The organism is Bacillus sp. FSL R5-0712, assembly GCF_038593285.1.
GTDB classification, from domain to species: Bacteria; Bacillota; Bacilli; order Bacillales; family Bacillaceae; genus Bacillus; species Bacillus safensis.
Window position 1 is genome coordinate 1,782,627 of sequence record NZ_CP151981.1, and the last position, 230,686, is coordinate 2,013,312.

The window sequence follows — 230,686 nt, forward strand, 5'->3', positions numbered from 1 at the left end:
GAATATATATTATGTAAACTAAGAAATGAGAATACATATTTGAGTGTCGATATTTAATTTCACAACCTCTACCACCTTCTCAATAAATTAGATCGGTCGTAAAGGTTGTGCCTTTCCTTATTGGCTGCTACAGTAAATTAAATACTTTGGGATATTTCGTTTAAAAATATTTTTCTCTTTTCATCTGTTGTTAAATTAACTCTCGAAAAATGAATCCATTTGGTGTCTTCATTTTTAAGTCCCAAGTCAGCAAGAGTTCGGTTAATAAAAACGCTTTGAATCGCATTCCCACCTTCAGATTCTATATAATCCTTATCTGTTGTAGATGTTGAGATCACGGTTGTTTTTTTAATATATGTCAACAAACCTTTTAAAGCCCCAGTGTTTTGATCTTCTAAGAATGCGAAACCTCTTAACATGACTTTATCAATAAATCCTTTTAAAATTGCAGGTAAATCCCACCACCAGACAGGAAATATAAAAATTAATTCAGTTGACTGACTTAATTTCTTTTGATAATCCTTAACTAATTGATCAGGCGTTTCTCCTTTATGAAAATACTTCAATTCCTCAGCTGAAAAAACGGGATTGAACCCATCTTTATATAAATCAATCACTTGAAATGGTTCTCTCTTTGTTTCTAGATTTTCTGTAATGGAAGTCAAAATGGCATGATTATAGCTTCCATCCCAAGGATGTGCATAGACAATTGTTTTCATGATTCATTCACCCTTTTTTGTTATTTTCATCATATTTTGATGTACATTCATTTTATTGTATGCTATAACGTACTACAAGTACGGTAATTAAAGTGCGATACTAACCTAAAGGAGAGTGTGAAATGACCAAAGAATCCTTTACAGCTCATGCTGATCTAAAAGAAACTGGATTTGGGTACACTTTATCATTAATTGGTGGGAAATATAAGATGACGGTACTGTATGCTTTATATGCAAACAATGCGCCTATTCGCTATAATCAGTTGAAACGAATGCTTGGGGCAATCTCTTTTAAAACATTAACCAATACACTAAAAGAACTTGAAGCAGATCAGTTAATTAATCGTAAAGAATATCCTCAAGTGCCTCCAAAAGTAGAATATAGTTTATCGGAAAAGGGATTATCATTGATCCCTGTATTAGATGCGATTTGCTATTGGGGTGAAGAACAAATGAAAAAATAGTTAGACGTTGAGTGAAATTGTACTTTTAGGCAAAAGGGTGTACATTCAGTCAAAAAAAGAGCATCTCTCTTGAGATACTCTTAGAACATTGATAAATCTCATGGAATATTAAGTTGTCTTTCTCTTATTTTTTGTTTGAGTTATGCTGCAAATAAACAACATGAGTTTGTAAAAATTCTTCTAAACCATGTTTACCATCTGCTCCGCCAATTCCAGATTTCTTACGACCTGCGTGGAATCCTTGAAAAAAATAGAGATTCCAAATGGAAACTCTATTTTTTATATCAACCAACCTTACACAATGAAATAAAAAGCTTTTAAAGGTCCATGCACACCTACTACCAAATTCATTTCGATATCTGCAGAATTACTTGGTCCAGAAATAAAGTGAATACAAGAAGCAACAGCTTCTCCCTTTTCAACACGTTGGTTTAGGTCAGAAACAGCCTGTGTAATACGTGCCACAATCGTTTCACGCGGGATAATCGTGACATAGACAGTCGGCAAAAAGTGAAGTGCGCGCCCTTGTCCCTCATGAGTTTTTACAACGATTGTTCCTGACTCGGCAAGTGCATAGTCACTGAATGTAATACCAATATTGGCTTTTTCGGCGAGGGAATGATTCGCTTCACGTCCTCTTTTTGAATCCCATACATGTACCTCTATATTTTCTTCCGGCCATTCTTTTTCAAGTAATTCTGTTAAGCCATATTCTTTGAAACGTGAATCTTGGGCTGTCATTACAGGCCCCCCGCCATGTTCAGCAACAATTTTCTTTAAAGCTTCAGCTAAGTGATCTTTTGTTGTTTCAAAAACAGTAGTATGAATTTTGCTGCAGTGCTCTGTGAACGTAGCGATTAACTCCTTTTCTGTATAACCTTTCATTACATCCCAGTTTACGTTATTCTTCCACTCTGGACGTACAACACCACTTATTCGTCTTTCCCGTCCCAGCTGTTTAGCCACATGATTTAAAAAAACTTCCTGATTTTGAGCTGTTCCTCTCATTACTTTTCACCACCTTTTTTATGATTGTCAAACCAGTCTCGAAAACGTTCTTTACTTGGAGCTGGGAATTCTCGAATTTCAGTCCAATTTTTTAATGGGCCAATTCCTTTGGAGACTCGATCTCCTGATACAATGGGCTTCATAGCTGCAGGTGCCATTTTTGTACCTAGTTTGTATAGAGCAGCAGATGATGCTCCCATTCCAAACATTTTCATCGCTAGTTTCTCACCGAGAGGAGCACGTCCTTCTTTTTCAACAATTACTTGACGATGTTTTAAAAGTAGTTCGTGTAGCGGAATTTTAACTGGACAAGCATCAGTACATGCTGCACAAAGAGTTGATGCATATGGCAGTTCTTTATAATCGTCATATCCACCTAAAAGTGGACTTAATACTGCACCAATGGGCCCCGGATAGATAGAGCCATAAGAATGTCCTCCGACATGACGATATACTGGACATACATTAATACATGCTGCACAACGGATGCATTGTAATACTTGTTGGAACTCAGACCCTAAGATTTCAGAACGGCCGTTATCAACGACAACAAGGTGAAATTCTTCTGGACCATCTGCCTCTTCTTCATATTTAGGCCCTACTGTTGTAATGTAACTCGTTAGCTTTTGCCCTACTGCACTTCTGCAAAGCAATCCAACGAGTACATCCAGCTCCTCCATTGTTGGTACAAGACGTTCCATTCCCATTACAGCGATTTGCGTTTTTGGAATAGCAGTTACAAGATCCGCATTTCCTTCATTGGTCACTAAACAGATTGATCCTGTATTTGCAACGGCAAAGTTGCAACCGGTGACACCGATTTCTGCTTCAAGAAATTTTTCGCGCAGGATTTTACGAACAAATTTTGTCATCTCGTAAGGATCTTCCGATTTTCCATAACCTAGTTTTTCTTGAAATACATCACGAATTTGTTCTTTTTTCATATGAAGAGCCGGCGCTACAATGTGGGAAGGTGGTTCATGATCATCAACTTGCAAAATGTATTCGCCAAGGTCACTTTCTACTACTTCACAACCTATGTCTTCTAAAGTTTTATTCATTTCTATTTCTTCGGTTACCATTGATTTTGATTTCACGACTTTCTTGGCTTGTTTTTTTTCTGCAACTTCCTTCATGTATTGAGCGGCGTCTTCTTTTGTTTTCGCAAAAAAGACATGTCCCCCGCGTTTTGTAACATTTTCACTTAATTGCATTAAGTAATAATCTAAATTCTCCAGCGTGTGTTGACGGATTTGCTCCCCTAAATCGCGCCATTCTTCCCAGTTCCCAAGCTCTTCACTAGCTGCCAAACGACGTGTATATAGGCGTTCTTGAGCTGTAGACACAGCTTCACGCATCGTAGAATCTTGGATTCCTTTATCAATACGTTCATTAAATTTTTTATCACTAATTTTCATGCTCATGTCGTGTTCCCCCCTTGAATTAACGGCTATTTAATACCTCTGCAATATGCAGTACCTGCGCTGATTTTCCTAAACGTTCTATTCGTCCTCCAATATTCATTAAACATCCACAATCTGCACTAATTAAATAGTCCGCACCGGTCTGTTCAACACTTTCCACTTTTTCGTCTACCATTTGTTCAGATATTGGCATCATTTTCACAGAAAAAGTTCCACCAAATCCACAGCAATTTTGGGCGTTGGGAAGGTGCTCAACCTCTAATTCTTTTACATTAGAAAGCAGCGTAAAAGGTGCTTCCTTCACACCTAGCAAACGTGTCATATGACAAGATGTATGATAGGTCGCTTTCCCTTTTAAACGTGCCCCTACATCTGTAACCTTTAACACCTCTACGATAAATTGAGTTAGTTCATACGTTTTCTCAGCAAGCCGCCTTGCTCGCTCCTCCCATTGAAAATCTCCTTTGAATATATGTGGATATTCGTGGAACATTGCTGCACAAGAACCAGAGGGAGTTACTATATACTCTGCATCTTCAAAGGTTTGGATCATATTTTTCGCTGCTTGCTTGGCTTCGGCAGCATAGCCACTATTATAGGCGGGCTGGCCACAACATACTTGTGATGTAGGAAATGATACTTCACAACCAAGGTGTTCAAGTATCTCAACTGTTGCCTTACCGACATTCGGCTGGAAAGTATCAATTAAACATGTAATAAATAAGCTCACTTTCAATTTTAAAACCTCCTCTTAACGAATATTTAGATTTACCTGATCGGCTGATGACTGAAAAATAAAAGCAGGCCCCTTCTCTCATAAGTATTTTATTGTGTATTCTCCATGTGAGATGAATATGATTCCCTTCAATTAGCACGCGTAGAGTGGAAAAAACATTGAGTTGTAACCTATTCATCTAAAAAGGAATCCTTGTAATATAAACAAGGGAATTGATCTATTAGACCCTTCCCCTGACTGTATCTCTTTGTAAATTTACTAGTTAGCCTTTCATGATTTTTTAGGCTAAAACAGAGTTTCTTTTTGTTAATACATCTTGCTCATATTGTTTCACTTCTTCCAGCCATGTTTCTTTTACAGGCACGCCCATTTTTTCACAATAGTAATCCCAGATTGCACCGAAAGGATACGTTTTGAATTCCTCTATTAATGCTAATCTTTCTGTAAAGTTTCCATCTTCCTGTAACTGTTTTAAATGTTCATTTGGTACTAACATTTTAATAAATAATGAAAATCGTCAGGAACCATTAGAAAAGATTTTGCATTTTCTAAAATCTCCGGATGATTTTGTTTGATTGAATAAAGTTGATAAATCGTATTAAATTTTTGAAATTGAATTCCTGTCTCTAGATACAGACGTTCCTTCATGAATGTTTTAAAAACCTCATCCATCATCCCGTCTGTTCTCGAATCGCGATAGGCAACAAAATCTGTTAAAGGTTTGTTCCATTCATCTAGTAAAACAAAGTCTACTGCCCATGTATCAATACCGATACTTTCTGGAGATAATCCCATTTCACTACATTGATGAATTCCCTTTTTTATTTCTTCAAATAATCGATCAAGCTCCCAGCAAAACTGGCCATTTTTTTGGACCATTTTATTCTCGAAACGGTGGATTTCTTTTAGATTTAAACGTTCATCTTCAAGATGACCCGCTATTAATCTTCCACTAGAAGCACCAATATCAACTGCTAAACAACATTTCTTCATTTTAATCACCCTTTGCATGAGAGCGTTTGCTTATGTCTTTATATTAAGCCAGCTAAAAGGAGAAAATAATGTCTAAAATGATTTATTTATTGTCCTTATTTGCAATTGTTTAAAATAAAAAAGAACATTTAGCAGCATCTTATCTTTTTGCTAAGTGTTCTCTGAATTGCTTTGGTGTCTGATGATATTTTTTTAAAAAATCCGATAGAAATAACTTACATTATCATATCCAACTTGATCTATAACAGAGGCAATTGGCATATCTGTACTTTCCAGTAACTCTTTCGCTTTATTTAAACGTTTTTCTTGAAGTAATTCTTTAAATGTAAAGTTGGTAGCCTTTTTAATCTCTTTACTTAAAGCATAAGCGGGCTGGCTTAATTTTGTGGCTAATTCATTCAGTGATGCACTCTGGAAATGTTCATCAATATACTTTAATGATTCAACAATTAAATAATGTTGTACAGGATTGTCTTCTGTATGTTCGGCCTTATCAGCGTGTTTAATTAACTCCACCATTAAAAGACCCATATACAATTTAATGGTGGATTCAGACATAAAAGCAGGAGACATAATTTCAATAATAATTTTTTTTATCAATTCTTGAATGCTTTCTACTTCTGAAACTTTAAAGTAAAGGAATTGTCCATTTTGAGTACTGTTATATAAACTGTTAATTAAGAAATTACTAATTCTATTTTCAGTCGTTAAAAACGAAAAGATAAAATCAAAAAAATGAGGTAAAATGATAAAATTAATAATAATGTCTTCTTCTGCACAAGTTTGAGTTTCATGCTCAATATGCTGGTTTAAAAATAACAGCTCCCCTTGTTGCAAATTTATTCTTTGATTCCCTACTTTTTGGTTATACTCTCCATTGTAAACATAATTAATCTCAATGTAGTCGTGTTTATGTTTAGGAAAATCCACAAAGCGTGTATGTTTTCGAACCGTAATCATACTCTCTTGATTGAGAAATTTTTGACTTTCTATAATAAAATTAGACTGATTGGTATAAATGTCTTTATTTATCTCTCTTCTGTTTTGTAGAAGCAGTTCCTCTTCATCTGTTATCTTTAATAATTGATTGAGAAGATCATGTTGCATAGGTTTCTCCTTTTTTATAATCTTACTTCATTGTTTATTAGACTTCTTCAACCAAAGCCCACATACCTTCTTTCTTTTATAGAGTCTAACTCCATGCTTTTTAAAAAAAGACTATCTAAAGTAGTCTCTTTATTAGTTCCCAAGCTCATAGGTTTGTACAAAAGAGCTTTCTGCAAGAATGGCTTTCACTCCTGTTTGTTCAATTATCTAAAAATGAATGATCCCTAATTCTATTGATGTTTTAATTGCTTCAGCTCTTGATGTCACATTTAGTTTTTGATAAATGTTTGTTAAATGTGCTTTTACAGTTCTCTCGGAAATTCCCATATCAAATGCAATTTCCTTACTCCGAAACCCTCTAGCTACTGCTTGCAAAACGAGCATTTCTTTTTCGGTAAGCAAGTGGTTGTCTGTTTTCAATTTTTCTTGAGGTTCTTTGTGTACGGTTGATTCAAATACCTTTGAGGCCACATTTGATTGAAGTAAAATGTCTCCTCTGATGGCCGCTTCAATTGTATTAAATAAGTTTTCTCTGCTGGCATCCTTTAAGAGGTAGCCTTTTGCACCAAGCTGTAACCCTTGAATCATTAAGTTCTCTTCATTATAAGTAGTCAAAATGAGTACGGGAACTTTTATTTGAAGAGTCTGCATTTCTCTAAGCATATCAAGCCCGCTCATCATTGGCATGTTGAGGTCAAGTAATACAAGGTCTGGGGATTTTTCTTTTATGACATCTATCCCCTTTCCTCCATCTTCTGCTTCTCCAACAACTTCAAATCTTTCGTCTGTTTCAAGAATTAATTTTAATCCTTCTCTCACAACATAATGATCATCAACAATCACAATTCGATAAGACACTGTATTTACTCCTTTTTCAAAGGTATGTTCACTATTACTTGTGTACCTTCATTTTTTTTACTTTTCAAATGGATCTCTCCACCAAGCAGCCGAACACGTTCTGACATACCAATGATGCCGTAATGTCCAAAAGTGGATTCTCGTTTTTTCTCATCAAATCCCACTCCATTGTCTGCTATTTTCAAATGGATGTGATCACCTTGTTGTACCATCACTAACTCGACATGGCTTGCTTTGGCATGTTTTGAAACATTCGTTAAGCATTCTTTTATCATGTAAACAGTATGTTCAATAAAAAAAGGTGACATATTCTGAGGTACAGATATCTTTGTACGAATTGGGATATTCGTTGCTGTCGTAAATCGATTTACTTCATTTTTCACTGTTTCAGTTAAATCGTATTGATCCTGACGATCCTTCCGAAGATCATCAATCACCATTCGTGCCTCACCTAATGTTTTTCGAGCTTGGCTCATTGAGCCCTTGATAATGCTTTGAGCACGCTGGGTATTTTGATTCTCTAAATGTGCTTGAACAGCTTCCAATTGCATAATAATGCCTGCAAGCCCTTGTGCAAGGGTATCATGTAAATCTCTCGCCATTCTTTGACGTTCATTAGCAAGGGTTAACTCCTCCACCTGCTGATGTGCGAGTTCTAGTTCCTTTAGAAACGTTTGAGTTCGTATTCTAGCCTTTACTTGTCTAAAAAATAAGATAGAGTATGCAACGACCACAATAAGGATAAGAAATAAAATCGGAATGTAGACAGTCAGATCATCTGTATCATTAACCAAAATAAGAGCTAGAAAAAAAAGTACATAAAAACAAAGTCCTGTCAAAATAATCTTTAATGTATGATAGTATACACCGATGCTTTGAGCAATTAATACCGGTAAAAGACCAATTAAAATAACAGGAGAGGCAGCTTGCATAGCTAAAACACAAAGTAGAATAACGATTCCTTGTATGAAGAAATAAATCCAAGGCTTCTTCTTGAACCAATAAAATGACCACCAGTGCAAAATGAGATGGATCGCGATAAGGCCAGAAAAAAACAAACTTGAAAGCGATAAAGATGCTGTTAAAAACTGAAAAATCATCGCTGCAACATACACAAGAACGCCCCATAATAACGTGGGAATTCGGGAATAGATCATTTCATTAAATGGGTCTATCCGTTTCTTAAGCATAAACTCTCACCTTCCAAACCCCATCATAACACGAAAAATACCGCCCGCCTTTTAAAGAGGCAATGGCGGTATTAGGATTTTAACATTTAAAAAGAATACATTATATAATCTTCTTTTCCTTTTGGGCAATTGACTCTCCTTCAATATCAATATGCGGAAGCAATCGTGCCAGCCATTTTGGTAAGTACCAATTTGCCCGCCCTAATAGCATCATACAAGCAGGGATAAAGGTCATTCTAATGACAAATGCATCGAATAAAACCCCAAATGCCAATGTTAATCCCATTGTTTTAATAATCAAGTCTTGAGCAAAAATAAAGCTTGCGAAAACGAAAATCATAATTAAGCCTGCTGCAGTTACAACCCTGCCACTATGCTGTAATCCAGAAATAACAGATTTCTTTGCATCATGAGATAGAAGGAATTCTTCCCTCATTCTACTAACTAAAAATACTTCATAATCCATTGCAAGACCAAATAATATTCCTGTCACTAGTACAGGCATAAAGTTTAACAACGGTCCTGCTGCAGGTATTCCAAACAATGGGGCAAGATGTCCATCCTGTAAAACAAAGACAGCAAAACCTAATGTAGCAGTTAATGTCATTAAAAACCCTAGTACAGCCTTTAATGGAACAAGGAATGATCTAAATACAAGAATCATTAACACAAAAGCAAATCCAATAATGACTCCTGCAAATTTTGGCAATGCTTCACTGAGTCTATCTGAAATATCTATATTCACGGCAGTAGAACCAGTCACAAGAAACTTTGTGTCAGTCACACTCGATACATTTCGAATGTCTTTTACTAATTGCTTCGTTTCTTTATCCTCCGGACCACTTCTAGGTAAGATTGTTAACATTGCGTACTCACCCGATGGATCAGGGATCGCCGGCGTGATTTGTTTGATACCATCCATTTTTTCTAACAATTTTGATGATTCCTCGATGGACTTGGACTTCATCATTTTATTTGCTTGAGAGGCATCTATGATGATGGCAAGTGGTCCATTAAACCCCTTGCCAAATCCTTCTGCTAAAAGATCGTATCCTTTACGTTCAGTTGTTTCTTTGCCTTTCATACCGTTATCCGGAAGACCAAGCTCCATATGAAGCGCTGGCCAGCTTATCAATCCTGTCAATAAAATGACACCTATCATTATTTTACCCGGATGCTTTTGAATAAATCTTGCCCAGCCCATTGTTTTTTTCTCTTTTTTTGGCTGTAATTTAGAAAATAACTTATTTTTCCTAGAAGGACTCACCTTATCTCCAAGAAGCCCTAGTATAGCTGGAACAATCGTGAGAGAAACAAGCATAACAGATAGTACCATAAAGGCTCCCACAAGGCCCATGATACCTAGAAATGGTATGTCAACTAATACAAGTCCACATAATGCAACAATGACAGTGACGCCCGCAAATAATACAGCACTTCCTGCGGTACCCACAGCTCTAGCAGCAGCCTCATTCAAATTGTAGCCTTCTGCTAACAGCTGTCGATATCTTGAAATGATAAACAGTGCATAATCAATTCCTACTGCAAGACCAATCATCACCGCTAATGTGAGACTAAATGCAGACATTTCTACAAAGTTTGAGGTGATTAAAATGACCATCACACCTATTACTAACCCAATTACAGCCGTCAATATTGGTAATCCTGCGATCAAAAGTGAAGCAAATGTAAAGGCTAAAATCAAGAAGGCGAAGACAATCCCTATGATTTCAGAAATCCCACCTACTTCAATTTCAGAGAATGTGACGGAGCCGCCTAATTCCGTTTGGATGCCTGCATCTTTTGAAATCTTTATGCTATTTAATACTTTCTCTTTTGAGGATTCCTTTACCTTATCCGATTTCACTCGATACGTAATATCCGCATATCCTATTTTCTTATCTTTACTTATCGTAAAGGTCTGATATAAATCGGTCACCTGCTTAACTGCTTTATCCTTTTTAATTTCTTTTATCGTCTCATTAATTTTATGTTTCACTTTCTTTGCTTCTAAAGTTTCATCTTTAGGTGCTTTAAATATTAGACGAATTGTTCCCTCATCATCACCTGCTGGGAACTTCTTTTCCAAGAGATCCATCGCTTTTTCAGATTTTGTTCCTGGAATCGACATATCTCCATTAAATGAAACGCCTGTCCCTATTGTTGCTGCAACTACAGCTACTAAAATAAGTAACCAACCGATTAACATTCGTTTAGGCTTAGTAAAAGCAAAGTTTCCTAAGTTATATAAAAATTTAGCCATTCACTTACTCCTTTTTCATCGAATTCATGATATTCACCTCTTTATTCTACGTAATGAAATAGTTGATTGAAATTGTACTTTTGGGCAAAAGGGATTGTACATTTAGGCAAGAAAAAGAGCATCTCTTTTGAGATACCCTTCTATTTATAGAGAGCGTTCATTTTATCTATATCATCATTTGGCCAATTCCGGATCAGTTGTATTAGTCATATCTGGTTATTTTGATTTAATTCCTGCACCACAAAGAGGTATGACGATTGTTTCTTTTGCTTCCTTTTTATATTTCATGTAGCCAGCAAAATTGACTGCAGATGTCACTTCCACATAAAATCCTTTCTCACTTAGTTTAGAGCGTGCATTCAATATCTCATCCTCTTCAATATCTATAAATGTACCATTGGTATCTTGTACAGCTTCTAGAATTTGTTTGGAGCGTGCCGGGGCAGCAATGGCTATACCTTCTGCCAAAGTTCCTGTATTCGTAACAGGTGATGCTGATTCCTCCGCGTTTTGATAAGCTTTCACGAGAGGAGCACAGTTTTTCGCTTGGATGGCAATGATTTTTGGTATTTTATGAATTAAACCATTTTCAAATAACTCTTTAAAACCGTAATATGCACCTAGGAGGAGAGTACCATTTCCAACCGGAATGATTAAAGTATCAGGTGCTCCGTTTACTTGTTCATATATTTCATAGGCGTATGTTTTTGTTCCTTCAAAAAAATAAGGATTATACACATGGCTTGCATAAAAAACGTTTTCGGCGTCTACTGCTTTTTGCGCCGCGGCTGCAATATCCTCTCGTGTACCGCGAATTTCTTTAATCGTTGCTCCATGGGCTTTTATTTGAGCGATCTTTTTAGGTGAAGTTTCATCGCTTAGATAGATGTCACATGCAATCTCGCAACGAGCTGCATAAGCGGCAATCGCCGTTCCTGCATTCCCGCTGCTATCCGCAATGACTTTTGATACCCCTAATTCCTTTGCCTTTGTCATTAAAACAGCAGCTCCTCGATCTTTAAAGGATAGCGTAGGCATCATATAATCAACTTTTACATAAGTGTTTGGCTCATGAGGATCTAAAACGATTAACGGAGTTTGGCCTTCACCCATTGTTACAGATTCCCAAGTCTTTGAACCTTTTGAAAATGGCATGGTTTCAACATAACGCCATAATGAGTTTGGGTAGTGATTCCAAGCCGCAATATCTATTTGAGGGGTATCTTTCACCAGGTTTAATACGCCGTTACAATCACATTTCCATAGAGTTGGTGTCATCTCATACTTTTTACCGCAATCGTTACAAATCAATTGATTCATCAATCATCAACCCCTTTGGATAATTTTTTATATAAAATATACTTTTTTATATATCATGGGCAAAAAAATATTCTAAATATAAGAAATAGCATCAATTTCAATTTTGAAACCAAAATGTAATTCATTCGTTGGTACAACAGTACGTGCTGGTTGATGTTCACCGAAAAATTCAGTGTAAACCGCATCTACTTTGTCCCATAGTTCAATATCAGAAATGTATAATGTCATACGCAAAATCTTTTCTTTTTTACTTCCGGCTGCTTCTACAATCATCTCCACATTCTTAAGCGCTTGTAATGTCTCTTCCTCAATGGGGCCGAATTCTTTTTCTCTCGTTTCGGGATTGATGGCAAATTGTCCTGAAACATAGACCGTGTTTTGATGAATGGTTGCGAATGCATAGTGTCCGTTGGATTTTAGATTCCCTACCTCGAGGATGCTTTTCATTTCGTTTCCCCTTCATTCGATTTATGTTTGATTTCATCCAAATAGCTATAGACGGTGACTTTAGAAATACCTAACATAGATGCGACCTTCTCAACTGAACCTTTCATTAAAAAGATTCCCTTTTCATCCATGAACCTTATTAATTCAATTTTTTCATGACGTTTCATGACTGGGTGGACACTGTTTTGAATGATCTGTTGAATCAATTGATCTACGATTCCTTCCACATTTTCAAGATCATCATTTGATGTTGTTTCATTCTCTTGAACTTCAACTTTTGTAGAAAGAAAAGTATCCATAAATTGCTGCATTTGATTCAATGCTTCAACATCAAAATTGATACAGAATGCCCCGATCACCTTTTTCTTCGAATCACGAATTAATGAAGTCGAAGAACGAATGGTACGGTTGTCTTCTGTTTTAAATGTATACCCAGCAAGATAATCTTCTTTAAAATCTTCTGATTGTAAAACAGTCTTTACCAAATGATCAAATGATTGACCGATTTTTCTTCCCGTCACATGATGATTGACTGTAAACATGACAGATGCTAGGGGGTTCGTTAAATCATGAATAACGACTTCACAATTTGGTCCAAACATTTTTGCTGTAGATTTTGCTAAAGGAATATAGCTCTCTAATAAATTCTTTATATTTTCCATGCCTAAGCACCTCATTTGTTTATTCCACTAGATTATATAATTTTTTATATATAAAAACAATATATAGATTTTTTTATATATGTTGAAAAAGTTAAGAAAATATAAAAAAAGCAGCCATTGACTGCTTTTTGCTTGTGCTCCTTTCTAATTGATTTCTTGCTGGATTCCATACAAAATGACTTCAATTCCCCACCTGAACCGTTCCATTGATACGGTATCACCTGCAAACATTTCTTCTTTTAGGCTATGGATGAAAGGAAACCGCGTTTTGTCTGCATCATGAAATGCTTTTTTTGTATCTGAAATCTGCGAAGAGCCATGTTTCTTCCAAGAGACCTTTTCGTATGCTACGGAAGATACGTATAACAGTAACAGGTCTACTCCCCATGCAGCAGATGTAGATTTAACCCCGCCTTCATGCAATGCAGCGAGAATATGTTCGGTCAACTGTAAAAAGTTCGTTCCTTGCGGGATGGTGGAAAGAGAAATTTCAGCAAGACCAGGTTTTTCGAATAACAGTAGGAAATAAGTATGCAATATGTCAAATAACTGTTCTTTCCATGTGCCATTCACTGAATCTGGATAAACCATTTGGCCGAGACCATAATCCAATACGTAAGCACTTAGTTCTTGAAAATTGTTCACGTAGACATACAAGGATGCAGGTCCCGTATCGAGTGCTTTAGCCACCTTACGCATACTCATGCCCTCTAACCCTTGTTCCTTTAGAAGCTCATAGGCAGTTTTCACAATGAGTTCACGGCTTAAGGGCTCTTTAGCCGGCCGAGACCGACGACTTATAATACGACGATTTGAATTGTTCATAATCTCTTTATAACATGTCAAAGTCAAATAGTAAATTGAGCATCAATCACCGTTTTCTTGAAAAGAATTCATCATTTCAGCAAGCTTGATTGCAGCATCTTTTGAAAAACACAGCTTTAAACTTTTTTCCGATTCATGAGCTTTCTCCGATGAATATTCGTACATCCTGTCTTCGTATTCTTCAATAGCCTTTTCAATATGATGAGGATTTCGAACAATCGCAAGTGCAAGCTCCATTGCATCAAACATCGCCATGTTTACACCCTCCCCTGCGAATGGCGACATGACATGAGCGGCATCACCGATAAGCGTTACTCCTTTATGGCGGTTCCATTTAAAACCGACAGGAAGCGTATAAATCCGTCTTGGAATGATGGCATCTTCTGCATAACGAATATAATTTTTCAGCTGATCGTCCCAATCACTAAATAATTCTAATAATTGTTCTTTTGCTTCTTTCGCTTGATGAAACGGAATACCACAAGTCTCAATCCAGTTACGCTCTACCATAAGGCTTGCATACACTTTGATTCGTCCATCTCCGTTTAACTGACCAATCAGTCCTTTGTGGTCAGCTAAAGCAAACATCTTACCACGTTTATTAAATTCAGCTAAATCAGGGTGGTTCATCTCTACGTTGAGGATATTCAGTTCCAGCATCGTGAGTCCGGCGTATTCAATATCAATATCTGTTAAGAGAGGACGCACACGAGAAAAAGCACCATCTGCCCCGATTACAAGATCAACTGTCTCAACAACTCCGTTTTCAAAATGAAGCTCCGTCATGCCGCTTTCTAGTGAAATGCAACTTTCTAGTTTATATCCATATTTGATGTTTTCAGCATCAATTTGATCTAACAGCAGTTCGCACAAAAGACCACGATCAATTTCTGGGCGGGTTCCTTTTTGATCTGATTCCGTTTCTTCATCTAAATAAATTCTTCCTGATTTATCAAGTAAGCGGAAATCTTCTCCTTCATAGCGGGCGTTCCTTTGAAATTCCTCATAAACTCCTGCTTCTTTTAAAGCTTTTTGACCTGTTTCTTCATGAATATCCAGTGAGCCTCCTCTTTCAAGACTCTTGTCATGCATCTCTCGCTCATAGATAGTAGTTTGTATACCGTAATTTTGCAGTATTAAGGCGAGTGTTAGCCCCCCAGGTCCTCCTCCAATAATAGCGATCTGCTTTTGTTTCTTAGATAATGCCGTCATCGTATGCATCTCCTCTTCTTTATGGAAATCGTTTAAAGCCATATCACATTTATATTATAACGAACACCGTTCGTAAAGAACAGTGTTCGTTTAAAAAGTTTATTTCACAATTGTGTATTTTACAATCGCCCGCCACCATATGATACACTCCAACTAGGAATGTGAAAGGATGTCGAATCATCACAATGATTCTTGAATCAGTCGTTTCCATTGTTCTAATTCTGAGTGTAAGAGGTGTTCCTATGAATAAATTATTGGCAATGTTGATATTAGGATTGAGTTTTAGTGGTGCGGCTCTCATTCTTTCTGTCCCTTTGTTATTCAAGTCCAAACCAGAACAATTTGAGCTGGTGTTTGCTGCTGGATCAGCGGGCGCTTTCGCAGTATTCGCTGTCTCATGCCTAGTTCTTCGAAAACAATTCAATCGCTAAAAAACCTAAACACAATCCGCCATTAGAATAATGGAGATTTGTTTAGGTTTTTGTGACTTACCTTGATATGAACTTAAAGAATGTGGTACAAGCTGACCCCGATACTGAGAGCGAATAACACAAGTGCAGGGAGTGCTTTTTTAAAGGGATCTTTGGCTAATACGATCAGAGTAAAGGCAGCTGCAAGCATCGTGCCTCCTAACAGTAAGCCTGATAATATTGCTATTGTTGGCATCCATATGCCGATCAGCATTCCAGCAGCGCCTATGAGCTCAAAAGCTCCGGTTAAAACATTAAAAAAAGCAGGTAAACCAAATCGTTTGAACTCTTCTGCCATTTTCCCTGATATAATTTTCGATCCTGTTACAAAAAAGAAAGCGGCCAATATCATTTGCAGAATAAGTATGAAAATCGTGATCACATCTTTCTAAGTTATTTGACTGAAACACTCAGTCCAAATGGACAAATTTTCAGCTGGTGAAAATTATATGTCATAGCATATATTAGATATAAATCGTTTGTTACAGATTAGACATTTCAAGATTCATAGTGTGAATGAAATAATTTGTTTAAAAGTAATTTTAATTGTTGAATCTCTTCATCGCTTAATTGCTTTGTTACCGTTTGATGTGCATCCATGACGACAGGAAGAATGGCCTTTTTGACCTTGTGCCCTTTTTCTGTTAAAAGCAGGTGATGTGAGCGCCGGTCTTGTTCGTTATAGATTTTTTTGACAAGCCCTTTTCGTTCCATTGATTGGATCATTCTGACGACAGTGGTTTGATTTTTATCAATTCCTTCTGCCAATTCTTTTTGAGTAGTTCCCTTTTCACTGCTCAGAATACTGATAATACTCCATTGTTCAGGAGTGACCCCGTAAGGCTTTAACCTGTTCGTAAAATAATTTGTCATTTTGAGATCGGTACGATGAACGAGATAACCTATTAAATCTTGTAACTCCATGTAAAACACCCTCTATGAAATTTATATGCTATAGCATTTATATTAGTGAAGCCTTTAAAAATTGTCAAATCAACTATCTGCTTGTTTAAAATCAATCCCTGACAAAATATATGGCACTGCTGATTTGATAAACTCCTCTGATGATATGTGCGAACTATTTTTTCTCCACTCAACAGAAGCTCCGTGAATTCCCCAGCTTAAAAATACAGCTGTGACCTTCAGAATTTGCTTTTCGACATTTGTATATTGATTGATTAACAATTGATAAAAAATAATTTCAAGCTGTTCCCTCACAATAGGAGCAAGTTCAGTTTCATATTCTACTTGGCAGCGGTTATGCAGAGATTGTTGAAAATTCGTTAATGCTTTAAAAATATTGATGATCGTATCTTCATCTAGTTTACGATGATTGAAATGAATACTTTCTAAATTAATCGATAATACTTCTGACAGCGTTTTATCCAGCAAATCGTATTTATCCTCAAAATGATAATAAAACGTCGCTCGGTTGATCATGGCTTCTGCCGTGACATCTTTGATCGTAATATCCTTAAATTCCTTTTTCGATGAAAGTTTCATAAAAGACTCCATGATTAACTTACGCGTTCTTAAAACCCGAGGGTCTGTCTTTGGCTGCGTCATCTTATCCCTCCTCCTTTTTCAACACATCTATCAATCTGTTGGATAAACAACAAATTGAAGAAATTATTGGTGTTGGTCTTACTCATTGTGTCTTAAGATCTAATTGTAATGCAAATGATTGATTCAAACAAACATAGGGAATAGCGTTTCCTGCATAATTTGAGGAGGTAAATGAAATTGAAAAACAATGAGATGTTTTGTGATATAGAAACAGGTGTATGTGGTGTAGGTGAAGAAGAGGATATCCAGGTGATTGATTTTCAACAATCTAAAAAATCTATTACGCTCTATTATGTAACAGACCCAATTTGTTCGCATTGCTGGGCAATTGAACCTGTCCTGCGTCGATTGAAAGAGCAATATGGACATTATTTTCATTTCCAGACTGTGTTGGGTGGACTGTTAGAGAAATGGCATGGTGGTCCAATTGATCCTGCAAACGGAATTTATAAGCCTGCTGATGTTGCTGGTCACTGGAGAGAGGTTGGAGAACATTCTCGCATGCCAATAGATGGTTCCTTAATGATTGACAATCCTGTTCAATCCTCCTACCCGCCCTCTCGCGTGTTCAAAGTGATTCAAAAACATCATGATGATGCACTAGCCTATACTTTTTTACGCCGTGCAAGAGAAGCGCTATTTGCCTTCAATCAAAATATATCGGATATCACGGTGTTAATTGATATCGTCAACGACCTTGGACTTAACGGAGATGTGATAGTCCATGAAGCGGAGCTGCCTAGCGGCCAGGAATTATTAGATCAAGATTTTACTCTTGTTCGAGACCTTGGTGCTAGAGGTTTCCCAACGATCATCTTCGTCAACGAAGAAAATAAAGGAGTCAAAATCACGGGTGGCCGCTCATTTGAAGTCTATGTTGAAGGATTAAAGCAAGCTTTAAACACTGAAGAACTTCAACCGAAAAAGCGCCCAGCTGTTTCAATCCTGCTCGAAAAAGAAAAACTTCTATTTTCTAAAGAAATTGAAGTAATGTACGATGTTGACCAATCAGATGTACGGTCTTTTATGAAGAAAGAACTTCCCCAGCAGCAGTATCAAATGAAAGAAGTGCTGGGAGAACTGTATTTTACAACTTCGACATAAGGAGAATGACGATGGCACATTTATAACAGATGGATTTTAAGATGAAGGGCCCTTTCGGTGATGAAATGGCAAAAGAGTTTTCTGATTTAGCGAAAAGTATAAATGAGGAAGACGGATTCATATGGAAAATATGGACGGAGAATCCCGAGAAGAATGAGGCTGGCGGAATCTACTTATTCGAAACAAAAGAAGCAGCTGAAAACTATCTTGAAATGCATTCTAAAAGAATAACCAGCTTTGGAATAACAGACATCAACGCTAAAATCTTTGATATTAATGCTGAGCTTTCTCAAATCACAAAAGGTCCATTAAAAACTCATCAAGGTTGACACACGAAAAAAGAGCGGCTGGATGGCTGCTCTTTTTTTCGTGTGATTTCATCGATTTATCCACTTTACATTTTCTTTTTTCTCTTCATTGACGACGAGCTGGAAGACATCAGGTCTTGAATAATGTCCTACGACATCGAAGTCAAATTGACTAGAAGAAATATCACGCAAATCAAGATCTGCCAGCAGTATCTCTTCTTGACCATAGACAGGTTCTTTTATATATTCGCCTAACGGACCGACGATTGCACTTCCCCCTCGGCACATTTCATCAGGAGAAGATGCTAATTCATCATAGCAGGCTAAATCTTTAGGATACATCTCTTTATTCACATATTGATTACAAGATAGAACGAAGCATCGGCCTTCTGCGGCAATATGGCGAATCGTTGATTGCCATAGCTCCCTGGAATCTGCCGTAGGGGCTATATAGATTTGGACGCCTTTTGCATACATCGCTGCTCTAGCTAATGGCATATAGTTTTCCCAGCAAATTAAAGCGCCTATTTTACCATATGGTGTATCGAAAACCGGCAGTGTGCTGCCATCCCCTTCTCCCCATATGAGTCGTTCAGATCCTGTCGGCTTTAGTTTACGGTGCTTTCCAAGTAAGGTTCCATCTGGTCCGAAAAACAATACGGAACAATATAAAGTCCCGCGGCTTGATTCATCATCTCTTTCAATGACACCAATGACGAGGTAGACACCAGCTTTGCGGGCTGCTTCTCCTAATCTGTCTGTCGTTTGACTAGGAACTGGAACTGAATTTTCTAAGTAACGAAGCCAGTCCTTTCTTCCTTCTGGAGAACGGCTTCCTACTGTGGCGCCAAATGCTAGTCCTCTTGGATAAGCAGGTATAAAAGCTTCAGGAAATACAACAATATTGGCTCCTTTTTCTCCAGCCTGAAGTGTTAACGAAATGGCTTTTTCAATACAAGCTTCTCTATCCATAATGACAGAAGCAGCTTGCACAACAGCAACTCTACATGTTGACATCTTACCCCCTCCTTATTCTCAGTGTAAAAATAAATGTTTATCATGTACAATATATCATCATCATAATGAGTATGCCTTATTGGAATAATGGGAGGATAAAATGAACATACGGGACTTTGAAATTTTTAAAACAATTGCGGAATGTGGAAGTTTTTCAAGAGCAAGTGAAAAGCTTTTTATCGCACAGCCTTCCCTTTCTAAAACCATTCAAAAATTAGAGAAAAAACTGGGTGTCATCCTATTCGATCGGTCAAATCGAATTTTTAGGTTAACGGATGAAGGACAGCTTGTATATGAAAAAGCGATTGCGGTGCTGCAGCAAATGAATGAGCTGCAAATGGAGCTGGGTGATACCGAGACGCATATTCGCGGCCATTTAAAGATCGGTCTGCCACAAATAATTGGTACCTTTTTCTTTTCCAAAGTGGCAAAGTCTTTTACTAAAAAGCATCCAGATGTGACGCTCGAAATGATTGAAGAGGGCGGCTTGCATGTAGAAAAACTCGTTGAGAAAGGCGAAGTAGATGTTGCCTTTGTTGTCATACCTGCGCAAAGTCATGAATTAGAAGAACAACTCATTTTTGAAGCGCCATTTGTGGCTTGTTTACCAAAAAATCACGCTTTAAAAGATGAACAACAGCTCTCACTCGAACAGCTTAAAGAGGATAACTGGATATTGTTTGATTCTTCATTTGCGTTGAGTCAAGTGATTTTAGATAGCTGCCGTAAGGAACATTTTGTTCCCAACATCGCTTACAGCACAACACAATGGGATTTGCTTTTGACATTAGTTCGTGATGAACTTGGAGTGGCGATCCTTCCAAGTCCTTTAACGGATATGTACAGAGAGGACATTTGTGTAAAACCAATTAGCAGTCAATATATTCCCTGGAAAATTGGCATTGTCGTGAAGAAAGATCGATATAAAACACGTGCTTTGAAGGCTTTTTTAAAAATCGTTGCGGATATCTATTCTGGGGAACAGAAATAGAAACAAATAAAAAATCATCCTTCTTAGTTTATAACATGGAGAAACTGAAAAAAGCCTAATTCCAAGGCTTTTTTTCATTTTATATGCTGTTATCTGGCCATGATTGCACCGTTCAGCCATGCAATAGACAAGAGACCATCAGGTCATCACTTTCTACTCGTTTTCTTAATCAATTCCACGCCATCGTATGACAGACTTTCCACATGTACAGGCTTTTGCAGAATGTAATGATCAAAAAAGGTCCTTGTATAGTCTGTGATAAGATTCTGCATCTCCATCGCATTCCGTTTGCCTCTCAGTTCTTCGTTTACACCGGTAAACAGGATGTCGCAATAATCTAAATGTGCAGCATGGTCAACAGAGAAATAATAGGTTTCCATGCTATTGTTAGCACCAATGATCGCATTCATATGATAGTTAGGCTCAGAAAAAAGCAGCAAAAAGGGTTTTTTCAGGTCGCTGTCAAGAAGACCGAATGCACCGCTATCGAGGCCGATCCCGCAGGCAAATCGGTCGTCATCCCGGCAAACAATCGCTGTCGTAGGCCCTCCGTAAGAATGTCCGATTATGCCCATGCCGGCGTCAAGCAACAATCTTCCATTAAAGATGGAATTGAGTTCCCCGGAGTCTAGTTTGTAAAGATAATCGGCTGCATACCTTACATCCTCTGCCTGTAATTCACTATATTTTGTTAACGGATGAAGTATTGGCAGTGTTAGGACATTACGGCATGTTTCAATGGCAGTTTCATCGTCTGGCCGCATCGTCATCTGACCAGCCAGGGCCATCATGTCTGGATCTTCAGAAAACGCCATAATGACATCTGAAAAATCCTTTGATACATTAAACAAACGCCCATCTTTCCGCTTATACATCGTGCTGCTTTGATGACCGATACTGACGACAACATACCCCATGCTTGCAAGGTCTGTACAGATCACAGTCCCCCATTCTGGAGAGCCGCCCCCGCCGCAAACATAAAATAACACTGGATAGCGTTCTTCTTTCCCGGAAAGAGCCAGGTCGTCTTAACAATGCGTTTGGATATCGATAGAGAAAAAATCCTTTTCCTTCATATACTCAGTGACAAGCAGCTGGTCATGCAGCATTTCGTATACTTCAGGAAACATGTACGTTGATAGGATCTTCCCTTCATTGCTATCAGACGGATCGTATACAAATGCGGTCAGTTCTCTTTTTGAGTGATCAAATGCCGTGTACTCAAAATCCATCTGTGTGCGCCCGGCAGTATAGCCGCCGATTGGTTCTGGGAATGCGTCAACCGACATGAACTTGCTGGAAGGTATTCATCATTGGAAAAGATTCTGAAGAAATGATAGGTGATCACAATGAGAAGGCTTGAGTCTGGTATGTCAGTAGACAATGAAATATTTTCGGATATTGTCAGGTATGAACATGAAACGATAAGTGGATCGACGATTAGCAACTCGAATGTTCATTCACCTATATTTTGGAGCTGTCAGCTGCGTCATCTTGTATTTAATACGTGTGATCTGACGAATGCGAGATTCTTTGCAGGTAGTACGATTGAGCATTGTACGTTTATTCGTTCCGATTTGCGCTCTGTTGGGATTGCTAAAGGCGAGGCTGTTTTTACGAATTGCGAATTTTCCTCCTGTGATATGAGAGGAATGACATTGGAAAATGCTGCGTTTATCAACTGTACATTTTATCAATGCAGGTTTAATGACCGCATTTTACAAGCAGCGAATATCGTTCATTGTACCTTTACCGGTAAGCTAGTGGATATAACGTTTGAGGGAAATGGTAAACAAAAGCTGATCGCCAACTTTGAAAACTGCATTCTTGACGGTGTTCGCTTTACAGGCTGTGACCTGTCGCAATGTATTCCGCCAGCTTCCAAAAACCATCTATATGTTGAAAAGGTCTCCGCGCGTGTCAAACAGGCATTGCTGAAGATAAATCATGACCCTCATCTTTCTGACGAGGATCGGAAAGTACTGGTACGCAGCCTGCGCAGGCTTGAGCATATGGAACAATATATTTTTAACACGGCGCATATGGAGAACATACATGGGGCTGATTTTGTGGAGCGATTTTTCAGTTATCTGGAATGTAACAAAGAGAACGCTTGATGCGTCCCTCTTCCTGCTAAGTCTAGGTCGTACATCAACTTCTAGTATATTTGAGTGGAATCAGTTCCCCGATTTTCACTTTGACTAGTTCGCCATCTATTTCTATGATGACAAAACATTCTGGTCCGAAATCTGAAATGAGCTCTCTGCAGATGCCGCAAGGGCTTACGACCCTCAATCTTCTATCCTCTTCATCTGAATATGGATGTCGAACGGCAACTATTGTATCAAAATCTTTATATCCATTCGATAAAGCACTGCCAATTGCAATGGCTTCTGCACAAACCGTTACCCGTCCGATATACGCTTCTATATGGACAGCCGAGATCATTTCTCCTGTTTTCATGCGGATAGCGGCTCCTACATGGTGTTTATCCTCTTCATAAAGGCTCGTAATCTTCTTTTTTGCTTCGTCTATTAACTCTACATCTTTTGGAGTAAGATCAAATGTGTGCATTGTGTCCCCTTCGCCCTTCTATGCTCGTTTTGAATATACTGATCTATTATACCAAACTTCAGATAATGGGCGGTTCCGCTAGATGAAGAATGGATACAAAAAAGCTGATTTTTGTGACCATCAGCTTTTTCGTTATGCTCTTTTATAGCGGGCATACATATATCGAATGATTTTTGTGATGACAGAGGTACACATGCATAAAAAGGTCATGACCACGACCCAATACATATTTGACATGTCAAACCCAGTATAGGCAAATATGAAAATAGTGGAGACTGCAAATGTGATGATAAGAACGATGTAAACTCGCTTAAAGATGCAGTAGCCAACAATCCCCCATACCAAAGATAACAAAGGCAGTGTAAATAAGATTAGCGCCATGGGATGAAGAAAGAAAACACTCATCATGTCACTCTCCTTTATGAACCGGTGAACAACCGAATATGTATCATATTAATAGGAAATCCGCACGTTGTAAACAAAAAATGGAATTTAAGGAATGTTTAATCTGAGGCGGATTGACATTCTAAATGTATGTCATGTTGAATGGAAAAAGACTGCTTTCAGTAAGCAGCCCATTTCGCTAAGCTTTCAAATATTCAAGCCGGAGCATTTTGATATGTGAAAAGAGCATCTAACTATTTATCACCTGAATGATTTTTTCCTGAGCGTCTTGTGCCTCAGGGATTGGCATGACGACAAATACATGCAGCATTTCTGGATAAACAAAGGTTTTCATGTCAATTCCTTGTTCTGTTAGCTTTTCATCAAGTTTTAGTGCATCTGGATATAAAATATCATGTGTTCCAATAAAATGAGTGATCTTCGCAAGACCGTTAAAGTCACCGTGAATTGGACTGATTAATGGGTCAGTTACCTTTTTATCTGCTGCCCACATTTTTGTAATGACATCTATTCCTTCTGGCGCTAGAATGGGATCTTTATCGGCATATTCAAATATAAGAGGATTGCTTAAACTCATATCAACACATGCAGATAATAAAATGATATCCTTCGGCTGCGGCAGACCTTCCATCTTTAAGAGGTGCGCAAGGCCAAGAGAGATATTTCCGCCCGCTGAATCACCCATGATCGTTAATTGATCGGTACTCTCAATTGTTTTTAGTATTTCTTTATATAGATTTAGAATTTTTGGATAGGTATCTTGGTAGCTGTAATGAGGTAATTTAGGGTAAATAGGAGCGATCACTTTGGCGTTAAGGGACCTAGCCATTTTATTCATGTACCACCAATGGAAATCGAGAGGCTGGTTTACCCAGGCACCACCATGTATATATAAAATCACCTTTTGTTTTTGCGACATTTGGTCATTCAATGTGAAAACCTGCATTTCTTCGAAAGTCTGCTCCTTTATCTCACTCTTTAATTTCACATCGTCTCCGATTGCATAAGGCTTTATATTTTCTATTTGAGACAGAAGATTTTTGGTTTTTTCGACACTAGCAAAACTCTCTTTATTACTTTGGGACGTGAATAATGTTTCAAATTGAATACTTTCTTCAGAACGTTCTCCATTAAAAATGTCGATACTCATTTTGTTTCCTCTCCTTTACTTTAAGCAGATATGTTTATTCGTCATCCTGATTCATCATACGAAATGATTTGAGATACACTTGTACTTCTTTCTCAGGAGTCTTTAATAAGTTAGATAAAAGGTCTTGTATGAGACGGAGACTGTCAATTTTCTTTTCAATTTCTTCATGTTTTTGATGTACAATTCTTTTTAAAGTATCAAGTTCTATGTCTTGACTCAGCATTTCCAATATTTCTTTTATTTCCTTTAGTGAATAACCCAATGATTTGGCATCTTTGATCAATTGAATTTTCACAATATAATCTTCTGTGTATAGTCTATAACCGTTCGAACGGCGTCTCGGGACAGGTAAAATGTTGTGTTCTTCATAGTAACGAATTGCGGCAGGGCTTATTCCTGTTTGTTTGGCAAGTTCTCCTCTAGTCATCAACTCCATCGTTACCCCTTTTTCGTAATTTTGTCTTTCTATATTTACATTATAAAGGTTGAAGTATACTTCAAGGTCAAGATACGTTTTCGTAAAAAACAAAACACCATCGCATGCAGCCGGTTAAGGCGCCCTGAGATGGTGTTTTACATCATTCAATTTGCTTTTATAGGTCTTCTCCATTTGATGCGATTACATTTTTGTACCAGAAGAATGAGTCTTTGCGGTAACGATTCAGTGTACCATTTCCTAGGTCGTCTTGATCCACATAGATCAAACCATAGCGTTTAGTCATTTGAGATGTTCCGCAGCTGATTAAGTCAATGCAGCCCCAAGGTGTGTACCCCATTAAGTCAACACCTTCTTTTACGGCTTCTTTCATCTGTTCAATATGTTTTTTCAAATAATCAATTCGATAATCATCGTGTATTTTTCCGTCTTGTGTCAATGTATCCCTTGCACCAAGTCCATTTTCACAAACAAATAAAGGCTTTTGGTATCTGTCATACAGTTTAATTAATGAAATGCGCAGACCCATTGGATCGATCGGCCAATCCCATTGTGATAATTCCAAGTGTTCATTTTTAATCGGACTGTCAAACGTACCCGCTAGCTCAGCTGCATCTTCACGTGCTTCTGCTACATGGGACATATAGTAGCTGATCGCCACAAAATCAACAGTGCCTTCTTTTAAAATTTGTTCATCCTGCTCTTTAATATCCAGCTTGATTTGATTATCAGCAAAGTATTTTACCATGTATGTTGGATATTCGCCTCTAGCTTGAACATCAGGATAGAACATATTCAATTGATTCGATTTGACTGCCTGCAGCTGATCCTCTGGTTTTGTTGTTTTTGCATACGCTTCAATCTGGTTAATCATACAGCCAATTTGGACATCTGGAATGATTTCCTTCGCAGCCTTCACTGTTAAGGCACTTGCCACAAATTGATGATGAGATGCTTGGTAAGCAGCTTGTAATTTATGGTCTACTAGATCCTCTAAAATTCCAGCACCTGTATAAAGGCTATTGAGGTTCATATTCATTTCATTAAACGTAATCCAATATTTCACTTTGTTTTTATATCTTTCTAAAATCGCACGTGCGTATTTTTCGAACAATGGGACAAGCTCTCTACTCATCCACCCATTATATTTTTCTGTTAAAGTAATCGGCATTTCATAATGAGACATCGTTACTAGCGGTTCAATTCCATATTTCGCACATTCATCAAATACTTTATCGTAAAAAGCCAATCCTTCTTCATTCGGCTTGTCCTCTAAGCCTGTTGGAAAGATTCTTGCCCATGAGATAGACAAACGAAATACTTTAAATCCCATTTCTGCAAACAGTGCAATATCTTCTTCATAACGATGATAAAAATCAATTCCGCGTCTTTTTGGGAAATCAAATGCATCAGGATTTTCCTTGTACTTGTTTAGTTCAGCTGAACTCACATCGAATGTAAAGTTGTTCACTTTTCCTTGTGCGTAAGGATCTTTATATGCAGCGAAGTCTGAAGTTGACAGCCCTTTTCCGCCTTCTAAATATGCACCCTCTATTTGATTGGCAGCGGTTGCGCCACCCCATAGAAAATTATCTGAAAATCCTTGTTTTAATTCTTTCATTTCAATCATCCCTTCTATTTTGATTAATGAATGAGCATTAAGAGTTTATTTTCTCCTGCGTTGACATAAGAGTCACCTGTATAGATAACATCCAGGTACTTCGAGGAATTAGTGACGATGATAGGTGTCACGACATCTAATCCTTTTGATTGAATTCCTTCTATATCAAATGATAATAAATGATCCCCGATGTTGATTTCATCTCCTTCTTCCACCAATACCTCAAAGAATTGACCATTTAGGCTGACGGTATCAATCCCTACATGTATTAATAATTCAACCCCATCATCTGAAACCAAACCAATTGCATGTTTAGTAGGTGTAACGGTCACTACTTTTCCGGCAAACGGCGCTTGTACCACCCCCTTATCAGGTATAATCGCTACTCCCTTGCCCATCATTTCGCTTGAAAAGACGGCATCATTTACGTCAGATAAAGGAACGACTTTACCAGTTATAGGTGCTTGTACTTCATAAGGATTTACTTGTCTGGCAGCTTGTTGATTGACTGGATTTTCTGGATTTTTAGATGGCTTTCCCTGTTTTTCTGGCTGCCCTTCATCCTTTGTGGCAGGTTCATTGAAGCCAAGAAACATAGTGGCAAGCAGTGAGACCAAAAAGCTCAGCGCTATTCCAATTAAAGCCAGCTGAAAATTATTTGTGCCTTTCATAATATAGGTTGGCAGAGATGTAATACCTGGAATTGAAAATGCTGTCGTTTTGACTGAGAATAACCCATAAAAACATCCGCCAACTGCGCCGCCTATTAATGAAGCATAGAAAGGTTTTTTCAATCTCAGTGTTACTCCATAAATGGCTGGTTCTGTAATTCCAAAGAAACTCGGAAGCAATGTTGATAACGCCAAAGACCTTGTTTCTACTCGTTTTGTGCGAATGATGACCCCTAAAACGGCACCTGCTTGTGCCATATTGGCAATAAAGTTCATCGGAAGCAGCATGATATCGTAGCCAACTTTTTCAAAGCTGGCAAACGTGCTTGGGAAGAATGCGTAATGCATCCCAGTTAGCACAATTAAAGGCATGAGGCCTCCCATTAATAAACCTGCAATCGGCCCAGCAAAATGGAATAAAGAAGTGAAAAAGATCTCTAAATACTGACCGAAAACGTTTCCAATAGGCGCTATGAAAGCTAGTGTAAGAGGCGCCGTGATCATTAAGCTCAGTACCGGTGTAAACACGATGCTTAAGGATTTTGGAATCACTTTCGTTATCCACTTATCAATAAAGCTAAGGAGCAGCACTCCTAAAATAATCGGTAAGACAGAAGAAGTATAATTATTTAATGGAATACTCAATCCTAAAAAACTAAGTGGATCTGCCCCTTTTGCTGCACCTTCCACCAACGTTGGGTACAATAAAATCCCAGCGAGTGCCATCGCAAGAGATTCTCGTGTTTTAAATTTCTTCGCTGCAGAATACGCAATGAGGAAAGGTAAAAAGTAAAAGACAGCATTTGAAAAGATTTGAAGTACAGCATAGGTAGAGCTTTTTTCCGTCATCCAGCCTAAACTAACGAACAAAGCCATGATCCCTTTTATCAATCCACTACCAACAATCGCCGGCAAAATCGGTGTGAAAATCCCGCTAATGACATCGAATACGACTTCGATTGGATTCATTTTTGACGTATTTTTAGCAGGAGTAGAATCATTGCTGCCCTCTCCAATCAGATGGTCGATTTCCTCATAGACTTCTGCAACCTTTGCTCCAATAATGACTTGGAATTGTCCGCTTTGGAATTGCGCTCCCAGCACACCGTCTACTGTTTTCAGTTCATCTACTTTCACCTGTTTTTCATCGTTGATATTAAATCTCAGCCTCGTAATACAATGCCAGCTTTGAGATATATTGCCGGTTCCACCGATTAATTTAATAATTTCTTGCGCCAATTCTTTGTTTCCCATGTCTTCACCCCTTCATTTTCACAAAAAAAACCTAAACAAAATCCACCATTAGAAAGACTTCTAAATGGAGATTTGTTTAGGTTAATGCTTTTTCATAACACGCCTAAAAGAAATCATTTATTTTGTTGATGTTTCTTTGTAATTCTTTCAATATGAATGACTAGAAAAACAAGTTCGTCTTCAGTGACATTCCAATTGAATTCCCGCTTTAACATTTCTTTAATAATTAAACCGCATGCATAGCTCTTCATATAACGATCCTGAATTAATTCTTTTAATGAATCATCCATTTGCTGCGGTGGTTGATTTGTTTCTTGTCTGACAATAAAATATCTCAAATGAGTGATAAACCTCGAATAATCTATTGATGATTTATCTAACACCATCTCGAAAATGTTTTGAATAATCTTAACGATTTCCTTCGTGAGATGGGTCATTTTGATCGTATCTCCCATAGACTGACCATCTATTTGAGCGTTTACAAAATGAAGGGCAATGAGTGAAGCCTCTGTATCATGAAAAGTAATCCCCATCATTTTTTGAATAATTTTAAGTGCTTTTTTCCCAATTTGATATTCTTGAAAATATAGATGTGGAATTTCCCATACAATTGGGTTTTCATATTCCATTTTTTCTTGATGCCTTTGAATAGAAAAGGTAAGATGATCAGATAGCGAAAACAGCATGCTAGAACCTAATTTTTTATTCAACATCTCTTCGCCCATATGAATGATTTTTTCAGTTAATAAAAGGATATCAGTTGGGATAGCGGCAAGTTGAGATTCTAATGGAGACGTCTGATCAGAATAAAATGTCTTACTGACAGCGCTCTCATCAAGTGTATCACCCTTTTTCTTCTTAAAGCCTATTCCTGTACCAAAAACAACTACTTCATTTTGAGTGTCTGTTAGAGCTAATACGATATTATTGTTTAAAACTTTAACGACGGTGAACATCTTCATCCCACCTTACCTAAAACTGCTAAAAAAGCATAAAAAAACACCAAAATCTCAGCAAACAACGTACAAATGTACAACATGTTTACCTGACTTGGTGGTGCCTGATGATATCAGTAACACTCCTGCATCGGTTACGACTTTATTGTAAACACAGGATAAACCAAAGTCAACTATTTTTTTCGGTAAAATAGATTTAAATACCTATATTATAGTATGTCGTTTATAAATTATTTTAAAAGGTAAACATTTTTAAGGTTGCTGTAAGGTTCAGATTAATACGGATTAAGGTTGAGGTAGTACAATGTGTTTGTAGTGAATAAATCATAGAGGTGAAACGTTTTGAGAGAAAATAAAGTCTTGTCATCATTATGTTACTTCAGTATCTTTTTCGCACCATTTTTGTTCCCAATTATCGTCTATTTCTTAGGTCAGGACGAAGTGAAATATCATGCGAAAAAATCATTATGGACGCATGTCATACCTTATTTGATTTTTGGTATTGGCATCCTTGGTTCAGGTTTACTTGGTATGAAAGATATCAGCCATGCGGGGCCTTTCTTAATTGCGACATATGCAGTGACATTCCTTGTTGCCATCTACTTTTTCATTTGGAACATTGTGAAAGGCATCAAAGTATTTTCAGAATAAATAATAGGTAAAAAACGGTTCTGTTGTTGATCAGAACCGTTTTTTTGTCTATTTTTATGCTGGTAGTTGGATATCAATTGTTGTTCCTTTTCCTACACTGCTGCGGATCGTGATGTCCCCGCCGTGCTTGACGATAATATCCTTTGCAATGGCCATCCCAAGACCAGAGCCAGCATGTGAAACTCCTGTATTCGTCCCCCTGTAATAGCGGTCAAACACTTTTTCCAGCTCTGCCTCTTCTATTCCTCTGCCGTTGTCTTTAATCGTGATATGGGTTTTTTCTTTTTGTTCAAGCTGTACAATAATCGTCACATCAGGATCATTGTGAACGAGGGCATTTAAAATCAGATTGGTAACCGCTCTTCGAATGAGGATTTTATCAATATTCAGCATGAGCTTGTCTTCATTCGTTTGAAGCTCAATCGTCTGATCCGCATATCTTGAATCGTTTAAAATATCAATTAACGTTTCCCGCAGCAGTGACACGATGTTGACCAGCTCTTTATTGAGCATGACGCCGTTATTTTTCAGCCTTGTCGTTAAATTCAGATCCTCCATAACATCTTTGATATACAATGATTTATTCTCAATGATGCCCGCGTAATGTCTGATGTCTTCTTTTGAAAGAGGATACTTTGGGTCTTTCATGATTTCTGCATAGCCTTGAATAGAAGCGAGCGGCGTTTTAATATCATGAGTAATATGGCTGATCCATTCTTCACGCATTTGCTCTAGTTTGTCTTTTTCTTTTTTGCTTGAAGCGAGCTGCTCTGATAAGTGATTGACATTATAGAAGACATCTTTATAAATTCCTTTAGCAGGAAGATTTGTCGTGTAATCTCCGTTTGCCAGCCGCTGGATGCTATGAATGGCACGGCCGAGCGGTTTTGTGAGCTGCCGGCTGAATAAGTAACCAATGAGTAAAGCTATGATGGCATCAATTGATAATAAAATCATCGTCCCGATATTGAATCTTGTTACTAAATCCTTCGTGTCAAACGAGAATAGGTATTTTCCAATGGAAGGATCTTTAAATCCGATAAAGTAACTGTATTCTTTGCCCTTTACTTTTTTTCCGCCAGCATAAATGGTCGATAATAATTGCTTATCTTTATATTTATGTAAGTTCACGATGTCAATCGGTGTATATTTGTTCTTTAATCCTTTAGGTGCCTGCGCATGATACACGTCCTGTCCATTTTCGTCTAAAATTTGAATCCATGCATTCTGTTGTTTTAAGGCTTTCTGTCCTTCTTTGTTTACGGTTATCCCTTGATCAGAAAAAGAGACGTATTGTTCAAATGATCTTGTAAAGGTTTCAGGCGTATTTTCCTCGTTATGCTGGCTGTTTGCCTGAAGTACGAGCCAAATCATAAATACAAATAAGTTGATAAAGACCGTGATTATGGTCACGATAATGACAGAGACCATATATCTGCCTGTTAATCGCCATTTCATCCTTACGCATCCTTTACAACAAATTTATAGCCAAGCCCTTTGACTGTGACGAGAAACTCAGGTGTTGACGGGGAATTTTCTATTTTTTCCCGAAGTCTTCGGATATGAACCATCACCGTATTGTCAGAACCGAAAAAGTCTTCCCCCCAAACAGTTTGATAAAGCGTTTCCTTACTGATGATCCGGTTCGGGTGCTGCAAGAAGTAGGTCATCAGCAGAAGCTCTTTCGGCGTGAGCTCAATGACCGTGCCGTTTTTCGTCAGTTCTGCTTGCTGCTCGTTTAATTCAAACGGCCCTTTTTTGATCACGGGATCGGCTTGAGATGACTGCAAGTATGAGAGCCGTCTCAGCTGCGCTTTCACCCGGTAGGCGACTTCCTTTGGGCTGAACGGTTTTGTAATGTAGTCATCCCCGCCGATGGCAAGTCCTACAATTTTGTCTGATTCCTCTCCCTTTGCTGATAAAAAGATAATCGGAACATGGGAGGTCTCTCTGATTTGTCTGCAAATATCATAGCCTTCACCGTCTGGCAGCATAATATCAAGTATGACAAGATCGGGCTGTTCTTGATGAAATTTCGTGAGCCCCTCACTGGCAGTTGAAGCTGTTATGACACGATCAATGCCTTCTCTTGTTAATACTGTGTTGATTAATTCCAAAATTTCTTTTTCGTCATCGATCATTAATACTTTGCTTTGATGCTTTGGCATACATTGATCACTCTCCTGAAGTCATTGCCATTATTATACCCAATGTAAGAACATAGTGAAAAAATCAACTTCCTATTTGCATAAAAAAAGCCAATTTCCTTTTGAAATGAGGAAATTGGCTTTTGGTGATTCAATTGATTTTTTAGCGTTTGACTACAAATGTTGTCACACTTTGAGCCGGGAGATGAGCCCAAAATTGATTACCTGATATATTTAAGTCTGTACCCGGCTGAAGGTTGCTGTTGCTGCTCGTAATCCATCTTGATGCTTGTGAAGCAGTTCCATTTTGCATCACAAAGTGCTGATTGACTCCTGTATTGTTTTTGTTAATCGCGACAATGACGACCTGATTGTTTCCTTTGTAGGCAGATACGAAAACATTTGGTTCAGGACTTTTCGTTGCATCAATTCTGACGTATCCTGGGCGTACAAATTTGGAGAAATGCGCCATGTTGTAACCGCGTTTACTGATCAGGCCATCTTCCTTCATAGGGCCGTAGGATCTGCGGATGTACCACCAAACATATGCCTGAAAGTCCCCTTCTACCATCGAATGGTGAATATGCTCTGAAACCCCTAATGCCTCAGGCCAGCGGTCCGCTGAATTGTTATCGCTGTTCGGGTAGTAGACCTCTGTCATCCAAAGCTCCTTCCCCCCTCCTTTTTGTTTGAACAGAGGATACGGAAGCTGGCTGATTTGGGTTCCGTACAAATGGGCTCCGAGAATGTCCATATTTCCTAGCGCCTGCGGATCATTTAAGATAGGATCTGATATATTTTTAAGGTATTGAAAGGATTCTGGTGCAATCACGCGGGCATTAATGGATCCGGCATTTTCTCTCATGAAACGCAGGATTTCCTGAGGAGTCCACCATGTCCATTCATGTGCATAATCGGGCTCGTTTTGTACTGATATCGCATAGAGATTGACGCCATTATTTTTCATATACGTCACAAAATCGTTCAGATGCTGAGCATATGCAGCGTATTGATTGTATCTCAGCCGCTTTGCAGTTGTACCATTACGGTTGAAAGTCTCGACCATGTGGCTTGGAGGATTCCAAGGTGAAGCGATCACTAAAGCTCCATGCTCTATTGCTCTTTTAGCTGTGGCGACCTCTCTGTGCCAATTATTTCTGTTCTCATCTACAAAAATTCTTAGAATGGAAAACCCTAATTGATTCTGCCCATTGCCAAAAGCGGTTTCCCTTTGAGGTGCGGTCAAATCACCAATCCAAGCCGGGTGGTTCATTCCGCCAAAGCCGCGAATCACTTGTCTTTCTGCATTGATATTAATATTGGCATCTGCTGCTGAAACTTCAGTGACGCCAGGTCCGATGAACATGACAGACAGCATGGTGAAGCAGATCAATAAAGTACAGATTGGTTTTTTGATCATTGACATCAAATTTTTCCACTCTCCTATCATTTTGTCATCCTTTGTTATTGAGTAAACCGCCAGGAATCAAACTGAAATAGGTTTGAACCTGTTCCAGTAAAGACAAAAAATACGTTGTGCACGCCAGCTGCTCCGTTTACTGTCGTTTCTACTTCTCGCCAATTGTTTGTTCCGCCTGTGGAAGGGACATTTAGTGTCCCAACGAGTCTGCCGTCAGGGCTTCCGAGGCGTACTTCTATTTTTCCGCCTGCATTTGATGCTACATTCGCTTTAAATGTTCTTGCGCCGTTTGATCCAAAATCGACGTTACTGGCAGCCACCCAATCTCCGTTTTGAATGTTTGTGACATGCTGGTTATTGACCGGTCCGCCTGGAGCTGAAGAGGCCTCTGTCAAAATGCGTCCATTCCATGCGAATGTTTCAGCTTCTACCCGCTGATAAGGATTCAGGTTGGAAAGCTGTTTGACCCCTTCAAAATTGGCTGCAACCTCTCGAAGGGAGCCGTCAGCATTATGCACAAGCTTATTTATATGTGGAGATCTGTAGCCTTTTCCTGCCCCGTATAAGGCAGAGCTGACCGTTTGGGTATGATACACGACATACCACTCGTTTTTAAAATTGAACACAGCATGATGGTTGTTACCGCCTCCACCGAAAAATGCACCCGGATTTTTCAGGAAGTGCCCTCTATACGTAAAGGGACCCATCGGACTTGAACTCGTCATATAACCGATCTCACCAGGTGGTTTATCTGCTGGGTGGGAGCCGCCAAAGTTGATGCAATAGGAATAGTAATAGGTTCCGTTATACTTATGCATCCCTGAGTCTTCAAACATAAAAGGAGCATCAATGGTCGAGGCGCTGCCCACAACACTTGTCATATCAGGCCCTAGTTTTAAGACTCTTGCTGTTTTCGGATTGGCCCATTGTCCCTGCGTTGGATTAGAACCGCCTGGTACGCCTCCACCGGCATATAGATACCCAGTGCCGTCATCATCTACAAAAACGGCTGGATCAAACAGCCATACAACCCCAGACATTCCTGGTGTATTTGGTGTGACGAGCGCTTTTCCGATAGGATCTGTCCATGGACCGATTGGGGAGTCTGCTGTCAGAACACCAATCCCTCCGCCGCTGTTCGCGAAATAAAGGAAAAATTTATCTTTCCCATTGATTTTTTTCACCGCCGCTGATGGAGCCCAGGAAGCACCTGCCCATTTAGCGATCCCTTTGCCGCCATTTGCTCCATTTGCACCGGCTACTGGAATCGCGCCATGATCTGTCCAGTTCACCATATCTGCTGAAGAGATGACGAAGACCCTATTCAAATTGGCAAAAGAATTATCCTTAATCGTTCCGTTGCTGTGATATTCATAGTCATCACTCGACATATAAATGTACACTCTTCCGTTATAGGTGAGCGCAAACGGATCAGCGCCCAAGTGGTGGTCTATGAGCGGGTTTGCATTTCCTACACGTTTTGCAATTGTTGTGCTTGCCGCACTCGCATCATATACCGGTAAAAAGCTCAGTACCAAAGCAAAAATCAATAAACCAACGCCGCACTTCATCCTCGTCCTCATCGTTTCATTTCCTCCTGTTTTCATCTTCCTAATATTGGGGTTTAGGCCCAATTTCAAAATATGTTGATAGATACTGATGAAGAATGAATAGAAAGAATGATTTCTAGGGCAAATCCTTGCTGGAATCACGATGAAAACCCTTACTTTTTGACTAGAAGACAACAAAAAATGCAGTCTCCCATGATGGAGCTGCATTTTTTCTTTTTTGGAATGAAAAAGAGACTGCTTTCAGCAGCCTCTTCTTTTGAATTGATTATACTTTTTCAGGGACAAATGATTGATGATAAAAGGCTGGACGTTCTTGGAGATGGATTGGTGTTGTCTCACCAGTTGCCTTTGCTTTAAGACAAGCATCTGCTGTTACGGCAGCTACATATCCATCCCAAGCAGTAGGTCCATTTACTTCTCCTTTTAAGGAGGAATTGATCCAATCCTGCAATTCTTCGTCATAGGCTGCTTTAAATCGATGCTGCCAGTCTGTTAAGATATTTGTAGATCGTGTTGCCTGACTATGCAAAACGACACTGGCCGGATCAGGCAGACTTGCAATCCCTTTTTCACCGACAATTTGACACTGAATGTCATAGCCGTACTGACAATGAACGAATATTTCGCTGTTGATGATGGTTCCTTGTTGCGTCTTCATGATCACTATTAAAGGATCTTGTAAGTGCTCAGCAGCTTGCTGCGTTTTTTTAGGTGCAATGACTTGTACGGATACGTATTCATCATTTAGTAACCAGCGGTGGACATCGATTTCATGAATGAATGTATCGACAATTGACATATCTCCTGTATATGTGTCAGGGACGGTTTGGTTTCTATGTGCAGCATGAATTATTAATGGTTCACCTACTTGTCCTTCATCCAGTACTTGTTTTAAAGCGCGATATCCCGAATCGTACCGGCGCATATATCCAACCTGTACGAGTAATTTCCCTTTCTTCATTTCAGCCTCGACTATACGAATGCAGCCTTCTGCTGTGGTTGCAAGTGGTTTTTCACAAAAAACAGGTTTATTAGCTTCAATAGCAGCTAACACATATTCTTCATGTGTCGGCCCCCATGATGTGACGATAACGGCATCTACCTCATCTGATTGAATGAGTTGATGGCCATCCTCATAAATACGTGCATCAAGGCTGAATGCATCTACGATAGCTTTTGCCTGCTGTCTGTTTACATCGGTAACAGCCACCACTCTTCCTTTAGACAGCGTATTTGTAATTCGCTTCATATGATCTTGACCAATGGCACCTATACCAATAACACCAATCTTTAATTCCATCTTGTTACCTCCTGTATTTGTGCTTTTTCGCACAGCTGTTTTGAAGTTGATAGGAGTATGTTGTATTACATATAACGAGCGGTGACCATTTTCTTTCTAGTATAAAATTCAACACCGTCCGTGCCATTTGCGTGCAAGTCGCCATAGAATGAATCTTTCCAACCTGAGAATGGGAAAAATGCCATTGGTGCTGGAACGCCGACATTAATACCTAACATGCCTGCATCAATATTCTCGCGGAATTCCCTCACACTTGATGCACTATCAGTGTAAAGGCAGGCACCATTTGCAAATTTAGACTCATTGGCAATTTCAATAGCATCAGCAAGCGATGAAACGCGAACAATGGATAAAACTGGAGCGAAAATTTCGTCCTGCCAAATTTTCATTTCTTTTGTTACATGATCAAAAATAGTCGGTCCGATAAAGTATCCTTCTCCCTCTGTTTCACGATCTTTGCGGCCATCACGAATGAGACTCGCTCCTTCTTCAATACCTGATTGAATATATTGAAGCGTTCGTTCTTTGTGACTTTCCCGAATGACCGGGCCGAGGAAAACATCTTCATTCATGCCATTTCCAATGACCATTTGATTGGATTCAGCGATTAATTTTTGAATGAGCTCGTCAGCGATATCTTCTTCTACTGTGACAACAGCTGCAGCCATACATCTTTCTCCAGCAGAGCCAAAGGCAGCACCAACAATTTGTTTGACGGCTGCATCTATATCTGCGTCTTTTAGGACAATGGAGTGATTTTTAGCCCCTGCAAGTGCTTGGACACGTTTGCCATGCTCTGTTCCTTTTTTATAGACATATTCTGCGACTGGCTGGGAGCCGACAAACGATATGGCTTTGACCTTTTGATGTTCAAGCAGGCCGTTAACGACATCGTGAGCCCCATTGACTATGTTAAGAACACCTTTTGGAAGACCCGCTTCTTCAAACAGCTCTGCTAACCGTGCCGCAAGAACAGGCGTACGTTCTGAAGGTTTTAAGACAAACGTATTTCCGCAGGCAATGGCAAGCGGGAACATCCAGCAAGGAACCATCATTGGAAAGTTAAATGGCGTAATGCCGCCAATGACGCCAATAGGATAGCGGTACATGCCTGATTCAAGTCCAGTCGCAATATCTGGCAGCTGTTTTCCCATCATTAAAGTTGGGGCACCGGCTGCGAATTCGACGCATTCAATGCCTCGCTGTACTTCTCCGCGTGCTTCAGTTAAGCTTTTTCCATTTTCGAGCGTAACCAGTTCGGCTAATTCTTCCCATTTTTCGACTAATAATTGCTGATATTTAAAGAGAATACGTGCACGTCTTGGTACAGGGGTTTTAGACCAGATGGAAAACGCTTCTTTTGCTGCTTGAACTGCTCGTTCTACATCTTCTTTTGTTGATAGGGGAACTTCTGCAATGATTTTCCCTGTTGCTGGATTATAAACGGGTTCAGTTTGACTTGTTTCAGCATTTACCCATTCTCCTCCAATATAATTTTTTAATGTTTTGACAGTTGTTTTAGCCATGGTATTCTCTCCTCTACGATTAAATTGGTTGTGATTGTTCAACTTTTGTTTCGATCATAAAGTCTTTGATTTCTTTAACTGTGGGCATGGCATCTGATGAACTATGCTTAGAAATTACGATGGAGGCAGAAGCGCTTCCAAAACGCATAGCTTCTTCAATGGACATGTTGTTCATCAGTCCATAAATAAAGGCTGAAGCATATGAATCACCCGCTCCGAATGTTTTGAGGACCTTTGTTTTAAAGATGCCGCCTCGATATGACTGTCCATCCTGTGTATAAGCGATGGAACCATCACCCCCATGTTTAATAACAACGATTTTGGCATGGTGTGAAAACCATTTTTTGGCGGTTGATTCATCATTTGACGGTCCATCTGCTATGAGTTTTTCCATCATATCAAACTCTTCTCTTGTGCCGATGATCACGTCTGATTTTTCAGCAGCTAAATTGTAATAAATCGCTGTTTCTTGCTCGGTTTGCCAAGTGTATGGACGATAATCCAGGTCAAAGAAGACAGTTACGTGATGCTTACGTGCATAATCAAGTGCCACAAATACTGCTTCTCTTGATGGACTTTTTGCTAGCGCAGTGCCTGAGATGAGTAAGGCTTTCGCCTTTTTGATATATTGTTCAGATACTTCTTGGACATCGATTTTTAAATCTGCTACATTTTCTCGGTACATTAAAATACTGCATTCTTCGGGACTCTTAATCTCAGTAAAAGCAAGACCCGTGACAGCACCAGATTGATCTATGACAATGCCGTCTGTATTGATGTTGTTCTTTTCCAAGTAGCTTGTTGCAAAACGTCCCATCTGATCGTTAGCGACTTTTCCAATGAATCCAGATTTCATACCGAGCCTTGCTAAACCAATGGCAATGTTGGCTGGAGACCCCCCGACGTATTTTGTGAAAGTCATCGTCTCTTCCATCGGCCGATTCAGTTCGTTCGCATTTAAATCAATACATAATCTACCCATTGCAATAACATCAAGCTGCCGATCTTGTTTAAATGTTAAGTCTAGCATCAGCGCCCCTCCCTTTTCATACTCAATTTGTTTTTCATCACCCATTCATGTTCAGCATTGTTATGAAACTTCCAAGTTCTCACTGGACCTGCCATGACATTCAAATAATAGATTTCATAGCCTGGTGGTGCTGACACAGGGTGATATCCTTTTGGTACAAGAACGGCGGAACTATCTCTTACAGCCATTGTCTCATCTAGTGAAAGATCATCTGTATATACTCTTTGTAAAACAAAACCTTGTTCTGGGTTTACTTTGTGATAATACGTTTCTTCTAAATAAGATTCGTGCGGTAAATTATCTTGATCATGTTTATGCGGCGGATAGCTCGACCAGTTTCCTTCCGGTGTAAATACTTCTACAACAAGCAGGTGGTCAGCTGGTTCATGTTCGGGTAAAATGTTGTGAACCTGTCTTGCAATATTACCTGCGCCTCTATGTTCAACCCCTACTCGTTCAGGAAGAATGAGACGAGCTGGATATGTGCCTTTTCCAGGTGCACTACAAACGGCGATCTCAATATCTGTTATGGCTTCAATTTCGTAATGATCATCGTTTGGTATATAAATGGAGAAAGGAGGTGTTTTCTCAAAAACATTCATTCGTTCCCCAATTTCTTTCCATGTCTCTTCTTTCGTTTGGAGATGAAGTTTACCTGAGAGAATGACAATGCACACCTCATTTCCACCTGTTTTTTTACGAAGGTTTTCACCTTTTGCCAATGTGTACACCTCAAAGCCAATATAGGTCCAACCTGCTGATTGAGGTGTGATGCTCAGCACCTTTCCCTCTTTGTCTCTTTTTTGTTTCGGTACAATTAAATCAGCCATTATGCACACACCTTTCATGTAGCTTTTCTTAATATTGTCTTGCTTGTTTTAATTTTTGCTGTTTTTCTTCATATTCTTTTTTGATCTGTTCTTTATCAGAGATTTCTGAGATACCTACGTTCCACCATGAGTCACCGTAACCTGCTGTCATAGTTTTTGGAAGTACCTTCACATCAATCAGGGTACTGACTGTCTGCTTTTTAGCATCTTCAACCGCAGATTTCAGTTCATCGAGTGTATGAACTTCATATGTTTTTGCTCCATAACCTTTTGCTGATTGTGCAAAATTGATTTTCATAATCTCTCCATCAAGCTGTCCTGTTTTCTTGTTTCTTTTTCGAAATTCAGTCGCAAAACTGTCCATTCCATGGCCCATTTGCAAATTATTAATACAGCCAAAACCGGAGTTGTCAAAAAGAATGATATTAATCTTATAGCCCTCTTGAATGCTTGTGACAAGTTCACTATGCAGCATTAAATAACTGCCATCACCTGTTAAGGCATACACTTCTTTGGTTGGTTCAGCCATTTTCACTCCAAGTGCAGAAGCAATTTCGTAGCCCATACAAGAGTATCCATATTCAAGGTGATATGTGTTTCGCTCTTTTGTCACCCACATTCTCTGTAAATCTCCTGGGAGACTGCCTGCAGCACATGTAATAATGGCGTCAGATGGAATCCATTCGTTTAAACAGCCAAGTACAGTCGTTTGAGGTAGCGTTGTATGAAGTTTTTCCTTATATTCATCTAATTCATGATCAAAGTGGCTTTTAATTTCAGGTGTAAAGCCTGTTTCAGTGTACTGAATATGATGAAGCCGATGTAATTCTTGTGCCCAGCGCTGCTTTGCTTCTTTGATTTCATTTTGATAACCTGTTTGATAGTTTGCTAGTTCATCCTTTAATGCAAGGAGTGCCATCTTCGCATCAGAAATGACTGTTGTTGCATCTAATTTAGATGCATGGTAATCGGATAGATTGATCGTTAAAACATCACTGTCTGCGTATAGCCGTTTAGATGATGTTGTAAAGTCTGTAAATCTAGTGCCGACGCCAATAATAAGGTCAGCCTTCTGAGCGAGTTCATTGGCAGCACTATTGCCAGTGACACCAAGTCCGCCTACATTTAATGGGTGGCTGCTTTCAACACAGCTTTTACCAGCTTGTGTTTCACTAAAGGGTATATGAAAAGTTTCAGCAAATTGGACAAACTCGTCAGCCGCCTCTGAGTAACGCACCCCTCCGCCTAAAATCAAGAAAGGCTTCTTTTTCTTACGAATGAGTGCCGCTGCTTCTTGAATACTTCTTGCTGAAGGTGCATATCTGTCTAAAAAATGCGTCCGCTCTTGAAAAAAAGACAGCGGGTAATCCCATGCTTCTCCTTGAACATCTTGAGGAAGCGAAATTGTGACCGCACCAGTATCTGCTTGATTTGTTAAAACACGCATGGCGTTAATCAGTGCGGACATGAGCTGTTCTGGTCTTGAAACCCGGTCCCAGTATTTACTCACAGCCCGAAAGGCATCATTCGTCGATAAACTCAAGTCGTATGTTTGTTCAATCTGCTGAAGTGCTGGATCTGGCTGTCGTGTGGCAAAGACATCACTTGGGAAAAGCAAAAGTGGAATTTGATTCGCTGTTGCCGTTGCAGCAGCTGTGATCATATTGGCAGAGCCAGGCCCAACGGATGAGGTGCAGGCCATTACTTGTTTACGTTGCTTTTGTTTTGCGAAAGCCGTTGCAGCATGTGCCATCCCTTGTTCATTTCTTCCTTGATATACCTCGAGTCTTCCAGGGTTTTCTTGAAGGGCTTGACCGAGCCCCAACACATTTCCGTGACCGAAAATAGTAAAGATTCCTTTGATAAAAGGCTTTTTTTCACCGTCATATTCAACGTACTGGGCATTTAAAAATTTGACCAATGCTTGACTCACCGTTAATCTGATTGTGTCCATTTTTTCCCCTGCCTTATCTGAAAATATTTTTGACATGTTCCTTCATGTTAAAGTTTGCTGACTTTCATCTTGTGAAGGAGCAACGATCCATTTGATTTGATTCTTTTTGAAAAAGGTTGTATAGGAGGTATCCAGAGAATCGTCAGTGATTAAGTAGTCGATTTCATCCAGCTGGCAATATGTCAACATCGCATATTTATTGAATTTTGTATGATCGACTAATAGAATCACTTCTCTACCTTTTTTGACGACCATTTCCTTCATGCTTGTTTCTACTGGCGATGAATTTGTTACTCCATTTGAAATAGAGACCCCTGTTGAGGCCATAAACACTTTATCGAAGTTGTATTGAAGTACATCATTTGTATTAGTAATGCTGGAAAATGATTTCGTTTTCCGCTCTAATTGGCCGCCAGTTGAAATGACTTGAAGCTGAGTGTAAGGCAATGCTTGTACAATAAAGTCTAAGTTGTTCGTGACAACCGTTAATTCCTTTTCTTTTATAAAATGAATCATTTCTAATGTTGTGGTACCAGAGTCAATAAAAATGACATCGCCATCATCTACTAATCGAGCCGCATCTTTTGCAATCCATCTTTTTTGAAGTTGGTTTCGTGTTTGTCTGTCATGAAATGATTCAAGCCTTGCATGATTGGCTGCTACTCCCCCATAAACTTTTTGGATATGTCCTTCTTCAACGAGCTTTTGAACGTCTCGCCTAATCGTATTTTTTGACACCCCAAAGGTTGAGACAAGATCATCTAACGAGACAGACTGATGTTGGATCACATATTCTTTTATTTGCTGGATTCTTTTCGTTTTTATCATGCTTAATCTTCCTTTTCATCTTATCTATGGGAGTGTCTGCTAGATGTGATCAAACACGCTGACTTGATCCAAATTGTTGGATTTTCATCTTGACAGCTTGTTTAATGGCTTCTGTACCAGGTGTTAAAATTGTTTGTGGATCATTGGTTGCTTTGTTTTTAGTTAGTTGAGCTCGGACAGCTTGATTCCAAGCTTCCAAGCATTCAGTGTTGACATTGATTTTTGCATGACCAAGTGAGATTGCCCTTTGAATCTGATCAACAGGAATGCCTGAACCGCCGTGTAAGACAAGCGGAACGTCTGTGAGTTCAGCTATTTGCTTCATCTCATCAAATCCTAGCTTCGGTTCTCCTTGATAAGGGCCATGCACTGAACCGAGTGCTGCGGCCAAGGCATCAATTCCTGTTTCTCTAACAAGACGCACACATTCGTATGGATCAGCATAGATGATATTTCCTATCAAGCCATCTTCCATTCCTCCAACAGAGCCAACTTCAGCTTCGACAGATACACCTCTTTTAGAGGCATAATGAACAACTTCTTTTGTCATGGCAATATTTTGTGAGAGAGGATAGGAAGAGCCGTCTATCATGACTGAGCTAAATCCTGCATCAATGGCAGCTTTGCACCGAGAGACAGTCATGCCATGATCTAAATGTAAAGAAACTGGGACACTGATCTCCAAATCTTTCATTAACCCTTCAACCATGCCTACAATCGTGTGAAAGCCGCCCAAATAATCAATGAGCCGGTCAGATGCTGCTAAAATGATAGGAGATCGCTCCTCTTTTGCCGCAAGTAAGATGGCTTTCACCCATTGCAAACCATTGATATTCATTTGTCCTACTGCATATTGTTTTTGTTTTGCTTCATGCAGTATGCTTTTCATTGAAATGAGCTTTGAATCTATTACTTTCATCTATTGAACACTCCTTACTGTTGAAACTCCATTTTCACAAATTGGTTCGACACCATCTTTGTTTTCATCCCTTTTATTTAAGACAGTGTTTGATGATCTGTTGTGATGTCAATTGATGTTTGATCGTGCTTACGGAAATTCATTTCTAGTTCTTCAAGTGTCAGCCCTTTTGTTTCCGGTAAGCACTTCACCACAAACAAAATAGACAGGACTCCGAAAGCGACAAAAACGAAGAAAGTCATCGAGAGGCCGATCTGAGCAAGTAATATTGGGAACGTCAAACCAATTAAAAAGTTCACCATCCATAGACAAAATACACTTACCCCCATACCAAGCCCCCGCAGCCGAAGAGGAAAAATTTCTGACAGCATGAGCCAAGTGACAGGAGAGATGGCGCCTTGCTGGAATGAAAGAAATGTAATCGTCAAAAATAAAATCAAATATGGAAGAAAGGCTGTTCCTGCAAAAAGATTAGAGCAAATGCCGATAGACAGTAATGTAAAGGTTGTTCCAATCAAGCCTGAAATTAACATAGGGCGACGTCCTATTTTGCCAAGCAGCCAAATGCCAACAAATGTAGCAAGGACAGAGATAACACCATTCCCAATATTCCCAATTAGTGCTGCCTTCGTTTCGAAACCTGCATCTTTTAAAATTTCTGTTCCGTAATACATGATGGAATTAACTCCTGTGAACTGCTGTACAACCGCAATTCCTATGCCGATAAACACAAGCCGCCTAATCCAAGGCGTGGATAAATCTTTTAAAGTCGCTTTATCTAAATTCACTTCTTCCCTGTAAGCGTTCTCTATTTCGAGCAACTCCGTTTTCGCCGCTCCTTTTGAGCGAATGCGGTGAAGTACTTGAAGTGCTTCTTTGTTTTTCCCCTTTGTTACAAGCCATCTTGGGCTCTCTGGCACTTTTAGCATACCGAAGAATAAAATAATGGCTGGAATCGCCGCAATTGGTAGCATGATGCGCCATACATACGGGTTCTCTCCAAATATATTTCCAATCAATGCATTACAGGTAAAAGCAAGTAATTGACCGGATACGATCATCAGTTCATTTTGTGTGACGATTCTTCCGCGATTTTCTGCTGGAGAGATTTCAGCTAAAAAGGCTGGAACTATGACTGAAGCTCCTCCAACTGCAAGCCCTAATAAGAATCGGAATAAGACCATTACTTCAGCGTTTGGTGATACAGTACATCCTAATGTAGAAAAAAAGAATAGAGCGGCTAAGTAAAAAATAGTTTTACGGCGTCCGAACCTGTCTGATAAACGTCCGCATATGACTGCACCTAATGCTGCACCTAATAATAATGCACTTGTCACAATCCCTTGCATCAATGCTGTTAAATTTAACTGATTCGGTAAAGACATGTAAGGTAATGCACCATTTAATACACCAGTGTCATAACCAAAAAGAAGTCCTCCAAAGGTCGAAATTAGGATAATAGATCTTAAATTGGTTTGTTGACTTTTGTTCATGGTCTTTTCTCCTGTTCTCTTTAAGAATGAATAGCCAAGTTTTCATCAATATACTGACGAGCCTTTAATGCATATTCTAAAGGATGGGCAATCGCAGGATTCTGTTCAGCTTCTATGACGATCCACCCTTTATAGCCATGACTGATTAACAAACGGTATACTTCATTAAAATCGATACAGCCATCCCCAGGTACTGTAAACAATCCATTTAAGAAAGATTCAGAAAAAGACAATTCTTTTTGACGACAGCTTTCCATCACTTCTTTTCTCACATCTTTAAAATGCACGTGCTGGATACGGTCGATATGCAGCTTGAGCAAGGATAAATAATCGCCATCTGATACGTAAATATGTCCAGTATCATATAGAAGGTGAACATACCGAGGGTCTGTTCCAGCTAAAAGACGTGTGACATCTGATAAGGTTTGTACCCCTGTTCCGAGATGATGATGATAGACTAGTTTGAGATGATAACTGTTTGCTATTTGACCTAATTCATTGAGACCTTCTAAAAGCAGTGCCCATTCCTCACCTGTGAAAGATGGCTGATGCTGATAGATGTTGATGTTTTCTTTTTGAATGGAATACGTTTGCTCTGAGACAACAGCTACACTAGCATGAATGTCTTGCAAGTACTGACAATGCTTTTTGAATGCTTGTATTGAAGCCGCTAAACCATCTCGGATCATATAACTGCTAAACCATTTTCCAGCTATTTTTAAATTGCGAAGTTTTAGTTCTTTATTCAAGACAGCTGGTTCTGGAAAGAAACCACCTGCTTCAGTTCCTTCAAAGCCAGCGACACAAATATCACTTAATAAATGAGATAGTGTGTTTTCGGCGCCAAGTGCTGGGATGTCATCGTTCCTCCATCCAATAGGCGCGATGCCCCATAAAATTTCTTCTTTAGACACGTTGTTTGTCACCATCCTTTTATTCATCATCTTTATTCCCATCAAACTTTATCACGAGTTAACCAATATAGTGATAATTAATTGGGTAACTTGTGGTTAAGTTTGAGGTAATCATAATATTAAAAGCGCTTTCAGTCAATTATTTTTCTGAATTTTTTCTATTTATTTGTGATTTTTTGTATAAAAAAACCTGATGGCATTTGCACATCAGGTCTTGTTCCTTATTCATTTATTATAGATTTGACTTAATTTTAATGATAGATTCACCGTAATGCTTCATGGATTCTTTTAGTTCTTCAATAAACTTTTTCACATATGTTTTCATAATGAATGACTCCTTCGTTTTTCGGATTCTTTCATTATGAAGACAGTGTGTTTTATTTGCAAAACAGATGAAAGCGTCAACAAACTTTCAATTCATCCATTTGGCTCTTTTTCCTGTGATTTTCACCCACTCCTATTTTTTAAAAAAAGATTGATTGGCATGATTAATTTGATGACGGTGATGAAGCGCTATACTGTGTAGCCCCTTTGTAGGCTGGCAGTCTATCCCCATGCGCTTCAATGAGGTCGTCGCAAAGATTCACGATGTCATCAATTGATAATTCAGCGCTTGTGTGTGGATCCAGTAGAGCTGCTTGATAAATGTGTTCTTTTTTACCGCTGATCGCTGCTTCAATCGTCATCAGCTGTGAGCTGATATTCGTTCGGTTGAGTCCTGCCAATTGTTCAGGTATTTCTCCGACATAACATGGCATGATGCCGCTTCGATCTGCCACACACGGTACTTCTACACAGGCTTTTTCAGGCAGGTTGTCAATGAGCCCGCCAGTGTTCAGAACATTTCCGCCAAATTTAAAGGGAACGTTCGTTTCAATCGCTTCAATGATCCGGGAACCATATTCTTTTGAGCGGGTATGTGTGATCTGTGTGTTTCCCACAAGGTCATGCTTCATTGTATTCCAATTGTTGATTTGTTCCTCGCAGCGTCTCGGGTATTCATCGAGAGGAATGTTAAACTGACCGATTAGTTCAGGGTACCGTGATTTGATGAAATATGGATGGTATTCGGCATTGTGCTCTGAGGATTCTGTGACATAGTAGCCGAATTTATCCATCAGTTCAAAACGAACCATATCATGATGCCTCGATTGCTGCTTTTCTTTTGCTCGTCTTTTGATTTCTGGATACAAGTCTTTTCCGTCCCGTTTTACTTCTAATAACCATGCCATATGGTTAATGCCGGCGATTTTTTCTTCAATGCCTTCATGATCCATTTCAAGAGATTCAAATAGGTCCTTTGTACAGACTTGCACACTATGACAGAGACCAATCGTTTGAACCTGAGTATAGCGCAGCATCGCACCTGTCAGTGTGGCCATTGGATTCGTGTAATTTAACAATAAAGCATTTGGACAAACCTCTTCCATATCCTTTGCAAAGTCTAGCATGACAGGAATCGTCCGAAGGGAACGGAAGATGCCGCCGATCCCTACCGTATCCGCGATCGTTTGTCTTAATCCGTATTTTTTTGGTATTTCAAAATCAATGACAGTACTTGGCCGATAGCCTCCAACTTGGATGGCATTGATGACATATTTTGCATCCTTTAAGGCTTCTTTGCGGTTGTGATAGGACTGGATGGTCACGTTTGCACCGTAATTTGCTTTTAAATGCGACAGCATTGTTTCTGATTCTTTCAGCCGGTTGTGGTCGATATCATATAATGCGAATTCAAACCCTGCAAGGGTGGGAACAAACAGACAATCTCCTAATATATTTTTAGCAAACACGGTACTCCCTGCACCGATAAATGTAATTTTAGACATAGACGACTCTCCTTTTCACATCCATATTGGGCTAGCCTTTGACAGAGCCTTGTGAAAGCCCTGCGATAAAATATTTTTGCAAAAGTAAAAACATCGTGACCATTGGCAACATCGCAATGAGTGCAGCTGCCCCAACGAGCTGAAGCTGATGCTGATTTTGACCAAAAAAATGGGATAAGGCGACTGTGAGTGTATGCATCTCTTTATCTTGCAAAAAGAAGATAGCAAATTGATAGTCGTTCCAAATATACACGCAGGCAATGATTAATACAGAAGCCGTAATGGGCTTCAGAAGCGGAAAAACGACTGTGAAAAAAACTCTGAATGTCCCTGCTCCATCAATACGGGCAGCTTCTTCAAGCTCCTTTGGAATTGTCGACCGGATAAAGCCTGCGTATAAGAAAATTGTCAGCGGCAAAAAAGCAGCCACATTATTTAAAATAGCAATTTGATAGGTATTCATCATCCCGATTTGAACGACCATTTTATAGAGCGGGACAAGGGCTGTAAGCGGTGGAATGACCATAATGGCAATAAATAAAACATAGACTGCTTTATTCAGCTTTGTGTTCCTTCTTGCAAGCGGATAGGCTGCAAGAGATCCAAAGATAATGAGCAATACAGCGGAACTGAACGTAATGATCACTGTATTCAAAAAGGACTGGCCAAGCTGAGCCTCTATCCATGCTGTGCGGAAGTTTTCAAGATGCAGTGCTTTCGGAAACAGCCATTTTGAACTAAAATCTCCTATCCCCTTTAATGATGTCGTCACCAAAATATAAAATGGAATGAGGTGCAGCAATGTGATCAATAGTGCGAGGACGGAGTACCATCTTTTCTTGCGTTTATAGGCGTTATCCATCACACCTCGGTCTCCTTTCGTTTGAAATAAATCAGCGCTGCGACACTAATGACAAGGATGATGACTGCCATGAACACCCCTTGCGTCGCTGCATAGCCTGCATCCTGACGTTTGAAATACAGATCATACATAAAGGTCGACATGGATTGCGAGGAATCTCCAGGTCCGCCGCCCGTGAGTGCCACAATGACATCAAAGAGCTTGAGCCCGCCAATGACATTCAGCACAACATTAATGGTGATCGACGGCATAAGCAGCGGCAATGTAATCCGCCTGAATTGCTGGAAGCTCGATGCGCCGTCTAATTGCGCCGCTTCATAATAATCCTTAGGAATACTTTGAAGTCCTGCTAAATAAATGATCATCGCAATCCCCACGAATTGATATGTGTTGACAAGCACGATGATCCATGTGTTTAATTCTGGGTTGCCGAGCGCATTTATTTGATCAAATCCAAAAAGCGTCACCACATCATTTAAGGCACCGCCTTGGTAAGCAAACACAAAATACCAAATATAGCCCATCGCAATCGGGCTGATCATGACAGGTAAATAGATGACCGTTCTTGTGATGGCTTTCATCTTTAAGCTTTGATTTAATAAAAGAGCATATCCAAGTCCGATGATATTTTGCAAGATGGTGCTCCCAATTCCATAGAGAAGCGTGTTTTTGACAACAAGCCATGTCGCTTGATCCTGAAGCAGCCTTTGATATTGCTCAAGACCAATCCATTGATAAGTTTGTGAGAAACCGTTCCAATTCGTAAAAGAAAGCTGAATGCCGTTCAAAAAAGGATAAATGATAAAGGTACTGACGACGAGAACAGCTGGCATGTACATCCACCAAAGTGATGAATTCTGGCGTTTTTGCCTCTTTACTTTTGGTAAAGAGGTGAATGCGGCTGGCTGCTTTGCTTTTGTGATGTCATTCATTGGCTTCACTCCTGTTTCAGCATCCATCAGCTATTGTTTTTTCAGACGCTTATATTCCTCTTCCATTTTCTTTGATAACTGTTCTGGTGTGATCGAGCCTGCTAATAATTCTTGACCCGTTGTTGCCATGACCGCCCACATTCCGCTTGGTAAGTATTTTCGATCGAAATACGGTTCAATCTTTACCTGTTCGTATTGATCGTAAAATGTAGAGTAATAGTTTTTCGCTTTCACTTGTTTTAGAGCTGTTTCAGAGGATGTGCCCTCTGCGATTTTTTTTGCGTTTTCAGGTTTTGCTAAAAAATCGATGAATTGTTTTGCTTCTTTTAGATGCTTAGAGTCTTTCCAAGCAGCAACAGTAAAACGTTCTCCGCCAATCCAGCTTTGTTCATCTCCTTCATGAATGGCTGGAACAGGCATCGTGCCTACTTTGATGGATGAATTCAGCTCTGTTGCTTCAGGTCCTAAGGATCCTCCGACAAAAGTGAAGGCGATTTTGTTTTGTGCCATGAGTTCGGGCGCTTGAGAGAGTTTCGCTGTCAGGACATCCTTGTTTAAAAGGTCTTGATCCTTCAGATCTTTCATGAATTGTGCAAGCGGTGTATAGAGAGACCAATCAAATGATCCGTTTTCAAGTTCCTTTCCGTATTGATGCTTTTGATCGGTGATTAATAAAGGCGTCGCCAGCTCATCAAAGACTTGGGCAATATTTGAGTTATCTCCTCCTGGTATCCAGAGCGGCACAACATCTCCTTTGCTCTTTTCTTTCACTGTCAGCAAAGCAGATTTTAATTCATCAAGTGTTCTAGGCACTTCTATGCCATATTCCTTTAATAGATTGGCATTAAAGCTAAGCCCGTCTTTTGCTTGATTCAGCGGATAAGCGTACACTTTCCCATCTTGGTCTTTTAAAATCTGGTCGAGTGAAGGATCAAGCTGTTTGACCCAATCCATCTCTTTTAAATCAGCCACATACTCGCTATAGCGCAGTTTGGCCCAGCCATGTGTATCAAACAGGTCTGGCATATCGTTTGCTCCCATTTTGACGCGGATCATATCTTCATAGCTGTTGCCTGGGAAATTAGCATCGATTCGAATCTGCTCATGCTCCTTCTCAAACTCGCGAATGACTTCTTCAAACGCTTTTCTTTCCCCGCTGTTGCTCATCGTTGAAAATAGCGTCAAGGTGACCTTTCCATTTGCTTCAGATGAGCTGTTATTACCGCAAGCAGACAAAATCATGGTCAAGAACACGGCTGCAGTCAGCAGCATGATTTTTTTATTCATGGTTTCCTCCTTTTAATCACTGAAAATTCAGACGATAATCGGTAGAATTCATGCAGTTGCGGAAACAAAGGAAGTCCATTATACTGGAATTCTATTCTTTTCTAAGAGATAAGAGAGCATACCGGCAGGCTGCCTTGTTCTTAGCATGATCTGGCCATCATGCTAAGCAGCTTGCTTTCTGCTTTTTTGTCTCTTTTTTGTGTGCTGAAATCTATGGTTCACCCCCTTTCATGGATGAGACATGTACTGCCTCGCTCGATGAGTGTTGTTGGCACGACGACTTTTAGAGGAAGTTTTCTTCCGTTTATTCTCTCAAGCAAAAGTTTCAAACCGACTTCCCCCATTTCTTCTGTATATACTTTGACGGTCGTAAGCGGCGGGCTTGAAAATGACGCGGCTTCAATGTCATTAAAACCAACAATGGATACATCTGAAGGTACGTGTAGACCGGCTTCATGCAGAGCGCGCATTGCGCCGATTGCCATAGAGTCACTTCCGATGAAAAAGGCTTGCGGCAGTTTTCCCTTTTTGATCGCTTGCTGCATAAGCGTATAGCCTTCTTGCATGGAGTATTCACCAATGTGGATGTCTTCCATATGAAGAGCTCCCGCCTCCTGCATTCTTTTTATAAACGTCGTTTGTCTTTCGTCCTCAATCACAGCATTACCTTCAAAATAATGCTCCCGCTCTTTCCCGCCAATATAGCCTAGATGTGTATAACCGAGAGATTGCAGATGACGAATGGCGCGATCTGCCGCTCTGACAAAATCCACATGTACACAATCATACAAATCTTCATCCGCATAATGATTGATAAAAACAATGTGTTCCATTCGATTTGTCATTTTTTCAACTGTATCCGGGCTGATTCGTCCAATGACGATCAAGCCGTCAATATCCTTTAGCATCGCCCCTTTATCCATGCTTCTTAGGCGAAAGGTATGGAGAGTGGACAAGCCTTGTTTGGCATATTCTTTTTCAATTCCTTTTCGAATCGATGAAAAAAAGGGATCATTTAATTCTTCGTCAATGGATTGAGCGACAACGACACCGATGACTGGGGATTCAGATGGGCTTTTTTCTTCTGCTTGATCGGCTTTTCTTGCTCTCACTGGGGTATAGTTTAACTTCTTCGCAATGTCGAGGATGTTTTGTCTCGTTGCATGTGAAACGGCAAGCGTTTGATCGCCATTTAACACACGGGATACAGTAGAAACGGACACTTTTGCATCATGAGCAATATCTTTGAGTGTGGTCATAGGCAAACTCCTCATCGTTATTTGACTAAATATTTACTAAAGATATTTGAAGGATAACATATAAATAAAGCGCTTTCAATTATGAATTTGTGATTTTTATGTTGTTTTTGGGTAAGTTTTGGTGAATGAATTGTGTTTTAGTAAAATTTGCGTAAAAAAGAGGATGGTTTTCATCCTCTCTTTTACTAACGTGATTCGATTGAGGCTGTTTCTTTTGCAAATATTTGCTTCATTCTTTCCCAAGCAGTGTCGAGTTCTTTATGAAGTCCAAATAAACCTGAGGTGCCGATGATGTAAATCTCATTTCCAGCCTCAGCAAGCAGCCGGAACGTGCTCTCATTACAAGAGCCGTCTACTTCAATTGAAAACGAGTATCCTCCGTGTTTTTTGATATCTCTCACCTGTTTAATTTTTTGAAGCATTTCTTTAATAAAAGGCTGTCCGGCAAAGCCTGGATCGATTGTCATGATCGTCACTCTGTCTATTAAATGAATAAAGGAATCTAATGCTGCAACTGGTGTGGCGGGATTTAGAACAAAGCCAACATCACATTTTCTTTGGTGAATATGCTGGATGATTCGAAAGGCATCTTTTTGCACGACTTCTGGGTGTAAACAAATCATCGTTGCGCCTGCATCAATACATGCATCGATTAAAAATTCCTGCGGATGTTCGGCCATTAGATGAACATCAATCGGTAAATTTGTCAGTTTCCGAAGCTGTTCAATGAAAAAGGGTGATAACGTCATATTCTTCACATAATGCCCATCCATCACGTCGACATGGTACCGGTCTGCTCTCGTGTTGAGAAGATGAATTTGTTCACGGAAGTGCGTTAGATCCATGCACATCAGTGAAGGTGAAAAAACGGCTGTCATTCTCAGGCTCCTCCTTTTTACAGCTGAAATAAAAACTTAATCAATCCAATCAAGATTCCGATGATACCAAAGTCTGTATCTCCAAACGTTGTCCCTTCAAAGCCAAGGGCTCCTAACACAGGTAATAAACAGGCAGGTAAAAAGGAAAGAAGCAATCCATTTACAAAGGCCCCAGCGACAGCACCTCTAACCCCTCCTGTTGCATTGCCATACACCCCTGCTGTAGCACCGCAAAAAAAGTGCGGGACAAGTCCAGGGACAATGACAGTTAAACCAAACAAAGGTAAAAGAAAAATGGATACGATGCCTCCTGCAAAGCTGCATAAAAAACCGATAATGACCGCATTTGGCGCAAATGGAAAAACGGTTGGCGCATCAAGTGCCGGCTTTGCCCCCTTCACGAATCGATCGGCAATCCCTTTAAACGCAGGCACGATCTCGCCAATGGCCATCCGTACCCCTGCTAAAATAATGTACACACCAGCAGCAAACGTAATCGCCTGAATGAGAATGAAGACAGCGAAGTTCGTGCCTCCGCTAATTTTTTCAATAAAAGGAATTCCTGCAAACGGTGCAATCGCAAAGAACAGCAAAGCCATCGTAATCGAAATGGCAACAGATGTATCTCTTAGAAAACCGAGTGATTTAGGGACTTGAATGGTTTCCGTTGATTTTTCAGGAGAACCAACCCATTTACCAATCATTCCCGCAGTAAAATAACCGAAAGTACTGAAGTGTCCGAGCGCGAGATCATTGCTTCCGGTGACTTTCCTCGTAAACGGTTGAAGGATTGCGGGTGCAATGACCATAGCTGCACCTAATATCATGGAGCCAGTGGAGATGAGCAGCCACCCGTGCATGCCGGCTGTCGAAAGAACGACGGCGAGCATCGCCGCCATATACAACGTATGATGACCAGTCAAAAAGATATATTTAAAAGGTGTAAATCTTGCAAGTAACAAATTGACCAGCATACCAAAAATCATGATAAGTGCTGTCTGTGTACCGAATTCCTTTTGAGCAATGGCGGCCATAGCATCTGTATTTGGGACAACCCCTTGAATGTGAAAGGCTGCTTCAAACATCTTTCGAAAAACCCCAAGTGAATCAGAGACGACTGTAGCGCCCGCCCCTAATATTAAGAAACCCATGGTTGTTTTCAAGGTGCCTGACACAGTGTCTGCAGCTGATTTTTTCTGCAAAAGTAAACCGGCTAGTGCAAACAAACCGATGAGAATGGCAGGTGTGCCCAATATATCGTTCATGATCAGTTCTATCATGATGTGAATCCCCCTTTTTCATGACTTAAATGTGTTGACGAAGGACGTCTTTAATGGCTTCCTGGTCTAACAAATTGTTTAAGCCAGCCACATTCCTTGTGCCGTCATTCAGCTGGTCAATAATATCAGCTGCTCCGATATAAAGGTCTGCTTGTTCATTTTTACTTGTACTGAGATCGGTATGATCCACTTCAGCTTTAAGACCTAATTCTTCTAATGCTTTTTTGACATTCATTTCTACAATAAAGCTGCTTCCTAACCCGTTTCCACATACAACAAGAATTTTTTTCATTTTCTTACTCCCCCTTTATACTTGTGAAAATTGATCAATTAGTTTTTGAACCGATGCTAAATCTTCTGCTTCCATCAATTGTTTCGTGCGTTTCTCTTCACTTAACAGCATGGTTAGCTGTTTGAGTGCTTTCAAGTGGCTCATGCTGTCAATAGCGGCTAACACAATGACGAGCCGCACCTGCTTTTTTCCATCCTTTGAAAACGAAATGGGCTGTTTGAATGACATGAGCGTCATGCTCAATTTGTTCACGCCATCCTCGGGCCTTGCATGTGGAATGGCCACTTGTGGTGCAATGACAATATAAGGACCATTTTGATGAACAGACTGTATCATGGCTTCTACATAACTTGGTTTAATAGCATTTTGATCAAGTAAAGGCTGCGCCGCTTTTGTAATCGCCTCTTGCCATGTGTCTGCTGTTTGGTGGAGCTTGATGGTTTGTTCTGTTAATAAATCATTTAACACTGGGTTCCACCCTTTCTGATAGGATACATATGTGGGATGTAGCAGCTCCCGAATGTCATGAAGCAGTGCTTGTTTATTTTGTACGATGGTATGCTGCTGAATGATGTTGAATAAAGCGTTTACATGCTTCTCGTCAATCTTCGTTTCTGAGCCTTTTCCGTATTGAAGTAATGTTTTTTTCTCATAGGCAGTTAAAATAGGATGAACGAGATGAACTGGTTTTCCTTTAAACGAAATAGGTGTTGTGGACACAACGAAATCTGCATCAACTGCTGCTAATTCTTCATATGCACGCTTTGATAACAGTCCGCGTACTTCAATATAGCCGATTAATTCGAGAAGCTGAGTTTTCAGCATGTTACTTGTGCCGATTCCTTCTCCGCAGACAATGTATACAGAACGCCTGGCAATGGATGAAATTCCTTCTCTTCTCATCCAGCTGCCAAAATGCATGGCGAGATATGCAATTTCATGGTCACTCAACTTTGAACAGGCCGCCTTTTCTAAATGACATGCAACTTTTTGAGTGATTTCAAACACTTCTGGCTGTGCTTTTTTTATAGAATCCGTCAGTTCGTTGATCATACCAATGTGATAGATGAGCCTGTAATAGGCTGGAATTAAATGCATTGTTAAGTTTTGCTCCAATGCTTTTGGTTCTTGAAAGGAAATACAAGCATATCGCTGAAAGTCAAATATCATTTGTCTAGCGATGGTGCGAATGAGATGTTCTTCTGGTTTTTTAATTGATGGAAGTTTTTGTTTTTTGGCACTGAGCCATAAGGTGCTAAGAAAATAGATCTCATCATCATGAACAATGAGACTGGCCTCTTTTTGAATCTGTGCCATGAAACGAATAGCCGCCAAGCATTCCTCTGTTTCCTGCAATGTTCGCTTTTCTTCGTTTGAAATGTGTACAGCATGCCCCAGCTTCATCCGCTTGAAGTAGAAAAAGAGATCCAAAGAGAGCTGATCCAGCATCTCATCTGCAAATTCAAGCTTAAGTTCTTGTTCTGACTGCTGGAGGAGATGGTGTACCCGTTTGGATGAAATAGGTCCCTTTAACCAAAACGACGGAAACGTTTTTTCGTTTTTTATCATGGTGCGAATGAAATGTATATAAGGTTTCAGTGCCAATCGAATGGCCCTTTCGTCTCCTGAAATGACATAGCCGCTTGCTGCCTGATAGCGGAGTGTGATCTCCTGCTTTGAAAGCGCTTCTTTTAGCTGTTTCATATCCTCGAGCAATGTATTTCGGCTCACCTTTGTCATCTTCATAAAATCATCAATTCTTAGGCAATGCTCGCTGCATGCAATGGTTAAAAGCAAGATAGCCCTTCGTTCCTTTACACATGGTTCATAATCGTGACCAACAAGAATGGTATCAGCTTTTTGAATAATGATTTCTTTTTCATGAGGATTTAAATAATAGCCAAGTTGGCCTTTTCGCTGCACACCACTAAGCTGATGAGTTTCTAGCCAGCTGTTCATTCGCTTGATTTCAGCGTAAACGGTTCGAGTCGAAACGTTCATTCGATTCTGCAAATCTTCTATTGATAGATAAGATGTCGTATGAAGCAGCATAGATAGTAACGTCGTGCCCCTTTTGGTTAAGTACAGTTGGAATTCCTCCTTTCTTCCCTTTGCTTATAAGTCTAATCAACTCACATGCATCAAAGAAGTCCAAATGTCTTCAGCACGTGCTGTGCAGCGATTGTGTTCTCTTTTCATAAGAAAAACACACCATTTGAGTGTGCTTTCAGGCTTGTATACAAAGAGTCCTTTCTCTTCTTTTACGTGTTTGCGAACCAATAAACGCAAAAAACCTTGAATGATATAAAGCCAGCCAAGGTTTTTTCACTTCTTATCATCTTTTATTTTTCCTATACGTGACGTTTAAAATTATTTTTTGTTTAAACTAAACCCAAAATCCAAATCGTTTTCAAATGAAATACAAATACACCAATCGCCTTCTAAGGATATAAAGTAGTGGTGCTGTGGGATATCTAAAAAATAGACTAGTAACTCTTTTAAATGTTTTAATCCAAACTGGTACCCAAACTCTGTAAGGTTATCCCCTATGTAAATTACTTGTAAGTTATTATCTAAATATTTTTCTTTTAATTCAGTTATAAATAGAAGAGCATCAGAAAGTAACGATTCATGATTTGAGCTCTTACTATAATGTTTATTGGTTTGTAACCAATCTATTTTTGAACCAGCAAAATCAAATTTTTGTTCTATTAAATCTAAATAAATTTTTGGGTTTTTATGTACTTTGACATATTTAATAAGGTCTTTTAATTCCAAATCCTTTATTAGATCTTCATCATAAGAATTCAATAAAATTACCCCTTTTGTGTTTTTTAATGTCTTTCTTGTCAAGATCTATAGGAATCGCTGTTTTGTCATTTTGTTGCAATTATTTCAGTGTACAATGCCATTGAAGCTTGCTGATCCGTCTCTGACAAAGCATATTTATCTTTCTTCAACAGCTGAGATCTAAAGAAGATGGAAATAAGATTGGTGGTTCATTGAGATTTTGTTCGAAAACTTGGAGCAAGAATTTTTTGATACGACTCACGTATGAGGTCTAACCAGCATTGATTATGGACAATATAGGAGTAGTCTCTCTTGTAAACTTTCCAAGATTTCTACAGGCATTTCCCTGACCTTGATATCATCGCCTAGGAAAAAAAGCCAATTTGTTATTTCGGTTATTTCTTCTGAATGATTAACATTGATAAAAGTCTTTAGAATGGCTGTAGTTTGGTAAGGGTTCGTATAAGAAATTGACATTTTGAAAGGATGGTATTTTTTAAACTGTGCAATTGCCTTTGGACCAAGTTCAAGGACAAGGTTGATTACTTCCTCCTGCTTACTTAGTTTTTCTAAAATCTTTTTCCTGCTTAATCGATTATTTGTAGAGCATGGTTCAACATCTGTGAGGTTGTCGACAGGCAAAATCCGTTTCTTCTCTTCCTTTAAATCAAAGCCTTCAATCAGCCAAAGGCTTTTTTCACGATAAAGGTTCAAGAGGTAAATAGGATAGGACTTTATCACTTTCTCCTCTCTCATGGTAATCAGTAAATATCGATCCAAAATAAGCAGTTGGATTAATTTTTCTAACATGGGATGAGGGAGATCTGTCAAATCAAGCAGATCAGGATTATTCGGATTAGTCCCTTCAAATAGCAAAAGGCGATTTAACAGAACAAGGTCATCTTGCTGGGTTTCTGAGATGAGTCCTAGTAATTTTTCAGCTAAAGACTGGCGACTCTTTAAATAAGGGAGTTGTTGGTTTCTTGTGGCCATAAAGGCAATAAAAAGAGCTTTAATCTCATTATCGGTAAAACGAACAGTTGGCAGGACTGAATTGTTCATCACAAAATACCCCCCGTCCCTTCCGACTTCAGCGACAAGCGGCATCCCCATAGCTTCAATTTCTCTGATGTCTCTAATTGCTGTCGAACGAGAGATATGAAATTCTCTCATGATTTCAGAAATTGTAAAGTTGGCGCGGTTGTTAATATACCGCATGATGGTATTAATCCGTTCAACTTTTTTCATCTGATCCCCCTAAACAGTATCATTTTTTGACATGGTTTAAGCCTATTATATATTTATCAAGTGAAAAGAAAAAACATTTGATCAATTTTTCAAAAGGAAGTGTTGAATATGGCAGATTATATACTAGAACAAAAAGACAGCTTTCACGTGTTAGGTATTGGAACTGAACTTAAGAGTCATTACACAGACTATGCGGGCATCACGAAGGAAAAAGCAGACTTTTGGCAAGCCGTCACACAAGAAGGTAAGTTTGACACCTTAAAAGCCATTGCCTCAAATGACTATATTTTTATCGTAAACGAAGCGGTAAATAACAAGCTGATGCATTATGTCGGGGTCATGACAGAGGAATCGTTACCAGAAGCGGACAGAGTGATTCAATTTCCTAAAGGGGAATATCTAATCGTTAAAGGGGAAGCTAAAACCGCTGATGAATTGCATCAAACGCTTACTGGTATTGCATTTGGTCAAGTCTTGCCTGAAGCAAAGAATTTCGCTTATGTTGGTGGACCAAATGCAGTGGTAGAGATGGGGCAGCGAAACGACTTATTACTTGGTGAGATGTGGATTCCTGTTGTACGAAAATAAGAAGGATATGGAGGGATAGAAATGGCCTATATCGTTGATTTTAAACATGTGTCTACGATTGGTTTAGAGTCTTCACCTGTAGCAGAAGCACTTGCTGGCTTACGTGCTAATGAGGCTCGTTACTTTATGAACAAATATAAGCATGAATTTACAGTATTACCTGCCAGCGAAAGTCAGGATACCCTTGATTATGTGAACCGAGTGTTAAAAGAAGAACGTGAACTAGAGTTTGCAGCCAAACCTTTAGAAACGGCAAGTTTTCAAGTGGAAAATATCAAATGGACTTACGTCTTTTATGAGGATGGTCTTGCAATTAACGTCCTGTATACAGTGGATGACCCGAAAAAACGTGCTGTTGGTTTTAAGCTTTCTGAAGGTATGGAAGTACCAAAGGAATTAGAAGGGAAATTTAAATTTGCTAGGCAGAAGTCTAAACTTGCTGGAACGATTCGTGGGTCATTTTTTAAAATTAAAGGGGAATATTGAACCCGAATTTGTGAATCTGATTGAACAAATAAATTAAAATTATTTCCCCCTTCTAAACAGAGCAGCATTCTCTATGCATTATTAGAGGATGTTTTTCTGTTTATTGTACCAATTTCCTTGATTATCGCAACGAGCTTTATAAATTTAGTTTGTAGGCCGTTCCATATTATCTAGTCAGTATTAAAAATAAAACTCTTTGATGGTACTATCATCGTGGTCTCGATTCTCAAACTAGTCATTTTCTTATTAACTCATTCAAATATCAGGGTTGTTTAATATTAATTAAAGTCAAAAACCTTGAAAGGCATTTAGCCAATCAAGGTATGTGTTTTATTTTTTTAATCAACTAGTAACTCCAAGTAATATTTATCATTTTCTTCTATTTTTCTTAAAAATTCTTCAAGAGAAGTCGCAATTTGAATATCATAATAGTAAACCGGACTGCTATTCTTTTCATTCAATTCAATTGACATTAAAGCTGATTCACTACCTTCAAAAAATATTAGTTTGTTATTTTCAAATTCATCATAGATTTCTATATCAGGATAAAACTCAAAATCATTAACTCTTAATCGAAAATCTCTGACGGAATAAGGATCCATAATACGATTGTTATTAAACTCTGAACCTTTAATAAACCCGTAGCCAACCTCCATATAAAAATTAACTAACTCTTTAGGAAATTTTAAATCAAGTTCCTTCTCAACCTCTTTTATTTCATTTTCGGTTACTGGATAAAAACTATTTTCTTGATTTGCCTTCAAAGATTCGTATCCCATTATTTTTTACCTCCTTTAAATAGTTCGTTTGCTGGTGAACCTTTCCCATGAATACCAGCTTGATGCTCATTTGGGAATTTTGCAGGATGCATATTCCACCATTCATGCTCTCCTCCAAATGTATTCTCAATTATGTGATGAGCATCATACTTATCTCCTTTTTTCCTAATTATTTTACCTGTTTTTTCTGAAATAACATTTTCATTATACTCAGGCCACTTTTGCCCAGTATTTTCTTCCCACTTTTTGATTACTGTATTTTTTACTTTATCAAATTCTGCTCTATGCTTAGCTGTTTCTATTGGTGTCATTTTTTTATATTCTTTATTTCTTAAGGCCTCCTTCAACTTCTCTGTTTGGTTTTTAGGTAACTCTCTACCTGTTCGTCCTTCTATATCTCTAATATATTTTTTTATTGTATCAGAATCTATCTTATTACCCTTAATCCCCATTTTACCATGAAACCCTTTAGCCCCAAACGGCAAAAGCATCCCCAGAGCCGCGTTCATACTTGCTTCCTGCTGTTCTTTTGAGATCTTGTTTCCAAACATGTCTCGGCCTGTGATCGCTTCGCTGAAGCCGTTGGTGGCGGTGAGTCCATATAAACCTTTTTGAGATGTTTTCAGGGCGTCAAAGGATTTTTGTGATGTCTTGTAAATGTCGACTGCTCTGACTGCAGCTGATGTGGCTTGGGTGGTTTTATAAACAGCTTTCCCGCCTTTGAAAATGCGTCCTGCCCAGCCGACGATAGGGATGTAGCCGGCTGCAGCCATTCCTCCTGCAGCGACTCGCTGGCCTGCGGTGAGTTCCTCCCCTGTGATTGGATCGACGCCTGTTGCGGCACGTTTTGCATCGTTCACGCCAGTCAGTTCATTCACGATGTTTCCACCATAATCGAGGGCTTTTTCATACCAAGGGCGGTTGGCGAGGGCTTCTTGTTCCTTTGCGACCTTGCGGGCTTCTTCTTGTTCTTTTTTGATTTTCAGATATTCAGCAGTTTGCTTTTCAATATCGCTTTTTGCCTTGTAGATGTCGCTATTTTGATACGCTTTCTTGTCAAAATTCATAGGCGAAATCGCTTTTCCGTCATTTGTCGCATTCATCATTTCAGCGTACAATGCCATTGTAGCTTGCTGCTCCGTCTCTGACAAAGCATATTCATCTTTTAAATTTTGATCAAGCTCTCTTAGTTCTTTGACCGTCTTTTTTCGTTCATCTTCCGCATCTTCTATTTTTTCATCAAAGGTTTGGCTATCAAATACCTCTAGGGAAATGAGGTCATCAATGTCTTGAAAAATCGTTTTGAGTGCCTTTTTTTGATCCTTTACAATGCTTTTGGCGTTTTTGATGCCCATATGTACTGCGTTGTCTAAAAAGTGTTCTTCTACAAAGGTATCGCCGCCAAAGCTCGTATCATCCAGTGTCCCAGAAACACCTTCATGAAAGGCTTTTTGTTTATCAATGAAGCTGATAAACATGTCTACATTTCCAGCAAGCTCTTTATAGAAACTTTTAATATTATCGGCACCTTTCCCAGTGAAATCATCACCGAGATTGGCCACACCTTGTAATGCCTTTTTTAAATCTACCATTTGTTCGCGGAGTTCCTGATAGTGTTTTGCCCTTGTGTCCATGGCACTTGTTAGTGCTTTTGCATCAAGTATCTTGCCCAGAAGAATTCACTCCTTCCTATTCATTGACAAGGTCAATTTTACCAATACAAAGTTTGTCATTAAATAGGAATTAAGACACAAAAACAATACTTATTATGTAAATGACATTGTTGCAATTGAAAAGCTCACTATAGAATGCGTTAGCTCCACTTTTGTCATAACAATTATAATGTCGTTTTTAGAACAATCTTTTAAATAGAACATTTTTTTGAGCTACTCCATTATAAAAAATGTTATAGAGCCCTTCCATGGTAAGGAAGATGTCACTAGTCGAGGCAATCCCTACATGAATTAGGAATGCACTTAGAAAAAGCACACCCGCATCAGTGTACTTTTTACGATTTAGACTTCAGCAATTGCAGCTCTTGCTCCATGATATCTGCTGCTTCAGTTATAAATTGAATAATTAAATCTAATTCTTCTGGTTTGTATTCATTTGTGAGTTCCTTCGTTGATGTTGATAAGGATCGAAAGAGTTCTTTTACCTGTGATTTCCCCGCTGTTAGAGGAACAATGATGACTCTTCGTTTGTCTTTTGGGTCCTTTTCTCTTTTGGCGTACCCCGCTTTTTCAAGCCGATCAATGAGAGCTGTGACCGCACCGGAGCTAAGGCCTGTTTTTTCACTTAATTCTCCTGCTGTGAGAGGACCGAGTTCGTTTAATAAATCGGCGGATTTGAGATCTGTTGGAAAAAGGCCGAGCGATTGAGCGGCCGCTTGGTGGAACAAAACGGTTCGTGTGGCGAGGCGCCTCATTGTATGTATGATCTGGGCTGCTCTGTCTTCAGCCTCGTTCATTATTGACAACTTGTTCTCCTCCCTTTAAAATCAATTTATCTTGATCATCAAGATAAATGTTCTCTTACTTTATGGTTAAGTTGATCATAGCAAAAATAATGAGAGAACGTAAGCAGGAGGTAAATGAAATGAATCATGTGGATAAAGGCAAGGCATCCACTCGCTTTGTTGTCATCGGTTTGCTGTTAGGGATTTTTATGGCAGCGATGGACAATACCATTGTTGCAACAGCAATGGGAAGCATCGTAGCAGATTTAGGCAGTTTTGATAAATTTGCTTGGGTGACGGCTTCTTATATGGTGGCAGTGATGGCGGGAATGCCTATTTACGGAAAGCTTTCTGATATGTATGGTCGAAAGCGTTTTTTTTTGTTTGGACTTATTTTCTTTTTAATTGGATCAGCGCTGTGCGGTATCGCACAAACGATGGATCAACTCATTATTTACCGAGCCATTCAAGGGCTTGGAGGCGGTGCACTTCTACCGATCGCATTCACGATTATCTTTGACATCTTCCCGCCTGAAAAGCGCGGAAAAATGTCTGGTATGTTTGGAGCAGTCTTTGGTTTATCAAGTGTACTCGGACCGCTTTTAGGTGCTATTATTACGGATTCGATCGGCTGGCATTGGGTTTTCTATATTAATGTGCCAATTGGTATTGTCAGTGTCTTCTTGATCGCCAGATACTATCAGGAATCGCTTGAACATCGTAAGCAGAAAATCGACTGGTCAGGTGCTATTACACTTGTCGTTGCGGTTGTCAGCTTAATGTTCGCGCTTGAGCTTGGCGGTAAATCTTATGCTTGGGATTCGGTGCAAATCCTCACACTTTTTGCTGTGTTTCTTGTGTTCGGTACGATCTTCTTTATTGTTGAGCGTAAGGCTGAGGAGCCGATTATCTCATTTTGGATGTTTAAAAATCGATTATTTGCAACATCTCAAATTTTGGCGTTTTTATATGGCGGGACATTTATTATTCTTGCTGTCTTTATTCCTATTTTCGTGCAGGCGGTGTACGGTGAATCTGCGACAAGTGCAGGGTTCATTTTAACACCGATGATGATTGGATCAGTCATTGGCAGTATGATTGGAGGAACGATGCAGACGAAAGTGCCTTTCAGACGTCTTATGACTATTTCTGTCATTTCATTTTTCGCTGGGATGCTGCTGCTTGCCAATATGTCACCAGATACAGCAAGACTGTGGCTCACACTCTTTATGATGATATCAGGTTTTGGCGTCGGGTTCAGCTTCTCCCTTCTGCCATCAGCTTCAATGAATGATCTTGAGCCGCGTTACCGAGGCAGTGCAAACTCGACCAATTCATTTATGAGATCACTTGGAATGACGCTCGGTGTAACAATTTTCGGAACGATTCAAACCAATGTGCTGACAAATCGTTTAGCTGATGCCTTTAGCGGAATGAAAGGAGCCCCTTCTCAAATAAGCGATCCACAGGCTATTTTCCAAGAAGGTGCTCGCTCACAAATTCCGACTGATATTTTAAATAAAGTCATCGATGCGATGTCACAAAGTATTACGTACGTATTTTTGCTTGCATTATTCCCGATTGCACTTGCGGCGATTACGGTCGTATTTATGGGAAATGCACGGGTACGCACATCTAATGAAATGAAGGAAAACGAATAATGTGAAAAAGCAGAGCGATAGCGGCTCTGCTTTTTTTCTTATTGATATAACGGATGGGCTTTGCCCTCACTGCCAACGATTCGTATTTTCGATTGGACCATGTCTTTCGCTGCTTGTTTTGCTTTTTGTAAATACATACGCGGATCTAAGCTTTCAGGTTCGTTTGAGAAATGATCACGTATCGCTTCGGAATATGCATTTTTCAGTTCAGTTGAGACATTCACCTTTGCCATACCAAGTGCAACGCATCGCTTGACGTCCTCATCTGGTACAGCGGAACCACCGTGCAGGACAAGTGGTACATCGACCAGCGCTGCAATTTGTTCAATGCGGTCAAAGTCAATATCCGGCACCCCTTTATAAATGCCATGGGCAGTACCAATCGCAGGCGCTAAAGTAGGCACCCCAGTTTCTTCTACAAATTGACGGCATTCTGATGGAACGGCTTTTTCAGCATCCTTTTCGTCAACGACGATATCATCTTCTACACCGCCTACCTTGCCTAGCTCTGCTTCGACATTTACACCGACTTTTAAGGCAAGATCCACGACTTCTTTTGTGCGGCGTACATTTTCTTCATATGAGTGCATAGATGCATCGATCATAACGGATGTATATCCAGCCCTGATACAGGTGAGAATCACATCAAAGTCTGTGCAGTGATCCAGGTGAAGACCGATTGGGATTTGATATTGATCAGCCGCCGCCTTCACTGTATCTGCAATTGCTTTTGCTCCAAGAGATTGAACCGTTCCAACCGTTGTTTGCAAAATCACAGGTGACTTTAATTCTGCGGCAGTTTCGAGCACCCAATAGATACTGTCAAAGGAGTGCACATTGAATGCCACAATTCCGTATTTTTCGTTTTTCGCAGCCTCAAGCATTGGTGTTGTTGAAAGTAAAGGCATGATCAAACATCCTCTCTAGTTAAAATATCCGTTTCTAATACAGCAAGCATGTCTTCATTTGTTCTTGTTTCCAGCAGTTTTTGACGTTTCGTTTCATCCATTAAGCCTCGTGAAAGGGCTGAAAGAGCTTTTAAATGAGTCGTCCCTGCTTCACTTTTAGGGATCAGTAAGGATAAGAAGAAAAAGCAAGGCTTCCCATCAAAAGCGTCCCATTCAATACCTGTTTCCGTGCGGACGATCACAAGTGCTGGTTTCGTGATGGCTTCTGTTTGAGTATGCGGAATGGCAAATCCATCTTGAAATCCGGTTGTACTCAGTGCTTCCCTTTCCGCTAACCCTTTTTTGACATCCTCTGGTGAGGTGCAAATACCTGCTTTGTAGGCAATGTCAGCAATGGCTGCGAACACGCCAGCCTGTGAAGAAGCTGTTTCGTGAAGATTCATATAGATATGTTCCATCATTTCTCATCCTCCCTTTTAAACTGCTGGGTTGTCTATTTTTTTACGGTAAAGTCCGTAGAGAATCGCACCTACGAGTGAGCCGATTAGTATGGAAAGCACCCATTGGAATGCACCTGTGACGACCGGAAGAACAAGGAATCCACCATGCGGAGCTGGAACCTGTACCCCAAACAAATATGTCAATATAGCAGAGATGGCAGAGCCAAACATGATAATTGGCAGGACAACGACCGGGTTTTTGGCCGCAAATGGGATGGCTCCTTCTGTAATATGTGTCGCTCCTAGAATATAGTTGATTGCCCCTGCATTTCGTTCTTGTGGCGTGAAATGTTTTCGGAAAATCGTTGTAGCAATCGCAATGATAAGCGGCGGTGTGATACATGCTGCTGACACACCTGCCATGAAGTAAAGGTTACCTTCTGCAAGTAAAGCCGTTCCTGTGACATAGGCTGCTTTGTTAAAAGGTCCGCCCATATCAAATCCACACATTGCTCCAACAATTAAGCCTAAAAGCAGCGGATTTGTGGATTGTACAGATGAAAGAAAGTCCATTAAGGAATTATTTAGCCCTGTGATTGGAACTAACAACGGGGTCATGACAGCCCCAATTAAGAAAATACCGATGACAGGATAGATGAAGATTGATTTTAATCCATCAAGTGATGCTGGTAATTTTTGAAGCAGGAATTGAAGAAGTACGATGATATACCCTGCTGCAAAACCAGCGATAATACCACCTAAGAATCCAGCGCCTCCATCATTTGCAAGGAGACCACCTATAAATCCAACGACCATCCCTGGGCGTCTTGCGATCGAATCAGCGATAAATGCTGCTAAAATTGGTACCATTAAGCTGAAGCCAAGTCCGCCAATGCTTTTCAAATAGGCAGCAAACGGATGATACGTTTCGTGCTTAGGATCAGCAGAGTAGATACCAAATAAGAAAGAAAGGGCAATTAAGACACCGCCTCCAACGACAAATGGCAGCATGTGTGATACACCGTTCATTAAGTGCTTATAAATGGTGTGTATCCATTTATTTGCCGACTTTTGTTGAGAGGATGAAGGAGCAGATGGTTTCTCCGTTCCAGAAGTTCTTCCTTTCACTTGATGAACGGGGGCATCTCCATTGATAATGCCTTGGATCAGTTCATTTGGCGTGCGGATACCCTTCGCTACAGGCACTTCAATTAGTGGTTTGCCGTGAAAACGATCTGTATTTACATCTTTGTCAGCTGCGACAATGACCCCATCGGCCTCCAGAATGTCTTGATCAGTTAAAGCGTTTTCAATTCCTACTTGACCATGCGTTTCGACTTTGATGTCGACCCCTAGTTGCTCGGCAGCGATTTTTAATGCTTCAGCTGCCATGAATGTGTGTGCAATGCCTGTTGGACAGCCGGTTGCAGCGACAATTTTTTTACGGCTCATGTGTTATTCCCCCTTATTTCTTCTGAATGTGTACTTGCTCAATCAATGAATCAATGTCATGTAAATCACTTAAGCCTTTAGAAAATGCAGTAGATGCGCCAGTTGCAATGCCGTAACGTAAGCACTCGTCAGATGAATGACCTTCAAGCTGTTTACTAAGAAAGGCTGCGAGCATCGCATCTCCAGAGCAAGCTGTATTTACTACAGTGCCTGTCGGTGCGTTTCCTTTTAAGACGGCGTCTTTCGTAATGAACAAAGCCCCTTCTCCCCCGCGGGAAATAAGCACTTGCTCTGCACCCATCTCAATGAGTTTCTCTCCTGATTGAATGAGTTCTTTTTCTGACAAAGGATGTGTTTTGCCGAAAAAAGCAGCGATTTCTTCTTCATTCGGTTTTAATAAATACGGTTTGTATTGAAGCGTCTCAAGAACCGCTGCGGAGCTTGTGTCTAAAATGAACTTGACCTTCTGTTGATGACAAATAGCTGCTACTTCTGAAAAAATGCTGGCAGGAACGCCCTTTGGCAGACTGCCTGACATGATGAGGATGCCTCCTTGCGGGATAGCCGCAATTTTCTCACGAAAGGCGTGAAGCGCTTTTTCTTCAATTGCAGGGCCTTGATTCACTAGCTTGTATTCTTCTGTCGTATTGATAAAAACATTAATGCGTGTAATGCCTTCAACCGAGATAAAATCGGTTTGAATGGAGAGATCCTTTAAGGATTGTTCAATATAAGAGCCTGAAAACCCAGCAATAAATCCTAGTGCAGTGCTGGTGAAGCCATATTTCTTTAGCATAATTGACACGTTCACGCCTTTTCCATTCGGCTGATAATCTTCATCTTCTGTGCGATTGACTGCATTTGCCCGCATTTCTTTTAATGCAATATATAGGTCAATAGCAGGATTTAAGGTGCAGGTATAAATCAATTGGTTTCACCTTCTTTCTTTTCTCTAAAGAAAGTATCTCATACGATTCAGTGAAAATGTTTTCAGAATGTGTAAAGGTTTTCATGAGAAAAAGCCTTCCAGATCAAAGTCTCGAAGGCTTTCTTATTGGTTATTTCATTCGGATCACATAGGCGTCAAGTAAAATGCGGGCAATGACATGAAGAGACAGGCGGGATCTGACTTCATAATCTGGGAAGAAAGATTGTTCCCCTTTATATCCGACTAGTGTCATATCTGATATTTTGCTTAATGTAGAATCTATTCTTGTCGTCACCGTAATGGTTGTGACTTGCTTCATACTGAGGTTTTGACACGCTTCAACAAGCTCAGCTGTTTCGCCATTTAATGAAACAAAGATGGCAAGCTCACTTTTTTCAATGTCTCGCGATTTCAGCCGAATGATATTCGGATCGTCGTGTACTTCACATGTTTTCCCGATGAGCTGTAATTTGATGGTCATCTCTTTGGCAATCATCTCTGAGAAGCCTCTGCCGAAAATATAAATTTTGTCTGCATTATGTATTTTTTGAACGGCATCTTCAATTTGTCCAATACTTTGCAGCTGTATCGTTTTTAAAACCTCTTCTTCATTTTTCCGAATTGCTAGTTTGATGTCTTCATCAATATTTTTGAGCTGGTCGCTTGCATCTGTCATTTTCTTTTCTTGTTTCAATCGATATTTAAAGGATGTATAGCCGTTATAGCCAATTTTTTTCATCAGTCTGACAATCGTGGCCGTTGATACATTGGCTCTTTCGCTTAAAGTGACAATGGATAAGGTGGAGATATCCTCTAAATGCTGGTGAATATAATTGAGTAAATATCGTTCTGTTTCACTTAACGTTTGATATACATCACTTGGGATGTTAAATAATGATTCATTCAAATCGATTCCCCCTTATTCATTTCATACTATAATTAAATGCCCAATAAAAACAAGATGATTCTTTTGTCATGTATTTAGATGAAAGGCGAAAATGAGTGAAATTTTATTTTTGACATAAACTAAAGAAAAGTTGTGTCTATGTGAAAGGAGCTGATCCGTATGCTTCATCTTTTGTTTTATCTGATCCTTCTCTATGTCGTTTATGTCTTTTTGACCGCATTTGTTTTGTTTTATTTACCGATCCAAAAAACATGCAAAGAACATTGTATTTATAAAGCTTCTTCGATCTCAGGAGACGATCAGGGCACAAATCAAGTGATGCTTCTTGACGATGGATTTGTGTCCGGTCAGGCCAGAATCCAAATGATTCGTGAGGCAAAGAGGATGATCCGCCTTAGTTATTATTCCATCCAAAAGGGGAAAACAGCCGAATGGGTACTAGGTGCTTTAATTGAAGCTGCTGATCGAGGGGTGAAAGTTCAGCTGCTTTTAGACGGCATCTGCCACAGTTTGCGTGGACCGCTAAAAGATTTACGATATGCCGTGGCAAATCACCCGAATATGGCCATTCGTTTTTATGAGCCCTTTCGGTTATTTAAGCCATGGACGTGGCATAACCGCCTTCATGATAAGCTGCTGCTGGCAGATGGCCGAGTGGTTGTGATGGGCGGAAGAAATATCGGTGATAAATACTTTGCAGATCAGCCCCCGAAAGATTTTGCATTTGACCGCGATGTGCTGCTTTATAACGACAAAAAAGGAAAAGTATTAGATGAAATGGAACAATACTTCGTTTATTTATGGAATCATGACTTTACGAAAAGAACAAAAGCTGTGTTCTCTAAACAAAAAGCAAAGAAAGGCTTAAAACTAAGAAAGAAACTGCTTAGATCCTATCAGGAGGCAGTGCATGCGAAAGAACCTTTTGTGATGTCGTCCTTTAATTGGGCAGCAGATGGCACCTCAGTAAAGCAGATTGCATTTTTTACAAATCCTGTGGAGCGTTTCAATAAGCGTCCTCTTGTGCTCAAAAAACTAAACGATCTTGCTCACCGGGCAAAGCGTTCTGTGCTCATACAGACGCCTTATGTCATCCCGACACGCCCCATGAAAGACGGCCTCACTCCCTTAGCCAGCGGGATTCAAACGACAGTTGTCACGAATTCTCTTACAGCGACGCCAAATCCGTTAGCTTTTGCAGGTTACTTAAGCACGAAAAAGGAACTGATGAAAACAGGCGTTCATTTGTACGAATATGAAGGTCCGTATTCCATTCATGCGAAATCAATGGTCATTGATGATTATTTAAGTATTATTGGCACATATAATTTAGATGCGAGGTCTAGTTTTTTAAATACAGAGTCAATTTTGGTCATTGATAGTGCCCCTTTTGCGCTATCACTTACTCAGGCAATAGAACGTAAAATTGCCTATAGTATACTTGTCGCGAAGGACAAAGCAGCCTATAAAGCGGAGTCCTATGGGCAGAAAAAAAAGCCTTTGATGAAAAGGCTCCTTTTAAATGGTTTATCCGCGATAACTGTTCTATGGCGGCGGTTAATCTAAAGGGCGGCTACTCTTGTGGCAGCCCTTTTTCTTCTGATTGATCCTCTTCTGCTGACTCCAATTTGGTCAATTTAAACACCAGAATCCCCGCAACAATCACAATGACACCTAATAGTTTTGCGGGAGAAAATTCTACTTTCTCTAACCCAAGCCAGCCGAGCGAATCGAACAAAAGCGCGGAGCCGAGCTGTGAAATCAGGACAATCGAGATTCCATAAGTCGGACCGAGACGTTTGATGCTTTGAACGAGGCAGATGACCACCCCTACTCCAATGGCTCCGCTAATCCAGTACCACGCTTCCATATGTCTTAATTGAAACATGCCGGTTCCTTCTAGCAAAAGACCCATCAAAAGTGAAGCAATAAAGCCCATACCTAGAACGAGAGTGGTCGTTGACCAAGAGCCTGTCTGCTCATTGACCTTACTGTTAAAAATGGTTTGTAAGCTGACGAGTGCGCCAGCCGTGATGGCTAATCCTATTCCTATGATCATGTCTGAATCCCTTCATTTCTTCTATTCATAAATGTTTCGCTCCGCTATTTCTAAGAGTCCTTCCCGGTCAAGAATCGTAATCTTCCCTCTTCGCCTCTCTATCAGCCCTTTTTCACAAAATTGCTGAATCACCCGGTTAATATGACGGTAGCTTGTACCAATTAAGCTCGCCGCATCAGTAAGACGCAGTGCGCTCGCGCTGTTATCCCCTGTTAACACAGACAATAAGTAGCTTGCGAGTCTGACCTCTACAGGGTATAAAAGGTGGAAGCTCAAATCGTTTGATTTCGTATAAAATTTGTTTGTGATGCCCTTTAGTAAAAAGGTTAACACGCGGGAGTCATCCTTCGCATGGCGCATGAGCGCTTGATGAGAAATCCTTAGCATATGTACTTCTGTGACAGCCTCCACTGTATTGACCATATCAGTCTGCTGAACGTATTCAATATCTCCAATCGCTTCAAGAGGATGTTTAAAACAAAGAATGAAGGTCTTTCCTTCTTTTGTGGTGGTGAAAATCTTTAATTTTCCTTTTACTAACAAGTACAAGTGCTCCCTCTGATCTCCCTTTGAACAAATCAGCTCACCTTGCTCATAGCGCCATAAGCTGACGTGTGATATGAGTTTCTGATGAAAGACGTTTTCTAATTCATGTGCCTTGAGATAAGAGGAAAATAGAGATTCATCATGAAGCTCCTCCATCTGACGCCCTCCTTTATAGCTTTAAAATGATTACGCCTGCGATCATCAATAGAATTCCTGCATAATGCTGCCATTTCATTTTCTTCTTCTGTACACCAAACCATCCTTTTGCATCGATTGCAAAGGTGAAAGCAAGCTGAGCAATGAGTAAAGCAGCGATGGTCAGTGTGACACCGATCATTTGAATCGCAGTCACTTCATTGAAAATAATAATGGCTGCAAATGCACCGCCTACTAAATAAAGCGGCTGCACCTTTCGATATTCTCGAAAGTGTCCGTCACGTACGATCAGTAAAATGATCAGTGCGATCATAAAGCCGGTCAGCTGCGTGATGGTTGCCGCCTGCCATGTGCCGATATCCTGGCTGATTCTTGCGTTTGCGACGCCTTGCAGTGTAATACAAGCGCCTCCTAATAAAGCGAAAATAACACCTTTCATTCGTTCAAATGCTCCTTCTTTTTCAGTCTAGTTCCATTAAAAGATAGATGCCCTCATGTTGAAAAGGACATATGTCCCACTTTGCGTATTATATCAGAAACTTTTTCTTTTACAGTTGCATCGTTTTAGATTTTTCACAGTGGGTACAGTTTTATATCACCTGAAAACAGAATATTGAATGGAATCACATATAAAAAGGAGACATGTCAGAATGAGAAATCAAGAGAAACATTTTATTAACGGAGAATGGATCGCATCAACAGGAAACGAAACGACGGAAGTCATCAATCCTGCTACAGAGGAAGTCATTGGCACCATTAGTTTAGGAACAAAAGAAGATTTAGATAAGGCAGTCAAAGCTGCTCGTGACGCCTTTCCTTCTTTCTCAAAAACATCTCGAAATGAACGCGTAAAGATGCTGGAAAACATTGTGCGCGGCTACGAAAAGCGTAAGGATGAACTAATTGAAGTCATGACACAAGAGCTCGGTGCACCGCTGAAAGTATCGGAAGAGGTTCATTACAAAATGGGACATGAACATTTTTCTAAAGCAGCGGAAGCACTTAAATCGTATACATTTACTGAGGACCGCGGCGGACATACCATTATAAAAGAAGCAATTGGTGTCAGCGGATTGATTACACCTTGGAATTTCCCAACAAATCAAACATCACTTAAAATCGCGGGTGCCATTGCAGCAGGCTCACCAGTTGTCTTAAAGCCTGCGGAAATTACACCTTTTGCCGCAATGATTCTTGCAGACATCATTGATGAAGCTGGCGTACCGAAAGGCGTCTTCAACCTAGTTAACGGAACTGGTGATGTCATTGGTGACGGCATTAGCTCACACCCTGATATTGACTTTGTTTCATTTACAGGATCAGGCGCTGTCGGCTCTAAAATAATGGAAAATGCTGCAGACAATATTAAGAAAGTGGCTCTTGAGCTCGGCGGGAAATCCCCTCTTATCGTCTTAGATGATGCAGATGTGGATGAGGCAGCCGAAACAGCCGTTCATCATATTGCGATGAATACAGGTCAAGTGTGTTCCGCAGCTACACGTGTGCTGATTCCTGAATCAATGAAAGACGCATTTGAAAAAGCGCTGCTGAATGCTCTGCCGAAGTTTACAGTTGGTGATCCGCGAGAAGATCACGCCACTGGTCCGCTTGTCTCCAAAAAGCAATGGGATACCGTGCAGTCTTATATTGAAAAAGGAATTGAAGAAGGTGCTCACCTGCTTGCTGGGGGAACTGGTAAGCCGGACGGACTAGGCAAAGGATATTTCGCCAAGCATACTATTTTCACAAATGTGAAAAATGATATGACCATTGCGCAAGAGGAAATATTCGGACCCGTCATGAGTGTGATCACATATCAAGACTTGGATCATGCCCTTGAGATTGCCAATGATACAGTGTACGGTCTTGCTGGCTATGTGGTTGGAAAAGATGAAAAAACATTAAAATATGTAGCTGAACATATTCGTGCCGGTCAAATTACCATTAACAACGCCGAAACAGATTACTTTGCCCCATTTGGCGGCTTTAAGCAATCTGGTATCGGAAGAGAATGGGGAGACTTCGGTATCGAGGAATATTTAGAAGTGAAAGCTGTGATGGGACTTCCAACAGCATAATTTGAAAAAGGAGAAAAACTCTAAGGTTTTTCTCCTTTTTTCATGATAGAAAGAATCTGCCCCCTGCTCCCCTACTTATCCATGATGATTTTATATTTTTCGACCTTTGCTTTAGGAGGAAACGATTCTTGTAACTCATCAAACCAAACCTCAATCGTTTGACCCTGTGACAGCTCTTTAGAGTCTACTTTTGTTAAATCCATAACGATGAGATCATTTTTATACTTTTCAATAAGAAGATGAGTTTTCAATGAATCATCGCTTTTTAATGGCGTTTTATTGTTTATAAGAAGTAAATTCGTCTCCCCTTTTCTTAGCAGGATGCCTTTTTTTGAAAAAGATGCTGTTGTTTTATTCTGATTGTATGAATCTTTTATATTGTCCTTTGGAGAATTGCACGCTACTAATAAAATGAGAAAAATCAAGGCGACAAGCCGAAAACATTTTATATTTTTAAACTTTAGCAGTATCAATTTCATACACCCCTTTTCAATTCCTTACGATCGCTTATTCATTCAAAACGGCCCATTTTTCTAAAGATGCTTTATACAATTAAACGATTCACCTTCAAGTTCTGTCACCTTGCAAAGGTATTAGAAATCTTAATCATGACAATCAATATTATATATTTTACTTAATGGCAAACTTTCGGTAAAGTTCAAATTGAACCTATATATATAATTCCTATCGAATTAATCTATGTTTATATTCCTTGTGAGGTGGATATCGTTGCAACTTCATGTATTGAACAGTCCGTTTAGTCAGGAGCAGGCAGAACTGCTTAATCAGCTGCTTCCGACTTTAACAGATCAGCAAAAAATTTGGCTTACCGGTTATTTATCAGCACAGGCAGCTTTAGCCGGATCAGAAAATACTGCCCTAGCCCCTTCTCCTTCTGCCGCAGCACCAGCGCAGCCTGTCAGCAAAGATGTGACCGTCCTTTATGGCTCACAAACAGGCAATTCTGAAGGGTTAGCAAAAAAGACAGCTCAGCATCTTGAAGAGAAAGGTTTTCAAGTGACGCTCTCTTCTATGTCAGATTTTAAACCAAATAGTCTGAAAAAAATAAACAATTTACTGATTATCGTCAGCACACATGGCGAGGGAGATCCGCCTGATAATGCCCTTTCTTTCCATGAATATGTTCACGGCAGACGTGCACCAGAGCTTGATCATTTAAGCTTTTCTGTCCTATCACTTGGTGACAGCTCTTACGAATTCTTCTGTCAAACAGGTAAAGAATTTGATGAGCGCTTAAAAGAGCTTGGCGGAACGCGTCTTTTCGATCGAGTGGACTGTGATCTTGATTATGATGAGCCGTTTTCTGAATGGCTTCAAGGGGTGGCATCATCACTTAGCGAAGGCGGAGCTGCAGCAGCCCCGCAGGAATCAGCGGAAGCAAACACTCAAACAGCTGCATCTGAATACTCAAGAACAAATCCTTTTTATGCTGAAGTGCTTGAAAATATCAACTTAAATGGCCGCGGTTCTAACAAAGAAACCCGGCATTTGGAGCTTTCTCTTGAAGGATCAGGACTTGTTTATGAGCCTGGTGACAGCCTTGGTATTTATCCAACAAATGATCCTGCGCTTGTTGATGAACTGATCACAACATGCGGATGGAATGCAGAGGAAGCCGTAACCGTTCATAAAAACGGCGACACGCTTCCTTTAAAAGAAGCACTTACCTCTCATTTTGAGATTACCGTATTGACAAAACCTCTTCTTCAAAAGATGGCGTCCTTTACAAAAAGCGAAGCCTTGCAGGCTCTTTTAGAAGAAGGAAACGAAGAAAAGCTGAAAGCATATATAGCAGGAAGAGATTTAGTAGATGCTGCTCGTGATTTCGGTCCTTTTGAAGGAACAGCGGCAGACTTCACTGCCATTTTAAGAAAAATTCCGGCTCGCCTTTATTCCATTGCAAGCAGCCTGAAAGCAAATGAAGAAGAAGTTCATTTGACGATCGGTGCTGTGAGATATGATGCTCACGGAAGAGAACGTCAAGGTGTCTGCTCAATCTTATGTGCGGAGCGCTTAGAGCCAGGTGATAAGCTGCCTGTTTATATCCAGCACAATCAAAACTTTAAGCTACCTGAAAACCCTGAAGCACCGATCATTATGGTAGGACCAGGCACAGGCATCGCCCCTTTCCGTTCCTTTATGCAGGAGCGCGAGGAAGTTGGTGCAGACGGAAAGTCATGGTTGTTCTTCGGTGATCAGCACTTTGTGACGGATTTCTTATATCAAACCGAATGGCAAAAGTGGTTAAAAGATGGTGTGTTAACGAAAATGGATGTGGCTTTTTCAAGAGATTCAGAGGAAAAAGTATATGTCCAGCATCAAATGAAGAAACAAAGTAAAGAATTATTCGAATGGCTGGAGCAAGGTGCCTATGTATATGTCTGCGGAGATGAAAAACATATGGCGCATGATGTTCATAATACCCTTCTATCAATCATCCAAGAAGAAGGTGCGATGAGCAAAGAGAAAGCTGAAAGCTATCTAGCCAACTTGCAGCAGCAAAAACGCTATCAGCGTGACGTATATTGATTGAATGCTTGAAAGAAAGGAGCTTTTACTTACATGGTGAAGACAGCATTAACAGCGCCGGAAGGACCTCCGAGCGACGTAGAGGAAATCAAAGAAAAAAGTGATTATTTACGGGGTACTTTAAAAGAAGTGATGCTCGATCCGATTTCAGCGGGTATTCCTGATGATGATAACCGTCTGATGAAGCATCACGGCAGTTATTTACAGGATGATCGTGACCTGAGAAATGAACGGCAAAAACAAAAGCTTGAGCCTGCCTATCAATTTATGCTGCGCGTCCGCCTGCCTGGCGGAATCGCTACATCCAAACAGTGGCTTGTGATGGATGAGCTTGCTCATAAATATGGAAACGGTACGTTAAAGCTGACAACTCGTGAAACCTTTCAGCTTCACGGTATTTTAAAATGGAACATGAAAAAGACCATTCAAGACATTCATTCCACTATGCTTGATACGATCGCTGCTTGCGGCGATGTGAACCGTAATGTCATGTGTACATCAAACCCCTATCAATCAGAAGTGCACCATGATGTATACGAGCTCGCCAAAAAATTAAGTGATGACCTGCTTCCGCAAACAAGAGCGTACCATGAAATTTGGCTTGATGAGGAAAAGGTAGCAGCAACGCCTGATACAGAGGTTGAGCCGATGTATGGTCCACTTTATTTGCCAAGAAAATTCAAGATTGGTGTGGCGGTCCCTCCTGCTAACGATATTGATGTATTTTCGCAGGATTTAGGCTTCATTGCGATTATTGAAAATGATCAATTAGTCGGTTTTAATGTCGCGATTGGCGGTGGAATGGGCATGACTCATGGTGATACAGCGACCTATCCTCAGCTTGCAAAAGTAATTGGCTTTTGTACACCGGAACAAGTTGTAGAGATTGCCAAACAAGTGATCACCATCCAGCGGGACTACGGAAACCGTTCGGTGAGAAAAAATGCCCGCTTTAAATATACAGTGGACCGCCTCGGTCTTGAGAATGTAAAAGAAGAGCTTGAGCGCCGCCTTGGATTTACCCTATTAGACGCAAGAGATTATCACTTCGATCATAACGGTGACCGCTATGGCTGGGTAAAAGGCATTAATGGCAGATGGCATTATACGATGTTTGTAGAAGGCGGACGTATCACGGATTACGATGATTATCCGCTGATGACAGGCATTCGTGAAATCGCAAAGATTCATACAGGTGACTTCCGCTTAACAGCGAATCAAAATTTGATCATTGGAAACGTCACATCTCATAAAAAGAAACAAATCGAGCAGCTCATTCAGGAGTTTGGTTTGTCAGATGGACAACAGCACTCTGCACTGCGCCGCAGTTCAATGGCCTGTGTTGCTCTTCCGACATGCGGCTTAGCGATGGCAGAGGCAGAACGCTACCTCCCGCGCTTAATTGACAAAATTGAAGAGATTGTCGAAGAAAATGGCTTAAGTGATAAAGAAATCACGATTCGTATGACTGGATGTCCAAATGGATGCGCCCGTCATGCGCTTGGTGAAATTGGTTTTATCGGGAAATCACCTGGTAAATACAACATGTATCTTGGCGCTGCGTTTGATGGCAGCAGATTAAGTAAACTGTACCGAGAAAATGTAGGAGAAGAAGACATTTTAAATGAGCTTGGCACTCTACTCCCCCGCTATGCAAAAGAACGCAAGGAGCATGAACATTTCGGTGATTTTGTGATTCGGGCAGGTATTGTAAAAGAAACAACAGATGGCACGAATTTTCATGTGCAATAAAAAAGACAGGACGCTCTCCTGTCTTTTTTTATGGACTTTGTTTTCTTTTCAAGTATTCGCAAATGCTGTTATACACATCAGGATTATCTAGAGACGAAAGATCTGGTGAAGGCTGCTGTTCATAAGCTCCTTTTAATAAACGCCGGACGATTTTTCCGTTTCTAGTTTTCGGTAAAGCTGAAATGAGATGAATTTCCTTTGGTGTGAGCGCTTTTCCCGCATATGAACCTACATGTATTTTGAGCTCTTGAATGAGTGCTGCTTCTTCAAAAGTCTGTGAACTGGCCACAATGAAACAAACTAGTGCTTCTCCCTTCACCTCATCCTTTACTCCAATCACAGCAGCCTCATGTACGGCTGGATGCCCGACAAGAATGGATTCAATTTCAGCTGGACCAATGCGTTTACCTGCTGTATTAATGACATCATCCGATCTGCCCGTGATATGGAATGCGCCATCCTCTGATTGCATCACCCAATCACCGTGTGTCCATACCCCATCAAATCGTTTAAAATAGGTGTCTTCATATCGCTCCGGATCTTTCCAAAACCCACATGTCATGCCGACCCACGGCTTTTTCACAACAAGCTCCCCTACCTCATTCAGAACGCTCTCTCCTGCCTCATTATACACATCTGCCGCCATTCCTAAGATGGCCGCATTAAAAAGGATCGGTTTGATTAGACGAAGCAGCGTACTTCCTACAATACCGCCAGAAACCTCTGTTCCCCCTGAGTAATTTAAGATTGGAATGTGCTTTTGACCAATGGTGTCAAAAAGCCATTGCCATGGTGCTTCATTCCACGGTTCACCTGTAGATATGATGGCTTTCACATGCGGCAGCTCAATGTCTGAAAGGTTTTGCTGCATCGCAGAACGAACAAAAGTAGGTGAAAGTCCAAAATGGGTGACTTTTTGCTCGTGGATGAATGACCAAAGGTGCTGTTCATCTGGATAATCGGGGGCGCCATCATATAAAACAATTGCAGCTCCATTGATCAAGCCGCCAAAGACGAGAAAGGGCCCCATCATCCATCCCATGTCTGTGAGCCAAAACAAACGGTCTCCTTTTGCAACGTCCATACAAAGACCGGCATCAAAAGCCGCTTTTACAGGAAAGCCTGCGTGTGTATGGACAGCCCCTTTTGGTGTACCGGTTGTTCCAGACGTGTATAAGATCATAAGGGGATCTTCATTTGAAAGATAAGTTGTTTTACTCAGTGGTTCCTCTTTTAACAAATCGTTTAGCTCAATATCCTCTTTATATCCAGTAGAAGAGGAAGCATGTACAATGACTGTTTGGACAGTCTTGGTTTTGTCGATCGCTTCTGCCGCACATTCACGCATGTTGATTGTCTTTCCCCGGCGCGTCACGCTTGAGCCTGTGACGACAATGGTTGCACCTGATGCACGAATACGTACGGCAAGAGGCTCGCTTCCATAGCCAGAAAAAACCGGGCTAAAGATGACACCAATCTTTGCAAAGGCAAGCATGACAGCAGCCGTTTCCGGAAGCATCGGCATATAAATGACCGCTACATCCCCTTTTTGTATTCCCTTCTTCAAAAAACCAGCAGCGAGACGATTGACCTTTTCTTGAAGTTCGAGGAACGACCATCTTCTCTCTTCTCCCGCTTCATTTCTCCACATCACAGCTGGTTGATGCTGGGTTTCTTCATTCTCTGCCCATTTGTCAACAGCCGTTTCGACCACGTTGAGCCGGCCGCCTTTATACCAATTGGGCCACATGAATGAATCTTGGCCTAATGCGGCTTCATACCGCTTCTTCCACACGATGCCGACCGCCTTTTCGGCTTCTCTCCAAAACCAATCGGTCCGCTCGATACTAGCTTGATAGAACGCATCATAAGTAGAAAAACCAAGTGAATGCATCCATTTGTAAAGGCGTGTTTGTTTCATCATCTGTTCTTCGGGTATCCACGCTGGTTTTAGGTTCATCATGAGGCCGCCCCCTTTAGACCGGATAAACCGGGTGTTTTCGTCTTGTAAATGTCATCTCTTTAGAGGTATAAGCTTGTAATCTATGACAAAGCTCATCTCGCAAATGGTCAAATGGGATGACACCATCGACAATCATTTCAGAGGCAAGCTCATATATATTCATATCTTCCTGGTATTCCTTGCGTTTCTCTTGAATAAATGCTGCTCTTTCCTCAGCAGGCAGTTCGGCAATTTTATTCGCATAGACAGCATTTACAGCGGCTTCTGGCCCCATGACAGCAATTTGTGCTGATGGAAGTGCGAGACAGCAGTCCGGTTCAAAGGCCGGTCCCGCCATTGCATATAAACCTGCACCATATGCTTTACGAACAATGACGGATATTTTCGGAACGGTTGCCTCTGACATGGCGGAAATCATTTTCGCCCCGTGCCTGATAATGCCTGCTTGTTCCACTTTTGTTCCGATCATAAACCCCGGTATATCGGCAAGGAAAAGGAGTGGAATATGAAAGGCGTCACATAGCTGAATAAACTTAGCGGCTTTGTCGGCTGAGTCATGGAATAAAACGCCGCCTTTTACCCTCGGCTGGTTGGCAATAAGACCGACAGGCTGACCATTCATGCGGCCAAAGCCTGTGATCAATTCTGCGGCAAACAGTTTTTTGATTTCAAAAAATGATCCTTCATCAATGAGTAAATCAATGAGCTGATACATATCAAAAGGGGTATTCTGCCCTTTAGGGATGAGGTCTTGGATGGTGATCTCTGATGGTTTAGGTGCTTTTGCGGCTGCCCGTTTTGGTTTTTCTGTATAGTTGGCAGGCATGTAAGTTAAATAAGTGCGGGCGATTTGAATGGCTTCTTCCTCTGTTTTTGCTAAAATATCGCCGCATCCAGAAATGCTGCAATGCATTTTTGCTCCGCCCATTTCTTCAAGGGATACTTTCTCTCCAATCACCATTTCGGCCATTCGCGGTGAGCCTAAGTACATTGAGGCATTCCCTTCGACCATGACGACGATGTCACAAAAAGCAGGAATGTAAGCACCTCCGGCTGCCGAAGGACCAAATAGTAAACAAATTTGCGGAATACGTCCAGACAGCTTCACTTGGTTATAAAAAATGCGGCCTGCACCCCTTCTGCCTGGAAACATGGCGATTTGATCGGTGATTCTAGCACCCGCAGAGTCAACTAAATACAGCATTGGGCAGTTGAGCTTTTCGGCTGTTTCCTGGATTCTAATGATTTTTTCTACCGTTTTGACGCCCCATGATCCTGCCTTGACGGTAGAATCATTTGCCATAACGCAAACAGTCTGCCCATTCATCCGCCCTGTCCCTGTGACAACACCATCTGCTGGTAAATGTTCATTTTGACACTCGGCAAACATGGCATCCTCAATGAAAGAATCCTCATCTAATAACAACTGGAGGCGGTCACGGACAAACAATTTTCCTTTTTCTTTGTTTTTTTGATGGTATCGGTCTGCCCCGCCTTTCAGAATCTGCTGTTTTTTTAGTTCATATCCTTCGATCATACCCATTCCCCTTTCTTGCTACCTGCCTCTGTATTGAGGCGTTCGTTTTTCTTGGAAGGCTTGAAGACCTTCCGTTCGATCTTCTGTCTCAATGAGCCGTAGATAGGCTTCGTATTCCTTTGTCAAACCTGTATGCAAATCGTGATCAAGGCTTGATTGAATCGCTTGTTTCGCTTCTTTTAAGGCAAGCGGGCCATTTTTGATGATTTGTTTTGCAAGAGAGATGGCATCGTTCATGAGGGAATCTGCTACAGAGATATGCTCAATCAGCCCAATTTGAATGGCTTCTTCTGCTTGTAATGATGCGCCTGTGAAAATAAGTTCTTTTGCTTTACCGAGTCCAATGAGGCGCGGAAGGCGCTGCGTCCCTCCGGCTCCTGGTATGATAGCTAGTCCTGTTTCTGGCAGGCCGAGTCTTGCTCCGGCTCGTGAAATGCGGAGATCACAAGCGAGCGCGAGCTCAAGTCCTCCGCCCAGTGCGTGTCCATTTATCACTGCAATGACAGGTACAGGAATAGATTCAATCTCGATAAAAGTTTGCTGAATCGAAAGAACAGCGCCTTTTGCTTCTGCTTCTGTCATCAATCGTCTTTCTTTTAAATCTGCTCCAGCACAAAAGACTTTTGAACCGGCTCCTGTAATGAGAAGACAGCGAATGCTTTCATCGTGTTTGATTTCTTGAATGATTTGATTGATCTCCTCCAGCATTGGAGCAGATAGGGAATTCGCTTGTTCTGGCCTGTTTAAGGTCATGATGCCGATCTGTTCATCTTGTATCGAAAAATGGACCAATGATGTCATGTTATTCATCCTTTATGAAGTAGTCTGAGAGTGAAAAGCACGTAAACAGTGACTAGGCAGGGTTCGATCTACTTTCGCTTCAATCCATTCTGCCGCTTTAATTAATGCAGGAAGGTGAATATTTGTCTCAATTCCTAGTTTTTGAAGCATATGCACCACATCTTCTGTCGCCACATTTCCGCTGGAACCAGGTGCATAGGGACATCCGCCAAGCCCGCCGCTGGAGGAGTCAAATATGGTGATCCCAGCTTTTAATGCCGTATAAATATTCGCAAGAGCCATCCCCTTCGTATCATGAAAATGAAGAGCGATTTTATCAGCAGGAAAACGTTCGAGTAAAATGTCTAAGCGCCTTTCTACTTGAAGCGGATGGGCTTCACCGATGGTGTCACCGAGAGATATTTCATCAATGCCATAAGAAAGCAAAATATCCGTTAACCGGAGGACTTGATCCATTGGCACTTGTTTTTCATATGGGCAGCCAAACACGGTGGAAATATACGCGCGCGTGTTTTTTCCTGCTGCTTTTAAATCAGCTGTCATTTGTTTGATAACAGGAAGTGTTTCGTGGATGGATTGATTCATATTTTTCTTGTTATGTGTTTCACTCGAAGAGATGAACATAGCGCCAGTGTCAAGATTGGCTTCAAAAAAATGAGCTAAGCCTTTTTCATTGGGAATGAGTGCTGCATAGGTGATGTCGTCTTTTTTGTTAAAGGATTGGGTGAGTTCTTTGGCATCTTTTAAGGCTGGAACCCATTTAGGATGAACAAATGATGTGACTTCAATATAAGGGAGCTGGGCTGCTGCGAGCAGATCAATCCACGTTCGCTTCTCGCCTGTGTCAAGCCAGACTGATTCATTTTGCAGTCCGTCCCGCGGGCCGACCTCCCTGATAAGCACACTCTTTGGTAATGCCATCTGGCTCCCTCCTATTCTGATAGTTCTAAAAGAACCTCTCCTTCATCGACAAACTCTCCCTCTGCCTTATACACTTTACTGATGATCCCGCCCTCTTCAGCAACGATCGGAATCTCCATTTTCATTGATTCTAAGATGGCAACCTCCTGTCCTTTTTGCACTTCATCCCCTTGTTTCACAAGAAGCTTCCACAAGTTTCCGGCCATTTGAATTGTGACAGTTTTCATGAACGGTTTTCCTCCCTTTTTTTCATGAGAAAATCGGTGGTGATGCTGCCTTGTAAGAAAGCAGAAGATCCGGCCATTTCCCTTAAAAGCGGTAAGTTGGTTTTGATCCCTTCTATTTCATATGCTTGTAATGCCCCTTTTAATCGTTCTATTGCAAGTTTTCGTGTATCACCGTAAACGATCATTTTCGCAATCATAGGATCGTAAAAAGGGGTAATGATGCTTCCATTTGTCACGCTTGACTCATGACGGATATACGGAGCTTCAGGTGTGGAAAGCTGAGTGATCGTTCCTGGTGATGGATAAAAGGTGACGGGATCTTCCGCATAAATTCTAACCTCGATGGCATGGCCGATTTGATGAATATCCTCCTGATTAAAGGAAAGCGGCTCACATGCAGCGATTTTCAGCTGTTCCTCGACAAGGTCAATGCCTGTAATTTCTTCTGTGACAGGGTGCTCTACTTGTAATCTTGTGTTCATTTCTAGGAAATAAAATTGTTGATGCTGATCGACTAAACATTCAATCGTTCCTGCATTTTCATACCCAATCGCTTTGGCTGCTTTGACGGCCATCTCCCCCATCTGATGTCTCACCGATTCATCGAGACAGACGGCTGGTGCTTCTTCAATGATTTTTTGATGTCTTCGCTGGAGTGAACAGTCGCGCTCAAATAAGTGAACCCCATGGCCGAAGGAATCAAAAAGGACCTGAATTTCAATGTGCCGAGCGTTTTCAATGACCTTTTCCATATACAGCGTCCCATCGTTGAAAAAGCTTTGCGCTCTTTTTTGATTCCCTTCAAAAGCCCTGTACAGCTCCTCGTCATTTTGCACGAGCTGCATGCCAATTCCTCCGCCCCCGCTTGATGCCTTGAGCATGATCGGATAACCGAGTGACTGCGCTTGACTGACCCCTTCTTCTGCATCATGCAGCGGAGCTGAAACGCCTGGTACAATGGGGATACCTGCTTGAGCCATCGTTTTTCTTGCTTCAATTTTATTCCCCATTCGCTGAATGACTTGTGCGGATGGGCCAATAAAGGCGATTCCTTCGCTGCGGCAGCGTTCTGCAAAGGCTGCATTTTCTGATAAGAGGCCATATCCTGGGTGGATAGCATCTGTATTTGTCTGTTTGGCTACACGAATGATGGCTTCCATGTTTAAATAGCTTTCAGATACTTTCGCGCCTCCAATCGGATAGGCGCTGTCTGCTTCTTGCACATGAAGTGCATGCTGATCTGCTTCTGAATAAACGGCGACGGTGTGGATTCCGAGCCTTTTACACGTTCGAATAATTCGCCGGGCAATTTCGCCTCGATTTGCAATCAGTACTTTTAGAAACATCACTGCCTTCACTCCTTTATTAGATCAAGCGCCTGCTTTTTCAGACGAAATTTTTGAATCTTCCCTGATGCGGTCATTGGATACTCGTCAGTGATGAAAAAATATTTAGGAATTTTGTAGCGAGCCATTTGCGACTGACAATAGCTGGTGAGTGTCTCAATTGTCACCGTCCTACCTTGTTTAAGCCGAATGAATGCGGCGGCTTCTTCTCCATACGTCTCGTCAGGTATACCAACGACCTGTGCATCAAGAATATCCGGATGAGTATAAAGAACATCCTCAATTTCTTTTGGATAAACATTCTCCCCGCCTCTAATGATCATATCTTTCAGCCGTCCTGTGATTTTCACATAGCCGTCCTCATCCATCTCTGCTAAATCACCCGTATGAAGCCAGCCGTCCTGATCAATCACTTCATTTGTGGCTTCTTCATTTTTATAGTAGCCTTTCATCACATGATAGCCTCTTGTACACAGCTCTCCTTGTTCTCCTCTTGGTACTTCCTCCGGCGTGCCTGGAACGGTGATTTTCACTTCAATGTGAGGAAGTGCCCGGCCGACCGTTTGAACCCGCCTTTCAAATGAATCATCCGTTCTTGTTTGGGTAATGACAGGAGAGCTTTCGGTCTGGCCGTAAGCAATCGTGAGCTCCTTCAGTCCCATTTGTTCAATGACGGCTTTCATCACATGGGATGGGCAAAGAGATCCTGCCATAATGCCCGTTCGTAATGTGGACAGATCGTATTGGTGAAAATTCGGATGGTCGAGCTCTGCAATGAACATTGTCGGGACGCCGTGAAGGACGGTGCACTTCTCTTTTTCTACGGTTTGAAGAACTCGCTCTGGGTGGAAGGATTCAATTGGAATGATCGTTCCTCCTTTTGTGAGACATGCAAGCACGCCAAGGACGGATCCAAAGCAATGAAAGAAAGGAACAGGGATACACATTCGGTCCTTTTGGGTGAGCTTCATACAATCTGCGATTTGGCTGGCATTGCAGACAATGTTTGTATGGCTGAGCATGACTCCTTTTGGATAGCCGGTTGTGCCTGAGGTATATTGCATATTAATGACGTCATCCGGTGCAAGCTCATCCATTCGTTTCTCCCACTCATGATCCTCTGTTCTTTTGGCAGCTGCTTGAATACTGTTCCAGCTGCGCATGCCCTTTGGCGTGTGCTCACCTATATAGACGACACTTTTTAAATAAGGAAAAGATGAGGATGTGATCTCTCCTTGATGAGCGTTTTGAAGCTCCGGTATGAGTTCTTCAAGCATTTTGACATAGGATGTCTCTTTAAACCCGTCTACGATAAACAGCATGCTGCTATCAGAGTGCTTGAGTAAATAAGCGAGTTCTTGTGATTGAAAGTTTGTATTCACGGTGACAAGAACGGCTCCAATCGACGCGCAGGCGAATTGCAGCATGAGCCATTCGGGTACATTGGGCGCCATGATGGCGATATGATCCCCTTTTTGAACCCCTAATGCCATAAGACCTTTCCCGGTTTCCTTGACTTCTCGATAAAACGCTTCATATGAATAACGTAAAGAACGTTCTGGATACACAATGGCTTCATGTCCTGGATGCTGATCCTTTTTCTCTTTTAATAACGAGCCGATTGTCTGTGGATGAATCGACATCATGGCTTTCCTCCTCCATTGATGGTAAGCGTTTTCATTATCGGATTACGCTAACAGTTGTCTTGCGATGACTAGACGCTGAATTTCAGAGGTCCCTTCTCCAATTTCCATTAGCTTGGCATCTCTCACAAGCCGTTCTACACCACATTCTTTCATGTAGCCTGTTCCCCCGTGAATTTGAACAGCATCAAGACTTGCTTTTGTCGCCATTTCAGAAGCGAAGAGTTTGGCATAGGCAGCTTCTTTTGTAAACGGCTTGCCGTGATCTTTCAGCCAAGCGGCTTTCCACACCATTTGTCTAGCGAGCTCTATTTGCATCGCCATATCTGCCAGCTTAAACTGAATCGCTTGGAAGGAAGAAAGGGTCTGCCCAAATTGCTTTCTTTCTTTTGCATGCGAGAGCGAAGCATCTAGTGCAGCTTGTGCGATGCCAACTGATAACGCAGCAATTGAAATGCGCCCCCCGTCTAATGTATATAAAAATTGCTTAAAGCCTTTCGTTGGGTCTCCTAAAATATTCTGGGCTGGTACACGTACACCGTCTAAAATGATTTCTGCTGTATCTGAACCGCGCACGCCCATTTTGTCATATGGATTTGTAATGGTCAGCCCTTTTTGCCCTTTCTCCACAATGAAGGCGGAGATGATCGGGCGGCCGTTTTCATCTTGATCCGAGACAGCAGTGACGATAATGGTTCTGGCAAAATTGGCGTTTGTGATCCAGCACTTTTCCCCGCTAATGACATACTCTTGTCCGTCTTTGACTGCTTTTGTTTTCGTTCCTTTTGCATCTGACCCTGCATTTGGTTCTGTTAATCCGAAGGAACCAAGTGCTGTTCCAGAAGCCAGCGGGACAAGGTGGTCCATCTTTTGTTCCTCTGTACCGAAATAATAAAGCGGGCTTGCGCCTAAGGAGACGGCTGCGGCATAGCTAAGACCTGTACTACCGCACTGTTTTCCGATTTCTTCTACAGCGAGTGCATATGATATCGTATCTCCTCCTGAGCCGCCGTATTTCTCTGGAAAGGGGATGCCCATAAAGCCGAGCTCTCCCATTTTTTGAAACGTTTTGGCTGGGAATACGGCCTGTTCATCAATGGTTTGAGCGATTGGTGCAATTTCTGCTTTGGCGAAATCTTTGACCATCTGGCGGATCATTTGTTGTTCTTTCGTTAATTCAAAATCCATCTTGCTTCCCCCTTTAGCTCTTTTCTATCATATTTATTAATCAAGCAGCTGCTTCATGCCAAGCTTGATTGAATTCAGAAAATTAAAACAAGAATAATAGAAAAAAAGCATGAACGAAGAAAATCTCACTCATGCTTTTTCTGTTATTTCACTATTTTTGTAGAAGGCTTGCTTTCGTGATGAAGACGATTAAGAGCCGTAATCTTGTAAGTATCCATTTTCTTTTGATTGACTGGGAGGTCTTTAATCGTTGTTATGGCGCCTTTTTCTTTTCTAACCGTTTGCAGCAATTCATACGTTCCTTTATTTGTTAATCGATAGACCGCATAATAGGATACGGTAGAATGCGGATCATTTTTGATTTGTAAAGCCGCACCATCCGATGTCTTTTTCACAGATTGAATGATTGGTTTTTTAGGTGCTTTCTGATGAAGCCAAGGCATTTCTGGAATGAGAGCTGGTTTGCTGTATGACTCTTCTATCAATCGATCCTTTACATTCAAAGGGTTGCGATTGAGATCCTTCAGGCTGAAATGCATGCTTCCCTGCACAAGCTGTGACTGCCTGTTCAGCTCAATCTGCCTAAAATATTCTTCCGGGTCAGACCAAGCAGGGTCACTGTTTTGATTAATTTTATATGCCGCCTGCCCAATGTACAGGTGAACCGGCTCCCCTTTCACCTCATTTGACCACCATTTCGTCAGCACATCATAAGCGGCAGCTTGAAAGCCGATGCTCCAGTAAATTTGCGGAGTAACATAATCAATATCATGCTGCTGAATCCACTCTCTTGTATCAGCATACAAATCATCGTAGTTGGTCATTCCTGCAGTGGTGTTTGAACCAGTCGGGTCATCTTTTATGTTGCGCCATACCCCGAATGGACTAATACCAAATTTCACATACGGTTTTTCTTTCTTAATGGTGTTATTGATTTTCTTCACCAGCTGATTCACATTATCTCTTCGCCAATCTTCTATATGTGTAAATGCTTTTTTTCCATATGTTTCATACGTTTCTTGATCTGGAAATGGTACACCGGCTATTTTATATGGATAAAAATAATCATCCATATGCACTGCATCAATATCGTAGTTTTTCACAACTTCTTCTATACCGCCGATAATGAAGTCCTGAGTTTCAGGAATACCAGGATTGTAATAAAGCTGATTACCATACGCAATCGTCCAATCAGGATGTTGTCTTGCAGGGTGATCGACAGACAAACGGCTGAGATCAGTATGATTCATTGTGATTCGGTAAGGGTTAAACCAAGCGTGAAATTCAAGGCCGCGTTTATGAGCTTCTTCAATCATAAACTCAAGCGGATCGTACCCCGGATCTTTCCCTTGTGTTCCAGTCAAATATTCTGACCACGGCCCGTATGCTGAAGGATAAAAGGCATCTGCTGTTGGTTTAATTTGCATAATGACGGCATTCATATTCATCGCTTTGATTTCGTCTAACAAACGAATAAACTCTTGCTTCTGCTCTGCTACGGGCAGCCCCTTCTTTGAGGGCCAATCTAAGTTATAAACCGATGCAATCCATACCGCGCGCATCTCTCTTGTGCTCTCAAGCTTCCCTTTTGGCACTGCACGAGCTGCTAGACTGCTAGAAGGAATCAATAAAAATACAAACATCAACATCAGTGTTAAAACTGTCATACTGATCTTTTTCAGCATGTTTTGCATCACCTCATCTTAAGTTTATTCCGCTTTTTGTGATGGAATGCCAGCAGATGGTGTAAGCAGAATGTTTTTCATTTCATTGAGCTGAGCTTCAGGGACTTTGCAGGCTTCAATTAAATACCGCTCTGCACTCCCGTATGTCTCCAGCATTTCGTGCAGCACATCTTCAAGATAATCTTGCTGCACACCGACAAGCGGCTGAATTTGTTCTTTTGACACCCGGTATAAACTCATCAATCGGACAAATCGTTCCTGCCTTCTGACGAGCATTTGCACGCCTTCATTGGAACGCATGTATTCACTTAAAACGACAACCAGCGGTACACCTGCCACCAACTGAATCAGGGCAGATAAAAAACCTGTACGATCCTTGCCACTCGTGCAGTGAAGCATCAGCGGATAATGGCTTTGATCTGAAAGCAGTGTGAACAGCTGCCGAATTTCTTCTTTACGCTCTGTCAGCATGCTTTGATATAACTCTTTCATGATCGGTGTAAATGAGAGAGACTTCCCTTCTGTTACCAGCATACGAAACATGGTCCATTTACTTGGCATCTTACTGTCAGGCTGCATCGGAATATGCACGATTTTGTCGTGTTCCTTGATCTTTGGCGGATGTGATTTACGTTCTGAGGCTGTACGGAGGTCACAAACGGTTTGAATTCCGAGTGCTGAGAATATCTCGATGTCTTGTTTCGACAAACGGGATAAGTCTGCGGATCGATAAATCATTCCCTGTTTGATCACCATCCCATCTGTTGTTTGAAGTCCCCCTACTTCTCTAAAATTCGCAAGCTTTGAAAATGGGTTGTTTGATTGATTCATAGAAGTGAAAGTTCCTTTCTGGTTTCGTTCTTTTTTCTATCATACGCTTTTATATCAAAGGAGAAAAGAGAATCAATTGACCTAATCCATGTAAGAGAATTTATTGGTATAATGGAAAAAGGACATTCGGATTGATTGGAGATATGAAGTATGATAAAAACAAAACGGATTCAGCAAATCAAAGAGTATGTGTTTGACCGGGAATCTGCCTCACTTGATGAGCTTGTGGCGCATTTTGGTGTCTCAAAAAACACGATACGCCGAGATGTACAGGCGTTGGTCGAGTCCGGCGTGCTCAAAAAAGTGTATGGCGGAGTGGCTGTGAACCACTCAACGTTAGTGGTGTATCAGGAGCGAAAGATCCGTCAGCTCAGTAAAAAGCAATTGATCGGTCAGACCGCTGCCGCTTTTGTGGAAAACGGGGATATGATTTTTATTGATTCTGGTACGACAACACTTGAGATGCTCCCCTATTTGACAGAGAAACAGGTGACCATTGTGACCAATAATGTTGATTTCATTACACAAGCGATGCCTTATGAAAATCTCACCATCTTTTCCACTGGCGGGATGCTTGAAAGAAAAACGAATTCTTTCGTTGGTTATCAAAGTGTTGAGCGCTTAAAAGCTTACAATGTGAATAAAGCCTTTATCGCATCAACTGGTTTAACCATTGATCACGGCGTCACGAATTCGTCTCCGCTTGAAACCGATATTAAAAAGACGCTCGTTCAAAAAAGTGCCAAAACGTTTTTATTAGTGGATGATAGCAAATTCGATCATTACGCCTTGACCACGTTTTGTGATTTGCACGAGATTGATTTCGTCGTGACCAATCAGGAGCCAAATGAAGATTATCTTCAATATGGAAAAGAGCATGATGTACGGTTTGTCACGCCTTCATCAAATGAATAGATGGACAAAAAAACGGCTCAGGAATTTGAGCCGTTTTTTGATTCATTGATTTCAAGCTGTATGATCATATGGAATAAAAATCGATACACGGCCGAGATGACATCAATGAAAGCCGTATCTTCGTGGATATCCTCAAGCTCAAGAAGCTGCAAATTCACATCAAATAAGCCATCTTGTCCATTAAATTGAAGCTGAGCACCATTTAATGGCGATAGCATGTCCTTTAGAATATTCGTGTCTTTTTTAGGACGTTTTAAACCGAATAGGACGGTATACGTTTGAAACACTTCATCCCATTCAATGGCCAAGCCATCCACTTTCACGACATCAAACCACTTGGATTCGATATAAATGAATTCTTTTTGATGTTTTTTCACATATGTAAGCGGTGTGTTTAGAAATGAGGCGTTTTCTGTTTGAATCATGTTCTCTGATTCCTTGTCTACACGCTCTATATATACATCGCCAAAACGGGCTTCTTCTTTTATTCTCGCCCCTTCTAATGTCCAATTGCGGCGCGCCGCTTCATCATATTCAAAGTCGGTTAGCGCCTGTCCTTCTTTCAGTAAGTCTTGTAAGCGATTTTGCAGTGACATGGCTATGTCTCCTTTCTTCTCCTTCATGTGTGTTTATTATTTTAGCATAACTCATGAAAAGAAAGATATGTCCCAGCATATGATGGTATGATAGTGTCAAAAGAAACATCTCGGAGGGGTACGTTTTGCTCACAATGACACTGGCAGAAAAAATCGTAGATGAGGTTAAAAAGGTGCTGACTGAGGAAATCATCATCGCACAAACAAACGGCACCATCATTGCAGCAACAGATCCAGCGCGCGTTGGACAATTTCATGAAGGAGCGTATCTGACATCTGTTGAAGGACAGAAACGAATTCTCACAAAGGATGACCAGCAGCACATGAAAGGCGTCAAAGCTGGCATCAATCTGCCTATTTATTTTAAGCAAGAGGTCATCGGGGTCATTGGAATGACAGGAGATCCTGTACATGTGTCTCCTTTTGGCGAAATATTAAGAAAAATGACCGAGCTGCTTATTCATGAACATGAATTTTTTCAAGAAACTGAAACGGATGAACGTCAGCTCGAAGCGTTTGTATTCGACTGGCTTCATCTGCCAGAGACAGCGATTGATCTCACTGAAAAAGCGTCGCGGCTTCAGCTTGATATCAACAAGGAGCGCGCAGTTGTTCTGATCGATTGTCAGGATGAATCGTTTATGAAGCAAAATCAATACAAAGAATTGAAGGAAACGCTGCATCTCAACAGCCAGGAGATCATCGTCCGCTGGGGGCATGGCCGCTTTTTACTCATGCTGCAAACAACAGCAGATGATCGTAAAGCCCTGCAGCAGCGCCTGTTTCACATCCATGCCTCCCTTACGGCGCGGAGCTCGCCCGGGGTTTTGATTGGAGCGGGAAAACCAGCAGCTGCTCATTTGATGAAGCAATCGTTTCAACAAGCCTTTCGAGCATTAAAAATGGCACATGCTGATACGCCGATTGTATTTGATGAAGATTTAACGCTCGAACTTTTTATGGAGGAAGTGAGTCAGGAAACAAAAGAAGTGTTTCTTGATCGAACGATCGCCCCTCTTCTCCCCTATCCTGAATTAGTGAAAACATTGCGGGTACTCATGACCTCAGATTGTTCATTGAAATATACCGCAGAAGCGATGCATGTCCATATCAATACACTGCATTACAGGCTAAAACGAATCCAAGATTTAACGACACTTGATCCAAAGCGCATGCAAGATGCCATGCTCTTTTATTTAGCCTTCATGCTATTAGATGATGATCCAAAAAAACGAAGCAAACAGCCCGATATTTTGTAGAATCGTCCATAGGCATGAGGCGATTCTTTTTTTATACTGAAAGAAACGATACGTCTCATCAATAGGAGTTGAATGCGTATGTTACATTCTGAATTTTTAAATCAATTAAAAAAGATTGTTGGCGCGTCTTACATGCAGGACAGTAAAGCCGATCGGCTTGCCTACTCTTATGATGCAACACCAAATTTTCAGCATATGCCAGATGTCATCGTAAGCCCGCATACGGCTGAGGAAATCCAGCAAATTGTCCGGCTCTGCGCCTCATATAACATACCGATCGTGCCAAGAGGATCAGGAACGAACCTTTGTGCAGGCACATGTCCCACTCAAGGCGGACTTGTGCTGCTGTTTACAAGAATGAACCAATTAATAGAAATAGATGAAGAAAACCTGACAGCAACGGTGCAGCCTGGATTGATCACACAGGAACTCATTCACCAAGTAGAGGCGAAAGGCCTCTTCTATCCACCTGATCCAAGCTCTATGAAAATCTCTACATTAGGCGGAAATATTAATGAAAATTCAGGTGGTCTCCGGGGGTTAAAGTATGGAGTGACGAGAGATTATGTCCTTGGACTTGAAGTCGTTCTGCCAAACGGTGACATCATCAAAACAGGCGGAAAGCTTGCAAAGGACGTGGCCGGGTATGATATGACCCGTTTGTTCGTAGGTTCAGAAGGAACGCTCGGGATTGTCACTGAAGCCACGCTAAAGCTTTTGCCGCTTCCAGAAACAAAACAAACGATGCTTTGCTTATATGAAAGTTTAGAGGAAGCCGCCGCTTCAGTGTCGGCGATTATTGCAGAGCGTATCATCCCCGCCACATTAGAATTTATGGATCAGCCGACTCTGGAAGTCGTTGAAGACTTTGCAAAAATCGGTTTGCCGACTGACGTTCAAGCGGTGCTGTTAATCGAACAGGACGGCCATCCCGAGGCGGTTTCCCGTGATATGCAGCGAATCGCAAAAGTTTGTCAGCAGCACGGTGCAAAAGAAGTAAATATCGCTCATTCTGAAGAAGAGGCAAATGCACTTTTAACAGCGAGACGATCCGCTTTATCTGCCCTCGCCCGCTTAAGCCCGACGACCATTTTAGAAGATGCCACAGTTCCCCGGTCTGAAATTGCCAGCATGGTGCGGGCGATCGAAGACATTGCGAAGCAGTACAAAGTGAAAATCTGTACATTTGGTCATGCAGGTGATGGCAATTTGCATCCTACTTGTGCAACAGATGCAAGAAATGAAGAAGAAATGAAACGGGTGGAAGAAGCCTTTCAGGCCATTTTTGAAAAAGCAGTCTCACTTGGCGGCACCATTACGGGTGAACATGGCGTGGGTCTTATGAAAGCCCCTTACTTAGAACTGAAGGTTAAAAAAGAAGGCATTGCGGCAATGAAAGCGATCAAACATGCGCTAGACCCGGAAAATATCATGAACCCTGATAAAGTGTTCGGAAAAGCCGCAAGAAAGCGGGTGGTGGTCTCATGAGTTCTAAACAAACAGAGATTCAGCAAGCATTTCAGCAGCAAATGGACGAAAAAGAGCTGCTCAATTGCATGCGCTGCGGATTCTGCCTTCCTTCCTGTCCGACTTATATTGAATCTGGTCAACAAGAAACACACTCTCCCCGCGGCCGAATTGCTTTAATGAAGGCGGTGAGAGACGGCGTCATTGAGCCAGATGAAGATGTCGAGCATTCACTGAATCTTTGTCTTGGCTGCCGTGCATGTGAACCGGTCTGCCCTTCCGGCGTTAAATATGGACGGTTACTTGAAGATGCAAGAGACATCATTCAGCAGCACAAAAAACAATCCATTCCTGTCAAACTTGTAAGACGTGTCGTGTTTAAAGGTCTCTTTCCTTCACAAAGCCGAATGCGGAAAGCAGCAGGACTTCTTCGTTTTTATCAAACATCTGGTCTGCAAACGGCTGCCCGCAAAACTGGCATGCTGAAGGTGCTTCCACCGCATTTACGTCTGATGGAACAGGCGCTTCCAAAGGTGCCGCGTCAACGAAAAAGCCGTTTGACGGAATACAAAGCCGCCGGCCCAGCGAGAAAACGGGTCGCCTTTTTTACTGGCTGTTTAATGGACACCGTTTTTTCCAGCACAAACGAAGCGACCATCCAGCTTTTGCAGCTGGCAGGCTGTGACGTCATCGTCCCTCCTATTCAGACGTGCTGCGGAGCGCTCCATGGCCATAGCGGTGAAAAAGAACAAGCGAAACAGTTAGCAAAGCGGAATATTGAAGCGTTTGAAGAGATAGATGCGGATGCCATAGTCATGAATGCGGGCGGTTGTGGCGCTTTTTTAAGTGATTACGATCATTTGCTTTGCGATGATCCGGATTTTGAAAAGCGAAGTGAAGCCTTCTCAAAGAAAATCACGGATATATCAGACATTTTAGTGGAGCTGGAATTTCACCGCCGCATGCCGCTTGCTTTGCCAGAGCAGGTCATCACCTATCAGGATTCTTGTCATTTGCGGAACGGAATGGGTGTACAGCATGCACCAAGGGTGCTGATGAAGGCCATTCAAGGTGTATCATTTAAAGAAATGAAGGATTCGGGCCGGTGCTGCGGCTCAGCTGGCATTTACAACATCTTGCAGCCAAAGATGTCGATGCAAATTTTAGATCATAAAATGACAGAAGCCACTCAAACAAAGGCCGCTGCCATCGTTACGTCTAATCCAGGCTGTCAGCTGCAAATGGCAGCAGGCATCAAACGCTCAGGACACTCACCGAGCATGCGTGCCGTCCATCTAGCTGATTTATTATTAGAAGCCGTTCTATATGAAAAAAAAGCGTCCAGCCCATCAAGCTGAACGCTTTTTTCATGCATATCTTTAGACAATCGGTTAGATAATAGAGGCAAATCGCCGAAGGAGCTGGTCCAAATGCTGAAGAAAAACAAACAACAAAAGGACCCGAATTCAGTATTTGAAGCATTGTCACGTTCTGCTGATTTTACAAATGAGCTGTCTCGAAATGGAGATTTTCTGTATAGGATTTCCTTTTTTCGTTCATTGATTAATGGACATCTTCTACATGAACAAATTCTCCCCTCCCTCAAACAACTGCACCTGTCACCCACTCTTGAAGAGCTGAAAGAACGAATTCCCATTGAGCAGGCTGTCATCACGAGCGATCTTCAAAAAGTGCAAGAAGCCCTTCACCGGGGCAGCATTGCGATTAGACTTGAGACAGACTGGGGCAAAACGCTTCTCTTGCCGATTGAAGAAAAGAAAGGCAGACAAATAGGTCCGCCTGAAATTGAATTTGGGATTATCAGTGCACAGGAAGCATTTGTGGAGGTTTTAGATACCAATTTAAATTTGGTCAGACGGCGGCTGCCGACGCCTAACCTGAAAGTTGAGGAAAAGACGGTTGGTACGCTCTCTCAAACAAAAGTTGCCGTGTTATATATTGAAGAAATCGCCAACCCGGAAAACATCGAAACGGTTCTTCAGCGAATTGAGGACGTTGATTATGATCAGATTTTAGATGCGAATTACCTCGCTCAAATGCTTTATGATGTATCCAATACGATCTTTCCGTTGTTTTTGAATACAGAAAGACCCGACCGCGTGTCTTCAGGCTTATCAGAAGGGAAAATTGCCATATTAGTTGATGGTTCGCCTCATGTCTTGCTTGCCCCAACTATTTTACTTGAGTATTTTTCCACGATGGAAGACTACAATATGTCATGGATTGCGGCTTCTTGCTTTAGGCTGTTACGCATATTTGCTGTGATATTTTCCATTTTTGCGACACCTTTATATGTCGCCGTTTTAACCTTTCATTATGAACTGATCCCAAAGGATTTATTAGAAACCATTGTCTCCTCGCGCTATCTTGTGCCATTTCCTCCGATCATTGAGGCACTATTTTTAGAGATTTCGATTGAATTACTAAGAGAAGCAGGTTCAAGGCTCCCAGCTAAAGTCGGTCAGACGCTCGGGATTGTTGGAGGGATTGTCATTGGACAGGCTGCTGTAGCAGCAGGCTTAACGAGCAATATTTTACTCATTATTGTTGCCCTGTCTGCTCTCGCCTCATTTGTCACGCCTATATACAAAATGGGCAGTACCATTCGGCTGCTGAGATTTCCTTTTTTAGTTGCAGCACAGGTTTGGGGCGCATTAGGTATTGCTGTGATGGGATCTTTTCTGCTCACCCATTTAATGAAATTAACTTCAATTGGCCGGCCGTATTTAGAGCCTATTTTTCCAATGCGCCTTGCTGATTTAAAGGGCAGTTTGATTCGTCCTCAGCTCCGTTTTTTGAACAAAAGGCCGGAAAATTTACGTCCTCAAAATGAAACCATCCATCGCTCTAAGCCGAAGCAAGGCCGCAAGGGGAAAAATGATTTTTATGAATAAGGAAGTGAAGGCATGAGCTCTTCTTCTGTCAAAGAGAAATTTCAAGTATCCCCTTATTTTGTGTTTTTTCTCATCAATGCCAATCAAGTCGGTGTCAGCATTTTAAACTTTCAAACAAACCTTGTTCGTTCTATCAATAATGATGGATGGATCGCTATTTTGATTTCTGGCATGAGCGTCAATGTGATGATCTTTCTCATATACTTAATGTTTAAAAAGGCACCTTCGGATGAATTTGGTGAAATCGCGCAATATGTATTTGGCAAATGGATTGGGCAATTATTCAACATTCTTTATATCTTATATTTTGCTTCTTTGTCGCTGACCGTTCTTATCCATTACATGGATGTGATCCATGTATGGCTGTTTAAAGAAATTCCTGGTCTTTTGTTTGCGTCTGTACTGCTTCTGCTTGTGTATTACATTCATACTGGCGGCTTTAGAACCATTGCTGGATGGGCATTTTTTAGTGTTGTATTGACGTATTGGATGACGTTTATCTGTTTTTATGCCATGAAATATAGTCACATTCGTTTCATGTTCCCAATGTTTGATCATACATTTTCGCAAATGCTCGTGGGAGTCAAAGATGCATCCTTATCCATGTTTGGTTTTGGCACGCTGCTTGTCTATTATCCCTTTATTAAACAAGCTCAGACATCTCAAAAATTTGCTCACATGGGGGTATTATTTACGACATGCTTAAATTTGCTCACTTTTCTCGTCTCTATAGCGTATTACTCAAGTGCTCAGCTCAAATTAACAAAATGGCCGACGCTAACGTTAACGAGCATTGTGAAGCTTCCGTTTATCCAGCGCTTTGAATTTATTGAAGTGTCTCTTTGGCTGCTTCTGATCATTCCTAATATCACGATTCCATTATGGGCAGCGAGCCGAATGGCAAAAAAAATGCTTCATACGAGCCAGCGCGTCACGTACATCGGGCTCAGCATCCTCATTCTGATCATGTTTTCGTTTTTTGCCAGTGCAACTTCTTTTGAAACCTTTAATCAATGGGTGGAATTTAGCGGATTCATTCTGATCTATGGATTGATTATCTGTATGGTCATTGGACTGATGCTGAAAAAAAGGAGGGGGAAAAAACGAGCATGAAACGTTATATACTTACGGGCCTCATGTTGTGTAGTCTTTTGTTAACCAGCTGTGCAGAGCCCCGCCTTTTAGATGAATTAAATATCTCTCAGGCGGCAGGATTTGATTTATTGGAAGATGGAGAAATGAAGGGCTTCTTTGTCTTCCCTGTCTTTAAAAGTCAAGAGCAAGGAAGTTATCAAATATTAAGCGGAAAGTCAAACACCATTAGTAATATTCAATTTCTCGTGTCAGAAGAATCACCTTTTCCAGTAGTCATGGGCCAGGTGCTCGTTATTTTAGTCAGTGAAAAGTTAGCAAAAGAAGTCGGCATGATCGATTTAATGAATTATATTTATCGTGATCCTATCATTGGTTCACGCCAAGTGTTTGCGATTGTAGGCGGAGAAGTTGAAGAGTTATTATACACAAAAATGAATCAAACGAACTTAAATATAGGTGTATATCTCTCTGACATGTTGGCCCAAAATATGCGAAATGGCAATGAACCTGTCACCAATCAGCATATTTTTATGAATCAGATGCTGGCAAAAGGGGTCGATGCATACCTCCCTTACATCAAAAAAACAAGCAGTGCTATAAAGGTCTCGGGTGTCGCTCTTTTTGATCAAGAAAAAATGGTGGGGCATATTCCGGCGGAAGAAACGTTTACGTTTAAAGCCATGATTGAAAACCATAAAAACGGCATTTATGAATTTCGTTTTCATGATAAGTGGAAGACTCATGTTGTGATTGAAAATATCAAATCACGGGTGTCTTATCATATAAAACCAACTGAAAACCTCACTAAAAAACCCCATATCACGATTGATATCAAGCTGAAAGGCGAATTAAAAGAATTCATGAAGTCCAAAAAAATTGATAAACCATCTATATTGGACCATGTTGAAAAAGAAGTAGAAAAACGTGTCGCTCAGCAAGGACAAGACCTTGTTCAATCCTTTAAAAAGCAAAACATAGATCCGCTTGGGCTGGGCCTGAGGTATAGATCAAAAGACAAAGCAGTAACACCAGAAAAGTGGAAAAGCATTTATCCTGATGCAGATGTACAAGTTAAATGCCACATGAAGATTGTTCAAACCGGAGTCAGCCAATAAAAAGGCTTATTCAAATATGTCTTGCTTGTTCTCCAAGATGTTGGACACTTTCATTTTCACTCGTGGAACCGGATCTTTTTGATGAACATCATGTGAAATCTTTTCTACTTCATTTTTATCAGTTCTAAGAATTTTAGGTGAAAATTTTTCCACAAGAGGCGGTCTATTCCCTTTTGCACAGTTTGCCATTGTATCTAGTGCAATGAAGCAGAAAGGTCTTCCTTTGTTTAGCCAAGATTTCATTCTCTCCCAGGTTGGGCAGCTGACGGCTGCCAGCCTTTCCCACTGATCGTGAAAATGGGTGCAATTTGACTCCATCCAATCCAAAATTTTGTGAGAACGGAAACGATGCAGGCAAATAAAAGCCTCTAACGGCAATTCTTTTTCACTGATCGATTTCAATTTTTCTAATATATGGTGTAATCCCTCATCTCCTGGCAAACTGCTGGCTGCTGCCCACGAAAGTGGGTAAAGGAATTCTTCGTCCTCGTAATCCAAAAGTTCCCTGACCCATTCAGCGGCAAATGTATCTAGAACATCAGCCGTGATCTCTAACATTCACTTCGGCATGCTCCGTTTCATGAAACCTACTTTGAATAGAATCCAAGATTTTTTGCTGGTCGTGCTGTTTCAAAGCATCGATCACATCATCCTCAAGAAACCATCTAGTGATTGAAAAGTCTAATAAAGACACCAAATTATGCCTAACGGCTTGTAATGTTGGAGCTTTCTCGCTTTTGGTGATGACGACATCCTCCTCTACTTGAAAAGCCTGTCCGTCCTCTCCATAAAAATCATCAAACAGTAAAAATTGTTTAGGAGAATGGAGAACAGCTAGGTTATACCATTCAATAGGCCGTAATGAATAGCTGAGCAGTCTTTCGTGGCATTGATGGCATAATTGATAAGGCTGTTTCGGTTATCAGACGATTCTACAACGTTCATTTCGTTTTTTTGACAGGCTTCACATAAAGTAGTTGTCCCCATTGTTTTTACTTCCTTTTACTGCTATTCTGCTTCTTTCATTCGAGCAAGCTTAAGGTGAAATAGAAATCATTCTTTCTATAACCGCGGCCATTCGTCCATATTGTTTCAAATGAAGAAATAACGATCTTCTAATCTTCATCCTTTACATCGGGGTCTTCCGGAATCGGTTCATTTAAGATCTCTTGGACGAGCTCTTTATATTGCTCGAGCTGCTTTAAATGCGTTTGAAACTGCCCTTGATAAATGAGATAAGATTCCCCGTCAAATACGTAACGGATCTTTTTTTGCTGGATTAATTTTTCAACATATGTTTCAGATACTTCTAAGTATTCAGCTGTTTCTGCGATTGTTAAATACATGTTTGTGCACCACCCGTTCGTTTCATCTAGCAAATTATATCACGAGCTGGTGAAAAAACAGATATCGCTTGTTCATGTTTTTTTCATCTTTTTCACTGATTCGTCAACTCACTTTTGTACAGTATTCATACACCCACTCAAACACTAGGAGGTGATGATCCTTCGCATGACAAAGAAAAATATTCGGATCTATGCCGCATTTTTAACTGTAGGCGCTAGCAATACGATGATTGACTTTCTGTTCTTCTTTTTTTTAACTGCTTGCTTTGTTCCCTCTTTTCTTGCACAGTGCATGTCCTATACCGCAGGAATGCTGAACAGTTATGTTTGGAATCGAAAATGGACGTTCCAAGTGAAAAAGAAAGCTGACAAGTGGGAATGGATCAAGTGGGCCACAGTCAACGGCGCAGCGTGCCTCCTCACCTATGTTGTCTTATATGTCATACAGCAAGCAGGTTTCTCATTATTCATTAGTAAAACGATTGGTACCCTTCTTGGCATGATGATCACTTTTACTGGAAGCCGCCTATGGGTTTTTCCATCAGAAAATAAACCATCAGAAATGGAGCGATGATTCAATGAACATTAAAAAAGCCGTCATACCAGCAGCCGGATTAGGCACACGTTTTTTACCCGCAACGAAAGCACAGCCAAAGGAAATGCTGCCTATTATCGACAAACCCGCCATTCAATACATAGTTGAAGAGGCTGTTCAATCAGGCATTGAAGATATACTGATTATCACAGGAAGAAATAAAAAATCGATTGAAGATCACTTTGACCGTTCGATTGAGCTAGAACAGAATTTGCTTGAAAAAGGGAAAGAAGAACAGCTGGCTGAAATCAAACATATTGCGGATATGGCCAATATTCATTATATTCGTCAAAAGGAGCCCTTAGGTCTTGGACATGCGGTATTATGTGCACGTCATTTTACTGGCAATGATCCTTTTGCGGTCCTTTTAGGTGATGATGTCATGGTGTCAGAAAGACCTGCACTCTCTCAGCTCATGAAAGTCTTTGAAGACAAGCAAAGAGAGGTCATTGGCGTCCAGCAAGTGGATCGTCTAGATGTCAGTAAGTATGGTATGATAAGACCAGCTAGAGTAGACGGTCAAGTGTTTGAAGTCACAGACTTAGTGGAAAAGCCAGCTATTCATGAAGCTCCTTCCGATTTAGCCGTGATGGGCAGGTATCTGTTAACACCATCGATTTTTCCTATTCTACAAGGAATCGAGAGAGGTACCGGGAACGAAATCCAGCTGACAGATGCGCTGAAAATCATTGCACATGAATCACCCATTTATGCAACACAATTAGATGGGATGAGATTTGATGTTGGTGATAAGCTCGGCTCGTTTAAGGCAGCGGCAGAACTTGGATTAATGCGTCATGATATGCGGCCAGCCATGCTAGCATATATGCAAAGCATACTCATGAGAGAAGAAAAACAAGCATAGGCTCTTATAAGGATGCTTGAAGAAAATTCGTATTTAAAGGCAGAGTGAAATGAATGGGAACCTTGTTTAATGAAATTTTAACCTGGCTGACAAGCCTAGGTTACGCGGGTGTTGCACTTGGACTGATGATTGAAATCATTCCGAGTGAAATTGTACTTGCCTATGGCGGATATATGGTATCAACAGGCACAATTGGTTTTGTAGGAGCTGTGATTGCCGGCGTCATCGGTGGTACGCTTGCCCAGTGTTTTATTTACTGGATCGGTCTGTACGGCGGACGACCTTTTTTAACAAATTATGGAAAGTATTTATTCATCCATGAACATCATATCGCGACTGCAGAGCGCTGGTTTGATCGGTATGGAACCGGTGTAGTCTTTACCGCCCGCTTTATCCCTGTTGTCCGTCATGCCATCTCGATTCCAGCGGGTATTGCCAAGATGCCTTTTTTGAAATTTGTTTTCTTGACAGGATTAGCTGCCATTCCTTGGTCCATCCTATTTATCTATCTGGGCATGCAGCTCGGGACAAAATGGGATCATATTCAAAGTGTTGCTCATGCTTATACAACCCCTATTATGGTCATTGCCATCGTCCTGATTGTTCTCTACTTTGTACTCAAAAAAATTCGGACGAATCGAAAACGGACAATCTAACAAAAAAGCCTTTCACTGATCTGGCGAAAGGCTTTTTTTTATATGTGTGCTGATTGTTTTTTCATATATTGGGATAATTCTATAATCATTGCTCCCATTCTCTCAAGTGACGGGGCAAGAATTCGGTCTATTCCTTCTTCTTTTAAAGCTTCAGCCGTAACTTTTCCGACAGCTACTGCAAGCACATCCTGCTCGAATAATGCTTGCAATTCTTCTTTTCTGCCCCACTCTGCGGCTAGTTTGAAAAAAGCGTGGACCTGGACAGCGGTTGTAAAACAGACGGCATGAACTTGTCCATCTTTCATTTCTTGCAGCAGCGTTTCAGCTGCCTCTGGTTCAGGAGGTGTGTGCTGATATGGTAAAAGCGGCAAAACATCTGCCCCCTTGTCATGTAAAAACTGAATGAGAGCTGGTGCATTTTCACCATGAAGCTGCACCATCACGCGTTTTCCTTGAAACTCCTTGTCTTCAAGCTTTGAAATCAAGTCACGAACCGTTCCGTCTTCATCAGAGACCTCTGGCTGAATTCCGCGTTTTTTCAGCGCAGCAAAGGTTTTGTACCCTCTTGAAGCAATATGTGCGTTTGATAGAATGTTCATAAATTCTTTACCAAGCTGCAGCTCTTCTGCACTCTCAATCAATGTATCTGTACCGATGCCTGTTGTCAAGATCACCCAGTCGGCCCCTTGCCTCACAAAGGTTTCTATGCCTGGCTTTAAATCCTCTTTGGCTAAAAATACGGTTCCTTGAAGAGAGCGAATAACGGCTTGTCCTCCTTGTTTTTCGACAAGTGTACGCATTTCTTCTGTTTTTCTTGTTCCACAAATGGCAATCGTTTTTCCAGATAAGCCTTTACTCATGTTATCCCTCTTTTTCTATCACATTTGATATGTATTAAATATAGATTTATTTGGAAGACGATGCAAGTGTCTACTAAAAAAGAGCTTGACGTTTCTATCGAATTCGAGTATCTTTTGTAAGTGCAAATTGTAGGAGGTCATTATGGAAAAACAGAATGTTCAAGCAATTCGATTATCAATTGCAGACCCAACACCACTTGGTTTGTTTGGTTTAGCAATGGTGACGCTCGTTGCGTCCTCACAAAAACTAGGAATCACAGATGGCACTTCCCTTATTTTACCTTGGGCTATCTTCCTTGGAGGAATCGCGCAGCTGATCGCGTCCATACAAGATTCAAAGCATCATAATATTTTTGGAGCCACTGCTTTTGGCGCATTCGGTCTTTTCTGGATGGGCGTTGGAACAACTTGGCTCATTCAAGCCGGCGTCTTTGGGAAAACACTTGCGGGAGCAGCAGATCCAAAACAGCTAGGCTTTGCGTTTATTGGCTATTTGATTTTCAGCTTGTTTATGACGATTGGTGCAATGGAAACACATAAAGTGTTATTTTTGATTTTCGTCTTTATTGATTTCTTATTCATTGGTCTTTCCCTTAGCACTTTTGGTGTGATGTACGATGTGACTCATACCATGGCTGGTATTGCAGAATTGATCATTTCCCTGCTCTCATTTTATGGTTCTGCAGCTGTTGTCCTTAATACACATTTTGGCCGTATTGTTCTGCCAATCGGACAACCATTTCGCATTTTTACAAAAGCTTAAATAAAAAAGAACTGCTCTGTGCAGTTCTTTTTTTATGTTTATTTTTCTTGTGCCTCTTGAAAAATCTCTCCGATGATTTCATACGAGCGCATTCTTTCTTGATGGTCAAACATATCCGAATTAATCATCACTTCATCTGCTTGAGTAGCTTCTATAAAGGCTTCTAATTCTGTTTTCACCTTTTCTTTATCCCCAATGATAGTCGAGCTTAATTGTTCATCCACCATTGCCTTTTCATATGGACTCCAAAGACCGTCCATGCTGTCGACAGGCGCCTTCAGTTTTCCTGGTGTGTTGCGAATGAGACTTAAAAACCGCTGATAATGAGAGGATGCCAAATATTCAGCCCGTTCTGTTTGATCTGCAGCAAAAACCGTCACACCGACCATGGCATAAGGCTCTTTTAATACATCAGAAGGTCTAAATGACTGTCTGTACAACTCTAATGCGGGAATTGTATTTTTAGGTGAGAAGTGTGCTGCAAAGGCAAATGGCAATCCAAGTTCTCCTGCAAGTCTAGCGCTAAAACCGCTTGAACCAAGGAGCCAAATTGGAATGTCCAGGCCTTCCCCTGGAACAGCTCTTACATGTTTTTTAACCTGACCGGTCGGTTTGAAATATTGACGAAGTTCTTCAAGCTGCTCAGGGAAATCTTCTCCGTTATGAAGATTACGTCTAAGCGCTCTTGCTGTTAACTGATCTGTCCCTGGTGCTCTGCCAAGACCTAAATCAATTCTCCCCGGATACAATGTCTCAAGTGTGCCAAATTGTTCGGCAATGACAAGTGAAGAGTGGTTTGGCAGCATAATCCCGCCAGATCCTACTCGAATTTTTTCGGTTCCTCCCGCAATATATCCAATTAAAACAGACGTTGCAGAGCTCGCTACCCCTTCCATGTTATGGTGTTCTGCCAGCCAGTATCTATGATAACCCCACTTCTCCGCCTTCTTTGCTAAATCCATACTACGATCAAAAGATTCTTTAATGGTACCTCCTTCTGTCACTGAGGATAAATTTAAAACGGAATAGGCTTTGCCTTGTAAAACTGATTGACTCATATATGATGTCCCCATTTCTGTCAAAAATCATACTATTTTATACTTTCAACACCATAACACAAATCAATGAAAGATTTAAATGATTTGATTCGATGATTTTCGAAATGATGATTTTCTAGGTTTTACTTCCAATTTGAAAATTTGCACATAGAATGAAATATCAATTCTAGGAGATGGGCAATTTGTACAATCAATTCGAACACAAATGTCCCTTTTGCGGTAAATACCATGAACAGCCTCATTACAAAAGATCACGTCATGACCGTCCTCGAAAAAGAGACTGTCCATTCATTAAACAAGAATATTCAAAACAAAATACATCTCAAGGGAATCAACCTTGCCACATTGCAAAAGGAATAAAACAATCAAAACAAAATCAAAGAGCTGGACCAAGAGGCCCGGCAGGCCCAGCAGGTCCCCCTGGACCAACCGGACCTACTGGACCTGCTGGCGGGTTAACCGGCGCCCTTCCTTTTAATCCCTCACAATCACAAGATTACGATGCAGGGCAAGTGGTCACGTTTGATGGCAGTACTTACATTGCCAATGTTGACGCTCCATCAGGTATACCTGGACTCTCCCCCGACTATACCCTTTTAGCTGCTTCTGGAGAAACCGGTCCTACGGGTCCTACTGGGATCGGATTAAGTGGTATTGAAGCCTATGATCCTGTTATGGCACCAACATATTCAGTCGGTCAAGTGGTCACTTATGGTGGTGGTACGTATATTGTGGATTCTGCACCACCTTCAGGTACGCCAGATACGTCGCCAGATTACACACTTTTAGCAGCACCAGGTGAAACTGGCCCTACCGGTGCGGCGGGTACCACAGGTAACACTGGACCTACAGGTCCTACCGGTCCTACCGGGGCTACAGGGATCACTGGAACAACTGGACCTACCGGAGCTACAGGGATCACTGGGTCAACAGGTCCTACCGGCGCCACAGGGATCACCGGATTAACCGGACCTACTGGTGCTACAGGTATCACTGGAGCAACTGGTGATACGGGTGCCACGGGGATTACTGGGTCAACTGGACCTACCGGTGCCACGGGGATTACTGGATCAACTGGACCTACCGGTGCCACGGGGATTACTGGATCAACTGGGCCTACTGGCGCAACAGGTATCACTGGAGCTACTGGGCCTACTGGCGCAACAGGGATCACTGGAGCTACTGGGCCTACTGGCGCAACAGGTATCACTGGAGCTACTGGGCCTACCGGCACCACAGGGATTACCGGAGCTACTGGAGATACGGGTACTACAGGCAGCACTGGACCTACTGGTCCTACTGGCGCCACGGGGATTACCGGATCAACTGGAGATACGGGTACTACAGGCAGCACTGGACCTACTGGGATTACTGGAGCTACCGGACCTACCGGTGCCACGGGGATTACTGGAGCTACCGGATCTACTGGTGCCACGGGTAGCACTGGGGCAACTGGTCCTACTGGTGCCACGGGGATTACCGGAGCTACTGGAGATACCGGGGCTACTGGGATTACTGGGGCTACCGGACCTACCGGTGCCACGGGTAGCACTGGACCAACTGGAGATACCGGCGCTACAGGGATCACTGGAGCTACTGGACCTACTGGTGCCACGGGTAGCACTGGACCAACTGGACCTACTGGCGCAACGGGGATCACTGGAGCTACCGGACCTACTGGTGCCACGGGGATTACTGGATCAACTGGTCCTACCGGCGCAACGGGGATCACTGGAGCTACCGGACCTACTGGTGCCACGGGGATTACCGGATCAACTGGAGATACCGGGGCTACTGGGATTACTGGGGCTACCGGACCTATCGGGCCTACCGGTGCCACGGGGATTACTGGATCAACTGGACCTACTGGTGCGACGGGGATCACCGGAACAACTGGTGATACGGGTGCTACAGGCAGCACTGGACCAACAGGTCCTATCGGTGCTACAGGGATCACTGGAGCTACCGGACCTACTGGCGCTACAGGGATCACTGGGTCAACAGGTCCTACCGGCGCCACAGGGATCACCGGATTAACCGGACCTACTGGCGCGACGGGGATCACCGGAACAACTGGTGATACGGGTGCTACAGGCAGCACTGGACCTACTGGGCCTACTGGTGCTACAGGTATTACCGGATCAACTGGAGATACGGGTACTACAGGCAGCACTGGACCTACCGGTGCTACTGGGATTACTGGATCAACTGGACCTACCGGTGCCACGGGTAGTACTGGATCAACTGGTTCTACCGGCGCCACGGGGATTACCGGATCTACTGGAGATACGGGTACTACAGGCAGCACTGGACCTACTGGTCCTACCGGTGCTACTGGGATTACTGGAGCTACCGGGCCTACTGGCGCAACGGGGATCACTGGACCAACTGGACCTACTGGCGCAACGGGGATCACTGGAGCTACCGGACCTACCGGTGCCACGGGGATTACTGGAGCTACCGGATCTACTGGTGCCACGGGTAGCACTGGGGCAACTGGTCCTACTGGTGCCACGGGGATTACCGGAGCTACTGGAGATACCGGGGCTACTGGGATTACTGGGGCTACCGGACCTACCGGTGCCACGGGTAGCACTGGACCTACTGGTGCCACGGGGATTACTGGATCAACTGGTCCTACTGGTGCCACGGGGATTACCGGATCAACTGGAGATACCGGGGTTACTGGGATTACTGGGGCTACCGGACCTACCGGTGCCACGGGGATTACTGGATCAACTGGACCTATTGGTGCGACGGGGATCACCGGATCAACTGGTGATACGGGTGCTACAGGGATCACTGGACCAACAGGTCCTATCGGTGCTACAGGGATCACTGGAGCTACCGGACCTACTGGCGCTACAGGGATCACTGGACCAACTGGACCTACTGGCGCAACGGGGATCACTGGAGCTACCGGACCTACCGGTGCCACGGGGATTACTGGAGCTACCGGATCTACTGGTGCCACGGGTAGCACTGGGGCAACTGGTCCTACTGGTGCCACGGGGATTACCGGAGCTACTGGAGATACCGGGGCTACTGGGATTACTGGGGCTACCGGACCTACCGGTGCCACGGGTAGCACTGGACCAACTGGACCTACTGGCGCAACGGGGATCACTGGAGCTACCGGACCTACTGGTGCCACGGGTAGTACTGGATCAACTGGTCCTACCGGCGCAACGGGGATCACTGGAGCTACCGGACCTACTGGTGCCACGGGTAGTACTGGATCAACTGGTTCTACCGGCGCAACGGGGATTACCGGATCAACTGGAGATACGGGTACTACAGGCAGCACTGGACCTACTGGTCCTACCGGTGCTACTGGGATTACTGGAGCTACCGGGCCTACTGGCGCAACGGGGATCACTGGACCAACTGGACCTACTGGCGCAACGGGGATCACTGGAGCTACCGGACCTACCGGTGCCACGGGGATTACTGGAGCTACCGGATCTACTGGTGCCACGGGTAGCACTGGGGCAACTGGTCCTACTGGTGCCACGGGGATTACCGGAGCTACTGGAGATACCGGCGCTACTGGGATTACTGGGGCTACCGGACCTACCGGTGCCACGGGGATTACTGGATCAACTGGACCTACTGGTGCGACGGGGATCACCGGAACAACTGGTGATACGGGTGCTACAGGGATCACTGGACCAACAGGTCCTATCGGTGCTACAGGCAGCACTGGAGCTACCGGACCTACTGGCGCTACAGGGATCACTGGGTCAACAGGTCCTACCGGCGCCACAGGGATCACCGGATTAACCGGACCTACTGGCGCGACGGGGATCACCGGAACAACTGGTGATACGGGTGCTACAGGCAGCACTGGACCAACAGGTCCTATCGGTGCTACAGGGATCACTGGAGCTACCGGACCTACTGGCGCTACAGGCAGCACTGGGTCAACAGGTCCTACCGGCGCCACAGGGATCACCGGATTAACCGGACCTACTGGCGCGACGGGGATCACCGGAACAACTGGTGATACGGGTGCTACAGGCAGCACTGGACCTACCGGTGCTACTGGGATTACTGGATCAACTGGACCTACCGGTGCCACGGGTAGTACTGGATCAACTGGTTCTACCGGCGCCACGGGGATTACCGGATCTACTGGAGATACGGGTACTACAGGCAGCACTGGACCTACTGGTCCTACCGGTGCTACTGGGATTACTGGAGCTACCGGGCCTACTGGCGCAACGGGGATCACTGGACCAACTGGACCTACTGGCGCAACGGGGATCACTGGAGCTACCGGACCTACCGGTGCCACGGGGATTACTGGAGCTACCGGATCTACTGGTGCCACGGGTAGCACTGGGGCAACTGGTCCTACTGGTGCCACGGGGATTACCGGAGCTACTGGAGATACCGGGGCTACTGGGATTACTGGGGCTACCGGACCTACCGGTGCCACGGGTAGCACTGGACCAACTGGACCTACTGGCGCAACGGGGATCACTGGAGCTACCGGACCTACTGGTGCCACGGGTAGTACTGGATCAACTGGTCCTACCGGCGCAACGGGGATCACTGGAGCTACCGGACCTACTGGTGCCACGGGTAGTACTGGATCAACTGGTTCTACCGGCGCAACGGGGATTACCGGATCAACTGGAGATACGGGTACTACAGGCAGCACTGGACCTACTGGTCCTACCGGTGCTACTGGGATTACTGGAGCTACCGGGCCTACTGGCGCAACGGGGATCACTGGACCAACTGGACCTACTGGCGCAACGGGGATCACTGGAGCTACCGGACCTACCGGTGCCACGGGGATTACTGGAGCTACCGGATCTACTGGTGCCACGGGTAGCACTGGGGCAACTGGTCCTACTGGTGCCACGGGGATTACCGGAGCTACTGGAGATACCGGCGCTACTGGGATTACTGGGGCTACCGGACCTACCGGTGCCACGGGGATTACTGGATCAACTGGACCTACTGGTGCGACGGGGATCACCGGAACAACTGGTGATACGGGTGCTACAGGTATCACTGGAGCAACTGGTGATACGGGTGCCACGGGGATTACTGGGTCAACTGGACCTACCGGTGCCACGGGGATTACTGGATCAACTGGGCCTACTGGCGCAACAGGGATCACTGGAGCTACTGGGCCTACTGGCGCAACAGGGATCACTGGAGCTACTGGGCCTACTGGCGCAACAGGGATCACTGGAGCTACTGGGCCTACCGGCACCACAGGGATTACCGGAGCTACTGGAGATACGGGTACTACAGGCAGCACTGGACCTACTGGTCCTACTGGCGCAACGGGGATTACCGGTGCTACTGGAGATACGGGTACTACAGGCAGCACTGGACCTACTGGGATTACTGGAGCTACCGGACCTACCGGTGCCACGGGGATTACTGGAGCTACCGGATCTACTGGTGCCACGGGTAGCACTGGGGCAACTGGTCCTACTGGTGCCACGGGGATTACCGGATCAACTGGACCTACCGGTGCTACTGGGATTACTGGGGCTACCGGACCTACCGGTGCCACGGGTAGTACTGGATCAACTGGTTCTACCGGCGCCACGGGGATTACCGGATCAACTGGAGATACGGGTACTACAGGCAGCACTGGGCCTACTGGTGCCACGGGGATTACTGGATCAACTGGTCCTACCGGCGCTACTGGGATTACCGGATCAACTGGACCTACTGGTGCCACGGGGATTACTGGGGCTACCGGGCCTACCGACGCAACGGGGATCACTGGAGCTACCGGACCTACTGGTGCCACAGGTAGTACTGGATTAACTGGTCCTACCGGTGCCACAGGTAGGACTGGGTCAACTGGAGCTACTGGCGCTACAGGGATCACCGGACCAACCGGACCTACTGGTGCGACCGGTGTTACTGGTGTCACTGGGGCTACTGGAACAGGTGGTTTTACGGATACAGCACTTTATGCTGCTAATAGTTCTGGATCTACCATTATCACTGTAGCTAGTGGGACGAATATTCCTCTGCCGAATTTACAAAACATTACTAACTTTACCGCAAACGGAACGAGCACTGTTTTTACCGTTTTGCAAACTGGTAAATATTATATTACGTATCAAGTCAACACCACAACAGCTCTTTTAATTAATACACGTTTGCTTTTAAATGGAGATACTGTGCCTGGTTCTGTTCAATCACCGGTTATCTCTACTTCGTTTCTCAATAATACTTTAATCGTCAATATAACAGCTGGAAGCACCATTTCACTGCAGTTTTTTGGGGCAGTTGTCACAGCTATTTTAGTTGGCGGTGGCGATGCTGCAGGTGCTACCTTGACCATCATACGGCTCAGCTAAACATAAAAAAGAAAGGCTTTCTCAGCCTTTCTTTTTTATATCTTCTATTACAGTTATACAACGTTCAATATCATGAGATTGTAAAAGTTGAAAAATAGATTGGATGATTGAAAACTCCAAATTCCACCATTCTAATAACTGCAGTTTTTCGATTATTTCGGATGAAAATCGATATTTCATGAGCTGCTGGGGATTTCCTGCGGCAATTGCATATGGCGGCACATCTTTTGTGATCACACTATTTGCTCCGATCACGGCCCCGTTTCCTATACATACTCCTGACATAACCGTCGCACCATATCCAATCCATACGTCATGTCCAATATGAACATCTCCCTTCGATTTGGGATGTCCTTTAATGTGGACAGCTTCTTTGAAAATTTGATTAAACGGATACGTTGTGACCCAATCTGTACGGTGTTCCCCGCCTAGAAAAATTTTCACTTCGTTTGCGATGGAACAAAACTTCCCAATATGTAATGTCGTTCCTTCTCCCCAAGTCAACACTTGGAAATCTGGTCCGGCATAAGAAAAATCACCGATATTGTACGAGATTAGTTCACTTCTTTGATTCAAAAACATAGAAGATCCGGCCTCCTTAAAAGTGAGAGATCTTCGTATGTATATGCTGCTTTACGCTTTCACATTATGATTGAACAAGCGCTACAATTTGTTTTTTCTTCCATACGAGCTGATAGTAGCTGTATTGGAGGAGTAAGTTCACAAAGAACGCAGCAGGGTAGCCAATCCATATTCCCTTAATGCCAAGGGATGTATAGTGTGATAGCACATAAGCGACTGGTACTTCTACAAGCCAAATGGAACAAATACTAAAGATCGTTGGCCAAAGAACTGTCCCGCTTGCTCTCATTGTGGCTGCAACAATTTGGGCCGTTCCAAAAATGAGATAGCTCCATAGTGTAATGACGACCAAACTATAGGCAATGTCTATCGTCTTAGGATCTGTTAAAAAGATAGATAAAATCTGCGGTGCAAAAATATAAACGAAAATAATGATACATCCGCCTATGGCAAAGTTAAGTCCTAACCCAATTTTAATGACATCTTTCAGTCGATTCATATTCCCTGCACCAATGAATTGTGCTGCAAAGATTGAGACCGCAATGCCAAGACTCACTGCCGGCATCTGCACATAACTCACGACTTGATTGACAACACCATAGGCAGCTGTCGCCTGTGATCCATAATCGTTGACGAAAGAAATAACGGCAATTTCTGATAAAGAAATAAGGATCATATTAATGCTTGATGGGATACTAAGCTTTAATAACGTTTTTAATAGATCCCCTTTCATTAATAAATGCTTTCTCACCGATGCATCAATGCGAAGCGGATGCTTTGTCTTATATAAGTAGATATGTAGAATGATAAACGTCACAATTGTTGAAATCACAGAAGCATACGCAGCGCCATATAAGCCGAACGCCGGCAGTCCCAGCCAGCCAAATAATAAAATGGGCAGCATCAAAATATTCGTTGCCGTACTAATCATTAAGAAATAAAAAGGTGTTTTCGAATCCCCTGTTCCCCTCAAGAAGGTCGTATAAACAAAATAAAGAAATAAGATCGGCATTGAGATGAATAGAATTCTGGCATATGCCGCACTTTCCTCCACGATATTAGCGGGTGTTCCCATGAGGTTTAAGATATCAGTTGCGAAAAAACCTCCAATGATCGCTAAAGATATTCCGATTAAAAAAGTGAATGAAAGCGTTGTGCCAATAATTTCTTTTAATTTCTGTTCATTTTTTGCTCCATACGCTTGTCCAATAAGGATCGAGCTCCCCGATCCAATGCCAATGGAAAAAGAAACGAGTAAAAAGAAAAGCGGAAAGAATGCAGAAATGGCAGCTACTGCATCCTCTCCAATCCATCTTCCGACAAGAACAATAGACACTAATTGTCCGATCGATTGCAAAATATTACTTAGCAAAAGCGGGATGAGAAAAATGGACATGGTTTTTACTAAAGATTGATTATTATCTAACGTCATGATGGTTCTCCTTCTCTCTCTAAATCTAAAGATTCTCAGCAAGTATGCTGACAATACGGTCTTCTATCTCTTTCCCTTTTTCGTCATCAACAAGGTGATTTAATAAAATGGAAAAAGCGAGCGTTTTTCCGCCCTGCGTGTCAATATATCCAGAAAGTGTACTGACCGTTGTTAACGACCCTGTTTTTGCACGTACTTTTTCTAGTGTAGCTGGTTCCTTCAATCTGTTCCTTAACGTTCCCCCCACCATTCGTTCACTTGCCCCTGCTAAAGGGAGCGCATGTTCATAGGTTTTAAACCATTTTTCCTTTTGAATGTTTGTCAAAAATAAAGTGAACTGGTTAGCAGAGACAAGGTTAATAGGTGATATCCCCGATCCGTCACGCAGCACTGCAAGCGAAGGATCAACGCCAAACGCAGGAAGCCGTTCATTCATGACGTCCAGCCCAGCTTCAAAGCTCCCTTTGTTTTTCACTTTTTTGCCTAGTTCCTTTAGCAAAATTTCTGCATGGGTATTGTTGCTTAATTTCATCATAGGAACAAGCAGCTCCGATAATGGCATCGATGTATGGGAAGCAATTTTTTTGGCTTTTTTAGGAACTTGTTTTGATTTCAGCGGTCCCTTTACTTGAATCCCTTCCGCCTTTAACGCTCGTTTCATTAAATCTAAAGCATAGGCGGCCGGCTCCCATAAAGCTACCCATTGTTTAGATGAGCTTGCTTTAACCGGAATGGTCCCAGTCAACGTAATCTTGTTGGATCCGTGAGAGCGCTTAAAAGAGATTTTCTTTTTTCCGCCTTCTGGAACTGTTTTCACTTGATTGATGACTTGAGCGACATCCGTTTTCGGAATCATATCATAGGCGGCTTTCAGTCCTGCTTTTTTTCCTGGTTTTACTTCGAGAATCACGGTCCCTGCATCATAATCTTGATTCGGTGAAGCCGTGAGAGCAGAAATTTGTGCCCCGTAATATTGATCCTCATCACTCCAAGGCAGATCAATCGAGTATCTCGTGTCATCAAACCAAGTGTCATCTGCCGCAAGCTGTCCGCGAATGGTATGTATTCCGGCCTTTTTGACCTGTTTGGCGAGTGCTGCAAAATCCTCCTCTAATAAAGTTGGATCGCCGGTGCCACGAAGATAAAGGCTGCCATGTAGCGTTTTCTTTTGAATGGAACCATCCATCCAGATGTCTGTAGGGAATGTGTGTGTTTCTCCAAGTATATCAAGTGCGATGGCTGATGTGAGCAGTTTCATATTAGAAGCAGGAGTAAGACGAATATCGGCTTGATGTTCATAAAGAAGAGAGGTGTCAGAAGTATCGCGGACGCTGATGCCAGAGATCGCGCCCTCTAAATCAGGTGCTGTTCGTATGAATTCGTCTAAAGCTGTCATCCATTGAAGTGAATCGTCACGAGCTTTGAGTTGTTCATCTTTCGCTGAAAAAGGGAGAAATAAAATCGACAGGATACATATTTGTAAAAACATGAGCTGTGAAAAACGCTTCACGCAATCCCTCCTTTTTGTTGCAGCCAATTTTAGAAGAATATGTTCATTATACACAAAAGAACGTTTGTTCTCAAAGGTTTTTTAAACAGAAAAGTCAGCTTTCTTTGACGAAAACTGACAAGCCCTTTACCTCTTTTCTGGATTCCAGCCATCGGCTCCGCCAAGAACAGCCTGAACTGTGATTTGACTTGCTTCATTTTGGGTTAAAATGGTTGACCATTTTACGCGGTTTGCTGGGCTGCTTCCTGCTCCTGTCGATCCAAATTCTTTGTACCTGGCCGTTCTTTCGTTGTCACGGTTATCCCAGTTATGCCATCCCTCGGCTTTTATATGGTCATCCATTTTTGTATGGAGGAATGTCACAGCCGAATAAGGTCTCCACGGACGTCCTAAATAAACCGATTGCGCAGCTGCCGTTCCCTTTTTCAACGTAGAATCTATGAATACATAGCCGTACCTTTGTGCTTCTGTTGTGGATGCTGCAGTAATATACCCATTTCCAAGACTTTTTATTTCAGCTCTTTTAAACACAGCTGTGGCTGATCCAAAAATAAAATCGACCGTGCCTTCAATATAGCAGTTTTCGTAATATTGCCGCCCTGTGCCTGTTGCATAAAGTGTATCTTGATAGCCTAACACACGTATTTGTTTGAACACAGCCCGGTCGCCAGACACATACAGCGCAACTGCCTGACCCGCATGTCTGCCAGCTGTATTTTGAAAAGTGATATTTTCTGCATAAAAATCGTTTGCACGAATCATTGTGCTTGAGCTGTTTGTTGTACTGCCGGTGCTTGCATTTGTATCATCATACGTAAGAATCGTTTTGTGCTGGTTTTCGCCAATAAAGGATACGTGTGGTTTATTTTGCGGAAGCAATATTTTTTCTTTATATACGCCATTTTTAATATAGATCGTTGCCGGTTGTTGATTGTTTGCTGGAATCGCATCAATGGCAGACTGAACGGTGCGGTATGTCCCGCTTCCCTTTTGATCAACAACAAGGACACGGTTATGCCCGGCTTCTGCTGCTTGAAGTGAAGCTGGGTCAAAAAGAAAGAAAGACAAGACCATGACCATCCATATGTTTCTAAATTTCATCACATATCTCCCCCTCATTTTGTGAACGTTTTCATCAAACATTCTTTTTGATCCTATTCCGTACACGCACAAAAAAACACCCACGTTTTTATGTTGTGGATGTTTTTTTAGACTTTTCATATTGCATCGCATAAATCCCTTCATTTTCAATCCATTCACAAAATAGAACGTCTCGATAAGAGGAAATATGCTGCTTTTTTAATTGCTCATTCAGCCAAGATTCATCAAAGCCGGCTTCTTGAAGATCTTTTTTTAAAATTTCGCCGTCAATAATAAACGTTCTAGGCAATTTCACTTCTTTTCCCTTCACGTTCACATCTTCGGCTGTGGCTGGGGCGTATTTCATTTTCGGAAGAACGCTGACAGAGCCGTCCGTTTCCAAAATAGCATATTCAATTTCATTCAGGGCAAAATGGCCTTTTGCGCGAACCAGTGTCTGCAGCTGATTGATATCAAGCATATTTTTCTTCAACCGGTTGTAGTGAATCTTCCCCTTATCAATCACAAGAGTAGGTCTTCCTTCTAAAAAAGCGCGAATGGATTTAAAGCGCTGTGAAAGCCATTCAACTGTATAAATGAGAACGCCCCATACTGCAACAGCAAATAAAATGTGCTGAATCCTGACTTCCGGATCAAAAATAGCGTTTCCGACCATTTCGCCTAAAATTAGTGCAGAAATGAAATCAAACGGTGTGATTTGTGCAAATTGTGTTTTCCCTAATAATTTTGTAATAAAAAATAAAGCGAAAAATCCGATTAAGAGTTCAATCAAAATATTAACGAACGGCACAAAAATTCCTTCCTTTCTTGCTGCATTTATATACAGCATTTACATGAAAGGAAGGATCTAAACCATTTATGAAGGCAATAAAATAAAGACATCGTCCCCTTCAACGAATGTTTCATATGTTTTAACGCATCCCTGGTCTGGTGCTTGTACGTTTCCTGATGAAAGATCAATTTTCCAATCATGCATTGGACAGAAAACGTGATTCCCGCTGACCATGCCTTCAGCCAGAACGCCGCCTTTATGTGGACAGCGATTTTCAATGGCTTTGAACTGCTTATTAGAGGTTTGAAAAACAGCTAATTCAAGTGTACCGGCTTCAACTGTTTTCCCTAGCTGGAGCGGAAAATCTGATAGGGTGCCAATGTGAACTTTAACAACTGAAACTGTCATATGATCTCATCCCTTCAATTGATTTATACGGAAGCCGTCGCTTTTTGAAATAATTGTCTCGTGTCTTTTTGGCTCTCGCGAAGCTCCTGCCAAGGCTCTTCATATGTTGAAAGCGCAATGTCCATTCTTTCGATTAAGGCTGCTCGTTTTTCATCATCTAGGAGTACTGATTGAATATGCTCTAAGCCAAGTCGCTCAACCCAAGCAGAGGTTCTTTCTAAATAATTTGCCGTTTCTCTGTAATATTGAAGGTATGCTGCGGCCATTTGCTCTACTTCTTCTGCTGTACTGACCTTCATTAATAAATCTCCAGCCCGCAGGTGTGTGCCGCCATTTCCGCCGGCGTACAATTCAAACCCTCCATCTATCCCCACGATACCGAGGTCTTTAATTCCGGACTCTGCACAGTTTCTCGGACAAGCAGAGACGGCCATTTTTACTTTATGCGGTGTCGCAAGACCTTCAAATTTCTTTTCTAGTGCAATTCCAAGAGCCATGGAGTCCTGCGTGCCGAACCTGCAAAATTGTTCTCCAACACAAGTTTTAACTGTTCTTAAAGATTTCCCATATGCATAACCCGATGGCATATCTAGATCCGCCCACACTTTTGGTAAATCTTCTTTTTTGACACCTAGAAGATCGATACGCTGACCGCCAGTCATTTTCACAAGCGGTATTTCATATTTGTCGACGACATCGGCTATTTTCCTCAAGTCATTTGCATTGGTGACGCCGCCGTACATTCGCGGAACAACTGAATAGGTACCATCGTTTTGAATATTGGCATGCATGCGTTCATTTACAAAGCGTGAGCTCTTTTCATCTTTGTATTCAAGTGGATAAAGCATGCCTAAATAATAATTCAGTGCAGGTCGGCATTTTGAACAGCCTTCTTCTGTATTCCAGTCAAGTACATTCATCACTTCTTTGACATGCTGCAAGCCTTTTTCTTTGATCTCATGAATGACTTCATCTCGTGAAAGAGTGGTGCAGGCGCAGATGGTTTCTTTTTGGGCTGTCCGGCTTGCATCCTCACCTAGCGTATGCCAAAGAATCTCTTCGACAACAGGCTGACAGCCTCCGCAAGATCGTGAGGCACTTGTACATTGCTTGACTTCCTGAAACGTTGTTAAGCCTTCTTTCTGAATGGCTTCTACAATCTGCCCTTTTGACACGCCATTACAGCCGCAAACGATATGGTCGTTTGCCATGCTGTCAATCGTGCTTACTTGCGCCGGATCATTGGAGGTTAAGACAGATACCTTCTCCATATCCGACATATCTATTCCTTCTTTAATGTACGAGAATAAACGAGGTCCGTCGCTTGTTTCTCCAAACATGACGGCGCCTACTAATCGGTTTTGCTGGAAAACGAGTTTTTGATAGATGCCTTTTTGTTCGTCAAAAATTTTAATCGCCTTTTTCTCATCGTTTTCAATAAAATCACCAGCTGAAAATACATCAACTCCTGATACTTTCAGCTGTGTTGACAGAACAGAGCCTTCATATGGAGCAGGGTTCAAGCCGCATACATGCTTGGCAAGTACAGCCGCTTGATCGTATAAAGGAGCAACTAATCCGTACGTTTGTCCTCTGTGTTCCACACATTCTCCGACGGCATAAATGCCCGGGACACTCGTTTCCATAAAATCATTGACGATAATCCCACGGTTCACTTCAAGCCCGCTTATTTCTGCAAGCATTTTACTCGGTTTAATTCCCGCAGCCATGACAACTAGGTCTGCCTCAAGTGTAGTGCCGTCTGAAAATAATAAACCTTCTACTCTTGTATCTCCTAAAATCTCATTTGTCTGTTTTCCAAGCAGGAATTTCATCCCCTGTTCTTCTAATGCTTTTTGAAGAAGCTGTCCTGCAATAGGGTCTAGCTGGCGTTCCATTAAATGAGAGCCGAGGTGAATGACATTCACTTCCATGCCTAAGTTTAATAGACCGCGTGCTGCTTCAAGCCCAAGGAGTCCGCCTCCGATGACTGCTGCTTTTTTGTACGTAGTAGAGGCATTGACCATTTCCTCAGTGTCTTGCAATGTACGAAAAGCCGTTACGCCTTTTTTATCACTCCCTGGAATTGGCAGGATAAATGGAAGTGACCCTGTTGCTAAAATCAATCGGTCATAATGCACGGTCCGTCCTTGATCACTGGTGACTGTTTGGTTCTCTGTATCGATCTTCACAATGGTCTCGTTTGTAAACAGTTGAATATCATGCTTTTGATACCAGTTCCAATCGTTTAACGTAATATCTTCGACTTTCGTATCCCCTTGAAGCACTTTCGATAAAAGAATTCGGTTATAGTTAGGATGCGGTTCAGTCCCAAATACCGTCATGTCGAATCGTTCGCCGTCTGTTTTTAAAATGTTTTCAAGGCTTCGAATGCCGGCCATACCGTTCCCCACTAATACGAGTTTTTCTTTCATGAAAAAACACCCCTCATGTGATCATTTTTTAGAAAGTACCATAATCTAAACATAGATGGAAAATACATGTTAAAATTTCTCACATAGTTTTTCATTCACGTAGGCTGACAGCTGTACAGGACAATATTTAAAGCCTGGCATTTTACTGTGCGGATCTAGTTGATCATCAATTAATTGATTAATTGATTGATGTTTGCTCCAGTGAAATGGAACAAATACGGTATCTGTTCGAATGGTGTCTGATATGCGGCATCTGATGATAACACTTCCTCTTTTTGACTTGATGGTCACGAGCTCCCCGTGCTGAAGTCCATACGTTTTCGCTGTATCAGGATGAAGCTCCGCATATGCTTCAAACTGTCTGGCAACAAGAGAGGTGCTCCTTCTTGTTTGAACGCCTGTTTGGTAATGAGCCATCACCCTGCCGGTCGTTAAATAAAGAGGGTATTCTTGACTGACGGGTTCCTTTGCAGCCTTTTTATCGTGTGTGACGACGGCAAACTTCGCTAAACTGTCAGAATGTGAGAATGCATGTTCAAATAATCTTTCAGTTCCCGGGTCTTCTAAATGAGTACAAGGCCACCTTATGCCTTGTTCCTTCCTCAGCCTTTCATAGGTTATGCCTGAATAATCAGCCTTTGCACCTTTCGTTACGGCTCTTAATTCCTCAAAGATCTCTTCTGCGGATGAAAAGGAAAAATGGCTGCCTTTGCCTAATACAGCTGCTATTTCACAAATGATTTGCCAATCGTGCTTTCTTTGGTGTTTAAGTGGATATGTTGCTTCTCTAAGCGTAACGCGCCCCTCTACGTTTGTCACGGTACCTTCATCCTCTAAATATGACGAAGCAGGTAAAATTACATCTGCCAGCGCAGCTGTCTCAGACATAAATAAATCAACGGCAACAAAAAAGGACAAATTCTTGATGGCTTGCTGAATCAAGTGCGCGTTTGGCCCTGATTGGACAGGATTTGAGCATATTAAAAAGAGCGCTTTGATTTCACCTGCCTGCATTTTTTCAAACATTTCAAAAGCAGACACACCCTTTCCTGGAAGTTCCTTTTCATCAATGTTCCATCGTTCAGCCATTTCTTTTCTGTGAGCAGGATTTGAGATATCTCGATATCCTGGAAGCTGATCTGCTTTTTGCCCATGCTCTCTTGCTCCCTGGCCATTTCCCTGGCCGGTTATTGCCCCGTAGCCGCATCCAAAGCGGCCGATCTTCCCAGTAACAAGCAGAATATTCAGGAAATTACGGACAGAGGCTGTACCGTCTATTTGCTGCTCAATGCCTCTTGCTGTAAAAATCATGCCTGTCTTTTCTTGCGCGAATTTCCTTGCTATTTTCTGCATCACCTCAATCGTCACGCCAGTTTGCTCAGCAATGTCTGGCAAGGAGATGCGTGAGATGTGCTCCTTTAGTTTTTGGAAACCTGATGTTCGTTGATGAATAAATGATTCATCGATTAAATGCTCATGCAGCATTATGTGCAATATGCCGTTTGCCAGTGCGGCATCAGACCCTGGTTTTAGGCTGACATGTAAATCGGCTAATTGGGCTGTCGGAGTTTTGCGCGGATCAATGACGATGAGAAATGCGCCATTGTTTTTTGCCTCTTCAATGTAGGGCAGGAAGGTTGGCTGACATTCCGCTATATTCGTTCCAACCAATATCAACACCCGTGCATGCTTGATGTCGCTTAAAGGAAAGGTCAGACCACGGTCAAGTCCGAATGTTTGATTTGCGGCAGTTGCTGCCGAAGACATACATAGTCTGCCGTTATAATCGATGTATTTCGTTTTCAGCGCCACTCTTGCAAATTTCCCGAGTAAGTACGCTTCCTCATTTGTAATTGATGCGCTTCCGTACACACTGATCACATCATGGCCATGCGACAGCTGAAGGGATTCTATGTTTGTTTTGATTTCTTCGAGAGCCTCCTGCCATGTTGCTTTTACAAATTGTCCGTTTCTTTTGATCAGCGGGTGATTCAGGCGATCTTTATGAAGCGCGTGCTGGTGGGCATGCTGTCCTTTCATACAAAGTCTTCCGTGCGTAGTTGGATTGTGTACACCAATCGTTTGGTAACGTGTTCGCCCTTCCACATGCTGCTCGATTAATTGCATTTTGCACTGCATACTGCAAAAAGGACATTGGGCTGGGAATACGCGCTTTTGTTCTTCCTGCTTTGATTTTTGCTGGGCATATTGTAAAAAAGATTGACTCATACCTTCACATCCTTATGTCTTACATTTCCTTGTCTGCTTTGGTCAAATTGCGCACAGAGCTCTTCTCTTATTTCCTCATCAAGTAACTTTTCTCGAATAGAAATGTTCCCTTGCCGTGACAGCCAATCGCCAATGGATTCTTGAAAGTAAGCATTTTTTCTATACTCTTCAAGCAGCGCTTTTAAGAAAGGAATAAGCTCACTTGAATGAGCCAAGGTGTAAAAAAGCTGGCCTCCTATATAAATGTTCCATTCACCCAGCTGCTTTTTCAGACAGATGTCATCAATTGGAGCAAGTTTACACGTGCAAGAAGCACCGGTGATATGAATGGAGGTGACAGCTGGTAAAAGTGTATCTTCCACTTGTCTTTCCAGCTCCATCACAAGTGACGTGACAGCTGGATCGTCACAGTCGCATGAAAGGATATGAGATAGTCTTCTTTTCTCATTAGACATAATTAGCCAATGGTTTTTGACGATTTGTGCCGCCTGTTTTGACACACCGATGAGCCGTATTCGTTTATGCTTTGTCAGCTCTGCCTGCTCAATCAGCCTGTTCTCTAACAAAGACGTAATGATTTTCAAAAAATCCAGATCAAGCCGGCCTCCATATAATTGAGGAATCAACACGTCTTCCTGTTCAGCAGCGCCGATTTTTTCCACCGATCCTTGAAATTGCTCGAGATAGTATTGAATGGCCGGCCGGCAGTTGCCGCAGCCGTGATTCGTTTTCCATTGAAAATGTCTTCTTATTTCTTCAGCATTCACCGGCTGCTGCTTTTTAATAAACGAAAAAATGGTCTGCTCCTCTACTTCTGTACATGGACAAAAAAAGGCCTGCGATTCCGTTTGTTCATGTGATGATAACTGGCAGCAAGCACGGACGAGCTCTTGACAGCCGCCGCACCCAGTTGCTGCCCCTGTCTGTTTTTTCACCTCGTCTAAGTTTGTCAGCTGATGAACCGAAATGCTTTTTAAAATCGTCCCTTTTGTAACGGTTTGACATTGGCAGACGAGGTCTTCCATTTTTAATGAATCTAGTGGGGATGATGGCTTTTCATGAAGGGCTTTCATGACCACACTTTTATCACGTCCCACTTTTACATCTTGCAAAAGCTGATCGGCATTCCCCAGCTCTCCGACGAATAAAATACCTGCCAGCGCCTGACGTTCAAAGACGAATTTTTTATACACCTCTTGCTCTTCATCTAAATAAGTCACAGCTGACATAAACGGAGAATGATGTTCAATACATCCAGCAGAATAAATCGGCAAATCAGGTACTTTTAATTTTGTTGAGTAAATGGGCTTTGGTGTATGTGTGATTTTTTCTCCTAAAAGATGCTTAGCGAGCACGCTTGCTTGTTCATAAATGGGCTGAACAAGGCCATGCACCATTCCTTGGTGCTCTGCACATTCTCCAATCGCATAAATATTCGGGATATTAGTCTCCATCACGTCATTGACAACAATGGCTTTTCTCGTGTGTATGCCATGATTCTCTGCAAGCTGTATATTCGGACGGATACCTGTTGTAAAAACAACAAGATCAGCATCCACGATGTCGCCATTTTTCAATAGAACGCCTTCTACCCTCTCACCGCCTAAGCATGCAATCGTATGGGCATTTGTTTTCACCTGAATGCCTTTTCTTATGAATTTTCGCTGTAATAATCCGGCTGCTGTTTCATCTAATTGGCGCTGCATCAGCCGCTCCGTATGATGAATGATGGTCGTTTCAAGCCCCGCCATCTGCAGACCGGCTGCTACCTCCACACCAAGCACGCCGCCTCCGATCACTGCTGCTTGTTGATAATGCACCGCATCCGCACAAATGGCCTCATAATCATCAATTGTCCGAAAAGCGTATATCCCTTTTTTGGACACACCCTGAATAGGAAGAAAATTCGGTGATGAACCCGTTGCAATGACGAGCTTGTCATAGGGAATTTCCCGGCGCGCATCTGTCATGACACACTTTCGATTTGTATCGATATGTACAACTGATTCTCCTTTGTACAATGTGATGTCATGCGCGGTGTACCATTCTTTTTCCTTTAGTTGAATTTCAGCTAATGATTCGCTTTTTTGTAAAATCGACGAAAGTTTTATGCGATTGTAGGCAGAGTGCTTCTCTTTTCCAATGACTGTTATGGCATAATGTTCTGGCTGCTTTTGAATGATCTCTTCGATACATTTCATACTCGCCATGCCGTTTCCGATAAACACAAGTTTGCGTTTTGCCATCTGAAATCAACCTTTCTAAGCCTCTTGCTCGAGCACATTGTATGGATTGATTATGGCACACACTTGTAAAAAAGTGTTTATTCATGTCAATTTTTCTCACATAATACTTTCATTACATAAGTGAACTCGCTATCTTTAAGTCAGAAAATTCAAAATAGAGGAGGCGTTTTATGAAACTCTCAGAATTAAAATCAAGTGGTCATCCTAAAACATTGTTTGGTTCCTTTTTATATTTTGATGTGAGCTTTATGATTTGGGTTTTGTTAGGGGCGCTGGGTGCTTTTATTGCACAAGATTTTGCTTTATCAACCGTAGAGAAAGGCATGATTGTGGCCATTCCAATTCTATCTGGTTCTTTTTTTCGGATTGTGCTTGGTTTATTCACCGATCGAATAGGACCTAAAAAGACCGCAGTGATAGGAATGCTTTTAACGACGATTCCGCTTATTTGGGGGTTTATCGCTGGTACAACCCTTTCAGAGCTCGTACTGATTGGGATTTTGCTTGGAGTAGCAGGAGCAAGTTTTGCTGTTGCTTTGCCAATGGCAAGCCGCTGGTATCCTCCTCACTTACAAGGAGTAGCCATGGGGATTGCAGGCGCCGGGAATAGTGGAACACTAATCTCCACCTTATTTGGTCCAAGACTTGCGGAGATTTACGGGTGGCATGCCGTAATGGGGCTCGCTTTGATTCCGTTAAGTCTTGTCTTTTTGTTTTTTATTTTCACTGCAAAAGATGCACCAAATCAGCCCGCTCCTCAGCCGATTCGGTCGTACTTTTCAGTATTTCAAGTGAAATCGACATGGTTTTTCTGTTTGCTTTATGCGATCACATTCGGAGGGTTTGTCGGGCTTTCCAGTTTCCTCAGTATTTTCTTTGTGGATCAATATGGGGTTTCGAAGATTCATGCTGGTGATTTTGTGACACTTTGTGTGGCGGCAGGCAGCTTCTTTCGGCCTGTGGGCGGTCTCATTGCCGATAAAATAGGCGGAATGAAAGTACTGCTTGGATTATTCGGAATCATCGGCATCTGCTTAGGAGGCGTGAGCAGTCTTCCAGCTTTACCTGTGGTCATTGCGCTTTTATTTGTAGGGATGATGTGCCTTGGGATGGGGAATGGCGCTGTTTTTCAGCTGGTGCCTCAAGTATTTCATAAAGAAATTGGGATTGTGACCGGAATTGTTGGGGCTGCTGGAGGCATTGGCGGATTCTTTTTACCTAATATTCTTGGCAGTTTAAAAGAATTGACTGGCTCATATACGTTTGGCTTTTTGACCATTTCCCTTTTTGTTCTGATTGTCTTCCTCTGTTTAGTCGTATCGCAGCTTAAACGTAAAAAAGTGTTAATCAACCGTACCATTTCTGAATCATAAAAAGCCATGACCACACGTTGGTCATGGCTTTTCTTTATATTGTAACACCCTTTGTTTGACCTATTTTGGCAGAACCGAACTCCCCATTAAATAACGGTCTACCTCGTGCGCCACTTGTCTGCCTTCATTAATTGCCCAGACAATCAAGCTTTGCCCGCGTCTTGCATCTCCCGCTGCAAATACGCCTTCTACATTTGTTGTATATTCCCCATATTTTGCGTCAATGCGATTGTTTTTGCTGTCCACGCCAAAGTGTTTCACAAGCGGCTGTTCAGTTCCCTCAAAACCAATTGCAATAAAGACGAGCTGAGCAGGCCATACCTTTTCTGTCCCTGGAATTTCATGAAATTCAAACTTCCCTTGTTCGTTTTTCACCTTTTCCATTTGAATGGTATGAAGCTCTTTTAATTTCCCATTTTTATCTGCCACAATTTTTGTGGTTTGAATTGAATATTGACGCGGATCTTCTCCGAATTTTGCTTGTGCTTCTTCATAAGCATAATCCAGCGAGAAGACATAAGGCTGTTCTGGCCACATGTTATCCCCTACACGTGTATCCGGAAGCTTTGGATGCTTCCCGAATTGAACAACACTTTTTGCTTTTTGGCGAAGTGCAGTTGCCACGCAGTCCGCACCTGTATCTCCTCCGCCAATCACAATCACGTCTTTTCCTTTTGCATCAATGAAGTTTTTGTCTTTAAATCCTGAATCAAGCATGCTTTTCGTTGCAAGGGTTAAATAATCCATCGCAAGGTGAATCCCTTTTGCTTCCCGGCCTTCAATCAATAGATCACGCTGCTTTTGTGCACCTGTACAAAGGATAACTGCATCAAACTGCTCTTTCAGTTCATCAGCAGTAATATCCACGCCGATTTCTGTGTTCGTCACAAAGTCAATGCCTTCTTGTCTTAGAAGTTTGACTCTTCGTTCGACCACTTCTTTGTCGAGCTTCATATTCGGAATCCCGTATGTCAGCAGTCCGCCAAGACGGTCAGAACGCTCGAACACTGTGACAGCGTGCCCTGCTTGGTTTAATTGATCAGCACTTGCAAGTCCTGCTGGTCCTGAGCCGACAATGGCAATTTTCTTCCCTGTACGGCTTGAAGGGATTCTTGGTGTGATCCATCCATTTTCAAAACCTTTATCAATGATCGTGCGTTCGATATTTTTAATCGAAACAGCCGGATCATTGATAGCGACTGTACATGACCCTTCACAAGGTGCAGGACATACTCTCCCAGTAAACTCTGGGAAATTATTTGTTTTTTGCAGTCTTTCGAGTGCTTCCTTCCATCTCCCGCGATAGACAAGATCATTCCATTCTGGAATTAAGTTGTAGATCGGGCAGCCAGACACGCCGCCCCTGATCTCCATCCCAATTTGACAAAACGGTGTTCCGCAATCCATACATCTAGCGCCCTGCTTTTTCAATACGTCATCTGTATAAGGAGCTGAATATTCTTTCCAGTCATTTTGACGAGTGAGAGGGTCACGTTCATTTGGCTTTTCTCTTTTATAATCCATAAAACCTGTTGCTTTGCCCATTGTCCTCTCCCCTTTCTTAATGAGCGAGGGCTGCTTTTTGCCCGTTTGCCGTTTCTTGATTTTTCGGTTTTGTGTTTGCTTCAAAGGCAAACATCACCGCTTCTTCATGACTGAGGCCCGCTTGTTTTTGTTCTTCAATACTTTGAAGCATCATTTTGTAATTTCTCGGAATGACTTTGATGAATTGATCCTTTTCTTGCTCCCAGTTTTCAAGAAGTGCTGCTGCTTTTGAGCTGTTTGTATAATCAAGGTGTTCCTTGATCATTTGCTTTACTTCTAGTTCTTCTTCATGATCTGTGAGCTTTTCAAACATGATCATTTCCATATTGCACATTCTTTTGAACTGTTTTGCATCCGATGTATGGATGTAAGCCACACCGCCAGACATACCTGCACCAAAGTTTTTCCCAACGTCTCCTAAAATAACGACACGTCCGCCAGTCATGTATTCACAGCCGTGATCTCCAATTCCTTCAACAACCACATGTACACCTGAATTACGAACAGCAAATCGTTCACCAGCACGCCCGTTAATATAAGCTTTTCCGCTAGTTGCACCGTAAAATGCAACGTTTCCTACAATGACGTTTTCATGTCCATTTTGTACAAAATGATCAGACGTTTTCACAGCAATTTTGCCTCCTGAGAGTCCTTTGCCGATATAGTCATTTGAATCACCTGTTAAATAGAGAGACATGCCCTTTGGCACAAATGCGCCAAAGCTTTGTCCAGCTGAACCAGTGAATCTGAGTGTGATCGTATCCTCTGGCAAGCCCTCTTCCCCGTAGCGCTTAGACACTTCACTGCCAGTAATGGTTCCGGCCACACGGTTGATATTGCGAATGTTCAATGATAGATCAACCGGTGTTTGATGATTCAGCGCTTCTTGCACATAAGGAAGGATTTCATTCATATCCAGCGATTCGTCAATTTTATGATTTTGCGGTGTTCTGAATGTCCGCGCTCCTTCTGGCTGATAAAGCAGTGTTTCAAGGTTTAGCTGGCCTGCTTTCCAGTGAGCTTTTGCTCGTTCACTGACCGCTAGGACGTCCGTACGTCCGATTAATTCATCCATTGATGTAAAGCCGAGTTCCGCTAAGATTTCTCTTACTTCCTCTGCAATAAACATCATGAAGTTCACAATGTGATCAGGGTCACCCATGAATTTTTTGCGAAGCTCTGGGTTTTGTGTGGCAACACCGACTGGGCAAGTATCTAAATGACATGCTCTCATCATCACGCAGCCCAGCACGACAAGTGGAGCTGTCGCAAAGCCGTATTCTTCTGCTCCTAAAATCGCGGCCATCACAACGTCGCGGCCAGTCATTAACTTTCCGTCTGTTTCAAGAACGACTCTCTCACGAAGACCATTTAACACAAGGGTTTGATGCGCCTCTGCCAATCCAAGCTCCCAAGGAAGCCCTGTATGTTTAATACTTGTTTTCGGTGAAGCTCCTGTACCGCCATCATAACCACTGATAACAATGACGTCCGCAGTTCCTTTTGCTACACCTGCTGCAATCGTGCCAACGCCGGCTTTAGATACAAGTTTGACACTGATGCGTGCATCACGGTTCGCGTTTTTCAAATCATGAATCAGCTGTGCCAAATCCTCAATGGAATAAATATCATGATGCGGCGGTGGTGAAATCAATCCGACACCTGGCGTAGAACCACGTACATCGGCCACCCAAGGATACACTTTATTTCCTGGCAGCTGTCCGCCTTCTCCAGGTTTTGCTCCTTGCGCCATTTTAATTTGCAGTTCATCTGCATTGACCAAGTAATGACTTTTTACACCAAATCGGCCAGAAGCGATTTGTTTAATCGCACTTCTGCGGTCATCACCGTGTTCATCTACTGTAAAGCGGGCAGGATCTTCTCCGCCTTCTCCGCTGTTACTTTTACCGCCAATTCGGTTCATTGCAATCGCAAGTGCCTCATGCGCTTCTTTACTTAAAGATCCAAATGACATGGCACCTGTCTTAAAGCGGCGCACGATGGATTCAGCAGATTCAACCTCTTCCAGACGAACCGGCTTTTGTTTTGGCTGAAATGCAAACAAGTTTCTGAGGAAGCCGATTCTTTCTTCATCCGCTGCTTTTGTATATTGTTTAAATAGATCGTAATCTTCATTACGGCATGCCCACTGGAGCGTATGGATCGTTTTTGGGTTAAAAGCATGATGCTCTCCATTTTTTCTCCACTGGAATTCACTGCCTGATTCAAGTGTCTGGTCTGTTGCTGCTTGATACCCTGCTTCATGGCGAAGTTTTGCCTCATGAGCAATGGTGTCAAGATCAATCCCGCCAAGCTGAGAAGCTGTTCCTGTGAAATACGCTTGAATGACGTCTTCACTAATCCCGACTGCTTCAAAGATTTGCGCGCCTCTATAGCTCTGCACAGTGGAAATTCCCACTTTGGACATGACTTTGACGACACCTTCTGTCACGCTTTTACCAAACTTTGTAACAGCTTCATCAAAGCTGATCGAAATCGCTTCGTCTGCAATCAGCTTTTTGTACGTTTCATAGACAAGGTAAGGGTGGATCGCATCTGCCCCGTAGCCAATTAGTGCGGCAAAATGATGGACCTCTCTCACCTCTCCAGATTCAACGATCAGACTGACCTTTGTCCGTAAACCTTGACGCACAAGATGCTGATGAAGTGCACTTAGCGCAAGAAGTGGTGGAATCGGTACTTTTTGTTCTGTCATTTCACGATCTGAAAGGATTAATAAAGAGACACCTTCTCTGATCGCTTTTTCCGCCTCTTCAAACATCGCATCCAGTCCGCGCTTTAAATCATCGGTGAAAAGTGTATGAATTGTTTTGCTTTTAAAGGCATTATGAACAATCGTTTTCAAGCCGTTAAATTGTCCGCTCGTTAAGACCGGTGTATAAAGTTTAATTCTTCGGCATGAATATTCATTCGGATGTAAAATATCGCCTTCGGCACCTAACCAAGTCATGGTTGATGTCACGAGCTGCTCACGAATGGCATCAATCGGCGGGTTCGTGACTTGTGCAAACAGCTGCTTAAAATAATGAAAAAGAGACTGCGCACGATCTGATAACACAGCAAGCGGTGTGTCACTTCCCATTGAACCAATTGGATCCTTGCCCTCCTCTAGTAAAGGAATTAAATACTTTTGAATGTCTTCATACGTATAATGGAACGCACGCTGACGCGTCAATAAATCATCCATTATACTAGAATTTTCTGAATTTTCTTCCGAGCGATTAACATGGACCATTTCTTCATCGAGCCATTTTTGATAAGGCAGTTCATTCGCAATGGTCGATTTCACTTCTTCGTCAGAAATAATTCGTCCTTCTTCTAGATCAATGAGCAGCATTTTCCCAGGCTCAAGACGATCTTTATACTTCACATCTTCTTCATTTGTGTCAATTACGCCAACCTCAGAAGAGAAAATGATATGATCATCATTCGTAACATAGTACCTTGCCGGTCTCAATCCGTTTCGGTCTAAGATGGCCCCGATTTGTTTCCCGTCCGTAAAGGAAATGGCTGTTGGTCCATCCCACGGCTCCATGAGAGAACTATGGTATTCATAAAATGCCCGTTTCTCTTTCGACATGTGCGTGTTTTCCGTCCAAGGCTCAGGAATCAGCATCATTGCTGTATGAGCAGGTGTACGGCCTGCAAGCACAAAGAATTCAAAGGCATTGTCTAAAATGGATGAATCACTTCCGTCTGCATTCAGCACTGGCAAAATCTTGTCTAAATCGTCTCCGAAGGCTTCAGATACGAATTGTTGTTCTCTTGCTCTCATCCAATTGATGTTTCCTCTTAATGTGTTGATTTCTCCGTTGTGAATTAAGTAACGGTTTGGATGGGCTCTTTCCCATGTCGGAAATGTATTTGTACTAAATCTTGAATGAACAAGTGAAAATGCAGAAACAAATGTTTCATCCTGTAGATCAAGATAAAATGCATCAACTTGATCTGATGTTAAAAGCCCCTTGTATACGATGGTTTGACTCGACAGGCTGACAAAGTAAAATTGCTTTTCCTCTCTTGTTCCCCAGTTCTCAGCCTGCTTACGGATGACATATAATTTTCGTTCAAATGACAAACGATCTGTGATGTTGTCGTTTGCTCCGATAAAGACCTGTCTCACAACCGGACAGCTCTTCGCTGCGACAGTACCAATTTTTCCTGGATCGACAGGAACCGTTCTCCAGCCAATTAATGTTTGGCCTTCTTGTTTAATGAACCCGTTGATTTTCTGTTCGATGGCTTGACGCGTTTTTTCGTCATCATCTTTTGAAAAGAAGACCATTCCTACCCCGTAACGGCCTTTTTCAGGAAGTGCAAATTCCTTGCAGTTCTTTCTAAAGAAAGCGTCTGGCAGCTGTACCATTAAACCGGCACCATCACCTGTATACGGATCACTGCCTTGCCCGCCGCGATGATCAAGCTGGCACAGCATTTGTAATCCCTTTTTGACGATGCTATGTGTCGCCTCCCCTTTTAAATGGGCGTACAGTCCGATTCCACATGCATCATGTTCAAATTCAGGACGGTAGAGACCTTGTGGTTGTGGTAGTTGATTATAAGTCATCGTTTCTCTCCCCCGTTTAAAAGATCCGTTTTTTCACAGTAATAAAATCTCACAAACTCTGTAACTTATTTTAAGTTTTCAAATTGATATAAACAATATATAATTTAGATCAAAACAATCTCTTTTTGAGATAGATGGGTGTGAAGTGCAAAAATGGAGCTTCGTCAGTTACGTTATTTTGTAGAAGTCGCAGACCGTGAACACGTGTCAGAAGCGGCTGAAAACTTACATGTTGCCCAATCTGCCATCAGCCGGCAGATTGCGAATTTAGAAGAAGAACTTGGAGTGGCCTTATTCGAACGAGAAGGACGAAATATCAAATTAACGAAGATCGGCAGACAATTTTTAGATCATGTCAGAACTGCACTCAAAGCCATTGATTATGCGAAAGAGCAAATTGATGAATACTTAGACCCGCACAAAGGAACGGTGAATATTGGCTTTCCTACAAGTCTAGCAAGCCAAGTACTCCCTTCTGTCATCTCCGCCTTTAAGCAGGAATATCCAGAGGTCGATTTTTTACTTCGTCAAGGATCCTATAAATTTCTCATTGAAGCGGTCAAAAATCGAGATATCGATCTCGCCTTTTTAGGACCCGTACCGACAAACGATTCTCAAATAGAAGGAAATATTTTGTTTTCCGAAAGCATATATGCCCTTTTACCAGTTAGCCACCCCTTTAGCGGACAAAGGAGTATTCATTTAAGTGATTTAAGAAGGGATCATTTCGTGTTATTTCCTGAAGGGTATGTGCTGAGACAAATTGCGGTTGATGCTTGCAAGCAGGCAGGCTATGAGCCTACCATTTCATCTGAAGGAGAAGATTTGGATGCCATTAAGGGTCTCGTATCGGCAGGTATGGGTGTTACCTTATTACCCGAAAGCGCCTTTTATGAAACAACACCGCGATTTACAGTGAAAATTCCGATCGATTTTCCTCAAGTGAGACGAACGGTTGGAATTATTGCATCTAAAACGCGCGAAATGTCTCCTTCTGCCCATGATTTTTATGTGTTTGTGAAGGATTTCTTTTCTAAAATTGAACAATATAAATAATTCATTAAAAGAAGACATTTCATTTGTAGAAATAATCCCTCTTTGTATATGATGGGTTACAGAACAAAAGACTATATGGAAGAAAGGTATTCGTATGAAATCAATTTTATCGTTTTTAAAGCCGTATCGGCTGTCCGTTGTGTCCATTGTCATTCTCACCTTTTTAAGCAGTATGCTCCAGCTGTATTTACCGACGTTAACAGCAGATATCGTTGATGTCGGTATCGTCCAGGGAGATATTGCTTACATATGGAAGGTTGGCGGCTGGATGGTGGCTTGTTCTTTACTCGCCATTTTGCTCACCATTTGGAAGTCTTACTTGTCATCAAAGACAGCACTTGGCTTCGGCCGTGATATGAGAAGACAGCTGTTTGTGCATGTCGAACAATTTTCATTAGAAGAATTTCAAAAGATCGGCACATCTTCCTTTATTACAAGATCAACAAATGATGTGAAACAAGTCCAAGATGTGACGATTATGATTTTACAAATGATGACGCGGGCCCCGCTCATGCTTGTGGGCGGAATTATTTTGGCTGTTTCCAGGGATGCTGTCCTGTCTCTTATCTTTTTAGCGGCCCTCCCCCTTCTTGGCGGATTCATCTATTTGGTGTCAAGAAAAGCCATTCCTCTATTCGGCCAGCTTCAGAAAAAAACAGACCGGCTGAATTTAATTATGAGGGAATCTCTTTCAGGCATCCGCGTTATTCGTGCATTTAACCGTGTGGATGATGAAAAGGAGCGATTCCAAGAAGCCAACACGTCCTATAAGGACACTGGTCTTAAAGTCAACCGATTAATGGCTTACTTGTTTCCATTTATGCTGATCATCATGAACTTCACGAATATCGGTATTGTCTGGCTTGGTGCAAACCGAATTGATGCCGGAGAAATGGAAGTTGGGAATCTCATTGCCTTCATTCAATATGCGATGATGATTTTAATGGCACTGATTATGCTGTCGATGAGCTTTATTATGGTCCCAAGAGCACAAGCATCAGCTAAACGCATGAATGAAGTGTTAAACATGGAACCAAAGATTAAAGATAAAGAAGAATCTATGACTGAGCTTCACGAGCCCGCTCAATCCATTCGCTTTGAGGATGTGTCATTTTATTACTCAAATGCTGAGAAACCAGCCGTTCAAGGTATCACGTTTGAAGCCAAAACTGGTGAAACGACAGCCATCATCGGAAGTACGGGTTCTGGGAAAACAACACTTCTCCAGCTGATGACGCGCTTTTATGAAGTGACAGAAGGCCGGATTACACTAGATGGTGTAGATATTAGAGAGCTGCCACAAGAGAAACTGAGAAACCAAATGGGCTATGTCTCTCAAAAAGCTGTTTTATTCAGTGGAACCATTGCCGACAATGTGCGCTTTGGCAAGCAGGATGCAAGCGATGAAGACATCTGGCAGGCGCTGCGAACTGCGCAGGCCGAAGAATTTGTTTTGCAAAAAGATGGCGGAATTGATGCAGAAATTGATCAGGGTGGTTCCAATCTATCGGGCGGCCAAAAGCAGCGGCTTTCCATTGCAAGGGCGCTAGTGAGAAGACCATCATTCTATCTGTTTGACGATAGCTTTTCAGCACTTGATTACAAGACAGATGCGAAGCTGCGGACATCATTAGAAGCAGAAAAAGCTCATGCAGCCCTCATCATTGTGGCTCAACGAATCAGTACAGTGAAACATAGTGATAAAATCATTGTACTTGATGAAGGGAAAATCGCAGGTATCGGATCACATGAACAATTATTAAAGGACAATCTTGTATACCAAGAGATTGTCGCATCTCAGGAAGGTCAGGAGGTGAGCGAGGATGAGTAAGAAAATGTCTTCTGGCATGGGCCATAAAGGCGGCCACCCTAAAGGGCCAGCCGCAAAACCGAAGGAATTTAAGAAAACACTGCTACGTTTGACAGGCTATTTAAAACCAAGGAAATTTCAGCTGATCATCGTCTTTATTGCAGCGATTGGTTCAACTGTCTTTAACGTCATTAGTCCAAAGCTGCTTGGGGATGCCACCTCTTCCCTATTTGACAGCTTTACGAATGGAACAGCCGTTCAATTTGACGTCATTTCACGAATTCTTTTACTGCTTGTCGTGCTGTACGTCGTTGCTTCCCTCTTTTCATTCGTTCAGCAATATGTCATGGCTGGTGTCTCTCAACAGACCATTGCTGAATTACGGCAGGAAGCAAATGACAAGCTCACACGTCTCCCCCTTCGTTATTTTGATAAAACAACCCACGGGGACACGCTAAGCCGTGTGATGAATGATATCGATAATATTAATACATCGCTTCAGCAGGCGCTCACCCAAGTGATTACATCTGTGATTACAGTCATTGGGATTGTCGTGATGATGCTCTTCATCAGTCCGCTGCTTACATTGCTTGTTTGTTTGACGCTGCCACTCAGCATGTTTGCGATTCGCGGTATTACGTCATTTTCTCAAAAGCATTTTAAAGCGCAGCAAAAAGAGCTTGGCACGATCAATGGACATATCAATGAGATGTTCACAGGACATCAGACAGTTCGTGCGTATGGCTACGAAAAGAAAGCAATCGATACATTTGATGAATTAAATGAAAAGCTGTATGAATCATCAAGGAAAGCGCAGTTCATTTCTGGTTTAATGATGCCAATGATGACCTTTATCGGGAACCTTGGCTATGTGGCAGTCAGTGTAGCCGGCGGGATTCTTGTCATTAACGGGAATATTCGTGTCGGGGATGTGCAGGCGTTTATCCAATACACACAGCAAATGTCTCAGCCGCTTGTGCAAGCATCAAGCGTCGCAAACTTAGTTCAATCAGCGATCGCTTCTGCTGAAAGGGTGTTTGAAATTCTTGATGAGGAAGAAGAAAGTACCGAAGAAGATGCGGCAATTGATCTTGCATCACTCTCAGGCGATGTGAGCTTTGAACAAGTTCAATTCGGATATGAAAAAGATCATCCGATTATTAAAGATTTGAATTTAGATGTGCAAGAAGGACAGACTGTTGCCATTGTCGGACCAACAGGCGCGGGAAAAACGACCATCATTAATCTTTTAATGCGTTTTTACGAATTAGATCAGGGCTCCATACGCATTGGCGGTGTCAAAACAACTGACCTCAGCCGTCAGCAAGTACGAGAATTATTTGCGATGGTTCTTCAAGATACATGGCTCTTTGAAGGAACGATTTACGACAACATTGCCTATGGCAGGCAGCACGTTTCCAAAGAGGATGTCATCAAAGCTGCCAAACATGCCTATGCAGATGATTTCATCCGCACGCTTCCAGATGGATATGACACACTGTTAACAGAAGATGCAGGCAACCTGTCTCAAGGTCAGCGCCAGCTGTTAACCATCGCCCGTGCCATTTTATCTGATCCAAAGATCTTGATATTAGATGAAGCAACAAGCAGTGTGGATACACGGACAGAGATGCATATTCAAAAAGCAATGAATGAATTGATGAAAGGCAGAACGAGCTTCGTGATTGCACACAGACTTTCAACGATTAAGGATGCAGACCTTATTTTAGTCATGAAGGATGGAAGCATCATTGAAAAAGGATCGCACAGCGAACTTTTAAAACAAAAAGGCTTCTATGCAGACTTATATATGAGTCAATTTGCCGAAAATCAAGTGGGATAACATCAAAAAAAGAGGATAAACACGCATGTCACATGCTGTCTATCCTCTTTTCAATTGTCATCTGCTCGCTTCTTCACTTTTACACTGAGCTTCGTTATATACTCTGCTTCATCTTTAGACATGAGCGAATGAAGTAAATACTCCTCAAATACATCTCCATCCAGCATCATGCCCTCTTTCTCGATTTCATCTAACAAATGCGAATAAGCAGATTCGATCTCATCAAATGTTCCTTGATCATACATCACCGCATAGAGCCCGCCTGGTTTTTTGACTGCCCCCGGGCCATCCATTCGGCAGAACAGCTGATCTGACTGATGATAGTGCCGTTTACGGAACTGCTCCTTTTTTAAGACAGAACCATTTGCCGCAGCCCCTTTTATGCCAACTTCCTTTAAAAATTCCCCTACAATACGTGATATTTCTTCTACAGGTGTATTGAAATCGATCGGGTTTGATGCACTTAGTACAACGGGTTCTTCTGGCAGCTCTTGAAACAGGACCTCCCCTATTTTCACAGTTGCTAATTCATGTGTCGTCTCCATCACCCGCATAAGAAAAGCCTGGATGTCTTGAAGTTTTTCAATCTCTTGTTTGACTTTTTTTATTTGGTCGGCCGCAAGGCTTTGCAGTCTCTCGCGGGAAGGTTCTGTGAAATATTGTTTTAACTCTTTGATCGGAAATTGAACAGCCCGCAAGGATTGAATCGCAATAAAATGGTCAAATTGCTCAAGTGTATAGTAGCGGTATCCATTTTCGTGAACACCAGCCGGCTTAAATAAATCGATTTTATCATAATACAGAAGCGTATCTTTTTTGACATCAAATAGTTTGGCAAATTCTCCAGTGAAAAACGTTTTTTGCACATCATTGATCATGATGAAGGCTCCTTTCTTGACTATGGAGTAACTCCATCCTTTATTATAACATCCAGAAACATCACTACGCATGGAAAGGATAAAAAAATGAACAAAATAACTCAACATGAAGTAACATTAGCACAAGCAAATAAAGAGGACTTCCCTTCAATGAAAAAAGAGCTCCAGAAAGCTTTTACAGCTGGCGTGATCGATGCATTTGGCGATGCGCATGGTGGACCAATTCCTCCAGATGAAGTGATTGATGAATCCTTTCATTCAATTGAACACATTGTTTATCATATTATGCTAAATGGTGAAAAGGCAGGCGGCGTTGTGATCAAAATCAACCAAGAGACACATCACAACTCGGTTGATTTGCTATACATTTCATCATCCTTTCACAGCCGGGGCATTGGTCAGGCAGCATGGAAAGCCATCGAGGCGCAATATCCAGAAACGATTGTATGGGAGGTTGTGACTCCATACTTTGAAAAACGCAACATTCATTTTTATGTCAATAAGTGCGGCTTTCAAATAGTTGAATTTTATCACTTACACCATCCAGACCCAAACGCACCTCATGAAGCAGCAGATCCAGGCAATGAACCTTTAGCACCTGAGGAATTTGAATTTTTTAAATTTGAGAAGGTCATGAAGAAAAATTGTGCAAGCGTAGGATAACGTGCATTTCTTTAAGATAAAGTTAAAAACACTACCTCATAAAAAAGGTAGTGTTTCTTGAATCTTTCTAGCTTCTAATCTGACCGTCACCACACAGAAGCAGCTTAGTTGTCGTGAGTGCAGGAAGTCCCATCGGCCCTCTGGCGTGCAGCTTTTGCGTGGAGATGCCGATTTCAGCTCCATAGCCAAGTGCACCGCCGTCTGTAAAGCGAGTCGATGCGTTATGATAAACAGCCGCCGCATCTACTTCGTTTAGAAACATGAGTGCATTTTTTTCATCTTCTGTCACGATGGCTTCTGAATGTTTTGTGCCGTACTGATCGATATGGCTGATTGCTTCCTCAATTGAAGCGACTACCTTTACTGCAAGATCCAGACTTAAATACTCATCTGTCCAATCCACTTCTCCAGCAGGAACCGCGTTTGAAAAGTAAGACTCTGCTGCCTGGTCGCCATGTACAGTGACACGATGCTCCTGCAAAGCTTCATTTAATGAGGCTGCATTCTCTTTCAGCCAATCGCGATGAATGATCAGCGTCTCAAGTGCATTACATACAGCCGGACGATTTGTTTTTGCATTGATCACAATCTCAATGGCTTTTTTCACATTCGCGGTTTGATCAATAAAGACATGACAGTTTCCTGTCCCTGTTTCAAGCACTGGGATAGTGGATTCTTCTACCACTGTTTTGATTAAAGAGGCTCCGCCTCGCGGAATTAAAACATCGATCCATTCTTTTAGTTGAAACATCGCCTGAACCGATGGACGGTCTGTTTGTTCAATTAATTGCACCGCATCACGAGGAATCTTTGTTTGATCCAATGCTTCATGGATCACACTGACAATGGCTTTGTTGGAAGAAATAGCGGAGGAACCGCCTTTTAAAATCACTGAGTTGCCTGCCTTTAAGGCAAGGCCTGCTGCATCGACAGTGACGTTCGGTCTCGCTTCATAGATCATCCCGATCACGCCGAGCGGTACTCTTCGGCTTTTTACGTGTAAGCCGTTATCAAGAGTCCATTCATCCAATATTTCTCCAACAGGATCTGTTAATCTCGTCACAAGCCGCAAACTTTCAGCAAACTCATGAATTCTTTCTTCATTTAACATTAATCGATCCAAGAGTGCCTCTGAGAAGCCTTTTTCTTTCCCGGCATTTAAATCTTTTTGATTCTCCTGTAAAATAAAGCGGCTGTTTTGCTCTAATGCTTCTGCCATTTTAAGAAGCGCGTCATTCTTTTCCTCTGTTTGAAGTAAACTTAGTTTTTTTGAAACATGCTTTGCTTTTTTCGCTTTTTCTTTGACCGATGTGACAACTTTAGCTGTCAGTGTCATGGAATTCCTCCCTTTTGGTTAACAAACTGGAATCGATAAATCTAAATGACAAACAAATGCTTCAAGATCGACGACATGCACGATTTCATCTTGTAACAAATCACTCTTACGTGCGAGTTCATCTGACGCATAATTCACAATGCCAAGACCTATTTCTCTTCCATCTTGATCTAAAATACGGACCACATCGCCTTTTTTAAACGAACCTTTTACGTTGACAATCCCATCAGAATCAAGGCTTCCCTCGCGGTGCATGAGGAATTCCTGTGTTTTCTCTTGAACCACGATCTCACCCTTTGGTCCAGAATGAAAGGCAATCCACTGCTTCTTATAATTGAGCGGCGCTACATTTTCGTCAGCGGTAAAATAAGTGCCATCCTCTGTCCCATTGATCGCTTTGTCTAAAATGTCAGGCGTATCTGCTTTTCCTAAAAAGCCATTGATCCCTGCGGCCATTGATATTTTAAACGCATCGAGCTTTGATTTCATTCCGCCTGTACCTACGCTGCTGCCTGCGTCTCCAGCAGCTGCTTCGATGTCTTCTGTGATGTCTGTCACTTCGAGAATTCTCTTTGCATTTGGATTTGTATGAGGATTATCTTCATACAAGCCATCAATATCAGATAAAATGGCAAGGAAATCCGCATCAATGAGGCCAGCTACTTTTGCAGACAATGTATCGTTGTCTCCAAACTTCAACCGATTGATCGTCACTGTATCATTTTCATTAATAATTGGGATGATGCCTCGATCTAATAACACGTTCATTGTGTTACGCACATTTTGATAGCGCGTTTCATCAGAAAAATCACTTCTTGTGATTAAGAGCTGTGAGGCAATATAACCGTGTGATAAAAATAAAGTAGAATATGATTCCATTAAAAGCCCTTGCCCAATTGAGGCAGATGCCTGCTTTTCCGGCAGTGTTTTGGGTCTATCGATAAATCCTAGTTTTCGGTAACCAGCTGCAACCGCACCAGATGAAACCAAAATGACTTCGTGTCCTTCATCTTTGAGTTTCACAATTTGATTGACGAGGTTTTCTAGTTTTTTCAAACTAATCTCACCTTGAAAGCTAGTAAGAGAGCTGCTTCCGATTTTCACAACAATTCGTTTTCTCTCATTATCTGCGTACACCTAATCACTCCTGTACCTGAGCTCTATTTATATAGATACTTTTTGTTTTTGCTGATTGCTTATCTCTTTTGATCGATTGGCAGCATGTTTGACAGCCTGCTTGATCGCTTCTCCTCCGCCAAAATCATCTAATGCATTGAGTCCTGCAGCAGTTGTTCCATTTGGTGACGTAATTTTCTCTCTTAGGACAGAAGGATTTTCCTCTGTTTCTTGCAGCATTTTTGCCGCACCGAGGAGTGTCTGCGCGCCAATTTGGCGAGACAATTCTTTTGATAAACCTGCCTCTTCTCCTGCTTCTTCGATTCTTTCCATTAAGAAATAAAAGTAGGCGGGCCCGCTTCCAGCAATTCCAGTGAAAATATCCATTTGCTCTTCCTGAATGGTATAGACTTCGCCCATTTCAGATAAAAGAGACTGGCTTATGCTCATATGGTCGTTTTTCACATAACGTCCAGCAGATAAAGCAGTCGCTGATGCCCCGATCGTACTTGATGTATTTGGCATGACCCTCATAACAGGCTGGCCTTCATGCAGCATGTCTTCAATATACGATAGCTTCACACCTGCAAGGACAGACATGATGAGCTGATCTGGCTGAATACGAGGTTTTAATGATTCAAGGGCTGCTTCAGCATCCTTTGGCTTCATGGCCAGGATCAACATATCCATTTCTTCAAAAGGAAATGAATCCATTGCGGCTGTTTGGATTCCGTATCGTTTCGTTAGTTCATTCAATCGAAGTTGATTTTGTCTGTTTGTTGCGTAAATTTGGTCTAGCGGCATCTGTCCTGATCGCACAATCCCTGCAATCATTCCTTCCGCCATAGAACCTGCTCCAATGAAAGCAACTTTCTTTTGATCAATGATATTGATCCTCTCCCTTGTTCGCTTTTTGTTCGTGTTTTTCGCACGTTAGTAATCGTAACATGATGAGAAATCGTGTCAAGAAAGAGCCAGCGCTTTTCAAAAGTCCCGAATGCATGGCCGGCAGCTTGCTGCAAGTATGTTAGCCGTGTTTTTCAAATACATTAATTTAGATCAAAAGAACTATGATCATTTGAATCATAGGGCCCTTTCGTTCGACTGGATTCACCATTTTATTTTTGGTTTCGGTGACTTCAATTCTATTTTTCAGAAAGCGCTCTCATTTTAATGACTTTCTATTTTCCTATATAGTGAATGTGCTTGAATCTTTCGATTAGACTATTGACATATTTTAGAAAACATGTCCGTTGAAATGATATTTTACTGGTGATACCGTGAAAGAGAAATCATGTGAAAAAGGAGCGTTCATAATGAAAGTGAAAGAAAACTATGTCAATGTGATTCCAATGAAAGAAATCCGTTCTACCGATGACCTTCTTTTCCCATTCCCTATTTACAATGAGCTGCGTGCAGAGAGTGATATTAGATATGATGAGACAAGAAAGTGCTGGGATCTTTTTCGATATGCGGATATCCAGTCTGTTCTAAAGCAGCCTAAAGTGTTCTCTTCACAGCGAGGAAGAAGCACGTCTAAAACAAGTATTTTAACGATGGATCCTCCAAAACATACAAAGATGAGAGCGCTTGTGAATAAAGCGTTCACCCCAAAAGCAATCAAGCAATTAGAAGATAAGATCAAAGACTTGACACATGATCTATTAAATCAAGTTAAGGATCAACGTACGTTTGATATTGTGCAAGATTTAGCAGCTCCCCTGCCAGTGATGATCATCGCTGAGCTTCTCGGTGCAGAGGTGCAGGATAGAGAGCTGATTAAAAAACATTCTGATGCCCTTGTGGCAGGTGCTAAGGATGAATCAAAAGAAGCCATTCAGGCTGTTGTAGATATGCAGAAACGTGCTGAAGAGGAGCTGTCCGTTTATTTTGCTCATTTGATCAAAAAACGAAAAGAAACGCCTGCCGATGACCTGATCTCGCTTCTCATTCAAGCGGAAATCGATGGAGAGCGTTTAACCGAGAATGAACTGCTTGGCTTTTGTATTCTATTACTCGTTGCAGGCAATGAGACAACGACCAATTTAATAACCAATGCCGTACGACTGCTGACAGAGCAGCCGCATATCGCTGAATCAGTTCGGCAGGACCCCTCTCTTATTCCTCAATTGACTGAGGAAACGTTACGGTATTATCCCCCTGTTCAAGCCATTGGCCGAATCGCTGCAGAAGATGTTGAAATTGCAGGCGCGCACATTGAAAAAGGAGACTATCTCATCAGCTGGGTTGCTTCAGCAAATCGGGATGAACAGAAGTTTGAAGATCCAGATACGTTTCGGCTTGACCGAAAATCAAATCCGCATATGAGCTTTGGGTTTGGCATCCACTTTTGTCTCGGTGCACCGCTTGCCCGGCTTGAAAGCAACATTGCGCTTGATGTTTTACTCCATACGTTTCAAGACATCACCTGCGTCACAGATCAGCTAAAACCTATACAAAGCACGTTTGTTTTTGGGGTAAAAGAATTTCCTGTACAAGTCACCCGTTTTTAAAAGTCCCTTTTCAGGGGCTTTTTTTCATTTTCTTCAATTCATCATCTCTTTCTTACCTTCCTCCTCCGAACATGCTAAAATAAAATCCATACAAAGTGATAACGGAATGCAGAAAGGAAGCCGAAAGCTCATGACCGATTATACAGCGATGAAAGACGGAATATTCAAATCAGTTTGTTCGTTAGACTGCCCGGATCAGTGCGGTCTTTTAATACATAAAGAAAATGGAAAGATCGTGAAAGTGCAGGGAGATCCGGACCACCCTGTCACACAAGGAAACATATGCAACAAAGTGCGTAATGTCACAGCCCGTTTATATGATGAAAAAAGGCTGACCACTCCTTTAAAACGTGTTGGCCAAAAAGGCGAAGGTCAGTTTGCACCGATTACGTGGGAAGAAGCCATTGAAACCATTCGTCAAAAATGGACAAAGCTGATCGAAGAAAAAGGACCAGAAAGCATTCTGCCTTACAGCTTCTATGGAAACATGGGCAATCTCAACGCTGAAGGAATGGACCGCCGCTTTTTTTATCGTCTTGGTTCAAGTCAGTTAGACCGGACAATCTGTCAGTCAGCAGGAACGACTGGCTATAAATATACAATGGGTGCCAGCATTGGGACAGATCCTGAAGATACCATTCATACGAAACTATTTATCTTTTGGGGCATCAATGCCGTGTCGACAAATATGCACCAAATCACCTTGGCACAAAAAGCACGAAAGCAAGGAGCGAAGATTGTCGTAATTGATGTTCACAAGAACCAAACCGGCCGGATGGCAGATTGGTTCATTCCGCTTCGGCCTGGTACTGACAGTGCACTTGCCCTTGGCATCATGCACGTCCTTTTTAAAGAGGAACGTACAGATGATGCATTTTTAGAGGCTTACACGGTCGGCCATAAGGAGCTGCGTGAGCATGTAAAGCAATATGATCCAGACACAGTTGAGCGCATCACAGGTGTGCCTAAGGATGACATCATTACACTTGCGAGAATGTACGCTGAGACATCGCCCTCTCTTATTCGGATTGGGAATGGTTTGCAGCACCATGATAATGGCGGGATGAGTATTAGAACCATTTCCTGCCTCCCTGCCCTGACTGGTCAATGGCTGCACAAGGGCGGCGGAGCGATGAAATCAAACTCTTCTTTTCTCAGCTATAATGAGACAGCTCTTCAGCGGCCGGATTTATTAAAAGAACGAACGCCTAGATCATTTAATATGAATCAGCTGGGCAGCGTGCTGACAAACGCAGAGCCTTCCGTTGATTCTCTCTTTATCTACTCGTGCAACCCAGCGGTTGTGACACCAGAAGCGAATAAAGTCAGAGAAGGTTTGATGAGAGAGGATTTATTTACAGTGGTTCATGATTTATTCCTGACAGAAACAGCGGCGTATGCAGACATTGTCCTGCCAGCGACATCAGCCTTTGAAAACGAGGATTTTTATACATCGTACTGGCATCATTATATTCAAATTCAGGAGCCTGTGATAGAACGCTACGGAGAAAGCAAATCAAATACTGAAGTATTCCGCCTGCTTGCCCATGCGATGGGCTTTGAAGATGAAGCCTTCCGCGAGACAGATGCTGAACTGATGGAACAAGCTCTTCATCATCCAGAAAATCCGCATTATGAGGACATTTCATACGAAGCATTAAAAGAAAAGAAATGGATCAAAGCGAAACGTGGACCTTTCCAGGAATTAAAGCTTCAAACCCCAAGCGGGAAAATTGAGCTTTATTCTGAACAAATGAAAAAAGACGGGTATCCAGCACTTCCAACCTATGTGCCCCTTTATCAGGAAAGCGATTATCCGCTTACCTTTATACCGGGACCGAACCATAATTTTCTGAATTCCACCTTCTCACTTCATGAAAAGCATCAAAAGCTAGAGAAATTTCCGAAGCTTCACATGAATGAACAGGATGCAAAGGAAAGAAAAATTGAAGATGGTGACATGGTACGTGTGTTGAACGACCGAGGAGAGTGTGAGCTTGTCGTGTCAGTCGGTCAAAATGTATTATCTGGTGTTGTGGTCAGTCAAGGTTTATGGGCAGATCAAAAAGGCAAAAAGCATTTAGTGAATGGATTAACACCTGATCGATTGGCAGATATGGGCGGCGGCGCGACGTTCTTTTCTGGCAGAGTGGAAGTTGAAAAATTATCATAGAAAAAGTAAAAGCCAGCAAAAACTGCTGGCTTTTTTATAAGCTTTTATCGTCCAATAAACAGCTGGTTGGTCATCACATTCGCACTTCCGCTGCTCTGGTAGCCTTCTACAGTAAATGCTGTTTCATACATTTTACCCATTGGCATGCCTAAGCTTTCCCATTTATTAAAATGCGCACTGACGGAGACCGTTCCGCTTGTACGCTTTGTTTGTCGTACACTCCAATATTGCTTGAAGGTCGCGATCCCGATAATGGAAGGCTGATTAACGCGGGTCGTTTCATAAATGTCATATGTGCCTCCATCTGCATAGAATGATCCTTTATACGCTCCTGTTGGACGATATGTGCCCCATGAATCAACAATGTAGTATTCTGCTAATGGAGATTGTGTCCAGCCATAGACACATAAATAGGAATTCCCGCCTGGGTTAAAGTTTGCGTTGTAATTGATGGAGATGTTGCCAAGCTGATGATGAGTTTTAGTGGAATCAAACTTCTTTCCTTTCCGAAATAAAGCATTTCCGATACTGTTCCAGCCTGCAGTAAATGCCCCGCCGTTATTGAGTGTCATTGAGGTGTTTCCATAATCCTTCCATAATTCATAATCGTATCCGCTATGTGTACCCATTTCATTATTATAAATCGTTTTCGCATCAGCTGGCACAGCCGTCAGTGTCAGCACAAATCCAATACACACCACAAACAAAAGCCTCAATCTTTTCAAATTCATTTTCCATCCCTCTCCTTTTTTCATCCGTATTGTTCTGTCATCCCTAAGGTGAAAAACCCATCACCTCCTTTCATGCAGCCTTCTCAGTTAGATGGAACGATACTGCTTTAACCCGGCATGGATATCTTTTGTTTGTGTATAAATCCTTTGATACAAATGAAATAGATCAGCATATACTTCCGCATGCTGCTGCTCTGGCTCATAAACAGCGGCTTGATGGATCAATTGATTAGCACATACTTCAAGTGACGGATACCATCCGCAGCCAACCGCAGCAAGCATGGCTGCACCTAAAGCAGGCCCTTGTTCATTGTCTAACTGGATGACTTCAGCCTGAAAAATGTCTGCTTGCATTTGAAGCCAAGTCCGGCTTCTCGCACCGCCGCCAATGGACACAATAGAATCTATGTTTTTTCCTGCCTGCCGGAATAATGTGATAGATTCATTTAGCGAAAAGGTAATTCCCTCTAACACAGCTCTGACAACATGTGCCCTTTCATGCCTGCTGTCTAATCCAATCAAGCTGCCGCGAATGATCGAATCCGCATGAGGTGTTCTTTCCCCGACTAAATAGGGAGTAAAGAGCAATCCTTTCGCTCCTGGCGCTACATGAGCCGCACCTTCTAAAAGTGATTGAAACGATTCCTCAGGAGCCAGTAAGTGTTTTGCCCAGTTAAGGCTATATCCTGCTGAGAGGGTGACACCCATTGTGTAAAAAGCGTCTTTTTTTGCATGATGAAACAAATGTAAATTCCCTTGAAGCTCTCTTTCATGATCCTCTTCGTAGGAGAGAATCACCCCAGATGTGCCGATGCTGCATAATGTGCGGTCAGAGGACAAGATGCCAGCACCAATTGCTCCGCAAGCATTATCTGCCCCGCCGGCAAAAACCTTCGCGCCTTCTTTCATCCCAATATCACGTGCAATGTGCGGCAAAAGTGTACCAACCTCCGCCTCTGATGTGATAAGAGGCGGGCAAATATGAGGAGAAATATCAAATGCCTGACAAATCTCCTCACTCCACGTCTGTTCACCGATATTTAACAGCAAAGTGCCAGCCGCATCAGAATAATCCATATGGACAGCGCCAGTTAAACGAAATCTGACATAATCTTTTGGGAGTAAAAACATGTCGATTTGCTGATCAATATGTGGTTCATGTTCCTTTACCCATAATAATTTTGGCAGTGTGAATCCTTCTAACGCCTGGTTTTTTGTGATCTTTTGCAGCCGGTCTCCCAGCTTTTTTGTCATGTGTGCACATTGTGCTGTCGTTCGTGTATCATTCCATAAAATTGCAGGGCGGAGCACTTCGCGAGATTCATTTAATAGAACTAATCCATGCATCTGGCCGGAAAAGCTGATGCCTTCAACTTGTCTTGAATGAACAGGCTGCTTTGCCATCAGTTCTTTCATCACAGCCATTGTCTGGTTTACCCAATCCTCGGGGTGCTGCTCACAATATCCAGGCTTTTCTTGAATGAGGCGGTACGGCTTAGAGGCTTCGCAGCACACCTTCCCGCTCTCATCCACTAATATCGCCTTGACCCCGCTCGTTCCAAGATCAATTCCCATCACATATTTCATGTTTTCACTCCTTCAAAACAGGTCAGCCCCTTCAATTAATCTTCTAACAAGTATTGATTTAAACGGGCTTTCAGCTGTTCCTCTCTTCCCGATTCGTTTCTGATCAAAGGATGTTTCAGCGCATATTCTTCTAATGTATGAAAGTTTGCCTTCCCTTCTGAAATGTCACGGCCAATTCCTTCAGAAAAGCTGCGATACCGGTGCTTTATCACATCCTCAAACACACGGTCTTCTATGAGTCTATGAGCGACCCGCAGTCCTTTTGCGAATGCATCCATCCCAGCAATATGAGCATATAAAATATCTTCAAGTTCAAAGGAAGCTCTTCTCACTTTTGCATCAAAATTAAGACCGCCAGACCCTAGACCGCCATTTTGCAAAATTTCATACATGGCAAGAGTTGTGGCATACAGATCGGTTGGAAATTCATCTGTGTCCCATCCAAGAAGCGAATTACCTTGGTTTGCATCAACAGAACCGAGCAGCCCATGTATTCTTGCGACACGTAATTCATGCTCAAACGTATGGCCGGCCAGTGTCGCATGATTGGCCTCGATATTTAATTTAAAATGGGAATCTAATCCGTATTGTTTTAAAAAGGCGATGGATGTCGCTGCATCTGTGTCGTATTGATGAGTGGTTGGCTCCTTTGGCTTTGGTTCGATTAAAAATTGGCCAGTGTACCCAATTTCTTTTGCATAATCAACAGCCATATGCAAGAAAGCCGCCATGTGATCAAGCTCTCTTTTCATATCTGTATTGAGCAGCGTATCGTACCCTTCTCGTCCACCCCAGAAAACATAATTTTCTGCACCAAGTTCTTTTGCGGTTTCAATGCCTTTTTTGACCTGTGCGGCCGCATAGGCAAAGACATCTGCATGACAAGATGTCGCAGCGCCGTGTACAAATCTAGGGTGCTTGAACATATTGGCTGTGTTCCACAGCAGCTTTACTCCGCTTTGCTTCATGTATTCTTTCATTCTTTCTAAAATGATATCTAATTGTTGATTCGTCTCTTGAAGCGTCTCCCCCTCTGGCGCGATGTCACGGTCATGGAATGAAAAATACGGAACATCTAATAGGTCAAAAAGCTGAAAAGCGACTTCCAATCTAGCTTTTGCTAAATCCATTCCGCTATAGGTGTCCCAGGCTCTTTGCATCGTGCCAGTTCCAAACATGTCTGTTCCATCAGCCGTCAATGTATGCCAATAAGCGACTGAAAAACGCAGGTGGTCTTTCATTGTTTTTCCACCAATCACTTCGCTTGGATTATAGTATTGAAAAGCGAGTGGATTTTTTGATTGTTTTCCTTCATATTGAATTTTGCCGATTCCTTCTAGACTGTATAATGTTTTCATATTTGATTTGGCCATTCTTCATTCCTCCTGAGTACACTTTGTAAGTTGATACAACAAACTAATGATCAATCTATGAAAAAATCACTTTGAATTTTCCATATTTTTTAGTTTTTTAAAAATATTTTCGTTATAATAAAGTTAAAATCATCTTTCTTATCGAATACATGCGAAAAAAAGCAGCTCTTCTCAACTTAATCTAAAGACGAAACAAATGGAGTGGATAACGTGGATATCGCTGATCAGAACTTTGTCAAAAAAATAAATCAAAAACTTTTATTAAAAGAAATTCTCCAGCATGCGCCCATTTCGAGAGCAAAACTATCTGAACGCACTGGATTAAATAAATCGACTGTTTCTTCTCAAGTAAGTACGTTAATGAAAGAACATCTTGTCTATGAGATCGGTCAAGGTGAGTCTAGCGGCGGAAGAAGACCGGTTTTACTGATGTTTAATAAACGTGCTGGCTGTTCCATCGGAATCGATGTCGGCGTTGATTACGTCAATGGCATATTAACTGACCTTGAAGGGTCTATTCTTTACGAAGAGCAGATCAAGCTCCCACCCAGCTCTCCTGAGGTGACGATACGTAAATTAATTGAATTAATACAGCAGCTCATCACACAAATGCCCTCTTCCCCATACGGGCTCATTGGCATTGGCCTATGCATACATGGTTTAGTGGATGCAGGTGAACAAATCGTGTTTACGCCTCATTCAAAATGGAAAAATGTTGATCTGAAAACCACGCTGCAAGAGACATTCCAAGTACCGATCTTCATTGAAAATGAAGCAAATGCCGGTGCATATGGTGAAAAAATCTTTGGTGCCGCTAAACATTATGACCATTTGATCTATGCAAGCATCGGCACTGGCATCGGGATCGGAATCATCATCAATCATCATTTATACAGAGGAGCGTATGGCTTTTCTGGTGAAATGGGACATATGACAATCGATTTTAACGGACCGACATGCAGCTGCGGGAACCGTGGGTGCTGGGAATTGTATGCTTCTGAGAAGGCCTTGTTTCAGTCTCTTCAAACAGATAATCAGCACATCTCCCATCAAGATCTGGAACAGCTGGCCAAGTTAAATGATATGAAAACGCTCAATGCCCTGCGCAACTTTGGCTTTTACCTTGGTGTCGGTCTCACAAACGTCCTGCATACCTTTAACCCGCAAGCCATTATTTTAAGAAACAAAGTGATCGAATCACATCAGGCGGTTCTACATGTGATTAAGGAGGAGGTATCCTCGCGAATGGATACGCAATTCAGCTCACATGTAGAGCTGCTCCCTTCATCATTAGGACACAATGCACCAGTATTGGGGATGACATCTCTTGTCATAGAAGCTTTTCTGCAAGATGCCACCCTCACAACCTGATCTATATATTTTTCAAAAAGAGGCAGCTCGTAGCGAGTTGTCTTTTTTATTCGTCTGTTTCCTCATAGCGAAAATAGTGAAAATCAGCAGGAAGACGCTCGCCGCTCGTATCTTGGCACTGCATACCGACAAATGCCCCTGTAAAAAACCCCCCACCTCGAATGAAATCATCGGATAAATGGATGGATTCAAACGGTACATCAATTTCCTTCCACTCTTTCTGATCAAATGAATAAGAATATTTATATGTCTCTTTCCGAACGGTCACTTTTAAATAGACATAAGTGACCTCGTCAGGAATGATGATTTTATGGGTCAATGGCTGAGAAAAGGCAAGGTTTTGACAGACAGATAGTTCAAGCGTGCGGCCAAGTTCCTCATCATATGTCACCTGGAGTGCTGTCCAGTTTTCCGTATTATAATAATTCACAAGACCTGCGGCTTGCTGAAAGTTTTCTGGGAAGAACGAAACAGCTGTCTCTGCTTCAAAATAAAAGCTTTGCCAGCGTCTTGCAACAAATGCTTGGGTAAACTTAGACGTTAAAGATTCACGGCCGAATAACCTTAAATGCTGAGGTTTCTCCGTTAACGAACCAATCTGATCGGTAAACGGAATTCTTAATGTTTGAAAGTGTCTATTTAGTGTTGATTCTTTAAATTCATCGACTGTATGATAGGTTGGTGCAAAAACCTTTTCTTCGATCTTTGGCGCTTCAACCTCTAGCGTCCCCTCTTTTCCGCCTACAACATAAGGCCAGCCATCCTTCCATTCAAGCTTTTGGATCGCTGTTTCTCTTCCTAAAGGGCACCACCCTCTCTGTTGAAAAATCGATTCCTTGCTGGATTGAATCGGGCGGCCAGTGAGATGAGCGAGATACCATTCATTTGTATGCGTTTGAACGATTGAAGCATGCCCGCATTTTTGAAGCGGATGTTCAGGCACATGGAAGGCACTTAAAATCGGGTTATCAGGATGAACCTCATAAGGCCCTTCAATATGCGAGGACCGGGCGATCGTTGCTGCATGCTCATACCGGGTACCTCCTTCTGCCGTTAATAAATAGTAGTAGTCACCGATATGGTACAGATGCGGCGCTTCTGTCAATTTAATCGGTGTGCCTTTAAAAATGACCTTCCTTTGACCGATGAGCTTCTTTTCAGCCACACTATATTCCTGCAAGGCAATACCTGCAAAGGAATGATGCTTTTCCCTATGATCCCACAGCATATTTAAGACGTATTTCTTCCCGCTGTGATCATGGAATAAAGATGGATCAAAGCCAGAGCTGTTGAGCAGGATCGGTTCACTCCAATCGCCGTCCACCTCGCTTGCCGTGACCAAATAATTATGACCGTCTTTAAATGGGCCATCCACTACTTTGATATCTGAATAAATAAGCCAAAACTGCCCATCAGCATAGCTTAAGCACGGCGCCCATACCCCGCCAGAGTCAGGATTCCCCTTCATATCCAGCTGCGACGTTTTTTGCAATGGACGCGCAGCAAGACGCCAATGGACGAGATCCTTTGAATGATAAATTTGCACCCCTGGAAACCATTCAAATGTAGAGACGGCCATATAATAATCTTCTCCTACACGGCAAATACTTGGATCAGGATTAAACCCTTTGAGCACTGGGTTGGTAATCTTCATTGAACTTCCTCCTCTTTCAGAGACCTACATTTTAAAATCGTCCATATGATCGATATACACTTTGTCTCTATTCTCAAGCTCCCGTACGACTTTTTTATGCTTTTCTTCGTCTAGGTTATAAAAATTAATATCCACCATCGCTAAAATCAGTAAGCATACAGGAATCACCGTTGTCGTGATTAAAATGCCAAGTAAAGCTTCTGGTGATTGCATTTGGTTCGCAACATAGCCAAAGCGATCGAGTACAAGCCCTGGCACAATCCCGCCTAATGCCATCCCAAATTTAAAGAAGAATCCGATGATGGCATAGATGAGCCCGCCCATCCTTTTCCCTGTTTTATATTCGCCATATTCAACAGTTTCAGGAATGAGCGCCCACATATAAGCACCGGCTGTAATACTTCCTGCAGCTGCAACGAGTCTAAAAATCAGTATTAAAGTGATTTGACTCGGCGGTATCACAAGTAATGCAAGAAGACCTACGATATTCAGCAATAATGAATAATTCAGCAGCTTTTTCTTTCCTAACAGCTTGTGCAGTTTTGGAATAAACGGCAGCACCATTAAAGCGGGCAGACTGCCAATGAGTCCGTACCATTTCACTAAATCTTCTCTGCCGAGGTTATACGTCACATAATAGATCCCAACAGAGTTACTGATCGAGTTCACGCCAAAAATAATAATAAAGAAAATGCTTAATACAACAAGCGGACGATTGACACGTAACTGCACAAAGATATCACTGAACTTAATTTTTTCCTCCGGCTTTTGAAGTGTGACACGTTCATTCGTGCTTTTAAAACAGAAAATAAGTAATGCACCGCCAAGAACGCCGAGAAAAGCCATCGTCATCTGCCAGCCGAGAGCTGTATTTCCTGTTTTATCGCTCAAAAAAGTCGCAAGAAAAGGAACAAAAAAAGCAACAACTAGACCTCCGAGATTAGCAAAAAGCATACGAACAGACGTAATACTGACAACCTCTTGGTTATTTCTTGTCATTGCGGATGTTAAAGCACCATAAGGAACATTGATGAATGTGTATGTAAGCGATAAACCAACATACGTGATGTAGGCATAAACGAGTTTACCCATTTCAGAAAGATCAGGTGTTGTAAAGCAAAGGATAGCAAGTACCACAAAAGGAAACGCACCGAATAACAAGTAAGGTCTAAACCTGCCAAAACGGCTGTTCGTTCGATCCACCAATGCACCAATAAACGGATCTGCAAGCGCATCAATGGCGCGGACAACTAAAAACATTGTTCCTGCTGCCGCCGCTGATAAACCATACACATCTGTATAAAAAAATAATAGATACGTAGAGACAGTTGCATAAATTAAGTTACATGCGAAATCTCCTGAAGCATATCCTACTTTTTCAGACATACGAATCTTTTTTAAATTCTCACTTACCATGAGCTTTCTCCCTTCTTCTCTTAGCCTCTTCTAATGAACAGATGATGGAGGGCAGCAGCAGTCAATACAAAGAATATAAAGCGCTTTCAATTTGTTGTAAAAATGAAGCTGAACATCTGATCCTTTCAGCTTAGCCCACATACACAGCAAATGATTTGAATGACGGAATCATCCCCTTTAATGACCGGATCATCACTTGGAATTCATCTTAGTTTATCGACTAAACAAACTAAGATGAATTCATTTTATAAAATCTGATCTGACTTTTCAATATTTTTTGAAAAAATAATCCAAATAATTGATTTCTTGTCATTTTTCTGCTGAAATGACGTGAAAAACTGAAGTAAAGCATTTAATGGTTGCAATTCCGATCACCTCATGCTATATTAATCAAGCGATGAGCTGAATTGTGTAAGTCGGGTAACATGTCTCCTTGAGACACACACGAATGTGGCGTGTGGTTATTCCGCCTCAATACGCAAAAGACATCTTCTCAGGAAGATGTCTTTTTTATTACCCTATTTTTGTTCCATTTTCAACAGGCTCATCTGTGGCTAGTAAAACCACGTCTTCTTTTGACGGCATGCCCCCTAAGACAAGCACTTCTGATTTGAATCCTGCAATTCTTCTTGGCGGAAAATTGACGACTGCTACGATTTGTCTGCCAATAAGACTCTCAGCCGTATAACGTTTTGTCAGCTGAGCACTGGATTGCTTTAGACCAACCTCTTTACCAAAATCAATCTTGAGTTTCAATGCAGGTACTCTTGCCTCTGCAAAGAATTCTGCTTCAATGATCGTCCCAACACGAATATCTAACGCCAAAAACTGTTCAATATCTGCCATCTGATTCTCTCCTCTTCATTCAAGGGTAGGTTCATTTACTAGATTCATCAATTGTTTTTTTCATTGTAGCACATTCATTTCGTAAAAAAAGTGAGTCAAAAAGCCGATTCATCGCAAAAACTACCCTTTAGTTTACATAATGTTTTTATCGTCATGTATTAAATATTTGCATCCTGAAAATGAATTCAGTAAAATGGCAAATAATCCTACTGCTTCCTCCCAAATATATTGGGGAGGGGTTAACACTTGTTTACATTATCAGATATGTGGACATTTTGCTGGTCGTTTTTCGTCATTCTTCCTATCGTTGCCATCTTGCATCAGCTTGGCCATATTATGGTCGCATGGATGTTTGGCGCAAAGGTTTCTTTTGCTCTTGGCAGAGGCAAAAAAGTATTGAAAATAGGTGTTGTTGAAATTAGACGAATCTATTTTCTAGATGCATTTTGCCATTATGAAGAAATGAGGAAAAATAACCGATTCTCGCATATTCTTGTCTACCTAGGCGGATCATTATGCAACCTGCTCAGTGTTCTCATACTGAATACAATGATCGCCAATGATATCCTGCCAGAACATCAATTTTTCTATCAATTTGCTTACTTCTCTGTCTACTATGTATTTTTTGCACTGCTGCCAGTCCAGTATGCAGATCATCATCCGAGTGATGGGCAAGCGATTGTGAACATCATTCGGCACGGTGAACCATGTGACATCATTGATTAACAGGATGGCTTCCTGCTGTCAATTTGATAATGAATCGTTAAAAAGGGAATACCGAATAGCTTCATTTGATGAACTGCTGTGAGACTTTTATCTGTCTCCGGCTTCATATGAAAGCTTTCTTCCATTGGCAGTTTCATGGTGATAAAAGGTGTATGCAAATACAATCCTTCGTCACCGGTACTGCCTTTTGGACATGCACTTTTTAAGAGAAAGTCTTCCTTTTCATTAAAAGGTTTTAAAATGGCGGTCATCTGAGAATATGGAAGCGGCAGCGCAATATTCATATAGCCCGCAGCTGCATCGTGATGATGAGCATAAAGTGCAAAAAAAACCTGCTCCCCTTTTTCGTTATAACGGATCCACGCCCTGACATTCTTTCGCCCTTCTTTAGGATGTTGAAATGTAGTCAGACGCCCCTTCATTTCATACGGGATACAAGATGTCCCCAAATAGAGCTGGCCTATTTTCTTAAAAACTGGCTGAAGTAAAAAAACAAACGGCCTCACCCACCAATGAAAACAGACTGCTGCTTTTAACGTAAACGCCATCGGGTTCTCATAAAACCTTCGAATCACAGGTGACACCCTATCAGCTGAAAATGTCGTTCCATTTAAATCATCAAGTGAATCGACTAAACCAAGGTTCTCTCGATCATGCATTCCTTCCTTTTGAAAAGAGATCAAATGAAGACGGCCATGCACTTTTGATATCGGAAAGTCCTTCTGCTTCAATTGATCCTTTGGCCCTTCGATCAGCCATCCAATCAAACCTGGTAAAATAACAAAAAAGGCATTAATACTGCCATGAAACCAAATCATCTGATCAATGCTGATGTAGGTCACGCGCATGAGCATGCCAGCAGAATAAAGAAGAGATAGCACGATCGTTCCCATTAAGACGCAGCTAGAAAACACAATCAGCACTTTGGCCACAGTCGATCGAAACCTTGTTTTCATACAAAGAATACCGTACAAGTAGAGTGCAATGACATATAGTATAACGCTGAACGTATCAAATAGACGGGAGAAGCTAATCCCAACAGCAATCATCACAGGCGACAGCAAAATCACCCAGCCTGCCGCTTTGTATAAAGCTGTCTCTTTTTCTCTCTGTCTCCCTAAAAATCCATAGAAAAGCGGGATAAAAAAAGCCGAGTAATGAAAATGAATAGCGGTCAAAAGCACGATGATTGGTGAAAAGGTCATGACCTGTATATCTGCTGTGTACAGCCAAAACCAAAGCCCTCCTAAAGCGATATACATCCATGCACCATCGATGATCAATTCATGAAGCGGAAAGATTCCCCTTTTCAGCAAACGAGTAAAGCCATATAACGCCAAAAGAATCGTATACAAAAACCATCCCGATGCAAACAAGGCAGAATGATAGATGAATGCAGCCGTTGCACAAAGAGCAGCTAATGGAAAGGCTTTCATTAAAAAGCCGAGCAGTATCCCCGGCTTACTCTCCCTCTCTTCCTTCACAAAAAAGGCTAAAATTGCAGGAAGGAAAAACAGAATGGCTATCAGTACAAATAACTCTGCTGCCGGACCTGTCATCAAGCGGGTGGCGATAAAACAGCACATGAAGACGAGGCTTGATATCAAATGCCATTTATTCATCATGAGACATGACCCTTTCAGTAAACCGGCCTTTATATGTAAAAAGGGTCCCAAACAATCGGTTTTTCACATGCACATCAATGGTATACACACCCGCGTGCTCGTTGTAGCCTTCTGTGACATCTGATACACCGTAAAGCCATGAAGGCAGCGGCCACTCACGTCCTAACATGAGCAGCTTCTGCCGGCCGGATTGAATGTGAAGGAACCCATGCTTTGTTACTGTAAAATGAAGCTCTGACATAAGAAGTCTAGGCTTTCCAAAATAGTCTAGTACTTTATGACTCTTCTGATCAATGATCATATCTGCATCAAAGTGCCGTTCCTTCTTTGGGAAATAAAACGTACGAAACCAGTGCATGCCCTCCTCTCCCTTATTTGTCATAAAGGGTTTATTCACAATCCGGAAAGGAATGTTTTTTCCTCTCTCAGGGAAAAAACAGCGAAACAGTGGACCAATTTTGAAGAAAAATCGAATGAGCCTCGTTCCGCCGCCTATTTCCTCCATAGTGCCTTCTGCGGTAAACGCACGATTGTATCTCTCTTTTAATTTTGGATGAAGCTTATCGTAATCCTTTACTTGATGACGATGAACGACCATGTCTACCTCCCCTTTTTCGTTTGATCGAAAATACGTCTATACAATCTTTTAAATTAATCATTCCTGCAATGGATAGGATCAAAAATGCACTCATCACAAGCGGCTCATGAAGTGTCGTTTGGGGGGATAGGATCCCGATACAAAGCATCAGCAGCAGAAACACACTTTGAAGAATGAACAAATATTTCTTTGATAGCTTAGGTATCAGCCATGATACGCCTATAAGGGCATAAAACAACCGAAATCCGGTACTATGATCAAAAGCAGAATGTGAAAAAGGGATAACCGCTTGGCATAGCCAGACGATGGCAAACAGCAAACAAATTCCATAATGGGCAAGTGTTCTCTCCAGTAACAACCGAGGGTGCGTACCCTTTTCAAGCCACGTCTTTAGTGCGCCAAAACTAAAGGCCGTCATAAACCCCATCATCGGGCGAAAAAGAAATCGATCTGCCCACGCCCATCCTTTTCCTTCTTTCGGTTCATAATCAAATTGCGTTTGAAACACAATATGATCGTTCGTTTTCACATATTTCCAATAGCCGCCGCCTTCTTTGATAAAAGACAATGGGTGTGACGATTTGAATTTAAGCGAGGATGCCCGTTCATTCCGTTCATCCATCATTCTAGTTCGATATGCTCCTGTCCCTGTGACACTTACCCCAAAACCAAGATGCTTTTCATACAAAAAAGTTTGGGGCTGTTCATCTTGGGGTCCATTTAATGAAATGGTTGAAAAGCGCAAATCCCACTGTTCATGAAGCTTTGGATTTTGCGTATATTCCCATACTTTCTCTAAAGGTGCATGAATGGTTGTTTCCACATAAACAGGCTTTCTTTTCATCTGCCTCTACTCCTCTATGTGAATTATTTCACATAATAAGCATACCATGTTTCACAAAACTGTCAAATCTTTATTCGTTTTTCTCGCTAAAAAATTGTGCCAGACGGACGCTCCTTTATGATATCGATTTGCTATAAAAAAAGACCTGTCAAATAGACAGATCTTCTTTTTGCAATACACCTGTGATATAGAGCCGAACCGCATAGCTCACACTTTCTTCAAGCTGTTCTTTTCGTTGAAATCCCTTTTTATTAGAAATATCACCGAAGCCGTGCAGTAAGCTTCTCAGTCCTCTGACAACATGCGTCATTTCTTCTTCTTTTACACCAAAGCGTGACATAATGGATTGAACAAACTGAACAAGGCGCTCTGCTGCAAGTCGTACTTCTTTTTCGTTCATATGTGAAAAGGCAGCTTCATAAAGACCGGGATGTGTTCGGACAAATTGCACATATTGTCTGGCAAAGGCTAAAACAGCTTCTTCTTTTTCCAGCCCCTCTGTGACTTGCATCCCTTCCTCACAAAGCATGGAGAGCCCCTTTACTGCGAGTGCTGCCTGAATCTCATGAAGGCCCGATACATGATTATAAAGAGAAGGCGGCCTGATATTCAGCCTTTTAGACAATGTAGCAATAGTCAAAGCGGAGAAGCCCTCTTCATCAACAAATGCAGCCGCTGTATCCATAATTTTTTCTTGTGTAATTCCCATTCTTGGAGACACGGTTTACTGCCCTCCTTTTTTTAGCTGGTGCTGTCTTTTTTTAACGGCAGCTTGAAGCTTTTCATGAGGCTCTATGATAAGGTCACCATGTCCTGCAGCAAGACAGGATATGCGCAGCGCTAGTAATTTTTCAGCGCTTTTTAATGCGGTTTCTGCATCCCATGTGGCAAATGCCGGGAACGGGAAGCTCCACCGAAACTCACCCGTAACCGATAAGCCGCCTTTTGTCACAAGTGCATCCCCTGCAATGACAACTCCTGACCTTTCATCGTATAAAGAAATGCTGCCGGGTGTATGCCCTGGTGTTGCAATCACTTTGAGCGGCCCAATCTCATCTCCTTCTTCGACAAGTACATCTGGTTTTGTATGAATATTTTTCATAAAACTGCCTTTAATTTTTTGCTGAGGTTCATCAGGAAGCAAGGAAAAGTCACCTTCAAAAAGGCGTGCATCACGTTTTGATAAATAGACAACTGCCTCTGGAAAAGCCTTCTTCACCTCATCTAATGCGCCGATATGATCCATATGGCTATGAGTGAGAATAATCTTATGAATTGGTTTGTTCTTTTTACGGGCAAATTCGATGATCGAGTTTGCCGCCATTTTTAAAGCAGCATCAATTAAGATGAGTCCTTCCTCTTCCTCAAAGACATAGCAATTTACCGGAAATAATCGCGGCATCAATGTAAGCTGGTGCAGACGGTCAAAAGTTGTTAATCTCATGATTGTCCTCCTAAAACTAATATCGTTAGTTTTATATTAACTAATGGTATTAGTTTTAGCAATCATTTTTTCATCAACCGCAATATAAATATCAATTTGCGCTTCTTTTGGATCAATAGATCTTTCATCATACCATTCAAAATCACCTGTATAAGTGCGGTATTGACGCTGATCCCACGTCCAAATCTTGTGCCATGTTTCAAGCACGACCTCTTCAATCGGTCCTTTTCTCGTTTGAAATCTTGCGTAGGTGGACGCAGGAATCTCTTTTACATGTTCGATCTGCTGATCCGCAAATTGCCCAGCTGTAAATAAATAAAAACCATGTTCATCTTTTTCATAATCTGAATACAGCCCTATGACTGGAGCTTGTCCCCCATAAAGCTGCTGCGCAAAAAAATCCTGCCAAAGCGGTGCAATCTTCCGCTCTTTTGTTTTCTCTATTTCATTTGTTGTTCGAACAGACAACCCTTTGATCCATTGTTTCTCTAATGTGACGATATCGTACATACATTCTCATCTCCTTTTCTCCCATCATATAAAAAGAAACCTGACAACAGTGTGTCAAGTTTCTAATCGCTTCATAAATTGTTTTAATTGGAGATCAAATGCTTCCTTGATGTGCTGAGGTGAAACAATGTCGACGTCCGGTCCTAAGTGGAATAGGAAACTGTGCAGCCAATCATCTTGCGGCACAGTCAATGCTGCCAGATAGGTCCCGTCTGAACATATGATCAATTCGTTCTCATCCACCCATTCCTTCACTTTGCCAGCTGATGCTTCCGTTAACCTGAGCGTGAGGGTTGTGACTGAAGGTTCTTCATGCCAAGAGTCATTCCAAGGCTTCTCTTCATTTTTGATTCTTTTCGGCCTGAAATATGCTGAAATGGTGATGAGGTCTGTCATTCTGGTCAGCTTGAATAGACGAAAATCATGTTTCACACAACAAAACGCATACAAGTACCAATGCCTTCCTTTTAAGACAAGCGTATAAGGCTCCACTTTACGTGGAAGTGTTTCACCTTTTGCGTTGCGATAAGTGAATTGAATGAATTGATGCGCGGAAGCAGCGGTATGGATCAGCTGAAGCTTCTTTTCTGCCTGGCTGTCTTTCCCCCATGAGCTTAAATCAATAAAGACATGGTGCTGTTTCTCGCTTTCATCACTTTGTGGAGGAATGAGAGATTTGATTTTTTTCAGTACATGTTCACTTTCTTTAAAGGAGTATGCACTCGTCATGCTTTCAAGGGCAGTTAAAATAAGCTCAATGTCATCATCGGTAAATAATTTTTTCTCTAAACGATAGTCGTCAACAAGCGAAATGCCTCCGCCTGCTCCTTGTGTTGTCACAATAGGAATCCCGGCTTGATTGATGGTCTCAATATCGCGATAAATCGTCCTTACGCTCACTTCGTGAAGTTCAGCAAGGTCTTTCGCTTGTATTTGCTTTTTGCTAATGAGCAGCATCACAATAGACAAAATACGATCGATTTTCATGCCTTTTCCTCTTTTTCATAAATGTAGGTTTTGATTTGATAAAAAATGAAAGAATGGTAAAGATAAGGAACAGCCAGCATTCGTTTACATCCCTGCACATGCAGGAGGAGGTTGCATCATGACACATCACGTGTGGCAGTTATTCATAATTGGGAGCATTATGCTAATCTGCATCATCTTTCGAATGAATCGAATGAGACGCTATCAGCTTGTGCGCCCGATCAGTCTTTTGATGAGAATGTATGTATTTGGACTCACTGCCCTTATTCTCTTATTAGAAGGCTGGCAAAATCACAGCATTTTCATCTATGCCGCTATTGGTATGCTCTTTGGAAGCAGTCTGGCCGTTCATGCCTATGAGACGATCCGCATGAAAGAAGAAAATGGCCGTCTTTACGTGAAAACGAGTAAATGGATTGAAAGCTTCATTTTATGTTTATTTTTATCTCGACTTAGTTTTAAGCTGGGTGAGCTGACGAACCATTCGCTCACAAAGATTGGTGTCGTTGAACTGTATCAGCATATTGTGAGTGATGATGCCATGACCATGCTCAGCTTTTTTCTGTTAGCTGCTTACTATGTCGTTTTTTCTTATCAAATGATGAAAGCAGGTAAACGATCAACACGTATGCATCATGCGTAAAAACCTTCCTACTCATATAGGAAGGTTTTTATTAGTCATGCTGTGCATGATGAATCATTTGTTCAAGTACTTCCATCACATGCTGATCTTCAGGACTGTAAAAGATCGATGTCCCTGCTCGTCTAGATTTCACGAGACGAAGGTTTTTTAAAAAGCGCAGCTGATGAGAAACTGTTGATTGCATGAGATTCAGCGTTTCTGCGATATCATTTACCGAGTATTCACCTTGAGACAAGAGGTGCAGAATACGAATACGTGTCGGATCAGATAAGGCTTTAAACGTTTGGGAGACAAGAAATAAACTTTCTTCATCCAGCTCCATCCGTTCCTGTTCTTGATTTGTATTCAGTTCTTCCTTCATTTCGCTTCACCTTTCTTGTTAGTCAAATCACGACTTATTCTATGTATCATCATATACTAAAACGTCCGGCGTGCAAAGCGGGCACACTTTAAACAAAAGATTTATTCAAATAGCATTGACACTTGGTAGCATTCTTTTTAAAATGAGCATTATTTATTCATTTTTAGAGGAGCTGATAGGCAAATTGACTGAAGAGCCAAGACTAAAACGCAGCCTGACTGTCTTTCCACTTGTTGTGATCGGGCTTGCTTATATGGATCCACTTGTCGTATTTGATTCATACGGCATTGTTGCTCAGCTGACGAAAGGACACGTCGCTGCAGCTTATATATTTACGTTGCTGGCATTACTATTGACAGCGCTTAGCTATGGGAATATGGTGAAGGCTTTTCCAAAAGCAGGATCTGCTTATACATATGCGCAAAAAAGTATTCATCCTCATGTCGGCTTCCTTGTGGGCTGGACACTCTTACTGGATTATTTATTTCTGCCTATGGTGAATTTTGCGATCGGAAGTGCTTATTTAACCGCAGCCTTTCCTGATGTACCTCATTACATTTGGATCATCATACTTGCTATCGCCATAACGACTGTCAATGTCATCGGTATACGGCTTACAGCCAACATTACGGCGCTGTTTGTGACATTTCAGGTCATTGTCGCCGTCACCTTTGTTGGATTTGTTATTTATGGGCTCACGCAAAACGCTGGCAGTGGAGAGTTATTGTCAGCCCGGCCTTTTTATTCAGCGAGCTTAGATCCAGCGCTTATTTTTTCAGGAGCGACCATTTTATGTTTCTCCTTTCTAGGATTTGATGCCATTTCCACTATGTCTGAGGAAACCATTAAACCAAAAAAGACGATTCCGCTTGCCATTTTCTTAACCGTTGCGATTGGAGGCGTACTGTTTACTTTGACGTCTTATTTTTTGCAGCAGGTGTTTCCAAATTTTCAGCAGTTCAAACATCCTGATGCAGCCTCACTTGAAATTGCAGAATTCGTGGGCGGCGCATTTCTCCACTCGTTCTTTTTAGCTGGCACAATGGTCGCTGTCATTTCTTCCTCCTTATCGTCACATGCGAGTGCAGCAAGGCTTTTATATGCAATGGGAAGAGATCAATCGTTACCAAAGCGTTTCTTCGGGTATATTCATCCGAGATTAAAAACCCCTGTTTTTAATATTTTGTTAATCGGAGCTTTCTCATTAACCGCAGTCGTTGGCGAACTTGAAGTCATTTATTCCTTTATCAGCTTCGGCGCCTTAATTGGATTTACCTTTGTGAATTTGTCTGTTTTTGCGTACTTTTTCGTCAAACAAAAACAAAGAGGTGTACTGAATACATTGAGATATGCCGTGATCCCTCTATGCGGGACGGCGTTTTGCATTTGGCTGTTAACGAGCATCAGTACAAATGCATTAATCATTGGCTTGATTTGGCTAATTATCGGTTTTGTTTATTTCTGCTTCAGGCTGAAAACAAGATCTGAATTTACGTTTGGATATGATTGATTATAAGGTTTTCACTTGGTATCCTGCACAGGATATGGCATAATGAAAAGGCTGTACTTCCCTTTTAAAAGCGGGGCAAAACAGGGGTGAACTGACCTTGAAAAAGAAAAAAACAGGATGTTTTGCCATTTCAGGCTGTTTCACGATTTTTCTCTTTGTTTTCGTATTAGCAGCCATTGCCATCTCCTTTAATCAAAAGGAGTTAAAAAAGCTGCCGATTGATACGGAATCAATTGTTTTGTCGAGATTGGATGATTACAAACCGCTTGTAGAAACAGAGTTAAGAGATCAAGATTTAGATCAGTATACCGGGTTAATCCTCGGTATGATGTATCAAGAATCAAAAGGCAGGGGCGGAGATCCAATGCAGGCCTCTGAATCTCTTGGTTTGAAACGAAATGAAATCAATGACCCTGAGAAAAGCATTAAACAAGGAGTCCATCATTTTTCGACTATGTACAAGCATGGGAAGAAAAAAGGCGTTGATTTGGAAACCATTATTCAAAGCTATAACATGGGAATCGGCTATATTGATTTTGTTGCAAAAAACGGGGGAAAACATTCCGAGAAACTGGCAAAGCAATACTCCAAAAAGCAAGTGAAACGAAACCCCGAGGTCTATACGTGCGGCGGCAATAAAGATAACTTCCGCTATCCGTATTGCTACGGTGACTTCACTTACGCTGAAAAAGTAAAAGAAAAAACGAAAACAGTTGAAGAAAAGATGAAATTGGCTTCTTCATCCACACCATCATCGTAAAAAAAGCACTTCCGTCAAGGAAGTGCTTTTCATTTTATCGCTGTTCTTTCCCAATTTCCGGGAGGATCGTTTTTGCTAAATGCTGGTCCATTTCCTCATATTCATCATAATGAATCGTTTCATACAGCTCTTTTCTCGTTTGCATATCCCCAAGTATCCCCTGCTGCGTTCCCTTTTCCATGATTTCTGTAAATAAACGCTCATACGCTTTTGCAGCAACTCTAAGTGATGACACAGGGTAAATGACCATTTGAAAGCCAAATATAGAAAATTCATCTGCATGATAATAAGGCGTCTTGCCAAACTCCGTCATGTTTGCAAGGAGCGGACCTTTAATATGGTTTGACGCATGCGTGAAGTCCTCTGCTGTAATGAGTGCCTCAGGAAAAATAGCATCAGCTCCTGCTTCTACGTAAAGATTGGCCCGGCGGATGACATCCTCCATTCCATTTACGGACTTTGCATCGGTTCTCGCAATCACCAAAAGCGTTGGTGCCGCTTGTTTGATGGCTTTGATTTTTGCGACCATTTCTTCTACTGGAACGAGTGATTTCCCGTTTAAATGCCCGCATTTTTTCGGCATTTGCTGATCTTCAATTTGAACAGCTGCCACTTTGCTCTCAACCATTTCTTTTGCCGCTCTTGCTGCATTTAAAACACCGCCATAACCTGTGTCCATATCGACCAAAAGCGGCAGCTGGGAAGCTCGAATAATCTCCTTCGCTTTTTCAGCCATTTCTGTTGAATGGATCATGCCGAGGTCTGGCAGTCCTTTGCTGGCACAAAAAGCGGCACCTGATAAATAGAGTCCTTGAAAGCCCATTTTTTTCGCATAGAGCGCAGACATTCCATCGTGAACGCCTGGAATTTGAAATAAAGCTGATTTGTTCATTTGTTCTTTAAAGGCTGCGGCTAAATCAGCCTGACTTCTTTCTTCATTCACGATCCACACACTAGCTCCCCCTTATATGACGAATAAGTCCATAAATGCTGGTACTGTTGTTGTTTTTAATTGATTTGGATTTTGGCAGAGTGACACAATTTGATCCACTTGCTTTTGTGGAAATCTTGTCTTTAAATGATAGACCCATTTCTTTTCAAGCAGCGGAATGCCTTCCTGTCTTCTTCTGCGGTGACCGAGCGGGTATTCAATTTCAATTCGGTCTGTCATCGTCCCGTCTTTAAAGAAAATTTGTACACAGTTGGCAATCGATCTCTTTTTCGGATCTAAATAATCCTCTGTGTAACGTTTATCCTCTTTCACAATCATTCGGTCACGAAGACGATCAATGGCTGGATTTTGCGCTGTTTCTTCTTCATAATGGTCAGCTGTTAGTTCACCATAGATCAGTCCAATAGCTGTAATATACTGCAAGCAATGATCACGGTCTGCCGGATTATAAAGCGGACCTTTCTTATCAATAATCCGAATCGCTGACTCATGTGTCGTAATCTCTACCCGGTCAATTTCATCTAAACGATCTTTTACAGCGTCATGCAGCATCACAGCCGCCTCTGCAGCTGTCTGTGCATGAAACTCAGCAGGATAAGCAATTTTGAAAAGAACATTTTCTATGACGTATGATCCAAGGGGCTGGGCGAGCGTAAGTGGTTTTCCTTTCATCAGAACATCTTCAAAGCCCCACTTCTCTGCACTGAGAGGCGTTTGATAACCCATTTCCCCTTTACGTGTCATCATTGCCAGCCTCACTCCGCGGCTTGTTGCATCCCCCGCTGCCCATGATTTCCTCGATCCTGTGTTTGGAGCATGGCGATACGTCCTAAGCGGGGAATTATCAACAAACGCTTGTGATAAAACATGCTGGACCTCTTCCTTTGTTCCGCCAAGCATTGCACACACAACTGCACTTGTTGCCACTTTGACAAATAACACATGGTCCAATCCATTTCGATTTAGACAATTTTCTAAAGCAAGGACACCTTGAATTTCATGTGCCTTGACGATTGCATGCAGTACATCATTCATCGTTAGCGGCTCTTCTCCGTTTGCAAGGCGAGTTCTGCTGATATAATCACTTACAGCTAATATTCCGCCTAAGTTATCTGAAGGATGCCCCCACTCCTGTGCAAGCCACGTGTCATTATAATCTAACCAGCGGATCATACAGCCGATATCAAAAGCCGCTTGAACAGGATCTAGCACAAACGAAGTGCCTGGAACTCTTGCTCCGTTAGGTACGACTGTTCCAGGTACGATAGGTCCAAGGTGCTTCGTACATTCTGGAAAATTAAGAGCCAGCATTCCGCAACCGAGCGTGTCTATGAGCACATACCGCGCGGTTTCAATGGCCTCTTTGCTTGTAATTTCTCCGTCTACTGCATAGGCAGCGATTTCTTCTAATAGCTGATCTGTTTGATTGGCGACTGCTGTTTTGTTCATGTTCATTCCCCCGTTTTTCCATCATCATTTGAAACCTTTAATCCTCTTGGCCCTAAATACCGGACTCTCGGTCTAAAAATGCGATTATGCAAATGCTGTTCAATAACATGTGCGGCTAATCCGCTAGCTCTTGCAGCAAAGAAAATAGGTGTATAAAGTGAAATAGGGATTCCGAGTACGTAATAAATCGGTGCAGCATAATAATCAAGATTTGGATAAAGGTTTTTCTGCTCTTTCATGTATGCCTCTCCTGCTACACACATGTCATATAGCATTGTATCCCCTTTTGATTCGGTAAGCGTTTTCAATGAACGTTTTAAAAGAGCGGCTCGCGGGTCCATTTTTCTCATGTATACTCTGTGGCCAAAGCCCATCATTTTTTCTTTTGCGGCTAATTTTCGTTCAATGAGCGCAAGAAATCCTTCTGTTGTTTTTCCTTCAAGAAGCATGTGCATGACAGCTTCATTTGCTCCTCCGTGGAGGTCACCTTTTAATGAAGAGATCGCTCCAGTAAAAGCACCATACATGTCAGAATGCGTGGATGCAATCACTCTAGCCGCAAACGTTGAATTCGGCAGCTCATGTTCGCTATATAATGTGAGTGTTTGGTCAAAAGTGGTAATTTCGTCTTGTGTCGGGGTGCGTCCAGTTAGCATGGATAAAAAGTTTTCAGTGTAGGATTTGGTCTGATCTGGAGAAATAGCGGCGTCTTTTGTGAGAATATAATAGCTTCCAGCAACAATGGCCGGCAGCTGGCCTAGTAATCGAACTGCACGCCTCTTTTGGCACGCTTCAGATCGATCATGTAATGCGTCATCATACCCTGCAAGAGCAGATAAACACGTTCTCATCGCATCCATAGGGTGAGTGGATTTTGGCAGCTTGGTTAAAATGGTTTGAATGGTTGGATGTAAGCTCGTTTGTGAGGATATATCTTGCTGAAATTGATGATATTCCATCTTATCTGGTAATCTTCCATAAATAAGCAGATAGGCTGTTTCTAAATATGTCTTGTTTTGTGCCAGCTCAATGAGGTCGTACCCGCGAATCACAATTTCCTCTTGCTCCACATCTAAGTATGATATGGACGTTTCGCTTGCCACAATGTCTTCAAGCCCCGGTTTATACTGCAATTGTTCAGTCATCATATAACCCCCGTTTCGTCCAATTGTTGATCTCCAAACGAGCAAACGGCCAGAAATGATGTGAATCTATAGATGGGAAGATACCGTGCTAGTCGGATATCCAATTTCCATTCTATCCAAAGCACTTCATCTTGTAAATAAAAGAACGTATGTCCAGTTGGACATACGTTAGCTGTAATATGGAGAAATCATGATATAGACAATGACGCCAGTGAGACTAACATAGAGCCAAAGCGGCATCGTCCAGCGGGCAATTTTACGGTGACGCTCGACCTGCATCTGTGCGCCTCTAAATAGTGTAATCAGTGCAAGCGGTACAATAATAGCTGAGAGCACTATATGTGTAATCAAAATAAAGAAATAAATCGGACGGATGATCCCTTCTCCTCCGAAATGTGTATCAGCTGCCATTGAATGATACGTCACATACGAAATTAAAAAGACAAGTGTTGTTGAAAATGCAGCAAAGATAAATCGTCTATGCGCTTTAATGTTCTTTTGTTTAATCATAATGAGTGCTGAAAGTAAGAAGATAAACGTAAAGCTGTTCATCACGGCATTCAGTAACGGCAGAAATGTAATATCCAGATGACTAAATTTATCTGTTTTTGGCATTAAAAATAATAAAGCGATTAATCCGTTTATGGCAATTGTTAAAATGACAACAATGCCGGTGAAATTTTTCGGTTTTTGATTCTGTTCGTTCATGTTTGAAAACCTCTCTTTATTAGTTCCGACTAAGAGTATGTTATTTAACTTTCTCTATAAAGTCAATGAATTCGCTGTCTTCGTCGAATTTTAGACAAACTTGCCGATAATCGGCATTCTAACGGCTTGAAAGATCCATCCACTTCCTTTAAAATTGGAATTTATGTGATTTTTATCATTTCTTATATGAAAGGAGTAATGGACTTGTCAATCTTACAGGAAACACCCAAAGATGTGAAGGCGTTAGAGCAAGAATTACAGCAATTGCAGTTCCAAATGTATCGAATGCAAGAAAATATGAAAGATATTTCGAAAAAGGCAAAGATCATTGGCATTGATCAGGCGAAAGAAGATGAATGGATGATTGTCTCTGCCATTGAAAGTGCTGATACATGTAAAATCATGCTGACCGATTGTGAAAAAGCTTTTCGCGGACAATCTGATTTTTCCTTAATTGCGGAATATCCTGAAGAAGGAAAGATTCATATTGCTGATATTAAAGGCCCTCCCGATAATGGGTACGGCTCAATCTGTATGAAGCATTTAAAAGAAATCGCAAGAGAGCAGAACATTCCAGTTATTACAGGTGATCTCGTCAAAAGAGATTGGAATCACGTGGACCGATTGATTCACTTTTATGAAAAGCACCAATTTGATGTCCAAATCAATTGGAAAGAACAAAGCGGAGAAATTTATTGGGTGGACAGCTAACGACAAAAAAACAGCGTGTATGATGGAATATACGCTGTTTTTTGTCGAAAATGCAAATTTTTCTGAAAAATGTGTGTTTTTTTGACCAAAAAAAGGGTACAATAAAAGCATCAGGCCGCCACCTGATGCTTTCTTTCCAAAAAACAATAAGTTACTAGTTAAGTACTTTCACTTTGACTGATTTTACGCCCCAATTTTTTGCTTGGGATTTGCTTGGTACATGTACATCAATTTTGTTACCTTTAATTGCGCCGCCAGTATCTGCTGCGATGGCTTCACCGTAGCCTTCAACATAAACCTTACTTCCTAATGGAATGACATTAGGATCTACTGCAATCACTTTCGCATTTGGGTTTTTGTTTAAGTTTACCCCTGTTGCAGTGATACCTGAGATGCCACCATCATTTGCTGTATAAGCCGTAGCCGTTACAGTCATTTCTTTTTGTACACTTTGACTAGCAGAAGATGATTCTGCTTTAGCTGTTTCCTGTTTAGGAGCAGCTTTTTTTGGTGCTTCCTGTTTAGGAGCAGCTTTTTGTGTTGTTTGCTCTTTTTGGACAGGCTCCTGTTTTTGTACAGGCTCTGAGCTTACCGGAGCTGAGCTTTGACCAGCAACACTTAGTGTTGAACCAATCATAATTATATCTGAGTTTAAGTTATTCCAAGACTTAATATCGCTAATTGACACATTGAATTTTTGAGCGATTTTCCAGAGGCTGTCCCCCTTCTGGACTTTATACTGCTCCTGAGTTTTCTCTTTTGAAGAGATTGTCAATTTATCACCTACATAAATCATGTCTGTTGATAAATTGTTCCAACCCTTTAGGTCCTTTAGAGACACATCATTTTTTTGAGAGATTCCCCAAAGTGTATCACCTTTCTTCACAGTGATTTCCTTTGCAGAAGCTTGCTGTGCTCCAAATGCTGTTGTAGAGATTGCTGCAACAGCAACCAAGGACATAATAGTCTTCTTCATAAAGTAAATCCTCCCTTGTTAGCTTTTTATGGCGGCTAACGAGTGCTATCGTAACATATGTAAATGTCAATTCAATAACAAAACGATATGTTTTAGATTACAGTTCCTTTACATGAAACATCTCTCTCCATTGGTAAATCAGACCACAAAACAGCTCGATTACCCGCCATATCAAGGTTTTGAAAGGATCAGAAACCTCCTGTTGAAAACGTGTCCAAACGCAGCGAAAAAAATTTATTTTTCTTCTTCAATCTTTTTATTTTTCTCTTTTTCTATAAATAAACGGATTTCTTCTAAAAAAACATCCCCGTATTTCTCTCTTTTTTGAGCGCCTATTCCCTTAATATGGAGAAGTTCTTCTTCTGTTTTAGGCTGAACGGCTGACATTTCCTTCAAGGTTTGATCAGAAAATACAACAAATGGCGGAACGCCCTGCTCTCTCGCCAGCTTCATTCTCACCGCTCTCAGCTGCTCAAATAATGCATCGTTTTCTTGAATCGCCTCTCTTTTAACTGCCTGCTTTTTATACACAGCCTCTTGCCCGACTAACACTTTCTTTCCTTTATGTGTCACTTTTAATGTTGGATAAGCTCCTTCAGACATGTGCAAATACTCTTCTGTAATTAAAAATTCGATGAAATCACTGATTTGCTGGGCTGATTGCGGCTTCATTAAAGCGTATGTAGGAAGACGGTCGAAACCGAGGTCAAGCACTTTTTTATTTTTGGAGCCTGCCAGTACTTGAGCAATCATCATTTTTCCAAAGCGCTCGTTCATTCTAACCGTACACGATAAAACCATTTGCGCTTCTCGAGTGACCTCTTCACGCTCTCTTTCATCAAGGCAATTACTGCATTTTTGGCAAGGGGCACTTGCTGATTGATCAAAGTAGTCCATCACAAATTGCTGCAGACATTGCTCAGTGTGACAGTAATCGACCATTTGTCTAAGTTTAAGCAGCTCATGCTGAAAGCGCACTTCATCTTCTGTTGACTGTTCAATGAGGAATCGCTGCATTCGTACGCCCTGCGGCGAAAACAGTAAAATGCATTCACTTTGGAGCCCGTCTCTGCCGGCGCGTCCAGCCTCTTGATAGTAGCTTTCAATATCCCTTGGAATTTGATGATGTATCACAAAACGGACATTTGACTTATTAATTCCCATGCCAAATGCAGATGTAGCGACCATGACCTGGATGTCATCGTTTAAAAACAGGTTTTGCTGCTCTTCTCTCACATCGTCATCTAACCCGCCATGATAAATGCCAGCTTTGATCTTTTGTTTCTTTAGCCGATTGTAAATATTTTCGGCTTCTTTTCTTGTAGCAGTATAGATAATGCCGGACTCAAGCTTATTTTTCTTCATATAATGTGTGATAAAGCGGTCACTATTTTCTCCTTTGACCACCTGAAAAGATAAATTTTCTCTAGCAAACCCAGTAAAAATGGTTTCTTCTTCGTTCATGCCAAGCTGTTCACATATATCTCGGTGAACCTTTTTCGTGGCTGTAGCAGTTAATGCGACAATCACTGGCCTTTTTGTCAGCCGATTTAAACATTCTTGAATAAAGCGGTAGCTCGGCCTAAAATCATGCCCCCACTCAGATATACAGTGTGCTTCATCAATTGCAATTAAAGGGATCGTTAACCGATCAAGCAGCTGAAAAAAACGTTCATTTTGTAAACGTTCAGGTGTGATATAAAGCAGCTGATATTCCCCATCTTCACATTTTTTCAGCCTTTTATTCATTTCAGCTGCGGAAAGTGTGCTGTTTAAAAAGGACGATCGTATGCCCATCTCATTTAGCGCATCGACTTGATCTTTCATTAAAGAAATTAGCGGGGATACAACGATCGTTGTTCCTTCCATCATCAGGGCAGGAATCTGGTAGCAAACCGATTTCCCCCCGCCTGTCGGCATAATACAGACGGTATCCTTCTGTTTGTTTACAATCGATTCAATGGCTTGTTTCTGTCCCTGCCTAAAGGCGTCAAAGCCAAAGTATTGTTTCAGGAGTGCTTCTGCTTGTTCTAACATCCAATTCCCTCTCCGTCTTTTGTTTTGTCTATTTTAACATACATTCATGCCTCTTCCGGCTGACTGTGCAATTTCGTTTTTTCACAAAATAAAAAGCCATTTTCCAAAATGGAAAATGGCTTGAATCATCCTAGGAAAAGCTGCGGATGCCGTAATCTAAGTAAGAAAGTTTTAAACCACCACTCCTCAAAGTGGGTGTTTGCAGAAACGTTCCTGTCTTCCTCGCTAAGGAGGCATGACATTCCGGCTTCAATATAAAACTCCCTATTACAGCTTAAAGGTTAAAACTTAATTAACATTACGCGCATCGCAGCCTTTAAACTATATTACACGAAAGTTTATTAAATTTCAAGAGATCTTTTTTCTATGAAATACTCATGTATACAAGTTATTTGTTCATGTGTACATAAGAAAAAATTATTCTGAAAAAATTTAACCTTCGCTTATGATCCTATTTTTCCTCATCTACATCAGCATCTTGCTCTTCCTCTAATCTTTCATACGTATCTGAATGCATCTGATCCATTGTTTCTCTATTTGTTAAATCGCGCATTTGATCGGAGAATGAACGGTCAAATTCGTTTGGATCTTGAGTGGTTTCTTCATTTTTCTTTGCATCTATTGAATAACGTGTATATGGAACTGCTTTTAAACGCTCGTATGGGATCTCTTTTCCCGTTTTCTCACATATCCCATATGTTCCGTCTTCCATTCGTTTCAGTGCTGCATCGATTTCACCTTCAAGCTGATCATCGACCTGATCCAGCGTTTGTTCTGTCATACGGTCTAAATAGATGCTCCCATGATCAGCGATATGATTACCAACACCATTTGAAATCTCACTCGATTCAACGAGCATCGATTCTTCTTTCTTTTTTGATCCCTTCACATCTTCTTTTAATTGAATCAATCTTTCGTATAAATCAGCTTGTTGTTCTTTCGTTAAGCCCACGGTCAATCACTCCTTTCTCATTACCTTCCCGCTGAAAGGGAAAAGAAAACATCAAAAAAGCCGCCGCCTCTTTGGCAGCAGCTTTCTTTTCTTACAGATGGCGAAGTGCTTCTTCGATTGGTTTATCGCCTTTAATCAAGTCAAAGGACTTATTTTTCACATTGGATTCTGTTAAGCTCTCCACAAGAACAATGGCTACGTCCTCTCTTGAAATTTCGATGTTTTGATCATCTGGAATATGTTCGGCAGCTTCAATCTTTCCTGTCTTCTCCTCATGCAGCAGGGCACCTGGGCGGACAATCGTATAGGAAAGACCAGACTGTTTTAAGTGCTCATCGGCTTTTCTTTTTGCTTCATAATAAGTTTCCATACTTCCTTGCCCTTTTCCTTGATTCGGATCATCTGCATTATAAGCACTAAGCATAACAAAATGCTGGATGTTTTCTTTTTTCGCTGTATCAACGAGGCGTTTTGCCCCTTCTTGATCGACCGCAATGGTCTTATCTGCACCTGTTTTTGAGCCTGAACCAGCTGCAAAGATGACAGCGTCTGCTTGTTTCACAGCATCTGTCACATCTTTTTCAAGATCACCGATGACAGGTACTGCACCAAGTTCTTTTAGTGCATCAGCTTGTTTTTCATCTCGAATGAGAGCAAGCGGCTCCTGTCCTTTTTCTTTTAAATAACGAACGACAAGTCTGCCTGTATGTCCATTTGCTCCTGCAACTAATACTTTCATTGTTCATTCTCCTTTCTGTATCTGTTTCATCTTTATCCTTTTTTGCTATCATTCAAACTCTTAAGCAGAAAAAAGCCCTTCCCATCAGATGGGAAGGGCTTAGCAATGTGCGATCTATAAAAATAAGAACGAAGAATGAGAAAAGTGCATATGATCTATGTAATCGCAAGATTGATCAGCAAAGATGTTTTGTCAAAATGGCTTGCACATCACTCAAATCCGTCTCTTTGGAAAAGTCGAGTTCAAATACTTTTGAGCTTGTGACAAGCAGCATACCTGTGTCCTGATCAAACACGCCAGCTTCTTGTATGGCAAAACTTTCAATTGATCGATACGGCAAGGAGACCCTGACTTTCTTCTTAGAAAATACGCGGTTATCGCCAAAGATCAGTCGTTTATTGGTAAAGCAAATTTGGTCGTGACGCAGTCTGTAAACAGCCTCAATTCTTTCCCCTTCAATCAATAAGGATTCGAATTTCTTATCATTTTGTTTACTGACAGAAAAAATACCCACGTAAACCCCCTCTTCCTGCATCAAATTCCTTTATGACAAAACGGCCACACGGCTCTGTGGGTACGTTTTATTCTCACTTATAGAATACGCTATAAATGGTTGTTATTCCATTACGAATAGATTAAATTTCATTTAACTTTTTCTTTTTGATCCGATGCTCTTTCCTCTACTTATTTAGACAGTTAAACCAGGAAAAAAGTTTCAGTTCTTTTCGAGAAAAATGCTGAATCATTCCAATAAAAAAACAGTGATTATGCCAAATCACTGTTTTTAAATGACTATTCGTCTTTTGGTGTATCAATCGTTCCCTCGGCATACACATCGGAAATCTGTTCAAGCGTAATCGCCATATCAGCGTCCTCGTGTTCATGCCATGCATTTTGATTTTTCTGCTCGTCATTTTGCTGCTTTTTCATCATCATCACCCTTTACTGTTTTTCTTAGTATGAGTGATGACCATCAAAATCATTCAGCTGAAATATCTTCGAAATACTCCTTGTAATACCCGCCTACTTTACCCGTATTGTCTACGACAAACAGGAATTCTTCTGTTTCATTTTTCACTTCATATGTGCTTCCAACCGTTAATGCCCGGTCGACCATATATTTTTTCGCATTTGTATGTACACATTTTACCTGTTTTAACGTTTGAGCCGTTTGCCAGTTTTGATGGATCATGATTTAAAAACTCCTTTTTTCATCTATACATTTATTGTAGCCAAATTTTCGCGAAATGCAATGAGTGTTATGGATTGCTTTCAAACAGGTCGTGTAATATGATAATTGTATACGTTTACATCTTTGTGCGTATACAATTTCGTTGCATGTCCGCTTTTCCCACCTAGAACTCGCAGAAAACAATCCATATCTTTAAGGAGGTTTGTTTATTTATGAGCTCTACAACACTTCAAATTAGTTCAAAACTCGAATCTTTTCTCCAAGGGACGAAAAAACTCTACATTAATGGTCAGTTTGTCACAAGTCACGATAACAAAACCTTTGCTACTCCTAACCCAGCCACAGGCGAAACCCTTATTGATGTTTATGAAGCAGGTGCAAAAGATATTGATGAGGCCGTAAAAGCTGCAAAAAAAGCCTTTCATGGTCCTTGGCGCTCAATGTCTGCCGCTGAACGCGCCCGCCTCATGTTCAAGCTTGCTGATTTAATGGAAGAAAATCAGGAAGAGCTTGCACAGCTAGAAACTTTAGATAACGGAAAACCAATTAATGAAACAACAAATGCAGATATCCCCCTCGCTATTGAGCACATGCGCTATTATGCGGGCTGGACGACAAAAATGAATGGACAAACCATTCCTGTCAGTCAAGGATATTTTAATTATACCCGCCATGAGCCGGTTGGGGTTGTAGGACAAATCATCCCATGGAACTTCCCGCTGCTCATGGCTATGTGGAAAATGGGCGCCGCACTTGCAACAGGGTGCACCATCGTTTTAAAGCCAGCCGAACAAACTCCACTCTCTGCTCTTTACTTAGCAGAATTAGTGGACAAAGCCGGCTTCCCAGAAGGCGTGATTAACATCGTTCCTGGATTTGGCGAAACAGCCGGAGAAGCCTTAACTGATCATCCTGACGTGAACAAGCTGGCCTTCACAGGGTCAACAAGTGTTGGGAAATTAATTATGGAGAAAGCGGCTAAAACCATTAAGAGGGTCACATTAGAGCTTGGCGGAAAATCACCGAATATTATTTTACCTGATGCCGATTTAAAGAAAGCCATTCCAGGTGCTTTAAATGGCGTCATGTTTAACCAAGGCCAAGTATGCTGCGCAGGGTCCAGAGTCTTTGTTCATCGGAGCCAATATGATGAAGTGGTCGATCAAATGGCCAAATATGCAGGATCCCTCAAACAAGGCGCTGGTCTTCATCAAGATACGCAAATTGGACCTCTTGTAAGTAAAGAACAGCACGAACGCGTGTTAGGCTATATTGAAAAAGGTAAATCCGAAGGGGCAACAGCCGTTGTCGGGGGCGATTGCCCTTATGAGGCTGGCTATTTCGTCTCTCCTACTATTTTTAAAGATGTAGAAGATGAAATGACCATTGCTAAAGAAGAAATCTTTGGACCTGTCTTATCTGCCATTCCTTACGATTCCATTGATGAAGTGGTCGAACGAGCCAACCAGTCTGAATATGGATTAGCAGCAGGACTTTGGACAGAAAACTTAAAGCATGCCCATGATATCGCTGCACGTCTTGAAGCAGGAACAATTTGGGTCAACTGCTATAATGTCTTTGATGCCGCCTCCCCGTTTGGAGGATATAAGCAATCAGGTCTTGGCAGAGAAATGGGATCATATGCCCTTAACAACTATACAGAAGTCAAAAGTGTATGGATTAACCTCCAAGACTAATGACGTCAAGAAAGCCGGTGACCCTGTCATCGGCTCAGATCGTTGACAAAGTGCTAAAATGATTTTTATTTTAGCACTTTGTCTTCTTTTCAGCGTGATAGAAAACCTTTGCAGTCTAGGAAGGACGAGCACTGGCGCGGAGCGAATTGACATTCGTGAGCACCAGCGCGCAGACCTGACACCGAATGCGAGGGTTTGTCTACACGCTGAGCCGGTGACCCTGTCATCGGCTTTTTTTGTGTTTGCATGTGACAGGCCGGCTCCTGAATATAGTATGAAAGGAAAGGAGCATGGCCGCATATGCAAGATTTTAAATTGAAAGTAAACGAATTTATTGAAGAATTGCACATGCAAATGCAGCGAAGACAACGAGAAGATGGTGCCTTTGTTTTCTGCTTTGAAGGTCCTATGATGACAAATGCTTTTTTGATTATGCTGTTAAAGGCTGTCGGCGATTCGGATCAGGCTTTGGTTCATCAATTAGCAGAAGCGATACGCGAAAAACAAAATGAGGATGGGTCTTTTTCTTTGTATCATGATCAAACGGGACATGTAACAGCCACTGTGCAGGGCTATTGCGGAATGCTTGTTTCAGGCAGGTTTCAACAAGATGAGCCTCATATGGAAAAAGCAGCGCAATTTATTCGATCAAAAGGCGGATTAAAGAACGTTCACTTTATGACAAAGTGGATGCTCGCCGTCAACGGCATGCACCCTTGGCCGTATTTCTATGCACCACTTTCCTTTTTACTCATCCCTACATACTTTCCGCTGCACTTCTATCATCTTAGTGCTTATGCAAGAATTCACTTTGTGCCAATGATGATTGCACTCAACAAACGATATACCTCTCATGAGAAATTCCCAAGCCTAGCACACCTTGATGCAAACATGACTAAAAATCCATTTGACTGGTTTATGGCAAAAGAAGAACGTTCCACTCATCACTTTCTGACTTACATGCGATCGTATACAGCACTTGACAGCCGGCTGGACTTTTTCGGATATGAAGCAGCAAAGCGATATATGTTTGACCGCCTCGAAAAAGATGGCACACTGTACAGCTATTTAAGTGCAAGTATTTTTATGGTCTATGCACTGATGAGTCTTGGATACTCGCCGGGACATCATCTCATTTTAAAAGCAGTCAAAGGCATGAAAAAGCTAGTCACTGTCTGTCAGGGCAGAATGTATGCAGAAAATTCCACATCCACAGTTTGGGATACAGCGCTTGTCAGTTATGCTTCTCAAAAAGCTGGCAAAAAACAAGAAGACCCAGTCATCACAAAGTCTTTCTTATACTTATTGAACCGGCAGCAAATGAAGAAAGCAGATTGGGCGATTCATAACCGGCATGCTGCTCCGGGAGGCTTTGGTTTTTCAGATATCAATACGAATAACCCTGATTGTGATGATACGCAAATTGTATTAAAAGCCATTCCGAAAACATACGCACCAGTTCAGTGGAAGCGAGGATTTCATTGGCTTCTTTCCATGCAAAACCGTGATGGCGGATTCTCTGCCTTTGAAAAAAATCAAGATCACTTCCTGCTTCGACATCTGCCGCTTGAATCTGCGGAGGATGCAGCAATTGATCCATCGACTCCTGATATTACAGGCCGCGTGCTTCATCTCATTGGTCTTGAAGAGAAAAATATGTCACCGCCTATTCAGAGGCAAAAAGATCAATGTGTCAAATGGCTCCTAGATCATCAAGAGAAAAATGGTTCATGGTTTGGCAGGTGGGGTGTTTGCTATATTTATGGAACGTGGGCAGCATTAACAGGTCTAAAAGCTGCCGGCATCCCCTCCACCCATCCTGCTGTCCAAAAAGCATGCCGATTTTTAAAGCAGATTCAACGAGCAGATGGCAGCTTCGGAGAATCGTGTAAAAGTGCAGAGGTAAAAACGTATGTCCCCCTTCCGTTTGGTACAGTGGTTCAGACGGCTTGGGCAGCAGAGGCACTTTTACAATATGAGAAGCCGGATGACAAAACGATTTTAAAAGCCATCTCATTTTTGATCCATCATCAGCAGCATACGAGTGAAGCCTTGCACTATCCAGTAGGCATTGGCCTGCCAAAGCAATTTTACATCACTTATCATAGCTACCCATTTGTCTTTCCGATGATGGCTTGTTCCACATTTTTAGAAGAAATGAGGCGTAAGAATGAATAAGGAAGAGTACCGTTTGCAGCTTAAAGAGTGGCTTAGCTCGATTCAACCCGCGATTCAAGATGACAACATCCGTCAGAAAGTAGACCATTTATGGTTTTCAATGGATGATGAACATTCCAGTGAACAAGAGTGGTACGAACTGGCAGAACGTATTGCTGAGGACATGAACCCACAAGAAGACATGCGAGAGGTAGCAGCTGGAAGTCACAAGTTACCTCCTCTCCCTTACCGGTATGATGCACTAGAACCGTTTATATCAAAAGAAATTATGTATTTGCATCACCAGAAGCATCATCAATCATATGTAGATGGTTTGAACCAAGCTGAGCTTGCATTAAAAAATGCAAGAAGAACCAATGATTTTAAAATGATCAAACATTGGGAACGGGAGCTTGCCTTCAATGGTGCGGGGCACTATTTACATTGTATTTTTTGGTTTTCCATGAGTCCTTCAGGAAAACGAAAGCCCACTGGACAAATGCTTCGTCTCATTGAACAATCGTTTGACAGCTATGATGCATTTAAATCTCAATTTTCAGCAGCGGCTAAACAAGTAGAGGGTGTTGGCTGGGCCATTCTCGTATGGGCGCCCAGATCTCAGCGATTAGAGATTTTACAAGCAGAACGCCATCAATTTTTGTCACAATGGGACGTGATCCCCCTTCTAGCCCTTGATGTATGGGAGCACGCCTACTACCTTCAATATCTGAATGAAAAAGCGAAATACGTAGATCGTTGGTGGAATGTAGTCGACTGGCGTGAGCCAGAAGCTAGGCTTAAGCAAGCACAGCAAGTGAGATGGACCCCTTTTTAAAACGATGCTCCATATAGGCTAATGCTTATATGGGGTATTTTTAGTTTACATAATTTTATTATTAACACCTTTATAAAGAATGGGTTGTTTTTTCAGAAAATTCGTTTAAAATAGAAAGGATATGTGAGGAAAGTGAGATGAAGCAATGAATGAACATTCTTTTAACCATTAGTCAATTTGCAGGAAGAACCTTTGCAATCTGGGTCATTATCTTTGCATGTCTTGGATTTGCTTTTCCTGACGTCTTTTCTCAGATTGGACCGTATATCCCTTTTTTACTAGGTGTCATTATGTTTGGGATGGGGCTTACGTTATCTGGTGAAGATTTTAAGGAGCTTTTTCGTAAACCTCTCTATGTGTTAATTGGGGTTTTGGCGCAGTACACACTCATGCCGCTGATCGCCTTTCTATTAGCTTACGGATTACGGCTGCCGTCTGAAATTGCAGTAGGCGTTATTCTTGTCGGCTGCTGCCCGGGCGGTACAGCATCCAATGTCATGACCTTCTTGGCAAAAGGCAATATGGCATTATCCGTAGCGGTCACAACGATATCGACCCTTCTTGCTCCCTTTTTAACGCCTCTCTTTATCTATATTTTTGCAAGATCATGGTTACCTGTATCACCGGAGGCATTATTTTTGTCGATTGTCCAAGTTGTGCTAATTCCTATTATCTTAGGGGTTATCGTTAAGGTATTTTTCAAAAAACAAGTAAACTATGCAGTTCAAGCATTGCCGCTTGTATCTGTTGCTGGAATTGTGTTGATCATTGCAGCGGTTGTCAGTGCAAATAAAGAGCAGATTCTTCAAACTGGATTGCTGATATTTGCCGTTGTTATATTACATAATGCACTTGGTCTCTTATTTGGTTACCTGATCGCAAAGTGGTGCAGAATGGATATCCCTTCTCGTAGAGCGATCTCGATCGAAGTAGGCATGCAAAACTCCGGGCTCGGTGCAGCGCTAGCAACAGCACACTTCTCACCGCTCGCAGCCGTACCAAGTGCGATTTTTAGTGTGTGGCATAATTTATCTGGTTCCTGGCTTGCGACGTATTGGTCAAAACGAGGACAACATGACAGTGAAAAGAAAAAAAGCTAGCACCTTAACAGGTGCTAGCTTTTTATAATTGAAGATTATCCTTCAAGTAATAGCTGCTCAGGATCTTCAAGCAGATTTTTAATCGTAACGAGGAATCCAACTGCTTCTTTACCATCGACAATGCGGTGGTCATAAGAAAGAGCTAAATACATCATCGGACGGTTCTCAAAACGTTCTTCATCAATCGCTACCGGACGAAGCTGAATTTTATGCATCCCTAAAATTCCAACTTGCGGGCTGTTTAAAATCGGAGTTGAAAGCAGAGAACCAAATGTTCCGCCGTTTGTAATCGTGAATGATCCACCTTGTAACTCATTAAGAGACAATTTGTTATCTCTTGCTTTTTTCGCAAGATGACCAATTTCTTTTTCAATCCCCGCAAATGACAATCTGTCTGCATCACGGACAACCGGTACAACAAGTCCTTCGTTTGCAGCAACAGCGATGCCGATGTCATAGAATTTTTTCAAGACAAGCTCATCACCTTGAATTTCTGCGTTAAGCAGCGGATATTTCTTCAGTGCTGCTACAACTGCTTTTGTAAAGAAGGACATGAAGCCAAGCTTGACATCATTTTGTTCTAGGAAGGCATCTTTACGACGCTTTCTTAAATCCATTACCGCTGTCATATCGACTTCATTAAATGTCGTCAGCATCGCAGCCGTTTGTTGAACTTCAACTAAACGTTTTGCAATTGTTTGTCTGCGGCGTGACATTCTTTCACGTTCAATAGGCTTTCCTGGTTGTTCAGTTTGCACCGCAGCATTTGCTTTTGGCGCGGCTTTCGGTGCACTTGCAGGTGCTTCATTCTTTTGATAAGAAGCGACATCCTGCTTTCGTACCCTGCCCAGCGGATCTACGGTTGGAATCTCAGATAAGTCTAACCCCTTCTCTCTCGCTAATTTTCTAGCTGCAGGAGAAGCGATGGTTCTGCCATTACCAGCTTTCGGCTCTTCTTTCACTGCTTCTTCTTTTTGAGCAGCTGCCGGTTCTTCTTTCGAAGCTGGTGCAGAAGCTTGCTCAGGTGCTGGAGCTGCGGACTCGCTTCCGCCAGCTTCACCTGCTGCAATCGTTCCGATGACCTCTCCAACTTGTACAGTGTCACCAGAATCTTTCAGCACTTCTTTTAATACACCAGATTCTTCAGCAGTCAGTTCGACATTGACTTTATCTGTTTCAAGTTCTAGCAGGTACTCCCCCTGCTCCACATAATCGCCCGGCTGCTTTAGCCATTGAGCAATCGTTCCTTCCGAGATTGATTCCGCTAATTCAGGTACTTTAATTTCCGCCATTTTTCATTTCCCCCTTAGTTTTTGCGAGTCAAGCTATCAGATACAATTCGTTCTTGTTCTTTTTTATGCACAGTTGGATCACCCTCAGCCGTACTTGAACGTCTTCTTCGGCCGATGTAACGTACTTTTACTTTTTCAGGCGCAATTTCACGTAAATATGGCTCAATGTATCCCCAAGCTCCCATATTTTGTGGTTCTTCTTGCACCCATACGATTTCTTCTAAGTTTGTCAGCTTTGTTAAAATTCCTTTAATATCTTTGGCTGGGAACGGATATAGCTGTTCCACTCTTGCAACGTGAAGCCAATCCTTCGGCTCTTCCATTTGAGTAAAACGATCACTAATATCAATGGATACCTTCCCGCTAGATAGAACGAGACGCGATACTTTTTCGTGATCATGTACAAGACCTGGCTGTTCAAGAACTGGACGGAACTGTCCATCTGTTAATTCTTGGACTTCAGACAATGTGTTCGGGTTACGAAGCAGACTCTTCGGTGTCATAATCACAAGCGGACGAATCTCTTCACGAAGCAGCATTTTCGCCTGTCTTCTAAGAATATGGAAATATTGCGCTGCACTTGTCAGGTTCGCAACTGTCCAGTTATTCTCAGCAGCTGATTGCAGGAAGCGCTCTGTTCTTCCACTTGAATGCTCAGGACCTTGTCCTTCATATCCATGCGGCAGCAGCATGACTAAACCTGATTTTTGTCCCCATTTTGCACGGCCAGCTGAGATAAATTGATCGAAATACACTTGAGCCGCATTTGCGAAGTCTCCGAATTGAGCTTCCCAAATCACTAACGTTTCAGGAGAATAGACATTATAACCATATTCAAACCCGATGACTGAGCCTTCTGACAGTGGACTGTTATGAACTGTAAACGATGCATTCGCATCACTTAGTTCATGAAGAGCAATAAATTCATCTCCCGTTTGACTGTCGTGAAGAACAAGGTTTCTTTGAGCAAAAGTACCACGCTCTGAATCCTGTCCGGTCATTCGAATTGGCGTACCGTCTTTTAATATAGATGCAAATGCGAGTGCTTCTCCAAGTGACCATTCTACTTTACGGTCATCTGTAAACACTTTTGCACGTTTTTCAAGGATCCGCTTCAGTTTACCAAATACTTGGAAATCATTCGGCCAGCTGATCAATTCTTCATTCAGCTTTCGCAATACATCAAATTCTACTGATGTATCCACTGCTGGGAAGCCGTTTGATACAGGCTCTGGCAGTTCGATTTCTTGAATCGTATGCTCTTTCTTTGAAGGCACCTTTTTATAAGCTTCTTCTATTTTTGCTGTCACAGCCTGCTCGATTTCTTCACGCTGCTCTTTTGTCAAAAGACCTTCTGAGACAAGTTTATCTGCAAAGATATTCTTGACCGTTTTGTGCTTTCTGACCGCATCGTACAGCATTGGCTGAGTTGTAGAAGGCTCATCCATTTCGTTATGACCGTATCTGCGGTAACCGATCAAGTCAATAAGGAAATCCTTCTTGAAGCGTTTGCGGTATTCTACTGCTAGCTGAACAGCCGCTAAACACGCTTCTGGATCATCTGCATTGACGTGAACAATAGGAATCTCAAATCCTTTTGCAAGGTCACTCGCATATTTCGTCGAGCGAGATTCATTGCTTTCTGTTGTAAACCCGATCATATTATTGGCAATAATATGGATGGTTCCGCCCACTTGATAGCCTACAAGTTGGCTTAAATTTAATGTTTCTGCCACAATTCCTTCTCCAGGGAATGCTGCATCCCCATGAATTAAGATGGCTAACGCTTTTTCAACGTCTTGAACTGGATAGCCTTTTTGAGTACGTGATTCCTGAGCGGCACGCGTGCTTCCTTCAATGATTGGATCAATGAACTCCAAGTGGCTTGGGTTATTAGCAAGCGTGACTCTCGCACTCTTTGTATCTTCGTCTTTAATTTGACGGTCAGCTCCAAGATGGTACTTAACATCCCCTGTCCATCCGTAGCTGATGCCAATAGATCCTTCTGATGGAACGAGCTCTTTATTTGGCGCATGCTGGAATTCTGAGAAAATGATCTCATATGGCTTTCCTAACACATGTGCTAATACATTTAAACGGCCTCTGTGTGCCATTCCAATGTTAATATTTGAAGTCCCTTGTGTAACAGACTCTGAAATAATTTCATCAAGTACTGGGACAAGTGCGTCTAAACCTTCTATAGAGAAGCGTTTTTGCCCAACAAATGTTTTATGAAGAAACTGCTCGAACTGCTCAACTTCTGTTAATCTCTTGAATACAGAAACTAGTTTATCTGCTGGTTTTTTCTTAAATAGTTCACCAGATTCGATTGATTTTGAGAGCCAGTTTCGCTCTTCGAAGTCATGCACGTGATCAAACTCAAATGAAATGGTACGTTTATACGTATTTCTCAAATGGTTAATGGCTTCTATGCCGTTTGAAATGTGTTTTGGTGCATCCGGACTAATAATAGATATCGGAATATTCTTGACATCTTCTTCTGTTAAACCGTACTCCTTTAAAGGAAACAGTTCTTGTAATTCCTTTTCTTTGCGAAGAGGATTGACGGAAGCATTTAAATGGCCATACGTTCTGATGTCTTCTGCCAGTTTAACGACTGATGCTATCTTTTGGATTTGTTCAGAAGTAACTACGCTATTTTCTTTTTTCCCAATTTCCTCCTTCATTTCACTCGGTGGTGCACCAAGTTCATCAAATATGCCTCTTAGATCTTCATCAACACTAGTAGGATCCTGGACATATTGATCGTAGAGCTCGAGCACATAGCCGAGGTTCGGACCATGAAATTCTTCCCAACTCAACGGTTGTTTCACATCATTTTGAAACATTTTGAACACTACCCCCAACTTTGATCATCAAGTGATTGAACACTATCTCGATATAACTTCCAGAACACAATGACCAAATTTATGTAATAAAACGCTTCCAATAATATTCTACCACTGTTTTGGATTACTTTCTACATTCTTTGTTCAATTAAAGATAAAAAATTCACAGAAAAACAAAAAATTTAAATCATTCCGAAAAATAATTTGAAGAAAGGGGCAAAAGCTTATGCCCCAATGCTTTTATGCAGCAGTTTCTTCAGTAATGGATATAAAACATCTGGCAATGTATCGACATCTGGTACAAAAATGCTGAACTTGCCGTACATATCTTGAATGGTTTTCATCTGTGCTTCTTCTATCGGCGAATTGGATAAAAACACATTGATCACCTCAATGCCCTTTTTCCTCGCTTCAAGAACTGCTTCATGCGTATCGACAATCCCATTTTGTTCGTAGCTGAACGCAGCTGGCTCTCCGTCTGAAAAGACAATCAGAAACTTTTGTTCTTCTCTTCTCTTTAAAATCATCTTTGTCATTTGGCGAATCGCATAGCCATCCCGGTTATCCTCTTCTGGCTCAAGAGACATAATAGAAGGCCCTGCATCAAATAGAGAATCTTTGAACGACACAACTGTGTTGAAGTAGTTTGGCTGACTTGTTTCTGTTGCGTCGTTTGTATCTTCCCAAAACCCAACAATTTGATGTGGGACTTGCACGGATTTTAACGCTTCATGAAAGAGAACAATGCCTTTTTTCGTCTCATCCATCTTGTCAAACATGCTCGCTGAACAGTCTACTAATAAGGTGAAAACAGCATCAATCTGAGAAGACGGTGCCTGTTTTTTATAGAAAAGACGCGGGTTAGACTCTGTAAAGTAGCGAATCAGCTTTTTACTGAGACGTCCTGCATGAAGGTCTGTTTTAGGCCATGATTTTTTATGTTCAAGTGTTTTTTGGATCATTTGTTTTAAGCGTTTCTGATAAGGCTCAATTTCCTTCGCATGCTGCTTGTATGCATCGATTTGTTCTGGCTTAGGAGGATCTGGTGAAATCATGACTGGAAACGCATATTTGTTTTCTTTTCCATTCTCATAACCATCTGACCCGCTTTCTTCACCTTCAGCCTCTTCCAGCGCTTCAAGCTTTGAATAATCTTTTCGGTGTGTTTGCTTTGCAGAGCCCTGGACAGTTCCGAGTGCCTGATCTCCGTCATCACCTTCTCTTGCCGCATCCTTACCAAGATCACTTTTACCGCCGTGCTCTAAATCAAATTGAAGGAAGCTTTTGGATGGCGCTTCGGTTTCTCGATGCCACACTTCCATATACTCTTGGTGAATGTCTTCATCGCCTTCTTTTTCACGGTCGACTTTAATGTCCTCACTTAATTTAGGTTTTCTTTTTAAATCATGGAACAGCGGTTCTTTTGCCGCTTGTTCATAGTCCAATTCAGGGAAGAAAAAGTACGTATTCAGCATATCCTTTTCAAGAAGCTCATCGAAGCCTTCCATTAATTCTTTTACAATAACTGCGATGTCTGCTGTTGAACCCGCATCATACACACGTTCAAGACTTGACTCAATAAACGGAATCATCGGGTTGATCTGCTCATGAAGAGGCGGAATCTCTTCGAGCGGAGAATCAGCTGTCAGCTTCACATAAATCGCACAAAAGAGTGCATCTGTTAAAATACTTCGTTCTTGGTTAATCGTTAATTGTGTCTTAAAGTGACGCCGGTACAGCTCTCTTCTTCGTTTAAATACCTTTTTTGTTCCTGGGCGGTCATGTTTAATCCGCTCTTCGATCCGGATATCTTCAAACAGCATAAACAATTGTTTACATACATCAGGAATGGATAATGTATGAGCAAAGCGAATGATCTCCTGAAATACCGTAAGATCACTATAAACCGTGCCTACTGCACGAAGGAACACATCACTTTTCAGCCCTGCTAGCATATCTTCTTGTTTACGATCATCCCAAAAATGACTGATGAAAATTTTCTTTTCAAACGGTTCATAGTAGGACTGTACACCGTATTCAAGCTCGACATCATCACTTTTTGCTAACGTTTTGGCTAAATCCGTTAATTCCATAAATAAAAATGAATCGATTCTGCTGTCATTAAATTTAATGAATTTCAAAAGTCAGAACCTCACTCGAATAATGTTTGAGCGATATTTCTTACCGCTGCTTTTTCCCGGTCATCTTCCAGCTTTTCAACAATGCCTCGTTCAACGGCACGAAGCGGCGGGATGTACTGCGCAAGATCACAAGTATCCAGGAGTGCACGGATGGATGCTGCTTCTTCACTCACCTGTCCGTTATGAGCTTGTGTAATGAGGTCTGATGAGAGCTGAACGAATTGATCAATTAACCGCTCATCCTTTAAAACAGATTGAGATTGCAGTACATCTTTCAGGATACCGCCGCCGATATATGGAACGTCAATGACAACAAAACGGTTTTTTAACGCTTCATTTAGAGGCACTGTGCCGACATATCCTTCATTGATTGCCGCAATGACGCCAAAGCCTTCTTCTGCTCGAACAACCTCACCTGTAAATGGGTTTGTCATCATTTTTCTGTAGTCGAGTACACCATTTAAAATAGGAAGTGTTTCTGGCTTCGCCATGTTGATTTCATCAATATATAAAAGATGGCCTTTTTTCATTGCTTTTGTCACAGGCCCTTCAATGAATTCAATCGAAGCCACCTGACCATCATTGTGAATGGTTTTATAGCCAATCAAGCTTTCAGCATCAAGATCAACCGAGCAGTTCACACTGTGCATCGGCTGCTGAAAGAAAGCGGATAATGTTTCTGCTAGTTTGGTTTTACCTGAGCCCGTCGGCCCCTTTAAAAGAACGTTTTTTCCTAGTGCTAATGCAATCATGGCATCTTGAATGATAGAAGTATCCTGTGATTCATAGCCGCCTGTTCCAATAAGTGGACGAAATTCTTCTTCCAGCCCTTTTGCTTTTGCTTCAATCATTGCTTGAATTTCTTCTGGGAGTGATTGTTCGTTAAACATGTATGATTAATTCCTCTCTTCGATCATTTTCCTCACCAAGTATACTAAAAAAACCTTTATGCACTCAATACATAAAGGTTAGACTTCTGTTATTTTACCATTTCTTTTGTGATTGATCCGCAAGCGATGCGTTTCCCTGAGTTTCCAGAAGGGTTACTTAAATAATCATCTGCTTCTGCATGAATGATAAAGCTTCGCCCATTTTGATCGATTAATTGATTTGGGCCTCCCTTTAACGTCACATCTGGTACGTTCACAACCACATCAATTTGTCCATCTGCTCCTACCTCTAAATTAGGCATATCTCCAGCATGGTGCCCCTTTGGATTGTCAAAACCATGCTCTCTATGGGTTGGATTAAAGTGAGCTCCTGCCGTTTCAAAATCTGGCGTTTCACATATTCCTGTTTCATGAATATGAAAACCGTGAGGACCTGGCGGCAGCCCTTTCGCTTTCACATGCAGATCCAGCCCATTTTCTGAGGACTCTCTTATTTCAATGCTTCCTATTTTTTGCCCGCTTTCGTTTATGAGTGACGTCGTGACTGGTGCTTGTTTATGTGCTGAAACTTCGCTTGTTTCTTCTGTCGTTTCTTTTTTTGGCGGTGCATGACATGCTGATGCGGTAAAGATCAAACATATCATGATCATCCACACTGACTTTTTCATTTATGACTGCCCCCTTTTGTTATCAGTATGGACAATCACAGCAGCGGGCAAACAAAAAAAGCCGAAAATCGGCTTTTTTTAGAAGAAACGTTTTGCACCTAAGTAGGCTTTTTTCCAATATGGGTTACTTAAGTTCGAAATTCCTACTCCATTGTCACTTGCATGAAGGAAATTTCCTCCGCCAAGGTATAGTCCCATATGAGAAGGGCCTGCTTTGTACGTTGTAAAATAAACAAAATCTCCAACTTGTGGTGTGCTTACAGGAGTCATCATATTCCAGTAGCCAGCTGTGCTTAATCTGGATACAGATGAAACTTTGTTAATGAGATAGTAAACAAAGCCGCTGCAGTCAAATCCTGCTGGTGTATTACCGCCCCATCTGTAAGGAACGCCTGTCAGCTTTTTCCCCTCTTGAATCATTGTCGTGATCTTTGCGTTCATTGGTACATCGTTTTTGTTATTGTTGACTGGAGTTGTTGAACCGTTAGACGTAGAACCGTTCGATCCAGTTGAGCCGGAAGCTGCACCATTAATTTTTAATACTTGTCCAATTCTAAGCACATCACTTTTCAAGCTGTTGGCTGTGCGGATGGATTGAACCTGTACTTTGAATTGATTCGCAATTTTCCATAACGAATCGCCTGATTTTACAGTATAAGAGGTTGTTTTCCCGCTAGAAGACTGGTTACTATTTGAATTGCTTGGTTTAGTAGGTTTTGACTGACTTGGTTTTGATGCAGCCGTCCCTTTTACTTTCAATACTTGATTCGGATAAATCATATCAGATTTTAATCCGTTCAATGTTTTGATTTCACCAATCGACATATTTAGCGAATTCGCAATTTTCCAAAGAGAATCCCCTAATTTGACCTTGTATGTACTTGAAGACGATGAACTATTTGAGTTCGTTGTTTTATTGCTTGAGCTGGAGTTTGAAGATGAGTTTGAATTTGATGACTGGCTTCCGCTCGTCTTCGTGCTGCCAGATACCTTTAGCTTTTGACCAGGACGAATCAAGTCGCTGTTTAAGCTGTTTAGGCTTTTTAAGCTTGCAACTGACATTTTATGATTTTTTGCAATCAGCCATAAAGAATCCCCAAGCTTTACAGTATAGCTGGAAGTCGTTGAAGCACTTGATTTCTTTGCTTTTGACCCTGTTGACGAACTGGATTTCTTGCTTTTTTCACCAGGAATTTTTAAGCTTTGCCCTGCAAAAATCATTGTCGTTTTTAATTGATTAAGAGATTGAAGCTCCGAAATAGTTGTATTGTACTGTTCGGCAATCTTCCAAAGTGAGTCACCGCTTTTCACCTTGATCGTCTGTGCTTCTGCCGGTGCAGCAAACACAGCTGAGCCAGCGATCGCTGAAACTGTGAGGCCGGTTACTACTTTTTTCTTCATAAAGAAATCTCCGCCTTTCGTAATTTGGTCCATTAAGACTTATGTACTAGTTTTGAGTTTAGCATTTAATGGTTCTGCTTCTCTTGCACTATTTTATCTTTATTTCTATTATATTACTCGACATGAAGACGTTGGGCAATAACAAATAGGCTAAAGCAGCCAACTCAAAATGCTAAAAAACAAAGCCATATCGTTTCTATCGGCTGTTTGTTGTATTTATAAACATTTTTTAAGGAATTTTTAAGTTGACGTTTAGAAATTTGTCAAAACAAGCACACTGCTAGTTTCATAGTTCTATTCTACATGACAAATTTTTCTGTATCAAATGACTTTTTACTTAATTGGTCGATTTTTCTCCGCAAATAAAAAAGCATCCTTCCGAATGAAGAATGCAGCGTTCGTTTTTATTTTCTTATTTCCGGATCTTTTACGGTAAGCGGGTAAAGCACGCCTTCTTTCGCAAACGACATTTTTCCCGTTTCTTCTGATACGACAAGAACAAGTGCATCGGTCATACCAGAGAGTCCGATCGCTGCTCTATGCCTTGTGCCGAGCGACGGGCTCACTTTTTTCGATGTAAGCGGCAGCACATTTGCAGCAGAAACAAGTGTATTTTCTTTGACTAAAAGAGCACCATCATGCAGTGGATTTCCCGGATAGAAAATGCTTTCTATTAAGGAAGCGCTAATTTTCGCATGAAGGTTTGTCCCTTTTTGAATAAAATCCTCAACCTCATCGCGTCTTTGGATCACAATGAGTGCTCCATGCTTTTGTTTTGATAAATTCTCAATGGCTAAAGAAAATTGAGCAAATCCTGGTGTGAATTCTTCCATATACGCTTGTAAATAAAACGACGAGGCCTCTGCATGCATTTCATTAAACTGATCATGCAATGCTTCGAGATCACAAAGTAAACACTGCTCTGTTTCATCAAGAGAATCAATGATGTCACTTGCATCCTTCATAATGTTCATTAAATGTGTTCTCATCCCGGCTTTAAATATCACTTCTTCGTTCGTCCGATGGATCATCTGATCTTTTCCCCCCTTCTTTCGCTTGTTGTTATAAAATAGCAAATTGTGCACATTCTATTTGTATGGAGGTGAGCTTAATATGACCATTCAGAAAATCATCCAATATGCTTGCAGCATTTTAGGTGTTGTCAGTCTTTCTTTTATTTATGCCCAAATGTTTAAAAAAACGAAGCCATCTAAGAAAAATAATCCGACGGAGAATTGATTTTTTTACATAGCATGATATAATTCCTCTCGTTATTTCTGTTCAGAGAGGAACTTATGATGAGAGAAACGAATAGCATTCGAGCAAAGCTGACACTATTTTTAACCATTTTGATTCCGATTTTAATCACCCAAGCAGGTCTTTCGCTTATTACCTTTTTAGATACGGTGATGTCTGGAAAAGTGAGTGCAGAAGACCTTGCGGGTGTTGCGATCGGTTCTAGTATTTGGACACCTGTTTATACGGGACTTGCCGGGATTTTGATGGCCGTTACTCCGATTGTGGCTCAGCTGATGGGCGCTGGGCATAAAGATGATGTTCCCCGGGCTGTCTTTCAGGCGATCTATTTGTCCTTTCTTTTAAGTATCGCTGTAATTGTCATTGGTACGATCAGCGTTCCTTACATACTCGGAGGACTTGGACTCGAGCACTCTGTAGAGGATATTGCCCGGCATTTCCTCAGCTTTCTTGCTTTTGGCATCATTCCGCTGTTTGGTTATTCGGTGCTAAGGTCATTTATTGATGCATTAGGGAAAACACGTGTGACAATGTTCATCACGCTCACAGCACTTCCTATTAACTTTGTTTTAAATTACGTATTTATTTTTGGGAATTTTGGCTTTCCAAAGCTTGGGGGCGCGGGTGCCGGTCTTGCATCTGCAATGACGTATTGGGCGATTTTCATCATGAGTATTTGTATTGTCATTAAAGCAGAACCATTTGCCTCATTTCGTTTGTTTCAAAAACTGCCTCGAATGAATATCTCCCGTATAGGGCAAATACTGAAAATTGGCCTTCCTATCGGGTTTGCGATCTTTTTTGAAACGAGTATCTTTGCAGCAGTGACCCTATTAATGGGGCACTTTGATACCATTACTATCGCCAGTCACCAAGCAGCGATGAACTTTGCTTCTATTCTTTATATTTTACCGCTTAGTATCTCAATGGCATTAACGATCGTTGTTGGGTTTGAAGCGGGGGCTAAGAGGTATAAAGACGCGCAAAGCTACAGCTATATCGGCATTGGAACGGCGGTATTATTCTCATTATGTACGGCCGCCCTCATCTTGCTATTCAGACCAGAGATCGCTGGTTTATATACAGCTGAATCAGCTGTTTTACAAATGACACAGCACTTTTTGATTTACGCGATCTTTTTCCAGCTGTCAGATGCGATTGCTGCACCTATTCAAGGGGCTCTGCGCGGCTATAAAGATGTGAATTATACGCTGATTGCTGCTTTTGTCTCTTACTGGGTCATCGGTCTTCCTGCCGGTTATCTCATTGGCACATATACCTCCTTTGGGGCGTTTGGTTATTGGATCGGACTGATTGCCGGGCTTGCCGCAGGCGCTATCGTCCTCTTTATCCGTCTCAGATTGATTCAAAAACGTCAACTCAGGCATGTATCGAATCACTAAATACAACACAAAAAAGCAGCTGACATAGATCAGCTGCTTTTTTGTTTAGTCATTCCATTGATACGTCCAGAAAATTTCTTCATCAAACCATTTTTGGACAACTGGTTCTTTGTTTTTCAGCTTTTGTTCAAGCTCTCTCAGCATGCCCTCTGTTTGCGTTCTATGCGCTCTCAGTGCATTTAATTTGATATCTGCAACATCTGTAATATCAATCACAATATCCGCATGTCCAAGGACTTCTTCTCTATTCTTCGTAATGGCCATGCAGTATGTGACAGGACGGTCTTCTTTTTTCTTGCGGTAAAGAGCACGAATCACAGCTTCACCTGTCGCATCATGATCAGGATGTACACCGTGTCCTGGATAAAACGTCACAATGAGTGTCGGTTTGACTTCATCAATGATGGTTTCCATCACATCTGCCAAATACTCGTCGTCTTCAAATTCCAATGTTTTATCACGCAGGCCAAGCATACGTAAGTCTGTGATATCCATTTCTTTGCAGGCATTGATTAATTCCTGTTTTCTTAATTCAGGAAGTGTTTCACGGTTCGCATATGTTGGACTTCCCATATTTCTGCCCATTTCTCCAAGTGTCCCGCATGCATATGTGACGGGAATTCCGCGTTTTCTGTTTTGTGCAATGAGACCAGCAACCCCAAAAGATTCATCATCGGGGTGAGGCAGCATCACTAGTACATGTTCGTTCATGACTTGTCACCCTTTCTTCTACACCTGAAATGGTGTTTCACTAATTTGTAATGAGATCGCTAGTTTGCCGTCTGGCAAGTGTCCAGCTAATAGCAGGCGGCCTTGGTCATCAAACACATAATCGGTTAATCCTTCTGCGTAAATCCAGCCATCTTCTGTTTTCATTCCAACACGGTATGGACCTTGTCCTTTTATTTTCGCCTGTGAATAGACGACTTTCGCGTTGCGGATATACGCAACAACCGTCATATTTTGTTCATTTACATGAGCTGAATAAGAACCAGTTGTCGTTTCAAGATGAACGAAGACTGGACGATTTAAAAACGATTCAAGATGTGCTGTGACATCTTCCGTTTGAATTGGTTTCATGAGTGGTTCCTTCCTTCATTTTGAATTAATTCTCGCAGCTTTTTCGTATGTAAGCTGATCAGCTGCAGCTGATGATCATGCTTAAGCTCACTTTCTAAAATTCTCTCCACAGCAAGCACATACTTTTTGTGTAATGGTTTCCTTGCCCGCGGATGTGTTCGTGCATCAAGTAAATCATCACATATGGCCTCGTGTAAAGAAGACATATCATCAACATCAAGCTGACGATTTTTCCATAAAGATTGATAGGCGGCTGCAAGCTCATGAGCTGACGACATATGATCACCTCTACAGTTTTGGTAACAACTTATTATGACATGATCCGCCTGCAAAAAAAAGCAAACTGCTCGTTTGGCTTAATGAGAATTCGCTGTTTTTTTCATGCGTAATTGAGAGGTGGTAAACAGTAAAATCGCCACCCAAATACAAAGGAATGTCACAATTTTAGCTGCGGATAAGTGTTCGTGATAGACAAACAGCCCTAAAAACAGCGTAATTGTCGGTGCAATGTATTGCAAAATGCCCACTTGATAAAGAGGAATTCTTTTTGCGCCTTCTGAGAATAAAAGAAGCGGCACGGCTGTAAAAACGCCTGCAAAAAATAAGAGACCGAGCGACCCGAAGCTGTTAGGATTCATAGTCACGACAGGTTCTTTTAAGAAAAATAATAAGTACACAAGTGCAGCCGGTGCGAGAAGCAGCGTTTCAATCGTCAAACCAATCGCGCTCGTGAAGCTCATCCTTTTTTTAATCAAACCATAAAAGCCGAAGCTAAGAGCTAATAAGAAAGCAACGACAGGAAATGACCCGTATTGAACTGTTGAAAGGATCACCCCAAATGCGGCAATGAGGATGGCAATGGTTTGCCATTTATTTAGTCGTTCTTTTAAGAAAATAATGCCTAATAGAACGGATACAAGCGGATTAATATAGTACCCTAAACTTGCTTCTAGCATAAGACCATGATTGACTGCCCAAATGTAAACATACCAGTTGACCGAAATTAAAATAGCAGATAAAAGTAATGAAAAAAATGCTTTACCATCCAGTATGAGACCCTTCACAGTCTGCATTGCCGGGCGGACTTGTTTTAAATACAAAAGAATACCGCACATAAACACAAATGACCATAAAATTCTGTGCGCTAAAATTTCGCCTGACGAAATATGCTCCATCAGCTTCCAATATAACGGGAATAAACCCCAGAGTGTAAAAGATGCTGCCGTGTAGAGAACACCTTTTGATTGCTGTTCGTTCAATGTAACCATCCCTTTCTAAATCTAACGTATATTATAGCACGCACGCCGGCGAATGGGCATATACTAATTCAGGGCATTTAGAAAGGATGATTCACATGTTCGACTGGAACCGATTATTCCCTTTTCAAAAGCAGTTCTCAAAAGAAGTCTTAAAGAATTCAGATCCTAAAGACGTTGAGCAGTATGTCAATCAAGTCATGGAAAGTGTATTCGGCTCCAATTATCCTGCTCAGTTCCCATTTCAGGATCCCCTTTCTCAAAATCAAAAAACGAGAGAAAATGATGTCGAAAAAGAAAAAGAGCCAGAAGTCGAAGTGTTCGAGACGACTGATCATGTGTTTGTCAAAATTGAACTTGCTCGTCCGAACACAGAAAAAGTCAAAATCAAACATACAGCCAATCTGCTGTTTATTGATCATTTTCCTGAAGAAGGGACGCAGAAGAAAGTCGTTCTCCCTGCTGCTGTGAAACGAAAAGGAACGAAGGCGTCATATCAAGACGGCATTTTGGAAATTATGTTTTTAAAGCATGATGATCCAGGAATTTCTGAAATTGATATTCCATTATAAAAAGCCTGCTTTAAGAACGGAAGCAGGCTTACTCTTTTTTCTTAATAATATGGTGGATATCCGCCGCCATAAGGTGGTGGAGCAGGCGGTGGCGGCGGGTAGTATGGACGGGGATAATTAAAAATCGCACTTCCTAGAAATCCGCCAAGCAGTCCGCCGACTAAAGGAGCGCCAAAACCAAAAAACAAAGGGACTCTGGATTCATATGGCGGAATGCCAGGGGCGCCGCCTCGAAAATACGGAGTATGAGGGTACATGCATTTCTCCTCCTTTGTCATGTGCCTAACATCAGCATATTCATCAGGAGTCAAAATGTTTGGGCAAACCTGAAACTAGGCTTGCTCCTTTTTCCCGTGTGAGTCTGTATACTCCCCTGCCCACCGAGATACCTCATGAAACACATCATGTAACGCATTCCCTTTTTCAGTTAAACTGTAAATGACTTTGACAGGCGTCTCAGGCAGGACAGTCCGCTCTATAATCCCTTCTTGCTCAAGCTCTTTTAAACGCTCTGCGAGCATTTTTTGACTGATCGTCGGGATCGTGTCTGTAAGGTCTTTAAAACGCTTTGGTCCATCAAGCAATACATGTATAATGAGACCGTTCCACCTTTTGCCTAGGAGTAAAAAAGCTTGCTGAATGTGTGGACATAATTGGAATTCCATAAATTTCAGCCTTTCTTTTCATGATTGTTTGACAAACTAACGGTGTACAATTTAAAATAACTCTAGTTACAATAAGTAAGTTTCTCACTTTTTAGTTATTGTACCATATTATTTGCAAAAACGGGAGGAAATATCCATATGGCGACCGATCAAAAAACAATTGACATCTTAAAACAAAGAGCTTCAGTAAAAGAGTATGATACTTCTCATGAAATGACAAAAGAAGAGTTAATCGAGCTTCTTGAAATCACAACAAAAGCACCATCTGCTTGGAACCTTCAGCATTGGCATTTCACTGTTTTCCATAGTGCTGAAGCAAAAGCAAAATTACTTCCAATCGCTTACAACCAAAAGCAAGTATCACAAGCATCAGCTGTTATTGCTGTTCTAGGTGACCTTGAAGCTAACCAAAATGGCGAAAAAATCTACAGTGAGCTGGCTGAACAAGGCTTCATTACTGAAGACATTAAAGAAACATTGATGACTCAAATCAATGGAGCATACCAAAGCGAGCAATATGCACGCGAAGCAGCGTATTCAAATGCTTCATTAGCTGCTATGCAATTAATGATTGCGGCCAAAGCAATGGGCTATGATACATGTGCAATGGGTGGTTTCAGTAAAGACGCGTACATCAAAGAATTCAATGTAAGCGGCCGCTACGAGCCGGTTATGCTGATTTCAGTTGGTAAAGCAGCGAAAGAAGCTCATAAAAGCAACCGTTTCGACATCGAAGAAGTATCTGATTTCCTTTAAAAATTGGCAAAGCCTCAGCCTTTATGCTGGGGCTTTTTTATTGGCTTTAAATATTATTTCTACATACTTTCTTTCACCTTCCTCCTCTTTACAACTTCACTCTTTCTCCTTTTTCAAGAATGAAAGCGTTATATTAGTATGATATTCACCAAAATGATTGTTTTTTCTGAAAATGGTCTTGTGATCTAATCTGACAACTGCTATTATTATGAAATTACAAAATATTCAGGAGGAAATCATGAACAAAAAATTGATGCTGGCACTACTAATCGCGATTCCATTCATCGGACAGCTCGCATTGCTGCCTTTTGCGAACCGCATTCATCCATTTGTCATCGGCCTACCCTTTTTCCACTTCTGGCTCTTACTATGGATTGTACTCACACCAATTTGCACATTTATCATTTATAAGATGCAACATTCAAATGGAGGAACTGACTAATGCAAGGAAATTTAACAGCTTTATTGATTACTGCAAGTATTATTTTCATCGTCGTGGTCATCGGATTTGCCGCTGGTCGTGACAAATCATCAAGACAGTCAGTAGAAGAATGGTCTGTCGGCGGAAGAAAATTTGGCGGACTGCTCGTATGGTTCCTCGTTGGGGCAGACTTATATACAGCGTATACTTTTTTAGGGCTTACAAGTACAGCTTATACAGCTGGAAGCGTCGCTTTTTTCGCTATTCCTTATTCAGTCCTAGCTTATTTTATTGCTTATTTCTTTTTACCGAAACTATGGACGGTTGCGAAAAATCACAACCTTACAACACTTGCCGATTATGCACGTGAGCGGTTTGACAGCAAGCTGTTATCCAGTTTGATTGCGATTGTTGGAGTACTTATGCTGATTCCTTATATTTGTCTTCAGCTGAGCGGAATTCAAGATACGTTAACTGTCGCTGGAACTAATTATATTAATGTGAATGCAGTAGTTATTATTTCATTTATTTTAGTCGCACTTTATACATTTTTCAGTGGTATTAAAGGTCCTACATATACAGCCATTATTAAGGATATTCTCGTTTGGGTGATCATGCTGTTTATGGTCGTTTCACTGCCAATTATTCATTTTAACGGCTGGACACCGATGATGAGCACGTTAGCCAAAGAAGCCCCTCAGCTTCTAACGATCCCTGAAGGCGGTCCTAAGGGCATTTTATGGTTCATTACTGCTTCAGGCGTTTCTGCCCTTGCTTTGTTTATGTGGGCACACGCAGCAACTGGGGTTTTTACAGCCAAAAGCGCAGATGCCATCCGTAAAAACAGCATGTTTTTGCCCCTTTATAATATTGTATTGATTTTGGTCATCTTCCTTGGATTTATTGCTTTTTTAGTCTTACCAGAAGATACAAATCCAAGATTTGCTCTTCTTCATTTAATTCAAACATCATATGGCGGTGTGATGCAGGGACTCGCTTATTCAACGATTGCACTGGCTTCCCTCATTCCATGCTCCATCATGGCCATTGGCGCATCGAATTTATTTGCCAATAATTTATACCGTGACTTAATTCATCCGAATGTGTCACCTAAAAGATTGACCATCATTACACGTTCGATGGTGTTTATCGTCATCGGGCTCGCTCTTTTATTCGGAATGCTGTTCCCAACTGCACTTGTCACGCTTCAGCTCATTGGTGTTTCAGGAATGGTTCAAATATTCCCAGCTATTGCCATCAGCTTATTCTGGAAAAAACAATCGAGAGAAGCAACGATTGCCGGTTTAGTCGTTGGAATCATCGTTACCTTTACAGCGAATATCTCACAAGTTACGTTCGGTCTTTATGAAGGTTTTCTTGGTTTACTAGCAAACGTCGTTGTCATCTTGATTTTGAATCCATTCTTCCAAAAGAAAGTCACATCCAATTCTGTCATGAATGATCTATTTGAAAAGGATCATGAAAAAACAGAAGCAATCACAAACGAAGTGTAAGGATAAGAAAAAGCAGTCCCCTGATGAGGACTGCTTTTTTTATTTCATTTCTTTTTTCAAGACTTCAATGGCTTTTTTCATTTGTGTATCGTTGTTCTTTAGCTTATCTTGGATCTTTGTCATCAGAACGGTCGTTGTATCTCCTGTCAGAATACCGTCTGCCTTGAGATCGTTGTCTGTTTGGAAGCTTTTGACGATAGTCTGGAATGCTTGATCGTACTCACCGTTTGCTTTTGCTTTGTAGCCGAGCGCTTGGAACATTTTTTGAGCTGCTTTGACTTCATCTCCGTTGTCATTTAGCTCATATGATTTTTTCGGGCTTAAGTACGGCAGCTTTGCATAACTTGGGAGAGCTGCTTTCACCTGTGGTTCGATACCTTTTTTGTGAATCCAAGAACCGTCTGGTGTCAGCCATTTTGCAATGGTTAACTTGACACTAGAACCATCATTGTAGTTTTGCGCATTTTGAACAGTTCCTTTGCCAAACGTCTTTTCACCCACAATTTGAATGCCTGAAGATTGGTGCAGAGCCGCCGCCATGATTTCAGCAGCGCTGGCTGAACCGCCATTTACAAGGACAACTGCCGGCTGATGGACTTTGCGTTCTTTTTCAGCCTTGTACACTTGTTTCTTCCCTTTTTCTTCAACCTGCATGATGACTTTCCCTTTATCAATAAAGTCATTGCTCATTTCAATGGCTTCTGTCATGATGCCGCCTGGATTATCTCTTAGGTCAATGACAAAACCTTTTGCCCCTTTTTTCTCGAGGTCATCAATTGCTTTATCCAGCTCTTTCGATGTGGTTTCAGCAAAGGACGTAATTTGGATTTCTCCTATTTTGTCTTTTGTGAGTTTTGCATACACCGTTTCAAGCGGAATCGTGTCTCTTGTGATGGTCACATCTACATTGCCGACTCCTTGACGGTTAAGATGCAGCTTAACATCCGTTCCTTTTTTCCCTCTGATGAGAGAGACTGCTTTATTGACCGACATTCCTTTGGTGCTTTTTCCATCCACTTTTAAAATATGATCATGAGGTTTCAAACCAGCTTTTTCAGCAGGAGAGCCTTTAATCGGCGCGACAATTAAAATTTGTCCATCCTTCTCTTCAACTTGTGCACCAATTCCTTCAAATGAAGAAGAAATGGTATTGTTAAATCCTTCGGCTTCCTCCTGATCCATATATGTAGAGTATGGATCATCAAGTGATGCAATCATTCCTTGGATCGCACCATCTACTAGTTTTTGATCATCCGTTTTTTCGTAATACTCATCCTTTACCTTCGTATACGCAGCCATGAGTTTACTAAACTTCTCGTCTCCTGAGACGCTGACAGCACCTTGTTTTGTGATCACAAATGTAATCGCTGAGGACAGTGCAGCAGTCACCAGAATGGCTACCACGAACTTCATTTGTTTTTTCAAAAAAACACCACCTTTATCTCCTTTCATTATTATCAAGGACGATGCTTCATCCGTCAACCAAAGGATCAACTTCTATTTGAAAAGATAAGCCATTTGCCTCTCTATTGCATAATCTTTAGAGAGGAACAGGATAAAGAAAGAAGGGATTATATGAGTGATTATGTAGAAATGCTTGCTTATTTTGGCGTATCAGGTGCCCATCCTGGCGGAATTGAGTTAACAAAAACGATGATTGAGCATATAAAACTGCCGCCTCATGCACGAATACTGGACGCTGGATGCGGTACAGGACAGACCGCCGCCTATTTAGGAAATATAGGTTATCAGGTGGAGGCCATTGATACGCATCCATTGATGATTGAAAAGGCGAACCTGCGATTCAAACGGGAGGAACTGCCGATCCGTGCTTTAGAGGCATCTATTGAGCAGCTGCCCTTTCCAGATCAAGCGTTCTCTCTACTCATCAGTGAATCTGTTTTAAGCTTTACCAAGCTGCCTGATGCACTAGCTGAAATCAAACGAGTGCTTGCTCCTGGCAGTCAATTGATTGCAAATGAAGCTGTGTTAAAAGCCCCTCTTACCCCTGAAGAGCTGGCAGCTGTTCGAAATTTTTACGGCTTTCACTCGCTCTTGTCGCTTGAAGAATGGAAGGAGCAGTTAACAGCAGCAGGCTTCCGTGACATTCAGATTCTTTCATTCGATGAACATATGGTGCAGGAGGAACCGACAGAGATGGAATTATCTGAACACATACCGCCTTCTCTTTACGAGACACTGCAAACACACTACGATCTCATTCAAGCACACCGAAAGCAGTTAAGTCACATTCTATTTGAATGCACCGTATAAAATGAGCGAATCTCCTATATGTTTTGTCCAAACTCTATGAAGTCTCTCGCATAGGATAAGAGTGAATAGAGTTTTGTCATAAGGAGGAAAAACATGGAGCGCTACTACAAGCTTTGTCAGCAGCACATGGGGAAAGTCGCTAGAATTACTGACCGTAATGGCAGAGTACACGTCGGACGCATTGAGCGTGTGACAAACCGCAAAGTTTATATTCGTCCAGTCGGCGGGTCTCGCGGAGGCTTTGGCTTTGGCTATTGGGGCGGATATTATGGCTGGGGTGCAGCGTATGGCATCGGCCTCGGTTTCATTACCGGCTTCGCATTAGCAGGATTGTTCTTTTTTTAAAAGAAGAATAAGAGAAGGCCTCCCGAATAGCTGGGAGGCCTTTAACTTGTTTAGATTTTCTTTACTTTGTTCATGTATTCTTCAAATGTTAAATCATGATCATGCATCGCTTTTGCGGCTTCTTTTCCCACATAGCGCAGATGCCACGGCTCATATTCGTATTTCGTAATGTCTTCTTTTCCTTTTGGATAACGGATGATAAAGCCATATTTATAGGCGTTTTTAGCCACCCATTTGCCATCTGGTGTTTCACCAAACTTTTCAGAGATCTCAAAACCGGCACTTTTTGAGGAAATGTCCATGGCTAAACCTGTTTGATGTTCACTTTCGCCCGGTAAAGCGACTGCTTCTTGTGCTTTTTCTTTGCCTTTTAATTTGACCTCACTATCAAAAATGACTTTTTGACGGTCATAGGAGCGATAGCCAGATACTGCAGCAAGCTCGAAGTTTTCCTTTTTTGCACCTTTGAATAACTTCTCAAGCGCTTCCGCTGCTTCTTTGCGGATATATCGCTTTTCAATATCTTCCGAAAAAGAGAATTCTACTTTTGGTACAACAAGATCAGAAGGTTTATAGGTTCCTGGTAATGCATATTCTTTGTTGACAAGTGCTAGCACATTTTCAGGATTTTGAATGGTTTTCAGACCGCTCACAACCTTGATGTCATTGAAATATTCACTCTTTAACGTCAGCTCTTGATTCGATGAATCTGCCTTATCGTTTGAGTTGTGCTGGGGAGATGAACTTGCTGCGTTTTTTTGTTCGTTTGTTTTGTTTGATTCAGATGTACCGCTTTTTTGATCCAGCAACTGGCAGCCTGATAGCGCGGCTGTCAAACCAAGAATCGATGCGATTGAGAGTATTTTGTAGCTTTTCTTCATGACATACCTTCCTTTTGCTCTTCTAAAAAAATAAAGATGCGCTACATTGTAGCACACCCTTTATACTATTATAAAACGGAGTCTAGCGCAATTAAGATCATTTCATCAAACGTTGTTTGACGCTCTTCAGCCGTTGTTTCTTCTCCTGTTAGAACGTGGTCACTCACAGTCAAAATGGATAACGCTTTTCGATCAAATTTTGCTGCAAGAGAATAAAGAGCGGTTGTCTCCATTTCGATCGCTAGGATACCATATTGAGCCATGAGCTCAAGTGGTTTTTCATTGTAAAATTGGTCTGCTGTAAATACATTTCCGACACGTACAGCGACATTTTTTGCTTCTGCTGTGTCGTAGGCTTTCTTGAGCAGGCCAAAATCAGCGCATGGCGCATAATCAATCGGTCCAAAAGCCACACGATTCATTTGTGAATCTGTTGATGATGTCTGGGCTAAAATGACGTCACGTACATTGACATCTCTTTTGATGGCTCCGCAAGATCCAACGCGAATTAAGTTTTGAACATCATAGCTTTGAATGAGTTCATTCACATAAATTGAAATAGACGGTACGCCCATTCCAGTGCCCTGTACAGAAACACGTTTCCCTTTATAGGTTCCAGTATAGCCATACATTCCGCGCACTTCGTTATAGCACTCAACATCTTCTAAATATGTATCTGCAATATATTTCGCACGAAGCGGATCGCCTGGCAGCAATACCGTTTCTGCAATTTGTCCTTTTTCTGCTCCAATATGTACACTCATTTTTTAGCCTCCACTTACGTTTACTATGTATTTTATCCTATTTATTATAAACGATCGAGCTTAAAAAAGAAAATACCAGCTGGATCTCCAGCTGGCATCATTCATTATCTATTTAACCTATCGTCATTAGTCGTTCACTGCGTTTCCACCCTGCCGGAGAGAGCTGATAATAGCACTTCCCCTTTTTCTTATCATCAATCACAACAATATCACCTGTTGTGATAAACCGCGCATTGTAATCATTAGGGACTGTATCATGTACATTAAATGTCGAGAATGCTTTTTCCAGTACATCAAGGTGTGTTCTGCCGCCAATCTTTGTCCGGTACACAGGCTGATGCCCGCTTGCAGCGCCATATTCAGGTGTCTGATAAATGGTTAAGTGAAATGCTGAAGGTTTCTTTTGAAAAAATCTCAACGTCAATTGCATTCAAATCCCTCCCCTTTTATATAAAATTGGCTGGGATCTGTCCATTTCCTTCTTCTATTTTTGTCGAATGACAGGCAATCTTTCGTCAATCTTTTTACAAACGAGAAATAGAGCGAGTCCTATCGCAAAGCCTCCTGCAACATCTGTCAAATAATGCACCCCGATATACATCCGGCTGATGCCAATGGCCAGAACGCAAAGCCCTGTGATCAAATAGACGATTTTTTGTCTTTCTTTCAGCCATGGGATTATTTCAACTAATAGATAAGCAATAAAAGGGTAGATTGTGGCTGCATTCATCGAATGTCCGCTCGGAAAGCTGTAATACGTTTCAACTACAAGGTGATCAAAGGCCGGACGCTCTCTAGCAAACAGCCCCTTTAATTCATGATTGATTGTTTTTTCTGTGAGATATAATAGAAAAAGCATCATGATAGAGTAGTAGCGCTTATACATAAACAAGACCACACTAAAAATGAGCATGATTGGAACGAGCAGCGCGCTGATGCCTAAGTCCGTCAAAGCCAGCATGACATCATTTAAAAAAGGGAGTCTGATGCTTTCAAACCATAGGATGATCTGGTTGTCCAAATCTTGAAAAGCCCCAGATGCCATGAGCGCAGCAATGGCGCCAAATAAAATGAAAAGAAATAGGATGTACACGCGAAGGATTCCCCTCCCTCTCTCTTCAGAATCTCTTCAAAGTATAGTGCCTACCACGCCTCTTCTTCAACTATCATTGCTTTTTTCAGCATATATTCAAATGTAATGTCAGCCAGCTCAAATGTTTCAAGCTCAGCAGGTATGTACCCTCTTTTGATCAGCTCCACGTAGAAGAACTCCGCAATTTCCTCTGTATCAATCACCAAATCTGCTTCTTTCATTGCATTCCGCCTCCTTTTTTATGATGTATGAACGCCGGCTGTTTTTTATTACAGTTTGTCATAATGGCTCATTCCATACATATAAATGCAGTAAACAAAAAGAAAAGGGGCTTGAAAGAATGAAATGGTTAAGCATATTAGATGGAGAAACTTTTGATCAGGTGATGGGCCGTATCTTGAGGGGATGGTTTTATGTGATTGCATTTTTCTGTGTGCCTTATTTTTTATTCGTGTTAGGACAAGTCTTTCTTTAACCAAAATGTTCGTGTAAACTTTCCAAAATAAAATCCATCATATCCTTATATTCTGGATCTTTGAAAAATTCATAGAGAATTTTATAATCGTTATAAATATCAAGAAGCTCATCCACTATAGATACAGCCAGAAATTCAAGTGAAGATTCGCTTTCTTGTTTCTCTTCTAGCTGCAATAGAGCCGTTTGGACCATATCTTCTTCTAACTCTTTTGAGGTTTCTCCGACGTAATGCACAAAAAGAAGCTGATGAACAAACTGGTCCATCTCATATTTTCTTAGGACAAGCGTTAAATCTTCCTCTTCTGTTTCCAGCCACTCTCCGTCTTTCAGCCTCGTGAGTTCGTAAATGACATCTTCCCAGCCATCTTCAAGGTAGCGCCAAATTTCAGTCCGATGACCAATGATTTTAAATAGCTCTTTTCCGTAATCTTTTACATATACAACATCGCCAATGAGGAACTCATATTCAATGTCCAGCTTTTCTGTATCGACAATCACTCCGCTATACTCATCGTAAAGCTGAAGTGATGTTTCAAAATAAAGCACCTCATTATGATTGACCTCATATAAATAGTGCTGGTCAATTTGATGGACTTTTGTAATCGTTCCGACTGTGCCGTACATGACAACGACGACAATATCCCCTACTTGATATTTTGGTGCTTTCGCCTTCATTCTGTCTCCCCCTTGCCCGACTTTTGGTCTTAACGTATCGTATGCCGGCGCAAGGAATTCTGCATGGGCAACCACACCATGCAAAACGCCATTTTATTTCTCATGAAAAAACCGCTTCTCCATTCGGATAAGCGGTTGTGTGTTATTTTTTTTTGACTTCTACTTCGTATTGCTCAAACGCTTCGTCAAATGTTGTCATTGAGCTTAAATAATCACCATTTAATTCTAAATAAGCGCACAGCTCATGATAATCTGTGGAAGCTTTAGGAAAGCTGTGATCCTCATACGCAGCATTTGCGAAATGGCTGATTTCATCTTTCGGTTTTGGATGTCTGAACTTCATTAAATAATGGTAAAACGACTTCACCTGTTTTTCCCTCCGCGACACACTATTTTGTTGTTATATTATACAGCAATTTGATGACTTGTATAGGCGGAGGTACAACTTATGATGAAAAGTCAAAGTAATTTCGCTTTAATAACCGCTCCATGCTCATTAATTCCTCGTAGGAGATTTTTTCTGGAAGTTTTGTCTGATCCACTAAAATTAATTGATCTTCAATCTCTTTGACCGTCTCATCCTTTTGATAGATCATCCCGCAGTGCGTGCAGGAAATGGACGGCGTTTCGATGATTTCAATTGATTGTGTGCCCGTGATCAGTTCCCAATAGACTGTTGTCTGCTCCGCATTTGCTTTGTTTTCCTCACACCAATCACATGTCAGCAAGGCTATTTCTCCTCCTTTACGGTTTGTTCTTTTTTGAGCTGCGCTTGATATTTCTTCTCTTTTAATTCATCTCGTTTCTCACGTTTGTTTTTAAGTGTGTCGTGCTCAGGATTTGTCTCATATGCTTCTCTACGTTTCATTCGGCTTAAATTCTCAGGCGTAAACGATCTCGCTTCATCCTCAAATAGTGCGGTAATACCAATTGCCGGTTCTTGTTTCTCTTCATAAATTTCATTAAAATACGCATCTGCCTGGCCTGCGACGTAATGCTCTGGTTCTGGATAAGAGGTGATGACACCTTCAAAGTTACGAAGGACGACTTTGTCAGGGCTTTGCGATAATAAATAATTTGGCTGTAAGGCAATTTTCCCTCCGCCTCCTGGCGCATCTACAACAAAGCTTGGTACTGCATAACCACTCGTATGTCCTCTTAAACCCTCAATGATTTCAAGCCCTTTTGATACCGGCGTTCTAAAGTGGCCAATGCCCTCAGATAAATCACATTGATAAATATAATATGGTCTGACCCGAATCTTCACAAGATCGTGCATCAGCTTCTTCATAATCGGCACACTGTCGTTAATACCTGCAAGGATGACGGCCTGATTCCCTACAGGCACGCCGGCATTCACAAGACGTTCGCACGCTTCTTTTGCTTCTTTTGTGATTTCAATACTTGTATTGAAATGGGTGTTCAGCCAAACTGGGTGATATTTTTTCAAAATCTCGCACAGCTCATCTGTAATACGCTGCGGAAAGACAACCGGCGCGCGGGTTCCAATCCTAATGATCTCAACGTGCGGAATATCTCGTAAGTTTTTCAAAATGTATTCAAGCACTTGATCATTGATTAAAAGCCCATCTCCGCCAGAAATTAACACATCCCGCACCTCAGGTGTTTCTCTAATATATCCAATTGCAGCATCTAACTGCTTTTTCGGCACACCCATACCAATCTGGCCGGAAAAACGTCTTCTCGTACAATAACGGCAGTACATGGAGCACTGATTTGTCACAAGAAACAGCACACGATCTGGATATCGGTGCGTGAGCCCTGGGACAGGTGAGTCCTCATCTTCATGCAGCGGGTCTTCCAGATCATATTTTGTTTTATGAAGCTCTTCTGCAATTGGCACAGATTGCATACGTATTGGACATCTTGGATCGTCTGGATTCATCAGTGAGGCATAGTAGGGTGTAATGTTGAGTGGAATGGTTTTGGTGGAAATCTTCACCCCTTCTCGTTCCTCTTCTGTTAAGTTTACGATTTTTTCTAAATCCTCAAGCGTTTTCACGGTATGCGTCAGCTGCCAAATCCAGTCGTTCCACTTTTCCTCAGGTACATCCTTCCAAAGCTCAATGTCCTTCCAGTGACGTGCCGGTTCATACAATTTCTGATTCATATCCATTCCCCCTATCAGCATTCACTTTATACTATGCAAGTTATGTGCCAACATGGGAAAATGCCCCTATTCTTTACAAAAGGAGCTTTACCCGTCATATTCAATTGGATGCTGTGCCTAGATTTCGGCATCTGCATATTTCTTTAATTTATATTGCAGCGTTTGTCGAGGGATTTTTAAAGCAGCGGCGGTTTTTTTAATATTCCCATTATGCTGATGTAAAGCTTCTTGAATCAATGTTTGTTCAAATGAAGACACTTGATTTTTTAAGGAGGATTCAGATGTTTCTTTTTCCAGCTTTTGCTCACGTAAATGAGCCGGAAGGTATAGAGGGATGATCTCTTCCGCTTCCTTTGGCATCATCAACACAGCATGTTCTATTGTATGTTTTAATTCTCTGACATTCCCAGGCCAGTGGTGCGCCATAAACAATCGTTCCGTTTCTTCAGAAAGGCGTGTAACGTTTTTTGAAAACTGCTGATGATAGGTTTGAATGAAGTGGCGGGATAGCAGCGTGATATCTTGCTTTCTTTCACGAAGCGGCGGGATATGAAAAGATGATACATGCAGTCTATAAAATAAATCTTCTCTTAAAATTTGCTTTTTCACTGCTTCGAATGGGTCCATATTGAGCGCAGTAATGAGCCGAACATCCACTTGAATGGACTTTGCATCACCGATGCGGCGCACCACGCCATCTTCTAACACACGTAATAATTTCGTCTGCAGCGTGAGCGGCATCGCTTGCAGCTCATCAAGAAAAAGTGTGCCCCCATCAGCTAATTCGAAAAGTCCCTTGCGATCAAGCGCGCCCGTATAGCTCCCTTTGACAGATCCGAACAATAAACTTTCAAGTAATGATTCTGGGAGTGCTGCGCAGTTTTGCGGAATGAACACTTGATTTTTTCGATCAGATTCATGGACAATGGCTTGAACGAGCACTTCTTTTCCTGTCCCTGTTTCCCCGTAGACAACAACTGATGATGGATAAGCAGCTGCTTTTTTTGCCCTTTCAAGCATTTCTTTTAAAAGCGGATCATTTGTTAAAAATGAAGCAAAATCATGCATTTGTACGGCCTCAGCCGCATCTTGTGTCCGCTTTTTTTGATCTAAACGATTGGAAAGGGCTGACAGCTTTGAAACATCTTTTGCGACTTCGACCGCGCCTATTAACTCGTTATCTTCGATAATAGGCAATGTCGTGTTCACTGTTTCAATCCTTTCTCCATTTTTATTCAAATAGGTTTGCAGCGAATGATAAATGGGCTTTCCTGTTCGCAACACATGCATGAGCGTACTTGTTTTTTCAGTTAAAGAGGGATACACATCAAGGATGTACTTGCCAATCACCTCTTCTTTTTTTAAAGAGTCAAACTTAGCGGCATTATGATTGTAAAAAATCGTCATCCCTCGATCATCTACAACGTGAATGGCTTCATCAATAGCTTCTAAAATCAATTCAAACCAATCTGCTCTTTCGACAACCTTCCCCATTCTTTCCCCCTCACTTTCAGTGCCAAAAAACCGGCATCAATTGCCAAGTTTTCAGCGGCTTGATCATTTCTTAAAGGTTCCTGTCCTTTTCATGTTTCGCTTTTTCCTTTCTACTTCCTGCAATCATTGCGAAAAAAGCACCCCTCTTATGAGGAGTGCTTTCGTCCGGATGTTTGATAAAGAGACATATCGAATTCTTGCAGCGATTCCCTATACAGCGGCACAATCGGCTTTCCTTCCTGAAAAAACGCAAATTGGGATGGGTACAGCTTAATCGGCTGATGATAAAAAGCAAATCGCTTCACGACCTCAGGATCAATTCGGCAAAAGGTATGATGCACAAGTAAATAAACATCTTGTTTCCATTTAAACAGGCGCCTGTTTGGCGGACTGAAAACTGGAGAAGCTTGAATGATGCTGCCATCCTCAAATGCCTGGAGCTGATCATTTGAAATCGTATAGATCTCCTTTGGGTGAAACTGAAAATATTGCACGTCACGTTTTGAAGCAAACCGTCTTTTTTTCTGATCTTCAATATAAAAGAACGTTTTCCCATAATCTGCGGTGACAACTGTATAATTGGGTACTGCCAGCTTCTCTTTCATTTCATATTTCATCTCACATAACAGCGGAACACGGATCGCACGCCTGTTCTTTTCATTGATCCAGCGTTTTTCAATTCCATGAAGTTTCCCGTCTGCGATTTGATAATAATCTCCTTCTTTTTCAATGACCGTTCCGTCAATTAAATCATACGGCATACTCGAAAACAGATGATGAAAGGAATGAGGCGTTTTATACGTTGTATCCAGTACATCTTTTAATGGAAAAAACGCAGCGAAGTGATTCAGCCTCATCCAAAATACAGAATCTGCATGATGCCAGTGCTTTGGCTCATCGTCCCAATATTGTCCGTATTTTTCATAAATCAGTGGAAGCAAGCAGCTTCTGTGCATGACCGAACAATGGTCCACTTGAAAGGACGCATGCTCTAAGATTTGATCTGCTTCTCGAATAAAACTCATCGTTTCCACTAAATGCTGATCAACATGCACGACCCGCTGCGAGGAATACACAATATCTATGTGAGGCTTCGACCGAAAAACATCCACCATTTTAAGCAAACGATCTTTATGGTACACGGTATCATCGGTTAAATAACAAATGAGCTCACCTGTTATACGGGTTAATGCTTCATTAATAAGCGTCGCATATCGTGCGGTTAACAGCCGTTTTACCGGATGAACTGTGTGCGAATACAGCTGAATGCGTTCATCACTTAAATAGGGCTGGATCTTTTGAATGGTGCCCTCTTCTGAGCCATCATCCATAATCAAAAGCTCCCAATGCGGATACGTTTGATCTACCATACTCTTTAGCACACGATCAATGAAATCTGGTTTATTGTAGCTTGTTAAAATCACCGATACTTTCATGATCATTATCCTTTTTGATTAGATTAAAAAGCCCCCCAGCTGACAATGTTCACATAAGGAACACTCACTCTTAGCTGATTTGTCGCGTTTTTAAAGACTGCAACCGTATCAAACAATTGCACGACAACCACGTTTTGAAGTACATCTCCATTGACTAAATGAACACGCGGCACTGGAATGCCAAGCTCAAGCCATGGACGAAGTAATTCTTTGATGTCTGACACATTCTCTTCCCCACTTTCTTCTAAAAGACGAAGAAGAAGTAAAATCAAGATAACTTCAAGCACTCCTTCCGACTCTAGTAATTCTTCGTTCCAACCATCTAATAATTGTTCAAATTCCATTCATAATCCCTCTCTCTTCACATTTAATCTTTACTAGAGTATGAGCGCCACTTCATTTAGCCTCAGCATTTGAAAACATTTTTAAAAATGTGTGAAGTGATTAAATGAAAAAAAGATCAGGAATCAGCGTTCTGCTTATGCCAAAAAAAATGAACGGCATATACATAGGGGTGAGTTTGAATTGATGAAGAAAGGATGGGGAAAAAATGAGCGAAAAGCGTGCTGAATTAAAAAAGGAACTATTGAAAGTGTTTTTCAAACCAATTACTCATGCATTAACAGCTAATCTCGAAGAAGGAGGAGTTCAAATGGAAGAAAAATTGAACGATTTATTAAGTGAAGTGGCAGCTGAGGCATCACCTTCAGATTCTGCTACAACACTCGATGTATCTCAGCCAGCAAGATGGATCTTTGCAAGACTTGCACCAGGAACAGTCATTAGCATTGTCACTGACTCAGGAGATTTAATTGGGCCAGTTCAATTTGTATCATTCGATGCTTCAACAGGCGTTGTATTTGTTACACAAGAAAGCTCTGTCACACCTACAGGCTCAGCAACGACTCTATTAGATGTAGATAAAGTTGAAAGTGTTACATTCACATCTTAATGTGAGAGGATCATCATGAAGCTTCTTTATATCAGTTCTGGCTACGGCGGAATCTATCACATGTTTGATCAATGGGTAGAAGAAAGCTTCATTGATTCCCCCTTTTCATGTGTAAAGATTGATAGAGAATCTCTACCCACTAACATGCACAAAATCCGGACATTTTCTCCGGATTTTGTTTTGATGATGATCGGTGATCATGTTCCGAAAGATGTACTTCATCAATTCAAACAAGAAAAAATCCCGATTGTTCTTTGGATGACAGAAGATCCCTTTTATACAGATGTGTCAGCTGCTTGCGCACATGAAGCTCAGCTTATATTAACGATTGATGAAGGGGTTTTGCCATTTTATAAACAATTAGGCGCTCTAAATACGCACTACTTTCCCATTCCGGCAAATACACGTGTCTTTCAGAAAAATGAATCGCCAGAAGAGATGTGCACGTATGACATTGCTCTCATTGGCTACCCTTATCCCAACCGCATCAAAGCCATCGATACACTCTTGCAGCAAAACAAATGGCGTATTCTCGTTGCAGGTAAGGAATGGCACCGTCACTTAAATAAATCACGGAGACATTATCGTGATTTCACACTGATAACGAATTGGCTGAGTCCTCAGCAAATGGCGGACATCTATCAGCAGACAGCAATTGTTCTGAATCCGCATAGGCCGGCTCAATTTGCGTATAACAAAAACAAAGCCATGATTCAAAATATGAGCCTCAATAACAGAGCATTTGACATTGCTGCAACTGGAAGTTTTCAATTGACGGATCTACATCCACCGCCTGCTTTTTCAAGCTTTGCTTTTTACAAAGATGAGGATGATTTGATAAAACAGGTGGAATACTATGGATCAAATGCAGGTGAAAGAAAGGCGGCCGCACTGAACAACTATGAGCAAGCCGTTCGCTGGAATACATTTGATACGATGCCGCAAAGGCTTTATGACATTGTAAAAAGCGCCCTATAACTGGGCGCTTTCAAATTGTTGACAAAGGGCTAAAATGTTCTTGATTTTAGCCCTTTGTCTTCTTTTCAGCGTGATAGAAAGCCTTTGCAGTGTAGGAAGGGCGAGTACCGGAGCGGAGCGAATTTGACATTCGTGAGCACCGGAGCGCAGACCTGACACCGAATGCGAGGGTTTGTCTACACGCTGAAAGCGCCCTATAACTGGGCGCTTTTTCTCGTTGAATGCCAGCTTATGCATGATCTTCCGCATCTCGGCGAGCTAATAAGATTTTCTCCGCCTCTTTCCGGTCTGCCTCCTGTTTCACCACAAGCGACTGCGTGTGATCCATCATATATGCTCCGACAGATCCTTCTAAAAAGGAATGAATGCATTCTTTGGCATAATGAGCATGAAAAGCATATACCGCACCATTTAGCCGGCCATACGTATATGGCTGCTCATGCCTTGGCATGAAAAAGTAATGATTGTCCTTATATAAAGTAGCTTCATTGTTTTCATGCAGTGTCCAAGTTTCATTTGGGTTTTCTAACGCCTCTGTAAAAGATGCGGTGCAGTCATATCCCCCCTCCACTAAAAGCTGCAAGCACTTCTCGATATCTGCCGGCTGTCTTAGAGGAGACGCTGGATGCAGATACAGCACAATATCAAAGGTTTTTCCCTCCCGCTCTAAATAAGCAAGCGCATGCTTCACAGCTAACAGTGACGGCGTTTGATCTGTCACATGTGTGCTTGGCAGTTCAATCACATTTGCTCCGTAGTGAGATGAAATGATTTGCGTATTGACATCCTCTGAGGAGACGATGACTTCATCTAATTCAATCATTTGCAGTAACGGCTGAATGGTCCAATAGATAAGCGGCCTCTCAGCCAATATGCGTATGTGTTCATCATGCCGGCTGTCGTGACTTCTAAATGCAGGTATCATGGCTAAAATACGATTTCCCCTATACATGTCTTCTCTTCTCCCCTCGCGCACAGCTCCCTACAATTTTCTTCTCTGCCCGAGCTGACCGCAGTACTGAAGTATTCAGGTCTCTCGTTTTTCTAGTTGATCTCTTATCTCTCCATATTCTATTAAGACGACAAGCAGATGGTTATAATTTGTTCACCTAATTTATACATGAAGTGGTTCTTTTCCTCAAACGAATGCCGCTCTTTCACATATGATGCAAAGTAGAGAATTGAGAGTTGGGGGATTAGATATGTCCAAACAGATAGAAACGACTTTGAAGACCTTTTTTCGTGACAAAACAATATTGGTTACAGGCGGTACGGGGTCAATCGGCCGGCAAATCGTGAATAAATTAACAAGTTGCTCTCCAAAGAAGATAATCGTCTTCAGTAAAGATGACAGCAAACAATACATGATGAAAAATGAGTACGCAAATCATCAAGAGGTCGTATTCGCTTTAGGAGATGTCCGGGATGCAAGCCGCGTGAGACAGCTCGTCAAGGGTGTGGATATCATTTTCCATGCAGCGGCCTTAAAACAAGTACCTACTTGTGAAGATAATCCGTTCGAAGCTGTTCAAACGAATATCATCGGCGGGCAGCACGTCATTGAAGCCGCTCTCGAACATGAAGTGAGTCATGTCGTCAATATCTCCACTGACAAAGCGGTTTCTCCAACGAATGCCATGGGTGCAACAAAATTGATTTCAGAAAAACTATTTTTCCAAGCAAACGAAAGTATTCCGAATCAAAAAACGAGGTTTTGCTCTGTACGCTTTGGCAATGTGCTTGGATCTAGAGGTTCCGTTATTCCGATCATGCTCCAGCAGCTATTAAATGAAAAACCTTTGACCGTGACTGATCCTCATATGACACGTTTTTTTATGTCCATTGAAGAGGCTGTTTCCCTCACACTTCAAGCAGCAATCATGATGAAAGGCGGCGAAACCTTCATTCTCAAGATGGAGTCCTTACAGCTTGCCGATCTCCTAAAAGCGTTTCATGAATATGCCGCTCAAATCAATGCTAAATCTCCGGATATTCTTGTAGTCGGAAAAAGACCTGGCGAAAAGCTTCACGAGGAGCTCACATTTCCGCACGAAGCAGATGCACTGTTTGAACATGAACAATTTTATGCCATTTTACCGAGACCACATTTGCACCCTGCCTTTCAAAAAGTCGACTTAACGAATTACACCTCAAAAGAAGCACCGCTCATTACCAAAGAAAAGCTATTCCATATCATCGAACAATTACATCATACACATCATAAAAAATAAAAAATCGTCACACGGAAGCAGATGCTTTCCATGTGACGATTTTTAAATGGATCAATCAAATAGATGTTTCAAATCCCCGTAGCCTTCTTTTTCAAGATCATCCTTTGGGATAAACTTTAAAGCGGCTGAGTTAATACAATACCGAAGACCGTTTGGCCCTGGTCCATCAGGAAAAACATGACCTAGATGAGAATCAGCTGTTCTACTGCGAACCTCTGTCCGCACCATTCCATGACTCGTATCAACCTTCTCTGCTACTTCTTCCTCTTCAAGCGGTTTTGTAAAACTTGGCCATCCGCAGTGGGCATCAAACTTATCTAAAGAAGAAAAAAGCGGCTTTCCTGAAATGATATCCACATAGATACCTTCTTCTTTATGATCCCAAAATTCATTTTGAAATGGCGGCTCTGTGCCATTATTTTGCGTGACTTCGTACTGCATGCGATTTAATTCTTTTATACGCTTTTCTTTTTCATTTGCCATTATTTATCACTCCAATGGGACTCAATAAAACCGGCTCTGCCCGAACCGACATGATATCGTTCGTAGTGCATTTTGTTTTTCTTATAATAATGCTGATGATATTCCTCTGCTGGATAAAAAGGACCTGCGTCTAAAATTTCTGTAACGATTGGCTTTTTGAAAATCCCGCTTTGGCTCAGCTGCTCTTTCGATGCTTCAGCTAGCTTTCGCTGCTCGTCATGATGAACATAAATACCTGTACGGTAAGATTCCCCTCTATCGCCAAATTGCCCGCCATCGTCTGTTGGGTCTATTTGCTGCCAATACAGCTCTAGCAGCTTCTCATATGGAAACACGTCAGGATCAAACGTAATTTGAACCGCTTCTCTATGTCCCGTTGTATTTGTACATACTTCCTCATAGGTCGGATTCACTGTATGTCCGCCAGTATACCCTGATTCAACTTTGATAATGCCCGGCTGTTCATCAAAAGGTTTAACCATACACCAGAAGCAGCCTCCTGCAAATGTGGCTAATTCTTGTTTTTCAGACATATTAGTGCCCCCTTCATTTAAAAAATGGTATCATCATATTATAACATGATAAAAAATAATGAAAATGATACGACTTGTATACCAAAATAAAAGAAAGCATTACGTCGTATCTTTAAAATATAATGGGGGTTTAATGATTGGAACAAAGAAAACAAATGATGTACGAAATGGACACTTTACTGAGAACCGTATTTAAGCAGATCCGTTATGAAATTAACAGCCTGCTCGAAAACGAATTATCTCGGAATGAATTTCTTATTTTAAATCTGCTGCGTGAGCAAGGTGCAAAAAAAGTAACGGAATTCGCTTCCATTCTTGGAGTGTCAGCAAGTCATATTACCGCTGTGACTGACACACTCGTAGAAAAAGGCTGGATCACCCGTATCCGCTCAAAAGAGGACCGCCGCATCATCAAAATCCACTTAACCGATAAGGGTAAGGAAATTACTGAGCATTTTGAGAAAAAGAAAACGGAATACTTTATGGAGCGATTTGAATCATTTGATGACGAAGAACTAAAAACCATGATCAAATTATTTAAAAAGCTGGATAAAAGTCAAAAGGATTAAGCATAGATTTTAGCGCTCAGGACATGCTACGGATAAAAAGAGGTGGAAATGAACCATGACAAGCCCTTACCTTTGTCCAAACTGTAAAACAAACAGAACGCGCTTTAATCTCATTGAGCAGCTTTCAGAACCTGTCAAGCTAGATCCAGCAACAGGAGCAGTTGTCGAAAGATACGAAGGAGAACAGCTGTCTCCTTTTCACTTGAGCTATCAAGGTCCTCAAATGAAAGTCCAGTGCGGTGTTTGTGGTTTAATTGAGGATGAAAAAACGTTCATTAAACTAGCTGAATATCATCAATATTCTTCTCCTTCTTAACATGCCGGCCTGACGGAATACGTCAGGCTTTTTTCTATGCTTCTTTTGCCTATACAGATCGTCTTTTTCATGCATACGCTACAAAAAACACCATTGCATGAGAAAGAAGGGATTGATGACATGCAGCAGCTCCTTTATCATGACTTTCCATATCGGCCATTCGCTGGCACCTACGAGCATCTTCAAAGCAGCCCTTCATCAAAAGCCTTTATTCGATTATTTCACGCTGCACCAGATCTCAGTGAGCTCGCTGTTTATGTGAACCGGAAGCAGGTAATGAAACCAATGCCTTACAGCCATTTGACCGCTTATATGGAGTGGGATGAGGGAATGTATGAAATAGAAGTGTTCAAACTGGCTACAAATGAGAGAATTCTTCATTCCCGCATTCGATTTAAGAGCGGCGAGGTCTACACATTATGTATCACAGGTGCCCGTGCAGGCTTTGCACTGCTGACTGAGCAGCAGACTCCTTTGATTAAACAAGAAGACCTGTCAGCACTTACATTTGTACAGCTGTCTCCGGACCTTCCTTCTATAGATATATATGAACGAGACCAAGGGATCATATCGAAGGAGCTTGATTATGTAAACAGCACCCACATTCATCATTTCTCTCCAAATAAATATCATTTTGAATTGAAAGCCGCCGACACTCAAAGTGTACTGCTTGATATCCCAAAAGTTCATCTGCAAACAAAGCGTGCATACCTGATCCTGCTTCATGGTTTTGCGAACGGAGAACCTGAACTTATGGCAAAGGTGGTCTTGTCTCGGCAACTATAAAAAAGAGCCTTTCCTAAAATGGAAAAGGCTCCTTACGAGACATCTTCAGCTTTTTCTTGCTTTTGAAAATCAAAAGCAAGAATCATCGTGCCAAGAAATAATGCACAGTAGGCAATATTTAAGTAAAACTGATCGATATTTTCTGCTTTTAAAGCATTGGCAGCTGTTATGCCGAAGTACGCAGCAAATAAAAACGACAGTAAACTAAAATATTGATAGACTCGCTTCATGATAACACTCCTGACTCACACGTTCTATTGCTTTGGATGATAATATGAAAATTCAATTTCATCGTTCTGTAGATCAATTTTGTTTGCTTTTACATACATATCATTCGTCAGCGGCATTTCTGAAAGACGCACTTCAACCGTTTTTTGATCCGGTTTTACATGAACGAACTCTGGCAGCTCATAGAACTGACCCATGTAGCTTAAAACAAAACTAATCGGAATGCTCAATTGTCCAATTGAAAAGTCATCCACTTTCAAAAGCACATCACCATTATCTTCAACAGTTGGCGTAAATGAGACGTTTGCATCAATCGTTGAAGAGAAAGCTTTAATTGCGCCTGTTACTTTCACATCTTGATCGATTGCTACATGAAAGTCTGGCATATCATTTGATCCTTGATTTTTCAAATAATCATTCACAAAGCTGGTGAGTGATTCCTTTGAGCTGGATATATTAAAAGCATATTCGCTTTTCACTTCTTTGGTTGAAGCGGATTGACCGCCTGGCAGCAGCATCAAAATACCGCAGCCAATCACAATCAATAGATTGATTGCAAGTAAAATAAAAAATAAGCTTTTCCATTTTTTCATCTGTTTCACCCTATTCCTTCGGCAGCCCTTCTTTTTTCACTTCGGAGAATAAACGATTTGCCATAAGAGAGTACCCCTTTTGGTTTGGGTGGAAATCATCTTCTGCCAGTAATTTTTCATCAGAACCTTCTTCAAATAAATCTGCTACATTGACCATATCCGCATTGCCGTCTTTTTTGAGTTCCTTTTTGGCAGCGGCATTCCAGTCTTGAACGACTTCATCAATATCTCGCAGCTCAGACAAACTGAATTTAAAAGGATTGTACATGCTGACATACATGATTTTCGCATGATCATTCTGTTCTCTCAGTTGAGCAAGAATGGTTTTAAAGCGCTCTTCAAAAGGACCTTGCTCTTTTTGAAAAGGAGCAAACGTCAAATTAAGCACATTTTGACGGACAACATGCATGAGATCATTCCCGCCGATCGTAAAGAAAATATAGTCAGCGTCTTTCAGTCCGTCCTGCACCTTTTTTTCTTTTAATCTTTTTAATAAATCTACTGTTCTACTGCCTTTAATAGCATAGTTTTTTAATGTGACAGACTGCACGCCGTCCACTGCTTCTATCTTGTCACGGGTCATGCCTGCATAGCCTTTTTTATCTTGATCTCCGATTCCTTCTGTTAAGGAATCTCCAACCGCTGCGATGGTAATATGTTCTTTTACTTTTGGTGTGTCTTCTAGTTTATCCTTTATGCCAGCCTCTTGCGCGGAACATGCAGAAAGAACAAAAGCTAGAGACATCACAATCAAAATCAAACGAGCCTTCAAACGATGATGTCCCTCCTTTTTCTGATTAAAAAAGTGTATCATGTTTTCGCCCATTTGAACATCCTTATGCTAGCTTCGGTTCAGCGTTTTGATGTCCTTGATGATGTCATCATAAGGTGTGTTTTGCACGCCATCATAGTTTTTCATCACTTTCCCATCTTGATTGACAAGAAAAAATAGGGACTGATGAATCACTTGGTCTTCATCTTCAGGTTTTTTTACAATGGTTTTAAAACTTTTCATTGCGAATTTTTCAATTTCTGACTGTGAATACCCAGTGAGAAAATCCCAATTTTTAAAGGACAATGGATAGGCTTTTGCAAATTCCTTTAGCTTTTTCGGTGAATCGACCTCTGGGTCCACACTAAAGGAAATGATATGCGCATCCAATTTTTCTTCTTTTAACCGTTTTTGCAGCTCTGTCATATGAGCAGTCATCGGCGGACAAATCGTTTCACAGCTTGTGAAAATAAAATCAGCGACCCATACTTTCCCCTTTAAATCATCCAATGACACCTTTTGGCCATCTTGGTTTTCAAACTCAAACGGCTCTATTTGATAATTTAAAGCATCCTTGATTTGTCCATTTGAACATGAGACTAAAAGAAGCACGCTTACCATCATAAGCGCACCAAGTAAGGCTCCCCTTTTTCTATACATGATATGTCCATCCCCTTTTTCTATCAATCGGTATAAAAAGTAAAGCCTATTGCGCCCTTTCCAGTATGACACGAAATAATCGGTGTTGTGTAGGCAATGTCAATCAGTGCTTCAGGTGTGTGATCAAGCAGCGCTTTTTTTAGCTTTTCAGCGAGTTCTAATGCATCTGCATGTGCGATCCCAATGGCTTGAACTGTTTTTCCCTTCACCGCCTGTACATACTGTTTTGTCAGATGGCGGACAAGCGCAGAGTAGCTTCTCACATTCGCTTCTGGCGTATATACCCCGTCTGTTAAGCTGGCAATAGGTTTGATGTGAAGAAGTGAGCCGATGAGCGCCTTTCCTCTTCCAATTCTGCCGCCTTTGACGAGATTTTCTAATGTATCGATCGTGACATATAGCTTTGTTTGATGACGGATTTTATCTAATTCTGTGATAATATCTTCACGGCTTGCACCCTTTTTGGCTAGTTCTGCTGCTTTGATGACTTGAAATCCTAATCCATAGGAAATAAAATTCGAATCAATCACCGTGATATTTCCATCTACCATTTTCGAAGCGCTTTCAGCAGTTTGAACAGTACCACTCATTCCACCAGTTAAATGGATACTGATCACTTCGCTTCCATCTGCCGTCAGCTTTTCATATAATTCGACGAATTGACCGATCGCAGGTTGAGACGTTTTCGGCAGTTCCTCAGCGGCCTCCATTTTTTCAATAAATTCATCTGGCTGTATATTCACTCGGTCAATATAATCAACTCCAGAAATGGAGATATTGAGCGGAATCACGTGAATGGAAAGATCATTGATTTTTTCTTGCGGAAGGTCCACAGTTGAATCTGTTACAATTTTAATTTGTTTCACTATCGTCTCATCCTTGCTGTCTTAGTCTTTACTTATGATATTACCTTATTTCCTGCACACTTGAAAACAACTGACCTAACGTTTTTGAAATTGTCACATTTTCTTCTTGTCACGAAAAAAATCCTTGCCAAACTGAGCAGCAGCCATTTCAAAATGGCTGCTTCCCCCTTTTGACAAAGATTTCTGCTTACGCATTGTGTTTCAATGTAGGCTCCTGATAGATCTGTTCATATGTGCTCCACTTGACGTTACGTTTCACATCCTCTCTGAAAGAGTACACAGCTCTCTTTCCTTTAGATACATAGACTTTTTTCAAGAAAGCTTCAAGTCTAAAGGTGAGCATGAAACGATACGTCTCATCTCCCTTTAGAACAGGGACTTCTGTTACCTTGATCTGAGCTCCATCCATCCGTCTAAAACATATTGTTTTGAGCAGCACAAACGATCAATCCTCTTTTCCAATTATCTGTTAAGCCTAAATAAATAGGTGGAATAAATCTTGATCTTTATTCACTTCAACATAGTGGAATCCTTTTTTATCCATCCGCTCAATCAGCGCTGCATAGTCATCTCTTTCTTTCAATTCGATGCCGACTAGCGCAGGACCTTTGCTTCGGTTATTCTTTTTCGTATATTCAAAGCGTGAGATATCATCATTTGGCCCTAACACTTCATCTAAAAATTCACGAAGCGCTCCTGCTCTTTGCGGAAAATTGACAATAAAGTAATGTTGAAGCCCTTCATAGATCATCGAGCGTTCTTTGATTTCCTGCATTCTGCCGATGTCATTATTTCCTCCACTGACAATACAGACAACATTTTTCCCTTTGATCTCCTCGCGATGAGCATCTAATGCTGCGATCGGCAATGCGCCAGCCGGTTCTGCTACAATTGCACATTGATTATACAGCTCTAAAATCGTTGTACATACTTTCCCTTCTGGTACAAGACTGATTTTATCGACAACAGACTGAAGCGATGTAAACGTCTTTTCGCCAATCCGCTGAACCGCTGCTCCGTCTACAAACTTATCAATCGAATCAAGTGTCACAACCTCGCCCTTCTCATGCGAGGCATGCAGTGAAGCTGCGCCAAGCGGTTCGACTGCAATGATTTCGGTTTCTGGTGAGATATTTTTGATATATGTACCAACACCAGATAACAGACCTCCACCTCCGACACTTGCAAATAAAAAGTGAGGCTCCACTTCGATATCATTTAAGATTTCGACAGCAGTCGTTCCTTGTCCTGCCATCACATCCAGATCATCAAACGGATGGATAAATTCGCGCTTCTCTTCATCTCCGCATTTTACGGCTTCATGATACGAATCATCAAACGTATCTCCGGTTAAGATAATTTCAACATATTCTTTTCCGAACAGCTCCACTTGTGATACTTTTTGCCTTGGCGTCGTAGCAGGCATAAAGATTTTCCCGTGGATGCCTAAATATTTACAAGAATAGGCAACACCCTGCGCGTGATTTCCAGCACTTGCACAGACAATGCCATTTTCTAGTTTATCTTTTGGAAGCTGGCTCATTTTATTAAAAGCGCCTCTTAATTTAAAGGAACGAACTACTTGAAGATCCTCTCTTTTTAAGTAGACATTGCATTCATATCGTTCAGAAAGTCGCTCATTTTTTTGAAGTGGTGTATGAATGACTACATCCTTCAAATTTTGATGGGCTTTTAAGATGTCTTTCACTTGAATTAGCGTATTTTCTTTGAGCAACGGTTTCATGTACAAGATCCTTTCTCTTTAACCTTATTTAATTTGTCATTATAACATGAATATTCAAAAAATAAACCAATAGATCACGATCCATCATAAATTTTATAAACTTTTTCGTTTTCCTGTACATTTGTTTTAATTGGGTGTTACAATTGAACCAATTAGAACCACAAAGAAAGGAATCACCCAATGGCCACTCAATCATTCGCGTCTATCTATGGAGATCATCAAGATATCAAGCATGCAATTCATCTGGCAAAACAATTTTCGAAAAACGAACAGCCGGTCTTGATAACAGGAGACATCGGCACAGGCAAAACGCTATTCGCCCAAGAAATGGCGAACGTATCTGTTCCACACGCATCACTGACACACATGTATTGCCCCATCTTGAATGAAGAAACCTTACAGAAAGCCTTCACAGAAAAAAACAATCAAATTCTTTATTTAGATGAAATCGGTGCATTGAGTATTTCTATGCAGCACCAGGTCATTCACTTTCTAGAAACGTCACCTGCAACAAAAGTAATCGCTTCTTCGTCTTTATCAATAGAGGCACTCAGGGTTTCTTCTACCTTTTTACCCGAGCTGTTTTATCGTCTGAATGTTCTTCATTTGGCCCTTCCAGCTTTAGCCGAACGAAAAACAGATATTCCTGTGTTAACAAATGCTTTCTTTCAAAAGCTGAACATGGCACCTGATATTGATCCAAGTGTTTGGGAGGCCTTGCAGCAGTATCCATTTGAAGGAAATGTCCAAGAACTCAAAAATATTGTTCATTACGCTGCGTCTATACTCGAGGGCCACACGGTATTTTTACATCATTTACCGCCCTTTGTGTTAGCACCCCTTCCCTCAGCCTTAAAAGGAAAAAAGGAAGAACACCAGCTCACACTAATGGAAAAACAAGAGTTTGTTTTCTTGCTGGAAGCCATTAAATCTCTCAATGAAAAAGGAGAAGCAGCCAGCAGGCGTATCTTGTCTGAATTAAGCAAACAAGGAGACATCCCGCTGACCCCTCAGCAGGTGCGAAACCGCTTAGATGATCTTGAGAAAAAAGCATACGTGACGAAAGGAAAAGGCAGGGCCGGAACGAAGATTACACTTGAAGGTCTTTCATTCCTGAAGTCGCTTGATGGTTATATACCGGTTCAATAAAAGGAGGACATCCATTGTTTACTGTAAAAGAAGAAATTGCAAACGCCATTACACATGGCATTGGTGTTATTTTATCCATTCCAGCTATTGTGTTTCTCGTCTTATTCGCTGTTCAATACGGCACCGTCACAGACATTATCAGCTTTTCGATATTTGGTGCATCCATGCTGCTACTCTATTTAAGCTCAACCCTGCTTCATAGCATTCGGCACCAAAAAACAAAAGATATTTTTGAAATCCTCGATCACTCGGCTATTTATGTATTGATTGCTGGTACATATACACCCTTTTTACTTGGACCTCTAAAAGGTGCACTGGGTTATACACTCCTTGCGATTGTATGGGCGCTTGCTGCTGGTGGGATTGTCTTTAAAATCTTTTTCGTCAAACGCTTTATTATCGTATCTACCCTTGTCTATTTATTAATGGGCTGGATGATCATCATTGCCATCAAACCGCTTTATATCCAATTAACAGGTGCAGGATTTGGCCTCTTACTGTTAGGCGGCGTTTTATATTCGGTCGGAACCATCTTTTATATTTGGCGGAAAATCCCCTATCATCATGCGATTTGGCACAGCTTTGTTCTCGGCGGCAGCGCCTCGATGTTCTTCTGTATTTTATTCTATTGTGTGAACGTTCCTGCTGCATGAAAAAAAACCAGCATCCACTATTCGGATGCTGGTTTTTTCTATGCACGCATTTGTGCGTAATCACTGATCATGACAGGAGCTTTAATATGAATATCAACATTAACAGGACGCAGTCTTTTCACGATCTTCCCAGTTAAAAGACGATCCGTTCCGCTCGTTTCAATCGGTACAAGCGGACAATCGTATTCTTCAGCAAGCGCCTCTGCAATGTGACGATATGCTTCTGAAAGCAAGATACTCTGCCCAGACATGATTCTTTCCTTTGCTTCTTCTAATAAGACCTCATCCGTTTGATTCTGATGAATGACCGCCATTTTTTTGAGCCATTGTTTTATAATCGGATACCGAAAGAGCTTCGGCTTTGCCATAAAAGCAAATGGCTTCTCTAGGTGGCCGATCAATAATGTCGTCGTGACTGGATTCAGCTCTTTTGTGACATAAATAACCGGGCCATCTGGCAGCTTCTTTTGCTGATGAATGGTCATGACTGATCCTGATTGATCAATACATCCCCGGGCAAATCTTTTTGCATACTCATGAATGAGATGCATTCGTTTCGTATAGGAAATGCGTGGATCCGTTAATTCATGATCGTACAAATGCCTCATACTTTTTAAAAAGGATACAACAACATAAATCGTTAAAAACCAATAACGAAACAACCGTACTCCTCCTACTCACTTATCCTTTTTTGTCATAGACGACAAATTCATAATTGTAGGGGTTCTTTTCGTCACGATGGCCTTTTTCGCGTGATACAATCGTCCATTCATCTTCATTGTAATACGGGAAATAGCGGTCTCCTTCAAACGCATGGTGAATGTGCGTGATATAGAGACGATCCGCATATGGCATCATTTCTTCATACAGCTTAGACCCGCCAATGATAAATAGCTCTGTCTCGCTCTCCGCAATTGCCAAAATGTCAGCAATTGAATGAACAACCTCGCATCCTTCTGCTTTAAAAGAAGAACTTGTGGTCAGCACAATGTTTCGGCGGTTAGGCAGCGCTCGTCCAATCGATTCAAAGGTTTTTCTGCCCATGACAATCGTATGACCGCCTGTGACTTTTTTAAAATACGCTAAATCTGCTGGTAAATGCCAAGGCATTTGATTATCTTGACCAATGACTCTGTCATCTCCTGTCGCCACAATCATGGAAATCATACACTGACTTCTCCTTTAATATGCGGATGCGGATCATAGTTCTCAAGCACAAAATCATCAAACGTAAAATCAAAAATGCTTTTTACATCTCTCGTAATACGAAGCGTAGGAAGAGTGCGTTCTTCGCGCTCTAGCTGCATTTTCACCTGTGGAAGATGATTTTGGTAAATATGAGCATCTCCGAGTGTATGAATAAACTCTCCTGGCTCAAGATTTGTGACTTTGGCAATCATCATCGTTAGAAGAGCATATGAAGCGATATTAAATGGCACGCCTAAAAAGATATCTGCCGATCTTTGATATAGCTGGCAGGAAAGCTTCCCGTTTGATACGTAAAATTGAAACAGACAATGACAAGGAGGCAGCGCCATTTGATCAATTTCCCCCGGGTTCCAAGCACTGACGATCAGTCGTCTTGAATTCGGGTTGTGCTCAATATCATGAATCAGCTTTGCGATCTGATCCACTGTCTCGCCGTCTCCGCTCGCCCATGATCTCCACTGCGCCCCGTATACACGGCCCAGCTCTCCATTTTCATCTGCCCATTCGTTCCAAATCCGGACACCATTTTCTTGAAGATATTTGACATTTGTATCACCTTTTAAAAACCAAAGCAACTCATGAATGATTGATTTCAGGTGTAATTTCTTTGTGGTTAAAAGAGGAAACCCTTCCTGTAAATCAAATCTCATCTGGTAACCGAACGTGCTGATTGTACCTGTACCCGTTCTGTCACCTTTTTCATCCCCGTGCTGTAATACATGACGGCATAACTCTTTGTATTGTTTCATTTTTTTCATCCTTTATTTATGTTCTTGTTGTAGTTTACCTTATTTCAGCTTTTCTTGAAACCAAAAAAACATGCCTGCATGATGAGCAGACATGTTTTTCTTTTTATACTTGATTCACTCGTTCCTGCTCTTCATCCTTAATATCTTGGTGTGAGTGAGCAATCCGGCTTGCAGCTGCTGCGGCAAGTGCAGCGACTAGGTCATCAAGGAAAGTATGCACTTCACCTGGACGGCCTTCATCTAATTCACGAATAATACCAAATTTCTCTTTATCTAAATAACCGAAGTTGGTCAAACCGATTGATCCATATACATTGACAATGGAAAGCGGAATAATCTCATCAATTCCATATAGCGGCTCATCTGTTTCAACTAAGTGCTGTAAAGGTTCTGGCAAAAGCTTTTTTTCTGCCAGCTGATCAAGGGCAAGTCCTGTTAAAACTGCATGGACAATTTCTCTTTTATTCAGCACTTTTTCAACATTTTCAATACAGACACTAAGTGGAAGGTTTGGATGATATTTTTCTTGGAGCTTCAGCACAATGTGTGCGATATCTTCAATTTTCACTCCGCGATCGTTTAACATTTGTTTTGTAATCTGCACCATTTCGTTCATTGTATATTTTTTCAATTGGCATGACATCTCCTTCTAGTGGCTCATCCAGCTCGGCGGGGTGTTTTTATCCCAGTAAATATTACCGAGTTCATGATGCGTCTGGAATCCATCTTCTGCTGTATGGTAATGAAAGTTAAACCAATATCCGCTGTGAGGCGGCTGATCTCTTCTGACATGAAAACGGAGCAAATCTTCTCCAGTCTTGCGGTTGTAAATGTGGAAGATTTTTTCGCCATTTCCGCTTGAAGGCTGATCAGTTATCACAACATCTTGAAATTTTTCGTCATCTTTGAAATTTGTTAAATAGTCGGTTAACACTTGTTCAATCTTCGGCTGAATTTCTTCTCTGTACTCGTCCTCAATGACAGGTGTGATTTTACGGCCAAATTTGAGAAAGGATTGATTTTCTGCACTTGACAGCACCTCTTGCTTATATTGCTCAAAGGGGTCTATCTGCTCTTTGCTTTCCTCTTGCGTTCGTTCCCAGCTGCGCAATTCATCTGATGTATCATAAACAGCTGTATAAGGCGTTTTATCAGATGAAGAAAGTTCAGAGGGCTTGTCTGTCATCAAAGCCGACGGAGGAGAGACTAAACCAAAAGTTGCAATCGTAAAGAGCACAACAAGCGTTTTTCTCATCCACATCTTCATGATATCTAATTCCTTCCATAAGTTATCATACTGCTATTCTAGCATATAATGAATTTTCAGTCATTCAATTTGGTCACCGATTTGAGACTTTCTTTTTTATAATAAAACGTTTACAATGGCAGTAAAGGCGACTAAAATTTGGGAGGAATGGGTATGCTTGAAGGGTTTTTTATTACGGCTTCCTTGCTGACATTATTTTATTTTGTCTATATGGAGATTACAGATTAAAAGCCCTGAATAAGGGCTTTTTTAGATGCTTGACAAGGAATTAAAAAGAATTGTCTGCACAGCTGAACCTTTAGCGAGGGCTTTTTTCTTTCTCAATATATCCATAATGAAATTGGGCTGTTTTTCGTTTTAAAACGTGAAATTGATAGGAGTCTGCTTGAAATCGGGTGCTTTTCCAATGATCTTTTAAAACCACTCTTTTTCTCGCTACTCTCAGCGCTTCTTGGACGGCTGTTTCGTGATCAAAGTGGTACTCTGCCGCATGACGGAGCGGAGCGATACTTGCAGATTCTTGAATCGCCTCCTCAAACATCGGGTCAAAATAGACGACATCAATTGATTCATCAGAGAGCTTTTTTAGCTGCTCGATACTGTCTCCACTTACAACAGATATCCGTTTCATCGCTTCATCTGCCTCTCTTACCCCTGTCTCCCATGTGTTTAATCCTTCTCGGACTAACAATGCTGTCATGGGATTCTTTTCGATACCAATGACCCTTCCATTCGGACCTACTCGCAAGCTGGCTGTAATGGCATCTGATCCTAGACCAAGCGTACAATCTAAAAAGGAATCGCCTGGCCGAAGCTGCGTGGCTTCGATTAAAGGATCCTTTTCTCCGCGCATGAGCCGCTTCACCCTGAACATCGCTGAGCTTGGATGGAAGAAGAACTTTTCACCATTTGGCTGATACCATTCGAATCTTTCCTTCCCCACAACAAGGACATCTCCTCGTTTCATCGCAAGCTGCTTGACAGATTGTTTGCGCCTTTCAACATACTCACCATGTAAATCCTCTGCAAGGGCTTTTGCTGTTTCAATTGTTTGTTCATTTGCTCTAAAGCTTGTTGTGATAAGCATGCAGTTCCTCCATCATGATCAAGAAAAAATGCCCTGATTTGTTTACAGGACATTTCAACATGTGTATTAGCAATGTTTTTCGAATGCAGATAAGACGTTGTTCATGATGTCTTCCATTTCATGACCTTCAATTTCGTCACGCGGAATAAAATGAACGAGTTCATTTCCTTTTAAAAGTGCCATAGATGGAGACGATGGCTCTTCCCCTGTGAAGTATTCTCTCATTTTTGCCGTTGCTTCCCTGTCCTGACCAGCAAAAACTGTGACAATTCGATCTGGTGTTTTTTCTGCCTTCATCACAGCTTGTGTAGCAGCTGGGCGTGCTAAGCCGGCAGCGCACCCGCATACAGAATTGACAACGACAAATGTCGTTCCTTCTGCTTCTTGCATCGTTTGTTCTACTTCTTCTTCCGTTGTTAGTTCTTGAAATCCTGCACTTGTCAGCTCTTGACGCATCGGTACAACGAGCTGGCGCATATATTCTTCATATGCCATTGACATAAAAAAGCCCCCTCTATAATCCTTATGTTGTGAATAAAGGATACTATAGAGAGAGCCAATTTTCAAATGTTCGATATCAGATTAAATTTTCATGATGCCGCCTGTATTGGCTGATGTCACAAGTTTTGAATATCTAGCAAGATAACCCGTTTTTACTTTTGGCTCAAAACCTTTCCAGTTTGCTTTTCTTCTTTCCCATTCTTCCTCTGGAACATCTACGCTTAAAATGCGCTGCTCAATATCGACAACGACATGGTCACCATTTTCAACAAAGGCAAGCGGGCCGCCCTCAGCTGCCTCTGGAGAGACGTGTCCAATAGACAATCCGCGAGAAGCGCCGGAAAAACGTCCGTCTGTTATTAAAGCAACCTTTGGTCCAAGTCCCATGCCGACAATTTGTGAAGTAGGTGCAAGCATTTCAGGCATGCCAGGTCCGCCTTTAGGTCCTTCGTAGCGAATGATGACAACATGTCCTGCTTCTACTTTTCTATTAATGATACCTTCAAGGGCTTCTTCTTGGGATTCAAATACGATGGCAGGTCCCTCGTGGCGTGTGATCCCGTCTTGTACCCCGCCCGTTTTAATGATGGCTCCATCTGGCGCAAGGTTTCCAAATAAAACGGCTAAGCCGCCTTTTTCAGTAAATGGCTTGT

General features: G+C 41.6%; 220 protein-coding genes, 1 other RNA gene and 2 pseudogenes (1 of these 223 running past the window's edge). 59 read left to right on the forward strand and 164 right to left on the reverse strand.

Translation table 11 applies throughout. From position 1 onward, the window contains the following. Positions 1-137 precede the first annotated feature (137 nt). On the reverse strand, positions 138-719 hold the full coding sequence (locus tag NSU11_RS08910; protein ID WP_125587376.1) for an NAD(P)H-dependent oxidoreductase: 582 nt from the start codon (positions 717-719) through the stop codon (positions 138-140). Positions 720-841: 122 nt separating this feature from the next. Between NSU11_RS08910 and NSU11_RS08915 the strand changes: the two genes are divergently transcribed. Then, positions 842-1,183 (forward strand): helix-turn-helix domain-containing protein, encoded by a 342-nt coding sequence (locus tag NSU11_RS08915; protein WP_024425154.1) that lies wholly within the window; start codon positions 842-844, stop codon positions 1,181-1,183. A gap of 294 nt (positions 1,184-1,477) precedes the next feature. Here the strand turns inward: NSU11_RS08915 and NSU11_RS08920 are convergent, their stop codons facing one another. The 14 genes and pseudogenes from NSU11_RS08920 to NSU11_RS08985 all read right to left on the reverse strand — a co-directional run bounded on the left by NSU11_RS08920 (position 1,478) and on the right by NSU11_RS08985 (position 15,228). Beyond that, the gene (locus NSU11_RS08920) at positions 1,478-2,191 is read right to left on the reverse strand and encodes a lactate utilization protein C (protein WP_034621986.1); all 714 of its coding nucleotides are present in this window, start codon (positions 2,189-2,191) and stop codon (positions 1,478-1,480) included. Further along, the gene (locus NSU11_RS08925) at positions 2,191-3,615 is read right to left on the reverse strand and encodes a LutB/LldF family L-lactate oxidation iron-sulfur protein (protein ID WP_212051903.1); all 1,425 of its coding nucleotides are present in this window, start codon (positions 3,613-3,615) and stop codon (positions 2,191-2,193) included. Before NSU11_RS08925 ends, NSU11_RS08920 begins: the two co-directional genes overlap by 1 nt. A 19-nt stretch (positions 3,616-3,634) precedes the next feature. Continuing rightward, positions 3,635-4,351: a (Fe-S)-binding protein gene (locus tag NSU11_RS08930; protein ID WP_149126614.1), complete on the reverse strand. Its 717-nt coding sequence runs from the start codon at positions 4,349-4,351 to the stop codon at positions 3,635-3,637. 280 nt (positions 4,352-4,631) lie between these two features. Then, positions 4,632-4,847: pseudogene (locus tag NSU11_RS08935) on the reverse strand (L-rhamnose isomerase); the annotation flags it as partial. Further along, positions 4,841-5,362, reverse strand: a complete 522-nt coding sequence (locus tag NSU11_RS08940) for an FGGY family carbohydrate kinase (protein ID WP_326848831.1) — start codon at positions 5,360-5,362, stop codon at positions 4,841-4,843. The gene NSU11_RS08940 and the pseudogene NSU11_RS08935, both read right to left, overlap by 7 nt. Before the next feature lie 174 nt (positions 5,363-5,536). Continuing rightward, entirely contained in the window at positions 5,537-6,451 is a 915-nt protein-coding gene (locus NSU11_RS08945) for an AraC family transcriptional regulator (protein ID WP_342493881.1), read from the reverse strand. A 207-nt stretch (positions 6,452-6,658) separates the two neighbouring features. Then, positions 6,659-7,309 carry a response regulator transcription factor gene (locus NSU11_RS08950; RefSeq protein WP_103132486.1) on the reverse strand — a complete coding sequence of 217 codons (651 nt, stop codon included), beginning with the start codon at positions 7,307-7,309 and terminating at the stop codon, positions 6,659-6,661. A 5-nt stretch (positions 7,310-7,314) separates the two neighbouring features. Then, positions 7,315-8,499 (reverse strand): sensor histidine kinase, encoded by a 1,185-nt coding sequence (locus NSU11_RS08955; protein WP_342493882.1) that lies wholly within the window; start codon positions 8,497-8,499, stop codon positions 7,315-7,317. A gap of 100 nt (positions 8,500-8,599) precedes the next feature. Further along, positions 8,600-10,762, reverse strand: coding sequence for an MMPL family transporter (locus NSU11_RS08960; protein ID WP_342493883.1), 2,163 nt, complete (start codon positions 10,760-10,762; stop codon positions 8,600-8,602). 216 nt (positions 10,763-10,978) lie between these two features. Further along, a complete protein-coding gene (locus NSU11_RS08965) occupies positions 10,979-12,082 on the reverse strand; it encodes a threonine synthase (RefSeq protein WP_122631349.1) in 1,104 nt (367 codons plus the stop codon). Positions 12,083-12,154: 72 nt separating this feature from the next. After that, complete coding sequence (locus NSU11_RS08970) at positions 12,155-12,529, reverse strand: RidA family protein (protein ID WP_024427108.1); 375 nt, start codon at positions 12,527-12,529, stop codon at positions 12,155-12,157. Then, positions 12,526-13,191 carry a helix-turn-helix transcriptional regulator gene (locus tag NSU11_RS08975; protein ID WP_342493884.1) on the reverse strand — a complete coding sequence of 222 codons (666 nt, stop codon included), beginning with the start codon at positions 13,189-13,191 and terminating at the stop codon, positions 12,526-12,528. Before NSU11_RS08975 ends, NSU11_RS08970 begins: the two co-directional genes overlap by 4 nt. Positions 13,192-13,335: 144 nt before the next feature. Further along, positions 13,336-14,016, reverse strand: a complete 681-nt coding sequence (locus NSU11_RS08980; protein WP_024425164.1) for a TetR/AcrR family transcriptional regulator — start codon at positions 14,014-14,016, stop codon at positions 13,336-13,338. A 42-nt stretch (positions 14,017-14,058) separates the two neighbouring features. Next, complete coding sequence (locus tag NSU11_RS08985) at positions 14,059-15,228, reverse strand: NAD(P)/FAD-dependent oxidoreductase (RefSeq protein ID WP_342493885.1); 1,170 nt, start codon at positions 15,226-15,228, stop codon at positions 14,059-14,061. A gap of 242 nt (positions 15,229-15,470) precedes the next feature. On the opposite strand from NSU11_RS08985, the gene NSU11_RS08990 reads away from it, so the two are divergent. Continuing rightward, entirely contained in the window at positions 15,471-15,659 is a 189-nt protein-coding gene (locus NSU11_RS08990) for a hypothetical protein (RefSeq protein ID WP_024425166.1), read from the forward strand. A 73-nt stretch (positions 15,660-15,732) separates the two neighbouring features. Here the strand turns inward: NSU11_RS08990 and NSU11_RS08995 are convergent, their stop codons facing one another. The 3 genes from NSU11_RS08995 to NSU11_RS09005 form a co-directional block, all read right to left on the reverse strand. Beyond that, entirely contained in the window at positions 15,733-16,080 is a 348-nt protein-coding gene (locus NSU11_RS08995) for a DoxX family protein (protein ID WP_024425167.1), read from the reverse strand. A 116-nt stretch (positions 16,081-16,196) separates the two neighbouring features. Then, on the reverse strand, positions 16,197-16,622 hold the full coding sequence (locus tag NSU11_RS09000) for a MarR family transcriptional regulator (protein WP_212048956.1): 426 nt from the start codon (positions 16,620-16,622) through the stop codon (positions 16,197-16,199). Positions 16,623-16,691: 69 nt separating this feature from the next. Continuing rightward, the gene (locus tag NSU11_RS09005) at positions 16,692-17,264 is read right to left on the reverse strand and encodes a TetR/AcrR family transcriptional regulator (protein WP_025093225.1); all 573 of its coding nucleotides are present in this window, start codon (positions 17,262-17,264) and stop codon (positions 16,692-16,694) included. Between the two features lie 177 nt (positions 17,265-17,441). Here NSU11_RS09005 and NSU11_RS09010 point away from each other — a divergent pair, with 177 nt between their 5' ends. Next, the gene (locus NSU11_RS09010; protein ID WP_212051889.1) at positions 17,442-18,368 is read left to right on the forward strand and encodes a DsbA family protein; all 927 of its coding nucleotides are present in this window, start codon (positions 17,442-17,444) and stop codon (positions 18,366-18,368) included. A 29-nt stretch (positions 18,369-18,397) separates the two neighbouring features. Then, the gene (locus tag NSU11_RS09015) at positions 18,398-18,697 is read left to right on the forward strand and encodes a monooxygenase (protein ID WP_342493886.1); all 300 of its coding nucleotides are present in this window, start codon (positions 18,398-18,400) and stop codon (positions 18,695-18,697) included. A gap of 48 nt (positions 18,698-18,745) precedes the next feature. Here the strand turns inward: NSU11_RS09015 and NSU11_RS09020 are convergent, their stop codons facing one another. Further along, the gene (locus tag NSU11_RS09020; protein WP_212051887.1) at positions 18,746-19,693 is read right to left on the reverse strand and encodes a carbon-nitrogen hydrolase family protein; all 948 of its coding nucleotides are present in this window, start codon (positions 19,691-19,693) and stop codon (positions 18,746-18,748) included. A gap of 100 nt (positions 19,694-19,793) precedes the next feature. Between NSU11_RS09020 and NSU11_RS09025 the strand changes: the two genes are divergently transcribed. After that, positions 19,794-20,684: a LysR family transcriptional regulator gene (locus NSU11_RS09025; protein WP_257802831.1), complete on the forward strand. Its 891-nt coding sequence runs from the start codon at positions 19,794-19,796 to the stop codon at positions 20,682-20,684. Between the two features lie 146 nt (positions 20,685-20,830). On the opposite strand, the pseudogene NSU11_RS09030 reads toward NSU11_RS09025, so the two are convergent. Then, a pseudogene (locus NSU11_RS09030) lies at positions 20,831-21,973 on the reverse strand (choline esterase). 60 nt (positions 21,974-22,033) lie between these two features. Between NSU11_RS09030 and NSU11_RS09035 the strand changes: the two are divergent. Then, a complete protein-coding gene (locus NSU11_RS09035; protein WP_213405075.1) occupies positions 22,034-22,801 on the forward strand; it encodes a pentapeptide repeat-containing protein in 768 nt (255 codons plus the stop codon). Between the two features lie 34 nt (positions 22,802-22,835). Here NSU11_RS09035 and NSU11_RS09040 read toward each other — a convergent pair whose 3' ends face one another. The 7 genes from NSU11_RS09040 to NSU11_RS09070 all read right to left on the reverse strand — a co-directional run bounded on the left by NSU11_RS09040 (position 22,836) and on the right by NSU11_RS09070 (position 29,751). Further along, on the reverse strand, positions 22,836-23,258 hold the full coding sequence (locus tag NSU11_RS09040; RefSeq protein ID WP_044334523.1) for a cytidine deaminase: 423 nt from the start codon (positions 23,256-23,258) through the stop codon (positions 22,836-22,838). A 132-nt stretch (positions 23,259-23,390) separates the two neighbouring features. Beyond that, positions 23,391-23,663, reverse strand: coding sequence for a DUF2651 family protein (locus tag NSU11_RS09045; RefSeq protein WP_024425174.1), 273 nt, complete (start codon positions 23,661-23,663; stop codon positions 23,391-23,393). 229 nt (positions 23,664-23,892) lie between these two features. After that, positions 23,893-24,813 carry an alpha/beta hydrolase gene (locus NSU11_RS09050; protein WP_024425175.1) on the reverse strand — a complete coding sequence of 307 codons (921 nt, stop codon included), beginning with the start codon at positions 24,811-24,813 and terminating at the stop codon, positions 23,893-23,895. Positions 24,814-24,847: 34 nt separating this feature from the next. Then, positions 24,848-25,249 carry a MerR family transcriptional regulator gene (locus tag NSU11_RS09055; protein WP_024425176.1) on the reverse strand — a complete coding sequence of 134 codons (402 nt, stop codon included), beginning with the start codon at positions 25,247-25,249 and terminating at the stop codon, positions 24,848-24,850. A gap of 157 nt (positions 25,250-25,406) precedes the next feature. Further along, the gene (locus tag NSU11_RS09060; RefSeq protein ID WP_197172881.1) at positions 25,407-26,870 is read right to left on the reverse strand and encodes a family 1 glycosylhydrolase; all 1,464 of its coding nucleotides are present in this window, start codon (positions 26,868-26,870) and stop codon (positions 25,407-25,409) included. A 23-nt stretch (positions 26,871-26,893) separates the two neighbouring features. Then, positions 26,894-28,795, reverse strand: a complete 1,902-nt coding sequence (locus NSU11_RS09065) for a beta-glucoside-specific PTS transporter subunit IIABC (RefSeq protein WP_197172882.1) — start codon at positions 28,793-28,795, stop codon at positions 26,894-26,896. A gap of 113 nt (positions 28,796-28,908) precedes the next feature. Continuing rightward, complete coding sequence (locus NSU11_RS09070) at positions 28,909-29,751, reverse strand: PRD domain-containing protein (RefSeq protein WP_073205807.1); 843 nt, start codon at positions 29,749-29,751, stop codon at positions 28,909-28,911. 342 nt (positions 29,752-30,093) lie between these two features. Here NSU11_RS09070 and NSU11_RS09075 point away from each other — a divergent pair, with 342 nt between their 5' ends. Beyond that, positions 30,094-30,402: a DUF4870 domain-containing protein gene (locus tag NSU11_RS09075; protein WP_025093214.1), complete on the forward strand. Its 309-nt coding sequence runs from the start codon at positions 30,094-30,096 to the stop codon at positions 30,400-30,402. A 54-nt stretch (positions 30,403-30,456) separates the two neighbouring features. Here NSU11_RS09075 and NSU11_RS09080 read toward each other — a convergent pair whose 3' ends face one another. From NSU11_RS09080 to NSU11_RS09195, 24 genes are all read right to left on the reverse strand, one after another. Further along, positions 30,457-31,860, reverse strand: a complete 1,404-nt coding sequence (locus NSU11_RS09080) for a HAMP domain-containing sensor histidine kinase (RefSeq protein WP_149126600.1) — start codon at positions 31,858-31,860, stop codon at positions 30,457-30,459. 2 nt (positions 31,861-31,862) lie between these two features. Beyond that, positions 31,863-32,570, reverse strand: a complete 708-nt coding sequence (locus NSU11_RS09085; RefSeq protein WP_103132477.1) for a response regulator transcription factor — start codon at positions 32,568-32,570, stop codon at positions 31,863-31,865. Positions 32,571-32,712: 142 nt separating this feature from the next. Beyond that, a complete protein-coding gene (locus NSU11_RS09090) occupies positions 32,713-33,978 on the reverse strand; it encodes a glucuronoxylanase (protein ID WP_025093211.1) in 1,266 nt (421 codons plus the stop codon). Between the two features lie 35 nt (positions 33,979-34,013). Next, positions 34,014-35,552: a glycoside hydrolase family 43 protein gene (locus tag NSU11_RS09095; protein ID WP_034622046.1), complete on the reverse strand. Its 1,539-nt coding sequence runs from the start codon at positions 35,550-35,552 to the stop codon at positions 34,014-34,016. A gap of 253 nt (positions 35,553-35,805) precedes the next feature. Beyond that, complete coding sequence (locus tag NSU11_RS09100) at positions 35,806-36,840, reverse strand: Gfo/Idh/MocA family oxidoreductase (RefSeq protein ID WP_044334537.1); 1,035 nt, start codon at positions 36,838-36,840, stop codon at positions 35,806-35,808. Between the two features lie 65 nt (positions 36,841-36,905). Beyond that, the gene (locus tag NSU11_RS09105; RefSeq protein WP_197172885.1) at positions 36,906-38,366 is read right to left on the reverse strand and encodes a CoA-acylating methylmalonate-semialdehyde dehydrogenase; all 1,461 of its coding nucleotides are present in this window, start codon (positions 38,364-38,366) and stop codon (positions 36,906-36,908) included. Between the two features lie 19 nt (positions 38,367-38,385). Next, positions 38,386-39,396: a 5-dehydro-2-deoxygluconokinase gene (gene iolC / locus NSU11_RS09110; RefSeq protein ID WP_197172886.1), complete on the reverse strand. Its 1,011-nt coding sequence runs from the start codon at positions 39,394-39,396 to the stop codon at positions 38,386-38,388. Next, positions 39,396-40,226, reverse strand: a complete 831-nt coding sequence (gene iolB, locus NSU11_RS09115; RefSeq protein WP_135031631.1) for a 5-deoxy-glucuronate isomerase — start codon at positions 40,224-40,226, stop codon at positions 39,396-39,398. Before iolB ends, iolC begins: the two co-directional genes overlap by 1 nt. Before the next feature lie 28 nt (positions 40,227-40,254). Continuing rightward, positions 40,255-42,180 (reverse strand): 3D-(3,5/4)-trihydroxycyclohexane-1,2-dione acylhydrolase (decyclizing), encoded by a 1,926-nt coding sequence (gene iolD, locus NSU11_RS09120; protein ID WP_135031629.1) that lies wholly within the window; start codon positions 42,178-42,180, stop codon positions 40,255-40,257. A 42-nt stretch (positions 42,181-42,222) separates the two neighbouring features. Continuing rightward, positions 42,223-43,008, reverse strand: a complete 786-nt coding sequence (locus NSU11_RS09125; RefSeq protein ID WP_197172887.1) for a DeoR/GlpR family DNA-binding transcription regulator — start codon at positions 43,006-43,008, stop codon at positions 42,223-42,225. Positions 43,009-43,057: 49 nt separating this feature from the next. After that, positions 43,058-43,927: a class II fructose-1,6-bisphosphate aldolase gene (fba, locus tag NSU11_RS09130; protein ID WP_197172888.1), complete on the reverse strand. Its 870-nt coding sequence runs from the start codon at positions 43,925-43,927 to the stop codon at positions 43,058-43,060. A 77-nt stretch (positions 43,928-44,004) separates the two neighbouring features. Beyond that, complete coding sequence (locus NSU11_RS09135; RefSeq protein WP_025093202.1) at positions 44,005-45,420, reverse strand: sugar porter family MFS transporter; 1,416 nt, start codon at positions 45,418-45,420, stop codon at positions 44,005-44,007. A 20-nt stretch (positions 45,421-45,440) separates the two neighbouring features. Further along, the gene (gene iolE / locus NSU11_RS09140; RefSeq protein WP_025093201.1) at positions 45,441-46,334 is read right to left on the reverse strand and encodes a myo-inosose-2 dehydratase; all 894 of its coding nucleotides are present in this window, start codon (positions 46,332-46,334) and stop codon (positions 45,441-45,443) included. A 488-nt stretch (positions 46,335-46,822) separates the two neighbouring features. Then, the gene (locus NSU11_RS09145; RefSeq protein ID WP_122631321.1) at positions 46,823-48,163 is read right to left on the reverse strand and encodes an alpha-glucosidase/alpha-galactosidase; all 1,341 of its coding nucleotides are present in this window, start codon (positions 48,161-48,163) and stop codon (positions 46,823-46,825) included. 31 nt (positions 48,164-48,194) lie between these two features. Further along, positions 48,195-49,025, reverse strand: coding sequence for a carbohydrate ABC transporter permease (locus NSU11_RS09150; RefSeq protein WP_326483882.1), 831 nt, complete (start codon positions 49,023-49,025; stop codon positions 48,195-48,197). Beyond that, positions 49,025-49,957: a sugar ABC transporter permease gene (locus NSU11_RS09155; RefSeq protein ID WP_122631420.1), complete on the reverse strand. Its 933-nt coding sequence runs from the start codon at positions 49,955-49,957 to the stop codon at positions 49,025-49,027. The genes NSU11_RS09150 and NSU11_RS09155 overlap by 1 nt, the downstream gene beginning before the upstream one ends. A gap of 30 nt (positions 49,958-49,987) precedes the next feature. Then, a complete protein-coding gene (locus NSU11_RS09160) occupies positions 49,988-51,244 on the reverse strand; it encodes an ABC transporter substrate-binding protein (RefSeq protein ID WP_268416195.1) in 1,257 nt (418 codons plus the stop codon). Between the two features lie 218 nt (positions 51,245-51,462). Beyond that, positions 51,463-52,503, reverse strand: coding sequence for a LacI family DNA-binding transcriptional regulator (locus NSU11_RS09165; protein ID WP_342493887.1), 1,041 nt, complete (start codon positions 52,501-52,503; stop codon positions 51,463-51,465). Between the two features lie 185 nt (positions 52,504-52,688). Further along, positions 52,689-53,381 carry a D-allulose 6-phosphate 3-epimerase gene (alsE, locus tag NSU11_RS09170; protein WP_342493888.1) on the reverse strand — a complete coding sequence of 231 codons (693 nt, stop codon included), beginning with the start codon at positions 53,379-53,381 and terminating at the stop codon, positions 52,689-52,691. Between the two features lie 17 nt (positions 53,382-53,398). Beyond that, positions 53,399-54,661: a PTS ascorbate transporter subunit IIC gene (locus NSU11_RS09175; RefSeq protein WP_151863044.1), complete on the reverse strand. Its 1,263-nt coding sequence runs from the start codon at positions 54,659-54,661 to the stop codon at positions 53,399-53,401. A gap of 25 nt (positions 54,662-54,686) precedes the next feature. Continuing rightward, positions 54,687-54,953, reverse strand: coding sequence for a PTS sugar transporter subunit IIB (locus NSU11_RS09180; RefSeq protein WP_024425192.1), 267 nt, complete (start codon positions 54,951-54,953; stop codon positions 54,687-54,689). A 15-nt stretch (positions 54,954-54,968) separates the two neighbouring features. Then, positions 54,969-57,041 carry a BglG family transcription antiterminator gene (locus NSU11_RS09185; protein WP_283860149.1) on the reverse strand — a complete coding sequence of 691 codons (2,073 nt, stop codon included), beginning with the start codon at positions 57,039-57,041 and terminating at the stop codon, positions 54,969-54,971. Positions 57,042-57,323: 282 nt separating this feature from the next. Continuing rightward, positions 57,324-57,764, reverse strand: a complete 441-nt coding sequence (locus NSU11_RS09190) for a rhs-associated protein (RefSeq protein WP_342493889.1) — start codon at positions 57,762-57,764, stop codon at positions 57,324-57,326. Positions 57,765-58,028: 264 nt separating this feature from the next. After that, on the reverse strand, positions 58,029-58,991 hold the full coding sequence (locus tag NSU11_RS09195) for an HTH domain-containing protein (protein WP_342493890.1): 963 nt from the start codon (positions 58,989-58,991) through the stop codon (positions 58,029-58,031). A gap of 108 nt (positions 58,992-59,099) precedes the next feature. Here NSU11_RS09195 and NSU11_RS09200 point away from each other — a divergent pair, with 108 nt between their 5' ends. Then, entirely contained in the window at positions 59,100-59,579 is a 480-nt protein-coding gene (locus NSU11_RS09200; protein WP_283860130.1) for a GyrI-like domain-containing protein, read from the forward strand. Between the two features lie 21 nt (positions 59,580-59,600). After that, positions 59,601-60,065 carry a phage tail protein gene (locus NSU11_RS09205; protein ID WP_133743743.1) on the forward strand — a complete coding sequence of 155 codons (465 nt, stop codon included), beginning with the start codon at positions 59,601-59,603 and terminating at the stop codon, positions 60,063-60,065. A gap of 338 nt (positions 60,066-60,403) precedes the next feature. On the opposite strand, the gene NSU11_RS09210 is transcribed toward NSU11_RS09205, so the two are convergent. The 3 genes from NSU11_RS09210 to NSU11_RS09220 all read right to left on the reverse strand — a co-directional run bounded on the left by NSU11_RS09210 (position 60,404) and on the right by NSU11_RS09220 (position 63,314). Beyond that, complete coding sequence (locus NSU11_RS09210; RefSeq protein ID WP_056766693.1) at positions 60,404-60,844, reverse strand: SMI1/KNR4 family protein; 441 nt, start codon at positions 60,842-60,844, stop codon at positions 60,404-60,406. Next, entirely contained in the window at positions 60,844-62,517 is a 1,674-nt protein-coding gene (locus NSU11_RS09215; RefSeq protein ID WP_282102245.1) for a T7SS effector LXG polymorphic toxin, read from the reverse strand. Before NSU11_RS09215 ends, NSU11_RS09210 begins: the two co-directional genes overlap by 1 nt. 335 nt (positions 62,518-62,852) lie before the next feature. Continuing rightward, the gene (locus NSU11_RS09220; RefSeq protein WP_342493905.1) at positions 62,853-63,314 is read right to left on the reverse strand and encodes a MarR family transcriptional regulator; all 462 of its coding nucleotides are present in this window, start codon (positions 63,312-63,314) and stop codon (positions 62,853-62,855) included. Positions 63,315-63,442: 128 nt separating this feature from the next. On the opposite strand from NSU11_RS09220, the gene NSU11_RS09225 reads away from it, so the two are divergent. Then, entirely contained in the window at positions 63,443-64,963 is a 1,521-nt protein-coding gene (locus NSU11_RS09225) for an MDR family MFS transporter (RefSeq protein ID WP_056766947.1), read from the forward strand. Between the two features lie 38 nt (positions 64,964-65,001). On the opposite strand, the gene NSU11_RS09230 is transcribed toward NSU11_RS09225, so the two are convergent. From NSU11_RS09230 to NSU11_RS09250, 5 genes are all read right to left on the reverse strand, one after another. Continuing rightward, positions 65,002-65,871, reverse strand: a complete 870-nt coding sequence (locus NSU11_RS09230) for a class II fructose-bisphosphate aldolase (protein ID WP_044335845.1) — start codon at positions 65,869-65,871, stop codon at positions 65,002-65,004. Between the two features lie 2 nt (positions 65,872-65,873). Continuing rightward, positions 65,874-66,332, reverse strand: a complete 459-nt coding sequence (locus NSU11_RS09235; RefSeq protein ID WP_024427781.1) for a fructose PTS transporter subunit IIA — start codon at positions 66,330-66,332, stop codon at positions 65,874-65,876. A 15-nt stretch (positions 66,333-66,347) separates the two neighbouring features. Next, on the reverse strand, positions 66,348-67,763 hold the full coding sequence (locus tag NSU11_RS09240) for a PTS fructose transporter subunit IIBC (protein ID WP_133744068.1): 1,416 nt from the start codon (positions 67,761-67,763) through the stop codon (positions 66,348-66,350). A 13-nt stretch (positions 67,764-67,776) separates the two neighbouring features. Next, positions 67,777-68,691, reverse strand: coding sequence for a 1-phosphofructokinase (gene pfkB, locus NSU11_RS09245; protein ID WP_133744069.1), 915 nt, complete (start codon positions 68,689-68,691; stop codon positions 67,777-67,779). 130 nt (positions 68,692-68,821) lie between these two features. Further along, the gene (locus NSU11_RS09250) at positions 68,822-69,598 is read right to left on the reverse strand and encodes a MurR/RpiR family transcriptional regulator (RefSeq protein ID WP_024425669.1); all 777 of its coding nucleotides are present in this window, start codon (positions 69,596-69,598) and stop codon (positions 68,822-68,824) included. 159 nt (positions 69,599-69,757) lie between these two features. Between NSU11_RS09250 and NSU11_RS09255 the strand changes: the two genes are divergently transcribed. Then, the gene (locus NSU11_RS09255; RefSeq protein WP_185854457.1) at positions 69,758-71,164 is read left to right on the forward strand and encodes a phospholipase D family protein; all 1,407 of its coding nucleotides are present in this window, start codon (positions 69,758-69,760) and stop codon (positions 71,162-71,164) included. Between the two features lie 7 nt (positions 71,165-71,171). Here the strand turns inward: NSU11_RS09255 and NSU11_RS09260 are convergent, their stop codons facing one another. The 3 genes from NSU11_RS09260 to NSU11_RS09270 are packed head-to-tail and all read right to left on the reverse strand — an operon-like array spanning position 71,172 to position 72,798. Next, complete coding sequence (locus tag NSU11_RS09260; RefSeq protein ID WP_025093180.1) at positions 71,172-71,657, reverse strand: DMT family transporter; 486 nt, start codon at positions 71,655-71,657, stop codon at positions 71,172-71,174. A 21-nt stretch (positions 71,658-71,678) separates the two neighbouring features. After that, positions 71,679-72,359 (reverse strand): cyclic nucleotide-binding domain-containing protein, encoded by a 681-nt coding sequence (locus tag NSU11_RS09265; protein ID WP_034624354.1) that lies wholly within the window; start codon positions 72,357-72,359, stop codon positions 71,679-71,681. A 13-nt stretch (positions 72,360-72,372) separates the two neighbouring features. Continuing rightward, complete coding sequence (locus tag NSU11_RS09270; RefSeq protein ID WP_056766940.1) at positions 72,373-72,798, reverse strand: DMT family transporter; 426 nt, start codon at positions 72,796-72,798, stop codon at positions 72,373-72,375. A gap of 211 nt (positions 72,799-73,009) precedes the next feature. Here NSU11_RS09270 and NSU11_RS09275 point away from each other — a divergent pair, with 211 nt between their 5' ends. After that, a complete protein-coding gene (locus NSU11_RS09275) occupies positions 73,010-74,437 on the forward strand; it encodes an aldehyde dehydrogenase family protein (protein WP_185854458.1) in 1,428 nt (475 codons plus the stop codon). A 71-nt stretch (positions 74,438-74,508) separates the two neighbouring features. On the opposite strand, the gene NSU11_RS09280 is transcribed toward NSU11_RS09275, so the two are convergent. Then, positions 74,509-74,910 (reverse strand): DUF3221 domain-containing protein, encoded by a 402-nt coding sequence (locus NSU11_RS09280; protein ID WP_185854459.1) that lies wholly within the window; start codon positions 74,908-74,910, stop codon positions 74,509-74,511. A gap of 256 nt (positions 74,911-75,166) precedes the next feature. Between NSU11_RS09280 and NSU11_RS09285 the strand changes: the two genes are divergently transcribed. Continuing rightward, the gene (locus NSU11_RS09285) at positions 75,167-76,987 is read left to right on the forward strand and encodes an assimilatory sulfite reductase (NADPH) flavoprotein subunit (protein ID WP_185854460.1); all 1,821 of its coding nucleotides are present in this window, start codon (positions 75,167-75,169) and stop codon (positions 76,985-76,987) included. A gap of 33 nt (positions 76,988-77,020) precedes the next feature. Further along, positions 77,021-78,739: an assimilatory sulfite reductase (NADPH) hemoprotein subunit gene (gene cysI, locus NSU11_RS09290; RefSeq protein ID WP_185854461.1), complete on the forward strand. Its 1,719-nt coding sequence runs from the start codon at positions 77,021-77,023 to the stop codon at positions 78,737-78,739. A 28-nt stretch (positions 78,740-78,767) separates the two neighbouring features. Here cysI and NSU11_RS09295 read toward each other — a convergent pair whose 3' ends face one another. The 10 genes from NSU11_RS09295 to NSU11_RS09340 all read right to left on the reverse strand — a co-directional run bounded on the left by NSU11_RS09295 (position 78,768) and on the right by NSU11_RS09340 (position 90,881). Beyond that, on the reverse strand, positions 78,768-80,702 hold the full coding sequence (locus NSU11_RS09295) for an AMP-binding protein (RefSeq protein WP_342493891.1): 1,935 nt from the start codon (positions 80,700-80,702) through the stop codon (positions 78,768-78,770). Between the two features lie 13 nt (positions 80,703-80,715). Then, the gene (locus tag NSU11_RS09300; protein ID WP_149126577.1) at positions 80,716-82,239 is read right to left on the reverse strand and encodes an acyl-CoA carboxylase subunit beta; all 1,524 of its coding nucleotides are present in this window, start codon (positions 82,237-82,239) and stop codon (positions 80,716-80,718) included. An 18-nt stretch (positions 82,240-82,257) separates the two neighbouring features. Further along, a complete protein-coding gene (locus NSU11_RS09305; RefSeq protein WP_087977577.1) occupies positions 82,258-83,040 on the reverse strand; it encodes an enoyl-CoA hydratase in 783 nt (260 codons plus the stop codon). A gap of 12 nt (positions 83,041-83,052) precedes the next feature. Further along, complete coding sequence (locus NSU11_RS09310) at positions 83,053-83,961, reverse strand: hydroxymethylglutaryl-CoA lyase (protein WP_024427768.1); 909 nt, start codon at positions 83,959-83,961, stop codon at positions 83,053-83,055. An 11-nt stretch (positions 83,962-83,972) separates the two neighbouring features. After that, a complete protein-coding gene (locus NSU11_RS09315) occupies positions 83,973-84,188 on the reverse strand; it encodes an acetyl-CoA carboxylase biotin carboxyl carrier protein subunit (RefSeq protein ID WP_024425681.1) in 216 nt (71 codons plus the stop codon). Beyond that, entirely contained in the window at positions 84,185-85,534 is a 1,350-nt protein-coding gene (locus NSU11_RS09320) for an acetyl-CoA carboxylase biotin carboxylase subunit (protein ID WP_151039964.1), read from the reverse strand. Before NSU11_RS09320 ends, NSU11_RS09315 begins: the two co-directional genes overlap by 4 nt. Before the next feature lie 8 nt (positions 85,535-85,542). Further along, positions 85,543-87,180, reverse strand: a complete 1,638-nt coding sequence (locus tag NSU11_RS09325; RefSeq protein ID WP_185854463.1) for an AMP-binding protein — start codon at positions 87,178-87,180, stop codon at positions 85,543-85,545. A 42-nt stretch (positions 87,181-87,222) separates the two neighbouring features. After that, the gene (locus NSU11_RS09330; RefSeq protein WP_185854464.1) at positions 87,223-88,365 is read right to left on the reverse strand and encodes an acyl-CoA dehydrogenase family protein; all 1,143 of its coding nucleotides are present in this window, start codon (positions 88,363-88,365) and stop codon (positions 87,223-87,225) included. A gap of 143 nt (positions 88,366-88,508) precedes the next feature. Further along, a complete protein-coding gene (locus NSU11_RS09335) occupies positions 88,509-90,050 on the reverse strand; it encodes a family 10 glycosylhydrolase (RefSeq protein WP_197172903.1) in 1,542 nt (513 codons plus the stop codon). A gap of 24 nt (positions 90,051-90,074) precedes the next feature. Further along, positions 90,075-90,881 (reverse strand): tyrosine-protein phosphatase, encoded by an 807-nt coding sequence (locus NSU11_RS09340; RefSeq protein WP_149126573.1) that lies wholly within the window; start codon positions 90,879-90,881, stop codon positions 90,075-90,077. Between the two features lie 150 nt (positions 90,882-91,031). Here NSU11_RS09340 and NSU11_RS09345 point away from each other — a divergent pair, with 150 nt between their 5' ends. Beyond that, complete coding sequence (locus tag NSU11_RS09345) at positions 91,032-91,796, forward strand: DeoR/GlpR family DNA-binding transcription regulator (protein WP_149126572.1); 765 nt, start codon at positions 91,032-91,034, stop codon at positions 91,794-91,796. 17 nt (positions 91,797-91,813) lie between these two features. Here NSU11_RS09345 and NSU11_RS09350 read toward each other — a convergent pair whose 3' ends face one another. Next, positions 91,814-92,392, reverse strand: coding sequence for a hypothetical protein (locus NSU11_RS09350; protein ID WP_024427762.1), 579 nt, complete (start codon positions 92,390-92,392; stop codon positions 91,814-91,816). Between the two features lie 125 nt (positions 92,393-92,517). Between NSU11_RS09350 and NSU11_RS09355 the strand changes: the two genes are divergently transcribed. From NSU11_RS09355 to NSU11_RS09380, 6 genes are all read left to right on the forward strand, one after another. Then, positions 92,518-93,651 carry a sugar diacid recognition domain-containing protein gene (locus NSU11_RS09355; RefSeq protein WP_024425692.1) on the forward strand — a complete coding sequence of 378 codons (1,134 nt, stop codon included), beginning with the start codon at positions 92,518-92,520 and terminating at the stop codon, positions 93,649-93,651. Between the two features lie 78 nt (positions 93,652-93,729). Then, positions 93,730-95,139, forward strand: a complete 1,410-nt coding sequence (gene glcD / locus NSU11_RS09360; RefSeq protein WP_120206899.1) for a glycolate oxidase subunit GlcD — start codon at positions 93,730-93,732, stop codon at positions 95,137-95,139. Beyond that, on the forward strand, positions 95,136-96,476 hold the full coding sequence (locus tag NSU11_RS09365; RefSeq protein ID WP_073205879.1) for a (Fe-S)-binding protein: 1,341 nt from the start codon (positions 95,136-95,138) through the stop codon (positions 96,474-96,476). Before glcD ends, NSU11_RS09365 begins: the two co-directional genes overlap by 4 nt. A gap of 72 nt (positions 96,477-96,548) precedes the next feature. Next, positions 96,549-98,033: a spore germination protein gene (locus tag NSU11_RS09370; RefSeq protein ID WP_029707952.1), complete on the forward strand. Its 1,485-nt coding sequence runs from the start codon at positions 96,549-96,551 to the stop codon at positions 98,031-98,033. 12 nt (positions 98,034-98,045) lie between these two features. Next, entirely contained in the window at positions 98,046-99,146 is a 1,101-nt protein-coding gene (locus NSU11_RS09375; RefSeq protein WP_185854468.1) for a GerAB/ArcD/ProY family transporter, read from the forward strand. Then, a complete protein-coding gene (locus NSU11_RS09380; protein WP_185854469.1) occupies positions 99,143-100,243 on the forward strand; it encodes a Ger(x)C family spore germination protein in 1,101 nt (366 codons plus the stop codon). Before NSU11_RS09375 ends, NSU11_RS09380 begins: the two co-directional genes overlap by 4 nt. A gap of 6 nt (positions 100,244-100,249) precedes the next feature. Here NSU11_RS09380 and NSU11_RS09385 read toward each other — a convergent pair whose 3' ends face one another. The 3 genes from NSU11_RS09385 to NSU11_RS09395 all read right to left on the reverse strand — a co-directional run bounded on the left by NSU11_RS09385 (position 100,250) and on the right by NSU11_RS09395 (position 101,589). Next, entirely contained in the window at positions 100,250-100,801 is a 552-nt protein-coding gene (locus NSU11_RS09385) for a hypothetical protein (RefSeq protein WP_225315522.1), read from the reverse strand. Between the two features lie 276 nt (positions 100,802-101,077). Continuing rightward, the gene (locus NSU11_RS09390) at positions 101,078-101,230 is read right to left on the reverse strand and encodes a hypothetical protein (RefSeq protein ID WP_225315523.1); all 153 of its coding nucleotides are present in this window, start codon (positions 101,228-101,230) and stop codon (positions 101,078-101,080) included. 128 nt (positions 101,231-101,358) lie between these two features. After that, a complete protein-coding gene (locus NSU11_RS09395; RefSeq protein ID WP_024425698.1) occupies positions 101,359-101,589 on the reverse strand; it encodes an excisionase family DNA-binding protein in 231 nt (76 codons plus the stop codon). 154 nt (positions 101,590-101,743) lie between these two features. Here NSU11_RS09395 and NSU11_RS09400 point away from each other — a divergent pair, with 154 nt between their 5' ends. The 3 genes from NSU11_RS09400 to NSU11_RS09410 are packed head-to-tail and all read left to right on the forward strand — an operon-like array spanning position 101,744 to position 103,705. Further along, a complete protein-coding gene (locus tag NSU11_RS09400) occupies positions 101,744-102,163 on the forward strand; it encodes a GtrA family protein (RefSeq protein ID WP_149126566.1) in 420 nt (139 codons plus the stop codon). 4 nt (positions 102,164-102,167) lie between these two features. Then, entirely contained in the window at positions 102,168-103,049 is an 882-nt protein-coding gene (galU, locus tag NSU11_RS09405; protein ID WP_149126565.1) for a UTP--glucose-1-phosphate uridylyltransferase GalU, read from the forward strand. Positions 103,050-103,102: 53 nt separating this feature from the next. Further along, the gene (locus NSU11_RS09410; RefSeq protein ID WP_342493892.1) at positions 103,103-103,705 is read left to right on the forward strand and encodes a DedA family protein; all 603 of its coding nucleotides are present in this window, start codon (positions 103,103-103,105) and stop codon (positions 103,703-103,705) included. A 38-nt stretch (positions 103,706-103,743) separates the two neighbouring features. On the opposite strand, the gene NSU11_RS09415 is transcribed toward NSU11_RS09410, so the two are convergent. After that, positions 103,744-104,565 (reverse strand): uroporphyrinogen-III synthase, encoded by an 822-nt coding sequence (locus tag NSU11_RS09415; RefSeq protein ID WP_025093161.1) that lies wholly within the window; start codon positions 104,563-104,565, stop codon positions 103,744-103,746. A 142-nt stretch (positions 104,566-104,707) separates the two neighbouring features. Between NSU11_RS09415 and NSU11_RS09420 the strand changes: the two genes are divergently transcribed. Further along, positions 104,708-105,328: a GPR1/FUN34/YaaH family transporter gene (locus tag NSU11_RS09420; RefSeq protein WP_024425703.1), complete on the forward strand. Its 621-nt coding sequence runs from the start codon at positions 104,708-104,710 to the stop codon at positions 105,326-105,328. 38 nt (positions 105,329-105,366) lie between these two features. On the opposite strand, the gene NSU11_RS09425 is transcribed toward NSU11_RS09420, so the two are convergent. Next, a complete protein-coding gene (locus NSU11_RS09425) occupies positions 105,367-106,386 on the reverse strand; it encodes an LLM class flavin-dependent oxidoreductase (RefSeq protein WP_103132772.1) in 1,020 nt (339 codons plus the stop codon). 173 nt (positions 106,387-106,559) lie between these two features. Between NSU11_RS09425 and NSU11_RS09430 the strand changes: the two genes are divergently transcribed. After that, entirely contained in the window at positions 106,560-112,727 is a 6,168-nt protein-coding gene (locus tag NSU11_RS09430) for a hypothetical protein (RefSeq protein ID WP_342493893.1), read from the forward strand. A gap of 21 nt (positions 112,728-112,748) precedes the next feature. Here NSU11_RS09430 and NSU11_RS09435 read toward each other — a convergent pair whose 3' ends face one another. From NSU11_RS09435 to NSU11_RS09475, 9 genes are all read right to left on the reverse strand, one after another. Beyond that, on the reverse strand, positions 112,749-113,309 hold the full coding sequence (locus NSU11_RS09435) for a CatB-related O-acetyltransferase (protein ID WP_311163817.1): 561 nt from the start codon (positions 113,307-113,309) through the stop codon (positions 112,749-112,751). 64 nt (positions 113,310-113,373) lie between these two features. Beyond that, positions 113,374-114,741: an MATE family efflux transporter gene (locus NSU11_RS09440; protein ID WP_197172730.1), complete on the reverse strand. Its 1,368-nt coding sequence runs from the start codon at positions 114,739-114,741 to the stop codon at positions 113,374-113,376. A gap of 25 nt (positions 114,742-114,766) precedes the next feature. Next, positions 114,767-116,251 (reverse strand): D-alanyl-D-alanine carboxypeptidase/D-alanyl-D-alanine-endopeptidase, encoded by a 1,485-nt coding sequence (gene dacB, locus NSU11_RS09445; protein WP_185854472.1) that lies wholly within the window; start codon positions 116,249-116,251, stop codon positions 114,767-114,769. Positions 116,252-116,377: 126 nt separating this feature from the next. After that, a complete protein-coding gene (locus NSU11_RS09450; protein ID WP_133744093.1) occupies positions 116,378-117,352 on the reverse strand; it encodes a pectinesterase family protein in 975 nt (324 codons plus the stop codon). Between the two features lie 88 nt (positions 117,353-117,440). Further along, positions 117,441-118,142: a DUF421 domain-containing protein gene (locus tag NSU11_RS09455; RefSeq protein WP_024422641.1), complete on the reverse strand. Its 702-nt coding sequence runs from the start codon at positions 118,140-118,142 to the stop codon at positions 117,441-117,443. Between the two features lie 66 nt (positions 118,143-118,208). Continuing rightward, the gene (gene nirD / locus NSU11_RS09460) at positions 118,209-118,532 is read right to left on the reverse strand and encodes a nitrite reductase small subunit NirD (RefSeq protein WP_034621391.1); all 324 of its coding nucleotides are present in this window, start codon (positions 118,530-118,532) and stop codon (positions 118,209-118,211) included. 23 nt (positions 118,533-118,555) lie between these two features. Next, a complete protein-coding gene (gene nirB / locus NSU11_RS09465; RefSeq protein ID WP_034621389.1) occupies positions 118,556-120,967 on the reverse strand; it encodes a nitrite reductase large subunit NirB in 2,412 nt (803 codons plus the stop codon). Positions 120,968-121,036: 69 nt separating this feature from the next. Next, a complete protein-coding gene (locus tag NSU11_RS09470; RefSeq protein ID WP_342493894.1) occupies positions 121,037-123,196 on the reverse strand; it encodes a molybdopterin oxidoreductase family protein in 2,160 nt (719 codons plus the stop codon). Next, complete coding sequence (locus tag NSU11_RS09475) at positions 123,193-125,442, reverse strand: FAD-dependent oxidoreductase (RefSeq protein WP_171464309.1); 2,250 nt, start codon at positions 125,440-125,442, stop codon at positions 123,193-123,195. The genes NSU11_RS09470 and NSU11_RS09475 overlap by 4 nt, the downstream gene beginning before the upstream one ends. Before the next feature lie 170 nt (positions 125,443-125,612). Here NSU11_RS09475 and NSU11_RS09480 point away from each other — a divergent pair, with 170 nt between their 5' ends. Beyond that, entirely contained in the window at positions 125,613-126,815 is a 1,203-nt protein-coding gene (locus NSU11_RS09480) for a nitrate/nitrite transporter (RefSeq protein ID WP_024422645.1), read from the forward strand. Positions 126,816-126,875: 60 nt separating this feature from the next. On the opposite strand, the gene gltD is transcribed toward NSU11_RS09480, so the two are convergent. Both gltD and gltB read right to left on the reverse strand, forming a co-directional pair. After that, the gene (gene gltD, locus NSU11_RS09485) at positions 126,876-128,360 is read right to left on the reverse strand and encodes a glutamate synthase small subunit (protein WP_024428371.1); all 1,485 of its coding nucleotides are present in this window, start codon (positions 128,358-128,360) and stop codon (positions 126,876-126,878) included. Between the two features lie 16 nt (positions 128,361-128,376). Continuing rightward, a complete protein-coding gene (gltB, locus tag NSU11_RS09490) occupies positions 128,377-132,948 on the reverse strand; it encodes a glutamate synthase large subunit (protein WP_342493895.1) in 4,572 nt (1,523 codons plus the stop codon). A gap of 153 nt (positions 132,949-133,101) precedes the next feature. Here gltB and NSU11_RS09495 point away from each other — a divergent pair, with 153 nt between their 5' ends. The 3 genes from NSU11_RS09495 to NSU11_RS09505 all read left to right on the forward strand — a co-directional run bounded on the left by NSU11_RS09495 (position 133,102) and on the right by NSU11_RS09505 (position 137,657). Next, positions 133,102-134,004 (forward strand): LysR family transcriptional regulator, encoded by a 903-nt coding sequence (locus NSU11_RS09495; RefSeq protein WP_024422648.1) that lies wholly within the window; start codon positions 133,102-133,104, stop codon positions 134,002-134,004. 94 nt (positions 134,005-134,098) lie between these two features. Beyond that, complete coding sequence (locus NSU11_RS09500; protein WP_342493896.1) at positions 134,099-135,835, forward strand: ABC transporter ATP-binding protein; 1,737 nt, start codon at positions 134,099-134,101, stop codon at positions 135,833-135,835. Then, the gene (locus tag NSU11_RS09505; protein WP_342493562.1) at positions 135,828-137,657 is read left to right on the forward strand and encodes an ABC transporter ATP-binding protein; all 1,830 of its coding nucleotides are present in this window, start codon (positions 135,828-135,830) and stop codon (positions 137,655-137,657) included. Before NSU11_RS09500 ends, NSU11_RS09505 begins: the two co-directional genes overlap by 8 nt. A gap of 50 nt (positions 137,658-137,707) precedes the next feature. Here NSU11_RS09505 and NSU11_RS09510 read toward each other — a convergent pair whose 3' ends face one another. Beyond that, the gene (locus NSU11_RS09510; protein ID WP_277721917.1) at positions 137,708-138,535 is read right to left on the reverse strand and encodes a MerR family transcriptional regulator; all 828 of its coding nucleotides are present in this window, start codon (positions 138,533-138,535) and stop codon (positions 137,708-137,710) included. An 87-nt stretch (positions 138,536-138,622) separates the two neighbouring features. On the opposite strand from NSU11_RS09510, the gene NSU11_RS09515 reads away from it, so the two are divergent. Then, positions 138,623-139,198, forward strand: a complete 576-nt coding sequence (locus NSU11_RS09515; RefSeq protein WP_342493563.1) for a GNAT family N-acetyltransferase — start codon at positions 138,623-138,625, stop codon at positions 139,196-139,198. Between the two features lie 67 nt (positions 139,199-139,265). Here the strand turns inward: NSU11_RS09515 and NSU11_RS09520 are convergent, their stop codons facing one another. The 3 genes from NSU11_RS09520 to proC are packed head-to-tail and all read right to left on the reverse strand — an operon-like array spanning position 139,266 to position 142,544. Further along, positions 139,266-140,534: a glutamate-5-semialdehyde dehydrogenase gene (locus NSU11_RS09520; protein WP_342493564.1), complete on the reverse strand. Its 1,269-nt coding sequence runs from the start codon at positions 140,532-140,534 to the stop codon at positions 139,266-139,268. An 18-nt stretch (positions 140,535-140,552) separates the two neighbouring features. Then, positions 140,553-141,671: a glutamate 5-kinase gene (gene proB / locus NSU11_RS09525; protein WP_342493565.1), complete on the reverse strand. Its 1,119-nt coding sequence runs from the start codon at positions 141,669-141,671 to the stop codon at positions 140,553-140,555. Positions 141,672-141,698: 27 nt separating this feature from the next. After that, the gene (proC, locus tag NSU11_RS09530) at positions 141,699-142,544 is read right to left on the reverse strand and encodes a pyrroline-5-carboxylate reductase (RefSeq protein ID WP_283860152.1); all 846 of its coding nucleotides are present in this window, start codon (positions 142,542-142,544) and stop codon (positions 141,699-141,701) included. Positions 142,545-142,966: 422 nt separating this feature from the next. Here proC and NSU11_RS09535 point away from each other — a divergent pair, with 422 nt between their 5' ends. Next, complete coding sequence (locus NSU11_RS09535; protein ID WP_342493566.1) at positions 142,967-144,163, forward strand: cytochrome P450; 1,197 nt, start codon at positions 142,967-142,969, stop codon at positions 144,161-144,163. A 130-nt stretch (positions 144,164-144,293) separates the two neighbouring features. Further along, positions 144,294-146,336: a molybdopterin oxidoreductase family protein gene (locus NSU11_RS09540; RefSeq protein WP_171464366.1), complete on the forward strand. Its 2,043-nt coding sequence runs from the start codon at positions 144,294-144,296 to the stop codon at positions 146,334-146,336. Between the two features lie 44 nt (positions 146,337-146,380). Here the strand turns inward: NSU11_RS09540 and NSU11_RS09545 are convergent, their stop codons facing one another. From NSU11_RS09545 to xylA, 3 genes are all read right to left on the reverse strand, one after another. Continuing rightward, positions 146,381-147,067, reverse strand: a complete 687-nt coding sequence (locus NSU11_RS09545) for a glycoside hydrolase family 11 protein (protein ID WP_025093139.1) — start codon at positions 147,065-147,067, stop codon at positions 146,381-146,383. 87 nt (positions 147,068-147,154) lie between these two features. Further along, on the reverse strand, positions 147,155-148,654 hold the full coding sequence (gene xylB / locus NSU11_RS09550) for a xylulokinase (protein ID WP_212051808.1): 1,500 nt from the start codon (positions 148,652-148,654) through the stop codon (positions 147,155-147,157). A gap of 35 nt (positions 148,655-148,689) precedes the next feature. Continuing rightward, positions 148,690-150,027: a xylose isomerase gene (gene xylA, locus NSU11_RS09555; RefSeq protein WP_025093137.1), complete on the reverse strand. Its 1,338-nt coding sequence runs from the start codon at positions 150,025-150,027 to the stop codon at positions 148,690-148,692. 210 nt (positions 150,028-150,237) lie between these two features. On the opposite strand from xylA, the gene NSU11_RS09560 reads away from it, so the two are divergent. Beyond that, positions 150,238-151,398 (forward strand): ROK family transcriptional regulator, encoded by a 1,161-nt coding sequence (locus NSU11_RS09560; RefSeq protein WP_172881112.1) that lies wholly within the window; start codon positions 150,238-150,240, stop codon positions 151,396-151,398. A gap of 46 nt (positions 151,399-151,444) precedes the next feature. On the opposite strand, the gene NSU11_RS09565 is transcribed toward NSU11_RS09560, so the two are convergent. The 3 genes from NSU11_RS09565 to csaA form a co-directional block, all read right to left on the reverse strand. Further along, positions 151,445-153,052: a glycoside hydrolase family 43 protein gene (locus tag NSU11_RS09565; protein ID WP_034621365.1), complete on the reverse strand. Its 1,608-nt coding sequence runs from the start codon at positions 153,050-153,052 to the stop codon at positions 151,445-151,447. A gap of 24 nt (positions 153,053-153,076) precedes the next feature. After that, complete coding sequence (locus NSU11_RS09570) at positions 153,077-154,468, reverse strand: MFS transporter (protein WP_034621364.1); 1,392 nt, start codon at positions 154,466-154,468, stop codon at positions 153,077-153,079. Positions 154,469-154,981: 513 nt separating this feature from the next. Next, on the reverse strand, positions 154,982-155,314 hold the full coding sequence (gene csaA / locus NSU11_RS09575) for a chaperone CsaA (protein ID WP_044332945.1): 333 nt from the start codon (positions 155,312-155,314) through the stop codon (positions 154,982-154,984). A gap of 246 nt (positions 155,315-155,560) precedes the next feature. Between csaA and NSU11_RS09580 the strand changes: the two genes are divergently transcribed. Beyond that, complete coding sequence (locus tag NSU11_RS09580) at positions 155,561-156,040, forward strand: hypothetical protein (RefSeq protein WP_024422662.1); 480 nt, start codon at positions 155,561-155,563, stop codon at positions 156,038-156,040. Here NSU11_RS09580 and NSU11_RS09585 read toward each other — a convergent pair. The 7 genes from NSU11_RS09585 to NSU11_RS09615 form a co-directional block, all read right to left on the reverse strand. Next, positions 156,037-157,662 carry a YndJ family protein gene (locus tag NSU11_RS09585; RefSeq protein ID WP_149126717.1) on the reverse strand — a complete coding sequence of 542 codons (1,626 nt, stop codon included), beginning with the start codon at positions 157,660-157,662 and terminating at the stop codon, positions 156,037-156,039. The genes NSU11_RS09580 and NSU11_RS09585 overlap by 4 nt on opposite strands. Continuing rightward, complete coding sequence (locus NSU11_RS09590; protein ID WP_149126544.1) at positions 157,655-158,263, reverse strand: DUF4166 domain-containing protein; 609 nt, start codon at positions 158,261-158,263, stop codon at positions 157,655-157,657. Before NSU11_RS09590 ends, NSU11_RS09585 begins: the two co-directional genes overlap by 8 nt. Next, positions 158,226-159,107, reverse strand: coding sequence for a hypothetical protein (locus NSU11_RS09595; protein ID WP_024422664.1), 882 nt, complete (start codon positions 159,105-159,107; stop codon positions 158,226-158,228). The genes NSU11_RS09590 and NSU11_RS09595 overlap by 38 nt, the downstream gene beginning before the upstream one ends. Before the next feature lie 148 nt (positions 159,108-159,255). After that, positions 159,256-159,828 carry a TetR/AcrR family transcriptional regulator gene (locus tag NSU11_RS09600; protein WP_024422665.1) on the reverse strand — a complete coding sequence of 191 codons (573 nt, stop codon included), beginning with the start codon at positions 159,826-159,828 and terminating at the stop codon, positions 159,256-159,258. Positions 159,829-159,831: 3 nt separating this feature from the next. Continuing rightward, positions 159,832-160,551 (reverse strand): MBL fold metallo-hydrolase, encoded by a 720-nt coding sequence (locus NSU11_RS09605; protein ID WP_024422666.1) that lies wholly within the window; start codon positions 160,549-160,551, stop codon positions 159,832-159,834. Positions 160,552-160,587: 36 nt separating this feature from the next. Further along, on the reverse strand, positions 160,588-161,061 hold the full coding sequence (locus tag NSU11_RS09610; protein ID WP_024422667.1) for a GyrI-like domain-containing protein: 474 nt from the start codon (positions 161,059-161,061) through the stop codon (positions 160,588-160,590). Between the two features lie 54 nt (positions 161,062-161,115). Beyond that, positions 161,116-162,048 carry a YafY family protein gene (locus NSU11_RS09615; RefSeq protein WP_024422668.1) on the reverse strand — a complete coding sequence of 311 codons (933 nt, stop codon included), beginning with the start codon at positions 162,046-162,048 and terminating at the stop codon, positions 161,116-161,118. 118 nt (positions 162,049-162,166) lie between these two features. On the opposite strand from NSU11_RS09615, the gene NSU11_RS09620 reads away from it, so the two are divergent. Beyond that, complete coding sequence (locus tag NSU11_RS09620) at positions 162,167-162,691, forward strand: hypothetical protein (RefSeq protein WP_024422669.1); 525 nt, start codon at positions 162,167-162,169, stop codon at positions 162,689-162,691. A 31-nt stretch (positions 162,692-162,722) separates the two neighbouring features. On the opposite strand, the gene czrA is transcribed toward NSU11_RS09620, so the two are convergent. Next, a complete protein-coding gene (gene czrA / locus NSU11_RS09625; protein WP_024422670.1) occupies positions 162,723-163,052 on the reverse strand; it encodes a Zn(II)-responsive metalloregulatory transcriptional repressor CzrA in 330 nt (109 codons plus the stop codon). 184 nt (positions 163,053-163,236) lie between these two features. Between czrA and NSU11_RS09630 the strand changes: the two genes are divergently transcribed. Then, a complete protein-coding gene (locus NSU11_RS09630; protein ID WP_025093128.1) occupies positions 163,237-164,562 on the forward strand; it encodes an APC family permease in 1,326 nt (441 codons plus the stop codon). Positions 164,563-164,659: 97 nt separating this feature from the next. Then, positions 164,660-165,322, forward strand: a complete 663-nt coding sequence (locus tag NSU11_RS09635; RefSeq protein WP_024422672.1) for a lysozyme family protein — start codon at positions 164,660-164,662, stop codon at positions 165,320-165,322. Positions 165,323-165,356: 34 nt separating this feature from the next. Here the strand turns inward: NSU11_RS09635 and prpB are convergent, their stop codons facing one another. From prpB to NSU11_RS09655, 4 genes are all read right to left on the reverse strand, one after another. Beyond that, a complete protein-coding gene (gene prpB, locus NSU11_RS09640) occupies positions 165,357-166,274 on the reverse strand; it encodes a methylisocitrate lyase (RefSeq protein WP_024422673.1) in 918 nt (305 codons plus the stop codon). Between the two features lie 12 nt (positions 166,275-166,286). After that, complete coding sequence (locus tag NSU11_RS09645; protein ID WP_024422674.1) at positions 166,287-167,723, reverse strand: bifunctional 2-methylcitrate dehydratase/aconitate hydratase; 1,437 nt, start codon at positions 167,721-167,723, stop codon at positions 166,287-166,289. Between the two features lie 2 nt (positions 167,724-167,725). After that, positions 167,726-168,868 carry a citrate synthase gene (gene mmgD / locus NSU11_RS09650; RefSeq protein ID WP_024422675.1) on the reverse strand — a complete coding sequence of 381 codons (1,143 nt, stop codon included), beginning with the start codon at positions 168,866-168,868 and terminating at the stop codon, positions 167,726-167,728. 168 nt (positions 168,869-169,036) lie between these two features. Continuing rightward, positions 169,037-169,576 (reverse strand): DUF420 domain-containing protein, encoded by a 540-nt coding sequence (locus NSU11_RS09655; RefSeq protein WP_024422676.1) that lies wholly within the window; start codon positions 169,574-169,576, stop codon positions 169,037-169,039. A gap of 198 nt (positions 169,577-169,774) precedes the next feature. Between NSU11_RS09655 and NSU11_RS09660 the strand changes: the two genes are divergently transcribed. After that, positions 169,775-170,287: a GNAT family N-acetyltransferase gene (locus NSU11_RS09660; protein WP_029705992.1), complete on the forward strand. Its 513-nt coding sequence runs from the start codon at positions 169,775-169,777 to the stop codon at positions 170,285-170,287. A gap of 154 nt (positions 170,288-170,441) precedes the next feature. Here NSU11_RS09660 and NSU11_RS09665 read toward each other — a convergent pair whose 3' ends face one another. The 8 genes from NSU11_RS09665 to NSU11_RS09700 all read right to left on the reverse strand — a co-directional run bounded on the left by NSU11_RS09665 (position 170,442) and on the right by NSU11_RS09700 (position 176,183). Beyond that, complete coding sequence (locus NSU11_RS09665; RefSeq protein ID WP_024422678.1) at positions 170,442-171,263, reverse strand: 3D domain-containing protein; 822 nt, start codon at positions 171,261-171,263, stop codon at positions 170,442-170,444. Between the two features lie 234 nt (positions 171,264-171,497). Continuing rightward, positions 171,498-173,300: a DNA helicase RecQ gene (gene recQ, locus NSU11_RS09670; protein ID WP_024422679.1), complete on the reverse strand. Its 1,803-nt coding sequence runs from the start codon at positions 173,298-173,300 to the stop codon at positions 171,498-171,500. A gap of 133 nt (positions 173,301-173,433) precedes the next feature. Further along, positions 173,434-173,619: non-coding RNA, 6S RNA (gene ssrS / locus NSU11_RS09675), on the reverse strand. Positions 173,620-173,751: 132 nt separating this feature from the next. Next, the gene (locus NSU11_RS09680) at positions 173,752-174,252 is read right to left on the reverse strand and encodes a TraR/DksA family transcriptional regulator (RefSeq protein ID WP_024422680.1); all 501 of its coding nucleotides are present in this window, start codon (positions 174,250-174,252) and stop codon (positions 173,752-173,754) included. Positions 174,253-174,343: 91 nt separating this feature from the next. Next, entirely contained in the window at positions 174,344-174,991 is a 648-nt protein-coding gene (locus NSU11_RS09685; protein ID WP_024422681.1) for an SDR family oxidoreductase, read from the reverse strand. 175 nt (positions 174,992-175,166) lie between these two features. Continuing rightward, a complete protein-coding gene (locus NSU11_RS09690) occupies positions 175,167-175,505 on the reverse strand; it encodes a PH domain-containing protein (protein ID WP_024422682.1) in 339 nt (112 codons plus the stop codon). Positions 175,506-175,783: 278 nt separating this feature from the next. Next, on the reverse strand, positions 175,784-175,921 hold the full coding sequence (locus tag NSU11_RS09695) for a DUF4025 domain-containing protein (RefSeq protein ID WP_075611524.1): 138 nt from the start codon (positions 175,919-175,921) through the stop codon (positions 175,784-175,786). Positions 175,922-175,970: 49 nt separating this feature from the next. Further along, positions 175,971-176,183: a DUF6501 family protein gene (locus tag NSU11_RS09700; protein ID WP_024422683.1), complete on the reverse strand. Its 213-nt coding sequence runs from the start codon at positions 176,181-176,183 to the stop codon at positions 175,971-175,973. A gap of 212 nt (positions 176,184-176,395) precedes the next feature. Between NSU11_RS09700 and NSU11_RS09705 the strand changes: the two genes are divergently transcribed. From NSU11_RS09705 to NSU11_RS09720, 4 genes are all read left to right on the forward strand, one after another. Further along, a complete protein-coding gene (locus NSU11_RS09705) occupies positions 176,396-177,880 on the forward strand; it encodes an aldehyde dehydrogenase family protein (RefSeq protein WP_024422684.1) in 1,485 nt (494 codons plus the stop codon). A 300-nt stretch (positions 177,881-178,180) separates the two neighbouring features. Continuing rightward, positions 178,181-180,058, forward strand: a complete 1,878-nt coding sequence (locus NSU11_RS09710; protein WP_122630996.1) for a prenyltransferase/squalene oxidase repeat-containing protein — start codon at positions 178,181-178,183, stop codon at positions 180,056-180,058. Beyond that, positions 180,051-180,872, forward strand: coding sequence for a superoxide dismutase (locus NSU11_RS09715; protein WP_025093123.1), 822 nt, complete (start codon positions 180,051-180,053; stop codon positions 180,870-180,872). The genes NSU11_RS09710 and NSU11_RS09715 overlap by 8 nt, the downstream gene beginning before the upstream one ends. Before the next feature lie 149 nt (positions 180,873-181,021). Further along, entirely contained in the window at positions 181,022-181,972 is a 951-nt protein-coding gene (locus NSU11_RS09720; protein ID WP_024422685.1) for a bile acid:sodium symporter family protein, read from the forward strand. Between the two features lie 35 nt (positions 181,973-182,007). On the opposite strand, the gene odhB is transcribed toward NSU11_RS09720, so the two are convergent. From odhB to cdaS, 7 genes are all read right to left on the reverse strand, one after another. Beyond that, positions 182,008-183,264 (reverse strand): 2-oxoglutarate dehydrogenase complex dihydrolipoyllysine-residue succinyltransferase, encoded by a 1,257-nt coding sequence (odhB, locus tag NSU11_RS09725; RefSeq protein ID WP_024422686.1) that lies wholly within the window; start codon positions 183,262-183,264, stop codon positions 182,008-182,010. 14 nt (positions 183,265-183,278) lie between these two features. Beyond that, positions 183,279-186,113: a 2-oxoglutarate dehydrogenase E1 component gene (gene sucA / locus NSU11_RS09730; protein ID WP_034280582.1), complete on the reverse strand. Its 2,835-nt coding sequence runs from the start codon at positions 186,111-186,113 to the stop codon at positions 183,279-183,281. Between the two features lie 224 nt (positions 186,114-186,337). Further along, a complete protein-coding gene (locus NSU11_RS09735) occupies positions 186,338-188,254 on the reverse strand; it encodes a VWA domain-containing protein (protein ID WP_024422688.1) in 1,917 nt (638 codons plus the stop codon). 11 nt (positions 188,255-188,265) lie between these two features. Continuing rightward, complete coding sequence (locus NSU11_RS09740; protein WP_024422689.1) at positions 188,266-189,144, reverse strand: MoxR family ATPase; 879 nt, start codon at positions 189,142-189,144, stop codon at positions 188,266-188,268. Between the two features lie 89 nt (positions 189,145-189,233). Continuing rightward, positions 189,234-189,812, reverse strand: a complete 579-nt coding sequence (locus NSU11_RS09745; RefSeq protein ID WP_073205963.1) for a superoxide dismutase family protein — start codon at positions 189,810-189,812, stop codon at positions 189,234-189,236. 78 nt (positions 189,813-189,890) lie between these two features. Continuing rightward, the gene (locus NSU11_RS09750; protein WP_342493567.1) at positions 189,891-191,213 is read right to left on the reverse strand and encodes a LysM peptidoglycan-binding domain-containing protein; all 1,323 of its coding nucleotides are present in this window, start codon (positions 191,211-191,213) and stop codon (positions 189,891-189,893) included. 404 nt (positions 191,214-191,617) lie between these two features. After that, positions 191,618-192,244 carry a sporulation-specific diadenylate cyclase CdaS gene (gene cdaS / locus NSU11_RS09755; RefSeq protein WP_024422691.1) on the reverse strand — a complete coding sequence of 209 codons (627 nt, stop codon included), beginning with the start codon at positions 192,242-192,244 and terminating at the stop codon, positions 191,618-191,620. Between the two features lie 82 nt (positions 192,245-192,326). Between cdaS and NSU11_RS09760 the strand changes: the two genes are divergently transcribed. Both NSU11_RS09760 and NSU11_RS09765 read left to right on the forward strand, forming a co-directional pair. Beyond that, positions 192,327-192,452, forward strand: coding sequence for a hypothetical protein (locus NSU11_RS09760; RefSeq protein ID WP_008359993.1), 126 nt, complete (start codon positions 192,327-192,329; stop codon positions 192,450-192,452). Between the two features lie 59 nt (positions 192,453-192,511). After that, positions 192,512-193,873, forward strand: coding sequence for an MATE family efflux transporter (locus tag NSU11_RS09765; protein WP_024422692.1), 1,362 nt, complete (start codon positions 192,512-192,514; stop codon positions 193,871-193,873). Between the two features lie 45 nt (positions 193,874-193,918). On the opposite strand, the gene bshB2 is transcribed toward NSU11_RS09765, so the two are convergent. From bshB2 to rarD, 4 genes are all read right to left on the reverse strand, one after another. Further along, the gene (gene bshB2, locus NSU11_RS09770; protein WP_342493568.1) at positions 193,919-194,584 is read right to left on the reverse strand and encodes a bacillithiol biosynthesis deacetylase BshB2; all 666 of its coding nucleotides are present in this window, start codon (positions 194,582-194,584) and stop codon (positions 193,919-193,921) included. An 18-nt stretch (positions 194,585-194,602) separates the two neighbouring features. After that, entirely contained in the window at positions 194,603-194,953 is a 351-nt protein-coding gene (locus NSU11_RS09775) for a YojF family protein (protein ID WP_008359999.1), read from the reverse strand. Next, a complete protein-coding gene (locus tag NSU11_RS09780; protein ID WP_024422694.1) occupies positions 194,950-195,231 on the reverse strand; it encodes a hypothetical protein in 282 nt (93 codons plus the stop codon). Before NSU11_RS09780 ends, NSU11_RS09775 begins: the two co-directional genes overlap by 4 nt. 78 nt (positions 195,232-195,309) lie before the next feature. Beyond that, positions 195,310-196,221: an EamA family transporter RarD gene (rarD, locus tag NSU11_RS09785; RefSeq protein ID WP_029705997.1), complete on the reverse strand. Its 912-nt coding sequence runs from the start codon at positions 196,219-196,221 to the stop codon at positions 195,310-195,312. Positions 196,222-196,307: 86 nt separating this feature from the next. Here rarD and NSU11_RS09790 point away from each other — a divergent pair, with 86 nt between their 5' ends. Next, complete coding sequence (locus NSU11_RS09790; protein ID WP_024422696.1) at positions 196,308-196,781, forward strand: Hsp20/alpha crystallin family protein; 474 nt, start codon at positions 196,308-196,310, stop codon at positions 196,779-196,781. A 41-nt stretch (positions 196,782-196,822) separates the two neighbouring features. On the opposite strand, the gene NSU11_RS09795 is transcribed toward NSU11_RS09790, so the two are convergent. After that, positions 196,823-197,038 carry a hypothetical protein gene (locus NSU11_RS09795; RefSeq protein WP_034660939.1) on the reverse strand — a complete coding sequence of 72 codons (216 nt, stop codon included), beginning with the start codon at positions 197,036-197,038 and terminating at the stop codon, positions 196,823-196,825. Positions 197,039-197,113: 75 nt separating this feature from the next. Further along, positions 197,114-197,446, reverse strand: a complete 333-nt coding sequence (locus NSU11_RS09800) for a winged helix-turn-helix transcriptional regulator (protein ID WP_024422698.1) — start codon at positions 197,444-197,446, stop codon at positions 197,114-197,116. Between the two features lie 138 nt (positions 197,447-197,584). On the opposite strand from NSU11_RS09800, the gene NSU11_RS09805 reads away from it, so the two are divergent. From NSU11_RS09805 to NSU11_RS09815, 3 genes are all read left to right on the forward strand, one after another. After that, positions 197,585-198,202 carry a nitroreductase family protein gene (locus NSU11_RS09805; protein ID WP_024422699.1) on the forward strand — a complete coding sequence of 206 codons (618 nt, stop codon included), beginning with the start codon at positions 197,585-197,587 and terminating at the stop codon, positions 198,200-198,202. A 238-nt stretch (positions 198,203-198,440) separates the two neighbouring features. After that, positions 198,441-198,644: a DUF3311 domain-containing protein gene (locus tag NSU11_RS09810; protein WP_024422700.1), complete on the forward strand. Its 204-nt coding sequence runs from the start codon at positions 198,441-198,443 to the stop codon at positions 198,642-198,644. Further along, positions 198,644-200,137, forward strand: coding sequence for a sodium:solute symporter (locus NSU11_RS09815; RefSeq protein WP_073205966.1), 1,494 nt, complete (start codon positions 198,644-198,646; stop codon positions 200,135-200,137). Before NSU11_RS09810 ends, NSU11_RS09815 begins: the two co-directional genes overlap by 1 nt. A gap of 39 nt (positions 200,138-200,176) precedes the next feature. Here NSU11_RS09815 and NSU11_RS09820 read toward each other — a convergent pair whose 3' ends face one another. After that, complete coding sequence (locus tag NSU11_RS09820) at positions 200,177-201,562, reverse strand: S41 family peptidase (RefSeq protein WP_073205967.1); 1,386 nt, start codon at positions 201,560-201,562, stop codon at positions 200,177-200,179. A gap of 150 nt (positions 201,563-201,712) precedes the next feature. Between NSU11_RS09820 and NSU11_RS09825 the strand changes: the two genes are divergently transcribed. Next, positions 201,713-202,411, forward strand: coding sequence for a class I SAM-dependent methyltransferase (locus NSU11_RS09825; RefSeq protein WP_024422703.1), 699 nt, complete (start codon positions 201,713-201,715; stop codon positions 202,409-202,411). Between the two features lie 93 nt (positions 202,412-202,504). Beyond that, positions 202,505-202,756, forward strand: coding sequence for a hypothetical protein (locus NSU11_RS09830; protein ID WP_024422704.1), 252 nt, complete (start codon positions 202,505-202,507; stop codon positions 202,754-202,756). A 50-nt stretch (positions 202,757-202,806) separates the two neighbouring features. Here the strand turns inward: NSU11_RS09830 and NSU11_RS09835 are convergent, their stop codons facing one another. The 12 genes from NSU11_RS09835 to cgeC all read right to left on the reverse strand — a co-directional run bounded on the left by NSU11_RS09835 (position 202,807) and on the right by cgeC (position 212,051). Beyond that, entirely contained in the window at positions 202,807-203,637 is an 831-nt protein-coding gene (locus NSU11_RS09835; protein ID WP_024422705.1) for a M15 family metallopeptidase, read from the reverse strand. Positions 203,638-203,705: 68 nt separating this feature from the next. After that, a complete protein-coding gene (deoD, locus tag NSU11_RS09840; protein WP_012010274.1) occupies positions 203,706-204,401 on the reverse strand; it encodes a purine-nucleoside phosphorylase in 696 nt (231 codons plus the stop codon). A 112-nt stretch (positions 204,402-204,513) separates the two neighbouring features. Beyond that, positions 204,514-204,831, reverse strand: coding sequence for a hypothetical protein (locus tag NSU11_RS09845; protein ID WP_024422706.1), 318 nt, complete (start codon positions 204,829-204,831; stop codon positions 204,514-204,516). A gap of 54 nt (positions 204,832-204,885) precedes the next feature. Then, positions 204,886-205,494, reverse strand: a complete 609-nt coding sequence (locus NSU11_RS09850) for a phosphatase PAP2 family protein (protein WP_213405097.1) — start codon at positions 205,492-205,494, stop codon at positions 204,886-204,888. A gap of 50 nt (positions 205,495-205,544) precedes the next feature. Further along, a complete protein-coding gene (locus tag NSU11_RS09855) occupies positions 205,545-205,715 on the reverse strand; it encodes a YozD family protein (protein WP_065214722.1) in 171 nt (56 codons plus the stop codon). 250 nt (positions 205,716-205,965) lie between these two features. After that, positions 205,966-206,646 (reverse strand): hypothetical protein, encoded by a 681-nt coding sequence (locus NSU11_RS09860; protein WP_024422708.1) that lies wholly within the window; start codon positions 206,644-206,646, stop codon positions 205,966-205,968. Positions 206,647-206,788: 142 nt separating this feature from the next. Beyond that, on the reverse strand, positions 206,789-207,013 hold the full coding sequence (locus NSU11_RS09865; protein ID WP_024422709.1) for a YozE family protein: 225 nt from the start codon (positions 207,011-207,013) through the stop codon (positions 206,789-206,791). Positions 207,014-207,092: 79 nt separating this feature from the next. Further along, the gene (locus NSU11_RS09870) at positions 207,093-207,374 is read right to left on the reverse strand and encodes a YokU family protein (protein WP_024422710.1); all 282 of its coding nucleotides are present in this window, start codon (positions 207,372-207,374) and stop codon (positions 207,093-207,095) included. Positions 207,375-207,376: 2 nt separating this feature from the next. Further along, positions 207,377-208,777, reverse strand: coding sequence for a lysine 2,3-aminomutase (gene ablA, locus NSU11_RS09875; protein WP_024428317.1), 1,401 nt, complete (start codon positions 208,775-208,777; stop codon positions 207,377-207,379). A gap of 117 nt (positions 208,778-208,894) precedes the next feature. Beyond that, a complete protein-coding gene (locus NSU11_RS09880; protein ID WP_044335165.1) occupies positions 208,895-210,271 on the reverse strand; it encodes a sigma-54-dependent Fis family transcriptional regulator in 1,377 nt (458 codons plus the stop codon). Positions 210,272-210,417: 146 nt separating this feature from the next. Further along, entirely contained in the window at positions 210,418-211,713 is a 1,296-nt protein-coding gene (locus NSU11_RS09885; protein WP_342493569.1) for a glycosyltransferase family A protein, read from the reverse strand. 17 nt (positions 211,714-211,730) lie between these two features. After that, a complete protein-coding gene (gene cgeC / locus NSU11_RS09890; RefSeq protein WP_024422713.1) occupies positions 211,731-212,051 on the reverse strand; it encodes a spore maturation protein CgeC in 321 nt (106 codons plus the stop codon). A 206-nt stretch (positions 212,052-212,257) separates the two neighbouring features. Between cgeC and NSU11_RS09895 the strand changes: the two genes are divergently transcribed. Then, on the forward strand, positions 212,258-212,659 hold the full coding sequence (locus NSU11_RS09895; RefSeq protein ID WP_024422714.1) for a hypothetical protein: 402 nt from the start codon (positions 212,258-212,260) through the stop codon (positions 212,657-212,659). Between the two features lie 15 nt (positions 212,660-212,674). Beyond that, positions 212,675-213,637, forward strand: coding sequence for a DUF3880 domain-containing protein (locus NSU11_RS09900; protein WP_024428314.1), 963 nt, complete (start codon positions 212,675-212,677; stop codon positions 213,635-213,637). 229 nt (positions 213,638-213,866) lie between these two features. On the opposite strand, the gene NSU11_RS09905 is transcribed toward NSU11_RS09900, so the two are convergent. Beyond that, entirely contained in the window at positions 213,867-214,589 is a 723-nt protein-coding gene (locus NSU11_RS09905; RefSeq protein WP_283859472.1) for an acylneuraminate cytidylyltransferase, read from the reverse strand. Between the two features lie 250 nt (positions 214,590-214,839). On the opposite strand from NSU11_RS09905, the gene NSU11_RS09910 reads away from it, so the two are divergent. After that, complete coding sequence (locus NSU11_RS09910) at positions 214,840-215,868, forward strand: SDR family NAD(P)-dependent oxidoreductase (protein WP_311163911.1); 1,029 nt, start codon at positions 214,840-214,842, stop codon at positions 215,866-215,868. A 51-nt stretch (positions 215,869-215,919) separates the two neighbouring features. Here NSU11_RS09910 and msrB read toward each other — a convergent pair whose 3' ends face one another. After that, on the reverse strand, positions 215,920-216,351 hold the full coding sequence (msrB, locus tag NSU11_RS09915; protein WP_185854491.1) for a peptide-methionine (R)-S-oxide reductase MsrB: 432 nt from the start codon (positions 216,349-216,351) through the stop codon (positions 215,920-215,922). Then, positions 216,351-216,884 carry a peptide-methionine (S)-S-oxide reductase MsrA gene (gene msrA, locus NSU11_RS09920; protein WP_024422720.1) on the reverse strand — a complete coding sequence of 178 codons (534 nt, stop codon included), beginning with the start codon at positions 216,882-216,884 and terminating at the stop codon, positions 216,351-216,353. Before msrA ends, msrB begins: the two co-directional genes overlap by 1 nt. Positions 216,885-217,021: 137 nt before the next feature. Between msrA and NSU11_RS09925 the strand changes: the two genes are divergently transcribed. The 3 genes from NSU11_RS09925 (at position 217,022) to NSU11_RS09935 (ending at position 218,555) form a co-directional block, all read left to right on the forward strand. Further along, positions 217,022-217,453, forward strand: coding sequence for a MarR family transcriptional regulator (locus NSU11_RS09925; protein WP_007500780.1), 432 nt, complete (start codon positions 217,022-217,024; stop codon positions 217,451-217,453). A gap of 55 nt (positions 217,454-217,508) precedes the next feature. Next, positions 217,509-217,769: a hypothetical protein gene (locus NSU11_RS09930; protein WP_024422721.1), complete on the forward strand. Its 261-nt coding sequence runs from the start codon at positions 217,509-217,511 to the stop codon at positions 217,767-217,769. A 69-nt stretch (positions 217,770-217,838) separates the two neighbouring features. Then, complete coding sequence (locus NSU11_RS09935; RefSeq protein WP_342493570.1) at positions 217,839-218,555, forward strand: DUF4397 domain-containing protein; 717 nt, start codon at positions 217,839-217,841, stop codon at positions 218,553-218,555. Between the two features lie 32 nt (positions 218,556-218,587). On the opposite strand, the gene ypmT is transcribed toward NSU11_RS09935, so the two are convergent. From ypmT to ilvA, 7 genes are all read right to left on the reverse strand, one after another. Further along, positions 218,588-218,785 (reverse strand): protein YpmT, encoded by a 198-nt coding sequence (ypmT, locus tag NSU11_RS09940; protein WP_024422723.1) that lies wholly within the window; start codon positions 218,783-218,785, stop codon positions 218,588-218,590. Between the two features lie 24 nt (positions 218,786-218,809). Then, positions 218,810-219,376, reverse strand: a complete 567-nt coding sequence (locus NSU11_RS09945) for a YpmS family protein (RefSeq protein WP_024422724.1) — start codon at positions 219,374-219,376, stop codon at positions 218,810-218,812. Positions 219,377-219,386: 10 nt separating this feature from the next. Further along, positions 219,387-220,148, reverse strand: a complete 762-nt coding sequence (locus tag NSU11_RS09950; protein ID WP_024422725.1) for an SGNH/GDSL hydrolase family protein — start codon at positions 220,146-220,148, stop codon at positions 219,387-219,389. A 69-nt stretch (positions 220,149-220,217) separates the two neighbouring features. Beyond that, positions 220,218-220,772 (reverse strand): SCO family protein, encoded by a 555-nt coding sequence (locus tag NSU11_RS09955; RefSeq protein ID WP_029706009.1) that lies wholly within the window; start codon positions 220,770-220,772, stop codon positions 220,218-220,220. A 59-nt stretch (positions 220,773-220,831) separates the two neighbouring features. Then, positions 220,832-221,674, reverse strand: a complete 843-nt coding sequence (locus NSU11_RS09960) for a DegV family protein (protein ID WP_024422727.1) — start codon at positions 221,672-221,674, stop codon at positions 220,832-220,834. Positions 221,675-221,861: 187 nt separating this feature from the next. Beyond that, positions 221,862-222,113 (reverse strand): YpmP family protein, encoded by a 252-nt coding sequence (locus NSU11_RS09965; protein ID WP_024422728.1) that lies wholly within the window; start codon positions 222,111-222,113, stop codon positions 221,862-221,864. A gap of 36 nt (positions 222,114-222,149) precedes the next feature. After that, positions 222,150-223,418, reverse strand: coding sequence for a threonine ammonia-lyase IlvA (ilvA, locus tag NSU11_RS09970; protein WP_025093104.1), 1,269 nt, complete (start codon positions 223,416-223,418; stop codon positions 222,150-222,152). A gap of 180 nt (positions 223,419-223,598) precedes the next feature. On the opposite strand from ilvA, the gene NSU11_RS09975 reads away from it, so the two are divergent. Together NSU11_RS09975 and NSU11_RS09980 are read left to right on the forward strand one after the other, a co-directional pair. Next, on the forward strand, positions 223,599-224,567 hold the full coding sequence (locus NSU11_RS09975) for a sigma 54-interacting transcriptional regulator (RefSeq protein ID WP_034623516.1): 969 nt from the start codon (positions 223,599-223,601) through the stop codon (positions 224,565-224,567). 14 nt (positions 224,568-224,581) lie between these two features. Then, positions 224,582-225,220, forward strand: a complete 639-nt coding sequence (locus NSU11_RS09980; RefSeq protein WP_034623514.1) for a hemolysin III family protein — start codon at positions 224,582-224,584, stop codon at positions 225,218-225,220. Positions 225,221-225,258: 38 nt separating this feature from the next. On the opposite strand, the gene NSU11_RS09985 is transcribed toward NSU11_RS09980, so the two are convergent. The 8 genes from NSU11_RS09985 to ilvD all read right to left on the reverse strand — a co-directional run. After that, positions 225,259-225,882, reverse strand: a complete 624-nt coding sequence (locus NSU11_RS09985) for a 1-acyl-sn-glycerol-3-phosphate acyltransferase (RefSeq protein WP_342493571.1) — start codon at positions 225,880-225,882, stop codon at positions 225,259-225,261. A gap of 19 nt (positions 225,883-225,901) precedes the next feature. Beyond that, complete coding sequence (locus tag NSU11_RS09990; protein WP_034623511.1) at positions 225,902-226,387, reverse strand: dihydrofolate reductase; 486 nt, start codon at positions 226,385-226,387, stop codon at positions 225,902-225,904. Next, positions 226,384-227,178 carry a thymidylate synthase gene (locus NSU11_RS09995; RefSeq protein WP_024422734.1) on the reverse strand — a complete coding sequence of 265 codons (795 nt, stop codon included), beginning with the start codon at positions 227,176-227,178 and terminating at the stop codon, positions 226,384-226,386. The genes NSU11_RS09990 and NSU11_RS09995 overlap by 4 nt, the downstream gene beginning before the upstream one ends. Before the next feature lie 103 nt (positions 227,179-227,281). Further along, positions 227,282-227,809 (reverse strand): phosphatidylglycerophosphatase A, encoded by a 528-nt coding sequence (locus NSU11_RS10000; RefSeq protein ID WP_024422735.1) that lies wholly within the window; start codon positions 227,807-227,809, stop codon positions 227,282-227,284. Between the two features lie 18 nt (positions 227,810-227,827). Continuing rightward, a complete protein-coding gene (locus tag NSU11_RS10005; protein ID WP_025093100.1) occupies positions 227,828-228,445 on the reverse strand; it encodes a YpjP family protein in 618 nt (205 codons plus the stop codon). Positions 228,446-228,743: 298 nt separating this feature from the next. Then, a complete protein-coding gene (locus tag NSU11_RS10010) occupies positions 228,744-229,532 on the reverse strand; it encodes a class I SAM-dependent methyltransferase (RefSeq protein ID WP_039179379.1) in 789 nt (262 codons plus the stop codon). Between the two features lie 66 nt (positions 229,533-229,598). Continuing rightward, the gene (locus tag NSU11_RS10015) at positions 229,599-230,033 is read right to left on the reverse strand and encodes a BrxA/BrxB family bacilliredoxin (RefSeq protein WP_024422738.1); all 435 of its coding nucleotides are present in this window, start codon (positions 230,031-230,033) and stop codon (positions 229,599-229,601) included. Between the two features lie 81 nt (positions 230,034-230,114). Continuing rightward, positions 230,115-230,686, reverse strand: partial view of a dihydroxy-acid dehydratase gene (gene ilvD, locus NSU11_RS10020; RefSeq protein ID WP_024422739.1) — the 3' portion only. The gene runs 1,105 nt beyond the window's last position; 572 of the gene's 1,677 nt are visible here — the last part of the coding sequence; its start codon lies beyond the right edge, outside the window; its stop codon occupies positions 230,115-230,117.

Bases quoted from the DNA above. Each gene is read 5' to 3' on its own strand.
- NSU11_RS09375 (WP_185854468.1), top strand. From the start codon at position 98,046: ATGAGCTCTTCTTCTGTCAAAGAGAAATTTCAAGTATCCCCTTATTTT.
- NSU11_RS09520 (WP_342493564.1), bottom strand. From the start codon at position 140,534: ATGACACTGACAGCTAAAGTTGTCACATCGGTCAAAGAAAAAGCGAAA.
- NSU11_RS09790 (WP_024422696.1), top strand. From the start codon at position 196,308: ATGTTCGACTGGAACCGATTATTCCCTTTTCAAAAGCAGTTCTCAAAA.
- xylA (WP_025093137.1), bottom strand. From the start codon at position 150,027: ATGGCCAAATCAAATATGAAAACATTATACAGTCTAGAAGGAATCGGC.
- NSU11_RS08910 (WP_125587376.1), bottom strand. From the start codon at position 719: ATGAAAACAATTGTCTATGCACATCCTTGGGATGGAAGCTATAATCAT.
- gltB (WP_342493895.1), bottom strand. From the start codon at position 132,948: ATGACTTATAATCAACTACCACAACCACAAGGTCTCTACCGTCCTGAA.
- NSU11_RS09805 (WP_024422699.1), top strand. From the start codon at position 197,585: ATGGCGACCGATCAAAAAACAATTGACATCTTAAAACAAAGAGCTTCA.
- NSU11_RS09685 (WP_024422681.1), bottom strand. From the start codon at position 174,991: ATGAAAGTATTAGTTGCAGGAGCAAATGGACATACAGGCAGACTTGTC.
- NSU11_RS09350 (WP_024427762.1), bottom strand. From the start codon at position 92,392: ATGTCACTGCAAAATCGCTTACAAGACTTACTGAAAGAAGGACAGGCG.
- NSU11_RS09810 (WP_024422700.1), top strand. From the start codon at position 198,441: ATGAACAAAAAATTGATGCTGGCACTACTAATCGCGATTCCATTCATC.
- NSU11_RS09910 (WP_311163911.1), top strand. From the start codon at position 214,840: ATGTCCAAACAGATAGAAACGACTTTGAAGACCTTTTTTCGTGACAAA.
- NSU11_RS09615 (WP_024422668.1), bottom strand. From the start codon at position 162,048: ATGAAAATCGATCGTATTTTGTCTATTGTGATGCTGCTCATTAGCAAA.
- NSU11_RS09340 (WP_149126573.1), bottom strand. From the start codon at position 90,881: ATGAATCAATCAAACAACCCATTTTCAAAGCTTGCGAATTTTAGAGAA.
- NSU11_RS09880 (WP_044335165.1), bottom strand. From the start codon at position 210,271: ATGGGGAAGGTTGTCGAAAGAGCAGATTGGTTTGAATTGATTTTAGAA.
- NSU11_RS09905 (WP_283859472.1), bottom strand. From the start codon at position 214,589: ATGTATAGGGGAAATCGTATTTTAGCCATGATACCTGCATTTAGAAGT.
- NSU11_RS09235 (WP_024427781.1), bottom strand. From the start codon at position 66,332: ATGATGGAACATATCTATATGAATCTTCACGAAACAGCTTCTTCACAG.
- NSU11_RS09570 (WP_034621364.1), bottom strand. From the start codon at position 154,468: ATGGTAAGTGAGAATTTAAAAAAGATTCGTATGTCTGAAAAAGTAGGA.
- NSU11_RS09150 (WP_326483882.1), bottom strand. From the start codon at position 49,025: ATGGATAACGCCTATAAACGCAAGAAAAGATGGTACTCCGTCCTCGCA.
- NSU11_RS09715 (WP_025093123.1), top strand. From the start codon at position 180,051: ATGAATAAGGAAGAGTACCGTTTGCAGCTTAAAGAGTGGCTTAGCTCG.
- NSU11_RS09165 (WP_342493887.1), bottom strand. From the start codon at position 52,503: ATGACCACACTCAAAGATATTGCTCATGATGCAAAAGTGTCCGTTTCT.
- NSU11_RS09780 (WP_024422694.1), bottom strand. From the start codon at position 195,231: ATGTCGTCAGCTCATGAGCTTGCAGCCGCCTATCAATCTTTATGGAAA.
- mmgD (WP_024422675.1), bottom strand. From the start codon at position 168,868: ATGACTGAACAATTGCAGTATAAACCGGGGCTTGAAGACATTGTGGCA.
- NSU11_RS09830 (WP_024422704.1), top strand. From the start codon at position 202,505: ATGGAGCGCTACTACAAGCTTTGTCAGCAGCACATGGGGAAAGTCGCT.
- NSU11_RS09005 (WP_025093225.1), bottom strand. From the start codon at position 17,264: ATGACGCAGCCAAAGACAGACCCTCGGGTTTTAAGAACGCGTAAGTTA.
- NSU11_RS09435 (WP_311163817.1), bottom strand. From the start codon at position 113,309: ATGTTTTTGAATCAAAGAAGTGAACTAATCTCGTACAATATCGGTGAT.
- NSU11_RS09745 (WP_073205963.1), bottom strand. From the start codon at position 189,812: ATGAAAAAGTCAGTGTGGATGATCATGATATGTTTGATCTTTACCGCA.
- NSU11_RS09400 (WP_149126566.1), top strand. From the start codon at position 101,744: ATGATCCTTCGCATGACAAAGAAAAATATTCGGATCTATGCCGCATTT.
- NSU11_RS09540 (WP_171464366.1), top strand. From the start codon at position 144,294: ATGACCGATTATACAGCGATGAAAGACGGAATATTCAAATCAGTTTGT.
- NSU11_RS09700 (WP_024422683.1), bottom strand. From the start codon at position 176,183: ATGATCCATCAAAACTGGCAAACGGCTCAAACGTTAAAACAGGTAAAA.
- NSU11_RS09135 (WP_025093202.1), bottom strand. From the start codon at position 45,420: ATGAACAAAAGTCAACAAACCAATTTAAGATCTATTATCCTAATTTCG.
- NSU11_RS09380 (WP_185854469.1), top strand. From the start codon at position 99,143: ATGAAACGTTATATACTTACGGGCCTCATGTTGTGTAGTCTTTTGTTA.
- NSU11_RS09085 (WP_103132477.1), bottom strand. From the start codon at position 32,570: ATGCCAAAGCATCAAAGCAAAGTATTAATGATCGATGACGAAAAAGAA.
- NSU11_RS09370 (WP_029707952.1), top strand. From the start codon at position 96,549: ATGCTGAAGAAAAACAAACAACAAAAGGACCCGAATTCAGTATTTGAA.
- NSU11_RS08925 (WP_212051903.1), bottom strand. From the start codon at position 3,615: ATGAGCATGAAAATTAGTGATAAAAAATTTAATGAACGTATTGATAAA.
- NSU11_RS09710 (WP_122630996.1), top strand. From the start codon at position 178,181: ATGCAAGATTTTAAATTGAAAGTAAACGAATTTATTGAAGAATTGCAC.
- NSU11_RS09415 (WP_025093161.1), bottom strand. From the start codon at position 104,565: ATGAGTAAAGGCTTATCTGGAAAAACGATTGCCATTTGTGGAACAAGA.
- NSU11_RS09420 (WP_024425703.1), top strand. From the start codon at position 104,708: ATGGAAAAACAGAATGTTCAAGCAATTCGATTATCAATTGCAGACCCA.
- NSU11_RS09100 (WP_044334537.1), bottom strand. From the start codon at position 36,840: ATGGAATTAAAGATTGGTGTTATTGGTATAGGTGCCATTGGTCAAGAT.
- cgeC (WP_024422713.1), bottom strand. From the start codon at position 212,051: ATGGAATTTGAACAATTATTAGATGGTTGGAACGAAGAATTACTAGAG.
- odhB (WP_024422686.1), bottom strand. From the start codon at position 183,264: ATGGCGGAAATTAAAGTACCTGAATTAGCGGAATCAATCTCGGAAGGA.
- NSU11_RS09390 (WP_225315523.1), bottom strand. From the start codon at position 101,230: ATGGGGACAACTACTTTATGTGAAGCCTGTCAAAAAAACGAAATGAAC.
- NSU11_RS09275 (WP_185854458.1), top strand. From the start codon at position 73,010: ATGAGAAATCAAGAGAAACATTTTATTAACGGAGAATGGATCGCATCA.
- NSU11_RS09020 (WP_212051887.1), bottom strand. From the start codon at position 19,693: ATGTCAACATGTAGAGTTGCTGTTGTGCAAGCTGCTTCTGTCATTATG.
- NSU11_RS09645 (WP_024422674.1), bottom strand. From the start codon at position 167,723: ATGAACAAAACAGCAGTCGCCAATCAAACAGATCAGCTATTAGAAGAA.
- NSU11_RS08960 (WP_342493883.1), bottom strand. From the start codon at position 10,762: ATGGCTAAATTTTTATATAACTTAGGAAACTTTGCTTTTACTAAGCCT.
- nirD (WP_034621391.1), bottom strand. From the start codon at position 118,532: ATGACAGTTTCAGTTGTTAAAGTTCACATTGGCACCCTATCAGATTTT.
- NSU11_RS09325 (WP_185854463.1), bottom strand. From the start codon at position 87,180: ATGATGTCGATTCATCCACAGACAATCGGCTCGTTATTAAAAGAGAAA.
- NSU11_RS09860 (WP_024422708.1), bottom strand. From the start codon at position 206,646: ATGAAGGCGAAAGCACCAAAATATCAAGTAGGGGATATTGTCGTCGTT.
- NSU11_RS09605 (WP_024422666.1), bottom strand. From the start codon at position 160,551: ATGAGATTAACAACTTTTGACCGTCTGCACCAGCTTACATTGATGCCG.
- NSU11_RS09895 (WP_024422714.1), top strand. From the start codon at position 212,258: ATGAGCGAAAAGCGTGCTGAATTAAAAAAGGAACTATTGAAAGTGTTT.
- NSU11_RS09500 (WP_342493896.1), top strand. From the start codon at position 134,099: ATGAAATCAATTTTATCGTTTTTAAAGCCGTATCGGCTGTCCGTTGTG.
- NSU11_RS09845 (WP_024422706.1), bottom strand. From the start codon at position 204,831: ATGCAATTGACGTTGAGATTTTTTCAAAAGAAACCTTCAGCATTTCAC.
- NSU11_RS09620 (WP_024422669.1), top strand. From the start codon at position 162,167: ATGACACATCACGTGTGGCAGTTATTCATAATTGGGAGCATTATGCTA.
- NSU11_RS08975 (WP_342493884.1), bottom strand. From the start codon at position 13,191: ATGGAAAATATAAAGAATTTATTAGAGAGCTATATTCCTTTAGCAAAA.
- NSU11_RS09760 (WP_008359993.1), top strand. From the start codon at position 192,327: ATGACCATTCAGAAAATCATCCAATATGCTTGCAGCATTTTAGGTGTT.
- glcD (WP_120206899.1), top strand. From the start codon at position 93,730: ATGTTACATTCTGAATTTTTAAATCAATTAAAAAAGATTGTTGGCGCG.
- ilvA (WP_025093104.1), bottom strand. From the start codon at position 223,418: ATGAAACCGTTGCTCAAAGAAAATACGCTAATTCAAGTGAAAGACATC.
- NSU11_RS08985 (WP_342493885.1), bottom strand. From the start codon at position 15,228: ATGACGGCATTATCTAAGAAACAAAAGCAGATCGCTATTATTGGAGGA.
- NSU11_RS09510 (WP_277721917.1), bottom strand. From the start codon at position 138,535: ATGATCAATGATGTGCAAAAAACGTTTTTCACTGGAGAATTTGCCAAA.
- ablA (WP_024428317.1), bottom strand. From the start codon at position 208,777: ATGAATCAGAAATTGTATGAACCGGCACGTCACTGGAAGGACATTGAG.
- NSU11_RS09295 (WP_342493891.1), bottom strand. From the start codon at position 80,702: ATGATGAACCTAAAACCAGCGTGGATACCCGAAGAACAGATGATGAAA.
- NSU11_RS09515 (WP_342493563.1), top strand. From the start codon at position 138,623: ATGAACAAAATAACTCAACATGAAGTAACATTAGCACAAGCAAATAAA.
- NSU11_RS09705 (WP_024422684.1), top strand. From the start codon at position 176,396: ATGAGCTCTACAACACTTCAAATTAGTTCAAAACTCGAATCTTTTCTC.
- NSU11_RS09775 (WP_008359999.1), bottom strand. From the start codon at position 194,953: ATGAAACCAATTCAAACGGAAGATGTCACAGCACATCTTGAATCGTTT.
- NSU11_RS09105 (WP_197172885.1), bottom strand. From the start codon at position 38,366: ATGGCTAAAACAACTGTCAAAACATTAAAAAATTATATTGGAGGAGAA.
- NSU11_RS09255 (WP_185854457.1), top strand. From the start codon at position 69,758: ATGCTTCATCTTTTGTTTTATCTGATCCTTCTCTATGTCGTTTATGTC.
- NSU11_RS09345 (WP_149126572.1), top strand. From the start codon at position 91,032: ATGATAAAAACAAAACGGATTCAGCAAATCAAAGAGTATGTGTTTGAC.
- NSU11_RS09055 (WP_024425176.1), bottom strand. From the start codon at position 25,249: ATGGAGTTGATGACTAGAGGAGAACTTGCCAAACAAACAGGAATAAGC.
- NSU11_RS09225 (WP_056766947.1), top strand. From the start codon at position 63,443: ATGAATCATGTGGATAAAGGCAAGGCATCCACTCGCTTTGTTGTCATC.
- NSU11_RS09260 (WP_025093180.1), bottom strand. From the start codon at position 71,657: ATGATCATAGGAATAGGATTAGCCATCACGGCTGGCGCACTCGTCAGC.
- NSU11_RS09545 (WP_025093139.1), bottom strand. From the start codon at position 147,067: ATGAATTTGAAAAGATTGAGGCTTTTGTTTGTGGTGTGTATTGGATTT.
- NSU11_RS09430 (WP_342493893.1), top strand. From the start codon at position 106,560: ATGGGCAATTTGTACAATCAATTCGAACACAAATGTCCCTTTTGCGGT.
- NSU11_RS09015 (WP_342493886.1), top strand. From the start codon at position 18,398: ATGGATTTTAAGATGAAGGGCCCTTTCGGTGATGAAATGGCAAAAGAG.
- NSU11_RS09270 (WP_056766940.1), bottom strand. From the start codon at position 72,798: ATGAAAGGTGTTATTTTCGCTTTATTAGGAGGCGCTTGTATTACACTG.
- NSU11_RS09205 (WP_133743743.1), top strand. From the start codon at position 59,601: ATGGCCTATATCGTTGATTTTAAACATGTGTCTACGATTGGTTTAGAG.
- NSU11_RS09505 (WP_342493562.1), top strand. From the start codon at position 135,828: ATGAGTAAGAAAATGTCTTCTGGCATGGGCCATAAAGGCGGCCACCCT.
- NSU11_RS09025 (WP_257802831.1), top strand. From the start codon at position 19,794: ATGAACATACGGGACTTTGAAATTTTTAAAACAATTGCGGAATGTGGA.
- NSU11_RS09175 (WP_151863044.1), bottom strand. From the start codon at position 54,661: ATGATAGAACTGATCATGAACGATATATTGGGCACACCTGCCATTCTC.
- NSU11_RS09900 (WP_024428314.1), top strand. From the start codon at position 212,675: ATGAAGCTTCTTTATATCAGTTCTGGCTACGGCGGAATCTATCACATG.
- NSU11_RS09495 (WP_024422648.1), top strand. From the start codon at position 133,102: ATGGAGCTTCGTCAGTTACGTTATTTTGTAGAAGTCGCAGACCGTGAA.
- NSU11_RS09720 (WP_024422685.1), top strand. From the start codon at position 181,022: ATGAACATTCTTTTAACCATTAGTCAATTTGCAGGAAGAACCTTTGCA.
- alsE (WP_342493888.1), bottom strand. From the start codon at position 53,381: ATGACAGCCGTTTTTTCACCTTCACTGATGTGCATGGATCTAACGCAC.
- NSU11_RS09610 (WP_024422667.1), bottom strand. From the start codon at position 161,061: ATGTACGATATCGTCACATTAGAGAAACAATGGATCAAAGGGTTGTCT.
- NSU11_RS10015 (WP_024422738.1), bottom strand. From the start codon at position 230,033: ATGTCAATGGCATATGAAGAATATATGCGCCAGCTCGTTGTACCGATG.
- NSU11_RS09975 (WP_034623516.1), top strand. From the start codon at position 223,599: ATGGCCACTCAATCATTCGCGTCTATCTATGGAGATCATCAAGATATC.
- NSU11_RS09425 (WP_103132772.1), bottom strand. From the start codon at position 106,386: ATGAGTCAATCAGTTTTACAAGGCAAAGCCTATTCCGTTTTAAATTTA.
- NSU11_RS09240 (WP_133744068.1), bottom strand. From the start codon at position 67,763: ATGAGCCGTAAAAAAATTGTCGCTGCAACCGGCTGTCCAACAGGCATT.
- NSU11_RS09935 (WP_342493570.1), top strand. From the start codon at position 217,839: ATGCATACGCTACAAAAAACACCATTGCATGAGAAAGAAGGGATTGAT.
- rarD (WP_029705997.1), bottom strand. From the start codon at position 196,221: ATGGTTACATTGAACGAACAGCAATCAAAAGGTGTTCTCTACACGGCA.
- NSU11_RS08945 (WP_342493881.1), bottom strand. From the start codon at position 6,451: ATGCAACATGATCTTCTCAATCAATTATTAAAGATAACAGATGAAGAG.
- NSU11_RS08980 (WP_024425164.1), bottom strand. From the start codon at position 14,016: ATGAACAATTCAAATCGTCGTATTATAAGTCGTCGGTCTCGGCCGGCT.
- nirB (WP_034621389.1), bottom strand. From the start codon at position 120,967: ATGAAAGAAAAACTCGTATTAGTGGGGAACGGTATGGCCGGCATTCGA.
- NSU11_RS09200 (WP_283860130.1), top strand. From the start codon at position 59,100: ATGGCAGATTATATACTAGAACAAAAAGACAGCTTTCACGTGTTAGGT.
- NSU11_RS10005 (WP_025093100.1), bottom strand. From the start codon at position 228,445: ATGAAGATGTGGATGAGAAAAACGCTTGTTGTGCTCTTTACGATTGCA.
- NSU11_RS09060 (WP_197172881.1), bottom strand. From the start codon at position 26,870: ATGAAAGAATTAAAACAAGGATTTTCAGATAATTTTCTATGGGGTGGC.
- NSU11_RS09330 (WP_185854464.1), bottom strand. From the start codon at position 88,365: ATGGATTTTGAATTAACGAAAGAACAACAAATGATCCGCCAGATGGTC.
- NSU11_RS08940 (WP_326848831.1), bottom strand. From the start codon at position 5,362: ATGCAAAGGGTGATTAAAATGAAGAAATGTTGTTTAGCAGTTGATATT.
- NSU11_RS09740 (WP_024422689.1), bottom strand. From the start codon at position 189,144: ATGTTTAACGAACAATCACTCCCAGAAGAAATTCAAGCAATGATTGAA.
- NSU11_RS08915 (WP_024425154.1), top strand. From the start codon at position 842: ATGACCAAAGAATCCTTTACAGCTCATGCTGATCTAAAAGAAACTGGA.
- NSU11_RS09000 (WP_212048956.1), bottom strand. From the start codon at position 16,622: ATGGAGTTACAAGATTTAATAGGTTATCTCGTTCATCGTACCGATCTC.
- ypmT (WP_024422723.1), bottom strand. From the start codon at position 218,785: ATGAAGCGAGTCTATCAATATTTTAGTTTACTGTCGTTTTTATTTGCT.
- NSU11_RS09320 (WP_151039964.1), bottom strand. From the start codon at position 85,534: ATGTTTCTAAAAGTACTGATTGCAAATCGAGGCGAAATTGCCCGGCGA.
- NSU11_RS09305 (WP_087977577.1), bottom strand. From the start codon at position 83,040: ATGACATCATTGGTCCATTTTTCGATACAAGATGAACAGATCGGCATC.
- NSU11_RS09835 (WP_024422705.1), bottom strand. From the start codon at position 203,637: ATGAAGAAAAGCTACAAAATACTCTCAATCGCATCGATTCTTGGTTTG.
- NSU11_RS09265 (WP_034624354.1), bottom strand. From the start codon at position 72,359: ATGGAGGAGCTTCATGATGAATCTCTATTTTCCTCTTATCTCAAGGCA.
- NSU11_RS09765 (WP_024422692.1), top strand. From the start codon at position 192,512: ATGAGAGAAACGAATAGCATTCGAGCAAAGCTGACACTATTTTTAACC.
- iolC (WP_197172886.1), bottom strand. From the start codon at position 39,396: ATGCTAGACTTAACATTTAAACAAGATCGGCAGCTTGATGTTATTGCA.
- NSU11_RS09825 (WP_024422703.1), top strand. From the start codon at position 201,713: ATGAGTGATTATGTAGAAATGCTTGCTTATTTTGGCGTATCAGGTGCC.
- NSU11_RS09410 (WP_342493892.1), top strand. From the start codon at position 103,103: ATGGGAACCTTGTTTAATGAAATTTTAACCTGGCTGACAAGCCTAGGT.
- NSU11_RS09310 (WP_024427768.1), bottom strand. From the start codon at position 83,961: ATGGCATTACCAAAGAGTGTGCTTATCAGGGAGGTCGGCCCGCGGGAC.
- galU (WP_149126565.1), top strand. From the start codon at position 102,168: ATGAACATTAAAAAAGCCGTCATACCAGCAGCCGGATTAGGCACACGT.
- bshB2 (WP_342493568.1), bottom strand. From the start codon at position 194,584: ATGAACGAACATGTACTAGTGATGCTGCCTCACCCCGATGATGAATCT.
- iolD (WP_135031629.1), bottom strand. From the start codon at position 42,180: ATGGACACAATCAGATTAACGGTGAGTCAAGCATTGGTCAAATTTTTA.
- NSU11_RS09125 (WP_197172887.1), bottom strand. From the start codon at position 43,008: ATGATAAAAACGAAAAGAATCCAGCAAATAAAAGAATATGTGATCCAA.
- NSU11_RS09155 (WP_122631420.1), bottom strand. From the start codon at position 49,957: ATGAATGACATCACAAAAGCAAAGCAGCCAGCCGCATTCACCTCTTTA.
- msrA (WP_024422720.1), bottom strand. From the start codon at position 216,884: ATGTCTGAAAAACAAGAATTAGCCACATTTGCAGGAGGCTGCTTCTGG.
- cysI (WP_185854461.1), top strand. From the start codon at position 77,021: ATGGTGAAGACAGCATTAACAGCGCCGGAAGGACCTCCGAGCGACGTA.
- NSU11_RS10010 (WP_039179379.1), bottom strand. From the start codon at position 229,532: ATGCTTATCACAACAAGCTTTAGAGCAAATGAACAAACAATTGAAACA.
- NSU11_RS09990 (WP_034623511.1), bottom strand. From the start codon at position 226,387: ATGATTTCCATGATTGTGGCGACAGGAGATGACAGAGTCATTGGTCAA.
- NSU11_RS09855 (WP_065214722.1), bottom strand. From the start codon at position 205,715: ATGAAAGAAGCAGATTTGGTGATTGATACAGAGGAAATTGCGGAGTTC.
- NSU11_RS09080 (WP_149126600.1), bottom strand. From the start codon at position 31,860: ATGAAATGGCGATTAACAGGCAGATATATGGTCTCTGTCATTATCGTG.
- NSU11_RS09590 (WP_149126544.1), bottom strand. From the start codon at position 158,263: ATGGTCGTTCATCGTCATCAAGTAAAGGATTACGATAAGCTTCATCCA.
- gltD (WP_024428371.1), bottom strand. From the start codon at position 128,360: ATGGGCAAAGCAACAGGTTTTATGGATTATAAAAGAGAAAAGCCAAAT.
- NSU11_RS09930 (WP_024422721.1), top strand. From the start codon at position 217,509: ATGACAAGCCCTTACCTTTGTCCAAACTGTAAAACAAACAGAACGCGC.
- NSU11_RS09450 (WP_133744093.1), bottom strand. From the start codon at position 117,352: ATGAAATTTAGAAACATATGGATGGTCATGGTCTTGTCTTTCTTTCTT.
- NSU11_RS09040 (WP_044334523.1), bottom strand. From the start codon at position 23,258: ATGCACACATTTGATCTTACTCCAAAAGATGTAGAGTTAATAGACGAA.
- NSU11_RS09035 (WP_213405075.1), top strand. From the start codon at position 22,034: ATGAGAAGGCTTGAGTCTGGTATGTCAGTAGACAATGAAATATTTTCG.
- NSU11_RS09095 (WP_034622046.1), bottom strand. From the start codon at position 35,552: ATGAGGACGAGGATGAAGTGCGGCGTTGGTTTATTGATTTTTGCTTTG.
- NSU11_RS09660 (WP_029705992.1), top strand. From the start codon at position 169,775: ATGGACTTGTCAATCTTACAGGAAACACCCAAAGATGTGAAGGCGTTA.
- NSU11_RS09595 (WP_024422664.1), bottom strand. From the start codon at position 159,107: ATGAAAAGAAAGCCTGTTTATGTGGAAACAACCATTCATGCACCTTTA.
- NSU11_RS09335 (WP_197172903.1), bottom strand. From the start codon at position 90,050: ATGCTGAAAAAGATCAGTATGACAGTTTTAACACTGATGTTGATGTTT.
- csaA (WP_044332945.1), bottom strand. From the start codon at position 155,314: ATGGCAGATATTGAACAGTTTTTGGCGTTAGATATTCGTGTTGGGACG.
- NSU11_RS08955 (WP_342493882.1), bottom strand. From the start codon at position 8,499: ATGCTTAAGAAACGGATAGACCCATTTAATGAAATGATCTATTCCCGA.
- msrB (WP_185854491.1), bottom strand. From the start codon at position 216,351: ATGGCAAATGAAAAAGAAAAGCGTATAAAAGAATTAAATCGCATGCAG.
- NSU11_RS09585 (WP_149126717.1), bottom strand. From the start codon at position 157,662: ATGAATAAATGGCATTTGATATCAAGCCTCGTCTTCATGTGCTGTTTT.
- NSU11_RS09365 (WP_073205879.1), top strand. From the start codon at position 95,136: ATGAGTTCTAAACAAACAGAGATTCAGCAAGCATTTCAGCAGCAAATG.
- czrA (WP_024422670.1), bottom strand. From the start codon at position 163,052: ATGAAGGAAGAACTGAATACAAATCAAGAACAGGAACGGATGGAGCTG.
- iolB (WP_135031631.1), bottom strand. From the start codon at position 40,226: ATGGCTGATTTAATTGTACCGAAACAAAAAAGAGACAAAGAGGGAAAG.
- NSU11_RS09300 (WP_149126577.1), bottom strand. From the start codon at position 82,239: ATGATCGAAGGATATGAACTAAAAAAACAGCAGATTCTGAAAGGCGGG.
- NSU11_RS09470 (WP_342493894.1), bottom strand. From the start codon at position 123,196: ATGAGTCAATCTTTTTTACAATATGCCCAGCAAAAATCAAAGCAGGAA.
- NSU11_RS09315 (WP_024425681.1), bottom strand. From the start codon at position 84,188: ATGAAAACTGTCACAATTCAAATGGCCGGAAACTTGTGGAAGCTTCTT.
- NSU11_RS09535 (WP_342493566.1), top strand. From the start codon at position 142,967: ATGAAAGTGAAAGAAAACTATGTCAATGTGATTCCAATGAAAGAAATC.
- sucA (WP_034280582.1), bottom strand. From the start codon at position 186,113: ATGTTTCAAAATGATGTGAAACAACCGTTGAGTTGGGAAGAATTTCAT.
- NSU11_RS09945 (WP_024422724.1), bottom strand. From the start codon at position 219,376: ATGAAAAAATGGAAAAGCTTATTTTTTATTTTACTTGCAATCAATCTA.
- deoD (WP_012010274.1), bottom strand. From the start codon at position 204,401: ATGAGTGTACATATTGGAGCAGAAAAAGGACAAATTGCAGAAACGGTA.
- NSU11_RS09795 (WP_034660939.1), bottom strand. From the start codon at position 197,038: ATGTACCCTCATACTCCGTATTTTCGAGGCGGCGCCCCTGGCATTCCG.
- NSU11_RS09045 (WP_024425174.1), bottom strand. From the start codon at position 23,663: ATGAGTGTTTTCTTTCTTCATCCCATGGCGCTAATCTTATTTACACTG.
- NSU11_RS09815 (WP_073205966.1), top strand. From the start codon at position 198,644: ATGCAAGGAAATTTAACAGCTTTATTGATTACTGCAAGTATTATTTTC.
- NSU11_RS09800 (WP_024422698.1), bottom strand. From the start codon at position 197,446: ATGGAATTCCAATTATGTCCACACATTCAGCAAGCTTTTTTACTCCTA.
- fba (WP_197172888.1), bottom strand. From the start codon at position 43,927: ATGAAAGTAATAGATTCAAAGCTCATTTCAATGAAAAGCATACTGCAT.
- NSU11_RS09480 (WP_024422645.1), top strand. From the start codon at position 125,613: ATGAAACTCTCAGAATTAAAATCAAGTGGTCATCCTAAAACATTGTTT.
- NSU11_RS09145 (WP_122631321.1), bottom strand. From the start codon at position 48,163: ATGTCTAAAATTACATTTATCGGTGCAGGGAGTACCGTGTTTGCTAAA.
- NSU11_RS09385 (WP_225315522.1), bottom strand. From the start codon at position 100,801: ATGTTAGAGATCACGGCTGATGTTCTAGATACATTTGCCGCTGAATGG.
- NSU11_RS09065 (WP_197172882.1), bottom strand. From the start codon at position 28,795: ATGGGAAACAAAGAATTGGCGCAAGAAATTATTAAATTAATCGGTGGA.
- NSU11_RS08965 (WP_122631349.1), bottom strand. From the start codon at position 12,082: ATGAATCAATTGATTTGTAACGATTGCGGTAAAAAGTATGAGATGACA.
- NSU11_RS09885 (WP_342493569.1), bottom strand. From the start codon at position 211,713: ATGATCATGAAAGTATCGGTGATTTTAACAAGCTACAATAAACCAGAT.
- NSU11_RS09180 (WP_024425192.1), bottom strand. From the start codon at position 54,953: ATGAAAAAAATTCTTGTTGTATGTGGAAACGGGTTAGGAAGCAGCTTT.
- NSU11_RS09160 (WP_268416195.1), bottom strand. From the start codon at position 51,244: ATGAATAAAAAAATCATGCTGCTGACTGCAGCCGTGTTCTTGACCATG.
- NSU11_RS09440 (WP_197172730.1), bottom strand. From the start codon at position 114,741: ATGACGTTAGATAATAATCAATCTTTAGTAAAAACCATGTCCATTTTT.
- NSU11_RS09565 (WP_034621365.1), bottom strand. From the start codon at position 153,052: ATGAAGATTACCAACCCAGTGCTCAAAGGGTTTAATCCTGATCCAAGT.
- NSU11_RS09210 (WP_056766693.1), bottom strand. From the start codon at position 60,844: ATGGGATACGAATCTTTGAAGGCAAATCAAGAAAATAGTTTTTATCCA.
- NSU11_RS09750 (WP_342493567.1), bottom strand. From the start codon at position 191,213: ATGAAGAAAAAAGTAGTAACCGGCCTCACAGTTTCAGCGATCGCTGGC.
- NSU11_RS09230 (WP_044335845.1), bottom strand. From the start codon at position 65,871: ATGCCTTTACTTTCAACAACACCAATGCTTGAGGCTGCGAAAAACGAA.
- NSU11_RS09665 (WP_024422678.1), bottom strand. From the start codon at position 171,263: ATGAAGAAGACTATTATGTCCTTGGTTGCTGTTGCAGCAATCTCTACA.
- NSU11_RS09070 (WP_073205807.1), bottom strand. From the start codon at position 29,751: ATGTTCACCGTCGTTAAAGTTTTAAACAATAATATCGTATTAGCTCTA.
- NSU11_RS09395 (WP_024425698.1), bottom strand. From the start codon at position 101,589: ATGTATTTAACAATCGCAGAAACAGCTGAATACTTAGAAGTATCTGAA.
- NSU11_RS09050 (WP_024425175.1), bottom strand. From the start codon at position 24,813: ATGAGTATCGACATTTTTAATGGAGAACGTTCTGAAGAAAGTATTCAA.
- NSU11_RS09220 (WP_342493905.1), bottom strand. From the start codon at position 63,314: ATGAACGAGGCTGAAGACAGAGCAGCCCAGATCATACATACAATGAGG.
- NSU11_RS08990 (WP_024425166.1), top strand. From the start codon at position 15,471: ATGAATAAATTATTGGCAATGTTGATATTAGGATTGAGTTTTAGTGGT.
- NSU11_RS09995 (WP_024422734.1), bottom strand. From the start codon at position 227,178: ATGAAACAATACAAAGAGTTATGCCGTCATGTATTACAGCACGGGGAT.
- NSU11_RS09955 (WP_029706009.1), bottom strand. From the start codon at position 220,772: ATGATGGTAAGCGTGCTTCTTTTAGTCTCATGTTCAAATGGACAAATC.
- NSU11_RS09695 (WP_075611524.1), bottom strand. From the start codon at position 175,921: ATGAAAAAGCAGCAAAATGACGAGCAGAAAAATCAAAATGCATGGCAT.
- NSU11_RS09195 (WP_342493890.1), bottom strand. From the start codon at position 58,991: ATGAAAAAAGTTGAACGGATTAATACCATCATGCGGTATATTAACAAC.
- cdaS (WP_024422691.1), bottom strand. From the start codon at position 192,244: ATGATCCATCGGACGAACGAAGAAGTGATATTTAAAGCCGGGATGAGA.
- NSU11_RS09475 (WP_171464309.1), bottom strand. From the start codon at position 125,442: ATGGCAAAACGCAAACTTGTGTTTATCGGAAACGGCATGGCGAGTATG.
- xylB (WP_212051808.1), bottom strand. From the start codon at position 148,654: ATGAAATATGTGATGGGAATTGATCTTGGAACGAGCGGGGTCAAGGCG.
- NSU11_RS08970 (WP_024427108.1), bottom strand. From the start codon at position 12,529: ATGAAAAGCATCCTCGAGGTAGGGAATCTAAAATCCAACGGACACTAT.
- NSU11_RS09655 (WP_024422676.1), bottom strand. From the start codon at position 169,576: ATGAACGAACAGAATCAAAAACCGAAAAATTTCACCGGCATTGTTGTC.
- NSU11_RS08920 (WP_034621986.1), bottom strand. From the start codon at position 2,191: ATGAGAGGAACAGCTCAAAATCAGGAAGTTTTTTTAAATCATGTGGCT.
- recQ (WP_024422679.1), bottom strand. From the start codon at position 173,300: ATGTTAGAACAAGCAGAAGCACTCCTGAAACAATACTTTGGCTTTGAC.